The 222476-nt window shown below is 62.6% G+C and carries 222 protein-coding genes, 2 tRNA genes, 4 pseudogenes and 1 riboswitch (1 of these 229 cut by a window edge); of the genes and pseudogenes, 125 read left to right on the top strand and 103 right to left on the bottom strand.

Going from position 1 to position 222476, the window contains the following annotated elements; translation table 11 throughout:
• Together ACWGS8_RS08040 and ACWGS8_RS08035 are read right to left on the bottom strand one after the other, a co-directional pair.
• Nucleotides 1-120, bottom strand: the 5' portion of a protein-coding gene (locus ACWGS8_RS08040; protein WP_454580419.1) for a hypothetical protein. It extends 96 nt beyond the left edge of the window; the window shows 120 of its 216 coding nt (coding positions 1-120); it begins with the start codon at nt 118-120; its stop codon lies beyond the left edge, outside the window.
• A gap of 479 nt (nt 121-599) precedes the next feature.
• Complete coding sequence (locus tag ACWGS8_RS08035; RefSeq protein WP_454580418.1) at nt 600-974, bottom strand: helix-turn-helix domain-containing protein; 375 nt, start codon at nt 972-974, stop codon at nt 600-602.
• 71 nt (nt 975-1045) lie between these two features.
• On the opposite strand from ACWGS8_RS08035, the gene ACWGS8_RS08030 reads away from it, so the two are divergent.
• The 14 genes and pseudogenes from ACWGS8_RS08030 (at nt 1046) to nusG (ending at nt 7281) form a co-directional block, all read left to right on the top strand.
• Entirely contained in the window at nt 1046-1222 is a 177-nt protein-coding gene (locus ACWGS8_RS08030; RefSeq protein ID WP_454580417.1) for a helix-turn-helix domain-containing protein, read from the top strand.
• Nucleotides 1219-1461 (top strand): annotated as a pseudogene (locus ACWGS8_RS08025) (DUF2312 domain-containing protein); the annotation flags it as partial. The gene ACWGS8_RS08030 and the pseudogene ACWGS8_RS08025, both read left to right, overlap by 4 nt.
• A gap of 584 nt (nt 1462-2045) precedes the next feature.
• Entirely contained in the window at nt 2046-2231 is a 186-nt protein-coding gene (locus ACWGS8_RS08020; RefSeq protein ID WP_454580416.1) for a hypothetical protein, read from the top strand.
• A complete protein-coding gene (locus ACWGS8_RS08015) occupies nt 2228-2377 on the top strand; it encodes a hypothetical protein (protein WP_454580415.1) in 150 nt (49 codons plus the stop codon). Before ACWGS8_RS08020 ends, ACWGS8_RS08015 begins: the two co-directional genes overlap by 4 nt.
• A gap of 114 nt (nt 2378-2491) precedes the next feature.
• Entirely contained in the window at nt 2492-2932 is a 441-nt protein-coding gene (locus ACWGS8_RS08010) for a helix-turn-helix domain-containing protein (RefSeq protein WP_454580414.1), read from the top strand.
• 16 nt (nt 2933-2948) lie between these two features.
• Complete coding sequence (locus tag ACWGS8_RS08005; RefSeq protein WP_454580413.1) at nt 2949-3206, top strand: hypothetical protein; 258 nt, start codon at nt 2949-2951, stop codon at nt 3204-3206.
• Nucleotides 3203-3808 (top strand): GcrA cell cycle regulator, encoded by a 606-nt coding sequence (locus ACWGS8_RS08000; protein ID WP_454580412.1) that lies wholly within the window; start codon nt 3203-3205, stop codon nt 3806-3808. The genes ACWGS8_RS08005 and ACWGS8_RS08000 overlap by 4 nt, the downstream gene beginning before the upstream one ends.
• On the top strand, nt 3805-4026 hold the full coding sequence (locus ACWGS8_RS07995) for a hypothetical protein (protein WP_454580411.1): 222 nt from the start codon (nt 3805-3807) through the stop codon (nt 4024-4026). The genes ACWGS8_RS08000 and ACWGS8_RS07995 overlap by 4 nt, the downstream gene beginning before the upstream one ends.
• Nucleotides 4023-4490: pseudogene (locus ACWGS8_RS07990) on the top strand (DNA cytosine methyltransferase); the annotation flags it as partial. The gene ACWGS8_RS07995 and the pseudogene ACWGS8_RS07990, both read left to right, overlap by 4 nt.
• A 22-nt stretch (nt 4491-4512) precedes the next feature.
• The gene (locus ACWGS8_RS07985) at nt 4513-5301 is read left to right on the top strand and encodes a hypothetical protein (protein WP_454581282.1); all 789 of its coding nucleotides are present in this window, start codon (nt 4513-4515) and stop codon (nt 5299-5301) included.
• 7 nt (nt 5302-5308) lie between these two features.
• Complete coding sequence (locus ACWGS8_RS07980) at nt 5309-5530, top strand: hypothetical protein (RefSeq protein ID WP_454580410.1); 222 nt, start codon at nt 5309-5311, stop codon at nt 5528-5530.
• On the top strand, nt 5527-6009 hold the full coding sequence (locus tag ACWGS8_RS07975) for a DUF1376 domain-containing protein (protein WP_454580409.1): 483 nt from the start codon (nt 5527-5529) through the stop codon (nt 6007-6009). The genes ACWGS8_RS07980 and ACWGS8_RS07975 overlap by 4 nt, the downstream gene beginning before the upstream one ends.
• Nucleotides 6002-6637, top strand: coding sequence for a hypothetical protein (locus tag ACWGS8_RS07970; RefSeq protein WP_454580408.1), 636 nt, complete (start codon nt 6002-6004; stop codon nt 6635-6637). The genes ACWGS8_RS07975 and ACWGS8_RS07970 overlap by 8 nt, the downstream gene beginning before the upstream one ends.
• The gene (gene nusG, locus ACWGS8_RS07965; protein WP_454580407.1) at nt 6634-7281 is read left to right on the top strand and encodes a transcription termination/antitermination protein NusG; all 648 of its coding nucleotides are present in this window, start codon (nt 6634-6636) and stop codon (nt 7279-7281) included. The genes ACWGS8_RS07970 and nusG overlap by 4 nt, the downstream gene beginning before the upstream one ends.
• Before the next feature lie 345 nt (nt 7282-7626).
• On the opposite strand, the gene ACWGS8_RS07960 is transcribed toward nusG, so the two are convergent.
• Nucleotides 7627-9513, bottom strand: coding sequence for a rhamnan synthesis F family protein (locus ACWGS8_RS07960; protein ID WP_454580406.1), 1887 nt, complete (start codon nt 9511-9513; stop codon nt 7627-7629).
• 420 nt (nt 9514-9933) lie between these two features.
• Complete coding sequence (locus ACWGS8_RS07955; protein WP_454580405.1) at nt 9934-10431, bottom strand: hypothetical protein; 498 nt, start codon at nt 10429-10431, stop codon at nt 9934-9936.
• An 81-nt stretch (nt 10432-10512) separates the two neighbouring features.
• Here ACWGS8_RS07955 and ACWGS8_RS07950 point away from each other — a divergent pair, with 81 nt between their 5' ends.
• Both ACWGS8_RS07950 and ACWGS8_RS07945 read left to right on the top strand, forming a co-directional pair.
• Entirely contained in the window at nt 10513-10977 is a 465-nt protein-coding gene (locus ACWGS8_RS07950) for a terminase small subunit-like protein (protein ID WP_454580404.1), read from the top strand.
• Complete coding sequence (locus tag ACWGS8_RS07945; RefSeq protein WP_454580403.1) at nt 10910-12256, top strand: DNA-packaging protein; 1347 nt, start codon at nt 10910-10912, stop codon at nt 12254-12256. Before ACWGS8_RS07950 ends, ACWGS8_RS07945 begins: the two co-directional genes overlap by 68 nt.
• Here the strand turns inward: ACWGS8_RS07945 and ACWGS8_RS07940 are convergent.
• Complete coding sequence (locus ACWGS8_RS07940) at nt 12253-12528, bottom strand: hypothetical protein (protein ID WP_454580402.1); 276 nt, start codon at nt 12526-12528, stop codon at nt 12253-12255. The two genes, ACWGS8_RS07945 and ACWGS8_RS07940, sit on opposite strands and share 4 nt — an antisense overlap.
• A 43-nt stretch (nt 12529-12571) precedes the next feature.
• On the opposite strand from ACWGS8_RS07940, the gene ACWGS8_RS07935 reads away from it, so the two are divergent.
• Nucleotides 12572-13948, top strand: coding sequence for a DUF1073 domain-containing protein (locus tag ACWGS8_RS07935; RefSeq protein WP_454580401.1), 1377 nt, complete (start codon nt 12572-12574; stop codon nt 13946-13948).
• On the opposite strand, the gene ACWGS8_RS07930 is transcribed toward ACWGS8_RS07935, so the two are convergent.
• A complete protein-coding gene (locus ACWGS8_RS07930) occupies nt 13896-14993 on the bottom strand; it encodes an AbiTii domain-containing protein (protein ID WP_454580400.1) in 1098 nt (365 codons plus the stop codon). The genes ACWGS8_RS07935 and ACWGS8_RS07930 overlap by 53 nt on opposite strands.
• A gap of 34 nt (nt 14994-15027) precedes the next feature.
• On the opposite strand from ACWGS8_RS07930, the gene ACWGS8_RS07925 reads away from it, so the two are divergent.
• Genes ACWGS8_RS07925 through ACWGS8_RS07900 form a run of 6 tightly spaced genes read left to right on the top strand, consistent with a single transcriptional unit; the run spans nt 15028 to nt 18798 of the window.
• Nucleotides 15028-16173, top strand: a complete 1146-nt coding sequence (locus tag ACWGS8_RS07925; protein ID WP_454580399.1) for a DUF2213 domain-containing protein — start codon at nt 15028-15030, stop codon at nt 16171-16173.
• Nucleotides 16174-16176: 3 nt separating this feature from the next.
• Nucleotides 16177-16614 (top strand): structural cement protein Gp24, encoded by a 438-nt coding sequence (locus ACWGS8_RS07920; RefSeq protein WP_454580398.1) that lies wholly within the window; start codon nt 16177-16179, stop codon nt 16612-16614.
• A gap of 15 nt (nt 16615-16629) precedes the next feature.
• Nucleotides 16630-17583, top strand: a complete 954-nt coding sequence (locus ACWGS8_RS07915) for a DUF2184 domain-containing protein (RefSeq protein WP_454580397.1) — start codon at nt 16630-16632, stop codon at nt 17581-17583.
• A 10-nt stretch (nt 17584-17593) separates the two neighbouring features.
• Nucleotides 17594-17929 carry a hypothetical protein gene (locus tag ACWGS8_RS07910; RefSeq protein WP_454580396.1) on the top strand — a complete coding sequence of 112 codons (336 nt, stop codon included), beginning with the start codon at nt 17594-17596 and terminating at the stop codon, nt 17927-17929.
• Between the two features lie 4 nt (nt 17930-17933).
• Complete coding sequence (locus ACWGS8_RS07905) at nt 17934-18416, top strand: DnaT-like ssDNA-binding protein (protein WP_454580395.1); 483 nt, start codon at nt 17934-17936, stop codon at nt 18414-18416.
• A gap of 1 nt (nt 18417) precedes the next feature.
• Nucleotides 18418-18798 (top strand): hypothetical protein, encoded by a 381-nt coding sequence (locus ACWGS8_RS07900; protein WP_454580394.1) that lies wholly within the window; start codon nt 18418-18420, stop codon nt 18796-18798.
• Here the strand turns inward: ACWGS8_RS07900 and ACWGS8_RS07895 are convergent.
• Entirely contained in the window at nt 18795-19049 is a 255-nt protein-coding gene (locus ACWGS8_RS07895) for a hypothetical protein (protein ID WP_454580393.1), read from the bottom strand. The genes ACWGS8_RS07900 and ACWGS8_RS07895 overlap by 4 nt on opposite strands.
• Before the next feature lie 23 nt (nt 19050-19072).
• On the opposite strand from ACWGS8_RS07895, the gene ACWGS8_RS07890 reads away from it, so the two are divergent.
• From ACWGS8_RS07890 to ACWGS8_RS07825, 14 genes are all read left to right on the top strand, one after another.
• Nucleotides 19073-20113, top strand: coding sequence for a head morphogenesis protein (locus ACWGS8_RS07890; RefSeq protein WP_454580392.1), 1041 nt, complete (start codon nt 19073-19075; stop codon nt 20111-20113).
• Nucleotides 20113-20562 carry an HK97 gp10 family phage protein gene (locus tag ACWGS8_RS07885; RefSeq protein WP_454580391.1) on the top strand — a complete coding sequence of 150 codons (450 nt, stop codon included), beginning with the start codon at nt 20113-20115 and terminating at the stop codon, nt 20560-20562. Before ACWGS8_RS07890 ends, ACWGS8_RS07885 begins: the two co-directional genes overlap by 1 nt.
• 1 nt (nt 20563) lies before the next feature.
• Nucleotides 20564-20977 carry a DUF4128 domain-containing protein gene (locus tag ACWGS8_RS07880; RefSeq protein ID WP_454580390.1) on the top strand — a complete coding sequence of 138 codons (414 nt, stop codon included), beginning with the start codon at nt 20564-20566 and terminating at the stop codon, nt 20975-20977.
• Between the two features lie 46 nt (nt 20978-21023).
• Nucleotides 21024-21758, top strand: a complete 735-nt coding sequence (locus ACWGS8_RS07875; RefSeq protein WP_454580389.1) for a hypothetical protein — start codon at nt 21024-21026, stop codon at nt 21756-21758.
• A gap of 10 nt (nt 21759-21768) precedes the next feature.
• Nucleotides 21769-21957 (top strand): hypothetical protein, encoded by a 189-nt coding sequence (locus tag ACWGS8_RS07870; RefSeq protein ID WP_454580388.1) that lies wholly within the window; start codon nt 21769-21771, stop codon nt 21955-21957.
• Nucleotides 21954-22301: a hypothetical protein gene (locus ACWGS8_RS07865; protein ID WP_454580387.1), complete on the top strand. Its 348-nt coding sequence runs from the start codon at nt 21954-21956 to the stop codon at nt 22299-22301. The genes ACWGS8_RS07870 and ACWGS8_RS07865 overlap by 4 nt, the downstream gene beginning before the upstream one ends.
• A gap of 38 nt (nt 22302-22339) precedes the next feature.
• Nucleotides 22340-22537: a hypothetical protein gene (locus tag ACWGS8_RS07860; protein ID WP_454580386.1), complete on the top strand. Its 198-nt coding sequence runs from the start codon at nt 22340-22342 to the stop codon at nt 22535-22537.
• 9 nt (nt 22538-22546) lie between these two features.
• Nucleotides 22547-25609, top strand: coding sequence for a phage tail length tape measure family protein (locus ACWGS8_RS07855; protein ID WP_454580385.1), 3063 nt, complete (start codon nt 22547-22549; stop codon nt 25607-25609).
• 3 nt (nt 25610-25612) lie between these two features.
• Nucleotides 25613-26365 carry a hypothetical protein gene (locus ACWGS8_RS07850; protein ID WP_454580384.1) on the top strand — a complete coding sequence of 251 codons (753 nt, stop codon included), beginning with the start codon at nt 25613-25615 and terminating at the stop codon, nt 26363-26365.
• Between the two features lie 3 nt (nt 26366-26368).
• Nucleotides 26369-27001, top strand: a complete 633-nt coding sequence (locus tag ACWGS8_RS07845; RefSeq protein ID WP_454580383.1) for a hypothetical protein — start codon at nt 26369-26371, stop codon at nt 26999-27001.
• A gap of 8 nt (nt 27002-27009) precedes the next feature.
• Entirely contained in the window at nt 27010-27417 is a 408-nt protein-coding gene (locus tag ACWGS8_RS07840) for a DUF6950 family protein (RefSeq protein ID WP_454580382.1), read from the top strand.
• On the top strand, nt 27402-29699 hold the full coding sequence (locus ACWGS8_RS07835) for a hypothetical protein (RefSeq protein WP_454580381.1): 2298 nt from the start codon (nt 27402-27404) through the stop codon (nt 29697-29699). Before ACWGS8_RS07840 ends, ACWGS8_RS07835 begins: the two co-directional genes overlap by 16 nt.
• A gap of 103 nt (nt 29700-29802) precedes the next feature.
• A complete protein-coding gene (locus ACWGS8_RS07830) occupies nt 29803-31893 on the top strand; it encodes an SGNH/GDSL hydrolase family protein (RefSeq protein ID WP_454580380.1) in 2091 nt (696 codons plus the stop codon).
• Nucleotides 31894-31942: 49 nt separating this feature from the next.
• Nucleotides 31943-33112 (top strand): acyltransferase family protein, encoded by a 1170-nt coding sequence (locus ACWGS8_RS07825; RefSeq protein ID WP_454580379.1) that lies wholly within the window; start codon nt 31943-31945, stop codon nt 33110-33112.
• A gap of 20 nt (nt 33113-33132) precedes the next feature.
• Here the strand turns inward: ACWGS8_RS07825 and ACWGS8_RS07820 are convergent, their stop codons facing one another.
• On the bottom strand, nt 33133-33414 hold the full coding sequence (locus ACWGS8_RS07820; RefSeq protein WP_454580378.1) for a hypothetical protein: 282 nt from the start codon (nt 33412-33414) through the stop codon (nt 33133-33135).
• Nucleotides 33415-33498: 84 nt separating this feature from the next.
• On the opposite strand from ACWGS8_RS07820, the gene ACWGS8_RS07815 reads away from it, so the two are divergent.
• From ACWGS8_RS07815 to ACWGS8_RS07795, 5 genes are all read left to right on the top strand, one after another.
• Complete coding sequence (locus ACWGS8_RS07815; protein ID WP_454580377.1) at nt 33499-34350, top strand: glycoside hydrolase family 108 protein; 852 nt, start codon at nt 33499-33501, stop codon at nt 34348-34350.
• On the top strand, nt 34347-34640 hold the full coding sequence (locus tag ACWGS8_RS07810; protein ID WP_454580376.1) for a hypothetical protein: 294 nt from the start codon (nt 34347-34349) through the stop codon (nt 34638-34640). Before ACWGS8_RS07815 ends, ACWGS8_RS07810 begins: the two co-directional genes overlap by 4 nt.
• Nucleotides 34612-34794 carry a hypothetical protein gene (locus ACWGS8_RS07805; RefSeq protein ID WP_454580375.1) on the top strand — a complete coding sequence of 61 codons (183 nt, stop codon included), beginning with the start codon at nt 34612-34614 and terminating at the stop codon, nt 34792-34794. The genes ACWGS8_RS07810 and ACWGS8_RS07805 overlap by 29 nt, the downstream gene beginning before the upstream one ends.
• A 13-nt stretch (nt 34795-34807) precedes the next feature.
• Nucleotides 34808-35209 (top strand): DUF1515 family protein, encoded by a 402-nt coding sequence (locus ACWGS8_RS07800; protein WP_454580374.1) that lies wholly within the window; start codon nt 34808-34810, stop codon nt 35207-35209.
• A 579-nt stretch (nt 35210-35788) separates the two neighbouring features.
• Nucleotides 35789-36712 (top strand): NAD-dependent epimerase/dehydratase family protein, encoded by a 924-nt coding sequence (locus ACWGS8_RS07795; protein WP_454580373.1) that lies wholly within the window; start codon nt 35789-35791, stop codon nt 36710-36712.
• A 95-nt stretch (nt 36713-36807) separates the two neighbouring features.
• On the opposite strand, the gene ACWGS8_RS07790 is transcribed toward ACWGS8_RS07795, so the two are convergent.
• Nucleotides 36808-38277: a hypothetical protein gene (locus ACWGS8_RS07790; protein WP_454580372.1), complete on the bottom strand. Its 1470-nt coding sequence runs from the start codon at nt 38275-38277 to the stop codon at nt 36808-36810.
• A 231-nt stretch (nt 38278-38508) separates the two neighbouring features.
• Here ACWGS8_RS07790 and ACWGS8_RS07785 point away from each other — a divergent pair, with 231 nt between their 5' ends.
• Both ACWGS8_RS07785 and ACWGS8_RS07780 read left to right on the top strand, forming a co-directional pair.
• Nucleotides 38509-39219, top strand: a complete 711-nt coding sequence (locus ACWGS8_RS07785) for a class I SAM-dependent methyltransferase (protein WP_454580371.1) — start codon at nt 38509-38511, stop codon at nt 39217-39219.
• A gap of 41 nt (nt 39220-39260) precedes the next feature.
• Nucleotides 39261-39623, top strand: a complete 363-nt coding sequence (locus ACWGS8_RS07780) for a GtrA family protein (protein ID WP_454580370.1) — start codon at nt 39261-39263, stop codon at nt 39621-39623.
• On the opposite strand, the gene ACWGS8_RS07775 is transcribed toward ACWGS8_RS07780, so the two are convergent.
• The 4 genes from ACWGS8_RS07775 to ACWGS8_RS07760 form a co-directional block, all read right to left on the bottom strand.
• A complete protein-coding gene (locus ACWGS8_RS07775; RefSeq protein WP_454580369.1) occupies nt 39620-40681 on the bottom strand; it encodes a glycosyltransferase family 2 protein in 1062 nt (353 codons plus the stop codon). The two genes, ACWGS8_RS07780 and ACWGS8_RS07775, sit on opposite strands and share 4 nt — an antisense overlap.
• A gap of 362 nt (nt 40682-41043) precedes the next feature.
• Complete coding sequence (locus ACWGS8_RS07770) at nt 41044-41403, bottom strand: sunset domain-containing protein (RefSeq protein WP_454580368.1); 360 nt, start codon at nt 41401-41403, stop codon at nt 41044-41046.
• Nucleotide 41404: 1 nt separating this feature from the next.
• A complete protein-coding gene (locus ACWGS8_RS07765) occupies nt 41405-41797 on the bottom strand; it encodes a calcium-binding protein (protein ID WP_454580367.1) in 393 nt (130 codons plus the stop codon).
• Entirely contained in the window at nt 41797-42297 is a 501-nt protein-coding gene (locus tag ACWGS8_RS07760) for a hypothetical protein (protein WP_454580366.1), read from the bottom strand. The genes ACWGS8_RS07765 and ACWGS8_RS07760 overlap by 1 nt, the downstream gene beginning before the upstream one ends.
• A 259-nt stretch (nt 42298-42556) precedes the next feature.
• On the opposite strand from ACWGS8_RS07760, the gene ACWGS8_RS07755 reads away from it, so the two are divergent.
• Nucleotides 42557-42790 carry a hypothetical protein gene (locus ACWGS8_RS07755; RefSeq protein WP_454580365.1) on the top strand — a complete coding sequence of 78 codons (234 nt, stop codon included), beginning with the start codon at nt 42557-42559 and terminating at the stop codon, nt 42788-42790.
• A 24-nt stretch (nt 42791-42814) separates the two neighbouring features.
• On the top strand, nt 42815-43033 hold the full coding sequence (locus tag ACWGS8_RS07750) for a DUF768 domain-containing protein (protein WP_454580364.1): 219 nt from the start codon (nt 42815-42817) through the stop codon (nt 43031-43033).
• 11 nt (nt 43034-43044) lie between these two features.
• Here ACWGS8_RS07750 and ACWGS8_RS07745 read toward each other — a convergent pair whose 3' ends face one another.
• Together ACWGS8_RS07745 and ACWGS8_RS07740 are read right to left on the bottom strand one after the other, a co-directional pair.
• On the bottom strand, nt 43045-43230 hold the full coding sequence (locus ACWGS8_RS07745; RefSeq protein WP_454580363.1) for a hypothetical protein: 186 nt from the start codon (nt 43228-43230) through the stop codon (nt 43045-43047).
• Between the two features lie 157 nt (nt 43231-43387).
• Nucleotides 43388-43579, bottom strand: a complete 192-nt coding sequence (locus tag ACWGS8_RS07740) for a hypothetical protein (RefSeq protein WP_454580362.1) — start codon at nt 43577-43579, stop codon at nt 43388-43390.
• A 960-nt stretch (nt 43580-44539) separates the two neighbouring features.
• Here ACWGS8_RS07740 and ACWGS8_RS07735 point away from each other — a divergent pair.
• On the top strand, nt 44540-44788 hold the full coding sequence (locus ACWGS8_RS07735) for a hypothetical protein (RefSeq protein ID WP_454580361.1): 249 nt from the start codon (nt 44540-44542) through the stop codon (nt 44786-44788).
• Complete coding sequence (locus tag ACWGS8_RS07730; RefSeq protein WP_454580360.1) at nt 44789-45250, top strand: hypothetical protein; 462 nt, start codon at nt 44789-44791, stop codon at nt 45248-45250.
• Between the two features lie 18 nt (nt 45251-45268).
• Here ACWGS8_RS07730 and ACWGS8_RS07725 read toward each other — a convergent pair whose 3' ends face one another.
• Together ACWGS8_RS07725 and ACWGS8_RS07720 are read right to left on the bottom strand one after the other, a co-directional pair.
• The gene (locus ACWGS8_RS07725) at nt 45269-46102 is read right to left on the bottom strand and encodes a plasmid partitioning protein RepB C-terminal domain-containing protein (RefSeq protein WP_454580359.1); all 834 of its coding nucleotides are present in this window, start codon (nt 46100-46102) and stop codon (nt 45269-45271) included.
• Entirely contained in the window at nt 46099-47679 is a 1581-nt protein-coding gene (locus ACWGS8_RS07720) for a recombinase family protein (protein ID WP_454580358.1), read from the bottom strand. The genes ACWGS8_RS07725 and ACWGS8_RS07720 overlap by 4 nt, the downstream gene beginning before the upstream one ends.
• 282 nt (nt 47680-47961) lie before the next feature.
• Between ACWGS8_RS07720 and ACWGS8_RS07715 the strand changes: the two genes are divergently transcribed.
• Nucleotides 47962-48279 (top strand): YMGG-like glycine zipper-containing protein, encoded by a 318-nt coding sequence (locus ACWGS8_RS07715; RefSeq protein WP_454580357.1) that lies wholly within the window; start codon nt 47962-47964, stop codon nt 48277-48279.
• Here ACWGS8_RS07715 and ACWGS8_RS07710 read toward each other — a convergent pair.
• The 11 genes from ACWGS8_RS07710 to ACWGS8_RS07660 all read right to left on the bottom strand — a co-directional run bounded on the left by ACWGS8_RS07710 (nt 48273) and on the right by ACWGS8_RS07660 (nt 58645).
• The gene (locus tag ACWGS8_RS07710; protein WP_454580356.1) at nt 48273-48902 is read right to left on the bottom strand and encodes a class I SAM-dependent methyltransferase; all 630 of its coding nucleotides are present in this window, start codon (nt 48900-48902) and stop codon (nt 48273-48275) included. The genes ACWGS8_RS07715 and ACWGS8_RS07710 overlap by 7 nt on opposite strands.
• A gap of 137 nt (nt 48903-49039) precedes the next feature.
• The gene (locus ACWGS8_RS07705) at nt 49040-49537 is read right to left on the bottom strand and encodes a thermonuclease family protein (protein ID WP_454580355.1); all 498 of its coding nucleotides are present in this window, start codon (nt 49535-49537) and stop codon (nt 49040-49042) included.
• Entirely contained in the window at nt 49534-49950 is a 417-nt protein-coding gene (locus ACWGS8_RS07700) for a hypothetical protein (protein ID WP_454580354.1), read from the bottom strand. Before ACWGS8_RS07700 ends, ACWGS8_RS07705 begins: the two co-directional genes overlap by 4 nt.
• Nucleotides 49951-50269: 319 nt before the next feature.
• A complete protein-coding gene (locus ACWGS8_RS07695) occupies nt 50270-51595 on the bottom strand; it encodes a sensor histidine kinase (protein ID WP_454580353.1) in 1326 nt (441 codons plus the stop codon).
• Nucleotides 51592-52359 (bottom strand): response regulator, encoded by a 768-nt coding sequence (locus ACWGS8_RS07690; RefSeq protein ID WP_454581247.1) that lies wholly within the window; start codon nt 52357-52359, stop codon nt 51592-51594. The genes ACWGS8_RS07695 and ACWGS8_RS07690 overlap by 4 nt, the downstream gene beginning before the upstream one ends.
• A 17-nt stretch (nt 52360-52376) precedes the next feature.
• The gene (locus tag ACWGS8_RS07685) at nt 52377-53246 is read right to left on the bottom strand and encodes a MipA/OmpV family protein (RefSeq protein ID WP_454580352.1); all 870 of its coding nucleotides are present in this window, start codon (nt 53244-53246) and stop codon (nt 52377-52379) included.
• A 264-nt stretch (nt 53247-53510) separates the two neighbouring features.
• Nucleotides 53511-54410, bottom strand: a complete 900-nt coding sequence (gene sucD, locus ACWGS8_RS07680) for a succinate--CoA ligase subunit alpha (protein ID WP_032930699.1) — start codon at nt 54408-54410, stop codon at nt 53511-53513.
• A gap of 128 nt (nt 54411-54538) precedes the next feature.
• Nucleotides 54539-55723, bottom strand: a complete 1185-nt coding sequence (locus tag ACWGS8_RS07675; RefSeq protein WP_454580351.1) for a malate--CoA ligase subunit beta — start codon at nt 55721-55723, stop codon at nt 54539-54541.
• A 19-nt stretch (nt 55724-55742) separates the two neighbouring features.
• Nucleotides 55743-56699 (bottom strand): HpcH/HpaI aldolase/citrate lyase family protein, encoded by a 957-nt coding sequence (locus tag ACWGS8_RS07670; protein ID WP_454580350.1) that lies wholly within the window; start codon nt 56697-56699, stop codon nt 55743-55745.
• 11 nt (nt 56700-56710) lie between these two features.
• Nucleotides 56711-57901, bottom strand: coding sequence for an aminotransferase class V-fold PLP-dependent enzyme (locus ACWGS8_RS07665; RefSeq protein ID WP_454580349.1), 1191 nt, complete (start codon nt 57899-57901; stop codon nt 56711-56713).
• Between the two features lie 123 nt (nt 57902-58024).
• Nucleotides 58025-58645: a LuxR C-terminal-related transcriptional regulator gene (locus tag ACWGS8_RS07660; RefSeq protein ID WP_454580348.1), complete on the bottom strand. Its 621-nt coding sequence runs from the start codon at nt 58643-58645 to the stop codon at nt 58025-58027.
• A 424-nt stretch (nt 58646-59069) separates the two neighbouring features.
• On the opposite strand from ACWGS8_RS07660, the gene mgtE reads away from it, so the two are divergent.
• Entirely contained in the window at nt 59070-60482 is a 1413-nt protein-coding gene (mgtE, locus tag ACWGS8_RS07655) for a magnesium transporter (protein WP_454580347.1), read from the top strand.
• Between the two features lie 135 nt (nt 60483-60617).
• Nucleotides 60618-61004, top strand: a complete 387-nt coding sequence (locus ACWGS8_RS07650; protein ID WP_006203215.1) for a MerR family transcriptional regulator — start codon at nt 60618-60620, stop codon at nt 61002-61004.
• Nucleotides 61005-61010: 6 nt separating this feature from the next.
• Here the strand turns inward: ACWGS8_RS07650 and ACWGS8_RS07645 are convergent, their stop codons facing one another.
• Together ACWGS8_RS07645 and ACWGS8_RS07640 are read right to left on the bottom strand one after the other, a co-directional pair.
• Nucleotides 61011-61487 (bottom strand): methyltransferase family protein, encoded by a 477-nt coding sequence (locus ACWGS8_RS07645; protein WP_454580346.1) that lies wholly within the window; start codon nt 61485-61487, stop codon nt 61011-61013.
• A complete protein-coding gene (locus tag ACWGS8_RS07640; protein WP_454580345.1) occupies nt 61484-62482 on the bottom strand; it encodes a heparan-alpha-glucosaminide N-acetyltransferase in 999 nt (332 codons plus the stop codon). The genes ACWGS8_RS07645 and ACWGS8_RS07640 overlap by 4 nt, the downstream gene beginning before the upstream one ends.
• Before the next feature lie 223 nt (nt 62483-62705).
• On the opposite strand from ACWGS8_RS07640, the gene ACWGS8_RS07635 reads away from it, so the two are divergent.
• A complete protein-coding gene (locus ACWGS8_RS07635) occupies nt 62706-63905 on the top strand; it encodes an MFS transporter (RefSeq protein ID WP_454580344.1) in 1200 nt (399 codons plus the stop codon).
• Between the two features lie 3 nt (nt 63906-63908).
• On the opposite strand, the gene ACWGS8_RS07630 is transcribed toward ACWGS8_RS07635, so the two are convergent.
• A complete protein-coding gene (locus ACWGS8_RS07630; RefSeq protein WP_454580343.1) occupies nt 63909-65078 on the bottom strand; it encodes an aromatic ring-hydroxylating oxygenase subunit alpha in 1170 nt (389 codons plus the stop codon).
• Nucleotides 65079-65209: 131 nt separating this feature from the next.
• A riboswitch (cobalamin riboswitch) is annotated at nt 65210-65407 on the top strand.
• Between the two features lie 34 nt (nt 65408-65441).
• Between ACWGS8_RS07630 and ACWGS8_RS07625 the strand changes: the two genes are divergently transcribed.
• From ACWGS8_RS07625 to cobO, 4 genes are read left to right on the top strand one after another with little or no spacing between them, the layout of a single operon-like run.
• Nucleotides 65442-65621, top strand: a complete 180-nt coding sequence (locus ACWGS8_RS07625) for a CbtB domain-containing protein (protein ID WP_027051280.1) — start codon at nt 65442-65444, stop codon at nt 65619-65621.
• A gap of 15 nt (nt 65622-65636) precedes the next feature.
• Nucleotides 65637-66446: a CbtA family protein gene (locus ACWGS8_RS07620; protein WP_454580342.1), complete on the top strand. Its 810-nt coding sequence runs from the start codon at nt 65637-65639 to the stop codon at nt 66444-66446.
• Nucleotides 66439-66954, top strand: a complete 516-nt coding sequence (gene cobU / locus ACWGS8_RS07615) for a bifunctional adenosylcobinamide kinase/adenosylcobinamide-phosphate guanylyltransferase (protein ID WP_454580341.1) — start codon at nt 66439-66441, stop codon at nt 66952-66954. The genes ACWGS8_RS07620 and cobU overlap by 8 nt, the downstream gene beginning before the upstream one ends.
• Nucleotide 66955: 1 nt before the next feature.
• Nucleotides 66956-67585 carry a cob(I)yrinic acid a,c-diamide adenosyltransferase gene (gene cobO, locus ACWGS8_RS07610; protein ID WP_454580340.1) on the top strand — a complete coding sequence of 210 codons (630 nt, stop codon included), beginning with the start codon at nt 66956-66958 and terminating at the stop codon, nt 67583-67585.
• A 123-nt stretch (nt 67586-67708) separates the two neighbouring features.
• Here cobO and cbiB read toward each other — a convergent pair whose 3' ends face one another.
• Nucleotides 67709-68680, bottom strand: coding sequence for an adenosylcobinamide-phosphate synthase CbiB (gene cbiB / locus ACWGS8_RS07605; protein WP_454580339.1), 972 nt, complete (start codon nt 68678-68680; stop codon nt 67709-67711).
• Between cbiB and cobD the strand changes: the two genes are divergently transcribed.
• Both cobD and ACWGS8_RS07595 read left to right on the top strand, forming a co-directional pair.
• On the top strand, nt 68679-69725 hold the full coding sequence (gene cobD / locus ACWGS8_RS07600) for a threonine-phosphate decarboxylase CobD (RefSeq protein WP_454580338.1): 1047 nt from the start codon (nt 68679-68681) through the stop codon (nt 69723-69725). The two genes, cbiB and cobD, sit on opposite strands and share 2 nt — an antisense overlap.
• Entirely contained in the window at nt 69722-70231 is a 510-nt protein-coding gene (locus tag ACWGS8_RS07595; protein ID WP_454580337.1) for a tyrosine phosphatase family protein, read from the top strand. Before cobD ends, ACWGS8_RS07595 begins: the two co-directional genes overlap by 4 nt.
• Nucleotides 70232-70525: 294 nt before the next feature.
• Here the strand turns inward: ACWGS8_RS07595 and ACWGS8_RS07590 are convergent, their stop codons facing one another.
• Nucleotides 70526-71329 (bottom strand): creatininase family protein, encoded by an 804-nt coding sequence (locus tag ACWGS8_RS07590; RefSeq protein WP_454580336.1) that lies wholly within the window; start codon nt 71327-71329, stop codon nt 70526-70528.
• A 54-nt stretch (nt 71330-71383) separates the two neighbouring features.
• Nucleotides 71384-71767, bottom strand: coding sequence for a RidA family protein (locus ACWGS8_RS07585; protein WP_454580335.1), 384 nt, complete (start codon nt 71765-71767; stop codon nt 71384-71386).
• Between the two features lie 265 nt (nt 71768-72032).
• Here ACWGS8_RS07585 and ACWGS8_RS07580 point away from each other — a divergent pair, with 265 nt between their 5' ends.
• The 7 genes from ACWGS8_RS07580 to ACWGS8_RS07550 all read left to right on the top strand — a co-directional run bounded on the left by ACWGS8_RS07580 (nt 72033) and on the right by ACWGS8_RS07550 (nt 78707).
• On the top strand, nt 72033-73037 hold the full coding sequence (locus tag ACWGS8_RS07580) for an ABC transporter substrate-binding protein (protein ID WP_454580334.1): 1005 nt from the start codon (nt 72033-72035) through the stop codon (nt 73035-73037).
• 12 nt (nt 73038-73049) lie between these two features.
• Nucleotides 73050-73874 carry an ABC transporter ATP-binding protein gene (locus ACWGS8_RS07575; RefSeq protein WP_454580333.1) on the top strand — a complete coding sequence of 275 codons (825 nt, stop codon included), beginning with the start codon at nt 73050-73052 and terminating at the stop codon, nt 73872-73874.
• Nucleotides 73861-74709 (top strand): ABC transporter permease, encoded by an 849-nt coding sequence (locus ACWGS8_RS07570; protein WP_454580332.1) that lies wholly within the window; start codon nt 73861-73863, stop codon nt 74707-74709. The genes ACWGS8_RS07575 and ACWGS8_RS07570 overlap by 14 nt, the downstream gene beginning before the upstream one ends.
• 4 nt (nt 74710-74713) lie before the next feature.
• On the top strand, nt 74714-76015 hold the full coding sequence (locus tag ACWGS8_RS07565) for a cytosine deaminase (RefSeq protein ID WP_454580331.1): 1302 nt from the start codon (nt 74714-74716) through the stop codon (nt 76013-76015).
• Nucleotides 76015-77418 (top strand): FAD-binding oxidoreductase, encoded by a 1404-nt coding sequence (locus ACWGS8_RS07560; RefSeq protein ID WP_454581246.1) that lies wholly within the window; start codon nt 76015-76017, stop codon nt 77416-77418. The genes ACWGS8_RS07565 and ACWGS8_RS07560 overlap by 1 nt, the downstream gene beginning before the upstream one ends.
• A gap of 120 nt (nt 77419-77538) precedes the next feature.
• Complete coding sequence (locus ACWGS8_RS07555) at nt 77539-78120, top strand: NAD(P)H-dependent oxidoreductase (RefSeq protein ID WP_454580330.1); 582 nt, start codon at nt 77539-77541, stop codon at nt 78118-78120.
• Nucleotides 78120-78707 (top strand): NAD(P)H-dependent oxidoreductase, encoded by a 588-nt coding sequence (locus ACWGS8_RS07550; RefSeq protein ID WP_454580329.1) that lies wholly within the window; start codon nt 78120-78122, stop codon nt 78705-78707. Before ACWGS8_RS07555 ends, ACWGS8_RS07550 begins: the two co-directional genes overlap by 1 nt.
• A gap of 45 nt (nt 78708-78752) precedes the next feature.
• On the opposite strand, the gene ACWGS8_RS07545 is transcribed toward ACWGS8_RS07550, so the two are convergent.
• Genes ACWGS8_RS07545 through ACWGS8_RS07525 form a run of 5 tightly spaced genes read right to left on the bottom strand, consistent with a single transcriptional unit; the run spans nt 78753 to nt 86305 of the window.
• Nucleotides 78753-81215 carry a GcvT family protein gene (locus ACWGS8_RS07545; protein ID WP_454580328.1) on the bottom strand — a complete coding sequence of 821 codons (2463 nt, stop codon included), beginning with the start codon at nt 81213-81215 and terminating at the stop codon, nt 78753-78755.
• On the bottom strand, nt 81212-82393 hold the full coding sequence (locus tag ACWGS8_RS07540) for a pyridoxal phosphate-dependent aminotransferase (protein WP_454580327.1): 1182 nt from the start codon (nt 82391-82393) through the stop codon (nt 81212-81214). Before ACWGS8_RS07540 ends, ACWGS8_RS07545 begins: the two co-directional genes overlap by 4 nt.
• Nucleotides 82386-83291 (bottom strand): homocysteine S-methyltransferase family protein, encoded by a 906-nt coding sequence (locus tag ACWGS8_RS07535; protein WP_454580326.1) that lies wholly within the window; start codon nt 83289-83291, stop codon nt 82386-82388. The genes ACWGS8_RS07540 and ACWGS8_RS07535 overlap by 8 nt, the downstream gene beginning before the upstream one ends.
• Complete coding sequence (locus tag ACWGS8_RS07530; RefSeq protein ID WP_454580325.1) at nt 83288-85741, bottom strand: GcvT family protein; 2454 nt, start codon at nt 85739-85741, stop codon at nt 83288-83290. Before ACWGS8_RS07530 ends, ACWGS8_RS07535 begins: the two co-directional genes overlap by 4 nt.
• A 21-nt stretch (nt 85742-85762) precedes the next feature.
• The gene (locus ACWGS8_RS07525) at nt 85763-86305 is read right to left on the bottom strand and encodes a helix-turn-helix domain-containing protein (RefSeq protein WP_454581245.1); all 543 of its coding nucleotides are present in this window, start codon (nt 86303-86305) and stop codon (nt 85763-85765) included.
• A gap of 225 nt (nt 86306-86530) precedes the next feature.
• Between ACWGS8_RS07525 and ACWGS8_RS07520 the strand changes: the two genes are divergently transcribed.
• Nucleotides 86531-87235, top strand: a complete 705-nt coding sequence (locus ACWGS8_RS07520; RefSeq protein ID WP_454580324.1) for a nitroreductase — start codon at nt 86531-86533, stop codon at nt 87233-87235.
• A gap of 31 nt (nt 87236-87266) precedes the next feature.
• Here ACWGS8_RS07520 and ACWGS8_RS07515 read toward each other — a convergent pair whose 3' ends face one another.
• From ACWGS8_RS07515 to ACWGS8_RS07495, 5 genes are all read right to left on the bottom strand, one after another.
• Nucleotides 87267-88709 (bottom strand): MFS transporter, encoded by a 1443-nt coding sequence (locus ACWGS8_RS07515; RefSeq protein WP_454580323.1) that lies wholly within the window; start codon nt 88707-88709, stop codon nt 87267-87269.
• Between the two features lie 234 nt (nt 88710-88943).
• The gene (locus ACWGS8_RS07510; RefSeq protein WP_454580322.1) at nt 88944-89531 is read right to left on the bottom strand and encodes a sarcosine oxidase subunit gamma; all 588 of its coding nucleotides are present in this window, start codon (nt 89529-89531) and stop codon (nt 88944-88946) included.
• Nucleotides 89524-92532 (bottom strand): sarcosine oxidase subunit alpha, encoded by a 3009-nt coding sequence (locus ACWGS8_RS07505; RefSeq protein ID WP_454580321.1) that lies wholly within the window; start codon nt 92530-92532, stop codon nt 89524-89526. The genes ACWGS8_RS07510 and ACWGS8_RS07505 overlap by 8 nt, the downstream gene beginning before the upstream one ends.
• Entirely contained in the window at nt 92529-92825 is a 297-nt protein-coding gene (locus tag ACWGS8_RS07500; protein ID WP_202350034.1) for a sarcosine oxidase subunit delta, read from the bottom strand. The genes ACWGS8_RS07505 and ACWGS8_RS07500 overlap by 4 nt, the downstream gene beginning before the upstream one ends.
• A 9-nt stretch (nt 92826-92834) precedes the next feature.
• The gene (locus ACWGS8_RS07495; protein WP_454580320.1) at nt 92835-94094 is read right to left on the bottom strand and encodes a sarcosine oxidase subunit beta; all 1260 of its coding nucleotides are present in this window, start codon (nt 94092-94094) and stop codon (nt 92835-92837) included.
• Between the two features lie 180 nt (nt 94095-94274).
• Between ACWGS8_RS07495 and ACWGS8_RS07490 the strand changes: the two genes are divergently transcribed.
• Complete coding sequence (locus ACWGS8_RS07490) at nt 94275-96764, top strand: mechanosensitive ion channel family protein (RefSeq protein WP_454580319.1); 2490 nt, start codon at nt 94275-94277, stop codon at nt 96762-96764.
• Between the two features lie 12 nt (nt 96765-96776).
• Here the strand turns inward: ACWGS8_RS07490 and ACWGS8_RS07485 are convergent, their stop codons facing one another.
• Nucleotides 96777-97652, bottom strand: coding sequence for an NAD(P)H-binding protein (locus tag ACWGS8_RS07485; RefSeq protein ID WP_454580318.1), 876 nt, complete (start codon nt 97650-97652; stop codon nt 96777-96779).
• Nucleotides 97653-97782: 130 nt separating this feature from the next.
• On the bottom strand, nt 97783-98604 hold the full coding sequence (locus tag ACWGS8_RS07480) for a helix-turn-helix domain-containing protein (RefSeq protein ID WP_454580317.1): 822 nt from the start codon (nt 98602-98604) through the stop codon (nt 97783-97785).
• Nucleotides 98605-98818: 214 nt separating this feature from the next.
• Between ACWGS8_RS07480 and ACWGS8_RS07475 the strand changes: the two genes are divergently transcribed.
• The 13 genes from ACWGS8_RS07475 to ACWGS8_RS07415 all read left to right on the top strand — a co-directional run bounded on the left by ACWGS8_RS07475 (nt 98819) and on the right by ACWGS8_RS07415 (nt 113672).
• Entirely contained in the window at nt 98819-99082 is a 264-nt protein-coding gene (locus tag ACWGS8_RS07475) for a hypothetical protein (protein ID WP_032930670.1), read from the top strand.
• A gap of 226 nt (nt 99083-99308) precedes the next feature.
• Complete coding sequence (locus ACWGS8_RS07470; RefSeq protein ID WP_454580316.1) at nt 99309-100742, top strand: UbiA family prenyltransferase; 1434 nt, start codon at nt 99309-99311, stop codon at nt 100740-100742.
• Nucleotides 100743-100744: 2 nt separating this feature from the next.
• The gene (locus tag ACWGS8_RS07465; RefSeq protein ID WP_454580315.1) at nt 100745-102094 is read left to right on the top strand and encodes an FAD-binding oxidoreductase; all 1350 of its coding nucleotides are present in this window, start codon (nt 100745-100747) and stop codon (nt 102092-102094) included.
• 124 nt (nt 102095-102218) lie between these two features.
• Nucleotides 102219-102653 carry an EamA family transporter gene (locus ACWGS8_RS07460; RefSeq protein WP_454580314.1) on the top strand — a complete coding sequence of 145 codons (435 nt, stop codon included), beginning with the start codon at nt 102219-102221 and terminating at the stop codon, nt 102651-102653.
• A complete protein-coding gene (locus ACWGS8_RS07455) occupies nt 102650-103657 on the top strand; it encodes an NAD-dependent epimerase/dehydratase family protein (RefSeq protein WP_454580313.1) in 1008 nt (335 codons plus the stop codon). Before ACWGS8_RS07460 ends, ACWGS8_RS07455 begins: the two co-directional genes overlap by 4 nt.
• A 62-nt stretch (nt 103658-103719) precedes the next feature.
• A complete protein-coding gene (locus ACWGS8_RS07450; RefSeq protein ID WP_454580312.1) occupies nt 103720-105192 on the top strand; it encodes an aspartate aminotransferase family protein in 1473 nt (490 codons plus the stop codon).
• A 24-nt stretch (nt 105193-105216) separates the two neighbouring features.
• Nucleotides 105217-106449, top strand: a complete 1233-nt coding sequence (locus ACWGS8_RS07445; protein ID WP_454580311.1) for a hypothetical protein — start codon at nt 105217-105219, stop codon at nt 106447-106449.
• Nucleotides 106446-107204, top strand: a complete 759-nt coding sequence (locus tag ACWGS8_RS07440) for an FkbM family methyltransferase (RefSeq protein ID WP_454580310.1) — start codon at nt 106446-106448, stop codon at nt 107202-107204. Before ACWGS8_RS07445 ends, ACWGS8_RS07440 begins: the two co-directional genes overlap by 4 nt.
• A gap of 149 nt (nt 107205-107353) precedes the next feature.
• Nucleotides 107354-109915: a GcvT family protein gene (locus tag ACWGS8_RS07435; protein ID WP_454580309.1), complete on the top strand. Its 2562-nt coding sequence runs from the start codon at nt 107354-107356 to the stop codon at nt 109913-109915.
• Nucleotides 109916-110008: 93 nt separating this feature from the next.
• Nucleotides 110009-110857 carry a DUF1194 domain-containing protein gene (locus ACWGS8_RS07430; RefSeq protein ID WP_454580308.1) on the top strand — a complete coding sequence of 283 codons (849 nt, stop codon included), beginning with the start codon at nt 110009-110011 and terminating at the stop codon, nt 110855-110857.
• Between the two features lie 209 nt (nt 110858-111066).
• Nucleotides 111067-112017, top strand: a complete 951-nt coding sequence (locus tag ACWGS8_RS07425; RefSeq protein WP_454580307.1) for an ABC transporter substrate-binding protein — start codon at nt 111067-111069, stop codon at nt 112015-112017.
• Between the two features lie 87 nt (nt 112018-112104).
• Nucleotides 112105-112878, top strand: a complete 774-nt coding sequence (locus ACWGS8_RS07420) for an ABC transporter permease (protein WP_454580306.1) — start codon at nt 112105-112107, stop codon at nt 112876-112878.
• A complete protein-coding gene (locus ACWGS8_RS07415) occupies nt 112875-113672 on the top strand; it encodes an ABC transporter ATP-binding protein (RefSeq protein ID WP_454580305.1) in 798 nt (265 codons plus the stop codon). The genes ACWGS8_RS07420 and ACWGS8_RS07415 overlap by 4 nt, the downstream gene beginning before the upstream one ends.
• Before the next feature lie 7 nt (nt 113673-113679).
• On the opposite strand, the gene ACWGS8_RS07410 is transcribed toward ACWGS8_RS07415, so the two are convergent.
• The 3 genes from ACWGS8_RS07410 to ACWGS8_RS07400 form a co-directional block, all read right to left on the bottom strand.
• A complete protein-coding gene (locus ACWGS8_RS07410; RefSeq protein WP_454581244.1) occupies nt 113680-114618 on the bottom strand; it encodes a GlxA family transcriptional regulator in 939 nt (312 codons plus the stop codon).
• A 344-nt stretch (nt 114619-114962) separates the two neighbouring features.
• Nucleotides 114963-115097 carry a hypothetical protein gene (locus tag ACWGS8_RS07405; RefSeq protein WP_454580304.1) on the bottom strand — a complete coding sequence of 45 codons (135 nt, stop codon included), beginning with the start codon at nt 115095-115097 and terminating at the stop codon, nt 114963-114965.
• A 341-nt stretch (nt 115098-115438) separates the two neighbouring features.
• Nucleotides 115439-115624: a hypothetical protein gene (locus ACWGS8_RS07400; RefSeq protein WP_013531162.1), complete on the bottom strand. Its 186-nt coding sequence runs from the start codon at nt 115622-115624 to the stop codon at nt 115439-115441.
• A 232-nt stretch (nt 115625-115856) separates the two neighbouring features.
• On the opposite strand from ACWGS8_RS07400, the gene ACWGS8_RS07395 reads away from it, so the two are divergent.
• Nucleotides 115857-116756 carry a LysR substrate-binding domain-containing protein gene (locus ACWGS8_RS07395; protein WP_143975053.1) on the top strand — a complete coding sequence of 300 codons (900 nt, stop codon included), beginning with the start codon at nt 115857-115859 and terminating at the stop codon, nt 116754-116756.
• Nucleotides 116757-116777: 21 nt separating this feature from the next.
• On the opposite strand, the gene ACWGS8_RS07390 is transcribed toward ACWGS8_RS07395, so the two are convergent.
• The 3 genes from ACWGS8_RS07390 to ACWGS8_RS07380 form a co-directional block, all read right to left on the bottom strand.
• Nucleotides 116778-117731 (bottom strand): alpha/beta hydrolase fold domain-containing protein, encoded by a 954-nt coding sequence (locus ACWGS8_RS07390; RefSeq protein WP_454580303.1) that lies wholly within the window; start codon nt 117729-117731, stop codon nt 116778-116780.
• A gap of 235 nt (nt 117732-117966) precedes the next feature.
• Entirely contained in the window at nt 117967-118152 is a 186-nt protein-coding gene (locus ACWGS8_RS07385; RefSeq protein ID WP_027046953.1) for a hypothetical protein, read from the bottom strand.
• A 188-nt stretch (nt 118153-118340) separates the two neighbouring features.
• Nucleotides 118341-120410: an ASKHA domain-containing protein gene (locus ACWGS8_RS07380; protein WP_454580302.1), complete on the bottom strand. Its 2070-nt coding sequence runs from the start codon at nt 120408-120410 to the stop codon at nt 118341-118343.
• A gap of 71 nt (nt 120411-120481) precedes the next feature.
• On the opposite strand from ACWGS8_RS07380, the gene ACWGS8_RS07375 reads away from it, so the two are divergent.
• Nucleotides 120482-120742, top strand: coding sequence for a hypothetical protein (locus ACWGS8_RS07375; protein ID WP_454580301.1), 261 nt, complete (start codon nt 120482-120484; stop codon nt 120740-120742).
• Between the two features lie 79 nt (nt 120743-120821).
• On the opposite strand, the gene ACWGS8_RS07370 is transcribed toward ACWGS8_RS07375, so the two are convergent.
• The 6 genes from ACWGS8_RS07370 to ACWGS8_RS07345 all read right to left on the bottom strand — a co-directional run bounded on the left by ACWGS8_RS07370 (nt 120822) and on the right by ACWGS8_RS07345 (nt 125505).
• Nucleotides 120822-121796: a methyltetrahydrofolate cobalamin methyltransferase gene (locus tag ACWGS8_RS07370; protein WP_454580300.1), complete on the bottom strand. Its 975-nt coding sequence runs from the start codon at nt 121794-121796 to the stop codon at nt 120822-120824.
• Between the two features lie 81 nt (nt 121797-121877).
• Nucleotides 121878-122969: a methylenetetrahydrofolate reductase gene (locus ACWGS8_RS07365; RefSeq protein ID WP_454580299.1), complete on the bottom strand. Its 1092-nt coding sequence runs from the start codon at nt 122967-122969 to the stop codon at nt 121878-121880.
• Nucleotides 122966-123562 carry a methylenetetrahydrofolate reductase C-terminal domain-containing protein gene (locus ACWGS8_RS07360; RefSeq protein WP_454580298.1) on the bottom strand — a complete coding sequence of 199 codons (597 nt, stop codon included), beginning with the start codon at nt 123560-123562 and terminating at the stop codon, nt 122966-122968. The genes ACWGS8_RS07365 and ACWGS8_RS07360 overlap by 4 nt, the downstream gene beginning before the upstream one ends.
• Nucleotides 123555-123857, bottom strand: a complete 303-nt coding sequence (locus ACWGS8_RS07355; RefSeq protein WP_010910012.1) for a virulence factor — start codon at nt 123855-123857, stop codon at nt 123555-123557. Before ACWGS8_RS07355 ends, ACWGS8_RS07360 begins: the two co-directional genes overlap by 8 nt.
• 203 nt (nt 123858-124060) lie before the next feature.
• A complete protein-coding gene (locus tag ACWGS8_RS07350) occupies nt 124061-124843 on the bottom strand; it encodes a formyl transferase (RefSeq protein WP_454580297.1) in 783 nt (260 codons plus the stop codon).
• A gap of 86 nt (nt 124844-124929) precedes the next feature.
• Nucleotides 124930-125505, bottom strand: coding sequence for a DUF4893 domain-containing protein (locus ACWGS8_RS07345; RefSeq protein ID WP_454580296.1), 576 nt, complete (start codon nt 125503-125505; stop codon nt 124930-124932).
• Nucleotides 125506-125660: 155 nt separating this feature from the next.
• Here ACWGS8_RS07345 and ACWGS8_RS07340 point away from each other — a divergent pair, with 155 nt between their 5' ends.
• A complete protein-coding gene (locus ACWGS8_RS07340) occupies nt 125661-126587 on the top strand; it encodes an NAD-dependent epimerase/dehydratase family protein (protein ID WP_454580295.1) in 927 nt (308 codons plus the stop codon).
• Between the two features lie 10 nt (nt 126588-126597).
• Here the strand turns inward: ACWGS8_RS07340 and ACWGS8_RS07335 are convergent, their stop codons facing one another.
• Nucleotides 126598-127227 carry a DUF1638 domain-containing protein gene (locus tag ACWGS8_RS07335; protein ID WP_454580294.1) on the bottom strand — a complete coding sequence of 210 codons (630 nt, stop codon included), beginning with the start codon at nt 127225-127227 and terminating at the stop codon, nt 126598-126600.
• 54 nt (nt 127228-127281) lie between these two features.
• On the opposite strand from ACWGS8_RS07335, the gene ACWGS8_RS07330 reads away from it, so the two are divergent.
• Nucleotides 127282-127419 (top strand): entericidin A/B family lipoprotein, encoded by a 138-nt coding sequence (locus ACWGS8_RS07330; RefSeq protein ID WP_019858698.1) that lies wholly within the window; start codon nt 127282-127284, stop codon nt 127417-127419.
• An 85-nt stretch (nt 127420-127504) separates the two neighbouring features.
• Here ACWGS8_RS07330 and ACWGS8_RS07325 read toward each other — a convergent pair whose 3' ends face one another.
• On the bottom strand, nt 127505-128203 hold the full coding sequence (locus ACWGS8_RS07325) for a corrinoid protein (protein ID WP_032930649.1): 699 nt from the start codon (nt 128201-128203) through the stop codon (nt 127505-127507).
• A 289-nt stretch (nt 128204-128492) separates the two neighbouring features.
• On the opposite strand from ACWGS8_RS07325, the gene ACWGS8_RS07320 reads away from it, so the two are divergent.
• The 6 genes from ACWGS8_RS07320 to ACWGS8_RS07295 all read left to right on the top strand — a co-directional run bounded on the left by ACWGS8_RS07320 (nt 128493) and on the right by ACWGS8_RS07295 (nt 134924).
• Nucleotides 128493-130067, top strand: a complete 1575-nt coding sequence (locus ACWGS8_RS07320; RefSeq protein ID WP_454580293.1) for a trimethylamine methyltransferase family protein — start codon at nt 128493-128495, stop codon at nt 130065-130067.
• Between the two features lie 89 nt (nt 130068-130156).
• Nucleotides 130157-130843 (top strand): hypothetical protein, encoded by a 687-nt coding sequence (locus ACWGS8_RS07315; RefSeq protein WP_454580292.1) that lies wholly within the window; start codon nt 130157-130159, stop codon nt 130841-130843.
• Nucleotides 130844-130948: 105 nt separating this feature from the next.
• Nucleotides 130949-131686, top strand: a complete 738-nt coding sequence (locus tag ACWGS8_RS07310; RefSeq protein WP_454580291.1) for a dienelactone hydrolase family protein — start codon at nt 130949-130951, stop codon at nt 131684-131686.
• Nucleotides 131687-131774: 88 nt separating this feature from the next.
• Nucleotides 131775-132335 (top strand): RNA polymerase sigma factor, encoded by a 561-nt coding sequence (locus tag ACWGS8_RS07305; protein ID WP_454580290.1) that lies wholly within the window; start codon nt 131775-131777, stop codon nt 132333-132335.
• A gap of 2 nt (nt 132336-132337) precedes the next feature.
• On the top strand, nt 132338-134446 hold the full coding sequence (locus ACWGS8_RS07300; RefSeq protein ID WP_454580289.1) for a YfbK domain-containing protein: 2109 nt from the start codon (nt 132338-132340) through the stop codon (nt 134444-134446).
• A 208-nt stretch (nt 134447-134654) separates the two neighbouring features.
• Complete coding sequence (locus ACWGS8_RS07295; protein WP_454580288.1) at nt 134655-134924, top strand: hypothetical protein; 270 nt, start codon at nt 134655-134657, stop codon at nt 134922-134924.
• A 102-nt stretch (nt 134925-135026) separates the two neighbouring features.
• On the opposite strand, the gene bmt is transcribed toward ACWGS8_RS07295, so the two are convergent.
• Both bmt and ACWGS8_RS07285 read right to left on the bottom strand, forming a co-directional pair.
• Entirely contained in the window at nt 135027-136049 is a 1023-nt protein-coding gene (bmt, locus tag ACWGS8_RS07290; protein ID WP_454580287.1) for a betaine--homocysteine S-methyltransferase, read from the bottom strand.
• A 133-nt stretch (nt 136050-136182) separates the two neighbouring features.
• Nucleotides 136183-137040: a helix-turn-helix domain-containing protein gene (locus ACWGS8_RS07285; RefSeq protein ID WP_454580286.1), complete on the bottom strand. Its 858-nt coding sequence runs from the start codon at nt 137038-137040 to the stop codon at nt 136183-136185.
• 231 nt (nt 137041-137271) lie between these two features.
• On the opposite strand from ACWGS8_RS07285, the gene ACWGS8_RS07280 reads away from it, so the two are divergent.
• Together ACWGS8_RS07280 and ACWGS8_RS07275 are read left to right on the top strand one after the other, a co-directional pair.
• Nucleotides 137272-138282, top strand: coding sequence for a fatty acid desaturase (locus tag ACWGS8_RS07280; protein ID WP_454580285.1), 1011 nt, complete (start codon nt 137272-137274; stop codon nt 138280-138282).
• Between the two features lie 93 nt (nt 138283-138375).
• Nucleotides 138376-139203, top strand: a complete 828-nt coding sequence (locus tag ACWGS8_RS07275) for a phosphate/phosphite/phosphonate ABC transporter substrate-binding protein (RefSeq protein ID WP_454580284.1) — start codon at nt 138376-138378, stop codon at nt 139201-139203.
• Here ACWGS8_RS07275 and ACWGS8_RS07270 read toward each other — a convergent pair.
• The 3 genes from ACWGS8_RS07270 to ACWGS8_RS07260 form a co-directional block, all read right to left on the bottom strand.
• Nucleotides 139168-140523 carry a M24 family metallopeptidase gene (locus ACWGS8_RS07270; protein WP_454580283.1) on the bottom strand — a complete coding sequence of 452 codons (1356 nt, stop codon included), beginning with the start codon at nt 140521-140523 and terminating at the stop codon, nt 139168-139170. The genes ACWGS8_RS07275 and ACWGS8_RS07270 overlap by 36 nt on opposite strands.
• A gap of 9 nt (nt 140524-140532) precedes the next feature.
• Nucleotides 140533-143103 carry a GcvT family protein gene (locus ACWGS8_RS07265; RefSeq protein WP_454580282.1) on the bottom strand — a complete coding sequence of 857 codons (2571 nt, stop codon included), beginning with the start codon at nt 143101-143103 and terminating at the stop codon, nt 140533-140535.
• 69 nt (nt 143104-143172) lie between these two features.
• A complete protein-coding gene (locus ACWGS8_RS07260) occupies nt 143173-144750 on the bottom strand; it encodes a trimethylamine methyltransferase family protein (protein ID WP_454580281.1) in 1578 nt (525 codons plus the stop codon).
• 254 nt (nt 144751-145004) lie between these two features.
• On the opposite strand from ACWGS8_RS07260, the gene ACWGS8_RS07255 reads away from it, so the two are divergent.
• The 7 genes from ACWGS8_RS07255 to ACWGS8_RS07225 all read left to right on the top strand — a co-directional run bounded on the left by ACWGS8_RS07255 (nt 145005) and on the right by ACWGS8_RS07225 (nt 153450).
• A complete protein-coding gene (locus ACWGS8_RS07255) occupies nt 145005-146909 on the top strand; it encodes a phospholipase D-like domain-containing protein (protein ID WP_454580280.1) in 1905 nt (634 codons plus the stop codon).
• Between the two features lie 378 nt (nt 146910-147287).
• Nucleotides 147288-148448, top strand: coding sequence for an MFS transporter (locus tag ACWGS8_RS07250; protein ID WP_454580279.1), 1161 nt, complete (start codon nt 147288-147290; stop codon nt 148446-148448).
• Nucleotides 148449-148532: 84 nt separating this feature from the next.
• Complete coding sequence (locus tag ACWGS8_RS07245; RefSeq protein ID WP_454580278.1) at nt 148533-150596, top strand: prolyl oligopeptidase family serine peptidase; 2064 nt, start codon at nt 148533-148535, stop codon at nt 150594-150596.
• A gap of 64 nt (nt 150597-150660) precedes the next feature.
• Nucleotides 150661-150786, top strand: coding sequence for a capsid protein (locus ACWGS8_RS07240; RefSeq protein ID WP_081293941.1), 126 nt, complete (start codon nt 150661-150663; stop codon nt 150784-150786).
• Between the two features lie 50 nt (nt 150787-150836).
• The gene (locus ACWGS8_RS07235; RefSeq protein WP_454580277.1) at nt 150837-152216 is read left to right on the top strand and encodes an aspartate aminotransferase family protein; all 1380 of its coding nucleotides are present in this window, start codon (nt 150837-150839) and stop codon (nt 152214-152216) included.
• Between the two features lie 138 nt (nt 152217-152354).
• Nucleotides 152355-152720, top strand: coding sequence for a hypothetical protein (locus tag ACWGS8_RS07230; RefSeq protein WP_454580276.1), 366 nt, complete (start codon nt 152355-152357; stop codon nt 152718-152720).
• 85 nt (nt 152721-152805) lie between these two features.
• Entirely contained in the window at nt 152806-153450 is a 645-nt protein-coding gene (locus ACWGS8_RS07225; protein ID WP_454580275.1) for a cytochrome c oxidase assembly factor Coa1 family protein, read from the top strand.
• Nucleotides 153451-153733: 283 nt separating this feature from the next.
• Here the strand turns inward: ACWGS8_RS07225 and mmsB are convergent, their stop codons facing one another.
• The 3 genes from mmsB to ACWGS8_RS07210 form a co-directional block, all read right to left on the bottom strand.
• Nucleotides 153734-154618 carry a 3-hydroxyisobutyrate dehydrogenase gene (gene mmsB, locus ACWGS8_RS07220; protein ID WP_454580274.1) on the bottom strand — a complete coding sequence of 295 codons (885 nt, stop codon included), beginning with the start codon at nt 154616-154618 and terminating at the stop codon, nt 153734-153736.
• A 114-nt stretch (nt 154619-154732) separates the two neighbouring features.
• The gene (locus ACWGS8_RS07215) at nt 154733-155101 is read right to left on the bottom strand and encodes a four helix bundle protein (RefSeq protein ID WP_454580273.1); all 369 of its coding nucleotides are present in this window, start codon (nt 155099-155101) and stop codon (nt 154733-154735) included.
• Nucleotides 155102-155158: 57 nt separating this feature from the next.
• A complete protein-coding gene (locus tag ACWGS8_RS07210) occupies nt 155159-156325 on the bottom strand; it encodes an isobutyryl-CoA dehydrogenase (RefSeq protein ID WP_010909986.1) in 1167 nt (388 codons plus the stop codon).
• Between the two features lie 142 nt (nt 156326-156467).
• Between ACWGS8_RS07210 and ACWGS8_RS07205 the strand changes: the two genes are divergently transcribed.
• On the top strand, nt 156468-157082 hold the full coding sequence (locus ACWGS8_RS07205; RefSeq protein ID WP_454580272.1) for a dimethylsulfonioproprionate lyase family protein: 615 nt from the start codon (nt 156468-156470) through the stop codon (nt 157080-157082).
• Entirely contained in the window at nt 157082-158557 is a 1476-nt protein-coding gene (locus ACWGS8_RS07200; RefSeq protein WP_454580271.1) for a cobyric acid synthase, read from the top strand. Before ACWGS8_RS07205 ends, ACWGS8_RS07200 begins: the two co-directional genes overlap by 1 nt.
• Nucleotides 158558-158563: 6 nt before the next feature.
• Here the strand turns inward: ACWGS8_RS07200 and ACWGS8_RS07195 are convergent, their stop codons facing one another.
• The 4 genes from ACWGS8_RS07195 to ACWGS8_RS07180 all read right to left on the bottom strand — a co-directional run bounded on the left by ACWGS8_RS07195 (nt 158564) and on the right by ACWGS8_RS07180 (nt 160995).
• Complete coding sequence (locus ACWGS8_RS07195; RefSeq protein WP_454580270.1) at nt 158564-158983, bottom strand: VOC family protein; 420 nt, start codon at nt 158981-158983, stop codon at nt 158564-158566.
• A gap of 71 nt (nt 158984-159054) precedes the next feature.
• Nucleotides 159055-159885, bottom strand: coding sequence for a helix-turn-helix domain-containing protein (locus ACWGS8_RS07190; RefSeq protein ID WP_454580269.1), 831 nt, complete (start codon nt 159883-159885; stop codon nt 159055-159057).
• Between the two features lie 102 nt (nt 159886-159987).
• Nucleotides 159988-160158: a hypothetical protein gene (locus tag ACWGS8_RS07185; RefSeq protein WP_080511798.1), complete on the bottom strand. Its 171-nt coding sequence runs from the start codon at nt 160156-160158 to the stop codon at nt 159988-159990.
• Nucleotides 160159-160209: 51 nt separating this feature from the next.
• Nucleotides 160210-160995: a TSUP family transporter gene (locus tag ACWGS8_RS07180; RefSeq protein WP_454580268.1), complete on the bottom strand. Its 786-nt coding sequence runs from the start codon at nt 160993-160995 to the stop codon at nt 160210-160212.
• Between the two features lie 135 nt (nt 160996-161130).
• On the opposite strand from ACWGS8_RS07180, the gene ACWGS8_RS07175 reads away from it, so the two are divergent.
• Nucleotides 161131-161562 (top strand): TerB family tellurite resistance protein, encoded by a 432-nt coding sequence (locus ACWGS8_RS07175; RefSeq protein ID WP_027046940.1) that lies wholly within the window; start codon nt 161131-161133, stop codon nt 161560-161562.
• Between the two features lie 13 nt (nt 161563-161575).
• Here ACWGS8_RS07175 and ACWGS8_RS07170 read toward each other — a convergent pair whose 3' ends face one another.
• The 5 genes from ACWGS8_RS07170 to ACWGS8_RS07150 all read right to left on the bottom strand — a co-directional run bounded on the left by ACWGS8_RS07170 (nt 161576) and on the right by ACWGS8_RS07150 (nt 168139).
• Nucleotides 161576-163198, bottom strand: a complete 1623-nt coding sequence (locus ACWGS8_RS07170) for an ABC transporter ATP-binding protein (RefSeq protein ID WP_454580267.1) — start codon at nt 163196-163198, stop codon at nt 161576-161578.
• Nucleotides 163195-164064 (bottom strand): ABC transporter permease, encoded by an 870-nt coding sequence (locus tag ACWGS8_RS07165; RefSeq protein ID WP_454580266.1) that lies wholly within the window; start codon nt 164062-164064, stop codon nt 163195-163197. Before ACWGS8_RS07165 ends, ACWGS8_RS07170 begins: the two co-directional genes overlap by 4 nt.
• The gene (locus tag ACWGS8_RS07160) at nt 164061-165008 is read right to left on the bottom strand and encodes an ABC transporter permease (protein WP_454580265.1); all 948 of its coding nucleotides are present in this window, start codon (nt 165006-165008) and stop codon (nt 164061-164063) included. The genes ACWGS8_RS07165 and ACWGS8_RS07160 overlap by 4 nt, the downstream gene beginning before the upstream one ends.
• Before the next feature lie 250 nt (nt 165009-165258).
• Nucleotides 165259-166737 (bottom strand): ABC transporter substrate-binding protein, encoded by a 1479-nt coding sequence (locus tag ACWGS8_RS07155; RefSeq protein WP_454580264.1) that lies wholly within the window; start codon nt 166735-166737, stop codon nt 165259-165261.
• Nucleotides 166738-166861: 124 nt separating this feature from the next.
• Nucleotides 166862-168139 carry an acetylornithine deacetylase/succinyl-diaminopimelate desuccinylase family protein gene (locus ACWGS8_RS07150; protein WP_454580263.1) on the bottom strand — a complete coding sequence of 426 codons (1278 nt, stop codon included), beginning with the start codon at nt 168137-168139 and terminating at the stop codon, nt 166862-166864.
• Nucleotides 168140-168359: 220 nt separating this feature from the next.
• Between ACWGS8_RS07150 and ACWGS8_RS07145 the strand changes: the two genes are divergently transcribed.
• From ACWGS8_RS07145 to ACWGS8_RS07135, 3 genes are all read left to right on the top strand, one after another.
• Entirely contained in the window at nt 168360-168791 is a 432-nt protein-coding gene (locus ACWGS8_RS07145; protein ID WP_454580262.1) for a L,D-transpeptidase, read from the top strand.
• 265 nt (nt 168792-169056) lie between these two features.
• Nucleotides 169057-170265, top strand: coding sequence for a carboxylate--amine ligase (locus tag ACWGS8_RS07140; RefSeq protein WP_454580261.1), 1209 nt, complete (start codon nt 169057-169059; stop codon nt 170263-170265).
• A gap of 116 nt (nt 170266-170381) precedes the next feature.
• Nucleotides 170382-171599: an NAD(P)-binding domain-containing protein gene (locus ACWGS8_RS07135; protein ID WP_454580260.1), complete on the top strand. Its 1218-nt coding sequence runs from the start codon at nt 170382-170384 to the stop codon at nt 171597-171599.
• Here the strand turns inward: ACWGS8_RS07135 and ACWGS8_RS07130 are convergent.
• The 11 genes from ACWGS8_RS07130 to ACWGS8_RS07080 all read right to left on the bottom strand — a co-directional run bounded on the left by ACWGS8_RS07130 (nt 171584) and on the right by ACWGS8_RS07080 (nt 183334).
• The gene (locus ACWGS8_RS07130; protein WP_454580259.1) at nt 171584-172417 is read right to left on the bottom strand and encodes a class I SAM-dependent methyltransferase; all 834 of its coding nucleotides are present in this window, start codon (nt 172415-172417) and stop codon (nt 171584-171586) included. The two genes, ACWGS8_RS07135 and ACWGS8_RS07130, sit on opposite strands and share 16 nt — an antisense overlap.
• A 147-nt stretch (nt 172418-172564) precedes the next feature.
• Nucleotides 172565-173551 (bottom strand): lipid A biosynthesis lauroyl acyltransferase, encoded by a 987-nt coding sequence (locus ACWGS8_RS07125; protein WP_454580258.1) that lies wholly within the window; start codon nt 173549-173551, stop codon nt 172565-172567.
• A 13-nt stretch (nt 173552-173564) separates the two neighbouring features.
• Nucleotides 173565-174593, bottom strand: coding sequence for a zinc-binding dehydrogenase (locus ACWGS8_RS07120; protein WP_019858646.1), 1029 nt, complete (start codon nt 174591-174593; stop codon nt 173565-173567).
• Between the two features lie 116 nt (nt 174594-174709).
• Nucleotides 174710-175981, bottom strand: coding sequence for a beta-ketoacyl-ACP synthase (locus ACWGS8_RS07115; RefSeq protein ID WP_454580257.1), 1272 nt, complete (start codon nt 175979-175981; stop codon nt 174710-174712).
• Between the two features lie 47 nt (nt 175982-176028).
• Entirely contained in the window at nt 176029-177219 is a 1191-nt protein-coding gene (locus ACWGS8_RS07110; RefSeq protein ID WP_454580256.1) for a beta-ketoacyl-ACP synthase, read from the bottom strand.
• Nucleotides 177220-177275: 56 nt separating this feature from the next.
• Nucleotides 177276-177557: an acyl carrier protein gene (locus ACWGS8_RS07105; protein WP_379024396.1), complete on the bottom strand. Its 282-nt coding sequence runs from the start codon at nt 177555-177557 to the stop codon at nt 177276-177278.
• A gap of 231 nt (nt 177558-177788) precedes the next feature.
• Complete coding sequence (locus ACWGS8_RS07100) at nt 177789-178931, bottom strand: slipin family protein (RefSeq protein ID WP_454580255.1); 1143 nt, start codon at nt 178929-178931, stop codon at nt 177789-177791.
• A 361-nt stretch (nt 178932-179292) separates the two neighbouring features.
• Nucleotides 179293-179360 (bottom strand) — tRNA-Asn (locus ACWGS8_RS07095).
• Between the two features lies 1 nt (nt 179361).
• Nucleotides 179362-179437, bottom strand: a tRNA-OTHER gene (locus tag ACWGS8_RS07090).
• 228 nt (nt 179438-179665) lie between these two features.
• Nucleotides 179666-180214, bottom strand: coding sequence for a histidine phosphatase family protein (locus ACWGS8_RS07085; protein WP_454580254.1), 549 nt, complete (start codon nt 180212-180214; stop codon nt 179666-179668).
• A gap of 99 nt (nt 180215-180313) precedes the next feature.
• Complete coding sequence (locus ACWGS8_RS07080; protein ID WP_454580253.1) at nt 180314-183334, bottom strand: caspase family protein; 3021 nt, start codon at nt 183332-183334, stop codon at nt 180314-180316.
• 112 nt (nt 183335-183446) lie between these two features.
• Between ACWGS8_RS07080 and ACWGS8_RS07075 the strand changes: the two genes are divergently transcribed.
• The 3 genes from ACWGS8_RS07075 (at nt 183447) to ACWGS8_RS07065 (ending at nt 187168) form a co-directional block, all read left to right on the top strand.
• Nucleotides 183447-184397 (top strand): AEC family transporter, encoded by a 951-nt coding sequence (locus ACWGS8_RS07075; protein WP_454580252.1) that lies wholly within the window; start codon nt 183447-183449, stop codon nt 184395-184397.
• A 201-nt stretch (nt 184398-184598) separates the two neighbouring features.
• Nucleotides 184599-186056: an NAD-dependent succinate-semialdehyde dehydrogenase gene (locus ACWGS8_RS07070; protein WP_454580251.1), complete on the top strand. Its 1458-nt coding sequence runs from the start codon at nt 184599-184601 to the stop codon at nt 186054-186056.
• Nucleotides 186057-186145: 89 nt separating this feature from the next.
• Nucleotides 186146-187168, top strand: coding sequence for an aldose epimerase family protein (locus ACWGS8_RS07065; RefSeq protein WP_454581243.1), 1023 nt, complete (start codon nt 186146-186148; stop codon nt 187166-187168).
• Between the two features lie 11 nt (nt 187169-187179).
• Here the strand turns inward: ACWGS8_RS07065 and ACWGS8_RS07060 are convergent, their stop codons facing one another.
• Nucleotides 187180-188100, bottom strand: coding sequence for a sugar kinase (locus ACWGS8_RS07060; RefSeq protein ID WP_454580250.1), 921 nt, complete (start codon nt 188098-188100; stop codon nt 187180-187182).
• Between the two features lie 151 nt (nt 188101-188251).
• Here ACWGS8_RS07060 and ACWGS8_RS07055 point away from each other — a divergent pair.
• Nucleotides 188252-188700, top strand: a pseudogene (locus tag ACWGS8_RS07055) (FixH family protein).
• Between the two features lie 7 nt (nt 188701-188707).
• The gene (locus ACWGS8_RS07050; protein ID WP_454580249.1) at nt 188708-189907 is read left to right on the top strand and encodes a cytochrome-c peroxidase; all 1200 of its coding nucleotides are present in this window, start codon (nt 188708-188710) and stop codon (nt 189905-189907) included.
• A gap of 50 nt (nt 189908-189957) precedes the next feature.
• Here the strand turns inward: ACWGS8_RS07050 and ACWGS8_RS07045 are convergent, their stop codons facing one another.
• Complete coding sequence (locus ACWGS8_RS07045; protein ID WP_454580248.1) at nt 189958-190419, bottom strand: Lrp/AsnC family transcriptional regulator; 462 nt, start codon at nt 190417-190419, stop codon at nt 189958-189960.
• A gap of 154 nt (nt 190420-190573) precedes the next feature.
• Here ACWGS8_RS07045 and putA point away from each other — a divergent pair, with 154 nt between their 5' ends.
• Nucleotides 190574-194182 carry a bifunctional proline dehydrogenase/L-glutamate gamma-semialdehyde dehydrogenase PutA gene (gene putA / locus ACWGS8_RS07040; RefSeq protein WP_454580247.1) on the top strand — a complete coding sequence of 1203 codons (3609 nt, stop codon included), beginning with the start codon at nt 190574-190576 and terminating at the stop codon, nt 194180-194182.
• Nucleotides 194183-194194: 12 nt separating this feature from the next.
• Here the strand turns inward: putA and ACWGS8_RS07035 are convergent, their stop codons facing one another.
• The 4 genes and pseudogenes from ACWGS8_RS07035 to ACWGS8_RS07020 form a co-directional block, all read right to left on the bottom strand.
• On the bottom strand, nt 194195-194509 hold the full coding sequence (locus ACWGS8_RS07035) for an antibiotic biosynthesis monooxygenase family protein (protein WP_454580246.1): 315 nt from the start codon (nt 194507-194509) through the stop codon (nt 194195-194197).
• Between the two features lie 53 nt (nt 194510-194562).
• Nucleotides 194563-195633, bottom strand: a complete 1071-nt coding sequence (locus ACWGS8_RS07030) for a TonB family protein (RefSeq protein ID WP_454580245.1) — start codon at nt 195631-195633, stop codon at nt 194563-194565.
• 75 nt (nt 195634-195708) lie between these two features.
• Nucleotides 195709-196151, bottom strand: a pseudogene (locus tag ACWGS8_RS07025) (hypothetical protein).
• 4 nt (nt 196152-196155) lie between these two features.
• Nucleotides 196156-198342, bottom strand: coding sequence for a TonB-dependent hemoglobin/transferrin/lactoferrin family receptor (locus ACWGS8_RS07020; protein WP_454580244.1), 2187 nt, complete (start codon nt 198340-198342; stop codon nt 196156-196158).
• 200 nt (nt 198343-198542) lie between these two features.
• On the opposite strand from ACWGS8_RS07020, the gene hemP reads away from it, so the two are divergent.
• The 5 genes from hemP to ACWGS8_RS06995 are packed head-to-tail and all read left to right on the top strand — an operon-like array spanning nt 198543 to nt 202691.
• Nucleotides 198543-198749 (top strand): hemin uptake protein HemP, encoded by a 207-nt coding sequence (hemP, locus tag ACWGS8_RS07015; protein ID WP_454580243.1) that lies wholly within the window; start codon nt 198543-198545, stop codon nt 198747-198749.
• Nucleotides 198750-198769: 20 nt separating this feature from the next.
• Entirely contained in the window at nt 198770-199831 is a 1062-nt protein-coding gene (locus tag ACWGS8_RS07010; protein WP_454580242.1) for a hemin-degrading factor, read from the top strand.
• A gap of 11 nt (nt 199832-199842) precedes the next feature.
• Nucleotides 199843-200745 (top strand): heme/hemin ABC transporter substrate-binding protein, encoded by a 903-nt coding sequence (locus tag ACWGS8_RS07005; RefSeq protein WP_454580241.1) that lies wholly within the window; start codon nt 199843-199845, stop codon nt 200743-200745.
• An 11-nt stretch (nt 200746-200756) separates the two neighbouring features.
• Nucleotides 200757-201860, top strand: coding sequence for a FecCD family ABC transporter permease (locus tag ACWGS8_RS07000; protein ID WP_454580240.1), 1104 nt, complete (start codon nt 200757-200759; stop codon nt 201858-201860).
• A 39-nt stretch (nt 201861-201899) separates the two neighbouring features.
• Nucleotides 201900-202691 (top strand): heme ABC transporter ATP-binding protein, encoded by a 792-nt coding sequence (locus ACWGS8_RS06995; RefSeq protein WP_454580239.1) that lies wholly within the window; start codon nt 201900-201902, stop codon nt 202689-202691.
• A gap of 154 nt (nt 202692-202845) precedes the next feature.
• Here the strand turns inward: ACWGS8_RS06995 and rirA are convergent, their stop codons facing one another.
• Nucleotides 202846-203307: an iron-responsive transcriptional regulator RirA gene (rirA, locus tag ACWGS8_RS06990; protein WP_010909941.1), complete on the bottom strand. Its 462-nt coding sequence runs from the start codon at nt 203305-203307 to the stop codon at nt 202846-202848.
• Nucleotides 203308-203618: 311 nt separating this feature from the next.
• Between rirA and ACWGS8_RS06985 the strand changes: the two genes are divergently transcribed.
• From ACWGS8_RS06985 to ACWGS8_RS06975, 3 genes are all read left to right on the top strand, one after another.
• Nucleotides 203619-204914, top strand: a complete 1296-nt coding sequence (locus tag ACWGS8_RS06985; RefSeq protein WP_454580238.1) for a DUF445 domain-containing protein — start codon at nt 203619-203621, stop codon at nt 204912-204914.
• 105 nt (nt 204915-205019) lie between these two features.
• Nucleotides 205020-205448, top strand: coding sequence for a phasin family protein (locus ACWGS8_RS06980; protein WP_454580237.1), 429 nt, complete (start codon nt 205020-205022; stop codon nt 205446-205448).
• 259 nt (nt 205449-205707) lie between these two features.
• Nucleotides 205708-206205, top strand: a complete 498-nt coding sequence (locus tag ACWGS8_RS06975; protein ID WP_454580236.1) for a MaoC family dehydratase — start codon at nt 205708-205710, stop codon at nt 206203-206205.
• 160 nt (nt 206206-206365) lie between these two features.
• On the opposite strand, the gene ACWGS8_RS06970 is transcribed toward ACWGS8_RS06975, so the two are convergent.
• Nucleotides 206366-207823, bottom strand: coding sequence for an MFS transporter (locus ACWGS8_RS06970; protein ID WP_454580235.1), 1458 nt, complete (start codon nt 207821-207823; stop codon nt 206366-206368).
• A gap of 129 nt (nt 207824-207952) precedes the next feature.
• Between ACWGS8_RS06970 and ACWGS8_RS06965 the strand changes: the two genes are divergently transcribed.
• Nucleotides 207953-208843 (top strand): LysR family transcriptional regulator, encoded by an 891-nt coding sequence (locus ACWGS8_RS06965; protein ID WP_454580234.1) that lies wholly within the window; start codon nt 207953-207955, stop codon nt 208841-208843.
• A gap of 2 nt (nt 208844-208845) precedes the next feature.
• Here the strand turns inward: ACWGS8_RS06965 and ACWGS8_RS06960 are convergent, their stop codons facing one another.
• Nucleotides 208846-210264 carry an aminotransferase-like domain-containing protein gene (locus ACWGS8_RS06960; protein WP_454580233.1) on the bottom strand — a complete coding sequence of 473 codons (1419 nt, stop codon included), beginning with the start codon at nt 210262-210264 and terminating at the stop codon, nt 208846-208848.
• A gap of 105 nt (nt 210265-210369) precedes the next feature.
• On the opposite strand from ACWGS8_RS06960, the gene ACWGS8_RS06955 reads away from it, so the two are divergent.
• Entirely contained in the window at nt 210370-211233 is an 864-nt protein-coding gene (locus ACWGS8_RS06955; protein ID WP_454580232.1) for a DMT family transporter, read from the top strand.
• A 23-nt stretch (nt 211234-211256) separates the two neighbouring features.
• Here the strand turns inward: ACWGS8_RS06955 and ACWGS8_RS06950 are convergent, their stop codons facing one another.
• The 3 genes from ACWGS8_RS06950 to ACWGS8_RS06940 all read right to left on the bottom strand — a co-directional run bounded on the left by ACWGS8_RS06950 (nt 211257) and on the right by ACWGS8_RS06940 (nt 213874).
• Nucleotides 211257-212297, bottom strand: a complete 1041-nt coding sequence (locus ACWGS8_RS06950; protein ID WP_454580231.1) for a zinc-dependent alcohol dehydrogenase family protein — start codon at nt 212295-212297, stop codon at nt 211257-211259.
• A 216-nt stretch (nt 212298-212513) separates the two neighbouring features.
• Complete coding sequence (gene maiA, locus ACWGS8_RS06945) at nt 212514-213164, bottom strand: maleylacetoacetate isomerase (protein WP_454580230.1); 651 nt, start codon at nt 213162-213164, stop codon at nt 212514-212516.
• 11 nt (nt 213165-213175) lie between these two features.
• Entirely contained in the window at nt 213176-213874 is a 699-nt protein-coding gene (locus tag ACWGS8_RS06940; RefSeq protein ID WP_454580229.1) for a fumarylacetoacetate hydrolase family protein, read from the bottom strand.
• 225 nt (nt 213875-214099) lie between these two features.
• On the opposite strand from ACWGS8_RS06940, the gene ACWGS8_RS06935 reads away from it, so the two are divergent.
• Nucleotides 214100-214783, top strand: coding sequence for a response regulator (locus ACWGS8_RS06935; RefSeq protein WP_454580228.1), 684 nt, complete (start codon nt 214100-214102; stop codon nt 214781-214783).
• Nucleotides 214784-214873: 90 nt separating this feature from the next.
• On the opposite strand, the gene ACWGS8_RS06930 is transcribed toward ACWGS8_RS06935, so the two are convergent.
• The 3 genes from ACWGS8_RS06930 to ACWGS8_RS06920 form a co-directional block, all read right to left on the bottom strand.
• Nucleotides 214874-215218 carry a hypothetical protein gene (locus tag ACWGS8_RS06930; RefSeq protein ID WP_454580227.1) on the bottom strand — a complete coding sequence of 115 codons (345 nt, stop codon included), beginning with the start codon at nt 215216-215218 and terminating at the stop codon, nt 214874-214876.
• 556 nt (nt 215219-215774) lie between these two features.
• Nucleotides 215775-217115, bottom strand: a complete 1341-nt coding sequence (locus ACWGS8_RS06925; RefSeq protein WP_454580226.1) for a hybrid sensor histidine kinase/response regulator — start codon at nt 217113-217115, stop codon at nt 215775-215777.
• Nucleotides 217116-217129: 14 nt separating this feature from the next.
• Entirely contained in the window at nt 217130-218266 is a 1137-nt protein-coding gene (locus tag ACWGS8_RS06920) for an FIST N-terminal domain-containing protein (protein ID WP_454580225.1), read from the bottom strand.
• 313 nt (nt 218267-218579) lie between these two features.
• Between ACWGS8_RS06920 and ACWGS8_RS06915 the strand changes: the two genes are divergently transcribed.
• The 3 genes from ACWGS8_RS06915 to ACWGS8_RS06905 all read left to right on the top strand — a co-directional run bounded on the left by ACWGS8_RS06915 (nt 218580) and on the right by ACWGS8_RS06905 (nt 222360).
• Nucleotides 218580-219080 carry a (2Fe-2S)-binding protein gene (locus tag ACWGS8_RS06915; RefSeq protein ID WP_454580224.1) on the top strand — a complete coding sequence of 167 codons (501 nt, stop codon included), beginning with the start codon at nt 218580-218582 and terminating at the stop codon, nt 219078-219080.
• Between the two features lie 121 nt (nt 219081-219201).
• Nucleotides 219202-221550, top strand: a complete 2349-nt coding sequence (locus ACWGS8_RS06910; RefSeq protein WP_454580223.1) for a xanthine dehydrogenase family protein molybdopterin-binding subunit — start codon at nt 219202-219204, stop codon at nt 221548-221550.
• Between the two features lie 12 nt (nt 221551-221562).
• The gene (locus tag ACWGS8_RS06905) at nt 221563-222360 is read left to right on the top strand and encodes an FAD binding domain-containing protein (RefSeq protein WP_454580222.1); all 798 of its coding nucleotides are present in this window, start codon (nt 221563-221565) and stop codon (nt 222358-222360) included.
• Nucleotides 222361-222476 lie beyond the last annotated feature (116 nt).

Here is a 222476-nt window from a genome sequence, read left to right as displayed (position 1 = left end):
ACGGAAATACCGGCCGCCGGCAGCGACGGTGTATTCAGGGCCGAGGATGCCGCCGAATATCTTGGTGATGATGCGGAAGTCCGCGCTTTCTGCGATGGCTTGGCGAAGGTGGGCGTTCATTGCCGTTCCTCATCTGGTGTTGATGAGGAATTTATGGGAAACTCATAATTGCGTCAAGTGGAGTTATGGAAAAGTCATAGAAATCTATCCGAGGCCATCGCCGGAAGCGAATCGGCGGAACCAAAAGGAGGAGGGCCAGTGCCAGCCGGGGCCAGTAACCAGAGCGGGACCCGTCAATGCCGGCGTGGCAGGAATCCTGATGGTGCTCAACCCTCCTGAAGGTACTTGTCAGGAGCCTCGCCGAACGGACACCCCGATCGGCCATTGACTCGAGGTCATAGGATATCTTTCCTAGCTTCGCGCCGTGCCGGACGAGATTCGCGAGATGGATCGCGTTTAGGACCGGTACTGGCATAGGTGGGGCATGATCAAGTTAGAGGCACGTCGAAAAGCCACGAACGAGGAAACGCTTACCCGGCTGCGCGGGTTGGCGGACACGATGTCACTTTGGGATATGCGTCAAATCGTCGATCGCGACGCTACTTTGAAGCTGATTTTGCTTTTGCCGGAGGCTGTACTGGATCAGGCTCTGGCTGTTGGAAGGGCTTTGCAAGATTGCGCAGAATCTCGGCGTAGTTCGCTTGCAGATCGGGAGGAAGGCTATCGAAAGTCGTGAGAAGTTCGCGATATTTCGACGCCAGGTCGACCATGGGGCCGGTTCCGCGCATCAGCCATTCGAACCGAACCTTGTACTTCCTAGCGTAGATCTCGCCCTTGTCAGCTCGGAAGCCCGAGCTGCCATTTTCGTGGCCTGAATAGGTGCCATACGGGACGCCAACCGCCTCGGCGCCCTCGACCGCGGTGTCATATCCGGCCTGCTTCCTGGCGGCCACCAATCGCTCGTGCAATTCCATGTTCTGAGTTTGCCAGAAATAGTTATGAGAAACTCATTGACATTGATCTATGAGTTTTCCATAATTTGAGTATGGAACAGCCAATCGACGTGCGGGCGATCCGCGCCAAGCTCGGTCTCACGCAAGCGCAACTCGGCGACGCTGTAGGCGTCGACCAAAGCACCGTCTCCAATTGGGAGAACGGTATGCCGCCGCGTGGACCGGCGCGGAAGCTCCTCCAGTCTCTAGCCGCGGAGCGCGCAGCATGACGGACATCGAAACCAGCCAGACAGTTGCCACCGGCCAGCTGCGCGCGTTCTTCGAGCGCTGGCAACGCCTGGAGGAAGAGAAGCAAACCATTTCCGACGACCTGAAGGAGCTGTTCGCCGAGGCGAAGGGCGTCGGCTTTGACACCAAGGCGATGCGCGCCGTGTTCCGCGACCGGATGAAGGACCAGGCCGAGATGCAGGAAGCTGCGTCCGTCTACGACCTTTACTGGGCTGCTCTCGACCAACCGCGTGTGGCTCCCGCGCGTCCCGCGCGTAGCGCACGAGAAAACATTGAAGAATTTCCGCCGCACGACGCTGAAACCGGCGAAATCATCGAACAAAATTCGTCCGATCTGACCTCCTCCCCAGAAAAGACGGATACGGCCGGAGTGGAACCTCCTCCCTCTGCTCCGGCCACCAATTCCAACTCTGTTGCAGGGTCCGCTCCCCCAGCCCTGGCTGCAACAAAGGAGGCCGGCGCCGATCCCCTCCCGGCGCCGGCCCTTCGTTCCGAAATACCTGACCACGCCACTTCGGGGGCTGCTGACGGCCAGCCCAGCAAACCAAGCTCGGAAGCTGCTCGCGCAAAAAATGACGGTCCTCAGAAGGCCGTCATTGGTCAGGAAGGGCCTGTACGGGGCCATTCCGAGCAAGCCGTCACCATTTTGGATGCCGACGTCCCGGCATTCCTCAAGAAGGCGCCATCGCGAGCGCCTAATCCCGATTGCCAGAAACCGCAGTCGTGCCGTTGGTCGCATAGCCAGGCTTCCTGCGCGAAGTGCGCCAATGACGCCGCCATCGCACGGCAGCGGGGGAGGGCAGCATGACCTACCTTGCCATCTATCTCTACACGGCGGGTTCATTGCTGGCGGTCCAGTACAGCCATGAGATCGGCGACGGACGGCTGTCGATTGGCACCGTCGCGCTCGCCCTGTTCTGGCCTGTCACGATCCCCTTTGTTTGGTGCTGGGGCATCGTTCAGACGGTTATCGACGCGGTGCGGTCATGAGCGCGTCTTTCGTCATCATCTGCACCTGTGACGGCACCTGGACCGCTCGCGATCCACATACCGGGGCATTCGCCACCGGTGCCACTCGTTCCAAGGCTGAGGCGGAGTTGCGCCGCCTCATCGCCATGGCGAGGGAGGCGGCATGATTATCGTTCGCCCCCCTCGTTGCTATCCGCGCGTCCAGTTCTTCCAGGACCCTACGCGCGGCCTGACCAATCGTCTCGAACTCACTGTTTGTATCGTGTCTGTGGGGCCTTTCCATGTTGTTCGATCCTTTGTGGAGCCGGCACCACGCCGGGTCTACGGTCATCCGCCGATTTGTTCCGACGTCGGCACCGCCGCCCCTCGATGGAGTTCAATCCATCATGGGGCACACCAGAATGTCTTGCGGGACAGACCACAAAACTTTGCGACTCGACATGGAGGGCTTTTGCCGGTTCGTCCGGCGCGCCTTCCCGACATCAACCGCGGCTCATCTCGCTGCCGTCGTCGGAGCGACCGTTTCGACTTCCGAAAAATGGATCAGCGGCCAGACCAAGCCGTCGGCGGATCATCTTGCGGCGATGATTTCGGCCTTCGGCCCGGCCTTCCTGGTCGAAGCAATTCCATCAACCCGCCAGTGGGCCGCACCGATCATCGAGCGCGCCAAGCTGGCTGAAATCTCACGGCAGCTTTCCGAGATTTTGGAGGCTGCGGAATGATCTGAAGGAGGCCGCAATGCCAGCATTCCAGCACGCCGGGACAATGACCGACGCTGCCACCGTGCCGAGGGACGCGCTGAACCGCACCGTTGTGGGTATGGCGCATTTCGCCGGCTCGGGGCCGTCAGGCTCGTCATGCAGTGCATGCGATCACTGGGTCACAAATCGAAACAAGATGATCTGTGACAAGTATCGTCAGCTCACCGGCGACGATCGCAAGGCGATCCCGTCAGGGACGCCTTGCTGCCGGTATTTTGTCGCGAGGCCGAAATGACCGGCTACACCCAATCCGAAATCGACAGCATTGCCGGCTGGCTAAGGGCAGGGGATTCCGCGTCCAAGGCCGCCGGCAAGCTGTCAGCCGTGCGGGGCAGATCGGTCTCACGCAATGCCATCATAGGCATCGTGCACCGTGACCGCACGCTCAAGGCCATCGGCTTCTCAAACTCCACCAAAGGGCGCGCCGGATCGCGCAAGCAAGGCTTGTCTGCAGCCAAAGATCCGCCGAAGCCGAACGCAAAACCGAAGCCTAAGCTTGCTCGCGTGCCGGCTAAGTATCCGGCGCCGTACCAGCTCCCCGGCAGACTGTTCTTCGCTGCGATCGAGGAGATCGACAGGGAGGGTGAGGCGTTTCGGCTCAAGTCGCCGGCGATCGGCAGGCCTCCGTCAGTTCGACAGGCTCACTTCGCCGCCATGCGCTTCGTCGATTGTCTGTTCGACAGGTGCCGCGCGCCGCTCAGCTCGGACCTGGAGGAGAAGCCCGGTCCCGACATGCTCTGCTGCGGGTTGCACGCGGAAATCGGCAAGCCTTACTGCGCCTACCACGAAGTGCGACTGACAAACCGCGAGCACAACTTCTCGGCGGAGGCGGCATGATCTCCGCCGACGCCCCCATCACCTATGACGTCAAGCTCTCCACGGTTCGCGCGCTGATTGCGAGTAAGCAGGACTGGCTTTCCCGGTTCGCGTTCGGAAAGCCCAAGCGGCCTGATCACGAGATCGACCAGAAGCGAACTGAACTCCTCGTGCTCGGCACAATCGCCGAAGACTACGAGCGCGCGGTTGAAGTCACCAAGGCGAGGGTGGCCGGGTGAATGTGGCTCTATGTCCCGAACACATCGATATCCTTAGCCTCTGCACAGGAGGGGGTGGCCTCGATCTCGGCGTCGAGCTGGCAATTCCGAGCGCTCGAACTGTCTGCATGGTGGAGAGGGAAGCCTTCGCCGTCGCGCACCTGGTTTCAGCGATGGAACAAGGTCTCCTTCATCAAGCGCCTATTTGGAGCGATGCCAGAACCTTCGACGGCCGCGCTTGGCGTGGCTGCGTTGACGGCCTCATTGGCGGCATTCCGTGCCAGCCGCATAGCCTCGCCGGGAAACGACTTGGTGAAGCTGACGAACGCGACCTCTGGAGCGCCGCGCGCCGCATCGTCGTCCAGTCCGGAGCATGGTTTGTCCTCATCGAAAACGTCGGCGGCATGCTCTCCAGTGGCGGCGCAGAACGCATATGGCGAGACTTTCGCAGACTGGGCTTTGCGGTTGAGGGCGGACTCTTCACGGCGAAGGAAGTCCGGGCAAGCCATGAACGCGAACGGCTCTTCATCCTCGCCGTGGCCGACGCCCTCTGCCGTGTTCCTGACGCCGGACGATCCAGATCTATTCAAGGCGCGCGCAGCGCGTTTGAAAGAGAAGCACGGCAGCAAGACGGGCAATGGCGCCGGGATGACGCTAGCTACAGCGGCGAATGCGTGGCCGACCCCAACTGCGAACGATTGGAAGGGCAGCGGTCCGACACTCGAGCGATCGGACGGCAAGATGCGCGGCGATCGGCTGGACTACGCAGCAGAACAGCTTTGGTCGACGCCTACCGTCCACGACGGTCGCCGCCCAGGTCCGGACATCCACTCGACCCAACGGAACAACCTCAGCCGGGATACAGCGCTATGGTCAACGCCACGCGCGACGGATGCCGAAAAGGGTGGTCCGAACCAGAGCTTTCGGAACGGGACAGGCCTACCGCTGACCTCGCAAGCGCACCAATGGATGACACCGCGCGTGGTTTCGGGAACGTACACGCGCGACCGCGGCAAGATAGGCTCGGAGAAGCTTACGCTGGAGGGGCAGGCGAAGGCCTCACCCTCTTTCCGCCCGGACCGTCCGATTTCGACAGTTGGCGACGAGTCCTCGCACATTCGCCGGACCTTGAACCCGCTATTCGTCGAATGGCTGATGGGGTGGCCTCCAGGGTGGACCAGCTCCGCATGCTCGGCAACGGGGTTGTCTGCTTGGAAGCAGCGCATGCGCTCCGCACTCTGGCAACTCGCCTCGCCGCGCGCGGCTCCGTGGGCGCAAATCGACTTGTTCGGATGATGGCAGCATGAAAACGTCCTGCCCTCACTGCCATGGTGTTTTCGAGGCCGGTCACGCCGGTGGCGCCTATTTGCGCGACCAACAGGCGCTTGCTGCTATCGTCCTGTGGGGCTCAGGCCAGTTCGACACCGTCGACATCGCCAAGGCGCTCCAGTGCCGCGAGGATGCTGTTTATCGGACCCTGCAAATGGCCAAGGACGGCGCACGTGCCGACCGGAGGGCAGGGTGAGCAAGCGTCTTCCCTACATGCCGCTCTGGGTCGACGACTACCAGCGCGACACTCGCCACCTCACTACCGAAGAGCATGGCGCCTATCTGCTCCTGCTCATGGCCGCCTGGGCATCGCCGACCAATTCCTTGCCCGACGACGATGACATGCTGGCGCGCGTCGCCGGCGTGTCTCTCTCCCGCTGGCGGAAGATGAAAGCCATTGTGATGGCCTTCTGGAGCCTCGACGGTCGGAGCAGAAGGTGGGCGCAAAAACGCCTCAAGAAAGAGAGGCGATTGGCTGTTGATAGAAAGGCGAAAGCAAGCAATGCCGCCGCAAGCCGTTGGAAAGACAAGAAAAAGGATGATGCTCAAGCGATGCTCGGGCAATGCCATCCTTCCATAACCATCAAAGAAAAACCTAACGGTTTTTCAGAGCGCGCAGGCGCGCCGAAAAAATCCCGCAAACAGAAAATCGAGGAGGCTTTCGCAGATGCATGACCTCGTAGGCAAAGATGATTTCGACAAGCTGCCGGAGAAGTTCCGCGACCGTGCCAGGGCGATCAAAGCCCGCGTTGCCGAGATCGACGGGCTGATGGTTCCGTGCCAGCCGCACGACGTTCGCGCCGCGGTGGTCCGCATGGCCGGACAGTTCCGCGACCAGCCCGATATCGACCACGCCGACATGGCAGGGGAATTCCTTGCCGCATGCCGCGACCTGCCGGCATGGGCAGTCTCCGAAGCAGCCAGCGACTTTCTTGCCGGCCGCGTCGACAACCACACCGGCCAGTTCATGCCGACATGCGCTGAGTTCGCCAAACGGGCGAGGGCGATCATGATGCCGTTCCTCTCCGAGCGCGCTGCGCTAAGGACGGAAGCCTCGAAGCTGATCGAACGCGCCACCGACGACAACAAGCGCCACCTGATCGACATGGAGAGGCAGGATCCAGCCGTGCGCAGCCGGGTAGCCGCGTTGGCCGAAGCCGTCAGCGCCGGCGGGGCGAAGCGTCAGGGCTTGCCACACCTCGGGCTGAACGAAGCCGAACAGAAGCGCATCGACGCGCTCAAGCGGCCTCGCCGGGAAACCTCAAAGCTTGAGCAAACCAAAATCGTGAAAGGTCAGTCATGAGCAATTCGGCAAAGTGGTTCATCGCCAGGATCGGCATGGGCGGCGCGAAAGCCGCCAAGGATCGCATCGGGTCACCGGAAGAGCGGAAGGGGGAGATTATTGCCGAGCGGTCGATCCGCGACGAGGGCTTCGAATGCTACTATCCGCGGATGCGCAAGGAGATCATCCACCACCGGACGAACGCACGCATCGTCCGCCGCTTCCCGCTGTTCACCGGCTACATCTTCGTCGCCTTGCCGTCGGCGAACGGTGAGTACCTGAAGGACTGCGATGGGCTCGGCCGGCTGCTTAGCTATGACGGCCAGTTCGGCAAGCCTTGGCAGGTCCCAACGTCGGCCGTTGAAGGGTACATGCGCGCCGAGGCCGAGCTCGAATTCGATGACACCAAGGAATCGAGGATCAAGCGCAAGCTGGAAGGCAAGACCCGGCGCGAGACGGTCCAGATGACGTTCCCCGAAGGCCAAGCTATCCGCGTCAAGCAGGATAGGCAGCATTCCCACATGCTTGCCGGCTTCCATGGCGAGGTGGTCAGCGTCACCGGACGCGGCACCGTCAAGAGCATGATCGAACTGTTCGGCCGCCTGGTTGCCGCCGAGTTCGACGCGGACGATATTGAACCATGCCTACGACCGCAGGCAGCTTAATGGTTTTAGATCGATGTGAGCCACAGTGAAATCTGGGCCGGAATAAAAAATAGTGCAGTGTCACCGCAACTCTGTCTTCCGCGTGCAGAAAAATGACGGCGACTCCATCCCGCCCGGTAACTATCGGTTTCCATGCTCCTGATGGGCAAGCCGTAAACTATTGCCCGTGCCAACTCGGGGTCTTGGCGCGAAACCAACTCGGGACGTTCGGGTTGAATTCCGGGCAGGGCGGTGGTGCGTTGCCGGTGCAGTCGATTGCTTCCGCCTCGTACAATGCGCGGTGCAATTTCATCTCGTCTGGCGTAAGCTTAGGAGCGGATTGGAACAGACTGTTGGGGAGCATGATCAACGCCTTCCCAGTGTAAGAACTTTACGGGACGCACGATAGAACGGCCGAAGGCTTCTGAACAGGATCGGCGACCTTGCGAGCATTGATCGCTTCGAGGCGCGGAGCAGTTCGTGCGCGGCTTGCCCGATCAGCAACGGGCCTATCTCTTGCTTCTGGTCAGCTGCCTTCTGGGCAGCCGCGGCTCTTTTGAGGTCTTCGATATAGAGATAGAACGGGTTTCTTGGGATTGCTGCGACGATCTTCTGGAATTTGAATTCCAGCATTGAGTAGCTGAGAGCTGCGTGGTCAGGGCACATGATCTGCTGTGTATGATAGCCGGCGTCCTGCACCAGGTAGGCCAGAAGCCGCTCCATTGCGGGCTGGGCCTCGATCTCGACGTCTCTGGTTCGCCAGTTCCATTTGTGCATGAATGCTTTTCGAAGCGCCTTCGGGCGAAACCAGAACATCGCTTCGTAAGCTATAACCGGAGTGTCGTCGTCAAGGGGCACGTTGACATCCAGAGCGGCCAGCAATTCGGCTGTCATGCCACGATAGCCGTACCAACCGTGGCCCAGTGTCGTGTTGGAGTAGTGCGCCGCAGGCGGAATCGCCATGCCGATACTGGGGTTGCGTTGGAAAAGGTCGATCACGTTAGCCGTATAGCTCGGGCTTTTCACCAAATTGTCGGTGAGGTGATGCTCAAGAAGCAATGCGTGGGTGACAGGAACGTCTGGCTTCGCGATCGTTCGCAGGCGACAGACGAGATCATATCTGTCGTCGACGAAGAGATCCCGGCAGGTCACGAACAGGGCTCGCATGCTGGGGCTGTTCTCGGCAACCCGCACGGCGGCCGCTTTGATCGACGGATGCTGCTTTAGGGCAGCCTCGATAACTGCTTTGTTCTCGGCGGTGTCGGTTGTGGCTATGAAGTCGTATGCTTGCGTGATCGTCTCCGCAGAGGAAAGCAGTTCCGGAAGCGCCTCGATGTGGTCGATATGGGCGCAAACCGCCAAGCGCATGGGCCCGGAAGATGCAGCGGGGCCGGCGGTATCGGATAAAACTGAAATGAGAGATGCATTGGTCGCAAGAATTCGCGGCTGTGTGGTTCGGGCGATGTTTTTCCAAATCATGCCCATGTCGTAGTCTGATGTCCGACCGACTATCCGGAGAGCCTCGGCAAGATTGATCGCATTGCCGTCATGGAACGCGGGGTCATGGAAGAACAGCCGACGCTTCAATATAGGCAGGCGCTTGGCCATCGAGGCCTCGATATCGATGAAGCAGGAGTATGGAGACCCGAACTCGTCGGGATCATGGTAGGATGACGCGGAGTAACCCAGGTCTGAAAAATGCTCGGTGAAGCGCGATTCGTGCATCAGGACGGAATCGGAATAGCTCTTGATCGTTGGCATCGTTTCCCAATAAGCGCGGAAGGCCGAAGATGAGAGCATCGGCTGTCGGATCGCGATGAAATGGGAATTGATGTGTCGAGGCAGGCGACCGGTTTTCGTGAACGGGTTCGGGATCATTTCCTGGTGCATGGTTATGCCCCAGAAGTCGCAGTCGCGCGCCTCCATTTCGCCGAACATTTCGGCAAACGGATAGATCGGCCCATAGAAGGTGTGGTTGTAGAGGAGGAGTTCGTCGTAACCGGCGAGAGCCTCATAGCCGACTGCCTCGATCGCGGCTTTGTAAGCGCCGACATCGAATCCCTCGTTCTCACGGATGATCATTTGCTCAACCAGCGGTCGCACCGCCAATTCGGCATCTCTGTTCAGCGGGCCGTTTGAAACGAAGATCGTGCGCTCGACGAATGGCTGCAGCGATCTTATCAGATGGAGCATGTATTCATCGAGAATGCCGGCTTCATCATAGAAGAAAGCCACAGCAATACGCTTGGTCATTGAGCTATCCATCGCGCCATCTATTGAGCGCTCTCACTAGCGGATCAGTTCGGCTTCCGCAACGCGTTCAAAATCAAATCCGCATCGTTGCTCCCGCCCGATCGAACGACTCGCCATCGACCTTCCTGGTGACGCTTGCGCTCGTTTTGAGATTCGAGGGCGGCTAGTCGGGCAATCCGGCCTATGCCGGCGCCACGATAAAGGCACGCTCCACAAATTTAAGTCGCCCTATAAAGGCGTCGGCTTTACAAAATTTCAACGGGATCCATCGACAGCATATCGCTTGCGCTTCGACGCAGATGATTTATCATCTGCTGTCAGGTGATTTGGCTGTTCTGTAGCGGACCTCCCATTGGAGGGAATACTCGCCGGGCCATAGGGGAGAGCGTCACCGCTCCCCGCCAAATTAATAATTGTGCGCTAGATACCAAACGACATCAGAGGCGTTTTATTTGGGTTGCCGACTTCGTTGGCATTTTCCCATACGCGCCAACGCTGAACGCTCAACTTGAAGCTGGGGAGAGAGATTACCGGCTTTAAGGAGTCAAGATCGACGTATCCTCCTGTGCTCCTGATGTTTACTGGGTCTCTTCCCAGGCGAAGAAACGTCCGGTCCCCGCTGATGATCACCGTACCCGGGGTTTCGCTGTCGGACGTCTTTTCATCTCCACGAGGGGTTACGATTTCAAACGCCCAATCATCGCCAAATATGAGGCAGTCATTGACCGGGTGAATTCTTAGAAAGTGAGGCGGACTTCCGTCGAAGGATTTTAGCACCGCAAGTGAAGCCGCTTCAGTATCGCTTGTATCAAGCTTTATGGCGTAGCCTAACGCTCCGCCTTCTTGGAACAGCGCAATCAATGTGCCGGCCTTGCAATCAGAAATTTCGCCTGTTGAAACGGATCGAATGATTTTCATTTGTGCTTCCCTTTTGGACGGAGCCATCCGAGGTAACAGAAACTTAGACCAAAATGAACGCCACAAGGCAATAAGAAGACGATGGCAAAGCCGACAATCCGAACACCTAAAAAGGAAGCGGCCTTCTTCGATACGCTGAGGGATGGTCAATCAGTTACTGCGGCCTGCATCAGTGCCGGGATTTCGCGCACCGCCGCGTACGAATGGCGTGATGCTGACGCTGAATTCCGCAAGATGTGGGACGAGGCTGTCGACGAAGGGACAGACCGACTTGAGGATGAAGCTCACCGCCGCGCCCGCTATGGTGTTCAGAAGCCTGTCTATCAAGGCGGCAGGCGCGTTGGTGAGATCCGAGAATATTCTGACACGCTGACTATCTTCCTTCTCAAAGCGCGCCGCCCTGACAAGTTCAAGGATCGCGTCTCAACTGAGATTTCCGCGCCAGGCGGCGGACCGGTGCAGGTAGAGGTATCCGCGCGTGAACGTATCGCTAGCCGTCTCGCTGGCCTCGCTGAGCGCCAAGGAAAGGGAAGCGGTACTAAGTGACCTGACCGAGGCCGAACTCGCCGATCTGGAATACGATTGGCAGTTCTGGGGCAGGCCAAACCAACTGGCGCCCACCGGCAATTGGCTGACGTGGCTTGTGCTCGCCGGCCGAGGCTTCGGTAAGACGCGATGTGGCAGCGAGTGGGTAAGGAGCATCGCCTGCGGTCCAAGTCCATTGGCTCGCGGCACTCATGCCAGGATCGCAATCGTCGCTGAAACAGCCGCCGACGCGCGCGACGTCCTCGTTGAGGGAGATAGCGGCATACTGTCCGTGCACCCTGCCGACTTCCGGCCGCTCTATGAGCCCTCGAAACGGCGCCTTACATGGCCGAATGGTGCCGTCGCCACGCTTTACAATGCCGTCGAGCCAGACCAACTGCGCGGGCCGCAGCACGACGCCGCGTTTTGCGACGAACTCGCGAAGTGGCGATATGCTCGCGAGACTTGGGACCAGCTGCAATTCGGGCTACGCCTCGGCGCTGCACCGAAACAGGTGATCACCACTACACCAAGGCCGATTCCGGTCTTGAAGGAGATATTAAACTCTCCTTCGACCGTGACTACAAAGGGCAGCACGTTCGACAATGCCGACAATTTGGCGCCTTCGTTCCTCACCCAGGTGGTTGCGAAGTACGAAGGCACACGCCTCGGTCGCCAGGAATTGAACGCCGAGATCCTCGACGATCTACCGGGAGCACTTTGGACGCGCGACGCCATCGACAGGAACCGCCTCCGCGAGTTTCCCGATCTGCACCGGGTTGTGGTCGCAGTCGATCCATCCGGCACCAAGGGGCAAAGTGATGACGGGGACGAGATAGGCATCGTCATTGCCGGCAAGGGTGTTGATGGACGAGCTTACGTCTTGGCCGACAGGACATGCAAGCTGTCTCCTGACGGCTGGGGGCGCCGAGCGGTTGATGCATATCATGGCCGCTGGTCGCAGACGCCAGATAAGGTGAAGGCCGACAGGGTCGTGGCAGAGCGCAATTTCGGCGGAGCCATGGTCGAGCACGTCATCAAGACCATCGAGGCGACCATTCCTTACAAGGAAGTAACGGCATCGCGCGGCAAGGTCGCCAGGGCTGAGCCCGTCGCTGCGCTTTACGAGCAGGGCCGAGTTGCGCACGTCGGGTCAATGCCAGAATTGGAAGATCAGATGTGTCTTATCGCACCGGACGGTTATGCCGGCGAAGGATCGCCCGATCGCGCCGACGCGCTGGTCTGGGCGCTGACTGAGCTGATGCTCGACGGGTCGACCTTCACGTTGGCGCACATCTAGTTGGTGCTTTTGGCGCGACGATTGAAGGCGGAAACGGCATCTTCATATTCACTGGCCGCTTCCTCTGAATTCTTTTTGAGACAGCTAAGATAGTCGTCCACGTCGGAGCGATAGCTCAGAATTTGAGACTTGCACCGGTTGAAGTCGTCCTCGTCGTCGAAGGCTCCGTAGCGTTGCACGCACCAGGGCTTCTCCGGCTCGCTGCAATCGTCGTAGGCATGTGCTGAGCTTGTCAGGCCCAACAGTGCTGACATCAGCAAAATAGACCGCATCTTTGGCCCTCTCCGTAGCGAAACAGTAGTTAAGGATCGGGTCATGGGCAACATCATCTCGCTCGCCAGAGACAGCCTGACCAATCTCGTATCCCGCATGGGAACGGGCCGGGATAAGGCTGCGTCGAGCTATTACGCCTTCACGCAATTGTCAGACGCCGAACTACTGGCTGCCTATCGCACAGCTTGGCTACCTCGGAAGATCGTTGACATCCCGGCCTTTGATGCCGTCCGCGCGTGGCGCGACTGGCAGGCCGAGGGAGACACCATCGAGCCGATCGAGGCGGAGGAGAAGCGGCTCAACATTCGGGGCAAGGTTTTTGAGGCGAAGGTCAAGGCGCGCCTTTGGGGCGGTGCTGGCATCCACATCGGTACCGGTGACGCGAATTTGGCTGAGCCGCTTAAAACCGATCGCATCGGCAAGGGCGGGGTGAAATACCTCACTGTCCTGTCGCGGCGCCAGCTGACCGCCGGCGAGATCGATCGCGATCCAGCATCAGAGTTCTACGGCCAGCCGAAGTTCTACACCCTGACGGCCGGCACGACCGCGCAGGTGCAGATCCACCCGTCGCGCCTGGTCATCTTTCAGGGTAACGCCCAGCCGGATATCGATCTGGCCGAAGGCCAGTTGTCGTGGGGCGATAGCGTGCTCCAATCCGTGATGGATGCGATCAAGCAGGCCGATGGGACCGCAGCGAATATCGCGTCGCTCGTGTTCGAAGCCAAGATCGACATCATCAAGGTGCCGAACTTCATGGCGAGCTTGGCGAACGAAGATTACAAGAACAAGATCCTCGAGCGATACACCCTCGCCAATACCTCCAAGGGCATCAACGGCACGCTCCTGCTCGACAAGGAAGAGGAATACGAGCAGAAGTCGGCATCCTTCGCCACGCTGCCGGATGTGCTGGACCGGTTCCTGCAGATCGTCTCAGGCGCGGCCGATATCCCGGCGACACGGCTTCTTGGGCAAGCCCCTGCTGGAATGAACTCGACGGGCGAATCCGACCTTCGCAACTATTACGACCGCCTTAGCGCCATGCAGGAAGTCGAGATGACGCCGGCAATGCATCGCCTGGATGAGGCGCTGATCAGGTCTGCCCACGGCTCTCGGCCGACCGATGTCTACTACGAATGGGCGCCGCTCTGGGGCATGTCCGAGACAGAGAAGGCCACGGTTTTCAAGACCAAGGCGGATGCGGCGAGGGCTCTCGCCGGTGGCAATGGTCAAAGTCCACTGTTGCCGATTGATGCGCTCAGTGAGGCACTGGTCAACGCGTTCGTCGAAGATGGTTCACTGCCTGGACTTGAGGCTGCGATCGACGAATTCGGCACGCTGACGGAGCAAGAGCCGAGCGAGGAAGACCTTACCGCTGCAGCTGTATCGGTTCGGTCTGCGGAGAAGGCGAAGGGGCGCTAACGTCCTGAGCCGAAAGAGAAAGCAAGTCGGCAACCAACATGTATGTGTAAACCACATAGCGGTCGGCCTCCTCGCGTGAAGATATCTCAGAATGGCTACCTTTTTGGGCTGCAGTGAATGCCGCGTCTAGTCGATCTCCTAAATAGTGTAGATTGGATCCAACAATCGCCTCGAAGCGAACCGAAGCCGAATTATCTTCAACAAGCGCTATAAGCCGGTTTATGTAGTTGTCCGGCCCAAGCTTAATGGTCCTCTCTTTGCCGTTGACAGTTTTCACTTTGTCGTCTCGCGAAGGAAAAAGCGCGTCTGCCAAGTCTTGTAGTATTCTCCTACAGCTGTGAACGGCATTCGCCCAATCTTCTGGATTGTCAGATTCTAGGTTCTCATAAACGGCGGAAAATTTCTGGACAGCTTTTGGAATAGTGATGCCGACGCGTTCGTCAACTGCGGTTCGGATACGGGAGAAGATGTCGCCAGCAATTCCAGAGAATCTAAGCTCGTCGTAACGCCGAGAAACATATCGGTGAACGAATCCGCGCCTGCCTGCCAAGAAGGCAGCGTCGTCGCTAACAGCCTTTCGAAGGCTATTCCGCTCGGCGGTGTTTCCTATCGGGTTTCCAATAAACTGGTGAGGGTTGGCTGAAGATATCGAAACATTTGGATCGCGAGCTGCATCCAATGATGAATTGTTTACAGTTATTCTCTGTTCGATGGCCTCGATTGCCTGTGTGTTTGCTCTCTCAACAATATGTTCGACTTTGCTATTGGCAACTGTCTCCTTAACTGATTGAACGCGACCGGACAGTTGTGCAACTTTCCACACATCTGGCGTTATGCCATCGGGGGTAGATGGATACCCGGAAGCTTCGTATTCGAAAGCCAACCGGTAGTCGACGTCGTTAAGCAATCGAGCCAACCTAGACGCCTTCAACATTGTGACAGCTAAACTCACCTCCGACAGTTCAATGTTGCGAAGAATATCTTCTGCGAGCGCCAAAGCTTCTGACAGCGCTTTTCGCGACGGAGTGATTGTTTCAGTAGCCAAGCTATTCCTCCCTTAAACCCTGGAAACGAATACCATGCAATTCACGGACAAAGTAGCTGTCGCGGGGACGCGACAGACTGCCGACGGCTACTTGGTCGCCACCGCGCGCGCAGTGCGCACCGGTATCCAGCTTTACGCCGGGCATGAGGTCGGTAAGCCGGATCAGGACATCGTGCGGGTGTATCGCGCGGCGGATCAGATTTTCGCCACCGATAGTCTGCAATCCTTTTCCCACGCTCCCATCACGGTCGATCACCCCGATGAGGAAGTGACGGCCGAGAACTGGAAGGCTCTTTCCGTTGGCGAGGTCAGCACCGCGGCGAAGCAGGATGGCCAATGGGTCATGCTTCCGCTGATCCTCAAGGACGCCGCCGCGATCAAGTCGGTTGTGGACGGCAAGCGTGAACTGAGCGCCGGCTACACCTGCGAGCTCGATTTCATCCCCGGCGTGACAGCCGACGGCGAGGCATACGACGCACAGCAGCGCGGCATCAAGATCAACCACCTGGCGCTCGTTGATCGAGCCCGGGCCGGTTCCAAGGCTCGCATCGGCGACGATGCGGGGAAGTGGGGCGCCGCCCCGATTTCAACCACTGACAAGGAGACCATCACCATGAGTGATGCACTTCGCACTGTGGTCGTGGACGGACTTTCGGTGAGCACCACCGATCAAGGCGCCCAGGCCATCACCAAGCTGCTCAAGGATCTCGAATCCTCGGCGGCCAAGCTGACCGCGCTGGCAAGCGATCATGCCGCTGCCATCGCCGCCAAGGACAAGGACATCGCCAAGAAGGACGCCGAGATCGATGCCCTCAAGGGCAAGGTTCTTTCGGATGCCGATCTCGACAAGCGTGTCGCGGCCCGCGCCGATCTCATCGGCAAGGCCAAGGCAATCGCCAAGGACGTCAAGACCGACGGTCTCAGCGATGCTGCAATCCGCAAGGCGGCCGTGGCTGCCAAGCTCGGTGATGCCGCCATCGCGGCCAAGACCGACGCGTACATCGACGCCCGTTTCGACATCCTGGTCGAGGACGCAGCGAAGGATGCCGGCGGCGCTGACCAGTTCCGCGCCGTGGTCGCTGGCGGTCTGAAGACCATCGACACCGCGCCCGCTGCAACGGCTCACAAGGCAATGACCGACCATCTTTCGTCGGCCTGGCAGATGAAGAAGGAGGGCTAATCCATGCCGGCCATTCAGACTACCTACAACGCCCAGCACGCGCGCTGGATCGAGGGCATGATCCTCGACTTGGAGCCCTCCGTCATCGTCTCGCGCCTATGCGAGGATGTCGAAGGCATCGGCTTCGGCAAGGTCGCGGTCCAGGGCACGGCCGACAACCAGGTCGTGGACAGCGAAGCCACGGTCAAGTTCTGCGGTATCGCTGTGCTCGACAGCACCAGGCCTACGGGCAAGTACGAACAGTACGACACCGCCGCCATCGTGAAGAAGGGCGTCATTGTCGTCCAGGCTTCGGTCGCGGTCGCCGTTGGCGATCCCGTCTACTACGTGCCCGCCACTGGGGTCCTGACGAACGTCGCGACCTCCAACACCCTCATCGCCAACGCGCAGTGGGACACCAGCACCGCCGGTGCCGGTCTCGCCGCGCTGCGCCTCGGCTAACCAGGAGCGATCTCAATGAACGCACACACCATGCAGGACGCTCAGCAGGTTGCGATGAGCTTCCTTATCCGTCAGGCCTCGCTCATCGAGCCGACGGTCTACGCCATGCGTTACCAGGACATTCAGTATCCGACGCTGGTCCCCGTGGACACCTCGGCGCCCGAATGGATCCAGTCCGTCACCTACTTCTCGATGGACTCGGTCGGCCAGGCGCAGTGGTTCAACGGCAACGCCCAAGACGTCCCGAAGGTCGAACTGACCCGCGAGAAGTTCGAGACGACCGTTTCCATGGCAGCGATCGGCTACGGCTACAATATCGAGGAGCTCGGCACCGCCCAGCTGCTCGGGATGAACCTGACGCCTGACAAAGCCAGCGCGGCCCGCCGCGTGGCGGAGGAGAAGGTCGAGCAGGTCGCTTTCATCGGCGATACTGGCAAGGGCTTCACCGGTCTGGTGAACTCCTCAACCCCGACCGCCACCACGGCGCCGACGGACGGCACGGGCTCGGCCACGACTTTCGTGTCCAAGACCCCGGACCAGATCCTCCGTGACATCAATGGCCAACTGACCGGCATCTTCACCGGCACGCTGGGCGCGGAGATCGCGGACACTCTGCTCCTGCCGTATTCGGTGCTGCTCGACCTTTCGACGCGACGCATCGATGCGGTGAACCAGACCACGATCCTGGAATGGATCGAGCGGAACAACATCTACACCCGCACCACCGGCGGGCAGTTGCTGATCCGCGGCGTCTTCGGCTTCCTCGATACGGCCGGCGCGGGCAGCACCAAGCGCATGGTCGCGTATCGCCGGAGCCCGGAAGTGCTGAAGTTCCACATGCCGATGCCGTTCCGGTTCCTACCGGCATGGCAGACCGGGCCGATCAAGTTCGACGTGCCTGGCATTTTCCGCCTCGGCGGCGTCGATATCCGCCGGCCGAAGTCGGTCCGCTATCTCGACGGGATCTAAGGAGGCGATGATGAAGGTAACGAACACTCAGCAGGGGCCGCGCGGCCTCAACACCCTCGATGGGGCCGTTCTGGTCGATCCCGGCCAGGCGGTGGAGGTCAAGCTGTCTGACGCCGAACTGAATGTGGCGAAAGCCACTGGCTGGTTCAGCTTCGAAGGCAGCGGCAAGGCAAAGGCGGCCGAGGATGACACGGCCAAGGCTGTTCATCACGGCGGCGGCAAGTTCAATGTCGTGAGGGGCGATAAAACGCTTCTGTCCGGCCTCAACAAGGCCGATGCGGACGCCTTTAATGCCATGAGCGACGAGGACAAGGCCGCTTACATCGAAGCGTCGAAGGGCGCCTGAGACTATGGCCGGCTACGGTGACGACGAAGGCTTCACGGCCTATGCAGCCGCAGCCGGCTATACTGTGCCCGCTGGCAGCATCCCCGGTGCGCGCCAGCGCGGCAGCATCTACATCGACGGGACGTATGGCGCACGCTTCCCTGGCCAGCCGACAGGCGGCGTGGAGCAAGAGCGGGCATGGCCCCGTACCGGTGCCACGGTCTATGGTGCAACCCTCGCCTCCGATCTTGTCCCCCAGCGGGTGATCGATGCCTCCTATGAAGCGGCGTATCTGGAACTGAAGAAGCCGGGCTCGTTGTCCGTTTCCTTCGATCCGGCCCGGAAAGTGAAACGGCAGAAGGTCGAGGGTATCGAGCGCGAATTCTTCGAGCCCGGCGACAGCGGCAACATCTTCGCGCCTGACGCCCCGGTTGCTACCATCATTGAGGGACTGCTCGCGCCGCTGATCGGCCCGGTGTACGGGCAGCCCGCCATCATGGTGGTATGACGTGGCCGGCTTCTATGACGAGATGGCCGATATGGTCTCGGAGCTTCTCCAGCCAGACGCCGACGGCGGGCTAGGGCAGGGCTTGGTCCAATTGAAGCGCGAGACGCCAGGCGCGGTCGATCCGGACCAGCCATGGATTCCGGTCGAGCCGACGGTGCAGACCTGGGTGCTCAATGCCGTGCTGAAGCGCCTGCATCAGCGCTACGAGAACAGCGTCTTGATCGTCGAGACTGGCGATATGGTGACGTTTGCGGTTGCGGGTGTCGTGCCCGAGATCACCGATTCTATTGTGATCAATGGCGCCGACCGGGCCATTACGAACCTGACGCCTATTCCGCCGGCGGGGACGGTGGTGGCGTGGAAGGTGTGGTGCGCGGGCTAGGCAACAAGATAGATGTTGATCGCGGTCATAAGCGCTACGGCAACGGTTAAGACGGTGATCGCAACTGTCATGTCCCGAACCTGCTTCGTGAACTCGATCATTCGCTGGTTCTGAGCGTCCGTCTCGCGTCGGGCGATCTCCTCGCGGATGAAGTTGAGGCCAATCTGCACATTTGGCGTGGTGAGATCATATTGTTTCGTCAACTCATCAATGCTCATCGCCTTCAGGTCGGCGAACTTCATCCCGTGCATCGTCCCCTCCAATCGGTGTCCCCATGCTGAAACGCCTATCACCGCGCGAGCGTTTCGAACAGCTTGTCGCCGACTTGATGCCAAAGCTTCGCCAAGCCTTCCTCGAAGCGATCGACGACATCACGACCAACATCGTCCTGCGCCGGATCGTGGAGCGCCTTGAGCGCGGCGACATCAACGGTGCCATCAGCGCGATGGACCTGGACCCTGCCGCCTTCAGGCCCCTGGACGAGGCGATCCGCGCGGCATTCAACGGCGGCGGCGTTGCGACGGTAGACGCTATGCCGACGCTGCGAGACCCGAGCGGGCATAGGATCGTGGTTCGCTGGGATGCCAGGAACTTGGCTGCCGAGCAGTGGGTGAGGGATCACTCGGCGCAACTCGTCACCGGCATCGTGCAAGACCAGACCATTGCCATCCGGACAGCCTTAGAGACAGGCTTGGCGCGCGGTGACAATCCCACCAAGACGGCTGTTTCGGTGGTCGGGCGCGTCTCGACCGTCACTGGTAGGCGCGAAGGAGGTCTGATCGGGCTCACCACAGTCCAGGGCGAATATGTTGCCCGAGCACGCCAGGAACTGCTTTCTGGTGAGCCCGACCAGTTGCGGGCCTATCTGAACCGGCAGTGCCGCGACAAACGGTTTGATCGGACAATCACAGCTGCAATCCGAGATGGTAAACCAATCCCTACCGACCTGGTGACGCGGATCACCGGCCGATATGCAGACGGGCTACTAAAGCTCCGGGCCGATACGATCGGTCTGCATGAAACCTTCGCCGCTCTGGGCGCATCAAAGGACATCGCCTTCCGCCAGCAGATCGAGAAGGGCAGTCTTCGCGCCGATGTGGTCACGAAAGGCTGGCGGCACACCCCGCAGAAGCACGGCCGGGAACAGCACGAGGCGATGCAGGGGCAGGTGGTAGCGTTCGATCAGCCCTTCACCGCGCCGGATGGGACATCAATACCATACCCGCATGCGCCCGGCGTTCCGACCAGGCACACGCTGGGATGCAAGTGTTTCGCCGAATACAAGGTCGATTTCGTCGCCCAGTTGGTGCGGTAATGGCCTCGTTCGCTGCCACCGTCGGAGCATGGGCGGCCAAGGTGCCGGTCGCTCTGGAGATCGTGTTCAAGGAAAGCGCGCAGGAACTGGTCAGCCAGATGGACCAGCTTGTCGCTGACGAGATCTACGACAAGCCGGCGACGCCGGGATACAAGCGTACCGGCTTCCTCCGTGCCTCGCTGATGGCGTCGACCACAGCCATGCCGACGCTGAGTCGAGAAAACCCAGGCGCACCGGTGCCCGCTGACCTCGGCGACGTGATCCTTGTCATCAACGGCGCCGATCTCGGCGACACGCTCTACCTCGGCTACACGGCGAACTATGCCGCCTACGTCCACTATGGCGCCAACGGCAGGACGCCGCGCCCTTGGGTGACGATGGTGGCGCAACGTTGGGTTATGATCGTCGAGGCCAAGGCGGCTGAAGTGAAGCGCAGGCTGGGGCTTTGACATGCCGAGTATCGAGACCAGCATTTGGCTCGCCTTGAAAGGGCGGGTCGCCGCTCTCACGCTTTCGCCGGTGTTGCCGATCGCGTGGCCGAATGAGGATTTCACCAAGCCGATCACCGGCTATCTCCGCGTCACACATGTTCCGAACGTCAACCGCAGAATCATGATCGGCTCGGCCGAGCCACACCAGCGCCTCGGCCTTCTGCAGGTCGACCTGTTCGCCAAGAAGAACCAGGACGCATCGGTCGCGGCCGAGATAGCAGGGCAGGTCGCGGCTTGGTTCCCGAACGATCTTCGCATGACCTACGGCGCGGTATCGGTTCGGGTCTTGGCGGCTCCGGTTGTGGCCCAGGCCATCGCCGATGACACCCATTGGCTTGTGCCGGTGAGCGTCGAATACGAGTGCTTCGCCTAATCGCCCTTCGGCAAGGCATCCCCACAAACCAGAAAGGAGATAGGCGATGCCTATCAAAGTGTCTCCTGTGGCGGGCAGCCGCTTCTATATCGGTTCGGCCCCGGTGGATGTTCCCGACGTCGATGTCACCGAAGCCGATTTTGCCGCGGTGACGTGGATTGAGGTCGGCCAGTACGAGACCATGGGCAATTCCGGTGACTCGGCCCAAGGCAATACGGTCAACCTGCTCAACCGACGCCGCACCTACAATTGGAAGGGTTCGCGCCAGGCGCCGCAGCGGTCCGACAATTTCGCCCTCAACACGAACGATCCCGGCCAGCTTGCCATGATCGCGGCGGAGGCGACGGACTTCAACTATCCGTTCAAGGTCGAGCTCAATGGTGCCCCGATCCCGAAGTCGGCCGCCGCAACAATCACCATTGCCTCGCCCGGCGTCGTGACGTGGACCGGTCATGGTCTTGCCGTGAACACAGGCGTCAAATTCTCGACGACCGGCGCACTGCCGACGGGCTTGACGGCCGGCACGACCTACTACGTCAAGACCGTACTTGATGCGGACACTTTCACACTGTCCGCCACCAAGGGCGGAACCGTGATTGCCACGACCGGCACCCAAGCCGGCGTCCACACTGCAACCACCGTCCCGGCTGGCCCGCAGCGGCTTTTCATGGGCCAGGTTGCCGGCGCCGAAGAAGGCATGGGCGGCGCCAACAATGCCCAGATGCTGAACTGCACCGTGCTGCCCAACACCAACTATGTCCGCGTGGCGGCGCTCGGTTAAGGAGGCGAAGATGAAGATCACGAACATCGGCAAAGAGGCACATAAGCTGTCTCACAACGGGCAGGAGCACCTCCTGGCACCCGGCAACTTCGTTGAGATCGAACTGACCAAAGCGGAAGCGGCCGCCATTCCTGCGCCGTTCGAAGCCACGGGCACGCCGATCAAAGCACCCAAGGTTGATCTGGAGAAAAAGGCATGAGCAAGCCAGCATTGGGCGCCGGCAACGTCGAGATCGTACTCGATGGCGAGACCGTGGTACTCCGTCCATCGTTGATGGCGGCGCAGACCATTTCCCGCCAGAGCGGCGGCATTTCCAGCGCAGTCCGAGCCGTCAGCAATTTCGACTTCGACGTGATTGTGTCAGTCGTGACGCTTGGCCTTGGCGCCACGGGTCTTGATGCCAAGCCCATTCCCGAAAAGGTGTGGCGGACGGGCCTGACCGATCTCGTTGGGCCGATCTCAACCTACCTGACTATCATCGCTAATGGTGGGCGTCCGATGTCGGGAGGAGAGGAAGCAGCGGACCCTCAGAAGTCCGCGTAAGCCTCGCCGAATATTACGACGATCTGGCTGAGAAAGCCTTGGGCTGGCTCGGCTGGACCGAAGAGCAGGCATTGCGGGCCGACGTGAATGCAATCATCTGCGGGCTCAATGGACGCGGCGACATGATCAGTTCCGTCCTTCGCGCCGTGTTCGGCGAAGACCCAACGCCCGAAATCGAGATCACCGCTCAACCGATCACCGAGGACTACTTCGATGCTATGTTCGCGGTGCAATGAGGTGATGCGGTGACCGTTGCTGATCTTGGCTTGCGGGTCGATTCGTCTCAAGCCGTAACGGCAGAGACGAACCTCGATAAACTGACGGCTGCATCGGCAAAGGCTGAGGCTGCACAGAAGCGGCTTCAGGCTGCGTCCGCTGGGTCCAATGCGGCGCTGGGCAAAATCGCGGCTGGCGTCGACCAAGCCAACGCAACGCTGCTCAAGCTGGCTGCCATTGCGGAAGGCAGCAATGCGTCCTTGGTCAAGCTCGTAGCTACAGCCGAGAAGACGAACACGACACTGGCCGGCATGGGCTCAAAGTCCACCGAGGTCGTAGCTGGCATCGGTCGAGTGGCGCCGGCGGCCGATAAGTCGACCAAGGCGCTGAACGACAATGCCAACGCGGCTCGGCTAACATCAAACCAGATGTTGAACCTGTCTAGGCAGGGCAACGACGTCATCACGATGTTCGCGCTGGGCGCGTCGCCGATGCAGATATTTGCCTCGCAGGCCGGCCAAGTCTATGACGCGCTGGAGCAGGGGCCGGGTGGTATCAAGGGGTCTCTTGCCGCTGTCGGGAATGCCGCGAAAGCGGCTGGGCAGGCCGTTCTTGCCTTCATGACGACGCCAGCAGGCATCGCCGCAACAGTAGGGGTGGCGGCTGTCGCCGGCCTCGCGACCTACATCATCTCTACCAAGCAGCAGGTGAAAGATCTCGATGTCCTGTTGAAGGAACACGATGCCATTCTTCGTGGCATTGGCGACAGCTATGGTTTTATCGCCACCAAGGCCAAGGACGCGTTTGCGCCGAGTGTCAACGGGCTCCAGCTTCAGTCCTCGGCCACGCAATCGGGGCTTAAAATTCAGATCGCAAACCTGACGCAAGCCGCGATGGGTGACCTGGGCGCAGGCAGCGCGGGCGGAGGCTACCATTTTTCGCCAACGACCGAGTTCAAGCCCTTTGCGGATGCCATCGCCTACCTCCAGAGAACCGCACAGTCAGGCACGGCGGATATCATCGGCTTCCGCAAAATGGTCGAGGACCGTTGGGCACTCGAACCCAACAATGTCGCGCTGACGACGGCTGCTGGCAAACTGAGGGATATGACCAAAGACGCTGATGCGGCGGCTCGTGCGCTGAAGCAGTTGCAACTCGCGCAGGACGATCTGCGCAAAAGCCTTGGCCCGGGGGGCATTCCCCTTCGTGGTGGCGCGTTGAGCACCGAACACATGGGGTCGTTTGATCAGTATCAGGCTGCCGGTGCAGTTTCCGCCTCACGCGCGCAACAGGCTTTTGATGCACAGCGGCAGGGGATATATGCCCGCTCACCGGCAGAACTGGCCGCAGCGGCGCGCGCCCAGGCTGGCGCTCAGTACAACGACAATGAAAACCCGGCAGAGCGCGCCCGCCGCATCGACATGGCAGGCCAGCAGGCCGCGCTTGCCGCACAGCATGCCTTGGACGAGGCGCAAAAGGACCGGAAGCGCTCCCTCGACGCGACGCTGGCCTCGCAGCAACTCGACCTTGACTTGATCGGCAAGACGGCCGGCGCGGCTGAAGCCATGCGGATGCAGTTCCAACTGACCCAGCAGCTTCGCGAGGAGGCGGCGCGCAACAATGTCCCTGTCGATCAACAGGAACTGGAGCTGATCAAGCAGAAGGCTGAGGCCTACGGGAAGATGGCCGACCAGATCGCGCGGGCGCAGTTGGGCAATGATCTGGCGTTTGAGCGCTCGCAGCAATTTCTGTCGGCAGGCGACCAGCAAATCGCGTCGCGCCTCCGCAACACTGGCATCGGCATGGATTCTCCTGAAGCCCAGCAGATGCGTGACGCCACTAAGTTCGCCGATGCGAAAGGGTTGGCAGTCGGGTTCCTGTCCGGCTTCAAATCGGAACTGTTGAACAGCGGTGGCAACATCGGCAAAGCGCTGGGCACCTCGATCCTGAATGCTCTGACCAACTCGATGGACAAGACGTGGAGCAATATTTTCGACCGTTTGGCGACGGCGTTCGCTTCGGCACTGACGGGGCAAATGCCCGGCAATAGTGGTCTAGCATCGGCGGGAACCAGCGTGGTCGGCTCCCTTCTTGGTGGTGCGAACGACAACTATGCGCCCGGCGCCGTCACGCGCGCGCCGCTCGCGGCGCTCGGCGGCAACATGTCGGCGTATGCAGCGGCAATCCGTTCCATCGAAAGCGCTGGTAGTGGCGGCTATTCGGCGCTCGGCCCGGTCCTCAAGAACGGCAACCAAGCGCTCGGCGCCTATCAGGTGATGAAGAGCAACTTGCCTTCATGGTCGAAAGAGACCTTCGGCGACGTGATGTCGCCTAATGACTTCCTGTCCAATCCTGGCGCGCAGGACGCTATTTTCGAAAAGCAGTTCGGCAAATACCTGTCGAAGTATGGCAACCTGCAGGATGCCGCGTCGGCATGGTTCACCGGCGGTCCGCTTTCGACTGGGGCCAGCGCCAAGGATGTGCTGGGCACTACCGGCTCTGTCTATGTCGACAAGTTCAACGCTGCCGTGGCGAAGGCGTCTGACAGTCTCGGCGGTCTCGACAGCACCGTGACCAACACCGTTCAGAGCTTGGCCGGCGGCCTTGGCGCGAAGGGCCGTCTCGCCTCAATCCTCGACGGTCTGAAGCCGGAGAATTTCAAGGCGAACACCACGCTGTCGGATATCCTCGGGTATTCCGGCGGCGGAGCCTCGTCTGGCTCTTCTGGCGGCGGCTTCCTCGGCACACTGCTAGGCTTCCTTCCTAAGCTGTTTGGTTTCGCAGACGGCACCGAGAGCGCGCCGGCTGGCTGGGCGTGGGTCGGCGAACGGGGTCCCGAGCTGCGCAAGCTGCGCGCCGGCGATGTCATTCGAAGCAACCCGCGCTCGATGCAGATGGCGCAGAACAACAACAGTACGCCTGTGACGCCGAAAATCGACCTTCATGTCACCGTCGTCGGAGGCTCGGGCGATGAGCATATCCGCACGTTGTCCAGGCAGGGCGCGCAGGAGGCGATCAGCGAGTATCACCAGGGCCAGATCAGCGGCGGCTTTGGCGAGACGCAGCGGCGCTACGCGTCGCAGAAGGGTTGAGCGATGGGGCGCTACACCGATCTCCCCACTCTGGACATCGACTTCCTGAAGCCTACGAAAATGTCATTCGATACCAAGGGTGGCGGTTTCGAAGGTGGCCGCAATGGTCTTGGGGAATCTGTCACTATCGAGACCAGCGGCGGCGGGGTTCTGGTCGGCTCCTATGGCGGCTGCGTGGTGACTGATCGGGAACAGCACGAATACGTCAACTGGGTCGCAGCGCGAATGAACAGTTCGATCCGGTTCATGAACGTGCCGATCCTGTCGGACTGGATGGGGCCTTTCCCCGTCGTGAAGGGCATTCCTCAATCGACTATCAGCGGCATCCCGCACTCAGACGGAGCGCTGTTTTCCGATGGCGCCGGGTACAGCCAGGCGACGGTGATCGCCAATATGGATGCCGCCGCGCTCAATGCCGGAAAGATCACGCTTCGAATCTATGGCGCCGCCCGCAATCTGCGCTGGTCTGACTGGTTCTCGATCTACCATCCAAACAAGGGTTGGCGCGCCTATCGAAATTGGGATCACACGGACCCTGTTCCAGCCTTTGAGACAATCGATGGCGTGGCGCGCGCCGGCCAACGCTACACGCTGTCGCTCGATCGTCCGCTGCGTGAGGCGGTGATCCAGGGAACCCGGGTCGAATTCGCGCGCCCGCGCTGCGTCATGAAGTTCCCCGCCAGTTTCTCGCTGGCATGGGAAGCGGAAGGTTGGTGGCAGTCGTCGCCGACATTGCAATTCGTCGAGGGTTTCTAAGCCATGGCGTGGCAAGATCTCGTCGGCTCCTACACCCTGCAGTATGTGCCGCAATCCGTTCTCGAGCGGATGGCGTCGAGCCATATGCTCGGCATCTTCTTTCGGCTCGATACGGATCCGGGCCTGCACATCTGGGCCGGTGTCAACGACATCCCGGCCGGCTTCGACAGCCTCGACGAGGACGGCACCGTCTATCTCGGCGGCGGCCGGCTGCTCAACATCCCGACGCTCGAGGTGTTGGTCAACGGCCAGAGCTCGAGCGTTGAATTCGGCATTTCCGGCATCGACCCGGAAACGGCGGCCAATGTGCTGGACACCATGCCGGATGTTCGCGGCAAAGACCTGAAGATCGGCATCACCACGCTCGACGACTACTACCAGCCTACGAGCCCAATCATCGCACTATGGACCGGGACGGCATCGCATCCGACGGAATCGAGCCCGGCAGTGTCCGGCACTGAAAATCCGACGACGACGATCACCCTGGCCACGGTATCTGGCAACAACACCAGGTCGCGAGCCTCGCTCTCCCTCTGGTCAGGGCCGCACCAGAAGGCGTTGTATCCGACCGACAAATTCTGCGACGGCACCGCGCGCCTTGCGCGCGGCGTCGCACCGGCCTGGCCGAACTACTGAGGCATTCGATGACGCTGGAAGAATATATCCGGCTGCCGCATCGCTGGCAGTGGGGCTACACCGACTGCACGCTGTTCGCGGCCGACTGGGTTGTCGCCTCGACGGGCAAGGATCCGGGTGCCGAATTGCGCGGCACCTATTTCGATGCGGATGCAGCTGCAGCCATCCTGCGCGCCTCTGGCGGCGCCGAGCGGCTTGTTGGCGGCAAACTTTCGGCTCTCGGCTTCCGTCGCGTGCAGACGCCGCTCGACGGCGATATCGGCATGGTTCTGGCCATGACCGGGTACGACGCCGCCGGCGCCAGGGTGAAGGAAATCCCGGCCATCCGCTTCGGCCCGCTCTGGGCGGTCATGTCGGCGCGCGGCGTCATGGTCAAACATCTCGATTGGACTGGCGTGGCATGGCGCATAGCGTGAACCCGTTCGACGATGCGCTGCGCCAGGCGCTGGCCAAGGCGTCGCGCCGGGGAACCTATAACGCCGGCATCGGCGCCTTCGAAACGGCGACGACGCAGGAGATCATCGCCGAGGGCTGGAGTGGCGAATATCGCTGGCCGGTCCACCGCGACCCGATCTTCACGCCAATCTTCACAGCCATTCTGGGCAGCGGCGGTTTCTCGCTCTTCGGTGCGACCATCTCCTACGCGGCAATCGCCTCGGCGATCGTCACCACGGCCATCGTCGCTGGCGTGCAATATCTGCTGACGCCGAAGCCGCCGAAACCGGAGGACGGTCGCGCGCCGCTGACGCAGCCCATTCCCTACCGCTTCTGGGGCGTGGGCGAGGCGCGGTTGGCCGGCGCCATGATGCTGTGGGAAGCGATCGACAACAACATGTACTCGGTCCAGGCGATCGTCGGCCATCGCATCAACGCCTATACCGGCTACTACCTGAACGACGACAAGGTCTCGCTGATCGCTGGCGGTCGCGTCCAGTCCCCCGGCGGCGGCCGCTACGGTGACAACAGCGATCTTGTCTATATCTTCACCCGCCTCGGCCTGGTGCCTGAAACGTCGATCGCCGCTTCTTTTGCTTCTTCGAGCCTGATCGGCCAAGGCATCTGGACGAACAATCATCGTGGCGACGGGCAGGCTTCGGTCGGCATGGGCTGCGTCAGTCCCGGGGCCGACAGCTTCCTGAAGTGTTTCCCCTATGGCAAGCCGGCGCTGTCGGTTGTTGCCGAGCTTGCACTGTGCTGGGATTTTCGCAAGCCTTCGCAGAATCCTGAAGACCCGTCGACCTGGGCTTTCACCCGCAATCCGATCCTCCATCTCGCTTGGCACGAGTGCTTCAATCCTTTCGGAACCAAGCGTGATTTTCGCAAGGCGCTGCTGCCTGTGCTCGACATGTGGCAGGAGGAAGCCGATGTCTGTGATGAGGACGTGCCGCGGGCTTCCGGCGGCACCGAAAAGCGCTATGAATGCGGCGGCTTCGACACCACCGAGCACGATCCGAAAAGCGGCACCAACGCCATCCTGGCGACATGCGACGGCTGGATGTGCGAGCGCGGCGATGGCGCCTTGCTCGTCGTCGCCGGCAAGTTCCGCGAAAAATATGTCGCCACGCTGACCGATGCCGACATCGTCGGCCACACCGTGCAGCATGACGTACTGCCGGAAGAAGAGGTCAATCGCTTCATCCCGAAATTCACCTATCCGGCGACCGACTATACGACGACTGATACCGACTATTTCGACGATACGCCGGCGCAGCTTTCGGCCGGCCGGCCGCTGCCGCAGGAGGGCAATTACATCTGGTGCCAGCAATGGCGGCAGGCGCGCCGGTTGGGCAAGCGGGAATTCGGCCGGATGCGCGAGAAGAAGCGCGGCACCCTCGACGTCAGGTTCACGGGCATCAACGCCATTTATGCGCCATGGACGCGCCTGGCGACGCCAAAACGCATACCGTCGATGGACGGAAAAGTGATTTCTAACAGGCGGTCGGCGCTTTCGGTATCGCGTGGCGGCTTTCAAATGACTTGGATCAAGATGCCGGGTACCGGGCCGGAAATCGACGACTGGGACCCGACGCTCGACGAGGGATCAGCGCCGCCTGTGCCGCCCAAGCCGGTCTCTGACGGCATTCCGACCCCGATCATCGACACAGCGGTTGCAGTCTCCGGTGGCGGCAGCATTTACATCCGCGTCGTGCTGATCGATCCGAACCGGATCGATGTCACGCCGGTCGTTCACTACAGGATAACGGATGTCGGCGGAGGCGTTCCCGGTGCATGGGTGGAGCAGAAGTTCCCGGGCGTGACGCCGTCAGGCGGTCTCATTGCCCTCAACACGAATCCAGTGCCGGCCAACACCTCGATCGACGTCCAGGCCGTCTATATCGGAACCAATAACAGCTATGGCACGTGGACTAGCACGGTAACGTTGGTCTCCACGGTCGACACGACGCCGCCCGGGGCGGTCACCAGCGTTGTCGCCACGGGCGGCGTCGGCCAGGTCGCGCTGACCTGGAACACGCCGAATTTCGGCAACTATGTCGCCACCAACATCAGGCGCAATACGGTCAACAATGAAGGCACCGCGACTGTCGTTCGCACCGAATATGGCGCGCCGTCATCGGCCGATGCCTGGACGGACACCGGGCGCGCGGCCGGAACCTACTACTACTGGCTGCGCTCGGCGAACGCATCCGGTGTCGAGAGCACCACAAGCGTCGCCACCGGGCCGAAAGTCGTGACCTAAAGCCCGATCGATCGGCTTCATCAAATCCGCAACGCATCGACCTCGGCGCTTCGCAAGGCCGGCTTCGATTGCGGCCGTCTGTTCGCGAAAAGGAAAACCATCCATGGCAGTCGTACCCTTCAACACGCTTTTCGCTGACGGTCCTGCCGGCAACCCGTACCAGCCGCCGAAGCAAGACCTTCGCGACACTTTCAATGATCTGAATAGACGGATCAGCACTGTCAGTGACTCGGTCCACTACTCGACCGAATACGGCTTTGTCGATGACGGTGTGGCCGGCGTTAACACCGGCACCAACAACGACGCCGCTTGGGCTGCGGCAAAGGCGGCTCTCACGAATGGCGAAATCCTTGTCATGGTCCGGCAGAACACGGGCGTGTTCTACTTTGCGACGACGAGTGATTTTACCGGCATCCCGATCGATGCCACGAGCAATCCGACTTTCAATGGACCGAACGTCTACAACGACCGAACGGCAGCGGAGGTTACGGCGGGCGGGCCGCCCATTACGGTTGTCGGGACCGGCAGGCTTACCTCGATCAGTACATCGCTGAACGTCATCTATCGCCGGCATGCGGAGCCGGTGGCAAAAAATGATTTCCTCACGGATGGCGACGTGGCCTACGAAGAGCCGACCGTTGTCGATATGTCCGGCGCGGCCGTCACCATGCTCAAATATGCATGGCCCAATGGCAACACCACATCAGCCACGTCGACCGGTATTACCAAGGCAACCAACACGATTACCATCAACCGGGCGACAGCGGACAATTCGGTGCTGATGTTCGCTGGCGTCGTGCCCGAGCCTACTTGCCAGTATACCTGGGTAGTCGGGACAAACACAAATGATGTACCCTTCGCAGTGCTTGCGTTCGATGGCGGCTACCATGCGGTCTATGCTGCGATTGCGTCGCAGGCTACCCACAAGAAACTCACCGCTGCGAGCACCTTCACCGAAACTTCCATTGCAAATCTTGGGTCCGGCGGTATTCCTGAAGCGGCTTACACGTTTGCAGGTGCTTCCGTAACGATCGACCTTCTTACTCCGACCAAATACCAGATTGGTATCAACGGTGTTGTGATTGCGGAAGGCGAACTCCCTTCTCCGGCCGTGTACATCGGTCCTGGTCTATATTTTGGTCCTGCTCAGGGAGGCTCTTCGGTCTTCTTGAATATGACCAAGACCAAGAACCCGACCAGGATGGCCCCTCGTCCTGTTCGGGCAATGTTCGTTGGTGACAGCAAGATGGATCCGGTTTTCCAAGGATGGCCCGATGATATCGCTCGGATCATGCAGGGGTCCATGGGAACCCAATGGGAATTCACCAAAAACATCGCGGTGGCCGGTGAGACTTTGGCGCAACAAAAGGTTCGGATACTTGCTGAAAACATGTCCGGTTACTCTGACGTGTTCATCAGTCTTGGCACCAACGACGCGCAGGGTCTGACATCTCAAGCCACGTTCGCTTCCGACCTGGCCCTCATACTAAATCAGGCGCTGAGCTTAGGCGCCCGCGCAACCGTCCTGCTCACTCCCGCATTTTACAGCAGGGCCGATGCGGCTGCTGTAACCGGGTTCCCTAGCCAAGGCCAAAACTCAACGAACGGCCAGGCGGTACCAGCCTATAGGGAGGTAATTCGCAGAGTGGTCGCCACATATCGCGATGGGGGCAGCAAGGTAGCGATCGTTGATGCCGGAAAGATTTGCGGCCCATCCATGGCGGCATATCTGACGTGGGCTGTGGCGGGTAGTCGCGTGGATACCAATGTTTTTGACAACATTCATGAGGGCCGCGCAGCTCGCAACAAGATCGCTCAGGCTTGCGCGCGTGCGGCGTTCGGTCTGGCTACCCCGAGGCGCACGCGGGCTTACCCGATCACCGCAATTCCGGCCTCATGGTACACGAACAACTGGGGCGCACTGACAGCACCGGTGTTCTGGATAGACGAGCGCGGCTATAAGCACATTGACGGCATCATCTCCAATGCCGCTGGTGCAAACCTTGCGGATGGAACCCAGGTTCTGCAGCTCCCCACCTACATGCGGCCGAATCGATCTATCTGGCTTCCCACGGTCACGCAGAAACTGAATACCCAAGGCTGGATCGAAATCCTGACAACTGGCGTCGTCAACATCTACGGTGTCGATGCCACAAACAAGTTCATGCGGCTGTCAGACGCCCATTGGGAATGAAGGCTCACCAGTGTTGTGTCCAACTTCCAACCCATGTAGGGGCATGGGCATGGATCAGACGACGATACAAGCCGAGACGACGATACAGGCGGCGGCGCCACCTGAACGCTTCCCCTATCTCAGCGCACTACGCGGGCTGGCGGCTCTCTGGGTTATCGCGGTCCACGTTGCCCATATGCCGACGCCTCGTATGAAGTTGCCCGCTTGGTTTGAAGTCTATGTTGCTAGCGGCGTTTGGGGCGTCCAGCTGTTTTTCGTGGTCAGCACATTTTCGCTTTGTCTCATGCAGCCAAGCCACGCTGGAGAGCGGCGGCCGCTCTTGGGTTTTGCTTTGCGTCGCTTCTTCCGCATTGCGCCGCTTTTTTATCTCCTGATCGGGGTCACGCTGCTCTCCCTCATCCAGCCGGTCACAAACATTTTCAATTTCAATCCTGCCGGCTTCTCCATCAATGCCAGAACGATCCTCTCGAACGTGACTTTCACCTTCAACCTGGTGCCCGGATATGGCCACCAGACATCATTGGTCCTTGCCGGTTGGACGATTGGCACAGAGATGATGTTCTACCTGATCTTTCCGTTCGTGTACGCCCACGCCAAGAGCGTATGGTTGGCTACGACCGCAATGCTCATCAGCCTCGTGGTGGCGAAGCTCTTCTCCATGACGGTGGCGCTTTTCACAGCGGACCCTGCCAGCTACCAGAAGTATTCGATCTTTCACCATCTGCCGGTTTTCATGTTCGGCTTTGTCGCCTTCTGGGCATTGCCCTTGCTCAAAGATCGGCCGAACAGCAGGCAGATAGGTGCCGCGTTGCTGGCGTCTGTCCCGGTGCAGTTCTATGCAGTTTCAGGGGGCACGGTGCCATTCATCGAGCCTGCCCATTGGTTGGGCGTCATGTTTGCCTGTCTACTCGTTGGTCTTGCTCTTTGCCCGATCCGCATTCTTGTCAACAAAGCCACGGTATGGATCGGGGACATCAGCTACTCCGTCTACCTCGTTCACAGCCTGATCATCGTTGCGCTTTTCCCGATCTATAGTCAGATACAGGCGTCAGCGGGAGGAAGGATAGCAGCATTTGTCCCCTGCTTTGTGCTGACACTGGCGTGTGTTCTTCCGGTGGCCGCTATGACCTATTATGGCTTTGAGAAGCCCATCAACATATGGGGCAAGCGTCTTGCCTCAAAAGCTGCCGGCAGGGAGCGGGTGCTGGTCGACGCCTGATTGGTAGAGGCCGGTTCCGCCTAATCCGTCTTCCGCAGCGCATCCCGAGCTAACTCGGCATCGCCGTGCTGACCGCTCTTCATCACAACCCAGATGGCTTCGGCCTTCACTAGCCGGCCCCCGTCGTAGGTGTTGATCTCGGATGTCCGCAAGGCCTTGGCCTGCATGCTGGCGCTGGCTTTGGCCCATGGCAGGCTGAGATAGGTTAAGTCCCCCGTTGGCCCATCATTGTCAGCGGCAGGCCCGCTGAGGTCCAGCGGGATTTCATCCGGCAGCTCGTCATTGTCCGGCTTCCTCGCCATCTCATCGGCCTCCTCTGGGGCCGCCGACCATACCCAAAATCTGCAACCAGACAACCTGCCCCGATAGGGCGGAAAGGACCACCCATGACTGTTTCCCGCGAGAAGGAATCGCTTGCCCGCGTGCTGGCGCATGAGGGAGGGTATGCGAACCATCCGAAGGACCCCGGCGGTCCGACGATGAAGGGCGTTACCCAGCGCGTCTATGACGGCTATCGCCGCGGCAAAGGGCAGGCGACGCGGCCTGTACAGGGCATCACAAACGACGAGCTGTTCGAAATCTATGACCGGCAGTATTGGGACGCTGTGCAGGGTGATGCGCTGCCGGCCGGCGTCGACTATGTCGTGTTCGACGGCGCGGTGAACTCCGGCCCCGGCCGCTCGATCATGTGGCTTCAGCACGCGCTCCGCCCTGCCTATACCGGGCGCATCGACGGTGTGCTGGGCATGGGCACGCTGACCGCTCTCAAGGCCGACGGGAACAACGACGCGCTGATCGACCGCATCTGTGCCGCCCGCATGGCCTTCCTGCGTCGCCTCGGCACGTTCTCGACCTTCGGCAAGGGCTGGACGTCGCGCGTCGCCGAAGTGCGCGCCATCGGCCAGGCGTGGGCAACTGGCCAGGTGCCGCAGGCGGCCAGCTTCGTTGACGGCGGCCAGGCAAAGGCGTTCGCCGAGGATGCCACGCCGGCCCCGTCGACCGCGCCGGCCGACGCTGCGATCGGCGCCGGCATCGGCGGCGGCGGAATCGCCGGCACGCTACAGGATCTCCAGAACCAGCTGTCCCCGATGTCCTACGGCAGCGAGTTCATCATGAAGGTGGTCCTGGTGTTGGCGGTCATCAGCGCCGTGCTTCTGCTCGGCGGCGCCGGCTATCGCTGGTACGCCAACCGCAAGGCAAAGCACATCGCCGCGGCGCTGGGATCTGTGCCGGCATGACCTGGCTCATCACGCTGGTCGCCGGGTTGGTGGGCGTGCCGCGCCCGCTGACCGTCATCATCGCGTGGTTCGCAATCGCGGTCGCCGTCTCCGGTACGGTTTTGGGCGGCTACGAGCTCATCAAGCATTGGGGCGCCGACGAGGTCCGCGCCAAGATCGAGAAAGGAAATCAGGATGCGATCCACAAGGGCATCGACGCTCGCATGTCTCTTGACGAGTGCATTGACGCTGGCGGCGTGTACGACTTCGGACATCAGCGGTGTGGCGCCGCTACGCTCAGCCCTCGGTAACAGTCTTGCGGGCGCGCAGGGCAAGACCATCGCCGATCAGAACAAGATCGACCGCACCATGGCGCCGGGCTGCGCCGTGAAGCTCTACACCCGGCCTGAATGCAATCTGCATACCAAGGCCAGCGCCGAGCGCCGGGCCGAACTGAAATCATAGCAGGGCAGGGACGATGTCGACATCAGTAACGAAAAGCCTGGAGATGATGATCGGCGGCCTGCTGCAAGCCACCCAGGACATGCAGCGTGACATCACCGAGATCAGACGTGACATCAAGGACAGTGATGCGCGCGCTGCCCTGAGCTACGAGCAATCGGAACAACGCGCCGCCGCCAGCCGGGCGAAAATGTATCAGAAGACCGATGAGCTGGTTGAACGCGTGAGCTCCACCGAAAGCGCGGTAAGCCAGCTCAATGCAGACATGGCTAGCGTCAAGAAAGTGACGGCGGAAGTGACACGGTGGAAGCTAATGGGCCTTGGCGCGTTTGGTGCCACAGGTATGGCAGCTGCTGCGGTCGCCTCGCTAGTCACAGCATACTGGTCAGACATCTGGCGCGCGTTGCGAGGCGGGTGACTACTTCTCACACCCGATCCCATCGTGGTCGCCGTCTAGCTTGTTTGGATCGGGCCCAGTTTTCTTTACTGGCCAGCAACAACAGGATTGTTGCCTTCGCCCCGCCGCAGTCGGGATCGCCGCCGCCTTGTGAGGCTACGCCGCAATATCTGTTGAAGGCCGCGACTGCCCGTTCGCCATCCCAGTCGATGTGCCTGCTACGGCTATTCGGATTAGAGGGGCGACTGCCTGCAGGAGCATGTTGGCATTGCTTGTGTCATTCGCCGCCAGGGGGGCACTATTGTATTGGTTCAAGTAGTCGGCGGAGCAGCCCTAGATCGACAAGGCGCACAGGCCCGCCCAAGACAAGTAGAAACGCGTGAAGTTCCCCCATAGACTTAGGGGGCTGTGGGCCGGTGTTTGTTTGTTTTCGATTAATCATCAGTCACTGCCCACGCCGAGCGAACGCTCTTTTGCTTGTCCCCTGCATCACGCTACGAATAGAAGTATTTGATTCATACGCTGTACTTTCGCGGGTCGATGGAGTAGTTGGCGATTTTCGCAACGAGGTCGAGTGCTGATATGGCTAGAAAATGTTTGGTGCTTGGCGGCGGTGGTTTCATCGGCTCGAACATATGCCGGCGCCTCAGCGTTGAGGGCCTGGCGGTGACTGCATTTGGTCGCCGAAAAGGTGTTGCACCACTGCCACCTGAAGTCGCCTGGTTCGAAGGAGACTTCAGAGACAAGTTAGCGGTCACGTCAGCTCTGCAAAATCACGACACCGTCATCAACCTCGTTCATTCCACATGGCCGTCGACTGCAGATGCGGACATTGCGGCCGATATTCGCGACAGCATCATTCCCTCAGTCGAGCTGCTCGATGCCTGCGTCAAATCTGGAGTAAAGCGGCTAATCTATTTCTCCTCAGGAGGGACCGTCTATGGAGAAGTCGACGAGATCCCGATTAAGGAAGATAGTCCCACAAACCCCGTCGGGGCCTACGGCGTTTCGAAACTAATGATCGAGCACTATGTTCGACTGTACGAGCGCAAATACGGCCTGAACTGTTTCATCGTGCGGTTGGCCAATCCATTCGGGCCATGGCAGATTGAGGCGCACAATCAGGGATTGATTGCGTTTGCCGGACACCTGATTCAAAGCGACCGGCAAGTCACTGTTTACGGCGACGGCAGCGCTCGCCGCGACTATGTTTATGTCGAAGATGTCGCCGATTTCGCCGCCCGGCTCATCAATTACAACGGCGCCAAGCGCACCTTCAATGTCGGCGGAGGCGGCAATGGTCAATCGATCCTCGACGTCATTCATGCGATTGAAACATCGTTAAGGAAAAAGGCCACGATCAAACGCGAGCCATCAAGACCATTCGATGTACCATCCAACGTCCTGTCCATCGAGCGTGCCGAAAAGGAACTTGGTTGGAGGCCGGTGACGTCGTTCCTCGACGGGATTGATAACACCCTATCCTGGCAGCGAGAATTTTATGCCAGGCCGCGAACGCCCTGAAGGTGACAACCGGCCAACGCGGCAAGGAATCTGTCGGCGCTTGCCTAGCATACCACTGGCCCGCCGAGGCCGCCACTTGCGGCAGCAATATGGCGTCAGGTGCCGTCCACCATCAATTTATCTTTCCTAAAGTATTGCATGTAGAAGTCAGCAGCCCATGCTGACGGCAGCTTTGTACTCCCTTTCTCGTACAGACCCTCCTGAAAATAAAGCTCACCTCCACCGGTGATTTCGCCAGGCGGGTATTTCTTCAGCACGATAGTTGAACCGGCGTCGAACCGATGATCCCATATGTAATCAGTCTTCGTCCTGATCTCGAAGAATCTGGAGTAGTTGATGGCCAGCGGCCGAGCCGTCAGCAAAATGGACGGCACGACAGAGAGCAAAGCCGCGACGCATATTGCCTGATAGTTAGTGCTGGTGGCCGGACTGACGACGAAAAAAGTTGCAAGAAATCTAGCGGCAGCGACGATCGCTACCCACAGTAAAGCCTGCTCCATTGTTGAATGCCGACTGCAACATCCGCCACCGAACTGATAGTAGGTTATGAACAATACAAAAAATGCGGCACCAGCAGACGACAGAAACAAGAAAGAAGACAATATCCGATCACCATCGACGGCTTGAACCGTTCGAAAATAGAGGAATGAGCAAGTAAATAGCGCCAATTTAGGCACAAACCCAATGTAAATTTCGTTGGTTGTAAGAGATTCCTGGCCGACGGACCCGACAACATTATTTCCGTAAAACAGGGCATCGAGTACGAACTGCTTAATTGTCGCGAGCAGCGAGCTGGAAAAAACCCTTGCCGTCGCGGATCCCGCTGAGGCTTCGGCAGATAGGCTCAACCTTCCCATCATCAAATAATAGAAGACGACTCCGGAAACGATCAATGCAGGGACGAATATCGCTGCAACCAAGCCAGTTACCGGAGTAAAACGCCGCCTATATAAGGCCCAGTACGAAATCATGAGGAAGCTCACTATCCAGGCAAATGTCGCCCCAATCTCCGAAGAAAGAGCGCCAATTATGAGTGCGCCGACAGCCAGCCAAGCTTTTTGGGGAATCGAATGGTCTGTGAACAAGAAAACCGATGCAACAAAGAAGACGGCTGCGAGAGTTGGCATGTTTGGCAGCGCGGCTTGAACCCAGTAGAAGACCTCAGAATTGTTCCGACCGACAACGCTCAACAGCACGACTGCGGACGCGAGCACCAGGGGTATCGTTCTGTCAGAAGATGTTCTTTGAAAAAGGATTGGAACCAGCGCTGCCGCTATCATCGCTGCCCAGTTCGCGAAGAGAAAGACGCCGATGTGCCTTTTCCCAGTGACCTCAACCATGTGGTGATAGAGGTACGAGATCAACTCGGAAAACGGCCGCGGCGCCCAAGCGCTAAGCTCGTAAAGCAGCGCATTTATACCGTCGGTTCTGTAGACGTATCCGAAGTGAAACTCGTCGGGCTGCCAATGTCCGAGGGGCGTCAGGAGCAAAAAGGAAATTATCGACAAGGCGATCAACGTGATGGTGAAGCCATACGTGACCTTGTTGGTCAGACTATGTTGCATTTCGTGTTCCATCTCGTCGTGTCACCGCATATCCCCACCCAGGCTTTCGTGGGCTTGTAGACGATTGACTGAAGGGCCGAAAGGCGCTGCCGGACTTTTTTGCCTTAGCGGGTTGATCGCGGCATCACCGTTGCATAAATACCGTTTCCCGTTGCCCTCAGGTAGGTTCATGCCGTAGTCCGGGTAGGCTGCTGAACAATGCCGACACACGTCAGGCGGATCTGCAGGGACGTGAGCAAAAAAGGTTTGGAAATGGCCGGCAGCGAGTTCGATGCCTACAGGAAGACCTACGCAGACACCGTAAACAGCGCGATCTCGTTTTCTGGCCTCGATGTCGACTTTTTCACGCGCGCGAAAGCGGTCCGGCTGATCGATATCCTGAAAAAAGAAGTCGGGGCGCCGGATGGGCTGTCCGTTCTCGACGTGGGTTGCGGGATAGGGAACTACCACGGTATCTTGCGGGGCAAGGTCGGCCATCTGACAGGGGTCGATCCTTCTTCCGAATGCATCGCGGAGGCCGCGATAAGGAATCCCGATGTTGCCTATGCCGTGTCGGACGGCAACGTTCTTCCTTTCCCGGACGGCAAATTTGATGCGGCATACGCAATATGCGTTATGCATCATGTCCCCCCAGCCAAGTGGAAGCTCTTCGCTGAAGAACTGGCCCGCGTAACTCGCCCGGGTGGGATGGTACTGATATTTGAACATAATCCTTACAACCCTGTGACGAGGCGAATTGTCTCCAATTGCGCCTTTGATGAGGACGCTGTTCTACTCTCGAAAAAGCAGGTCATGAGGCACCTGGAAAATGCCGGCCTTCGCGATGTCGGCGGGCAATATATCCTCAATGTTCCGTCGATAGATGGCGCCTTGAGGCGGATAGATGATGCCATGGGATTTGTTCCCCTGGGAGCGCAGTATTACGCATCGGGCCGACGTTGAAGATTTCATTCGAGAGAGCTAGGCGGATCTCGACTTTCGCCATGGTGGGCTTCTTCAACACGGCCGTCTATTTCGCGCTGGCCAACATTCTTGCAAATTTTGGAGTGAGCGAAACGATGGCGGCCTATGTTGCCTACGGCGCTCTCATGCCGGTCTCGTTCATTGGCCACCGCAAGCTAACCTTCCTGTCAAAAGGCCAGCTCGGCATCGAATGGCTAAGATTCTGCATCGTGCAAATCACAAACATAACGATCATTTTTGTCGTAACGAACCTGTCCAGATCCGGCTATTTCGCGGGATGGCTGACATTTGCAATCATCAGCGTCCTTATTCCTATGCTAAACTTCCTGCTATTTCAGCTGTGGGTTTTTGCAGTACCGCGCCAAAAATCCGAGAACCGCTAAACTCTTTGAGTGGGCAACCGCACCTGGACTTTTGCTACCTTTTCTGGGTTTGAGAAATAGCGCTTAATGGCCCCGTCTGACGAGCGATCGATGAGGAAAAAGAGCGGCTTTCCATGCGCCCGAAGTACCAGCACGGAGAGAAATTCCAAGACGACAGCGATGAGCATCATAGTCAAGCCGCCGAAGAGAGCGATGGCCAGAATGAGGGATGTCCATCCCTTCGCCTCCACAACGGCTGGGAAGAGGAAGTGAACCAATATCAGGGCCACACCGCCAAGGAGTGCGGCAGTGCTGAACAAAACGCCGAAAATGCCGGCGAGGCGCAAGGGTTTTGCTCCTGCCGACATAATCATGCGCCTGGCATGGGAGACCAATTTGCTGAATCGGTACCCGCTGACCTTACCTTGAATGAACCGCTCGTCCTTTAGGCGCATCGAAACAGTATCGACACGCTGTGTGAACCACGAGAGTGCCATATCGAAATACGTATCGTGGCCGCATGCGGCAGCGGCAGCCCTGGCGATCTCCCCTCGCAATAATCGAAAACTGTTGAACATTCGGATATTCGGATTGCCGCTGGCTCGTTCAACGAAGGCTTTATATCCCCGCGACCCAAGGTCCCGTATCAGGCTCTGATGAACGGCACTTTCCGCGTTCGCGTACACGATGTCGCTTCCACGCTCCGCAACCATTCGGAAAAGATCGTTGACCGAACTTGGCGGATGCTGAAGGTCTTCATCGAGCGTGACGATCCAATCCCCAGTCGATCGTATGATACCCGCCATTGTTGCTGGATGTTGGCCGAAATTTCGCGACAGATGAAAAGCACGCACCAGCGGATTTTCCGCAGCGAGGGTATCGATCAGTTCTCCGGATCCGTCGATTGCGTTGTCGTCGACTAGGCAGATCTCCCTGACTTCAAACGGAGCATTGGAGGCACCCCATTGAGCACCTAGGGTCTCGATCTCCGCCACGAGGCTTCGAAGATATTTCTGGCCGGAATAGACCGGGACAACAAACGACACAGATATCGATGTAGCGATCACAATTTTTCCCATTCTTCGACGTCGAGGGCGACCGTGATAGCCCTAAGTTCATCAGCGTCATAGGAGGAAATCTCCTAAACACCGAAATTGGACGACCGAAAGAACCCTGGAAAGATAATGCCAGCCGCCGCCAAGGTGGAACGGCAAGGGCATGTTTGATGACGGCAACAAATCTTCGCCGCTTGGGATCGAGCCGCCTCCGGAAGGCGACGGCTGGATTCACGAAGTTCGACGGCTATCGTCGACTGTCAGGGATCAGGCGCGTGTTGCGGGGTGGATGAGGGCCTTCGCCCGTCTCGTAAGGTGGTCGGCTGGCAAACGAGTTGAAGGGGCATCAATCAGCTTTGCAAACTGGACCGAGTAAAATCTGCATCTTACCGACGCGCCTTTCGCCAGCCGGCCGCGCGCGCCTCTTCTTCGGTACAAAACCAACGCTCGCCATACTGGGGGCTGATCCGCGTTTCCCAGTAGTGCTCTTGGCCGAGCACGTGGTAAATGCGCTCCCCGGTGTTGATGGAGATATTTCCTTTGATGTTGCAGCCGCCAGCGAGCAGAGACGACGGTTTGGAAACGTTCAAGCTGCCAAACCATGCTGCCGGTATGAACTTGGCGACGGTATCGAGGCTGCTCGGGCTTGCCGTGAGAAAAGCCGCAAGTGGCACCATTACCAGCGCTAACAGGTATTGAGGACGCCAACGACGAGATCGATGCCTATTTCGTCCCGACGGGTGCATCTTACTTTCCTTCACACCCAATCCCGTTGTGGTTGGCATCGAGATGGTTGGGATCGGAAGGCCCGACGGCGACCGGACCTTGGACAACCGGATTATTTCCCTTCCCACCAGCGCAGTCCAAGTCAACGCCGCTATTGGGAACAGTTCCGATTTGAGCGCCGGCGCCTCGATACCTCTGGACGACACCTGCTATTCGCTGGCCATCGCTCTCAATGTGAGTATTCCGGCTATTCGGATTGAACGGGTCGACGGTCTGGGCAAGGCTGTTGGCCCTGTTGGCGTCGCCGGCGGCGAGCGTGACGGAGTCATAGTGGTTCAGGTAGTCCGCGCCGCAACCGCTGACCGCGAGCAGTGCGCCCAGATAAAGCACCTCCGGACAGACCACCTTGCACATCAGACCGGCGCCGGGTTGACGCCGGCAGCCCTAAGTCGAGCCCCGAGTTTCGCTCGCGTGCCGCATGCGGTCTTGTCACCCGCGACACACTTGTTGTTCGCATCCGACCAGTCAAGAAGGGCCGTGTTGATCCAACTGCCAGGTGCGCGCTGTATCCCGTAGGGTGTCGGTGTTGCACCAGCGGCTATGGCTGACGCCGCCGCCGCTCCCTGTCCGTGCGGCGCGCGCTTCCATCCACTTAGGATGAGGCAGTTCTTCATGTATTGATCTTCAGCGGCCAAGTTGCCAAGTGCATTGCCGATTCCGGCCCCTGCAACGAAGCCAGGCGATCCGATAGCAATATAGCCTTGGTCGACGGACCCTTTTTGCATTTCGCATTGAGCATGGGCGACGTCGAAACTAGGCCCGTAGCCTATTTGCATGTAGTCGGCTTGATTGCTTGTTTGGCAGCCGCAGATCGGCGCAATGGCAACTAGTGCCATCAACATATTTTTGTTCATACCCCAGCCCTCCCAAGGCCTTAGATCAGCATCTCCTAAAGTGAATATTTCTGCAAGTGATGACCGTTGTTCTGGTAAATTTCGGCCGGAATTGACCTGAAATCTATGTGCTGTGTCACATAGAAGGATATACCGGGTTATTCATTGTCGAGTGCAACGACAATGCGCGAAGGTGGTGGCCTTGTTCCTGCCTTAGCGAAACATGTGAATGAGAACGAGCGCCTAGGCGTTCAGGTCTATTGAAAGAGAAGGCTAACGGATGGCCGTGGGTAAGAAAGATCAGGAGCGCGCCAATTATGCCTGGATGTATGGCGTCCAGGCCGGCAAGGACGGTAAAGAGCGTGCCGTGCCGCAGTATTGGCAGGAGCACGTTGAGGCTTGGCTACAGGGTTTCGACGGGGAGCCTTTGGACGGGGCCTTTGCCCGGAAGCCCGTGAGCAACAACATCGAGGCGGAGCTCGACGAGGCCGCCGTGAACAAGTCGGGAACCTAAAACGCAGACTGAGCTTATCGTGTCATGAGCACGCGCGGCATCAATTTCCTGGACCAGTGGATCGCCAACAACGTTCCCGTGACTGCCAAGGCCGATGTGATCTCCGTGGACGAGCTCACGCACGAGCTCATCGCCGACGCGAAGGCCATCGGCATCAAGCGCGCCGAGATCGACGAGGAAGTGGACAGCCTCTACCGCACGATCCTCGATGCGATTGTACATTACGACCCCGTGCCGGAATAGGCCGAGTGCGCTCAAATATGGTTGGTCTGCCAGCCATTAGATGCGACATCAAGCGCCATCCTGATATCGTCCGGGCTATCGATGCCGCCGCTGAAGAGAGCGATGAGACGGCGCGCCAAATGCTCACGCGCCGGGTGCGAGCCTTCGATGCCAGCTTGCTCGCAATAGTTGTCCAAAATCCTGGTAAATGTTGCCAACTGTATTTCGTCAGCCGTTCTGCGAATGGGGGGAAAGCGTGATGGCAGGCGACAAAGGAACTGTACGCTTTCGACAATCGGTTCGCGAGTCAATTCCCTGCCGTACCGAGATGTTCAATCTCGGCCATCACGCCTGAAACCCGATATCGGGGTGAAATCACCGTTTACTCAGGTGGCTTTCGAACATTGCCAGCTTGTATTCGTAGCCAATGCGCACCTTCGCCTTGCAGCCGTCGCATTTGAAACTGCCGATCGTTTTTACCCACGAACCCATTTTCACCGTCGAGTGAGAACAGGCCGGACATTGAAACTCGATCGCCACGTCGCGTAGTTCATTGGTCAGGGGCATCGCATCTCTCCGATTGACGTGCCGCCGCCCATTTTACGGCAGCGGCAGACGGCCAAGGATCGCGGGACTTGCTGAAGTGTTGGAACGCCGCCCGCTCTGGCAACCTTTAGCGAGGTCTAATGTTCCAACGTCGCGGAACCAAAGCCGCAACACCAGACCTTTGCTGCATCTCTATGACAACCATGATCGTTTTGCCTTCTTAGCGACTTTCCACCCCAGCAACGCGTCGCGCTTCAACGACCCCACATTTGGCGAGGGCACTCGATCCGACCCGCTCGCTCGTTCTGGCTTCTAAGGCAGGCCCGGCCGGCTGATTTCACGATCAAGCTTCGTCCCGCTGGCGTGAACTCAGCGTGATTTTGACAGGGGACACCTGAAGGCGGCTGGAACCAGGCTCCGGTTCGCCAGCAGCCAATAGTACGAGATCATTGCCTTCGCGCCAGCTGATCGGCAACCGCTGGCCTGAGCCTCGGAAAGCCCCCGGGCCGGATTTCACGCCTGTCTCGCGCTGCTGCGGTGATGTGCCGGTGAAGTTTGTGGAGGGCGCGATGAGAAAATCTTCAGCGAGTTCAAAAGCGGGCCGGTGCTGGCCGATCGTCGTGGGGGGCGAAGCTGCTCGCGACCGGACGCTTCCCGCATTCTTCAAACTCGCAGACATGGTTTTCGATCCGTCCACTTTGCCGCGGCGCCGCCGTCATGCCTTCGGCAAGCTTGATAGGTTCGTCGCTCATCGGTAGCGTTTGCCAAGGGGAGGGGCGTTGTGCTTATCGAGATGGTCCTGAAGACGGCCATTCGGCACGATCATTTCCTTCAGCGCCTTCATCGAGTCGCCCTCGTGCGCAACAACGGACTTGTCGGCGGCAGTTGCGGTGATCGGTTTTCATGCCTCCTGTCTTTAAATTGCCTACAGTGAACAAAATGAGAACATGAGAGTCAATACACCCTTGACCTGACAGGAATATGTTCCTTATTCCTGATGTATCTGAGCAGGAAAAGGCCATGGGAAAGCGCCAAAATACGCCGATCGGCGAAGCTATGTCCGAATTGGAGTTTACTGCCCAGCAGGCCATAGCTGCAGCCGGTGGCGACGCTTTGGTGGCCTTGCTGACCGCTCTTGCCAGGAACGCCGAACTTGAGCGGGAACTCGCTTTGTCACGCGCGGCGGTTTCGAATGGTTTTTCTCGCGGCTGGCATAAGGCGCGCCCATAGATGGTGGAAACCGCCGAAGACAATTTCCGGATCGAGGTTTGGGATCGAGAGGAGAAGATGCATCTCGAAACCATCTGTCGATCGCCGGATGCGATGGTGAGCCAGGCTGCCTGGCATGCCGCCATCAGGCGCCGGCCCGGCATGCTGCTGATCCATTACAACAGCCGCCATGTCATGGAGAAAATGGTCACGCCGGGCGAAGTAAAGCTTCAGCCTCAAACGATCATCGACGGCAGCATCCACGCCGGACTCGACGTCTCGCTCGGCGATCTGCGCGAATGGCACACCCTGCGAGCCTGGTGCAAAAACTGCTCACATCACGCCAAGGTAAAGCCCGAAGGGCTGATCCGGCGATACGGCAGGGATGCCTTGTTCAGCTCGGTCGAGCGGGCGCTTCTCTGCACGAGCTGCGATCGGGGCGGGCCGGTCCGGCTCGAGGTCCATAGCATGCCGCGAAGTTGAGTATGATGGCCGATCGCGTTACTGCCCGCCTTGGTTATCAGCGAGGCTGCCGTAGCCGCCTAGCTCAGCCAGACCATGGAACTGCGCAAACCGCTCCGGAAAATTGTGCGCCAGATAGCGCACGACGTTGAGATTATTCATCAGCCTGTTGAAATACGCGCTGGTCGCCACGAGCAATAGACTCCAGATGCCGCGGCAGGCATTGGCGGTGAGAAATTCGCGGCTCAACGCGGTAAACTCGATTTCCATCGCAGCCAATCTGTCGCCCTCAAGGCCGAAAAAATGCTGCTCGGGGATGGAGTTATCCGCCAGCTGCGACTGGGGCGTGAGCGCGATGATGACCCTTGCGCTGACGAACGTCACCCTGTCCAACGCCACCATCAGGTTTGCTGCTTCGACCTGTCGGCTTGGCGTGACCTTCTTCAGCAAGCCAAAGATTTTCGGATGCACAGCGGAATCCTCAAGAATTTCGATCGCTTCAGGGCAGATCCCTGCGACAAGCGGTTCGCTGGGCATCACATCCTGGTTCCACTTTTCCTGGGCCATTAAGCCCAGGCCGCCCGAGATCCTTTCCGCGACCTCGGCCGGCATCGTTACCAGGCCTTCCGCCTTCAGCACCGCTTTGAATGTCTCGACGGCCATCAACTGGCGAAGAACCTGGATAATGGTTTCCACACGCTCGCGCATCGCCTGCGTCTCGCGGATGAAGCGCCTCATACTCTCGCAATGATGCTTGTAGGTTCTGCGAAGCTGATAGGGATGAAGAGGCTTTTGTGGCTCCGGCAAGGCGCTGGCCAGACGCGTTGCATGGCGGCTGCTTTGCAGGACGCGCTGGGCAACAGTTCCGGTCATGTGTGCGAGCCTGGCTCGATCTGCGTGCGTCGAGCCATCGCCACCACGGGCGCGAACGACGGGAAGAGATAGGGATCGAAGTCCATGCCGCTGTTTGCCCTTATCAGGGCCGGCACGGCTCTCAAGGCGTCTGTCGGCGCGATCAGGAAATCGCGGACCTTCACATTGTCGGGCATCACTCTGACCAGTATCGTGATGTCGGAGACGGATTGGCGTCGCCGCGCGACTGGCCAGCGGGGGTAGCCATAGCTCGTCGCGCGATAGCGCGCGGTCCACAGCGCGACTGTGAACTCCTTGTTGACGCGCACAAGTGCGGCCTTGCTGTCGTAATGCGCCTCTCCGCCGACTTTTTCGATTGCAGCCATAAGGTCATCGAGGATTTCAAGACGGCGCTTCTGAAGTCGAGTGTTTTGATCGAAATAACGATAGTTCACTGAGGAATCGAACCCGATCAGTTTGTAGGCCGCCTGCAGGGTTCCGAAGCGTTCTATGTACAGGCTCTTCGTGCAGCGGCCGGGCGCTGCATTGATGATTGAGCCCGATAACCAGCCTCGCTTCTCGAGAATCTTGGCGAGATCGATCAGCAACTGCTCGTTGCTAATGCGCAATGCCCCAAACTTTTCCTTGGCCACAAACGCTTGCGCACGCCGGAACAGCTCCAGGCTGACAAGTGGCTTATTCACGTTTTCGGCGCGGACCCAGGCGCTTGGTGGATTGGCGGTCCGCTTGCTATGGAGTTTCGTGTTCGTCTTGTTCCAGACGTTGTTCCCTATGTATTTTTCATTGGTGAGGATCGACCGCACGGAAGCGGTCGTCCATGGCGTATTCAATTCCGATGGCACGCCTCGCTCATTCAGCGCCTTCGCGATCTGGAACGCTTTTCTTCCCTTTTTCACAAACTGATTGAAAATCCAGCGGACGATTTCGATTTCGTCTTCAGGCCCCGGCACGAGGATGACCCGGTCCGTTACCAAGCTCTTCCATTCCCCCATTTTGAGGATCGCCTTTGGTTGCCCCGAACCATCTATGAGCAAGCGCCGGAAACCGTATCCGGCGTATCCGCCACCTCTGAATCCCATCCTGACGACCCGGCTTTGGCCGATGAAGACCTTCTCCGACAGCATTCGGCTGGCTTCCGCGGCCATGCTGCGTTTGATCACCTTCAGAACGTCTGATCCTACGCTGCCGTCATTGGCGAATTGCTCGGCGCAGAACTCTATCCGCACCCCCGCCCTTTGGCATCGATACTCGTATGAGGCGCTTTCATTTATGTTCTGGAAGCGGCCCCAACGGCTAACATCGTAGATGATTATGGTTTCGAAATCGGCCGTTCCGCCCTCGACGTCGGACAGAAGTCGCTGCAAACCGGGGCGGCCTTCAATATTCAGCCCACTTCGGCCGGGGTCCTCATAGGTGGCAACGATGTCATAGCCCATGACGTCGGCATAACTGCGGATCGCGTCTTTCTGGTTTTCGATGGAGTGGACCTGCTGATCCGTAGACATTCGCAGGTACTGGGCCGCACGGGCGCGCCGTTTCATTGAAGGGGCGTTTTGGGCTGCTGCAACTTTTTCCATCGCCTAGCGCCGTCTTATCGTTATTCCAGTCTAGCGAGCGCCTGACTGCGGCTTGGTTAGCAATTCCACTCCAATTTGTGTCAAAGGCAGTGCATCGCCAACCGCACCCCAAAACTCTTTGGCGACTACCCGATAAAGCACGAGCGGCTTCATCTTGGAAACCATGCCCTTCAACTGTCGCGAAACCATGTCTCATATCGTGAGCGCCCGTGCCCCCGTTCCGCCGCAATGCGACCGCACGGGACGATCGGAAGGGATTTCAGACTTTTAAGGGAGACGTCCATGACCTTTCACAAAGCCATAGCCGCCGTGCTGATGACTGCGGCACTTGCCGGCTGCCAGTCGCAGACCGAAGGCCAGCAGCGTGCGACCACAGGCGCGCTGATCGGCGGCGCCGGCGGCGCACTCGTCGGTCAGGCGATCGGCGGCAACACCAAGAGCACGGTCATCGGCGCGGCCAGCGGCGCCCTGCTCGGCGCCGTCGTCGGCTCGGCCACCACGCCGCAACGCCGCGGCGAACAGCTCTGCCGCTACCAGGACCGCAACGGCCGCATCTACACCGCGCCTTGCGACGACCGATACTACAACGGTAATTACTGAGGCGTCGCCGGCTCCCTTTTGGCGAAAGCCCAGACCATCAGGGGGTATTCCTCGTCGTTGCTGAGGTCCCGCCACAGGCCGTAGGCGCGCACCGGGCCACCGATATGAGCCCGGGCGCACGCCTTGTTGCCCCAGCCATGGACCTTGACGTTGGCTTCGGCAAAGCCGCCCTCGACCATCAGCTGCTTGAGGCCGGCGGGCGTCCATCTGTTGTAGTCGTGCGGCCGGGCATGCACCCGGAACAGGAACGGCGTCGCCACCATCGCCCAGCCGCCGGGCCTTGTCATGGCGTGGATGTTGGCCACCGCCTCGTGCGGCCGCGGGACATGTTCCAGCACCTGGTCGGCGATGACGATCGAATATTGTTCCTCGGTGCGGTCCTTGCAGATGTCGAAGGCGGGGAAATCGACCGAGCGGTAGTTGGGGCACATCGCCCGCCAGGTGCGGTTCCAGCCCGGCGAGATCTCGATGACGTCGGAGGCCTTGCGGTTGCCAGCTTCGAGGAAAAGCGTGAACGCCTCGATCTGGCGGATGCGCAGCCAGTTGCGGGAATCGTAGCCAAGCAGGCGCTTTGCCACCTGTTTGCCACCGTTTTTCAGGGTGCCGGCAAGGCTTGTCGTCATTAGATCGACCTCCTTCAAAACCCGCCGTAGAAACAGCCTAACCCAGGCAAATGGGCAAAAGATGACAGGCCAGCCTATGTCCCCCTACCAGCACCAGGGGGTGATCGACCGCACCCACGACCATTGGCGCGAATAGCTTATTGAACCGTCATCTGCTTGCGCCATTCCCACGGTCTATCGAACGATCCGCCCCAGAGACCGCGCTTGGCCGTCCGGGCTTCCGTTTCAGCCTTGGAATAGGTGCCAGCGCTGTATTTCGGCCAGTCGACCGCATAGCCCTTCCTGACCATCCATTCGCCGATATCGATTCCGCCTGCGGTGCAGACGGCCACCATACGCCTGAACTGGTCGCGGTCGACCTCGATGCAGGACGTCGGGCGATGCGCCTCGAGGAAGTCCGCCAGGGCGAGAGAAGCCTTTTGTCCGCAACGATATTTCTTACCGGCGGCGTCAAGGCAGAGCTGCGCACTCTCTGGTGCGTCGATGCCGTTGAAGCGTATCCTGGTGCCGTGAATTTCGATGGTGTCACCGTCGACGACGGAAGCCGCGCCGACGAGGGATCCAGCATTCGCGACTGGAGCGACCGCGATTACGGCAGCCGATAGAAGCACACAGTGGAACAGGCGCGTTGTCATTTGAAATTCCAAGGCGCGGCCGCGATCCTTCCGCCAAAGTAGCCAAAGGCGATCGAAACTATGCCGGTCATGACGGCGATTAAGGCGCGGCTGCGATATGCGAGCCGATCCTCATCGCTGCTGTTGGTAGGTTCGGTCCGCTGCCAATTCGCGGCAAGCTTTGCGGCGAGCCAGGCGAGGATTACATTCTGAAAACTCGGGAAGTCGCTCACGACTAACAAGAACGTCAAGGCTCTCTCAAACATCCCAGTCACCGCCGGCGGCAAGCGCTTCGGCGTAGGGCGCAGCTCAAGCCCTGCGGACCTATTCAAGTAACGAAAAAACGAATCCGTTCCGAAGTGTCCAGCAATGAGAGCGGCCGCCAAACCAGCGATGCCGCAGACGAGCTTGTTCAAAATAAATGGATCGGACAATGGAGCCCCCCGCTGCCATCAGGTGATCGCCGGAGAGACTATAGCAGCACATCGCTGCTCTTGCGGGTGGGGCAGGGGATATCCACAGGCTCTGGTTTCTGTGGATGAAGTCCGTGGGACACCCATCCTGTAACCTATTGACCCGTAAGGTCATCGCGTTGCAGCGCGTGGGACACTTTTATCCCGGATTTCTGCCGTTTCCAGGACTTTTGCGAGTCTTCTCGACCGCACCAAAATTTCCCGAGCCGAGCCTTCGGACGCCTTGAAATAACCTCCGGCAATGTGGCGATCATCAGATCCGAGTGTGGCGCTGGCCCTCCTATAGGGGCTGGACCTCGGGTCCATTCGGCAGATCGACGGTCACGACGAGGCCGCTTGGCTGGTTGTCGTGCAGCTCGATCTTGCCGCCATGGCCCTGGATGATATCCGCGACAATCGACAGGCCCAGACCGAAACCGTGTTTCGAGGCAACGCCGCGCGACATGTCCTCCTTGAAGAAGGGTTCGAAAACACGGGAGCGTGCCGTCATCGAAATGCCCGGGCCATCATCGCCGACCGCGATGCGCGCCGCCGTGTCGGTCTGCGTCAATGCGACGGTGACATTGCCGGCGAATTTGACGCCGTTGTCGCACAGATTGGTGATGGCGCGCGCCAGCGCATTGGGCTTGCACCAGCCCAGAAGCCTGTCCGGTCCGGAATAGGAAACCGAAAACCCGACATCGGAGAATTCGGCGCAGACGGTCTGCAGCACGCTGGCAATGTCGGCCCGCTGCAGCTTTTCCGTCGAGACGTCGTTGCGCAGATAGGTCAGGGTCTCGTCGATCAGATCCTCGATGTGCCGGACGTCGGACAATATGGCGGTTCGAACGGGGCCGTCATCCATGCGCTCGGCGCGAAGCCGCAACCGCGTCAACGGCGTGCGCAAATCATGACTGACGCTGCGCAGCATGCGCGTGCGGTTCTCGATCATGGTGCGGATACGCGTTCGCATCCTGTTCAGCGCGCGCGCCAGGCCGACCATTTCGATGGAGCCGCGTTCGGCGAAAAGCTCGTTGCCATTCTCGATCTCGGCTTCCCCCACTGCGTTCGAGATGCGCTTCAACGGCTCCGTCACGGCCCAGACCGCAAACAGCCAGAGCAGCACGGGCAGGGCGACGAAAGCCATGAACCTGTAGAACGAGACGCGGACGAAGCCTGATGTCAGCCAGGAATCGGGCATGCCGAAATGCGCCAGGACGCTCTGCTGGTCCAGATCGATGACAAACGCGTATTGGCCGCCGATCCTTATCCAGCGCCCAGCGATCGAACTGCTCTCGATCTGGAGAAGCCATGTGATGCTTCGCCATTGCAGATAGGAATCTGGAATATTGCTGATCTGCTGCCTGGGCAGGATCTTGAAATCAAAGCCGGCGCGTATCGCCGCGGCCAGAACAGCGCCACGGGCTTCGACCGGTGTTTGGCGCAACAAGGCAGCGACAACGGCAGCCCGCCTGGCGCTGTCTTCCACGACGGGAAGGTCGGTATTGTCTATCAAACCTTCGACGACCGATCCGGCGGACATGATCGCGATCACAGCCATGAAAATGATCGCCGCGAACTGCACACGCACCGACTGCGGCAGGAAGCGCCGGACCAGGCGCCTCACGCTTCCTCCACCGTGGCGGTGAAGATGTAGCCACCCAGCCGGACAGTCTTGAGCAGAACCGGATCGCGGGCATCCTTTTCGATCTTCTGGCGGATCCGGCTGACATGGACATCGACGCTTCGCTCGATCGGGCCGGCAAGCCCGGCATGGGTGACGCTGAGAAGCTCCTCGCGCGACAGAACCCGGCCCGCATTGCGGCAGAACGCCAGCAAAAGATCGAATTCATGCGTCGTCGTCGCAACCCGCGCATTGCTGGGATCATGCAATTGCCGGCGAACAGGATCGAGGCGCCAGCCGTTGAAGCGAAGCACCTTTGTGCGGTCGTGTTCGTCGGGAGCGTAGGCCGTGCGGCGCAGCAACGCCCTTATTCTTGCCGTCAGTTCGCGCGCGCTGAACGGTTTGGTCACGTAATCGTCGGCGCCGATTTCCAGGCCGAAGATGCGGTCGATTTCCTCGCCAAGCGCCGTCAGCATCAGGATCGGAACGTTCGTCTGCGCACGAAGCCGGCGGCAGATGCTGAGGCCGTTCTCGCCAGGCAGCATGATGTCGAGCACGATGAGATGGAATTTGTGGTTGCGAAGCGCGGCGTTCATGCGGACGCCGTTGGCGGCGATTTCCACGATCATGCCGTTTTCCGTCAGCGTCTCGCCCAGCATGCGGGCGATCTCGATATCGTCTTCGACAATGAGGATGTGCGGGCCTTGCCTCGGCGATTTGAACTCGGCGTTCAGATCGATCCGGCCGGAGCTTGCGGCAGCCTGCATTGCATTATGTGTTGGCATCAAAACCGATATCCGACGAGAAGCATTCCCGAGGGCTGGACCTTGTTGACGACAATGGGGCTGTCGGCAGCGTCCCCCATGAGAATGCCGACCCCCGCCTGGCCACGCACCATCCAGTTCTGGTTGAGCATATATGTGGCGGAAATCGAAAAATCGGCGCGCTTCAACCCGGCGCCGGCATCATAACGCGCCAGGCCCGAGCGAGCCGATTGCTCCGGCGTGACGCCAAAATAGGCCTGCATGTATTTTTCGTCGGCGAAGACGACCGATGCGCCGGCGCCGATCATCCATGACTGGGACAGGGGCCGGGTCACCTCGATGCCAAGCGTGCCCTCCATCCCGTCGCTGCCGCCGATGGTCTTGTCCAGTTGCGCGTAGACTTTCGCCGGGCCGAATTTCACGGCCGCCTTGGCGCCGACCACCGCGCCCATGTCGACATCCCCCAGGCCGCGCAGACGATCGGCATCGTCTTCCTTGCGGCCCATGTCATAGCCAAGCCGCGCGCTCAGTTCGAACGGCCCGTGTTCATAGACGGCGATGTTGGCGCCTGTCGGATCTACCCTCACCGTGTCGAGGAATGTCGCCGATATGAAAGGCACCGGCATGACCTTGAACTCGTTGCTGCCCTCATATTTGGGGACGATGACGGCGCCGCCGCCCAGGACGACATGCCAGCCGGCCAGTTTCTGTTCGAAGCGCCCGAAACGCGAAGGATCGGGCGGCGGGGTCAGATCCCCAGTATCGTCGGCGTCGGTGTCGACGGCAATGGCATCCGCCGCCAGCACGATCTGCGAATGCGTTGAGAACAGGATTGCCATCGCCGCGAAAGAGGCCCGGCCGGCGAAGGTCCCAGAAACCATTTTGAACATGCATGCTCCAGAGCAGCGGGGCGGTAAGAGCCCCCGATGCTGCGGACTATCTCAGGTGAAAATGGCTGCATGCGTGAAGTGATGTTAAGTTTTGTTGCGCAATCTTGGCCCGATCTTGGCCCGATCTTGGCGCCCTTACCAGCGCATTCTGAAACGGCGGCGCGTCCCGCCCGCTCAATTGTTTGATGGAGACCGTTGGGCGGCGCATTCCGATCGCGCCGCCCCGTGCTCGGCAACCGCCGGCAGGCCGTTTGCTGGTGAAGGTTATGCCGCCTTCTTCATCCGCGCCAGCGTATCGGCCACAACCTCGCCAAACGACGAAGGTGTCGGCACGATGATCACGCCTGCCTCTTTCAGGATTTCGACCTTCTCCTGCGCCGACTCGCCGAAGGCCGAGATGATGGCGCCGGCGTGGCCCATGCGGCGGCCTTTCGGGGCGGAGAGGCCGGCGATGTAGGCGATCAGGGGCTTGCGCATGTTGTCGCGCGCCCAGATCGCGGCTTCGGCTTCCTGCGGGCCGCCGATCTCGCCGATCATCACCACGGCGTCGGTCTCGTCGTCCTGCTCGAACAGCTTCAGCATGTCCTTGAAGGAGGAGCCGTTGATCGGGTCGCCGCCGATGCCGACGCTGGTCGACACGCCGATGCCGAGTGCCTTCATCTGCGAGGCCGCTTCGTAGCCGAGCGTGCCGGAGCGGCCGACAATGCCGACGCGGCCGGGCAGGTAGATGCTGCCTGGCATGATGCCCATCAGCGCCTGTCCCGGCGTGATCATGCCGGCGCAGTTCGGGCCGATCAGCCGCATGCGGTCCTCGAAGCGGTAGCGGCGCATATAGCGCTTGACCTGCATCATGTCCTGCGAGGGGATGCCGTCGGTGATGCAGACGCAGAGTTTGATGCCGGCGTCCGCGGCTTCCATGATCGAATCGGCGGCGAAGGGCGGCGGCACGAAGACGATGCTCGCCTCGGCGCGGGTCTCGCGCACGGCGCCCTTGACCGTGTTGAAGACGGGCAGGCCGAGATGTGTCTGGCCGCCCTTGCCGGGGGTGACGCCGCCGACCAGCTTGGTGCCGTAGCGTTTCATGTCCTCGGCGTGGAAGCTGCCGATCTTGCCAGTGAACCCTTGCACGATGACGCGGGTGCTGCGGTTGAGCAGGATTGCCATTTTCTCGACCTCCCTAGAGCATGATGCCGAAAAGTGTGAAGCGGTTTTCGGACGACATCATGCTCTATCTGTTTGATTTTAGAGACGGATTCAGATTTCAGGTCGATTCGACCTGAAATTATCCGGCTCTAGGCTGCTTTTTTCTTGGCGGCCGCGCGCCAGGCGGCGACGGCTTTCTCGGCGGCTTCGGCCAGCGTGTCGGCGACGATCACCGCCTCGCCGGAATCGGCCAGGATGCGGCGCCCTTCCTCGGCCTTGGTGCCGGAGAGCCGCACCACAAGCGGCACGGTGACACCGACCTCGCGGATCGCCTTGACGACGCCCTCGGCGACCCAGTCGCAGCGGTTGATGCCGGCGAAGATGTTGACCAGGATGGTCTCGACATTCTTGTCGCCGAGCACGGCGCGGAAGGATTTCGCCACCCGCTCGGGCGAGGCGCCGCCGCCAATGTCGAGGAAGTTGGCCGGCTCGCCGCCGGCGATCTTGATCATGTCCATGGTCGCCATGGCGAGACCGGCGCCATTGATGATGCAGCCTATATTGCCGTCGAGGCCGACATAGGAGAGGCCACGGTCGCTGGCGAAGGTCTCGCGCGGGTCTTCCTGGCTCTTGTCGCGCAGTTCAGAGATTTCAGGCCGGCGGAACAGCGCGTTCTCGTCGAACGACATCTTGGCGTCGAGCGCGATCAGATTGCCGTCACGGGTCACCACCAGCGGGTTGATCTCCAGCATCGAGGCGTCGTAATCGCGGAACACCTGGTAGCAGCTGAAGATGGTTTCGGTCGCCTTGCCGATCAGATTGTGGTCGAGGCCGAGCCCGAAGGCGATCTCGCGCGCCTGAAAGCGCTGCATGCCGACGCCGGGATCGACCGAGGTGCGCAGGATGGAGTTGGGTTCTTTCTCGACAATATCCTCGATCTCCATGCCGCCGGCGGCCGATGCCACGATCATGACGCGCTCTTCCTTGCGGTCGAGCACGAAGCCGACATAGAGCTCCTGGGCGATGTCGACGGCCTCCTCGAGATAGAGCCTGGAGATCAGCTTGCCGCGCGGTCCGGTCTGCTGGGTCACCAGCTTGCGCCCGAGCATGGCTTCTGCGGCGCTCGAGATCTCCTCGTCATTGGCGCACAGTTTTATGCCGCCGGCCTTGCCCCGCGCTCCGGAATGAACCTGCGCCTTCAAGACCCATTTGCCGCCGCCGATCTCGCGCGCCCGATAGGTTGCCTGTTCGGGGCTGTAGGCCAGCCCGCCGCGCGGCACATGCACGCCGTGGCGGGCGAGCAGTTCCTTGGCCTGATATTCGTGGATGTCCATTGTTGTCCTCCCTGAACAGTCAATGCGTTGCGGTTTGGCCGGCGCGTTCGATGGCTTCGTTGACCACTAGAACGTTCCGCGCCATGCGTTCCGAGGCGGCGTCGATCATCTTGCCGTCGAGGGCTGCGGCTCCCTTGCCATGAGCCTCCGCTTCCTTCAGCACCTCAAGGATGCGCCTGGCGCGCGTGACCTCTTTTTCCGGCGGCGAGAAGACGTCGTTGGCAAGCGCGATCTGCGAGGGGTGGATCGCCCATTTGCCTTCGATGCCCAGCGCCGCGGCGCGTCTGGCACCGGCGATGTAACCCTCGGGATCGGAGAAATCGCCGAATGGTCCGTCAATGGCGCGCAGGCCGTACGCGCGGCAGGCAACAGTCATTCGCGACAGGGCGAAATGCCACTGGTCGCCGGGATAGTCGGGGTTGAGGCCGCCAATGTTGACGGTGCGCGCCTTGCAGCTTGCCGCATAGTCGGCGACGCCGAAATGCATGGCTTCCAAGCGGCCCGGCGTGGCGGCAATCGCCTCGACATTGGCCATGCCGAGCGCCGTCTCGATCAGCGCTTCGAGGCCGACGCGGGTCTTGAAACCCTTTGCCATCTCGATCTGGTTGACCATGGCCTCGACCATGTAGAGGTCCGCCGGCACGCCGACCTTCGGCACCAGGATCGTGTCCAGCCGGTCGCCGGCCTGTTCCATGACGTCGACCACGTCGCGGTACATGTAATGGGTGTCGAGCCCATTGATGCGCACCGAGACGGTCTTGCCCTTGGCGCGCCAGTCGATGTCGTTCAGCGCCTGAATGATGTTTTTCCTGGCGCGTTCCTTGTCGGGCGGGGCGACCGCGTCCTCGATGTCGAGGAAGACGAAGTCGGCGGCGCTGTTGGCCGCCTTGTCGATCATCTCCGGGCTGGAGCCGGGAACCGCCAGCTCGCTGCGCTGCAGCCGCAATTTCTTCAAATGGTTGATGGTGTGGCTCATCGTCGGCTCCCTCAGGCGGCTTCGGCGACCGGCACGGCGGCCGAGGCGCGGAAATGCTGGATGGCGGCGCCGACGCCGGAGCCCGGCGCCAGCCTGACGCCGCAATCGAGCAGCGCCATTTCGGCCGCCGACAGCGAGGCGAGCACCATCACCTCGTTCAGCCAGCCGAGGTGGCCGATACGGAAAACCTTGCCCATCACCTTGTTGAGGCCGCCGCCGAGCGATGTCTGGTAGGTGCGGTAGGCGCGCTTGACGATGTCGGCGCTGTCGATGCCTTCCGGCACCAGGATGGCGCTAACCGTATCGGAGTGCCATTTCGGCGCCTTGGCGCAGAGTTTCAGGCTCCAGGCGTCAACCGCCTTGCGCACGCCTTCGGCCAGGCGATGATGGCGGGCGAAGATGTTGTCCAGCCCTTCCTCGGCAATCAGGTCGAGCGACGCACGCAGGCCGCGTAAGAGCTGCGTCGCCGGCGTGTAGGGGAAGTAGCCGGCATCATTGGCGCGGATCATGTCCTCGAAGGAGAAGAAGCAGCGCCTGTGGGTGGCGGTCCGCGAAGCGACAAGCGCCTTCTTGCTGACCGAGAGGAAACCGAGGCCGGCGGGCAGCATGAAACCTTTCTGCGAGCCGCTGACGGCGCAGTCGACGCCCCATTCTTCCTGGCGGAAATCGATCGAGCCGATCGACGAGACGCCGTCAACGAAGAGCAGGGCAGGGTGGTTGGCGTCGTCGAGCGCGGCGCGGCAGCCGGCGACATCGCTGGTCACGCCGGTCGCCGTCTCGTTCTGCGTGCAGAAGACGGCCTTGATGCGATGCGCCTTGTCCGCCTTTAGCCGTTCGGCATAGATCTCGAGCGGCACGCCGGTGCCCCATTCGCAGTCGATGACATCGACCTCGAGGCCGAGGCGCTCGGCCATGTCGACCCACAGATGCGAGAACTGGCCGAAGCGCGACATCAGCACGCGGTCACCGGGGCTGAGCACATTGGTCATCGCCGCTTCCCAGGCGCCGGTGCCCGAGGAAGGGTAGATGAAGACGCGGCCGGTCTCGTTCTGGAAGACCTTTTTGATGTCCTCGAACAACGGCAAAGTGAGATCGGGGAAGGACGCGGCGCGCATGTCCTCCATCGGCAGGTTCATCGCCTGCCGGACCTGTTCGGGGATGTTGGTCGGTCCGGGAATGAAAAGATGGGTGAAACCGGCCATGGTGCGAACTCCTCCTGATCCAGCAAAGCGGTGGGGGGAGTTTCGTTTCGACGGCTAAAGCCAACAACACCTTGGCGGGTAAGATCTCGCCGCGCGCGGGTGGGGCTGGCCTACCCGGTTGGCCTACCCGAAAGGCTGCTTCTGGGTACGCCTCTCGCGCGCATAGAGCGCGACGGCCATCGCCCGGTTGCGGACGTCGAGCTTGTCGTAGAGATTCTTCAGGTGGTACTTCACCGTGTTCTCGGAAATGCCGGTCCGCGTGGCGATTTGCAGATTGGTCCAGCCGTCGGAAAGCACCGCCAGCAGCTCGCGCTCACGCACCGTGAGCTGTGCGAGCGGCGTGTCGTTGACCTTGTTGATGTCGATATAGGGGATGCAGATGCGGCCATGTGCGACCGCCAGGATCGTGTCGAAGATGATGGCCGGATCGTCGAACTGGAAACAATAGCCCTGCGCTCCCAGCCGTACGCATTGCTTCAGGATGCCAATGTCATGGTCGTTGGAAAAGACGGTGATGCGCACATCGAGCTTGCGGCTCTGGACCTCGGCCAGCACATCCGCGCCGTCCATGTCGGCGAGCTTCCAGCCGATGATTGCGACGTCGAACCCGCCCTTGACAGCCAGATCCAGGAATTGCTTGCCGCTCTGCACGCTGCCCAACAATTCGAAACGTCCGTCGCATTCGAGCATTTCGCGCAGTGCCGATATAACGAATGGATTGCGCTCGGCGACGACAATGCGCATGCGCCGGTCGCCAATTGCCTTGCTCGTTTTCCCGGGCTTGCTGTTCAAGGGCCGTTTTTGTCCTGGGGTGATCGTGCCGCAACTCAAAGGCCAGGCTTCAGGCCTGGACCCGTATCACGACAATTCTGCCCCAATCGCGCCGGGGTGCTCTTTCCCCAGCGACATCGGCTGTCGCGCCGTCTGAAGCCGGGGTTGGCTGGTTCCTGGTGGGACAGGCATTGCCAGGTCAGGCATCGGCGATACGCTCACCGGGTGGGGTGGAACCAGCGTTTCGTTTGATATTCCGTGCCTTAGAGCGATAAGTTCTCAAATCGAATCGCGTCGGAAGGCGAGATGCACCGGATTTCCGCGAAGCCGGTTTCCGCTTTACGCTCCGATGCTCTAGACCTGAGACACAATTTTTCCGGGATGGCGGGAGGCGCTGGTGGAGGACAAGCAGACGATCTCCGCCAAGGCGGCTGACGACGCCCACGCCGACATCTATGGCGAGGACGGTGCGGTCCTTTCGTCTTTCCTTGCCCAGATCGGGGCCGCGATCGCCGACCGCGATACGCCGACCCTCAAGCATGAAGTCGACCATCTGCACCAGTCGGAACTCGGCGACCTGATCGAGGCGTTGCATCCCGAACAGCGGCGAGCCCTGGTCGAACTGCTGGGCGCCGATTTCGACTTCTCCGCGCTGACCGAGGTCGATGAAGCGATCCGCATGGAGATCGTCGATCACCTGCCCAATGCGCGGATCGCGCAGGCGGTGCAGGAACTCGATTCCGACGATGCGGTCTACATTCTCGAAGACCTTGAAAAGGAAGACCAGGACGAGATCCTGTCGCAGCTGCCGTTCACCGAACGGATCAGGCTGCGCCGCTCGCTGGATTATCCGGAAGAGACCGCCGGGCGGCGCATGCAGACGGAGTTCGTCGCGGTGCCGCCGTTCTGGACCATCGGCCAAACCATCGACTACATGCGCGAGGACAAGAACCTTCCCGACCGCTTCAGCCAGATATTCGTCATCGACCCGACCTTCAAACTCGTCGGCGCCATTGATCTCGACCAGATCCTACGCACCAAGCGCGCGGTCAAGGTCGAGGATGTCATGCACGAGACGCGGCATGCCATCCCGGCGACCATGGATCAGGAAGAGGCGGCGCGGGAATTCGAGCAGTACGATCTTTTGTCGGCTGCCGTCGTCGACGAGAACGAGCGGCTGGTCGGCGTGCTGACCATCGACGATGTCGTCGACGTCATCCAGCAGGAAGCCGAGGAAGATTTGCTGCGCATGGGCGGCGTCGGCGCCGAGGAACTCTCCGACACGGTGTTTGCAACCTCGCGCTCGCGCATTCCCTGGCTGCTGGTCAACCTTGTCACGGCATTCCTGGCGGCATCGGTGATCGGGCTGTTCGACCACACGATCGAGCGGATCGTGGCGCTCGCCGTGCTGATGCCGATCGTGGCCGGCATGGGCGGCAATGCCGGCTCGCAGACCATGACCGTCACCGTGCGGGCGCTGGCGACGAAGGATCTCGACATCTACAACGCCGCCCGCATCATCCGCCGCGAAATGGGTGTGGGCTTCATCAACGGCATTGTCTTTGCCGTTTTGATCGGCATCGTCGCCGCTCTGTGGTTTCGCGATGCCAATCTGGGCGGGATTATCGGCGCGGCGATGATCATCAACATGTTCGCGGCCGCCCTTGCCGGCATCCTGATCCCGCTCATGCTCGACCGGTTCAAGATCGATCCGGCTGTGGCGTCGGCGGTTTTCGTCACCACCGTCACCGACTGCGTCGGCTTTTTTGCCTTCCTCGGCCTTGCAAGCTGGTGGTTCGGGGTGAGGTAGCGGCTTCAATTGACTTTTACGTAAATGCCGTGCGAGGCTCGCGCGGGGGCCATGTCGATTCCGGCGGGCAAGGGTTGGTTCGGGACGGGAGGCAGCGCCGCGTGGCGTTGCCCGGGGTTCGGGCATGGAGCGACAATGCGGGAATATTACTCGATCACCGAACTGACCCGCGAATTCGACGTGTCGACGCGGACGCTGCGTTTCTACGAGGATGAGGGGCTGGTGCAACCGGTGCGGCGCGGTCGCACGCGACTGTTTCGCCCGTCCGACCGCCATCTCATCCGGCAGATCATGCGCGGAAAGCGGCTCGGCTTCTCGATCAACGAGATCCGCGAAATCATCCAGATGTACAAGGAGCCGCCGGGCGAGGTCGGGCAGCTCAAGCTGATGATCAAGCGCATCGAGGAAAAGCGCGAGGATCTCAGGCAAAAGCGCCGCGATCTCGAGGAGACACTGGCCGAACTCGACCAGGCCGAGGAATCCTGCGTCGAGCGGCTGGTGGAGCTCGGCGTCAATACGTAACGCCGCTCAGATCCAGCGCCGCACCCTTTTGGCGTAGTCGCGGTATTTCTTCCCGAACTTCGCAGCCAGCATCTTTTCCTCACGCTCGATGGCGACCTTCTGCGTGGCGAAGGCGGCGATGAACGCCAGCGGCAGGAACCAGACGATTCCCGTGACAAAGGCGACGCCGATCAAAAGCAGCGTGTTGGCGAGATACATCGGGTTGCGGGTGACGCCGAAAGGACCTGTGGTGACGAGGTGATCGGGCACCGCATTGGGGTTGAGCGTCGTCCTGGCCCGGACCATGGTGCGGATCGCGGTGAACCACAGTGCCGCGACGCCGAACAGCGCCACCCAGCCGGCCGCAAACAGCAGGTCGCCCAGGAGGTCGCCGATCCAGGGCAGCGGATAGAGCAGGCCGAGGATGATGCTGATGGCGATTGCCGCGACATAGATCACCGGCGGCCACGGTATGACCCCGGGCTTCGGCTGGGTTTCGGTCATTGCGTTCCTCCCTCGTCCATCTTGTCCTCGGTCTGGCCCGTGCAACTGGCGGCCAGATCGCCCAGATGCGCTCGGAATTCCGCAGTCTGGTCGTTGTTCTCGAGGCGATCAAGCGCGGCCTCGCCCTCGAGCGTCGTCAGCATGCAACTGCAATAGCTCGAACAGAAGGTGGCGTTGCGCGTCTGCTCGCATGAGCGCTGGCAGGTTTTGAGGAAATTGACCTGCACGGTTTCGACCTGCGCCGGCATGACTTGCGAGAACAGCCAGACGCAGCCGATCAGCAGCGGCTGGTGGATCAGGTAGAAGGCGAGGCTGTGACGGCCGATGAAGACCAGCGGATTGGCCCAGCGGCCGGGCATGAGGCTCGTCAGGCGGGCTCGCAGGCCGGAGGCTGAGGCGAGTTTCGCCACGCCGATGCCGACAAGCACCGCGCCGAACCATGGAAACAACGGCACATAGTCGTTGGAGCGCGGATTGATCGCCGACAGGCCGACCCACCATAGCCAGGGATGGTCCAGGGCCTCGAAGCGCAGATAGACCGGCGCGCCGATGACCAACGCGGCAACGACAAGCGTCAGCAGGGCGGGCAGCCGCAGGAAGGCGAGGCCGAGGAGGCTGGCGAGCGCGATCTGGTGCAGGATGCCGAAGAAGATGAATCCGTCCGGCGTCGCGATGCGGGTGACCACCGAAATGGCAATCGCCGCACCGGCGACCATGGCGAAACGCTTCCAGAAACCGTTCCAGCGGATTTGCTGGCCGTGCGCGAGGTAGAGGCTGACGCCGACCAGGAACAGGAAGGTCGAGGCGATGCAGCGCGCGTAGATCTTCCACCAGCCGAAGGCGGTGAGGCCTGGATCGGTATAGCCGAAGAACTCCAGGTCCCAGGTGAAATGGTAGCTCGCCATGGCCAAGAGCGCGATGCCGCGCACGATGTCGATGGCGACTATGCGCTTCGATGACTCCGGAACGGGTGCGGTCGGCGTATGGATGGTCATGGTCTCGCGATCTGATTCAGCTCCGCCTGAGGACTATCACGGTTGGACGGGACAGAAGAAGGCCGGAGCACGCCGATGCAGGCACCAGATGCGGCGACGCTTTGGGCCAACGCCGGGAAGTCTTTGACCGGTTTCGCTTTTCGCCGGTTACACGTCGATTTCCTCTTAATCGTCCGGGAACGACCAAGGCAGATTTGGCCAGTGATTCTGCTTTGGGGAAGCAATGTCCACCCATGTGCGCCATCCGATCTGGCTACCAGCCCTCAGGGCCGCGGATGCGCGTACCTTCGCCTCGCTCTATGCGGTCGAATCCTTCGCCCGCGCCACGGTGTCGAGCGTCATCCCGATCCAGGCCTACGAGATCCTGCACAACGAGCAGATCGTCTCGATCCTCTACACCATCGTGGCGCTGCTCGGCCTGTCGGTGACCTTGTTCATGCCGATCCTGATCCGCCGCTTTGCCCGGCGCTGGGTTTACACCGCAGGCGCCTGCTTGCTTGCCATCGGCTCGCTGTTCTTCGTCACCCACACGCTGGCCGGGCAATTGGCAGGCATGCTGTGTCGCGTAATGGGCGCCAGCGCGCTGTCGATCACGCTCAACCTCTACATCATGGACCACATCCGCAAGACCGACTTCATGCAGGCAGAATCGCTGCGCATGGCGTGGTCGATGCTTGCCTGGACCGGCGGGCCGACACTCGGCATCTTCCTCTACACGCGCTTCGGCATCTATGCCGCGCACGGTGCGGTTGCGGTGTTCGCGCTGGCGCTCTTGGCGCTGTTCTGGACCTATCGGCTGGGCGACAACCCGTCGATCCGGCCCGGCAAGACACGGCCGGCCAATCCGCTCGCCAATATCGGCCGCTTCGTCGCGCAGCCCAGATTGAGGCTTGCCTGGCTGATCGCCTTCGGCCGCTCCTGCTTCTGGACGACCTTCTTCGTCTATGGGCCGCTGTTCATGGTGATCACCGGCGAGGGCAAGCTGGCCGGCGGCCTGCTGGTTTCGGCTGGCAACGCGCTTTTGTTCATGGCGATCTTCTGGGGCAAGGCCGGAAAACGTTTTGGCGGCCGGCGCACCATGACATTTGCCTATATCGCCATGTCGGCGATGCTTTTGGCGGCGGGCACGGTCGGCGAAACCGTGCCGCTGTTGACCGGCGCCTTCCTGCTGTGCGGCGCCTTCTTCACCATTGCGCTCGACGCGCTGGGGTCGACCGCCTTCATGCGTTCGGTGCGCTCCTATGAGCGGGCGCAGATGGCAGCGGTCTACCGCACCTATCTCGATTTTTCCGAATTGACGCCGCCGCTGGTCTATTCCATCGTGCTGGCCTTCTTCGGACTGGGCTCGGTGTTCGTCACGCTCGGTCTGCTGGCGGCGGTTTGCGGTTTTGTCACGTGGCGATACCTGCCGAAGTCACTGTGAGGATCACGGTGAAAGTGCTGCGTGGCGCTCGCGCACCCAGTTGTGGAAACGGTGCAGGTCGTACTCCTCCGGCATCAGCACGCCAGCCTGGTGGCGCATCGAGCGCAGGCCTCTCTGGTTGACCTCACAGATGGCGGCGTCCTCTTCCAGCACCTGCGTGCCGAAAGCGACGATGTTGTCGATATCGGTCGCGGCCAGCGCTTCGGGCGCGAACAGCCACTCGGCGACAAGTTCGGACTCTTCCGGGCCGAGCGGCACCAGGCGTACCGTCCTGACATAGTCGATATGACCGACGATGAACATCGAGGGCAGGCTGGTGGCGTAGGTCTGACCCGCGGTGCGTTCGGCCGGCGTCAGCCCGGAGAAGATCGGCCCATGCGTCTTGCCGTCGCGCGACCAGGTCTCGGCGCCGGCGCGCAGGCCGCCGGAAAATTCCGGTGCGTCATTGTCGGCGTGGCGCGTCCATTCGGGGTCGTCGTGCCGGCTCATCAGGCCGCGGCCATAGATCGGCACCAGTCGCGACAGGTCCTTGTGAACGCCCGGGCAGTGCAGGCACTCGTTGAAGTTTTCCCAAAAAATCTTCCAGTTGCAGTGCATCACCTTGCGCAGCACATGGCCTGATACCAGCGTTTCCAGCGGCCAGTTGCCGAGATTACCGGAGGCAGGGTCGAAGGAGGCCTGCGCCGAGCCCGCCGCGTCCTGCTGCAGATGGATGAAGACGAAGCCGCGCCATACCGAGAGGGCGACGCGGTAGAGCGGATGGTCGGCCTTGTCGAAGGCATCGGGCAGCGATTTCGACGGCACGCGCACGAGGTCGCCGCGAAGTGAGTAGGACCAGGCGTGATAGGGGCACGTGATCAATCGCGCCTTCAGTCGCCCTTCAATTTCCTGGCAAAGCTGCGAGCCGCGATGCCGGCAGGTGTTATGGAAAGCACGCAAGACGCCAGTGTCGTCGCGCAGCACGATGATGTCCTGCGTGCCGATGCGGAATCGGCGGAAAGCCAGCGGCTCTGCCAGGTCGGTCTCGCGGCAGACGAGCAGCCAGTTTTTGTACCAGATGGCATCGAGGTCGCGCTGGTAGCTCTCATTGTCCCAATAGGCCGATGAGGGCAGGGTCGGTTCGGCCTGGGTCAGGCCATTGTAAGGGGCGCGCTCGCTGGCAGTGGGCTGCATGGCTGGCTTCCTGTGAAGATGCCAGCCGACACCCGGCCATGAGAATTGTCAATTGTCGTGCCTGGAGACGGCATGGCGCAATCGCGCTGTTTGCCGGCGGAATTTGGTTTGCCGCGTGTCGCGATTTTCCCTATAGTCATACAGTCGTCGGTTCCGTTTTGGAGCCAAGAGGGAATGCGGTGCGGGCGAAATTCTTGCCCAATGCCGTGGCTGCCCCCGCAACTGTGTGCGGTAGTCCTCTCCATATGCCACTGAAGATTCGTCTTCGGGAAGGTGGGGAAGGGCGCTGATCCGTGAGCCAGGAGACCTGCCGACGACGGCAAAAACTGACGGGCCCTCGGGTGGAGGGTGAAAGGACAAGATATGAATACCGCTTCCGTCTCCCTCGGCGCCTCCGTCTCCTCGCAGTCGCGCTTCATGCAGCTGGCGCTCGCCGCGCTGCTCGGCACGTTCATCATTGGCTTTGTCGGCTTCTCGCATATCGATGCCGTCCACAATGCCGGTCATGACAACCGGCATTCGATGGCGTTTCCCTGCCACTGACGAGGATCTGACATCATGAATCTGTTTCGCAACGTCGTGTTCATCGCGGCGATAGCGGGGCTCGTGGCCGGCGTCGTGCTCGCCTGCATGCAGGCCTATGCAACAGTACCGCTGATCCTCAAGGCGGAAGTCTACGAACAGGCCGAAGGCGGCCATAGCCATGACCATGCCGCCGCACCCGCGGCACCAACTGGGGCCGCTAGCGGCAACGCAATGAGCTCCGCCGCACCGGCGGCATCGAACGCCATGAGCGCCGCCACGCCAGCACCCGCCGCTCCGGCCGAAGACGAAGGTTGGGCGCCGGCCGACGGCTTCGAGCGCTTTGCTTTCAACGTCGTGTCCAATGTCGTGACCGGCATCGGCTTCGCGCTGATCCTGGTCGCGGTTTCGGAATTCGCCGGCGGCATCGGCAATTGGCGCCAGGGCGTGTTCTGGGGTCTTGCCGGCTTTGCCATCTTCACACTGGCGCCCGGTCTCGGCCTGCCGCCGGAACTGCCGGCCATGCCTGCGGCCGACCTCACGCAGCGCCAGATCTGGTGGGTGGCGACCGTGATCGCGACCGCCATCGGGCTCGGGCTGATCGCGTTCCGCAAGTCGCTGCCGCTGGCCATCCTTGCAGTGGCGCTGATCGTCGCTCCGCACGTCGTCGGCGCGCCGCAGCCCGACAGCTTCGAGACGCCGATCCCGGAAGGCCTGCACCACCAGTTCGTGGTGGCGGTGACGCTGACCAATCTGGTGTTCTGGCTGGTGCTCGGCGCGGTCGTCGGCGTGGTGCGCGGACGCTTCACCGGCACCGCGACCAGCCTGCGCGACAGCTTTGCCTGATCGCAACAAGCTGACCTTCATCATCGGCGGTGCGCGCTCCGGCAAGAGCGCGCATGCCGAAATCCTGGTGACGGCGTTGCCGTCACCATGGACCTACATTGCCACCGCGCAGGCCTATGACGACGAAATGCGCGAGCGCATTGCGCTGCACCGCTCGCGGCGCGGCGAAGGCTGGACGACCATTGACGCGCCGCTCGACCTTGCCGGTGCGCTCGAGGCCTTGCCTGACGACCGGCCGGTGCTGGTCGACTGCCTGACGCTATGGCTGACCAATCACATGCTGGCCGATCACGATGTCGGCGCCGAGAGCCGGCGGCTGGCGGATGTGCTGTCGCGGCCGCGCGGCCCATGGTTCGTCGTCTCCAACGAAGTCGGGCAAGGCATCGTGCCTGACAACGCCCTGGCGCGCCGTTTTCGCGATGATGCCGGCCGGCTCAACCAGCAGGTCGCGGCGATCGCTGATACCATGCTGCTAATCGTGGCGGGGCTGCCGCTCAAGGTGAAGTGACATGACCGACATCGACAACAAGCCCATCGAAGACCGGGACGAAGAGCGCCATCGCGCCAAGATGGCCAAGCGCAAGGCGGTGCAGGATGCCGAGGTGGCGAGCAAGACGGTCGAAAAGGGACTGCTGATCGTCAACACCGGTCCGGGCAAGGGCAAGACCACGGCCGCCTTCGGCCTGGCGCTGCGGATGCTCGGCTATGGCAAGCGCGTCGGCGTCGTGCAGTTCATCAAGGGCAAGTGGCACACGGGCGAGAAGGATGCGTTTGCCGCTTTCGGCGACCGCGTCGTCTGGCATGCGATGGGCGAGGGCTTCACCTGGGAGACGCAGGATCTGAAGCGCGACATCGCCGCGGCGCAAGCCGCCTGGGCCAAGGCACTGGAGTTGATCGCCGATCCCTCGATCAGCCTCGTCGTGCTCGACGAACTCAACATCGCCCTGCGCTATGATTATCTCGATCTCGACAGGGTGGTTGCGGCGCTGAAGGCGCGGCGAGAGGGCCTGCATGTCGTCGTCACCGGCCGCAACGCCAAGCCGGCGTTGGTCGAGGCGGCCGATCTGGTCACCGAGATGGGCGTGACCAAGCACCACTTTTCGGCAGGCGTGAAGGCGCAGCAGGGGATAGAATTTTGAGCGTTTCTTACCCTCCCCCTTGTGGGGAGGGTCGATCCGCGAAGCGGAGCGCGGTGGGGCCTCGGCGCCGCACCCCCACCCCGGCGCTGCGCACCGACCCTTCCCACAAGGGGGAGGGTGAGGTCACACCAGAATGATGACCGCCGAAACCACCCCAAATAGCGCGATCAGAAGATAATCAGCGACGCGGTAGAGCGTCAGCGCCCGCCTGATGTCGGCGCTGTCGACGTCGCGGCTGCCGCCTTCGCCCATGAAGACGTCGTCGACCACGATGCCGCCATAGCTGCGTGGCCCGGCAAGCGCCAGGCCAAGCGCACCGGCCATGGCCGCTTCCGGCCAGCCAGCATTGGGCGAGCGGTGCTTTTTGGCATCGCGCCACACCGCCTGCCAGGCGCTGCCGGGATCGGCGCCCTTGACCAGGAAGGCCGCCAGAACGATCAGCAGCGCCGTCAGCCGCGAGGCCGGCAGGTTGATCCAATCATCGAAGCGCGCCGCCGCCCAGCCGAAAGCCTCGTGGCGCGGGGTGCGATGACCGATCATCGAATCGGCGGTGTTGGCGGCCTTGTAGGCAGCGCCGCCGGCCAGTCCGCCAACACCGGTCCAGAAAGCGGGAGCGACGATGCCGTCGGAAAAATTCTCGGCCAGGCTCTCGATCGCCGCGCGGCAGACGGCGGCGCGGTCGAGCGCTTCGGGATCGCGGCCGACGATGCGCGAGACGGCGACACGGCCCATGGCGAGGCCGCCCGAATCGAGCGAGTCAGCCACGGCCTCGACATGTTCGTAAAGGCTCTTCTGCGACAGCAGCGATGTCGCCAGAAGCGCGGCGATGAAAAACCCCAGGGGCACGAACCAGAGCAGGACAAGCTGCACGCAGAGACCGATCACTGCCGGCACCAGCACGATGACCAGCAGCGCCTGGACACCACGTTGGCGACGCAACGCGTCGGGATCAGTGGCGCGGTTGAGCCTTGAGTCGAGAAAGGATATCAGCCTGCCGAACCACGTCACCGGATGGCCGATGGCGCGGAAGAGCCAGTCTGGGTAACCCAGGACAGATTCGACGGCCAGTGACAGGAAAGCGATCAGGACTGACATGAAGCTTCTTGATGGAGCGGTGGACCATGGTGGGAGTCTTGGCCGGGCGAGGGCGCTTTTCCCCAACGCTCCTCAGCCTTTCGCCGACCTTTCGACCGGTATCAACCCGCACTCCTACCCGCTTTTCGACCTGCCCGCCACCTCGCTGTGGCGATTGCCGGAAGCGGCACAGGCGCGTGAGCTGACGGAGATCGCGGCCAGCACCTATGGCGCGCCGTCGCCGGCCAATGTCGTCGCGGCGCCCGGCACGCAGATCCTGCTGCCGCGCGTGGCGTCGCTGGTCAGGCCCGGCAAGGCATTGGTGCTGGGGCCGACCTATGCCGAACATGCGCGGGCCGCGGCGATCGCCGGGCACGAGGTGAGCGAAGTCAGCGACTTTGCGGCGTTGGCGGACGCCGACCTCGCCATCATCGTCAATCCGAACAATCCCGACGGTCGCGTCATCGAGCGTGACCGGCTGCTGGCACTGGCCGCCGGGCTGCGCGCCAAAGGCGGGCTGCTGGTCGTCGACGAGGCCTTCATGGATGTCGGCCCGCGCGAACACAGCCTCGCCGGTGATGCCAATCAAGGCGGCCTCGTCGTGCTGCGCTCGTTCGGCAAGTTCTTTGGGCTGGCCGGCCTGCGGCTTGGCTTCGCGCTTTCCGATGCACCGACAGTTGAAACGCTGGAAACGCAATTCGGGCCGTGGGCGGTGGCCGGCCCGGCGCTGGAATACGGCATTCGCGCGCTTGCCGATACTGGCTGGCAGGACGGGATGCGGGCATCGCTCGTCGAGGCAGCGGCGCGGCTGGACGCAGTGTTCGGCCGTTTCGGCGCGCCGGTCGCGGGCGGCACCACGTTGTTCCGCTATCTCAGCCTGCCGGATGCCGCCGGCCTGTTTTCCGCGCTTGGCGAACGCGGCGTCCTGCTTCGGCATTTCTGCGACCGGCCGTTTGTGTTGCGCGCCGGCCTGCCGGTCAGTGAGCTGGAATGGCGGCGGCTCGAATCGGCCCTTGCCGAATGGGCGAAGCGGCGCGAGGATCGACAAAAAGGTTCAAAACAATGATCCATGTCTGCTCGTTGGCGAAGATCGAGGAAACGGTGGCCAGGACCGGTGCCGACCGCATGCTGTCGCTGCTCTCCCTCGGGACCGAGGTGACGCGTCCGGCCTCGATAGCGAGGGAAAACCACCTGCATCTGGTCATGCACGACATAGCGGTGGCGCAGGACGGCATGACCATCCCGGGGGAGGAGCATGTCCGCGACGTGCTCGATTTCGCCCGCCGCTGGGACCGGGCGAAGCCCATGGTCGTGCATTGCTATGCCGGCATCAGCCGCTCGACCGCTTCGGCCTACATCATCGCCGCCGCACTGGCGCCGAAACGCGACGAAGCGGAACTCGCCCAGACGTTGCGGGCGCTGTCGCCCTCGGCGACACCCAATCCGCGGCTCATTGCCGTGGCCGACGCGCTGCTGGAGCGCAACGGCCGGATGATCGATGCGATCCAGTCGATCGGGCGCGGCGCCGACGCCTTCGAAGGCACGCCGTTCGAGCTGAAGATCGATAGTTAGCGGACCGTCGCAATCTCGGAGATTGGCCGAAGCCTCTGCGCCGTCGTCATCCACGGGCGCAGCAGCCGCGTAGCGGCGTCGCGGAGACCCGAGGATCCATTCCGTGACCTTTGTCGAAGGGGTGCAGCGGAGCAGAATCATGCATCGCAGCAGCGCTTCCGAGTCCCGGCATGGATCCCGGGGTCTGCGCCGCGCCGCTTCCCTCCTTGCTTCGCCCCAGGATGACGAAGAGTAGGGCTTCGGCCAGTCTCGGGGCAGGATGTGCCAGTACGCCTGTGTCGAGCGACTGCGCCGCTATTTCAGCCAGTCGGCGAGCTTCGCCTTGCGCACATCCCTGAGCAGGCTGATGAAGCCGTCGGCCTGATACTCTGCGGTTAGCCTGCCTTTTTCCGATGTCGCGATGCTGGCGTCGCCGACCACGCCGTTCGGGTTGAGATCGCCAGCAATCCAGGCGAAGGCATGGGTGCCGGTATGGCGCAGCAGCGAAAATTCCTTTTCGGCCCTGGCGACATTGGAAACGAAATTATCAGCTTTGGCCATGTCGACGAGGTCCGGCCGGAAATGCAGCATCAGTGAGGTTTCGACATCGCCGCCATGGATGCCGTGACGGTCCTCGAGTTCGGTGTACATGCCGGCCGGGCGGCCAAAACGCTGCCAGCTCGTCTTCACCGCCAGCATCTTTTCGCGCACCCGCAATTCACGCGTGATAATGCCCATGATCTCTTCATTGCCGCCATGCGAATTGACGACGATGAGCTTGCGCACGCCGGCGCGGGCAATCGACACGCCAAGCTCGGTCCAGGCTTCGACCAGCGTTGTTGCCGGCAGGGTGAGCGTGCCCGGCGCATGCAGGTGTTCGTTCGACTTGCCCACTGCCTGGACCGGCAGGATGCGGATGTCGAGATCGTCGGGCAGGCGCGAAATGACCGTGTCGAGCATGCCGTTCATGATCGAGGTGTCGGTCGAGACAGGCAGATGCGGCCCATGCTGCTCGATCGCGGCCACTGGCAGAATGGCGATCGTCGCCTCCGGATCGATCGAGGCGTATTCGGTTGTCCGGTAGTCGCCCCACCAGACGCGTCTTCTTGCAGCGGTCATGTCATGCCTCTTCGATGAACGGTGAGACCTAGCGCGGGACAGGCCTGCTGTCGATCACCCGGCCGCGATGACCTCTACCTCGACCTTGAATTCGGGGCGGGCAAAGCCGGAAACGATCATCAGCGTCGAGGCCGGCGCCGGGCTCGAAAACAGCCGGTCACGGACATCCATATAGGGCCGCAAATGGGCGCGGTCGGTGACATAGGCGTTGATGCGCACGATGTCCCCGAGCCCCAGCCCGGCCTCGCCGAGGATCGCCTCGATGTTGCGGAAACAGAGTTCGGCCTGGGCGCCGGCGTCCTCGGGAATCTTGTCGTCCGCCGTGATCGCCACCTGGCCCGAGCACAGCACCAGCCGCTTGCCTGCCGGCACTTCGACGCCGTGGCTGTAGCGGGCAAAGGGTGGCTTGATCGATTTCGGGGTGAGGAATCTGAACATGGCAATCTCCTGGATGCCGTCAGCCTAAGGCGGGACGCGTCACAGCTTCAAGATGGCGGTGCATGTTGCCGGTGCGATTGTGGACAGGCGTTCAAAAAATAGGCACGATGCCTTCGGTGCAGCACGACCTTTCCGGCTTTCGCAGATGGCTGTGGTGCAGGCTGGCGGGTTCCGGCGCGAGACGCCGGTGGCATGTGTCTTGCTTCTTGAATCTTTGGTGTCGAGCCTGGCGCGTGGCGCCGGAGCAAACAGAGGGTGGTTGTCGATGTATGCAAAACAGAAGATCTCGGTAGCGGCGGTGGCCCTGCTGGCGGCCGGCACGCTGGGTGCCGCGGCGAATGAAAAAGTCACCTTCGGCACCAATTGGCTGGCCGAGCCGGAACATGGCGGTTACTATCAGGCCGTGGCGGACGGCACCTATGCCGCCTGCGGCCTCGACGTCACCATCATGCAGGGCGGCCCACAGGTCAGCGGCCGGCCGATGCTTTTGGCAGGCAAGATCGATTTCTATATGGGCGGCAACCTGCTGTCGGCCTTCGATGCGGTCCAGCAAGGCATTCCGATGCGCGTGGTGGCGGCGGACTTCCAGAAGGATCCGCAGGTCCTCATGTCCCATCCCGGCGAGGGGCTGGATAAATGGGAAGATTTGAAGAACGCCGACCAGTACATCCTTGGCGACGAAGGCGTGCAGACCTTCTTCCAGTGGATGGTCACCGCACTCGGCTTCGACGCGGCCAAGCGCGCGCCCTACACCTACAACACCGCTCCGTTCCTCGCCAACAAGAAGTCGATCCAGCAGGGCTACGTCACCTCGGAGCCGTTCGCGGTCAAGAAGGAAGGCGGCTTCGTGCCGAACCAGTTCCTGCTCGCCGACTATGGCTGGGATACCTACTCGACGACGATCGAGGTGATGCAGGACACGATCGACAAGAAGCCGGAGGTGGTCCAGTGCTTCGTGGATGGCTCGGCCAAGGGCTGGTACAAGTACCTCTACGGCGACAACAAGGCCGCCAACGACATGATCAAGAAAGACAATCCTGACATGAGCGACGAGCAGATCGCCTTCTCGATCGAGCAGATGAAGAAGTTCGGCCTTGCCGATTCCGGCGATACCGAGAAGCTCGGCATCGGCGCCATGACTGACGCGCGCATCAAGAGTTTCTATGACAAGATGGTCAAGGCCAAGGTTACGCCGGAAGGCATCGACCTTTCGAAGGCCTACACGCTGGCCTTCGTCAACAAGGGCGTGGGGCTCGACCTGAAGAAATAGGCCAGCCTGAGCATGATAGGGGAAAAGGTGGCGCGAGCGCCGGCATCGGACGTCGCTCCGACGTTGCTGGCGCTGCGCGGCGTCGGCAAGGTGTTTTCCAACGGCGTGACGGCGCTGAGCGATGTCGACCTGACGATCCGGGAAGGCGATTTCCTCAGCCTGCTCGGGCCGTCCGGTTGCGGCAAGTCGACGGCGCTGCGGCTGATCGCCGGCCTGTCGACGCCGACCTCCGGCGTGCTCGATTGGCGCGGCGGCGGCTCGCTCGACCGCGCCAATATCGGCTTCGTCTTCCAGGAGCCGACGCTGCTGCCCTGGGCCAGCGTCTTCGACAATGTCTGGCTGCCGCTCAGGCTGAAAGGCATTTCCCGCGCCAAGGCGGCGCCTGCGATCACGCAAATGCTGGCGCGGGTGCACCTGACCGGCTTCGAGGACGCCGTGCCGCGCGAACTATCGGGCGGCATGAAGATGCGCGTCTCGATCGCGCGCGCCATGGTGACCAAGCCGCGCGTGCTGTTGATGGACGAACCGTTCGCAGCACTGGACGAGATCACCCGCTTCAAGCTCAACAACGATCTGCTGGAACTGTGGCAGGACGAACGCTTCACCGTCGTCTTCGTCACCCACAGCGTTTTTGAAAGCGTGTTTTTATCCAACCGGGTCGTCGTCATGGCGGCGCGGCCGGGCAGGGTGTTCGACGAACTTGCGATAGAAGCCTCCTATCCGCGCGACGAAGCGTTTCGCACCTCGCCCGACTATGCAGCCCTTTGCCGCCAGGCTTCCGACGTGCTGGTCAATGCCATCAATTCAACAGCGGGCCCGCATCATGACGGTCATTGACGGCACGTTGAAACTTGACCCCGAGGAAGCGCGCCGTGTGCGCCAGGAGCGGCTCGAGCGGGTCGGCCGCTGGGTGCTGCCGCTGGCGATCATGATCCTGGCGATCTGGCTGTGGGACCGTATCTGCGTGTGGAACGAGATCCCGCAATATATTCTGCCACGCCCCGGTGTGGTGCTGCAGACGCTCTACAACGATGCCGGCCTGCTGTTCTCCTCGCTGCTGGTCACCTTGCGGATCACCTTCCTCAGCCTGGCCCTGGCCGTCATTGGCGGCGTCGGCCTGTCGGTGCTGTTCGCGCAATCGAAATGGGTGGAGATGTCGTTCTTCCCGTTTGCCATCGTGCTGCAGGTGACGCCGATCGTGGCGATCTTTCCGCTGATCAACATCTATGTGAGCAACCAGACAACTAAGCTTCTGCTGTGCGCCTGGATCGTCGCCTTCTTCCCGATCCTGTCCAACACCACGCTCGGCCTGAATTCTGTCGATCGCAATTTGCGCGACCTGTTCAAGCTCAATGGCGCGACGCGCTGGCAGCAGCTGCGCTATCTCAGGCTGCCGGCGGCGATGCCGTATTTCCTCGGCGGGCTGAAGATCGCCGGCGGCCTGTCGCTGATCGGCGCCGTGGTGGCCGAGTTCGTCGCCGGGGCCACCGGCCAGTCGTCGGGCCTCGCCTCGCGCATCATCGAGGCCGGTTACCGCCTCAACGCGCCAAGGTTGTTCGCGGCGCTGTTCCTGATCTCGCTGACCGGCATTCTAATCTTCCTCGTGCTATCGCTGATTTCGCATCTTATTCTCAGGCGCTGGCACGAAAGCGCGCTGAAGCAGGAGCGGTAGTGCCTTGATTCCGGACTCAGCTTCATATCGGCTTGCCAATGCCCGCGTTCACCGGTCACTGACGTCGGGTCTTGCCGCGACTTACGACAATGACGGGTTCACGCTGGCCGACATTGCGATTGCCGACGGCAATATCTCCAGCATTGCGGCGCATGGCAAATCGAAGGGGCCGACGGAGGCTGTCGATCTTGCCGGTCGTATCGTGCTGCCGTGCTTCGTCGACTGCCATACCCATATCGACAAGGGCCATATCTGGCCGCGAACGCCCAATCCGGACGGCACCTTCATGGGCGCGCTCAATGCCGCGGGCGCCGACCGCGTCGCGCGCTGGAGCGCCGAGGACCTGGCCAAGCGCATGGATTTCTCGCTGCGCTCGGCCTACGCGCATGGCACCAAAGCGCTGCGCACCCATCTCGACAGCGTCGCGCCGCAAGAGGAAATCTCCTGGCCGGTGTTCGAGACGATGCGCGAGACATGGCGCGACCGCATCGAATTGCAGGGCGCCTGCCTGCTCGGCATCGAGGGCGTGCGCGACAAGAAATGGTTCGACAGGCTGGTGAAGCGGGTGGCCGCCGCCAAGGGCGTGCTCGGTGTCGTCACCTATATGGTGCCGGACCTGGAAGAACTGCTCGACCATGTCTTCGCGCAAGCGATCAAGCATGGGCTCGATCTCGATTTCCATGCCGACGAGACCGATGACATTGCGGCGATCTCGCTGAAGAAGATCGCCGAGGCAGCACTATGGAACGGTTTCGAGGGCAAGATCCTCGTCGGCCATTGCTGCTCGCTGGCGCGGCAGCCCGATCTCGATGTGCTGGACACGCTGGACAAGGTGGCGAAGGCCGGGCTGGCAGTGGTGTCGCTGCCGATGTGCAATCTCTATCTGCAGGACCGGCGCGGGAACCAGACCACGCCGCGCTGGCGTGGCGTGACGCTGCTGCACGAGATGAAGGCGAGGGGCATTCCGGTCGCCGTCGCTTCAGACAACACACGCGATCCCTTCTATGCCTATGGCGATCTCGACATGCTGGAGGTCTACCGCATGGCGACGCGCATCCTGCATTTCGATCATCCGGTCGCCGACTGGCCGCAAGCGGTCGCCGCGACGCCGGCCAAGGTGATGCGGCTCGATGGGCTCGGCACGCTTGCCGCCGGCGGCGATGCCGATTTCATCCTGTTCAAAGGTCGAAGCTGGACGGAATTGCTGTCGCGGCCCGAATCGGATCGCATCGTCGTGCGCGGCGGCCGCGCGATCGAGCGGCAATTGCCCGACTATGCCGAACTCGACGGACTGATGGTGGAATGATGGATGTTTCGGCGCTCAAACGCGATCTCGACGGGATAAAGCTCGACGACAATCCGGCCATCGTCCAGCAGAAGAGCCGCGACTTCTACTGGTACAGCCCGGTGCTGAAGCAGCAGCTCGATCGTGTCACCGGCGACCTGATCGTGACGCCGAAGACCGAGGCCGAGCTGATCCGCGTGCTCGCCGCCTGTCACCGTCATGGCGTGCCCGTGACGCCACGCGGCAGCGGCACCGGCAATTACGGCCAGGCGATGCCCTTGTCGGGCGGCGTGGTGCTCAACCTTGCCGAGATGAACGAGATCAAGTCGATCGCGCCGGGGCGCGTGGTGACGGGGCCCGGTGCTATTCTGGCCGATATCGACAAGGCAACACGTGCCCATTCCGGGCAGGAGCTACGGCTCTCGCCGTCGACCTACAACACCGCCTCGATCGGCGGCTTTATCGCCGGCGGCTCGGGCGGCGTCGGTTCGATCAATTTCGGCGGGTTGCGCGATTTCGGCAATGTGCTGCGCCTGCGCGTGGTGACGATGGAGGCCGAGCCGAAGGCGCTCGAACTCACAGGCGAGGATTTGCACAAGGTGACCCACGCTTACGGCACCAACGGCATCATCACGGAAGTCGAGATGCCGCTGACGGCGGCCTATGAGTGGGTCGACGTCATCGTCGGCTTCGATGCCTTCATGGATGCGGCACGCTACGGCAATGCGCTGGCCTGCCAGGACGGCATCCTGACCAAGCTGATCACGCCGATCGCCGCACCCGTGCCGCAGCTCTATTTCAAGCGCCACCAGAAGTTTTTCAGGGACGGGCAAAGCATCTGCGTCGTCATGGTGGCGCACCATGGGCTGGATGCGTTCCTCGCCTTCACCCGCCGCGCCGGCGGCGAGGTGATCTTCAACGCCATCACCGCGACGCCGCAGGAGAAAAAAGGCCTGCCGCCGGCCTATGAACTGGCCTGGAACCACACCACGCTGAGGGCACTGCGCGTTGATCCCGACATTACCTACCTGCAGTCGCTCTATCCCTTCCCCAACCAGTTGGCGCTGGTCGAGAAGATGGACGCGATGTTTCCCGGCGAAGTGTTCTCGCATCTCGAATTCGTGCGGCTGGACGGCAACATCACCTGTTTCGGCCTGCCGCTGGTAAAATTCACCACCGAGGCGCGGCTCAACGAGATCGTGCGGCTGCATGAGGAAAATGGCTGCCCGATCTTCAACCCGCATCGCTACACGCTGGAAGAGGGCGGCATGAAGCAGACGGATGCCGTGCAGCTCGCCTTCAAGCGCGAGACGGACCCGCAAGGCCTGCTCAACCCCGGCAAGATGATCGCCTGGGAAAATCCGGACTACGACTATCGTTCGGGGCGGACTTTTTTGTTCAAGGGGCTGCAGAAGGTGGGGTGATGCAATGACGAACGCGTGGCGCTGCACCCCCCTCTGGCCTGCCGGCCATCTCCCCCTCAAGGGGGGAGATTGTTCGCTTCGCCGGGGGGTGCTTCGCGCTGACCTGCGGGATGTCCTCTCTTGAACATCCTCGTCCTCTACGCCCATCCGGTCGAGACCAGCTTCAATGCCGGCCTGCACCGGTTGATCGTCGAGCGGCTGATGGCGGCGGGCCATGATGTCGATGACTGCGACCTCTATGCCGAGGATTTCGACCCGCGGCTGATGCGCCAGGAGAGGCTGGATTATCACAACCGGCGCGGCGCCGCGGACCCGGCGGCGGCCTATGTCGAGCGGCTGCTGCGGGCCGAGGCGCTGGTGCTTTCCTATCCGGTCTGGAACTACGGCTTCCCAGCTATCCTCAAGGGCTTTTTCGACCGCGTCTTCCTGCCCGGTGTGTCGTTCAGGCTCGTCGACGGCAAGGTGCAGCCGTCGCTGCACAACATCAGGAAGGTCGCGGCCGTCACCACCTATGGCGGCAGCCGATTCCGCGCCATTGTGATGGGCGATCCGCCACGCAGGCTGATCAAGCGCATGCTGCGCGCCACCGTAAAGCCCGGCGCCCCGGTGACTTACCTCGCGCACTACGCGATGAATCTGTCGACCGACCAAACGCGAAAATCTTTCATGACGAAGGTCGCGGCGAGCATGGATGCATTCTGATGCGTGTCCTCGTGGTCTATTGCCATCCGGTGCCGGAAAGCTTTTGCGCCGCAATCCGCGATACCGCTCTGGATGTGCTCAAGGCCAAGGGTTGGGAGGTGCGGCTGCTCGACCTCTATGCCGAGAAATTCGACCCGGTGATGGGCTGCGACGAGCGGCGCTTCTACAATGACCAGGCGCCGCAGGACCCGGCGCTGAAGCCGCATTTCGAGCTGCTCACCTGGGCCGAAGCAATCCTGTTCGTCTATCCGACCTGGTGGTACGGGCTGCCGGCGATGCTGAAGGGCTGGCTCGACCGAGTATGGGCGACGGACGTCGCCTTCAAACTGCCGGCGGGCAAGGGGCGGATCAAATCGCTGATGACGCATGTCACCAAGGTCGGCGTGATCACCACCTGCGGCGCGCCGACCTGGTGGAGCGTCGTCGTCGGCCAGCCCGGACGCAAGACCCTGCTGCGCGGTATGCGGGCACTGTGCGCGAGACGCTGCAAGACGTTCTTCCTCGCGCATTATCTGATGGACGCATCGACGCCAAAGACGCGGGCGGCGTTTCTGGCGAAGGTTCGGACGAAGCTGGCAAGGTTTTGAGGGATTAGCGTCCTTCTCCCCGCAAACGGGAGAAGGAAAAGGATGCTACATCTTCGTCCGTTCTGCCTTCGGATCGTACATCGGCTTCAGCGAGGCTTCCGCCGCAAACCGCTCGCCAGCGATCTCGATCTCGTAGGACGAGGCCAGCACATCGGCCTCGCTCTCGCCGTGGCAGGGCACATAGCCCAACCCGATGGCGCCGCCGAGATGGTGGCCGTAATTGCCTGAGGTGATCGGGCCGACGATCTTGCCGTCGCGCAGGATGGCTTCATTGTGGAAGAGCAGGGGCTGCGGGTCCTTCAGCCGGAACTGCACCAGCCGGCGGTTCAACCCGGCGTCCTTCTTCTTCAGCACGGCATCGCGGCCGATGAACTCGCCCTTGGCGGTCTTCACCGCGAAGCCGAGGCCGGCTTCCAGCACATTGTCCTCATCGGTGATGTCGTGGCCGAAATGCCGAAAGGCCTTTTCGATGCGGCAAGAATCCAGCGTGTGCAGGCCAGAGAGTTTCAGGCCGACATCGGCGCCGGCCTCGTCGATCGCCTCGAAGACATGGGCGGCCTGGTCGGTCGTGACATAGAGTTCCCAGCCGAGTTCGCCGACATAGGTGACGCGGTGCGCGCGGGCCAGCCCCATGCCGATCTCGATCTCCTGGAACGTGCCGAACGGGTTGTTCTCGTTGGAGAAATCGTTGGGGCTTACTTTCTGGATCAGCTTTCGCGCATCTGGACCCATCAGGCAGAGCACGCTTTCAGCCGCCGTGACATCGGTAATGACGACGAACTCCTCGCCGACATGCCGGCGCAGCCAGGCCAGATCGCGCTGCAGCGTGGCACCCGGAACGACGAGGAAGTAGGCCGTATCCGAGAGCCTGGACACGGTGAGATCACTCTCGATACCGCCGCGCTGGTTGAGCATTTGCGTATAGACGATCTTGCCCGGGGCCACGTCCATGTCGTTGGCGCACAGTCTTTGCAGGAAAGCACAGGCATCGCGGCCCTCGACACGGATCTTGCCGAACGAGGTCATGTCGAACAGGCCGACCTTGTTGCGAACCGCAAGATGTTCGTCGCGCTGGTTGTTGAACCAGTTTTGCCGCTTCCAGGAATAGCGGTATTCGCGCTCCTGGCCCTCCCGTGCGAACCAGTTGGCGCGCTCCCAGCCGGCGACCTCGCCGAACACGGCGCCGCGCGCCTTCAGGTGTTCATGCAGCGGCGAGCGGCGCACACCGCGTGATGTCGCCATCTGCCGATAGGGGAAATGGTCGGCGTAAAGCAGGCCGAGCGTTTCGGAGACACGCTCCTTGAGATAGCGGCGGTTCTTCTGGAACGGCTGGGCGCGGCGGATGTCAACTTCCCAGAGGTCGAAAGGGGCTTCGCCATCATTGATCCACTGCGCCAGCGCCATGCCGGCGCCGCCGGAGGAGACGATGCCGATCGAATTGTAGCCGGTCGCCATCCAGTAGCCCCGCAGTTCCGGCGCCTCGCCAAGATAATAGCGGTCGTCCGGCGTGAAACTTTCGGGGCCGTTGAAGAAGGTGTGGATGCCGGCGGTCGCCAGCATCGGCATGCGGTTGACGCCCATTTCGAGGATCGGCTCGAAATGATCCATGTCCTCGGGCAACTGGTCGAAGCAGAAATCCTCGCGGATGCCGTCCATGCCCCAGGGTTTTGCCACCGGCTCGAAGGCGCCGAGCATCATCTTGCCGGCGTCTTCCTTGTAATAGGCGCACTCGTCCGGCACGCGCAGCACCGGCAGGCGGGAGAGGCCGGGGATCGGCTCGGTGACGAGATAGAAATGCTCGCAGGCGTGCAGCGGAATGGTGACGCCATTCTGGGCGCCCAGTTCGCGCGCCCACATGCCGGCGCAGTTGACGACGATGTCGGCCTCGATCATGCCCTTTTCGTCACCCCGCGCCCACGACACGCCGGTGACGCGGCCCGCCCTGGTATGGACTTTGGTGACCTTCACGTTCTCGACGATGGCAGCACCCCGCTGGCGGGCACCCTTGGCCAGCGCCATGGCGATGTTGGCTGGGTCGCACTGGCCGTCGAGCGGCAAATGCACGGCGCCGACCACGTCCGATACGTTGAGATGCGGATACATCTCCTTGACTTCGTTGGGAGAAATCTCGCGAACGTCGACATCGAAGGCGCGGGCGAGCGACGCCTGCCGGTAGATCTCGTGCTTGCGCTCCTCGGTCAGCGCGACCGTGATCGAGCCAACCTGGCGCATGCCGGTGCCGACCTCGGTCTCGGCTTCCAGCTTGACGTAGAGGTCGGCCGAATATTTCGCCAGCCGCGTCATGTTCTGCGAGCCGCGCAACTGGCCGATCAGGCCGGCGGCATGCCAGGTCGTGCCCGAGGTCAGCTGCTTGCGTTCCAAGAGCACGATGTCGGTCCAGCCGAGCTTGGCCAGATGGTAGGCGACCGAACAGCCGGAAACGCCGCCGCCGATGATCACCGCCCTCGCTTTGGTAGGAATGGCTTTGGTGGGAATGGCCTTGGTCATGCGGCCTCGCGGCGATAGGTGGAAGCAAAACGGCGCAGCCGGGCGGCCGCTTCCTGCAGCACGGGTTCCGGCTGGCAGAGGCTGATGCGGATGTGGCCGGCGGCGGCTTCGCCGAAGCTGGAGCCGGGCATCACGCCGACCTTCTCCTTGTCGAGGAGTGCCCAGGCGAATTTTTCGTCGTCGGGTTCGACATCGGATATGTCGAGCATGACATACATGCCGCCTTCGGAACCGCGCACGCTGACATTGTTCATGCCGCGCACTGCATCCAGCAGCACGGTCCGGCGCGCCGCATAGCGCTCGGCGATGTCCTTGACGCCGTAGTGCTTCTCCAGCGCCTCGGCGCAGGCGATCGAGATGAAGGCCGGCAGGCCGTAAGTCGTCACCAGATTGAGGTTGATGAGCAGCGTGATCATATCCTGCGGACCGGTCAGCCAGCCCATGCGCCAGCCGGTCATGCCATGGCTCTTGGACATGGAATTGATGACCAGCGTGCGCTCGGCCATGCCGGGCAGCGAGCGTGGCGAGACATGCTCGCCGCCCCCCAGTGTCCAGTAGACCTCATCCGACAAAAGCCAGAGATCATGCTCGCGGCAGATTTCGGCCAGCTGTTCCAGCCGCTCGCGTGAATAGACCGCACCCGTCGGATTGTTCGGCGTGTTGATCAGGATGGCGCGCGTGTTGGGCTTGAGTGCCGCGCGGATCATGTCGGCGCGGGGCTGAAACCCATCATCGGCCGGCGTCTCGACGACGGTGAAACTGGCGCCGGCGGCGCTGAATGTGTTGGGATAGGTGGCATAGTACGGCGCCACGACGATGGCGTGGTCGCCCTGGTCGAGAACGGCCTGCACGGCCGCATAAAGCGCGGCCTGGCCGCCCGGCGTGGCGATGACTTGATCGGGCGTCGTCTCTACGCCGGTGCAGGCGCTGGAGGCGGCCGCCATTGCCTGGCGCAGGCGCGGCAGGCCGGGAAGCGGCGTGTAATGGTGATTGCTGCCGCGAACCGCGGTCACGCAGGCCTCGATCGTTTGCGAGGGCGTGTCGAAGTCGTGATCGCCGACCGACAGCATGATGATGTCCTCGCCGGCTTCCTTGCGGGTCCAGGCGGCGAAATGAACCTCCCAGCCATCCTTGCCCGAAGGCACGATGCCGGAGATGCGCGACGATGGTCTAGGCATGCAAAATCCCCGAAATTTCGTAACCGTCCTGCTGCAGTCGATCGCGCAGCGCGGCAATGTGCGGCGGTCCGACTTCGCAGCAGCCGCCGACGATGTCAGCACCCGCTTCCACCCAGCCGATCGCTTGCTCGGCATAGGCGTCCGGCCCGAGGTCGTGGCGGGCGTGCAGCACATCCACGGTACCGCCGTGTTTGAGGGCCTCCGTGGAGGTGAAGCCATTGGCATAGGCGCCGACCGAGCCGCCAAGGTCGATCAGTTCAGGCAAGGCGGCGGCGATCGCTTCCGGCCGGCAGCAGTTGAGCAGCCGCGCCGCTATCGGCAGACCTTCGAGCGCGCTTGCCGCGGCGGCTATCGTTTCGCCGCTGCGCAGCCGCGGCGCGCCGTGATCGGCGAGCGTCCACGACACCCAGACCGGCTTGCCGCTCTCCGATGCCGCGGTGACGGCCGCGCGCGCCTCATCGGCCGAGGCCATGGTTTCGCAAAGGAAGAGATCGACGCCATCCGCCTGCTCGGCAACGATACGGCGGTAGATGTCGAGCGTCTCTTGATAGGAAATGGTCAGCGCCGGGGCGTAGCTGCCGAAAAGCGGCGACAGGCAGCCGGCGATCGCTGCCTCGCCGGCTTCCTCACACGCTTGCCTGGCCAATTCGATTCCGCGCTTCTGCAGCGGCTTGAACAGGTCCTCGGCACCCTCGCGCGCCAGGCGCTCAGGTGTCGCCGAATAGGTGTTGATGGTGATCACACCCGCGCCGGCGCGGATGAATTCGGCATGCAGGCCGCGCACCAGATCGGGTTCGTCGATCAGGACCCTGGCCGACCACAGCGGCGTCGGCTCAGATTTGCTGCGCCGGACCAGTTCCTGGCCCATGCCACCATCGGTGAGGATGATTTTCCTCATGCGCGCAGCCTCTCGTTCCTGGGATCCCAGAGCGGCTCGTCCTTCTGTACGACCGCCTGGAAACGGTCGCCGAAGATTTCGACCTCGACGGAGGTGCCGGGCTCGGTCAAATCCATCCGCAGCATGCCGAGCGCGATGGACTTGTCGATGCGATGGCCCCAGCCGCCTGACGTGGTCTCGCCGACGATCTGGCCGCCATGCCACAGCGTCGACATGTAGGGCGCGTCGCAATCGCCGGGGTTTTCCAAGACCAGCGTGACGAAGCGCTTCTTCATGCCTTGCTGCTTCTCGTTCTGAAGCGCTGCCTTGCCACGGAAATCGGGCTTTTCCCATTTGACGAAACGCTCGAGCCCACCCTGCAGGATGGAATAGTCGGTCGACAGGTCGCCCTTCCAGGTGCGGTAGCCTTTTTCGAGCCTGAGCGAATCCAGCGCGTACATGCCGAACGGTTTCAGGCCATGCTGTTGTCCCGCCGCGCAGACGGCGTCGAAGATGGAGGCCGTGTCGTCGACCCTCGAGTGGATTTCCCAGCCAAGTTCCCCGGCAAAGGACACGCGCACGAGCTTGGCCCAGCGGCCGGCGATCTTGGTTTCCTGATGCGTCAGCCACGGCAAGGAGAGGTCGGCGTCGCAGACAGCGGCGAGGATCATTCGCGAATTGGGGCCGGCCAGGATCTGGGTGGAGAATTCCTCGGTCCGGTCGATCAGCTTGAATGGCGCGTCCTTGGGCATGCGCGATTTCAGCCATTCGAAATCATGCCATTGCGCGACGGCGGCGGTGATCAGCGTCATCACATTTTCGTCGTGGCGCACGACGGACATTTCGGTGACGATGCGGCCCTTGTCGTCGGCGAAATAGACGAGGCCGATGCGGCCGGGCTTCGGCACCAGTCCGGTGACCTGCAAGCTTAGCCATTCGGCGGCGCCGTGGCCTTCGAGGTTGAAGCGCGAGAAGCCGGGCAGGTCGAGGATGCCGGCGGCGTCGCGCACCGCCAGGCACTCTTCGCGCACACGTTGCTGCCAGGGCCCGTCGCGGCGGAAGGTCAGCGTGGCTTCCTCGGAAATGTCGTCGCCGTCCTTCGCGTACCAGGTGGCGCGCTCCCAGCCATTGTAGGCGTCGAAACGTCCGCCCAGCGCCTTGATGCGGTCATGGATCGGCGAAAGCTTGCGGTCGCGCCCTTCCGGCCAGGCATGGCGCGGGAACTGGATGGCGTATTCATTGCCGTAGATTTCCATGCCCTTGGCGACGCAATAGTCCGGCGCCGAGGCAAAGGACGTGAAACGGCGCGGATCGCAGGACCACATATCCCATTCCGTCTGGCCCTGGGTGATCCATTCGGCCAGCACCTTGCCGGCGCCGCCGCCCTGGGCGATGCCGAAAGTGAAGACGCAGGCCTCGAAGGCGTTGGGAACACCGGGCATTGGGCCGATCAGCGGGTTGCCATCCGGCGCATAGGGGATCGGTCCGTTGATAACCTTGGACAGGCCGGCGGTGCCCAGGATCGGCACGCGGGCGACGGCGTCGGCGAGGTAATGTTCCAGCCGGTCGAGATCATCAGGGAAAAGCTGGAAGGAAAAATCCTCCGGCATCGGATCGTTGTGAGTGGCCCAATGCGCGCGGCAATTGCGCTCATAAGGGCCGAGATTCATGCCGGCCTTTTCCTGGCGAAGGTAATAGGACGTATCGACATCGCGCAGCAGCGGCAGTTTCTTGCCCTGTTCCTTCGACCATGCGGCGAGTTCAGGAATTTCCTCGAACAGGATGTATTGGTGGCTCATCACCATCATCGGCACTTCGCGGCCGAACATCCGGCCGACCTCGGCGGCACGGTAACCGGCGGCATTGACGACGATTTCGCAGCGAATCTCGCCTTGCGGCGTGGTGACCACCCATTCGTCCTTCTCGCGGCGCACGCCGGTGACGGGACAGAAGCGGATGATTTTCGCACCCAGGTCACGTGCACCCTTGGCCAGTGCCTGGGTCAATTGCGCCGGGTCGATGTCGCCGTCGCTCGGGTCATAGAGCGCGCCTTTCAGGTCGTGCGTCTCGATGAAGGGGTAGCGGCGCTTGATCTCGTCGACGCCGACCACGTCGATATCCATGCCCTGATAGCGGCCCATGCCCTTGGCACGCTGGAATTCCTGCATGCGCTCTTTCGTATGGGCAAGGCGCAGCGAACCGGTGACGTGGTAATTCATGGGATAGTCGACCGCGTCCGCCAAGCCTCGGTATAGCTCGGTCGAATAGCGCTGCATGTTCATCAGCGACCAGGACGAGGAGAAAGTCGGCACATTGCCGGCGGCATGCCAGGTCGAGCCCGATGTCAGCTCGTTCTTTTCCAGGAGCACGCAGTCGGTCCAGCCCGCTTTGGCGAGATGATAGAGCGAGGAGGCGCCGACGACGCCACCTCCGATGATCACCACGCGCGCCGTGCTCGGCAAACCCGCCATCTTCGTCTCCCAGAAATTGACTCAATAAACCGGTGGCGAAACCACCCAGATGACAACCGCCGGCTCGGTGCCTGGATTGCGCCAGCGATAGGGCTTGCCTTCGAAGCGGAAGGAATCGCCTTCGCCGAGCCGGTGCCAGATACCAGCTATCTCGATCTCGAAAATACCCGAGGCGAGATAGCCGGCTTCCTCGGTCGGCCGCAATTGCTCGGTCTTCATTTCCGCGCCCGGCGCGAAGATCGAGCGCACCATCTCGAAACTACCACCGAGATCGGGCGACAGGAGTTCTTCCACGAGGCCGGATTCGCTGGTGCCAAGCGTGCGGCGCCTGCCGGCGCGCACCACCACGCCGCGCTCGCTCTCGACCGGCACGTCATGGCTGAAGAACAGGCTGATCGGCACGCCGAACAATTCGGCAAACGCCCTGAGATCGCTGAGCGACGGCGTCGACAGGCCGCGTTCGACCTGGCTGACCCAGCCGACCGAACGGCCGAGTTTCAGCGCGATGTCGACGAGCGTCAGCCCGCGCGCCCGGCGTAGCGCGCGGATATCGCCGGCCAGCACGCGTTCGTCAGGTTCCTGCAATGTTCGTGCGGTAGGAGACGCCAAAACGCTCACTTCATGAAAATTTCAATTCGAATTTCATGAGAAATCAGACTCATGAAAAAATCAAGTAGATTTTCACCAATGCTCAAGATTTGCTTGCAGGATTTTGACGGTTCATGCAAAGGCTCCGCCGCGAGCGGCGAGTGGGGACGTCCGATCGACGCAATGGCTAAGGGACGGCCCATGTTGGAAAAGAAGGCTCGAATCGCGGATGAGGCCGAGATCGTCGACGAGGCGATCGTGTCGCGCCGTTCGGTGCGCGCATTTCTGCCCGACATGATCGACGACGACACCATCCGCGACATTCTGGCAGTTGCGGCGCGCGCGCCGTCCGGCACCAACATGCAGCCATGGCGGGTCTACGTCACCAAGGGCGAGACCAAGCAACAGATCTCTGATGCCATCCTGAATTCCGGTATCCGCGCCGAAAAGGCCGACTGGGACGAATACCGCTACTATCCAACGCAGTTCTTCGAACCTTATCTGACGCGGCGGCGCGCCAATGGCTTCGGCCTTTATGGCGCGCTCGGCATCGGCCGCCGCGAGGTCGACAAGATGCGTGCGCAGCACGACCGCAATTTCGTCTTCTTCGACGCGCCGGTCGGCATGATCTTCACCATCGACCGCCGCCTCAACCAGGGTTCGTGGATCGACTACGGCATGTTCCTGCAGAACATCATGGTCGCTGCGCGGGGCAGGGGCCTGCATACGTGCCCGCAAGCGGCCTTCGCGCCCTATCACCGGCAGATCCGGCCGGTGCTCAACATTCCCGACGAGGAGATCGTCGTTTGCGGCATGGCGCTCGGCTATGAGGACACCTCCAAACCGGAAAACGCCTTCCGCACCGACCGCGTGCCGCTGGAAGAGTGGGTGACGTTCAGCGAATAGAGCGGCTGCCCGACCTGGCGGCGCTTGCCGGCTATTCCGTATTCATCTGCATGCCATGGCCGCTGACATGGGCGCCGTCCTGCGGCGTCAGCTTGAGATAGGCAAGCAGCGCGCAGAGCGTGATGACGCCCTCGATCGCGAACAGGATCCGGAAATCATTGGTCACGGCAGGCCCGCCGCCGGCCAGGAACGACAGCATGGCCGCCGCCAGGCCGACACTGACCGCCACCCCGAGCTGCCAGAGGATGTAGTAGAGCGCGCTGAAGCGGGCGAGCTGGTCGGGCGCGATGTCGGAATAGGCGAGGTTGCCGGTCGAGGCCCATTGGACGGACCGAAAGACGCCGAAAGCAAAGATATAGCCAAGCACGATCCACACCGGCGTCGTCGCCTGCATCAAGGCGAAGCCGGCGACCATGGCGGCAACGACAGGCGTGTTGAAGACCAGGACGCGGCGGAAGCCGAACCGGTTGAGGACGCGCGGCATGAAGAAGCGCATGATCACCGAGCCGAGCGCGGCAACGAAAGTCAGCGATCCCGCCTGCACCGCACTCATGCCGAAGCCGAGCTGGAACATCAGCGGCAGCAGGAAGGCGACTGAGCTCAGCCCGATCGTGTCCAGCCCGCCGCCGGTGAGGAAGGAGATGCGGAAGGTGCGGATGCGCAGGAGCTTTAGATCGAGCAGGGGACTGGGCACGCGCAGGCAATAGAGCGAGGCAATCGACAGGATGATGACCGCCAGCGCCAGTTCGCCGGCAATCATGCCGCCGCCGGCGTCCTTGGCGGCCAGCGAGTCCATGCCGAACACCAGCAGGATCATGCCGCTGCCGACCAGCAGGAAGCCCGGAAAATCGAACCGCGTGCGAACGGGCTTGGTCACCGTCGGAAACAGCGAGGCGGCAAGGACTGCCGCCGCCAGCGCGAACGGGACGTTGATGAAGAAGATCCAGCGCCAGGAAATGTAGGTGGTCAGCGCGCCGCCGACGAGCGGTCCTACCAGCGGTCCGGTCTGGCTCGCCACCGAGATATACATGTTGATCTTCAGCGTGCGGTTGCGCGGAAAGCTCGACAGGATGACGACTTGGCCGAGCGTGCCCATCAGCGCCCCGCCAAATCCCTGCAGCGCGCGGGCGCCGACCAATGTCCAGATATCGTTCGACAGGCCGCAGAGCGCCGACGAGGTGGCAAACACCAGCAAGGCAAAGCAGTAGACATTGCGCAGGCCGAAGCGGTCGGCGGCCCAGCCGCCGAGCGGCATCGAGATGATCAGGCTGGCGACATAAACGGTGATCAGCAGACCGAGCTGGCTCGGCGGGCGGGCAAGGCTTTCGCCGATGCCGGGCAGCGCCGTCACCACGACATTCTGGTCGAGGCTGGTCATGAACACGCCGCAGGCGACCGTCAGCGGCAGCAGGAGCAAGGCTCTGGCCGACACATCGGCGCGATCCGTGGCGCCGGCGGATAGTTCTGCGGTCATGGGGATGTTCGAACCAAACGAATGTGCCGAGCCTGAGACGGGATTTTTATCCCTTGGGCCGATCTGGCGGCCACGTTGTTCCACCATGGCCGCCGGCGGCGCGATTCTCTAGCGGCAGAACCAGCCGGCATTGAGGCCAGAAGCGGGGGGCGAAACGGCTATAAGCCGCCCCCGCTTCCTTGTTTTGACGCAACTCCGGACGGAAAACCGTTTCACACTTTTCCTGGAGTTGCTCTACTGCACTTCGTAGCCGACTTCCTCGCTGGCATGGCAGAGCGCCTTCCAGAACGAACGTGCGAAGGAGCGGAAGACGTAGATGTCGAACTGGTCGGCGCCCGTGCGCTGAATTTGCGCGAAGACGTCGTGATGCGTGGTCGAGCGGCCGGCGCCGACCGGGAAGGCCGGCAGCGCGAAGTCGATGGCGAAGAATTTCGCCAGCACCCACTCGGCCTTCGGTCCAGCGATGCGGATGGCGGTGCGGCCATGCGACAGGTCCGTTACCGTGCCGATGGAGGGCGTCACCGCCTTGGCAAAAGCCGCGGCCAGCCCTTCGGCCTCGTCGGTCACGGTGAATTTTCCCGGCGCGAAACCGAACACCGATTTCACGCCGTCGCTCGAGCCGCCGCCGGCGCCGTCGGGCAGCGCCAGCCCGGTGACGGTGCGGATGGCCGCGATCAGTTTCTTCTCTTCGCCCGGCCAGGCGGCGAGCTGCACGATCGAGCCCGGCCTCGTTTCGGTCAGGATGATCTCGACGCCATGCTCGAAATTGCCATGCGAACCGACATGAAACTCCGGCTCGAGGGGGGATTGGCGCTCAACCATGCATGCGGGTCCCTTCAGGATCGTAGAAATGGTTGGAGACGATCTCGACCGGTCCGAACCTGTTGCGCAAGGGATCGGAGACATGGGCTCGCGTGCCGTGTCGTGCCTTGCCGCCCTCGACCAGCGCCAGCGCGATGTGCTTGCCGAGTGCCGGCGAATAGCAGCAGGCGGTGATGTGGCCGATCGAGCCATGCGGATTGGCTTCATCCAACGCCTCGACAATGTGCGCGCCGCCATTGAGCGGCCGGTTGTCGAGCGCAATCAGGCCGACCAGTTCCAGACGGTCGGACGCGATCAGGCCTTCGCGGTCCATCATGGCCGAGCCGATGAACGGCTTCTTCTTCGACAGCATCCAGTCGAGATGCAAGTCGCGTGCCGTGGTGCGGCCGTCGATCTCGGCGCCGGTGACGTGGCCCTTCTCGATGCGCATCGTGCCCAGCGCCTCGAGCCCATAGGTGACCAGGCCGAACGGCTTGCCAGCCTCGATCAGCGCTTCCCAGACAAGGGTGCCGTGGCCGGCGCCGGAATAGACCTCGAAGGCCATCTCGCCGGAGAAGGAAAGCCGGCAAATCATCACTGGCACGCCCGCTATCTGGCCATGGACGATGCCCATGAAAGGCAGTGTCGCATTGTCGACCGCGGTGCCGGTGACGCAGGCGGCCAGGATCTGCCGGGCCTTCGGGCCGCCGATCGCGGCGCCCGCCCATTCGTCGGTCACCGAGGTGACGTGGACTTTCAGCTCCGGCCAGATCACGTCGAGAAAATACTCCAGATGCTGCATCACCTTGCCGGCATTGGCCGTGGTGGTGGTCATGAGGAAATCCTGTTCGCCGAGCCGCCAGGTGGTGCCGTCGTCGAAGGCGAAGCCGTCCTCGCGCAGCATCAGCCCGTAGCGCGCCTTGCCGACGGCGAGCGTCGAAAACATGTTGGTGTAGACGCGGTCGAGGAAGGCCGCGGCATCGGGGCCTTGCACGGCGATCTTGCCCAATGTCGAGACATCGACGATGCCAGCGCTTTCGCGCGTCGCCTTGGCCTCGCGCACATAGGCCTGCTCGATCGTTTCGCCTGAAAGCCCGTAGATCATCGGCCGGTACCAGAGGCCCGCGGAATACATGGTCGCACCGTTGGCGACATGCCAGTCATGCATCGGCGTCAGCCGCTCGGGCTTGAGGTCGCCAAAGCGTTCGGCCGCCAGCGAGCCGATCGACACCGGCGCGAAGGGCGGCCGGAAACGCGTCGTGCCGACTTCCGGGATCGGCTTGCCCAGCGCCTCGGCCATGATGGCGAGGCCGGGAACGTTGGAGCTCTTGCCCTGGTCGGTCGCCATGCCGAGCGTGGTGTAGCGCTTGAGATGCTCGACCGAGACGAAGCCCTCGCGATGCGCTAGGCGCACGTCTTCAGCCGTCACATCGTGCTGGAAGTCGACAAAACTTTTGCCTGTGGCCCTGATCTCGAAGACGGGCGCCGGATCGGGGTCGCCGGGCACGGCCTCGACCGTGGGCAACGCCGCCGGCGTGCTCGTTCCACCGGCCGCTGCAAGGCCGGCGGCGCGGCCTTCGGCGATGGCCTCGGCCGTGGAAAAACTGCCGGTAAAAGCGCCGGCTCCAATCCACTGCCGTGTTGGCCAATGCTGCGTCGGCTTCGGCGGCAGGAAAGCCTGGCGTGCGGCATTCCATTGCGCCTTGGCGCCGGCCTGGCTGGCCAGATGAATGGTCGGCGACCAGCCGCCCGACATCAGCAGGCAGTCGGCATGGATGCTTCGTTCATCGCCGGTGAGCGCCCCGGTGACCATGTCGAAACGCTGCACCTTGATGCCGGACAGTGCCTTGCCGCCCTCGGTGGCGACGACGGCATGGCCGGCAAAGATCTCGGCCTCGGCCTCCGTGGCCAGCTTGCGCATCTCTGGCGAAATCTCGGACCTGACGTCGGCGATCGCGACGATCGCCGCACCGGCCTTCTTCAAGCCGACGGCCGCGCGATAGGCGCTGTCATTGTTGGTGAACAGCGCGATCCGCTCGCCCGGCAGCACGCCGAACTCGTTGGCATAGCGTTCCGCCGCATGCGCCAACATCACGCCCGGCCTGTCATTGCCGGGGAAGACCAGCGGCCGTTCGAAGGCGCCGGTGGCCAGCACCACCGATCTGGCACGGATCGCCCAATAGCGATGGCGCGGCTCACCCTTGGCGGGCTGTTCCTTGTGGTCGCTGACCCGTTCGAGCGCGGCAAGCGTGTTGTTGTCGTAATAGCCCCACACCGTGGTGCGCGGCAAAAGCCGGACATTGTCGCGGCCTTCGAGCTGGGTGACGGTGCGGCGCGCCCAATCGGCGGCCGGCGCGCCGTCGATGGTTTCGGCCGACCAGTTGGTCGAGCCGCCGAAACGCGGTTCGAGGTCGGCCAGCATGACGCGAGCGCCCTGATCGGCGGCGGCCTTGGCGGCCATCAGGCCGGCCGGGCCGGAACCGACCACCAGCACGTCGCAAAAAGCATTCATGCGCTCATAGCGGGCGGGGTCCTTCGCCGATCCGGCGCTGCCCAGACCAGCGGCGCGGCGGATGAAATGCTCGCAGAACATCCAGAAACGCGTGCCCTTCAGCGGACCGATCACCGGCCCCATGAAGGTCTTGTAGTAGAAGCCGGCCGACAGGATCTTGCCGCCGAGCTGGTTGACGGCATGGATGTCCCAGGCCAGCGAAGGGAAGCGGTTCTGGCTGACCGCGACCAGCCCGTCATGGATCTCGACCATGGTCGCGGGGATGTTGGGCTCGCGCACCTCGCCCTTCAGCACCGTCACCAGCGCATTGGGCTCCTCCACGCCCGCGGTCAGCAGGCCGCGCGGGCGGTGGTATTTGAACGAGCGGCCGAAAAGCGTGACGCCCTTGGCCAGCAGCGCGGAGGCCAGTGTGTCGCCGGCATGGCCAGTGTAGGCAACGCCGTCGAAGGTGAAGCGGATTGTCTTCAGCCGGTCGATGCGGCCGCCGGTGTCGGTGCGGCGCGGGCTCATGCCTTGTCCTCCGCCTTGCGGCGCGCGGCCGAAGTATGATCGCCGCGCACGAAGGCGACGCTCGAAATCTCATGCGTCAGAGTGTTGCGCACGACACGCAGATGGGCGCGGCAACCGCCGGAATGCTGCCAGATCTCGTTGTGGTCGCCGGCCGGGTTCAGCCGGTCATAGACGTAGGCGTTCCACGCCTCGAAATTCTGCGAGGCGGGATCTGGACGCTCGCGGTTGCCGTCACCCTGGTAGGTGAACTCGATGACGTCGCGCGGGCCGCAATAGGGGCAGGTGATCAGCACAGGATGTTCCTAATGGAGCCGCGGGTTCGCGCCCTGGCCCTTGTCGTCGATGACGAGGCCGCGGTGGAAGCGGTCGAGGGTGAACGGCGCGTTGAAGTCGTGCGGCTCATCCTTGGCGATGGTCCAGGCGAAGCACCAGCCGGAGGCCGGCGTCGCCTTGAAGCCGCCATAGCACCAGCCGCAGTTGAGATACATACCGGGCAGGGGGCCGGTGGTGATGATCGGCGAGCCATCCATCGACATGTCGCAGACACCGCCCCAGGAGCGCAGCATGCGCACGCGGGCAAGGCCCGGAAACAGCGCCAGCATCTCGCTCATCACCTCGTCGACGATGGGCAAATTGCCGCGCTGGGCGTAGCTGTTGTAGCCGTCGATATCGCCGCCATAGACGAGGCCGCCCTTGTCGGACTGCGACATGTAGAAATGGCCCATGCCGAAGGTCACCACCGTGTCGATGAAGGGCTTTAGCGATTCCGTCACGAAGGCCTGCAGCACATGGCTCTCGATCGGCATCGTCTCGACGCCGGCCAACTGCATGACGCGTCCGGTGCTGCCGGCCACGGCGACCGCCACCTTTTTGGCCCTGATGTCCCCGCGCGACGTGGTGACGCCGGTGACGCGGTCGCCATCGCGCAGGAAGCCGGTGACCTCGCAATTCTCGATGATGTCGACGCCCCGCCGGTCGGCGCCGCGCGCATAGCCCCACGCCACCGCATCGTGGCGGGCGGTGCCGGCGCGCCGCTGCATCAGGCCGCCGACGACGGGAAAGCGGGCATCCCCGGAGATGTCGAGCGCCGGGATCAGGCGCTTGATCTGCGCCGGCGTCATCAGTTCGGCATCGACGCCGAGATGGCGCATGGCGTTGCCGCGCCTGGCATAGTCGTCGAACTGCGCCGGTGTGTGCGCCAGGTTCAGGCAGCCGCGCTGGGAGAACATGACATTGTAATTCAGCTCGTGCGACAGGCCTTCCCACATCTTCATCGAATGTTCGTAGAAGCGGGTGTTGGCGGGCAGCAGATAGTTCGAGCGCACCGCCGTGGTGTTGCGACCGACATTGCCGGAGCCGAGCCAGCCCTTTTCCAGCACGGCGACATTGGTGATGCCGTGCTCCTTGGCCAGATAATAGGCGGTCGCCAGCCCGTGGCCGCCCCCACCAATGATGATGACGTCATAGGAAGCCTTCGGGTCCGGCTTGCGCCAGGCCGGCTTCCAGTCGTTGTTTCCCTTGAGCGCGTTCGCAAGCAGCGAAAAGGCCGAGTACTCTGCCATCATTGTCATCCGGTTCGGGCGATGCGGCAGACTATAGAGCAGGCCGCATCCGCAAAGCCAATATTGCGCCATGGCCTTTCGACTGGCCGACGCCGCGATGCGACGGCTTGCCCCACGATATGGCCCTCTTTATCAAGGAGAGGTTTTTAAATGCCTTTGCCCCCGGTGAGTCCAATAGTCATGCTTTTGAGATTGCTTCGCCTCGCTTTGGTTTTCACGCTGGTCATTTCGGCGTTGCCTTCGCTCGAGGTGATGGCGCAGGCGCTTGGCCAGGGCTCCATCGGACTGATCACCGATCAGCAGAAAGTCATCCAGGGCCTGACGGCGAAGACCGACGATCTCGAGAAGAAAATACAGCAGGACGGCGAGGACGATGCATCGCTGGTGGATATCCGTCTGCAACTGGAGGATCTGTCGCGGGCGGCACTGACCAGTGCGCTGGTGTTCCGTCCGCGACTTACCGAGATCAACAATCGCATCGAGGTGCTGGGTCCGCCGCCGGCGGCAGGCCAGCCGCAGGAGCCCGACATCGTGACCGGCGAGCGCCAGGCGCTGGCGTCGGAAAAGGCCGAGATAAACGCGGTCGTCGCCAGCGCGCAGAACCTGTCGATCCGCATCAGCGGGCTGGTCGACAAGATCGGCAATATGCGCAGCGCGCTCTTCCGCAACCTTTTGACCAAGCGCTACGTGCTGTCGGATGCGCTGAGCCCGCAGGTGTTTTCCGACGCCCATGAGGAATACGCCAATTTTTACAAGGCGGTGTCGTCCTGGCTGAGCTTCGCGTTCAAGTTCAAGTTCCAGCCCATCCTGGCGGCAACCTTCGTGGCGCTCGGCCTGGCGCTGGTGCTGCTGGTCGGCGGCCGGCGGCTGTTCGGGCGGGTGTTCGAAGCCGATCCCGCGAACGAAGAGCCGTCCTATCTTAGCCGCTTGTCGGTGGCCTTCTGGTCCACCTTGCTGCCGACCCTGGCGGTCGGCGTATTCCTCGCCTCCACGGTGTTCTTGTTCAATTATTACAATGTGTTGCGCGGCGACATAGGAGTCTTTCTGAATGCGCTGGCAACCGCCATCGGGGTGGTGTTCTGCGTCAACCGGCTGACCAATGCGGCGCTTGAGCCGCGGCTGCCGAACTGGCGCCTCATCCCGGTCGAAACCGGGGCGGCGCGCTGGCTGGTGCGCCTGTCGACCGCCATGGCGGTCGTCATCAGCGTCAACACCTTCCTGTCGGTCGTCAACGACAAGATGGGCTCGCCGCTGTCGCTGACCATTGCGCGCAGTTTCGTCGCAACCATTGTCGTCGGCATCATCCTGATTCTGATGGCGATGCTGCGACCGTTCAGGGCACGCGACGGAAGTTGGCGGCCATGGCCGGCATGGCTGCGCTATCTGGCGCTGGCGCTTGGCCTGTTCACCATCATCGCCGCCCTGCTTGGTTATATCGGCCTTGCCCTGTTCGTTTCCCTGCAGGTCGTGGTCACCGGCACTGCACTGATCACCGCCTATATCGGCTTCCTGTCGGCGCAGGCGATCGGCGAGGAGGGGGCGTTCGCCAACACCACTGTCGGGCGCTGGCTGTCGACCAATTCCAGCTACGAGGACACGGCACTCGATCAGCTCGGCCTTGTCGTCAGTGTTGCCATCAACCTGTTGATCGTGCTGGTTTTCTTGCCGCTGATCCTGTTGATGTGGGGGTTCCAGCCCGGCGATATCCAGGCCTGGGCCTACAAGCTGGCGACCGGAATCACCATCGGCTCGGTGACGATTTCGGTCACCGGCATCCTCTCGGGCATCGTCGTCTTCATCATCGGCTATTTCCTGACCCGCTGGTTCCAGGGTTGGCTCGACGGCTCGGTGATGGCGCGCGGCAAGGTTGATACCGGCGTGCGCAATTCGATCCGGCTGGCGGTCGGCTATGCCGGCGTGGCGCTGGCGGGGCTGGTCGGTATCTCGGCCGCCGGCATCGACCTCTCCAGCCTGGCTCTGGTCGCCGGTGCGCTTTCCCTCGGTATCGGCTTTGGCCTGCAGAATGTTGTGTCGAATTTCGTCTCCGGCCTGATCCTTCTGGCCGAGCGGCCGTTCAAAGTCGGCGACTGGATCGTGGCCGGCGACGTCAGCGGTACGGTCAAGAAGATCAGCGTGCGCGCCACCGAGATCGAAACCTTCCAGCGGCAATCGGTGATCCTGCCCAATTCAAACCTGATCAACAACGCCGTCGGCAACTGGACGCATCGCAACAAGCTCGGCCGCATCGATATCAAGGTCGGCGTCGCCTATGGCAGCGACGTCAAGCAGGTTCACGCCATCCTGCTCGAGATCGCCCGCAGCCACCCTATGGTGTTGAAGAACCCGGAACCCTTCGTGCTGTTTTCCAATTTTGGACCAGCGGCGCTTGAGTTCGAGATCCGTGTGTTCCTGGCCGATGTGATGAATGGCAACATCGTGCAGAACGACGTCCGCTTCGCCGTGCTCGAGAAATTCAGCGACCAGCATATCGAGATCCCGTCGACACCGCGTGCCGTCGTCGAGGTGCACAAGCCCAAGGCCTGGCCGACAGACGACGACAAGATCGAGGCCGACTTCGTCGAACAGGAACAGGCGAAGGTGGAAGCCGCGGCCGAAGCGAAAAAGCTCGCCAAATCGGGACGCAAGGTGCGCAAGCCGGATCCGGACTAGGGCCGGTTCCCATCAGCTTCTCGCGACCAACGCCGTCAGCGCCGCGCGCAGATCGGTCTTGCCGCGCCTGACTTCGCCGACGCCGTGCTCGACATCGATGCGGCCGGCATTGTGGGCGTCGAACATCGCGGCGACCAGTTCGGCGTAGCTCGTGCCGATGCCGCCGCCGACGAGGGCAGGAACCCAGTCCTGCCTCGCCAGTTCTCGGGCGACGATCGCGCGGCCGGCGATGTCACCCAGCGTTCGCGCCACATCGGCCGTGCTGTAGCGGTTTGGCCCTTCGGCGTGGACCACGCGCAGCGCATCGCCGCTGCCTGAAAGGAGGAGATCCGCTGCCATCAGCCCGACATCGCCGGCCGACACCGTCGGGAAGGATTTGGTCACAGGATGGTGCAGGCTCGGCAGCACGCCGGTCTCGATTGCCCGGCCGACCAGGCGGTTCCAATTCTGCATGTGCTCGGCGGAACGCAGCACCGTCAGCGCCGCCGGTACCGACGCCAGCTGCGCTTCCAGATGGTGAAAGGTGAGGGTTATGCCGGTGCCGGCGGCAAGCTGGGCGCCATAGTCCGAGATTGCCAGGATACTTTCCGGTCTGACTTGATTGAGTGCGTCGACGATGGACCGGATAGTGGCTTCCATCTCCGCCGGCGCATCATCGGCGCCGACGCTGGTCGGGCAGATGACCTGAACGGCGGTGGCACCCTTTGTTGCCCGCGCCAACGCCGGCGTATCGCACAGATCGGCAATTTCCGCCTCGCAACCGACCGCACGGAACTCCTCTGCGTGCGACGGGCTCCGCACCACGGCTCGGACCGGAACGTGGTGCCTGCGAAGCGCACCAATCGTGGCCCGTCCGATCTTTCCTGCCGCGCCCAACACAACAAACATGCCCGTATCCTTCATCCTGACCAGTGGAACCTCAGGAATGCCGAACGGGCGGGCCTGGGTCGCTCAGATTTGGATGGCGGAGCGCAAGAACGGACGATTGGCTTCGAAAGCCAGAACGCGGCGCCGGACCTTACCGCTGCATGCGGATCAGTGCGGCCGGGGTGACGCCGAGGATGCGCTTCATGCTTTGCGCCATGTGGCTCTGATGCGCGAAGCCCGCTTCCAGCGCGATCTGGCTGAGCGGCATTTTTCCCTGATGCAGCAGGGTCCTGGCCCGTTCGACCCGGCGATGGATGACATATTGGTGGGGAGGCATGCCGAAAGTGCGGCGAAACAGCACTTTCAGATGCGAGACACTGATCGCTGCCACTTGCGCCATCTCATCCAGCGAAAGATCCTGGTCGAGATTGGCTTCGATGAAATCGATCAGCCTGCGCTTCTGGCCGAAAGAAAGCATTTGCCTGGCTGGAGCTTCCGATTTTGAAGCAGCGCCCTGGATGATCTGGATCGCCAGCGCCCTGGCCAGGCTTTCAAAATAGAGCCGGTCGGATGGCACGTCCGGGTTCAGACCGGTCGCCAGCGCATGGGCGATGTGTTCGATCCTGGCATCGCGGCGCTGGAACTGCGGATTGACGACGACCCTGTCCGGATCGATATCAAGGTCCTCGGCAGCGCGCCGAACCAGCGCCGGACTGACCCACAGCCGCAGGATGGTGCAGTCCGCGTCATCCTTCCAGTGGCCATCGAGCCCGGCGGGGACAATATCGATGTCGCCGTCCGACTGGACCCGGCGGTGATGTTTTCCATCGCAATGGCACGAGGCGTTGACCGGCGCTCCGATGTGGATCCCAAGCCGATGGTTGATGGATGCGGGTACATAATGGGTCAGCCCCGCGGCAATCCTTCGCGACTCAACCCCAACGCCGATCGTTTCCAGCCAGTTGTCGTGCATGGTCTCTTTTTCGCGTTTCCGCCTCGGCATCATATCGTGCCGGCCGGCGAAATTAACAGGGCCTGACGTATGCTTGCGGACACGCCAAAACCAATTGCGGCATGAATGCGGCATTCAGTTGCGGTTCAGCTTCCATCTCATATAAGCTCCCATGCAAAGGGCGAAAATGCCTTGCGAAATGCAACAGAGGCGGTGGGAACACCGATATTGCAACATGTGGAAGTCTCTCGTCGCTGCCGTGGCCTTGCTCGCCGTGAGCGGCTCGGCTCATGCCGCCAGCGCGGTCAACAAGGACGCCGAGACCCGCACGCTGGTCGTGACGGAGGGCGGCAGCAAGACCGACCTTGCACTGGCCGGAGGTGAAACCGTCGAATTCTGCCAGAACGGCTGCTTCGTCACCTTGCCGAACGGTGACCTCGAGGCCCTGACCGGTTCGGAAACGGTCGAAATTTCCGGCGGCGTCGCCCGCATCAAGTAACCCAGGAGGCATGATTGGAAAGGCCGGGCATTTGCTCGGCCTTTTATCGTTTCCGGTAGCGGTTGTTTAACAATGACGCCGGAAATACCGCCTCGGCAGCCGCCTGCAACCAGGCGTTTTAACGTTCGCTACGCCATCCCCCGCTATACCAGCGTCAAGACGCCGAAAAGCGGCGCGCAACGGGATTCCGGCTTTCCGGATCATACGCTGGCAGGGCAGGACGGGCATGGATGCGCGGTCGGACAGGAACGCAATACCGCTTGCGGTCGATCTCGACGGCACGCTGATCGCGACCGACTTGCTGTGGGAAGGCCTGTTCCTCCTCCTCAAGAAGAACCCGCTCTATATCTTCCTCGTACCGTTCTGGGCTGTCGGCGGGCCGGCGCGGCTGAAGCAGGCGATCGCACAGCGCATCGATATCGATCCTGCAACACTGCCCTATCGCGCGCCGCTGCTGGACCGGCTGCGCGCCGAGCATGGCGAGGGTCGCAAGATCGTGCTGGCGAGCGGCACGCCGCGCAAATTCGCAGACGCCATATCAGCCCATCTCGGCATTTTCGACCGTGTTCTGGCGACCGATGGCCTCGACAATCTCACATCGGGCAAGAAGCGCGCCTCGCTGATTTCAGCCTATGGCGATGGCGGCTTCGACTATGCCGGCAACAGCCGCCATGATCTCCAGGTCTTCGACGCCGCGCGCAATGCAATCGTCGTCGCGCCCGACCGCCATGCCGCGCGCTGGCAGGCGGCGCATGGCGCCGAAACCATGCCGGCGCCGAAGCCGACCTTGCGGACCGTCGTCAAGATGCTGCGCGTGCATCAGTGGCTGAAGAACTCGCTGATCGCCGTGCCGATGGTGCTGTCGCACGAATATTTCAACACCAACATGATCTGGCAGTGCCTGCTGGCGTTCATCGCGTTCAGCGCGGTGGCCTCGGCGATCTACATCCTCAACGATTTCTTCGATCTCGCGCTCGACCGCAAGCATGTCACCAAACGCAACAGGCCGTTCGCCAGCGGCGCGCTGTCGATCCCGTTCGGCCTGGGCGCGATCGCGGTGCTGCTGGCGATCGGTGTCGGCACCGGGTTGTTCCTGTCGCCTGAATTCCTGGCCGTGCTTGGCGGCTATATGGTCGTCACCACGGCCTATTCACTGTCGTTCAAGCGCATGCTGCTGGTCGACGTGCTGACGCTGGCCGGCCTCTACTCGATCCGCGTGATCGCGGGTGCTGCCGCCACCGGTGTCGACGTCTCGTTCTGGCTGCTCGCCTTCTCGATCTTCTTCTTCCTGTCGCTGGCGCTGGTGAAGCGCTTCGTCGAGTTGCGCACCACCGCCATTCCGCCCGGCGAACGCATTGCCGGGCGCGGTTATCGCACGGAAGACCAGGAGATCGTGGCCCAGGCTGGCATGGCCTCCGCCTTTTCCTCGGCGCTGGTGCTGGCGCTCTATATGGACAGCGTCGCGGTGCGCGAGCTTTACCCGCATCCATGGCTGATCTGGCCGCTGCCGCCGATCGTGCTTTACCTCACCATGCGCGTCTGGATCCTGGCGCGCCGCGACGAGATGAATGACGACCCGGTCGTCTTCATCATCCGCGACTGGCGCAGCCAGATCGTGGTTCTGATCGGCGCCGTGCTGCTGGTCATCGGAGGCTGGTAGGCATGGCCGAACGTTTTTTGAGCTTTGGCCTCGCCACGCCGCCTGCGCCCCGCGCGATCAATGCCGACGATGCCATTGCGCTGCTGAAGGGCGGCCAGGCGAAGGAAGCCTCGCTGCTCGCCTATGGCAATGGGCGTTCCTATGGCGATTCCTGCCAGAACCAGGCCGGCGCGGTCGTCAACATGCGAACGCTGAACCATATCCGCGCCTTCAACGCCGAGACCGGCGTGCTCGAAGCCGATGCCGGTGTGTTGCTGTCCGACATCATCGCGCACGCTGCATCCTACGGCTTCTTTCCGGCGGTGGTTCCGGGCACGCAATTCGTCACCCTCGGCGGTGCCATCGCCAATGACGTGCACGGCAAGAATCATCATCGGCGCGGCACATTCGGCTGCCATGTCGAGAGCTTCACGGTGCTGCGGTCCGATGGAAGGACCTATCGCTGCTCGGCGACTGACAATCCGCGCTTGTTCCGGGCGACCATTGGCGGCATGGGCCTGACTGGCCTGATCCTGTCGGCCTCGATCCGCCTGATGCGGGTGCCTTCGCTCGACATCGTCGGGAAGACGACGCCGTTTCGTGATCTCGGCGAATTCTTCGATCTGGCCGAGGCGGCCGACCAGGCCAATGAATATGTGGTCGCCTGGATCGATCAACTCGCCGGCGGCCGCAACAGCGGGCGCGGGCTGTTGTTGACCGGCAACCACGCCGAGCACGGCTCGCATGCGGCCTCGCGCGCCGGCGGCAATCTGGCGGTGCCGTTCCAGCCGCCCTTCAATATGCTCAACCGGCCGTTCCTGACCGCTTTCAACGCCGCCTACCGGTGGAAGAAAGGCCGCGCGGCCGCGCCGCGTCAGACCGGCTACCACGGTTTTTTCTTCCCGCTCGACGGCGTGCGCAACTGGAACCGGCTTTATGGTCCCAATGGGTTGTTCCAGCACCAGAGCGTGGTGCCGGAAGAGGCCGCGCGTATCGTCGTGCCGGAATTGCTCGCGGCGGCCCGGCATGCCGGGCAGGGGTCCTTCCTCACCGTGCTGAAGCGCTTCGGTTCGATCCGCTCGCCGGCGCTGCTGTCGTTCCCTAGGCCGGGTTACACGCTGACGCTGGATTTCCCCAACAAGGGAGCGGCGACGCTTGCCCTGCTTGGCGACCTCGATCGCATCACGGTCGCGGCTGGCGGAGCGGTCAATCCTTACAAGGATGCGCGGATGGGCGCGGCAATCTTTGCTGCTTCCTTCGCGGACTGGCCGAGGCTGGAAGCGCTGCGCGACCCTGCCTTCATGTCCGATTTCTGGGCGCGCACGGCCGGCAGCATCGACCTGCGTCGGCGCGGCGCCGAGGCGGCTGAATAGATAAAATTGGAATGAATCGTGGCTAACGAATGATTAATCGCAAGGTTTACTCAAAACTGTATCGTTGGTTCACGAAATCTTTTCGGGTTTGTATTACTGGAAATCACGGGGTGGGCGCGCGGGCATGAAATATATCGTCTTCATTCTCTTTACGGTCATGACCAATGCCGCTGCGCAGCTTATGCTGAAGCAAGGCATGATGTCGCTTGGGCCGATCTCGTTCGAAGGCGTCAATCCGCTCGTCAAGCTGCTGCAGATCGTCTTCAGCCCCTGGGTGTTCCTCGGGCTTTGCACCTTCGTGATTTCCATGGCCTCGCACCTCTATGTGCTGTCCAAGGTCGAGCTTTCCTTTGCCTATCCCTTCCTCAGCCTCGCCTATGTCGCCGTCGCCATCTTCGCCTATTTCGTCTTTCGCGAGGATCTCAATGGTTGGCGCATCGCCGGTATCGCCTTCATCTGCGTCGGCACCGTGCTGATCGCGCAAAGCGGGCGAGGGCATGAGGATCAGACCGCTTCCATCACGCCCGACAAGATCCCTGCAAACGAGACCGTTCGATGAGACATGTGATTTTCGGCGGTGACGGCTTTGTCGGCCGCCACCTTGCGCCCAAGCTCGTGGCGGATGGCGAAGAGGTCATCGTCGCCGACATCGCCAAAAGCGACCTTGCGCACTACCGCAACGTCCGGTTCGTCCAGTGCGACGTCACCGATCCGGCGTCGATCGCTGCCGTTGGGCTCAAGGGCGACGACATGGTCTACAATCTGTCGGCCAAGATGCTGTCGCCGATCCAGGTGCGCGCCAAGCGGCACGACTTCTTCTTTCCGGTCAATTTCCATGGCACCGAGCACATCATGCAGGCCATGGACAAGTCCGGTGCGCGAAAACTCGTCCATTACACGACCGACATGATCTACGGTCATACGGTCACCCAGCCGATGACCGAGGAGCACCCGGTCGCGCCGCTCGGCGAATATGGCTGGTCGAAGCAGAAGACCGAAGAACTCGCCGCCGAATGGCGCAAGCGCGGCATGTCGATCTCATCGTTCCGGCCGCGCCTGATCATCGGTCCCGGTCGGCTCGGCATTCTCGAAAAACTCTTCAAGCTGATCGACTGGAGCCTTCCGGTGCCGATGATCGGCTCGGGCAAGAACCCCTATCAGTTCATTTCCGTTTTCGATTGCGCGGAAGCTGCCCGCGCGGCCTGGAAGGCCGGCGTGCCCAACGAGGCCTATAATCTCGGGTCGCTCAACCCGCCGCCGGTGAAGAAATTGCTCGGCGACCTGATCCGCCATGCCGGCTCGAAATCGATCCTGCTGCCGACACCGGGCTGGGCGGTCAAGCGCACGCTCGATCTGCTCGATTTCATGAACATGCCGATCATGGATCCGGAGCAATATCTGATCGCCGACGAGGAATGCGTGCTCGACGTCTCCAAGGCCGAGCGCCAGCTCGGCTGGGTGCCGCAATACCGCGACGAGGACATGCTGATCGCCGCCTACAGCGAGTACCGCGCCAAGAAGGCCGGGCCCGCTGTCGCCACCAAACATGTGCCCGCCGAGTAGCGGGCCCGCCAAACAGTTTTATGGCGCACGACGCAGGTCGTCAGCGCGGACAGGAGATTGAGATGACCGTCATGGCCAAGCCCGAACAGAAGAATGCGCGCACCCTGGTGAGTGCGCCCGCACTGTCGCCCGCCACCGTCGCCAAGCCCGATCTGATCAGTGTCGAGCAGGCCAAGGCGATGGACGTGGCTGGAATGACCGACCTGTTCAAGGCGCATCTCAATCCCGGCCAGCTGCATTTCATGAAGCTGCTCGGCTTCCACAAGATCAAGATCGAACGTGCCGAAGGCATGTTCTACATCGACCAGAACGGCCGCAAGATCCTCGACTTCTTCGGCGGCTTCGGTTCGCTGGCCTTCGGCCACAACCATCCGCGCATCCTGGACGCGCGCAAGAAGTTCCAGGAGGAGAAGCGTCAGGAAATCGCCATCGCCTTCATGTCGCAATATGCGGCAGCGCTCGCGCACAACCTCGCCAAATGCTCGCCCGGCGATCTCGACATGGTGTTTCTCGGCTCGTCCGGCTCCGAGGCGATGGAGGCGGCGGTGAAGCTCGCCGAACGCGCCGCCGGCCCGAAGCGGCCGAAAATCGTCTATGCCGAGAATTCCTTCCACGGCAAGACCAAGGGTGTGCTCGGCATCACCGACGGCCAGCTCTACCGCGCCGACTTCAAGATGGCCGACAATACGGTGCGCATTCCCTTCGGCGACATCGCGGCGGTCGAGCGCCTGTTCCGCGGCGACCCGGAGGTCGGCGTCATCGTGCTCGAAACCATCCAAGGCGGCGGCGGCATCATCCAGGCCCCAGCCGAATATTGGCAGAAGCTGCGCGCGCTGTGCGACCAGTATGGTGTGCTGTGGGTGGCCGACGAAGTGCAGTGCGGTTATGGCCGCTCGGGCCGCTTCTACGCCTTCGAGCATTACGGCGTCGTTCCCGACGTGACGGCACTGGCCAAGTCGCTCGGCGGCGGCAAGGCGGCTGTCGGTGCCATGATCGCCAGGCGTGAAATCTATATGAAGGCCTATGGCACGCCCAAAACGGCGATGATCCATGCCATGGCGACCTTTGGCGGCATGGGCGAGGCCTGCGTCACCTCGATCGAGGCGCTCAACGTGCTCTATGACGAGGGGCTGATCGACAACGCCGCCGCCACCGGCGACTACCTGCTGCAGCGGCTGCAGGCGCTGAAGGACAAATACCCGAAGATCGTCAAGGACGTGCGCGGCAAGGGCCTTATGGTCGGGCTGGAGTTCCACGACTTCTCGCAGACCTTGCCGATGGTGCTGCGTCCGGTGGTCAGCGTGCTCGACGACAAGCTGAAGGGTTCGCTGTCCGGCTTTGTCGGCGCGCTGCTGCTGCGCGATTACGACGTGCTGGTCGCCTTCACCGAATACAACCGTAACGTCATCCGGCTCGAGCCGCCGCTGATCTGCCAGCGCGAGCATGTCGACCGCTTCGTCGATGCCTTCGACGGCCTGCTGTCGCGCGGCATCGTGTCGATCGTGAAGGACTTCGTCAAAAGCCAGGTCCGTTAAAAGAAAGTCCGTTGAGCACAAAAGATGCTGACCAGGTCTCCCGCCACTAAAAACCCGCTCGACCGGCTCACCGAGACCGGTCTGGCCTGGGGCGAGGGCAGCTATGCCCGGTCGGCAGCGCCGATCGGTGCGGCGGCTTTCGCGCTCTACATCCTTCTGACGGCTTTCACGGCGTGGGTGATGCCTGACGCCAATTGGGACATGTTGCCTTATCTTGCAATCGCCGAAGAGGGCACCTATCCCGATGCGCAGACGCTACACGACTATGCCTACAGCACCGTCAAGGCGGGTGTGTCGGCCGGCGACTACAAGGCGCTGGCCGATGATGGCGGCGGCTTCCGCAGCCATATGACGCAGAATGCCGCCGACTTCCATTCGCTGCTCGGCATGTACCGGATAAAATTCCTCTATGCCGAGATCCTGTCGACACTGAGCGCGGTGATGTCGCCGGTCGAGGCGATGCGGCTGGTGCAAGTGTTTTCGGTGCTCTTGTTCGGCGCGATCACGCTGCTCTGGCTGCACCGGGAAAAGGCCCTGGCCTTGGCGCCGGTGGTCGGAGCGGTGCTGATCATGGCCGATTTCGGCGATGCGGCGCGGGCTTCGACACCGGACCTGCTGACCTCGGCGCTGTTGCTCGGCGGGCTCTACGCTTATGTCAGAGGCCGCGAGGCGGCGACGGCGATCCTGCTCTTCCTCGCCTTCATGGTGCGGCCAGACAATATTGTTTTCCTTGCCGTTTTCGCGGTGCTGCTGGTCGCCTTCCGGCAAAAGGCGTGGGGCGCAATGGCCGGCTCCGCCGCGTCCTTCGTCGCCTATTTCGCCATTTCGCACTGGGCCCAGCATCCCGGCTGGTGGCCGCATCTGTGGTTCTCCAGCATCGAGCAGCACTACAATTTGAACGGGTTCGAGCCGGCGTTCTCGGTCACCGCCTACCTCAGGGCGTTTGCGACATCGCTGCTGCGCGCCGTCAATCTGAACAGTTGGATCGGCGTTTCCGTGCTGGCACTGTCCGGCTGGTTCGCAGCCGGCCGTGCCGGCTTCCGCCTGGAGCGCCGTGCCGGCATTTTGTTCGCGGCGCTGGTGCTGGGTGCGCTGGCGAAGTTCACGGTCTTTCCGATCCACGACACGCGTATCTATTTCCCGCATCTGATCCCGCCCTTCCTGCTGCTGGCAACGCCGTTCATGGCGCTGTGGGCAGCCGCGATCCGCGGCCAGCATCGCGCGGCCTTGCAAATCATTCCCGGAGACAAGCCATGAGTTCGCTCTCCAGCCTGGCGCGCATCGCCTTGTCGCTCGGCCTTCCCTCGGGCCTGCTCGATCGCGGGCCGTCGCTGCGCGGCACGAAATTCCTGGCCAAGGCAGCGCTGAAAGCGCGCTTCGACGGGTCAGGGCAGCCGTTCCAGATGGTCAATGTCGGCGCCTGCGACGGCGCGCTGTTCGACGATGTGACGCCGTGGCTGCACAGGATTGCCGGCGCCCGCGCCATGCTGGTCGAGCCGATCCCGTACAATCAGAAGCGGCTGCGCGCCAACTATCCCGATACGGGCCGCTTCATCATCGAGCCGGTGGCCGTGACCAGGACCAAGGGCACGATCACCGTCCACACTTTCGATACCGCGGCCCTCGAGGCCGGTACATTACCGATCGAGTTCATCGGCTGCTCCTCGGTCACCGACACCAATCTGATGTCGGGCAGGAATGCCTGGGGCGAGGCTGACGCCAATTTCAACAATTTCGCGCCGCACCTCAGGGATATCGAGGTGCCGTCGGAAACGCTGCAGACGCTGCTCGACCGAAACGGCGTCAGCCATATCGATGCCTTCCTCGTCGATTGTGAAGGCGCTGACTGGATCGTCTTCGAACAGCTTGATCTGAAACGCTACCGCCCCGGCATGATCAAGGTCGAGGTCGGCGCGTTGCCGGCCACCGAGATCGGCCAGGTCGTGGTCAAGCTGAAGACAGCGGGCTACCAGGTCGGTTTCCAAGCCGAGGACGTCTGGGCCTTCGCCTGACGGCTGGCGTTTTCTCCGATCCGGATCGGGTCGCGCCGCACCCGCAGCGTGTCGCAAACAGGCGGTAGCGCCGTGCCTGTCGTCTGCATATTGTGCGCCGATCAAACGGGCGCCGAAGCTGCCCGCAATAGCATCTGGAGTCGCGGGCAATGGCAGAGTTTCCGAAAAAGGCGAAGGTTGTCATCATTGGCCTCGGCGGTATTGTCGGCGCATCGATCGCCCATCACCTGATTGAGCGTGGATGGGGCGACATTGTCGGCATCGACAAGTCGGGCATCCCGACCGATATCGGTTCGACCGCGCACGCTTCCGACTTCTGCTACACCACCAGTCACGATTTCCTCTCCTGCTGGACGACGCTCTATTCCATCGATTTCTACGAGAAGATGGGCCACTACGCCCGCATCGGCGGCCTCGAAGTGGCTCGCGTCGGCGACGACAGCCGCATGGACGAGATCAAGCGCAAGATCGCCTCGGCGAAGGCCTTTGGCACACGCGCGCGCCTGATCGAACCGGCCGAGATCAAGGAGAAATTCCCGCTTATCGAAGAGGGGATGGTGCAGGGCGGCCTTTGGGATCCGGATGCCGGTCTGGTCATCCCGCGCTCGCAGACCGTCGCCGGCAAGCTGGTCGACCAGGCTGAAGCGTCAGGCAAGCTGAAATCCTTCGCCAACACGCCGGCCAAGTCGCTCGTGGTCAAGGACGGCCGCATCAGCGCCGTGGTGACCGATCGTGGCACGATCGAGGCCGATTATGTCATCGTCTGCGCCGGCATCTGGGGCCGGCTGATCGCGGAAATGGTCGGCGAGGATCTGCCGGTCATGCCGATCGACCATCCGCTCACATTCTTCGGCCCCTACAACGAGTTCGCCGGTACCGGCAAGGAGATCGGCTGGCCGCTGCTGCGCGACCAGGGCAACTCGGCCTATATGCGCGACACCGGCGACCCCAAGACCGCCGAGGGCGGCCAGATCGAATGGGGCTATTACGAAGAAAACAACCCGCGCCTTTGCCATCCGCGCGACCTCCTCGAAAAGCATGAGGCGCGGCTGTCGCCGTCGCAGCGCGATCTCGACATGGAGCAGATCCTGGCGCCGCTCGAACGGGCCATGGAGCTGACGCCGATCCTGGGCGAACTCGGCTACAATGAAAGCCATTCCTTCAATGGCCTGCTGCAGGTGACCGCCGACGGCGGCCCGTCCATGGGCGAAAGCCAGAAGGTGAGGGGCCTGTGGTACGCCGTCGCCATCTGGGTCAAGGACGGCCCGGGCATGGGCAAGCTGATCGCCGACTGGATGACGGACGGCCGCACCGCGATCGACCACCACGCCATCGACTATGCGCGCTTCTATCCGCACCAGACGAAGGAACAGTTCATCTGGGATCGCTGCACCGAGACCGCGATGAAGGTCTATAATCCCGCGGTGCATCCGCGCGAGCCGTTCTCCAAGGGCCGCAACATCAGGCGCTCGCCGTTCTGGGAGCGCGAGAAGGAGCTCGGCGGCTATTTCATGGAACTGGGCGGCTGGGAGCGCGCCCATGGTTACGCCGCCAACGAGCATTTGCTCGAGAAGTACGGCAACCGCGTTCCCGTACGCGAGAACGAGTGGGACAACCGCCATTTCTGGCGCGTCTCCAACGCCGAGCATCTGGCGATGAGCGAGGATTGCGGCATCGTCAACCTGTCGCATTTCTCGATGTATGACGTCGAAGGACCCGACCATGTTGCGCTGCTGGAATGGCTTTGCGCGGCCAAGATCGGCGGCGACAACAACATCGGCAAGGGCATCTACACCCACTTCCTCGACGAGGAAGGCATGGTGCGCGCCGACTTCACCGTGATCCGCATGGCTGATCGCTGCCGGGTGATCGACGGCGCCGATGCCGGCCCGCGTGATTTCCGCTATATGCAGCGCACTGCGCAGGACAAAGGCTTTGACGTCACCGTCACCGATGTGACGGAGAAATACGTCACCATCGGCATCTGGGGTCCGAATGCCCGTACCACCTTGCAGAAGGTGGTCGAGAATCCCGAAGGGCTTTCGCCGGAGAATTTCCCCTTCGCGGCGATCAAGCCGGTCAGGATCGGCGGCAAGGATGTCACAGCGTTCCGCATCTCCTATGTCGGCGAGCAGGGCTGGGAATTGCATATGCGCTACGAGGATGGCCTCGCCGTCTGGGATGCGCTGCGTTCGACCGGCGTGATGCCGTTCGGCGTCGAGACCTATGCCAATACGCGCCGCATGGAAAAGAGCCTGCGCCTGCAGAATGCCGATCTTCTGACCGAATACAATCTGCTGGAAGCCGATCTCGCGCGGCCGAAGGTCAAGGAGAACGATTTCTGCGGCAAGGCCAAGCATGTGGAATACCGCGCCCGCGAGCACCAGCCGGCGACTTTGTGCACGCTGGTAATGACCGAAAACACCGATTCCAAGGGCGTGGCGCGTTATCCCGTTGGCACCATGCCGGTGCTGGATCCGGCCACCGGGGAAACGTTGGTCGACGAGCTCGGCCGCCGCTCCTTCACCACCTCGGTTGCCTATGGCCCGACCATCGGCAAGAACATCGCGCTCGCCTACCTGCCGCGGGCGTATGCGCAGGAAGGCCGCAAGCTTGAGGTGGAATATTTCGGCGAGACCTACCCTGTCGAAGTCGCCGGCGTCGGCTATAAGCCACTCTACGATCCGGAAAACCTCAAGCCGCGCAGCTGACCTTCGGCCGGAGCAACGGACTGATCGCAGAAGCCTGGCTTCGAGCCGGGCTTTTGTCTTTTTAAGCGGGGGGTTTTCGCTTACCCTTGCGGCATGTCTGCTTTCTCGCGCGCAAGACATCTCCTTTCCGGCTGCGCCGCTCTGGCGCTCATGCTCTGGCTGACGCCCGGGTCTCGCGCGGACGAGCCGGTCGATGTCGAATTGGTGCTGGCGGTCGACGTTTCGCTGTCGATGTCTGCGGACGAACTTGAGATCCAGCGTCATGGCTACGCGGCGGCGCTGACGCATGACAATGTGCTGCAGGCGATCGCCGATGGCGCCCATGGCAAGATCGCCGTCACCTATATCGAATGGGCTGGCACCACATGGCAGCGCGTCATCGTGCCATGGACTGTCATCGCCAACCGTGCCGACGCGGAGCGGGTGGTCGCGCAATTGTCCGCGCAGCCGCCCAACAGCGCGCGGCGCACCTCGATCTCCGGCGCGCTGGAGTTCGGCAGCGATCTGTTCGCCGAAAGCGGTTACCAGGGGACCAAGCGGGTCATCGACATTTCCGGCGACGGGCCCAACAACCAGGGCGCGCCTGTCAATCTCACCCGCGACGGCGTGGTCAGGCAAGGCATCGTCATCAACGGCTTGCCGCTGATGACCCGCGGTGGCCTTTCCGGCGCCTACGACGTCAACAATCTCGACCGCTACTACAGCGACTGCGTCATCGGCGGCCCCGGCGCCTTCATGATCCCGGTCAATGACTGGACGCAATTTCCCGAAGCCATCCGCCGCAAGCTGGTGCTGGAGCTCGCCGGTCCGGCGTCGCCGCAATGGGCGGCGGCGGAGGCGGATCATCCGCCGGTGGTGCTGGCGCAGGACAAGCCCGCCGCCGACTGCCAGATCGGCGAGAAAATGTGGCGCAACCGCAACTGGATGTTGGACGGCCGCTGAGCCGACCGAGCCAACCGGCGATGACGACCGGTACGATTGTACCTCATCGACCGAGCGCCGTTGCGGCGACCGTCGATGGGCAGGGCTTCAATCCCGCCCAGCGTGGTGGTGAGGCGAGCCCGCTGGCGGCAGCCGAACACGTTCCTGTTGATTGACAAGCAGGTAGGCGTCTGTGAACAATTTCGCCCAGAGAAACAAGGGGAACCGACATGAACAGGATCGCCGTTTTCGCCGCGACTTTGACGCTTGCCGCCGGATTGTCCGCGCCGGTGATGGCCGCCACATCGGTCACCATCGGCATCAGCGGCTGGACCGGCTTCGCGCCGCTGACGCTTGCCAAGCAGGCAGGCCTCTTCGAGAAGCACGGCCTCGACGTGACCTTGAAGAAGGTGCCGCAGGCCAGCCGTCCGCTCGCCATCGCCAGCGGTGACCTGCAATGCGCCGCCACGACGGTCGAGACCTGGCTGGTGTGGAACGCCAGCGGGGTGACCACCAAGCAAATCTTCCAGCTCGACAAATCCTATGGCGCCGACGGCATTGTCGTGCGCAACGACATCAAGACGGTCGCCGACCTCAAGGGCAAGAACGTCGCCTCCTCGGCGCCGGGCACGTCGCCCTATTTCCTGCTTGCCTGGGTGCTGAACAAGAATGGCATGTCGACCAAGGACGTGACGGTCGTCAATCTGGAGCCGGATGCGGCCGCACAGGCCTTCCTTGCCGGCCAGAACGATGCCGCCGTGACCTATGAGCCGTTCATCTCGGCCGTGCGCGACAAGGCCGACCAGGGCCACATACTGGCGACCACGCTCGACTATCCGATGGTGCTCGACACGGTCGGCTGCACGCCCGAATTCCTCAAGGCCAATCCAGACGCCGCCAAGGCGCTCGCCGACAGCTATTTCGAGGCGCTCGACCTGATCAAGAAGGACCCGCAGAAATCCTACGAGATCATGGGCGCCGACGTGAAGCAGTCGGCCAAGGAATTCGAGGATTCGGCGAAGTATCTGAAATGGGCCGACAAGGCCGATAACCAGCAGTTCTTCACCAAGGAATTCCAGGATTTTTCCAGGACCGCTGGCGAGTTGCTGTTGCAGATGGGGCTGATCAAGGAAGCGCCCAATGTCGCGACGCTGGCCGACACCAGCGCGGTGGCGAACTGACCGTCCGACCTTTGCCCAAAGAGCGGCGACGCTTGGCGCCGCCGCTCTCTCCTGGACACGTGACCATTTGATGGGGACGATGTGAAGATGCGCCCCTTGCATCCAGTCTCGTCGGGCCTGAGAACCGCGCTCGGCATTTCCTTTTTCGCGCTGTTTATTGCCTTCTGGGCCTGGATCACGCTTGGCGGCCACGTCAACCGCATCTTCCTCGCCGATCCGCTGTCGATGCTCAGGGATGGGTGGCGGCTGCTGGTCGAGGACCGGTTCTGGCTCGACATATTGATCACCATCTGGCGCGTCTTCGGCGGCTTCGTGCTGGCCTCGGTCGTCGCCGTGCCGATCGGCATCGCCATGGGCGCGTGGAAGCCGGTGGAAGCGTTCCTGGAACCCTTCGTCTCCTTCGCCCGCTATCTGCCGGCCTCGGCCTTCATTCCGCTGCTCATCCTGTGGGCCGGCATTGGCGAACTGGAAAAGCTGCTGGTCATCTTCGTCGGCTCGGTGTTCCAGATCATCCTGATCGTTGCCGTCAAGGTCGGCTCGACGCGGCGCGATCTGGTCGAAGCCGCCTATACGCTGGGCTCGACCAGCAACGGCATCGTCAAGCGGGTGATCATGCCGGCCAATGCGCCCGAAATCGCCGAGACGCTGCGCCTTGTGCTCGGCTGGGCCTGGACTTATGTCATCGTCGCCGAGCTGATCGGCTCGTCCTCCGGCATCGGCTACATGATCATCAACAGCCAGTCGCGGCTGGCGACCGGACAGATCATTTTCGGCATCATCGTCATCGGGCTGATCGGGCTGTTGTCTGATTTCGCCTTCAAGGCGTTCAACCGCTGGCTCTTTCCATGGAGCCTGGCGTGAGCAAGCTTCTCATCGAGGGCGTCTCGCGCACCTTTGCCGGTGTGCGTGGCGGACTGCCGGTCAAGGCGCTGATGCCGATCGACCTGGCGGTCGCCGCCAACGACTTCATCACCATTCTGGGGCCGTCCGGCTGCGGAAAGTCGACGCTGCTCAGGATCGTTGCCGGTCTCGAGGCGCCGAGCGAAGGCCGTGTACTGCTCGACGACAAGGCGGTGACCCGGCCGGGACCGGATCGCGGCATGGTCTTCCAATCCTACACGCTGTTCCCGTGGCTGACGGTGGCCGAGAACATCGCCTTCGGCCTGCGCGAACGCGGCATGGCGCCAAAGGAGCGGGACGACATCGTCGCCTCCTATGTCGATCTGGTCGGGCTGAGGGGTTTTGAAAACCATTGGCCGAAGCAGCTTTCTGGCGGCATGCAGCAGCGCACGGCGATCGCCCGGGCGCTGGCCAACGACCCCGAGATCCTGTTGCTGGACGAGCCGTTTGGCGCGCTCGACAACCAGACACGTGGGCTGATGCAGGAGCTGTTGCTCGGCATCTGGGAGCGGCGCAAGAAGACGGTGTTATTCGTCACCCACGACATCGAGGAGGCGATCTTCATGGCCTCGCGCGTCGTCGTCATGACGGCGCGGCCAGGCAGAATCAAGTCGGATGTCGCCATCGACCTGCCGCATCCGCGCCACTACACGCTCAAGACCAGCCCGGAATTCTCGGCGCTGAAAGCGCGGCTGACCGAGGACATCCGCGTCGAGGCGATAAGCACGGCTCAGGCACAGCCGGCCAAGGCCTAACCCAGGATCAGGCCGCCAGCAATTGCTTGCGGTCGACGCGCTCCTGCTGCGGCGAGCGGGCATAGAGCTCGCGGTAGCATTTGGAGAAATGCGAGGCCGAGACGAAGCCGCAGGCGACCGCCACCTCGACCACCGGCATCGACGACTGGATCAGCAGATGCCGGGCGCGGTCGAGCCGGATCTCCAGATAGTAGCGGGCAGGGGAACGGCCCATCTCGGTGCGGAACAGGCGTTCGATCTGGCGACGCGACAGGTCGACATGGTCGGCGATCTCGATCAGCGACAACGGCTCGGACAGGTTCGCCTCCATCAGTTCGATGATGGTCAGCACTTTCGAGTTCTGCACGCCGAGGCGAGCGCGCAGCGGCAGGCGCTGGCGGTCGGTCGGGCTGCGCACGCGATCGGTCAGCACCTGTTCGCAAACCCGGTTGACGAGGCTTTCGTCGAAATCGTCGCCGATCAGCTTCAGCATCATGTCGAGCGCGGCGGTGCCGCCGGCGCAAGTATAGATGTTCTGGTCGACCTCGAAGAGGTCGGCAAAGACATTGGCCTTCGGGAACGCCTCGGAAAAGCCCGGCAGGTTTTCCCAATGGATGGCGCAGCGCTTGTTGGACAAGAGGCCGGCGGCGGCAAGGATGTGCGCGCCGGTGCATAGGCCGCCGACGGCGACGCCACGATTATACTCCTCGCGCAGCCAGGCGAAGGCCGATTTGTTCTGGTAGCGCTCGACGTTGACGCCGCTGCAGACGATGGCCATGTTCGGCCGGTCGGGGCCCGCCATCTTCTTGCGTTCTTCCTCCAGCGAGGTGTTGACCGCGCATTCGACGCCATTCGAGGCGCGCACCGGCTTGCCGTCGATGCTGGCGAGGCGCCAGCGATAGGCCTCGTAGCCGAGCATGCGGTTGGCGGAGCGCAACGGGTCGAGTGCGGTTGCAAAAGCGATCATAGTGAAATCGGGGATAAGAAAGAACACAAACGATCGCTTGATCGGATGCTTGATGGCGTTCACGGGAACCTCACCTGGCCATGGCGCGAACAGGATGTCGCGAATAGCATAGCGACATCAGGAAAAACCTTGGCTGTCAATCGGCTACGCTGCCTTAGTGAGACAATATTTGCGACATGGGTCGCAAATGGGCAATCGGTGTGCGGTGATGCTCCGGAGAGCGGCATCAACTGTTCACGCGACAGGCAAAATGTACAAAGGCAAAACAAAAACGCCGCCGTGGCCGGAGCCAGGCGGCGTTACAGTCTTGAAACAGCGGCAGGGAGACGCTGCTGGAATAGTGGTCAGACCACGAAGCCGAGGCGCGCCGCAGCCATCGCGCCGGTCTGGCCGGGCATGGTGTTGGCAAGACGCTGACGCTCGAGAGCGGTGGTCAGGTTCATTTCGCGGCGGGTAAAAAGGCGGGCAAAAAGCTTCATCATCATCTCCATTCGGTTGCTCAGACGGGTCGCCTTCGCTTGATGGAGTGGGGCAGCTCGTTTGCTGGCGCTGATATAGGCTTGTGCCGCGTAAAACTAAATCGCAAAAACGAAGCGCTTGATATGAAATGCGACACCGGATGCGACAAATTTGGGCAGTTTGCTCGAAATTTGTGATTGTTTACAAGGCATTAATTCGAAACCAGAGCTGCTATGCGGCTTGCTCATATGCGCCATGCGTTGGCGGCATAGCTTCAAAACTCATTTGAATACAAATAAAATAGAGAAGGCCTGCCGGGCTGGGTCCGCGCGGCAGGCCTTCAGCATTTGGTACACACGATCTACTTTGCTCCAGCCCAGGATCCGATGCCATTGCGAGTGCCGGTCTTGGTGTCGGAAGCCTCAGGCCAGCCGATATCCTTCTGCAATTCGATCGGCAGGGAGCGGATTGCGCGTTCGGTCTGGTAGCGGGCGCGTGCCGCGCTGAATTCAGTCGCGATGCGACCGAGGGATGACAGGATAGACATTTCATTCTCCTTTGGTGGCGGGCCGGAGACATTCCGGCCTTTGATTTTGGGGGTCTTACACGCGGCGTGTTTCAACCCCATTTCATGTCGATTGCAGGTCTGTGACTTGGTCGTTTCGTGGCTGTTTGTGGCAGCAACTTCAATCGATGGAGTTGACTATCCTCCTGATCCGGTGTTCAATCAAACGAAATGGAATGATGCTTTGTATCAGAAAAATTGAAGGTCGCTTCCCATGAACGCCCCGCTCAATCATCCACTGCCGCTGCTCGATCTCGACGTTTTGCGCACTTTCGTGGCGATTGCCGAGACCGGCAGCTTCACCACCGCCGCCAATGCCGTCTTCCGCACACCGTCCGCGGTCTCCATGCAGATCAAGAAGCTGGAGGACATTCTTGGCCGCTCGGTGTTCGCGCGCGACGCCCGCTCCGTCTCGCTGACCACGGATGGCGAGATGCTGCTCGGCTATGCCCGCCGGCTGCTGTCGATCAATCGCGAGGTGGTGTCGAAGTTCATCATTCCCGAGATTGTCGGGGTGGTGCGGCTCGGTTCGCCGGATGATTATGGCGAGCGCGTGCTGCCGCATGTGCTGAAGCGTTTCGCGCAGTCGCATCCCTCGATCGCGGTCGACGTCACCATCGACCAGAGCAGCAATCTGCGCCGGCGCATGGACGACCGGGCGCTCGACATCACGCTTTTGACCAACTCCTACAAGACCAGCGCGCTCGGAGCCGAGGTGCTGTTGACCGAGCCGATCGTGTGGGCCGGCGCCAAGGGTGGCTGCGCGCATCTGCGCGAACCGCTGCCGGTGTCATTGTGGGAAGAGGGCTGCGCCTGGCGTGCCGGCGCGCTCGAAGCGCTGGGGCGCGAGGGCCGCAGCTACCGCGTTGCCTATATGAGCGCGCACACGGCCGGCCAACGTGCCGCGATCATGGCCGACCTCGCGGTTGCGCCGCTGCCGCGATCATTCCTCGGCAACGACATGGTCGAGCTCTGCCCGAAGGACGGCATGCCCGATATCGGCACCTACAATCTGGCCATGGTTGTGGCGCCGGACGCCAGCGCGCCGGTCAAGGCCGTCGCCGACCACATCCGCGCGACCTTCGAAGTGTTCCGGGAAACCGGCAAGTTCTGATCCGTGGCCGGCTTGAATGCGCTACTCCGCCGCCTCGGCGGAGGGCGCTTGAAACCTGGTTTTCCTGTCTTGCCTGTCCGGTGAGCGGTTCTCATTGAGGAACGCCGCGATGTGCTGGCGCGCACGGCGGGATTCCGGCATGTCGATCAGCGGCCAGGCGTGGAACATGCCTTCCTCATGGACGACATCGATTTCGACGCCGGCGGTGCGCGCTTTTTGCGCGAAGATCAGATTGTCGGGCGTCAAGAGATCGTGCGAGCCGGTCAAAAGCAGCGTCTTCGGCAGCACCGACAGGTCGCCATAGATCGGGCTGATGTGCCAGTCGCTGCGATCGATGCCGGCGCTGTACATGCGGATCGCTTCGAGACCGCCCGGGATGCCGAGCCAGGGGTCGTTGCGCTCTGCCTCGAACAGCTTCGGGTTGGAAAGTGACATGTCGAGGCCGGGCGAAATAAGCACGTGGCGCGCGGGCAGGGGCAAGCCTTCTTCCGCGGCCATCATGGTCAGCACTACGGCCATGTTGCCGCCGGCGGAATCACCCATGAAGACGATGTCTTCCGCCTCCGTCTCGTCGAGCATCTGGCGAAAGACGTCACCGACCATGCCGAACATGGCGTGGAAATCGTGTTCCGGGGCGATGGGATAGATCGGCACGGTGATGCCATAGCCCAGCCGGTCGGCCATATCGGCAATCAAGTGCCAGTGATAGGGCGTGATTTCAAAGACATAGGCGCCGCCGTGCAGATAGAGAATCCGCTTCCGCTCGCCGGTTCTTGGGGCGATTTCGTAAACCGGAAAGCCATCGACCGTGCGTGTCTGGATGTCGAGCCGCTGGCGCAGCGAGGCCGGCGGATGGTGATCCTCGGTCTTGCGCGCGGCCGCGATCCAGCGCTGCAGGTTTTCCGGGCTGGAAAAGGCCTTTTTGCGGCTGTACCTGAGCACGAACGACACGAAGTGGCTTTTCAAACTTGGCATGAAGAATACACGAACTTCGGCTGCAGCCGACTAAGAGAATTCCCCTTGTCTCCGAAGATCGTACCTTGGCCGAAAATGTCAAGATTTACGCAGTGGTCCACACGGTGGCGTGATCCAGGCCGCCGCGGTCAGCGGCGCGGCAAAAGTGCCGCGCGCAGCCGGTTGCTGGTTGCCGCCGGAGATGTCCGGAATCCCCGGCGCCTACCGAGCAATTTGCATTTGTCGCCGAAGGTCATCAGCGCGCCGTGCCCAGAAGCAGCGACGTGAGCGCGGCCTGTGGGTCGCTGGGCGGCGATGCCGGCCAACCAATATCCTTCTGGACATGCGCCGGCAGGCTGTTCAGCGCGCGGATCGCCTTGTTCCTGGCATGGTTCTGCCGGATGGTCACACCGAAGCGGCCGAGATTCTCGAACATCGACATTTTCATCTCCCTAGAAGAACGGCAGCGGCCGAGGGTCGTCCCTGGCCGCCGTTCGATGTCCGCTAAATGCGTCAGTCATGTATCGGCTGGATTTCGTCAAAACAGCGCTTCGGTTTCCGGATCGGGCGATCCGGAAACATTTGCATGCAAATGAGTCTGAGGTTTGAAGCGACCTGTGAAGGGAGCGTCTATTCGCGACCGCGTCGTGCCGCGTGGCCTTCGCGCGAGCGCCGGCGCGGGGTGGCGTCGCCGGCGATGCCGTCCTCGCTCACCGTTTTGCGCGGCGGCAGTTTCACCGCCGCCGACAGTTTCGGGAAGGGGTCGACCTTGTTGGGCAGCGCCATGGCGTAGACGAAATGCTCCTGGAATTTCGGTTCCAGCGCGGTCTCGATCTTCTCGATCTGGCTCACCGTCTCCTCGATCTCGCGGCGATAGCCGCGGTTCAAGAGGGCCATGCGCGCACCAGCACCCGCGGCGTTGCCGACGGCGGAAACCTTGTCGAGGTCGCAATCGGGGATCAGGCCCAGCACCATGGCGTATTTCGGATCGATGAAGGAGCCGAAGGCTCCGGCGAAATGGATGCGGTCGACATGCTCGGTGTTCTGCTTTTCCATCAAAAGCTTGGTGCCGGCATAGAGGGCTGCCTTGGCGAGCTGGATGGCGCGCACATCGGTCTGGGTGATGGTGATCTTCGGTTCGCCTTCCTTCAGCACATAGGAGAAGGTGCGGCCATTGGCGGTGACGCGCGGAGAGCGCGCGGCAAGCGATCCGTCGACGACTCCATCCTCCGAGATGATGCCGGCGAGATACATCTCCGCCACGATCTCGATGATACCGGAGCCGCAAATGCCGGTAACGCCCGTCGCCTGCACGCTGTCGATGAAGCCCGGCTCGTCCGACCACAGTTCCGAGCCGATGACGCGGTATTTGGGCTCCAGCGTATCGGGATCGATGCGCACGCGCTCGATGGCGCCGGGCGCGGCACGCTGGCCGCCGGAGATTTCGGCGCCCTCGAAGGCGGGGCCTGTGGGGGATGAAGCAGCGACGACCCGTGCACGGTTGCCGAGCACGATCTCGGCATTGGTGCCAACGTCGACGATCAGCATCATCTCGTCCTGGCGATGCGGGCCTTCCGACAGCGTCACCGCCGCCGCGTCGGCGCCGACATGGCCGGCGATGCAGGGCAGCATGTAGAGGCGCGCACCCTGGTTGAGCTTGAGGCCGATGTCGGAGGCCTTGATACGCACCGCGCCCGAGACGGCGAGCGCGAAAGGGGCGCCGCCGAGTTCGGTCGGGTCGATGCCGAGGAACAGATGGTGCATGATCGGATTGCCGACGAAGACGGAATCCAGAATGTCGTTGCGCTGGACATTGCCCTCCGCGCAGACCTTGTCGACAAGGCTGGAGATCGCCTCGCGCACGGCCACCGTCATGCCTTCGCGGCCGTCCGGGTTCATCATCACATAGGAGACGCGGCTCATCAGATCCTCGCCGAAGCGGATCTGCGGGTTCGAGGTGCCGGACGAAGCTGCGACGCGGCCCGACAGCAGCGACACCAGGTGCATGGCAATGGTGGTCGAGCCGATGTCGCAGGCCAGCCCGTAGGCCTCGTTCTTGAGGCCCGGCCATAGCGCGATGACGCGCGCGATATCGCTGTCGGCGTCCTTGTGGATGGCGGCGGTGGCGGTCCAGTTGCCCTTGCGCAATATGCCTTGCACCTGCGGCAGCAGGTAGAAATCGAATTCGAGGTTTTTGAAGCCCCAATCCTTCATCAGCGCGATCTTCAGCCGGTCGAGATCGCCAAGCGGCTTGTGCATATCGGGCTCTTCGATCTCGACATAGCACATGCGGATCGCCGTATCGCGGGCGATCACCCTGGTGTCGGCATCCTTGCGGATGGTCTGCGCGTTGATGACCGTGTCCTGCGGCACGTCGATGACGAGGTCGCCGAGGATCTGCGCCGAGCAGGAGAGGCGACGCCGCTCAGGCAGGCCGCGCACCCGCTCGTAGCGCTCTTCCTTGGGTCCCTTGGGCGAAATGTGATCGTTGGAGGAAACGATCTTGTGCTTGGCGAAATTGCCTTCCTGCACCTCGATCTGGCAGCGCCCGCACGTGGCGCGGCCGCCGCACACGCTCTCGACATAGACGCCGAGCTGGCGCGCGGCATCGAGCACCGGCGTGCCGACAGGAAACCGCCCGCGCTTGCCCGACGGCATGAACAGCACGAGTGGATCGGTGATGTTGGCAGGCGAGTTCATGCGTACACGTGTCTCGGAAGGGATTGTCGATACCGTTTAACGGATCGTTTCATTATTGGGCGGAGTGTCTGATGGTCCAGAGGCCAATCATGTCCGATCTCCTGCTGTCCAGCATATTCACCGCTTTTACCATGGTGCGGCTGCTGAAGGGGCCGTGGCTGCGCAATCCGCAATATCTGGCCACCGGAATTCTCGGCGCGATTGTCGCGGTGCTGCTGCTCAACGGACTGTGGCCCGCCTATGACGATGACTTCGTCATAGGCGGCGTGACAGGCATATCCGGATCGTGGGCGGGAATGGCGTTGTTCGACGCCATATTGGGCGTCGCCTGACCATAAAGCAGACGCGTCCGACCGCATCGATGATGCGATCGGTCCAGCCTGGTTTGCAGTCCGGTTCACGATTGCGCGCTTACCCCCGACCCATGCGGGCTTCACGGCCGCCACGGCGGCGACCGCCATTGCCGCCGCCATCGCCTGGCGCATTGACCGCCGTCGGCGCCGCGACCGCATGGCCGCCTTCGGCCGGCTTGTAGTCCTTGTAGGTCCTGATCCAGTTGGTGCAGTTCTCGTCGGTGCCGTTGAGCACGTTGGCGCCGCGCACGGCTTCCATTTCCTGCGGACGCACCGGATTCATGATGGCTGATGTCATGCCGGCGCCGATCACCATCGGGATGAAGGCGGCGTTGATGCCATGGCGATGCGGCAGGCCGAACGAGATGTTGGACAGGCCGCAGGTGGTGTTGACCTTGAGCTCTTCGCGCAGGCGACGCAGCAGTGCGAACACCTGGCGGCCGGCGTCCCCCAGTGCGCCGATCGGCATGACCAGCGGGTCGACGACGACGTCGTGCGCGGGAATGCCGAAATCGGCGCAGCGCTGGACGATCTTCTTGGCGACGGCGAAGCGCACGTCCGGATCCATCGAAATGCCGGTCTCGTCATTGGAGATGGCGACGACCGGGACGTTGTATTTCTTGATCAGCGGCAGAATGGCTTCGAGTTTTTCTTCCTCGCCGGTGACGGAGTTGACCAGCGGGCGGCCCTTGGCGACCTTGAGCGCCGCCTCGATCGCGGCGGTGACCGAGCTGTCGATCGACAGCGGCAGGTCGACGAGGCCCTGGACGATCTCCAGCGTCTGCACCAGCAGCGCCGGCTCGGTGGCGTTGGGGTCGACCGCGGTGACGCCGGCGTTGACGTCGAGCATGGTGGCGCCGCAGGCGGCCTGTTCCAGCGCGTCCTTGATGACGGTCTCGAAATTGCCGGCCACCATCTCGGCGGCGAGCTTTTTGCGGCCGGTCGGGTTGATGCGCTCGCCAATCACGCAGAAGGGCTGGTCGAAGCCGATGATGATTTCTCGTGTCGCCGAGGCAACGATGGTCCGGGTCATGAAATCTCTCCGTCGTGATATAAAGAGTTCTTTATATCGTTATCTCTTTTCGATCAAGCGAATGGTGGTCCTCCGCGCGGATCAATGCGCGGTCTTGACCATATCCACCTGGGTTTCGGTAATCTCGTCGTGCAGGATGTGGTCGAGGCGGTCGGCAACCATCTGGTCGTCGCGGCGGATTTCGCGCTTCCAGGGCTGGCGGCCCTTCAGCACGCCCGATTCATCGACGATCTCGGCAACATATTCCTCCTGGCGGTAGGCCATCACATGGATGCCCGAGATGCCGGGGATTTCCTTCACCTCGTTGATGATGTCGATGCAGAGTTGCTTGCCTTCCTTCTTCTGATCCTGCGCCCCTTCCAGCCGCTTGATGACAGCATCCGGGATGTGGATGCCGGGCACGTTGGAGCGGATCCACTTGGCGGTCTTGGCCGAGGCGAGCGGGCCGACGCCGCACAGGACGAACACTTTTTCGGTGTGCCCCAAGTCCCGCGCGCGCTGCATGAAGGTCCTGAACATCGCCACGTCGAAGCAATACTGCGTCTGCACGAACTGCGCGCCGGCGGCGATCTTCTTGCCGAGATGGATCGGGCGGAAGTCGAAGGGCGGCGCGAACGGATTGACGGCAGCGCCGAGGAAGACCTGAGGCGGCGTCGTCAGCTTGCGGCCGGACAGGAACTTGCCGTTGTCGCGCATGATGCGGACGGTTTCGAGCAGCGACATGGAATCGAGGTCGAACACCGGCTTGGCGCCGGGCTGGTCGCCGGCCTGCACGCCGTCGCCGGTCAGGCACAGCATGTTGGCGACACCCATGGCGGCACCGCCCAGCACGTCGCCCTGGATGGCGATGCGGTTCTTGTCGCGGCAGGCGATCTGCATGATCGGGGCATAGCCCATGCGGGTCAGCAACGCGCAGATGCCCACCGAGGACATGTGGCAATTGGCGCCCGAGGCATCGACGGCGTTGATGGCGTCGACCCAGCCGTCGAAGATCTTGGCCCGGTTGTAAACGTCCTCCGGATCGGCGCTGTCGGGAGGGTTGAGCTCGGTCGTCACGGCGAATTCGCCGCGCCGCAGCACGCGCTCCAGCCGGCCGCGGGACGAATGGCCGGGCAGGGGATCGAGCGGCAGGTGAATGCCCGCCGGGTTCTCGTCGCGCTGACGGGCACTCATGCGGCGGCTCCGGTCTTTGGCGCGGCCGCGGTCTCACGGGCGGCGGCCGCCTGCGCGGTGACCCGCAGCCAGGCGGAGGTTTCGCGCAGCGACTGGTCGACCGGCTTCTGCACGGCCAGGATCTTGTCGGAGTTGACCATGTTCTGCGAGCCTTCCCAGGCCTTGACCCAGACGCAGGGCATATCGGGCTCGACCTCGCAATTGCCATTGGCGCGCACGCCGCCGCAGGGGCCGTTGCGCAGCTGCTTGGGGCAATTCATCGGGCATGACATGCCGGTCGAGGACAGGATGCACTGGCCGCACATGCGGCAGTCGAACATGAAACCCTTGACGCGCTTCTCGACGAATTTGATCGGAGCCTCGACGCGGCCGTAGCCGATGCCCTTCCACAGAGGATGGAGGAGCAGGAACATGTCGGCGAAACGGGAATAGAACCATTCGAGCAGGCGCGAATGCCGGATCGACCACAATCTCACCGCGAAGGAGCGCTGCACGCGCCGCTGCGGCGACACGTCGGCCGGCTTGTAGTCGGATTTCGGCGCTGCCTTCTTGACCAAGGTGGCCTGGGTAACAGTCGGTTGGTTCTCAGACATTTTCTTTGCCGCCCGCCTTGACCAGAGCGACCAGCCGCTCGCGGTCATATTTCGCGTCGAGGTCCTGGAAAGCCCTTTCGACCTCGGCTTCGAGATCGTCGCCGACCGGAACGGGATCGGCCTTGCGCCATTCGGCCAGATAGTCGTCGGTGCCGCCGGCGCCGGTGCGCATGGCGCACATGTCGATGGCCTCGGTGAAGCGCAGTGGCAGCTCGCGCTTGGCATTCTGCCGGCCCTTCTTGACGATGACCTGGGCAGGGATGTCGCGCCAGTAGACGACGATAAGATCGGCCATGAATTCTCGCTCCTCGTTCTCAGAGCATTGCCGGATGCGCAATGGACCCGCTTGTTATGGGACGACGCGCGCGCATTCAAAAGCGACGCATTTCAATGTCGTAAAATGAAAGGCGTGTTTATTCGTTCGCGGCGCGCGTCGGCGGCAGGGTCGGCGTGCCCGAAAAGCCGTCTGGCCCTGTGCGGCTGCGGGCTGATGAGACCCTACCAGATTCCGGTTCTGAGGCCCGTCCAGACGTAGAACCAGATCGTCGGGTGATACCATTGTTTGGAAGGCAGGCCGGGATCGAAGGTCGTGAGTTTTCCGGCCAGTGCATCGCTGACGGCCTCGACGCAGATGTCGCGCGAGAACGCCGCCTGGCGGAGCGCGTGACTGGAGATGGTGTCGCCTTTTTTCGATCTGCCGCGCGCCTGCTTCAGCACGCCGCCAGTGTCGACGCCAGCGTCGACGAGATGGACGGTCGTGCCGAAATTCTGCGCATCGCCTGACACCAGAGCCCAATAGCCGCCATTCATGCCGCGATATTTCGGCGTGATGCCTGCATGGTAGTTGAGCACGGGGCAGGGCATTTTGCTCAGCATCCCAGCCGAGATCAGCCGGCAACCGTTGAGCAGCACGACGCCTGGCTGGATCTTCTGGATCGCGTGCAGGCAGTCAGGCCCATTGGCCGAAGCCACCTGGATGATCTCCTGACCCGGTCGCGGCTCAACCTCAAGCTTCTCCTCCGCGATCAATCGCGCGCCATGGCTGGCCAGAAGCCGCTTGCCCAACCTGCTCAGCACCATCGTGCCAAGCTGGCCCATGGCCGAGACCCAACCCTGGCGTCGAGCCCGGCCACGCAGCAATTGCTTTTTGGATTCAGGGGTTTCGAGGATGACGCTGACAGGACCAACGCGATCGGTGATGGCGTTGATCATGGCCCAGACATGCTGGCCGCCGCCGGTCACGACGACGATCGGCGCGCTGGTTCCAACCGGTGAAGACATGGCCCGCTTTCCTGCCTTGCACGCGGCCGGCTGCCGCATGCTGGCCGGATTTGTGCCGGAATGGGGTTAAATCTTGATGACCACGCTCAGCGCTTGAACTCGATGATGTCGAGCTTCGATTCGTAGTAGGGCGCGGGAAGTTCGATGCGCCATTCGCTGGCACTGGTGCGGAAGGCATAACCGACCTGGTCGATCTGCGGACCGCTGCCATAGGGTTTTGCCCGATCGTTGTTGACGGAGCCGGAGCCGAGATAGATGGCGCGCTTCTCGCCATCGTCGAAAAGGCGGCCCTGGGTTCGCTGCGAGCCGCTGATCTTTTCAAGCCGCCAGCCGGAACCATCGTCAGTCACCTTGCATTTGAACCAGCCATAGATGACGAGCGGGCTCAAGCCGCCTGCCTTGATGGTGCGGCACTTCCAGTTGCCGGTCAGGTCCTTGTCGGAGAACGACACCAATGGCTTCGCCAGCAAGGCATCGAGCTGTTTGACCTCGGCCGGGCTGCCCGCTTTCGCCTCGGCAAGCGCCGCCTTGCGCGTCTCGTCATATTTGTCGAGGCGGACCTTGTCGGCAGGCGTGATCAGCTTCTGCACCTGGCCGTCGGCAAGGGCGGGCAGGGTGCAGCAGAGCAGGCCGATGGCGGTGAAAAGGGGACGAAGGATCATCTGGAAACTCCCTGAACCTGTAAAATGGCAGTCAATAAAAATGGCAGTTGATGTCTGGAGCGGCGCCGTCGCCGGCCGATGTCTGATTTTATCCGGTCGCTCGCGCCTGTCATCTGTGCTTAACAGCGTCGCTGTCAGAAATCATGGTGTGACGCATGCGAATCTTGCTCACGGGATCGTCGGGTGGGCTGGGCAGCGTGCTGGCGCCGCGCTTGCGCGCGCTTGGCCATGAGGTGATCGGCCTCGACCCTGTCCCTTCTGTGGAAACGCAGATGATCGGCTCGATCGCCGATCGCGATCTGGTCATGCGGGCGGTCGGAGACAACCGAATCGAAGCCATCATTCACAGCGGCGCGTTGCACAAGCCCAATATAGGGAGCCGCGCCAACAGCGATTTCGTCGCCACCAACGTGCAAGGCACGCTGAACCTGCTCGACGCCGCGGTGGCGAGCAGCGTAAAGCGCTTCGTCTTCACCTCGACCACTTCCCTGATGATCTCGCAGGCGATACGCGACGGCTTCAAGGGCGGTGCTCGCAAGGCCGTCTGGCTGACGGAAGAGATGTCGCCCGAGCCGCGCAACATCTATGGTGTCACCAAGCTCTCGGCCGAAGATCTTTGCCGCCTCTACCATCTGCAGCATGGCCTGCCGGTGGTCGTGCTGCGCACCGCCCGCTTCTTTCCCGAAGCCGACGATATGGCGCATGCGATCGAACAGTCTGATGCCAACACCAAGGCGAATGAATTGCTGTTCCGGCGGCTGACAGTGGAAGATGCGGCGCAAGCCCATGTCGCCGCGCTGGAGAAGGCATCACAGCTTGGCTTCGACATTTTTATCGTCTGTGCACCGACGCCGTTTCGGCCTGATGATTGTGCCGAGCTGATCGCCGATGCGCCGTCGGTGGTCGCGCGCTATTTCCCCGCCTTTCCGGCGCTCTATGCGCGAAAGGGTTGGACGATGTTTTCCTCCATCGACCGGGTGTATGATGCCTCGCGGGCAAGAGACCGGCTGGGCTTTGTCTGCAAGGCGAGCTTTGCCGATGTGCTGGCGGCGCTAAGGGCGGAGGAGGAGGAGGCCGCCTAGCGCCTTGCGATCAGGCGACCTTTGCCGCCTGCGCCATTCCCGCCGTCAGGTCGCCATAACCGGTCGCGCGCCGCTCATAGGCAAGGCCGAGCAGGGCGGCGGCCTTTTCCGCGACCTTGTCGAGTTCCGGGTCGTCGGTCTGGGCGAGATAGACCAGCTTCTCGTAATTGCCGAAATAGTCCTTGATCAGCTCGGGATGCTTGTCGAGGCCGAGCGGCTTCATGAAGAAGGCGTCGAACTGGCGGCACAGGAAGTCCGTCATATAGAAGGACATCATGTCGTCGTCAGCGACCTTCGCATAGGCCTCCATGCCTTGATAGAAGGCGAAGCAATGCGGGCCGGCCATACGCTCGACGCCATGCTTCTCGATGACGCGGTCGAGCAGCCCACCGGTGCCGCAATCGGCATAGCCGACGAAGATGTTGATATAACCCTCCGCCTTGGCCTTCTCGATCGCTCGGTCCATGGCGGGCGCGATGCGGTCGGGATAAAAATGAAACTCGGCAGGCAGGCAGGTCAGTTCAAGGTGAGTGAGCCCGAGCTGTTCCTTGACGGCCAATACCTCGCGCGCAATCATCCCGCAGGCGATGACTAGCAGCCTGTCTGTTTGATTCGGTTTCGTTTTTTGCGTCTTGACCAAGTCGAGCCGGCTTTCGCTGCGGGGCTAATTTATCTGTCGAGGGAGACACCATCCATGAAACTGCTACGCATCGCGCCGATAGCCATCCTTGCCTGCGCACTTGCACTCACCGCCTGCGCCAACACCATTCGCGGTGTCGGCAAGGATGTCAAATCGACGGCAAGGGCGGTCAAAGACACTGTTGCCAACTGATCGGCAGCCTCGTCCATCATCTGGGAACAAAAAAGCCGCGCTGCAAGGCGCGGCTTTTCTTGTCGGTCCATCCTGATGCCCTGGGTCAGGCGGAAGCGCGGACGTTGTGCTTGCGCTTCATGAAATCCTTGGCGGTTTCAACCGCCACCGCGGCATCGCGGCAATAGGCGTCGGCGCCGACGGCCTTGCCGAATTCCTCGTTGAGCGGCGCGCCGCCGACCAGCACGACATAGTCGTCGCGAATGCCCTTTTCCTTCATCGTGTCGATGACGACCTTCATGTAGGGCATGGTCGTGGTCAAAAGCGCCGACATGCCAATAATATCGGGCTGATGCTGCTCGATGGCGTCGAGATATTTCTCGACCGCATTGTTGATGCCGAGATCGATGACGTCGAAGCCGGCGCCTTCCATCATCATGCCGACGAGGTTCTTGCCGATGTCGTGGATGTCGCCCTTGACGGTGCCGATCACCATCTTGCCCTGCTTCGGCGCGCCGGTGGCGGCGAGCAGTGGACGCAGGATGAACATGCCGGCCTTCATGGCGTTGGCGGACAGCAGCACTTCGGGAACGAACAGGATGCCATCGCGGAAATCCTCGCCGACGATGCGCATGCCTTCGACCAGCGCCTCGGTCAGCACCTTGTAGGGCGCCCAGCCGCGCTCGAGCAGGATGCGCGTGCCTTCCTCGATCTCTTCCTTCAACCCGTCATAAAGGTCGTCGTGCATCTGCTGCACCAACTCGTCGTCGGAAAGTTCAGAAAGGATGATCTCGTCGTCGGACATTTTTATCCAGCTCCTCACGGCATCGCGACAGTGTCGCAAGGCACAAAATATTAGCGTTCATACCTAACCCGCAACGGGCGGCTATCCATAGCTGATTTGCGACTTCCCGCAAAAGGAAAGCGACTGGAAAATCTACTGGTTTTCTTGTCGATTTTGCGACAGGCGTTGGCGCGGACGGGCCGTTTCGAATAGGGTGCATGGCTACGATCCGGCGAAAGCCGCGCCATGCGGCCGCAAAGGCTACGGACCAGCCATCGTCAGGCCAGGCCATATTCAGGGAAGAGCGATCATGAGCGAACACGCGGCAGTCGACCAGGAAGCGTCAAACGCACGGCGTGGGCGCGGCGCTAGCGGCGGAGCGGCGGCCAGGCGTGCCGCGCGTTCCGGCGGCGGACCCGGTACGCAGCTCACCTACATCAAGCGCAAGATCAACATCTACGAGGTGCTCGACGAGGAAGGCCTCGCGCTGATCGAGAAGAACACAGATACGGTGCTCGAGGAGATCGGCATCATCTTCCGTGACGACGCCGAAGCGCTGCAGCTTTGGAAAGAGGCCGGCGCCGACGTCAAGGGCGAGCGCGTGCATTTCCCGAAGGGTCTTTGCCGTTCGCTGCTGAAGACCGCGCCGTCCGTCTATACCCAGCATGCCCGCAATTCCGAGCGCTCGGTGCAGATCGGCGGCAATGCTACTGTCTTTGCGCCGGTCTATGGCCCGCCCTTTGTGCGCGACCTTGACGGTGTCAGGCGCTACGCGACGATCGAGGATTTCCAGAATTTCGTGAAGCTCGCCTATATGGCGCCGTCGATCCACCATTCGGGCGGCACGGTGTGCGAGCCGGTCGACGTGCCGGTCAACAAGCGCCACCTCGACATGATCTATTCGCACATAAAATACTCGGACAAGCCGTTCATGGGCTCGGTGACCGCGCCGGAACGCGCCGAGGACACTGTCGCCATGGCCAAGCTCGTCTTCGGCGACGATTTCGTCGAGAACAACACCGTGCTGACCAGCCTGATCAACGCCAACTCGCCGATGGTGTTCGACGAGACCATGCTCGGCGCCCTGAAAGTCTATTCGCGCCACAACCAGGCCTGCATCGTCACGCCGTTCATCCTTGCCGGGGCGATGAGCCCGGTGACGGTCGCCGGCACGTTGACGCAGGTTCTGGCCGAAGTGCTGGCCGGCGCATCGTTCACGCAGCTCATCCGTCCGGGCGCGCCGGTGCTGTTCGGCACCTTCGCCTCGTCGATCTCGATGCAGTCGGGCGCGCCGACCTTCGGCACGCCTGAGCCGTCGCTGGTCTCTTATGGCGCGGCCCAGCTGGCGCGCCGCCTCGGCCTGCCATTCCGCACCGGCGGTTCGCTGTGCGCGTCCAAGGTTCCAGATGCGCAAGCCGCCTATGAAAGCGCCAACACGCTGAACTCGACGATCCTTGCCGGCACCAACTTCGTCCTCCACTCGGCCGGCTGGCTCGAGGGCGGGCTGGCGTCCTGCTATGAAAAATTCATGATGGACATCGACCAGCTCGGCATGCAGCAGAAATTCTCCGAAGGCGTCGACCTGTCGGAGAACGGCCAGGCGATGGACGCCATCCGTCAGGTCGGGCCGGGCAGCCACTATCTCGGCTGCGACCACACGCAGGCCAATTTCCAGACAGCGTTCTACCGCTCCAGCATCGCCGACAACAATTCCTACGAACAGTGGCTGGCCGAAGGCGAGAAGACCGCGCCGCAGCGTGCCAATGAGCTCGCTCGCCGCTGGCTGGAAAGCTACGAGGCGCCGCATCTCGATCCGAGCATCGATGAGGCCCTGAAGGAGTTCATCGCCAGGAAGAAGGGGTCTATGCCCGACGCCTTCACTTGAAAGGAGCCCGAGTCAGGCGGGGCTAAAGTCGCCAACATCATCCACAAGGAAGTCTGGCGGAGCGCCTTCTCCGATCCGGACCAGAAGGGATGATCGCGCGCGGCATGATCGAAGAGATCACGGCCGCGCTTTCGGCCAACGGCCTCGTCCTGCGCGGAGGCTTTGTTTTCTCTGACGGCGAGGATGCTCCTTATGGCGCCTCGGGCGCTTTGGTGAAATCCGTGCTGCTGGTCGGGCAGGCGGGGGCGGCGCCCTGGCCGCATTTCCTGCGCTGGCGGGAGCAGCAGCCACAGCAAATCGTCAATCCGCTCGACAGCTGGTCGCGGCAGGTCATCGGCGATGTGGCGCACGCATTTGGCGCGCGCGCCGTTTCGCCCTCCGACAAGCCCTATCTGCCGTTCCAGCAATGGGCTGTTCGGGCAGAGGGGCTAAAACCGTCGCCGCTCGGCATTCTCATGCATCCGCGATACGGGCTTTGGCATGCCTATCGCGGTGCTTTGCTGTTCGAGGACGAGATCGCGCTTCCGGAGCACGGCGAGGCAATTCATCTCTGCGACGCCTGTGTCGAGAAACCCTGCCTGAAATCCTGTCCGGTCGATGCCTATTCCACGGAAGGCTTCGCCTATCAGGCCTGCCTGGCGCATGTACGGGGAGGAAATGGCGAACCGTGCCGGAGCGCCGGCTGCCTCGATCGCAACGCTTGTCCCAATGGCACGGAATATCGCTATCCGCCGGATGTTCAGGCCTTTCACATGGCGGCATTCGCCGGCCTGTGATCGTCACGCGATCCCGCACGAAATGTTGACGAGTACCCCCAGGGAATGCCTTGCCGTGGCGGGCCGCGTGGATATGTATCGCGCATCTGGCAAACGGAGCAGGCAATGGCGAAGCAGGACCTCAGGATCAAGACCCGTGACGGCGTGGCGAAGGCGGGCCTGTATCGCTCGGCCAAGACCTCCCCAGCCAAGTCCGGCGTCATTCTCTACCAGGATGCCTTCGGTCCGCGTCCGGCGCTCGATGGCATGGCCGAGCGGCTGGCGGGCGAGGGTTATGCGGTGCTGGTGCCTGATCTCTTCCATCGCAACGCGCCCTATGGTCCGTTCGATGCCAGGACCGCCTTCACCGAGGAAAACACCAAGGCAGCGCTGATGGCACTGGTCACCGGCACGACACAGCAGATGACCATCAGCGACAGCGCAGCCTTTCTCGATGCGCTCGTCGGCGAAGGCATTACCGGACCGATCGGCACTGTCGGCTATTGCATGGGCGGAGCGCGGGCGCTCAACGCCGCCGCGGCCTATCCCGACAGGATCAAGGCCGCCGCCAGTTTCCATGGCGGCAATCTCGCAAGCGATGCCGCCGACAGCCCACACCGCAAGGCAGCCGCCATCAGGGCGCGTGTCTATGTCGGTATGGCCGGCGTCGACCGGAGTTTCCCGCCGGAGCAGTCGACGCGGCTGGCGGAAGCATTGCGCAATGCCGAAGTCGACCACGCCATCGAGAACTATGTCGGCATGGCGCATGGCTGGTGCGTGCCAGACCACAGCGTCTACAACCAAGCCGGCGCCGAACGGCATTGGCAAAGGCTGATCATGCTGTTTGCGGAGACGCTGGGGTAGGGCTTCCGTAGATGGGGAGGCCGCTTGCCAAAAAAATCTTTCCATCATCCCAAGGATTAGCCATTAGCCTTCGTCCAACAGGCAAATGATGGCGATGATGCTGGATGAGAGCGAAGCCTCCGACGCCGAATTGATTGGGCGGGCGAAGGGCGGAGACAGGGGGGCCTTCAGCAAATTGCTGGAACGCCACTACGACTTCGTCTATCGCGCCGCCTATCGCTGGTGCGGCAAGAAGGCCGATGCCGAAGACATCGCCCAGGAAGTCTGCGTCCGGCTCGGCAAGGCAATCCGCGACTATCGCGGCGGCGGCGCCTTCACGACATGGCTCTATTCCGTGACGATGAATGCCGCGCGAGACATGATGCGCAAGTCCGCGCGCGAGACCGTCAAGACCGAGGCCTATGGCGTCCATGCGCTGATTTCGGGCGAGGCCCCGGCCGAGAGCGATGATCCGGCCGAGGCGCTGTGGGCCGCCGTGCGGCAGCTTCCGGACAAGCAGCGCGACGCCGTGCTGCTGGTCTACGGCGAGGGCTTGAGCCATGCCGCCGCCGCCGAGGCAATGGCGATCTCGGAGACGACGGTTTCCTGGCACATCCATGAAGCGAAGAAACGGCTGAAGACGCTGATGCGCTCAGCCGGGGAAGTGTGACCATGGTCGACGACAACGAACTCAACAGACTGCGCGATATTGCGGCACCGGCGCCGGCCGAGAACGCGAAGGCGCGCGCCTTCGAAGCCGCCCTGCACGCCTATGACCAAGGAAATATTTCTGCCGTCACCCAAGGATCGGTCGGCGGCCTTCGTCTCACAGAGCGAGCACAAAAGCTCTGGAGCGAGATCATGCAAAAGAAACTCATTGCCACGCCGGCCCTTGCAGGGCTCGTCGCCCTGCCGATCGCCGGATACGCCACTTTCCAACTGCTGAGGGAACAGCCGGCCAAATTCGGCGGCGACGAAAAGATCACCGAAACACTGGCCGACAAGCCGGCGACGTTGAAGCCGGCCGAGCCGAAGCAAGCTCCGACCGAATTGGCGAAGGACAAGAAGGCCGACGCGGATGTCGAGAGCCGCGACGCGACCGGCGTGCTTGTAGCGCCGGCTTCGCCGCCGAAATCCGAATCGGCCCAGGCCGGCGGTACTGCTCAGCAGACTGCCAATGAACGCGCGGTAGTGACCGAGCCGGCACCGCCGGCGCCGACAGGTGAATTCACGCTGGATAGCACCAATGCGCCGAGCACGTCGCGGCTCACCCGCGTGCCAGCTGCCGAATCCAAGCTGATGGCGCCGCAGCCGACCATGGCGCCGGCGGATCAGATCGCGCCGCAGGAAGAAAACCGCAATCGCGTCCAGGATTTCAAGACCAATCCGGTGCATGCCGCGCTGGAAGATCCGGTCTCGACCTTCTCGATCGATGTCGACACCGCCTCCTATTCCTTTGTGCGCCGTTCGCTGAAGGAAGGGGCCGTGCCGCAGGCCGACACGGTCCGTGTCGAGGAGATGATCAACTACTTCCCTTATGACTGGAAGGGACCGGACTCGGCGTCGACGCCGTTCAACTCGACCGTCAGCGTCATGCCGACGCCGTGGAACACGCACACCAAGCTAATGCATGTCGCCATCAAGGGCTTCGACATCAAGCCGACCGAACAGCCCAAGGCCAATCTGGTTTTCCTGATCGATGTTTCGGGCTCGATGGACGAGCCGGACAAGCTGCCGCTGCTCAAGTCGGCGTTCCGGCTGCTGGTCAGCAAGCTCAGGGCGGACGACACGATCTCGATCGTCACCTATGCCGGTGAGGCCGGCACCGTGCTGATGCCGACCAGGGCTGCCGAGAAGGACAAGATCCTCAATGCCATCGACAATCTGCAGCCGGGCGGTTCGACCGCCGGCGAGGCCGGCATCAAGGAAGCCTACAAGCTTGCCCAGCAATCCTTCGTCAAGGACGGCGTCAACCGGGTGATGCTGGCCACCGATGGCGACTTCAATGTCGGCCAGAGCGACGATGATGATCTCAAGCGCCTGATCGAGCAGGAGCGCAAGAGCGGCGTCTTCCTGTCGGTGTTCGGCTTCGGCCACGACAATCTGAACGACCAGATGATGCAGACCATCGCCCAGAACGGCAACGGCACCGCCGCCTATATCGACACGCTGGCCGAGGCTGAAAAGGTGCTGGTCGAGGATGCCTCCTCGACGCTGTTCCCGATCGCCAAGGACGTAAAGATCCAGGTCGAGTTCAACCCCAACAAGGTCTCGGAATACCGCCTGATCGGCTACGAGACCCGGGCGCTCAACCGCGAGGACTTCAACAATGACCGCGTCGATGCCGGCGATATCGGCTCGGGCCATTCGGTCACCGCGATCTACGAGATCACGCCGAAGGGCAGTGGTGGCGAACAGATCGACCCGCTGCGCTATGGCCAGGCCACGGTCAACAATGGCGGCGTCGCCAATGCGGACGAATATGCCTTCGTCAAGATCCGCTACAAGCTGCCGAACGAGGATGTTTCGAAGCTGATCACCACGCCGGTGACCTCGGCCAACGAGGTGGCGTCCTTCGACCAGGCCAGCACCGACCAGCGTTTCTCCGTCTCGGTCGCCGCCTTCGGCCAGAAGCTGCGCGACGAGGATGCGACCGCGAAGTTCGGCTACGACAAGATCATGGAGATTGCCACCGCCGCCCGAGGAGCCGACCCGTTTGGGTACAGGTCCGAGTTCCTCTCGCTTGTGCGCCTTGCCTCGGCGCTGGGCGGTAACCGGTAGTGGCGATGACGGCCGGTTTCCTTCAGATGGGATCGTTCTGACAGGGAAACCGGCCCACGGGCGGGTGAGGCAGGCCGGCGAGGGATCTTTCCCTTGCCGGCCTTTTTTCGGAATCCTCGGATCGTTAAATTGCGCGGTATTTCCGGTACCTGATCGCAACTCCCTGTTGCTACACCGGCCATGTTTACAGGGCTTGAGGGAGCGGGAATTGCAGATCAGGACTATCGCCAACTCGCCGCCGCCGGCTCGGGACACTTCGCCGGTTTCGTCAGCCCCATCAGCCGAATCCAGACGCATCAGCGACGATGTCGCGCAGGCGCGTCACACCGCCATGTCGGCGCTCACCAACGACCGCTTCCGCGCCATGTTGGAACAGATCACCGATCCGGCTTCTTCCGGCGCGTTGATGATGATGCGGGGCGACAATGTGGTCGATTTCAAGTCGGCGCAGTCGAGCTATGCCGACAACAGCGAATAATCGAAATGTATCGCTTCATCTCTCTGTCTTGACGCAACTCCCAAGGGAAAGCGCTACGCGCTTTTCCCGGGAAAACCGTTCCACACTTTTCCTGGAATTGCTTCAGGCCCGGCCGCGACGACGCTCGCGGCGGGCTTCGCTGGTCTCGGCGGTGTTTTCCGTCGCCACCTTGTTGCGCATCGGGCCGATGCGCTCGATGATCGTCTCGACCGTCGGACGGCTGGCCTTGGTGTGGGCGTCGAGCGCCTTGCGCATGGCGGCGAGGTGCTGGAACGAAGTGCCGCAGCAGCCGCCGACAATCTTGGCGCCGGCATCGACAGCGAGGCGCACATAGTCGGCCATCAGTTCCGGCGTGCCGGAATAATGGATCTCGGTGCCGCGGAATTCGGGAATGCCGCAATTGCCCTTGACGATCACGGTCGCCTGCGGCTTCGCTTCGGTCATGTCGAGCAGCGACGCCAGGATATCGGAAGCGCCGACGCCGCAATTGGCGCCAACGCCGAGCGGCGATTCGGACAGCCCGTCGACGACGCCATGGATGTCCTTCGGCAGCAGGCCCATCATGGTGCGGCCGGCGGTGTCGAAGGAGCCGGTATAGGTGTAGGGGAGACCAACGCGGATCGCGGCTTCGGCGGCGGCGCGGATCTCGTCGGGGGCCGACATGGTCTCGATCCAGGCGACTTCTGCGCCGCCCTCCTTGAGGCCTTCGATCTGCTCGGCAAAGGCGTCGACCGCCTCGTCATAGGTCATGGCTCCAAGCGGCACCAGCAATTCACCCGTCGGGCCGACTGAGCCGGCGACGATCACCTTGCGGCCAGCCTTGTCGGCGACGGCGCGGGCAATCTCGGCGGCGCGCTTGTTGAGCGCATGGACGCGATCCTGCGCATGGTGGAGTTTCAGCCGGTGGCGGGTGCCGCCGAAGGAGTTGGTCAGGATGATGTCGGCGCCGGCATCGACGAAATTCTGGTGCAGGCTGGTGATGGTATCGGGCGCCGTCTCGTTCAGCAGCTCCGGCGCCTCGCCGGCCTCCAGGCCCATCGCGAACAGATTGGTGCCGGTGGCGCCATCGGCCAGCAGCACGCCCTTTTCGGCCAGCAGGGCATCGATCGGATTGGTGGTGGTCATCGGATTGGCCTTCGTGTTTCAAATTCGAATAAGGATATAAAGAAGTCTTTATGTCTAGTCAATGAAATAGCGATGCCGGCATCGCGGTCCTGGTCCGTGGCCTTGCTCGCCAATGACCACGAAAGAATGCCGATCAGACAGAGCCTGACGGGAACGACATGCCGGCCAGATTTCGGGCGTAGGCGGCGGCCTCGTGCGGGTTGACGTCGGCGGCGCGGATCAGATTGTCGAAATGCTGGGTCAGCGCCTGGACCGGCTGGGTGGCGTTCAGCACGACATACATGTCGCCGACATAGATGGCGGCGCGGTAGGGGCCGAAGATGGTGAGCGGGATCGAATAACGCATGCGGCCGTCATAGAGAAACAGCCGGAAAGTCGGATAAAGGTCGTCGAGCAATGTCGCCATATGGGCGAGCTGCTGCCGGCGGTCGGCCTCGGGAAAACGGTCCCACACGCCGAGCCCGCGTGCAAAGATCTCCAGCGTGTGGCGCGGCATGCAGACTTCCATGTCGGTTTCAGGGCGCCGGTTGTATTCGATGCGGTATTGCGTCTCGCTGGCCTGCGCCAGCCGGCTTCTGTTGGTGATGTTGGCCTCATAGTCGACCAGCGCGCGGGTCCGCAGCAGATCGGGAATGCCGGCGGGCACGTAGCGGATCTTGGTGCCCGCTGCCTCGGCGAACCATTTGGCGAGCAGCGTGCGGTCGAAACCATCGGGCGCTTCCTCGATCTCCAGGCTTTCGCGGATTTCGCCGGTGACGCCTTCGTCCTGGCTGAGGCCGAGCAGCCAGTCCAGCGACACTTTGAATTCGGCGGCGATATTGAGCAGCGTTTCGGCGCGCGGCAGACGCGTCGAGGCGCCCGACATCAGCTGCGACAGCGCCGAGCGGTCGATGCCGACTGCTGACGCGAAGGCCGACTGGTTGAGGTCGGAGCGTGTCAGGAGCAGCTTCAGACGTTCCCGGAAAATTGCCGACAGGTCGCGTTTGTCCATCGTCCGCTTCTCCGAATCTTGAGGAAAAATTTGCGCCGAAGCAGCCCGACGAGGTGTCCCAGGCGTAAATGAATCCCTAAGGTTGTTTACAATGTGTAACATGTGCGGTCAAAAATGCGCAATCGCAACATTTTGTATACTTTGTCGCGTTGAGTAGAATCGTTTCTCCTGACACTATGCTGTCAGGAACCAGTTTGGGGTTCCGGCGACTGAGGGACAGTGGTCGATAGCATGACAGGCAAGAGCATCAGGCGACGCAACGCACCGGCCATTGAATGGCCTACCGTGGTTCTCGCTATCTTCTGTTACGGAACATGGCTCGCCACCGGTTTCCTGCTCTGGCCATCCTATCCCATCCTGGCGCTCGCTCTCCTCGGCTTTATCCTGGCCTTGCAGTCGTCGATCATGCACGAAGTGCTGCATGGCCATCCGACGCGCAGCGCGCTGATCAACGAGGCCTTCGTCTTCCTGCCGATCGGTCTGGTCTGGCCATTCCGCCGCTTCAAGACGCTTCACCTGCGCCACCACGCCGACGAGCGGCTGACCGATCCGCTCGACGATCCCGAAAGCTACTACCAGGCGCTGTGGCAGCATGACGATTTGCCGCCGACGATGAAGTTCCTGCTCAAGATCAATAACACCATGGCCGGCCGTTTCTTCCTCGGCCCCTGGCTGTCCTGCGTCGGCTTCTTCATCGACGATTTCAAGCAGATGATGGCCGGTGACAAGCCGATCCGCAAGGCCTGGCTGCTGCATGCGGTCGGCCTCGCCATCGTGGCGCCGGTCGTGCAGTTCGGTTTCGGCATTCCGCTGTGGCTCTACATTCTGGCGCCGGTCTGGCTCGGCCAGTCGCTGATCGCGATCCGCACCTTTGCCGAGCATCAGTGGTCCGAACATCCGGAAGGCCGCACGGTGATCATCGAGCGTTCGCCGCTGTCGTTCCTGTTCCTCAACAACAATCTGCACTTCGTCCATCACAAGACGCCCACGGTGGCCTGGTACAAGCTGCCGAAACTGTTTCGCGAGCGCCGCGACGAATGGCTGCGGATGAACAATGGCTATGCCTATCCGAATTATTTCGCGCTGATCAAAGCCTATGCCTTCAAGGCGAAGGAGCCGATCGTGCACCCAGCGCTGCGGCGCGCGCCCGAGCACGGCCGGGCGTTCAAGCCGCGCATCCGCGCGCGCAACATCAATGGGCTCGGCACTGCGCCGGTGCCCGCCGAGCCGCCCAAGGAATAATTCGCGGCATCCCTCGGGTTCCGTGTCGGCCAATTCTGATCGGACGCCGCGTTTTTGCGATCCTTTTTCCAGACGTGATGATTTGATATCGGCATGAGTGAATCGATTGCGGCATTGCCCATGTATGACTGGCCCGAAATGCGCGGGGAGGTCGATGCGCAATGGGTGCAATTGCGCGATGCCTTCCGGCAAAAGGGCATCGACGCGCCGCTAACCATCGTGCGCCGCAATGGCGATCTGCCCCCGGTGCCGGGCGGCATATTCGATGCCCGGGGGGCCTTGATCGCGCCGGATCCTGCGACATTGCCGCCGGATGAACTCGACTATCACAAGCTCTGGCTGCATCCGGCGCTGCTGTTCGCACAGACCTGCTGGGGGCCGATGGAACTTGGCCTGTCCAGCCATGTGCAAGTGATCGGCCAGCCGAGCTATGACGCCTATGAAGGCGGGCAGGGCGAGCTCTATTCGAGCGCGCTGGTGATGCGGACAGGCGAGGGATCGGAAGTCCGCTCGCCCGCGGACGGTAAAGCTTTGCTGCCGGTCGACCTGCTCCGCGGTAAACGCTTCACCTTCAACAGCCTGGATTCGATGTCGGGCATGATCGGGCTAACGCGCGATCTGCAGGCGGCTGGCGAAAGCCTTGATATCTTTTCCTCGCGCAGCGAAAGCGGAGGTCATCGCGCTTCGATCGTCACCGTTGCCGAGGGCAGGGCGGATATCGCCGCGATCGACTGCGAAAGCTGGGCGCTGGCGCAGCGTTTCGAACCGGCGGCACGCAAGGTCGTGATCGTCGGCTGGACGGCACGGCGCAAGGGCCTGCCATTCATCACCGCCAGGACGACACCGGAAAAGACAGTCCGGGCAATGCGTGAAGCCCTTGCCAGCCTAGCCGAGCAGCCTCGCATCCAGCGGGTAGGTTGAAAGCTGCTCGTTGCCGGTCTCGGTGATCAGGATCTGCTCCTCGATCTTGACGCCCTCGCGCCCGCCAAGCCTGCCGATATAGCTTTCCACGCACAGCACCATCCCTGCTTCGAGCACGCCGTCCGGCGTATCCGGCGTCCAGTCGGTGGCATGCGGCAAGGTCGGGTATTCGTCGGCCAGGCCGACACCGTGATAGAGCACGCCATAGCGGGTCGGGAAGCAGTCTCCCGGCGGTACGGCCGAGCGCTCGACAAGGTCGCGGAACGAGATGCCCGGCTGCATCAATTGCGTGTTGTGTTTAATCTGGTCGGCGGCGATGCGGAATAGGTCGCGCTGCTCATTGGTCGGCTTGGCGTCGCCGCAAAGCCAGGTGCGCGACAGGTCGGCACAGAAGCCGTAGGGGCCGATCAGGTCGGTGTCGAAGGCGACGAGGTCGCCGGCTTCGATGATGCGCGACGAGCACTCCTGGAACCACGGATTGGTGCGCGGGCCTGAAGTCAGCAGCCGCGTCTCGATCCATTCGCCACCGCGCGCAATGTTGCCGCGGTGCAGTTCGGCCCACAATTCGTTCTCGGAGATGCCGGGTTTCAATGCCCGTTCCATCTCGCCCATCGCAGCCTCGCAGGCGACGATGGCGCGGCGCATGGCGAGGATTTCGTCCGGTGATTTGATCAGCCGGGCATTCTCCATCACCGCTTCGCCATTGCCGATGGAGATGCCGAGACGGGCGAGTTCCTCGACACCTTCCGGGTTGATGTGATCGACTGCGATGCGGCTGTTGCCGCCGCCATTTTCCCTGACCAGCTCGGCAATGCCGGCGGCCCAGCGGCGGACCTTTTGCTCCGTGAGTTCGCCGCCATAGAGATACATCCACGAGACCGCCGGCCGCACGTCGTCGACGACGCCGGAATGGTCGGACAGATGCTCGCAGGAGAAATAATCGAACAGCACCACAGGGCCTTCGGTGGCGACGAAACAATGCCGCGTCGGGTTGTGCGCCACCCACAGCTGCATGTTGGTCGAGTCGGTGGCGTAGCGGATGTTGACGGGGTCGTAGAGCAGGGCGCCGGCATAGCCGCGCCGCTTCAGCTCGGCACGGATGCGCTCCAGCCGGTATTCGCGCATCGCCCGAAGATCGGGGGCGGCAATGCCCGCCGCCGCCCATTCCACTTCAGCCCGCGCGCCATGGCCCAGCACATGCTGGTTGAGCGAAGCCGCTTTCTGGCGGGAGCCTTCGCGCAGCGCCTCGATCGAGCCGGGCTCGAACGGCATGATCTTGCGATGGCGACCGAAGCTGCCCTTTGGCGCCGCGCTGTCCATGGCTGAACCTCAGGTCCGCATCTTCTCGCCGCTCGGGTCGAAAGGCGCCTCGACATTGATGCGCGCCGGGCGACGGTGTCCGAGGATCTCGATCTCGAACAGGCCGGCACTTTCGTCCTCGGCAAGGGCTGCAGGAACGTAGCCCTGCGCCATCGACTTCTGGACGTAGTGGGCATAGCCGCCCGACGTCACCCAGCCGACCACGCGCCAGTCGCCATCGACGACGCCGCGCACGGCGGACGCGCCTTCGGCGGCCTTGGAGCCTCGCACTTCCTTACCCTTGTCGTCGAAGCGCGGCGCGCCGTAGCCATGCGGCTTTTCCACCGTGCCGTAATCCTTGCTGACCTTGGCCCAGATCGGCTCGTCGCCCATGACGTCGGCATCGGCGGCGTCGACGATGAAGGAGACGCGGCGCAGTTTCGGGCCTCCCGCCTGTTCCTTGGCAGCGGCCTCACGGCCGATGAAGTCGTTCTTCTCGAGCTTGATGAAGCGGTCCATCGAACCTTCGAACGGTCCGTAGATCGGCCGCAGCTCGCGGAACCAGGTCGGGAAGTTCTTTTCCAGGCGCATCGACAGCAGGGCGCGCATGCCGAAGTCGACCAGGCCGAACTCCTCGCCGGCATCCTTGATCGCCTTATAGACCAGGCGCTGGTAGGCCGGCGCCATCCAGATCTCGTAGCCGAGATCGCCGGTATAGGTGATGCGGTTGACCAGGCAGGGTGCGCCGCCGACCGCCATTTCGCGGAAATCCATGAAGCGGAAGGCCTTGGTCGAGATGTCGACATCGACCAGCTTCTGCAAGAGGTCTCGCGACTTTGGTCCGGCGATCGACAGCCCGACCAGCGTCTGGTCGAAGCGGTGAATGCGCACCGAACCATCCTTCGGCAAGTGCTTCTCGAACCAGCGCATGTGGTATTTCTGCGCGGCGGAGGACCCCCAGATCATGAAGCGGTCTTCGCCGGCCTTGGCGATGGTGAAGTCGCCGATCAGCTTGCCGAATTCGTTGATCATCGGAGTGAGCACGATGCGGCCGGTCTTCGGCATGCGATTGGTCATCAGCCGGTTGAGGAACTCTTCGGCGCCCGGTCCCGACACTTCGTATTTGGCGAAGTTGGCGATTTCGGTGACGCCGACGCGCTCGCGCGTGGCGCGCACTTCCTCGCCGATCGGGCCGAAATCGTTGGAGCGATGGAAGGAGACGATGTCTTTCGGCTCCTTGCCCTTCGGAGCGAACCAGAGCGGGGTTTCCAGACCCCAGGAGTCGCCCATGACGGCGTTGTTGGCGAGCATGGTGTCGTAGAGTGGGGTCGTCTGCGCCGGGCGTGCGGCCGGCAGTTCCTCATTGGGGAAGCGGATGGAGAAGCGGCGCGAGTAGTTTTCGCGCACCTTGGCGTTGGTGTAGCGCAGGCCGGCCCATTCGCCGAACCGGGCGACATCCATGCCCCAGACGTCGAAGCCCGGATCGCCATGCACCATCCAGTTGGACAGAGCGAGGCCGACGCCGCCGCCCTGGCTGAAGCCGGCCATGACCGCGCAGGCGCACCAGAAATTGGTCAGGCCCTGCACCGGGCCGACCAGCGGGTTGCCGTCGAGCGCGAAGGTGAAGGGGCCGTTGATGATCTGCTTGATGCCGGCCTTCTCGATGCCGGGGAAATGCTTGAAGCCGATCTCCAGCGACGGCGCGATGCGGTCGAGATCGGGCGGCAGCAGTTCATGGCCGAAATCCCACGGCGTGTTGACCGGCGACCATGGCTTGCAGGCCTTTTCATAGGTGCCGAGCAGGATGCCGTTGCGCTCCTGGCGGGTGTAGATCTCGCCCTTGAAGTCGAGCACGCCGATCATCTCCCGGCCGGTCGACTTGTTGAACTCCTCGACCTCCGGCATCGGCTCGGTGAGGAGGTACATGTGCTCCATGGCCAGCACGGGCAGCTCGACGCCGACCATGCGGCCGATCTCACGCGCCCACAGGCCGCCGCAATTGACGACATGCTCGGCGTGGACCGTGCCCTGTTCGGTGACGACGTTCCAGGTGCCGTCCGGCTGCTGCGTGAGATCAACGACGCGATTGCGCAGCACGATCTCGGCGCCGAGCTTCTTGGCCGCCTTGGAGTAGGCGATGGTGGTGCCGGACGGATCGAGATGGCCTTCGACCGGATCCCACATGGCGCCGACGAAGTTCTTCTCGTCCATCAGCGGAAACATTGCCTTGGCTTCGGACGGCGTGATCAGTTCGGTGTCCATGCCGAGATAGCGGCCCTTGGCGTGGGCAAGGCGCAGGAAGTCCATGCGCTCGGGCGTATCGGCCATCATCACGCCGCCGGTCAGATGCAACGAACAGGACTGGCCCGAGATTTCCTCAATCTCCTTATAGAGCTGCACGGTGTAGGCCTGCAGCTTGGCGACGTTGGGGTCACCATTCAGCGTGTGGAAACCGCCGGCCGCGTGCCAGGACGAGCCGGAGGTCAGTTCCGAGCGCTCGATCAGCATGATGTCGGTCCAGCCGGCCTTGGCCAGGTGATAGAGCACCGAGCAGCCGACGACGCCGCCGCCGATGACAACCGCTTTTACATGGGATTTCATGAAGATAGGTCCGTTTTTGCGTAAATTGAATCAGAGGTTACGGTTGCAGGCGACGCCCGCCGAGCACAATCAAAAATCGGTCGGCGCGCCGCCTTCGGCCGTGCGCTTCTGGACGAAGTCGTTGAGTTCCTCGCGGATCGCCGGATCCATGTAGGGCTCTTCATAGGATGCCAGCCGCTCCTTCCAGACCTTGTTGGCCTTCTCCATCGCCGTCGGCGAGCCGGCTTCCGCCCAGGTCTCGAAATTGCGCCAGTCGGAAATGATCGGCGAGTAGAAGGCGGTCTTGTAGCGGTCCTGCGTATGCTGGGTGCCGAAGAAATGGCCGCCGGGGCCGACCGACTGGATGGCGTCGAAGCCGAGCGCCTCTTCGGACAGGTCGAGCGGTGTGACGAATTCGGCCACCATCTGCAACAGGTCGATGTCCAGAATGGTCTTTTCGTAGGAACAGCGCAGGCCGCCCTCGAGCCAGCCGGCGGCGTGCATCATCAGATTGCCGCCGCCCTGGATGGCGCCCCACAGCGAGAACACGCTCTCATAGGCCGCCTGCGCGTCGACCGTGTTGGCGGCGCAGGTGTTGGAGGTGCGGTAGGGTATGTTGTAGCGGCGGGCAAGCTGGCCGCCGACAAGCTGCGCCTTCATGTATTCGGGCGTGCCGAAGGCCGGTGAGCCGGACTTCATGTCGACATTGGAGGTGAAGCCGCCATAGGCGACCGGTGCGCCCTTGCGCACCATCTGGGCAAAGGCGATGCCCGACAGCGCCTCGGCATTCTGCTGCACCAGCGCGCCGGCGATGGTGACCGGCGCCATGGCGCCCGACAGCGTGAAGGGCGTGACGACGACGACCTGGCCCTTGCTCGACATCTGGATGATGCCTTCCATCATCGGCACGTCGAGCTTGAGCGGCGAATTGGTATTGATGATGGTGAAGACGGACGGCTCTTCCAGCAATTGCTCATGGCTGATGCCGCGCGCGATCCTGGCGATCTCGATGCCGTCGACATTGCGCTCCTTGCCGAGCGAATAGATGTGGAACACCTTGTCGGTCAGCGTGGCGAGGTCGCGAATGCATTCGAGGTGGCGGACCGACGGATGGATATCGGTCGGCTCGACCGGATAGCCGCCGGTGCAGTTCAGGATGTTGTGCATCTGCGCCAGGCGCAGGAAATTGCGGTAGTCGGCCTGGTTGCCCGGCCGGCGGCCGCCGTCGATGTCGGAGCAGTTGGGCGCCGAGGCCATCATCGAGATGATCAGATTGTTGCCGCCGAAGCGGACGTTATGCGCGGGATTGCGGGCATGGATGGTGAATTCCGACGGGCAGTGCGAGATGAGTTCGAGGATCATGTCGCTGTCGAAGCGCACGCGCTCCGAGCCTTCGCGCACATCGGCGCCATGCGCCTTCATGATGCGGCGGGCTTCGTCGTGCAGAACGTCGACGCCGATCTCCCTGAGCACGCGCAAGGAGGCGAGGTGGATCGATTCCAGCTCGTCGTCCGACACCAGCCTGGTCGGCGCCAGCGGGTTTTTCAACTGACGGAAAGCCGGCTGCTCGAAGGCGGCCGAGCCTCCGGCGCGCTTTCCGGCGCGGCCGCCACGGCGGGCACGGTCGGGCGCCAGAGCCGGTTCTAGGGGGTTTAGGGCGGCGGTCATGATGGTCCTCGTAGGATGCGAATAGCGGGCGGCATAATGGACCGGCGGCCCGCCGGCCATTGCGGAGGCGGCGACCACTAGGGCGAGGGAAGCGACATGCCTGGACGGCAGCCGCGTGGCTGTGACCCGCCTTGGCCAGATCGGGACACCGGCAGGCGCCTGAACGCAGCCGATGGGAAGGATGTCGGTGCGTTACAATACTGTCTTTTACTCCTGACATACTTGTGCGTTGAACAATTTTTGGAGGGACAGCCATGCCTGACGTCGTCAAAGTGCGTGCCGCGACAAACAACGAGGTCGCGTTCCTTTCCTGGGATCTTGAGGGAATGATCCCGGGTTGCCTCGGTTTCGAGATCGTTCGCCTCTATCCCGACACCGGCGAGGAGCGCTGCCTGGCATCCTGGGTGCCGTTCAAAGGGCAACGCAATCCGAGATGGATTCCGCAGGACACCGGGGTCTGGCCGGTGCAGAAGACATTCTGGCGCGATCTTACCGTGCGGCGCCGGCGCGACAGCATCGACGTCAGGCCTGACGGTGAAATGATCGCCTACCGGGTGCGCCCGGTCGGCGACATGAAGCCAGGCCTCGATGCAGTGCCGGTGCGCCCTGATCAGGTCGTCGACGGCAAACCCGCCTACACCGGCCCGGCGCGCCCGCTCGGTTATCTCGGCAAGGGCGCGGTCAGTCCGCCGATCTATCTGGGTCAGATGTTCGGCAAGGCGCGCGTTGCCTTCACCAATGGTGTGCTGTCGACGCAATGGATGTCGCACGCGCTGCAAGAAGCCGGGATCAAGGTCGGCGACATTCCAGGAATTCAGAAAGAACTGAAACGCCGCGACAGCAAAATCCGCGCGTATCTGCATGGCGATGTACCTGACGTGCTGACCAGCCTGCTGACACGGGCGAGGACTGAGGGCGGCACGGTCCGTCTCGCGCTTTATGAGCTCGGCGATGACGAATTGTGCGACGCGCTCATCGACGCCAAGAACTGCATCGAGGTCATTTTGTCGAACTCGGCGAAGGATGCTGACACCAAGCGCTGGGATGGAGGCAACAAGCCCCTTCGCGATCGTCTGCACGATGAGGGCGTCGTGGTGACCGATCGGATGTTCAACAACAACCATATCGGCCACAACAAATTCGCTGTCTATCGTGATCCGCAGGGTGTGCCCGAGGCAGTGTTGACCGGCAGCACCAACTGGACCACGACAGGCATCTGCAGCCAGTCGAACAATGCCTTCATCCGCGAAGATTCCGACATGGCCGCAGTGTATAACGCCTATTGGGAACGCATGAAGGCCGATGTGCTCCCGCCGCTGCCGAGCACGGACGCCCCTGGGCACGCGGTGCAGACGCAGGGCGTGCCGTTCCGCACGGAAAACCACGTGCCAAACCCATTGAACGGCGCCACCGTGCCGATCGATGGTGTTACAGTGTGGTTTTCGCCGAATGACCCGCAGCACAACAAGAAGACACTCGCCGTTCGTCCCGTCGACCTGACGGATGTGTTCACACGTATGCAGGCTGCCAAACAAGCGATATTTTTCCTCGTCTTCAATCCGGCGCAAAAGGGCGAGAATTCGATCGTGAACGAAGCCAAGTTGGCAGGCTTGGCGAACAAGGCGCTGATCGTGCAAGGCGTGATCAGCGAAGCGGCGGCCATGCCGAACTACGTTGCCTCGACCAGGGATCCGGTTACGAAGAAATCGAACAAAGACGGCCAATCCCCTTTTGTCTATCCGGACAATGTCGCCGATGCGCCGAACATGTCGATTGTCCGGGCGGCCAATCTGACCAAGGGCACAATCGCCGGCGATTTCGAAGCCGAGGCGTTAAGGGCGGGTTTTGCTATCGTGCACGACAAGATTGTGGTTATCGACCCTATGGGCGACCACCCAACCGTCATCACGGGCAGCCACAATCTTGGCTACAAGGCGTCCTACGAGAATGACGAGAACATGGTGATCGTCGAAGGCGACAAGACGTTCACCGCAGCCTATGCCGTGCATGTCCTCGATATCTTCGATCACTACAAATTCCGCGCGTGGCGCCGCAAGATCGGCAAGCCATCCAAGGACTACGGGATCGACACAGACGACCACTGGCTGGTGCCCTACGCAAACGGCAAGAAGGGCGCGCTTGCCCATTATTTTCCGTAGCACTGCCGGCCCGGGCGGCAACCGCCATTCAGCTCCAGCGAAGGCGAAGCGGGACGCAGTGGGCTGCGCTCGCCGGCGTCACCGCGGCACTCGCCATGTTCGGCGCCGCGCAAGGGCTGAGCTCGCCGCTGTTCACGCTTCTTGATGCAGAAGCAAGGTATCGTCGGCCCGCCGGGCGCCGGCCTCTTGATGCAAGGGATCGGTCCGCTGGGTCTGCCCGTGGTGATCTTCGGTCTCGATGCGGTCCTGGTGGTCTTGTACCGCTCCTCGCAATGCCGAGCCTCCTGACATGGATCTGGCTGGAGCAAACGCTTTCCGCCGGCGGGGCTTACCGCTGTCTGGCCGAACCGTTAATCCTGCCGCACCAACGGTAGGACCATGGCCGCGGCGGATTCGAAAACTGGCGAAGGAACGCAATGGGCGGCGATCACCGGCGTGATCGCGACCGTCTCGGTGTTCGCCATCGCGCAGGGGCTGTCCTATCCGCTGCTGAGCTTCATCCTGCAGCGCCAGGGCGTCTCGCCGGCGATGATCGGCCTGTCGGCGGCGATGACGCCGATCGGTTTCATCGTCTCGTCGCCGCTGATCCCTGGGCTGGCGCGGCGGTTCGGGGCAGGGCGCACGGCGCTCACTTGCGCCGCGCTCTCGGCTATGGTGCTGGCGCTGATCGGCTGGACGCAGAATGTCTATCTGTGGTTTCCGCTGCGCTTCCTGATCGGCGTGGTGACCAACCCGCTCTATGTCTTGAGCGAAATCTGGGTGATTGCCCTGGCGCCGCCGGCCAGGCGTGGGCGCATTATGGGCGTCTATTCGACGATCATTTCGGCCGGCTTCGCGGCCGGGCCACTCTGCTTGCTTGCCGTCGGTACGCAGGGATGGCCGCCCTTCCTCGTCGGCATCGGCGCCTTCGTGCTGTGCGGCATCTGCCTGGCGTCGGTGCTGCCGCGCCTGCCCAAGGTGGACGAGGCCGGGCATCGGGTTTCCGTCCTGGGCTTCGTGCCGATGGCGTGGCTGCTTCTGTTCGCGGTCATCGTGGCCGCGGGTTTCGAACAGGGGGCACTGGCCTTGCTGCCGGTCTATGGCATCCATCACGGCATCGCGGAAGTCCGCATGTCGGCGCTGCTGTCGATCATGATCGCCGGCAACATCGCCATGCAGGTGCCGCTCGGCCTGCTGGCGGAGAGGCTGACCGCCTCGCTGGTTCGGCTTGCCTGTGTGTCCTTGACGGTGCTCGGATGCATGTTGCTGCCGCTTCTCATCGAAACGCCGTTGATTTGGCCGATGATCTTCGTCTGGGGCGCGGTCTCTTACGGCATCTATACGATGTCGATCATCGAGCTCGGCGAGCGCTTCACTGGCTCGACGCTGGTCGCCGGCAACGCCGCCTTTTCCCTGATGTGGGGCGTCGGCGGCATAGCCGTGCCGCCGCTGGCCGGCACCGCCATGGACTTGCTTGGCGCAAGAGGCCTGCCGATCACGCTTGGCCTCATGAGCCTGGTCCTGGCGGTCGCGAGCGTCGCCGGTCGCGGGAAGGCCTGAATCCTCTGCCGGGATACCGCGGCTATTGAATATCGGACGCGGCATGTCGATGTTGCATGCCGAAGAATGCCTATTGGAGATTCCATGACCAAGCCCATCGCCAAGCCAGAAGCCGGTACCGCCGATCCCTTCCTCTGGCTGGAGGACAGAACCAGCAAACAGTCGCTCGACTGGGTGCATAGCCAGAACGAAATCACGACAGGCCAATTGCAGGGCGATCCGTCCTATCAGGCGTCGTTCCAGACGGCGCTCGACCTGATGACGGCCGAGGACAATATCGCCGTCGGCGCGGCAATCGCCGGCCATGTCTACAATTTCTGGCAGGACAAGACCAATGCGCTCGGCCTGTGGCGCCGCACGACGGTCGCTTCCTACAAGACCGAGAAGCCGGTCTGGGAAACCATCATCGACTTCGACCAGCTTGCGGCGAAGGAGGGGATAAAATGGGTGTTCAGCGGCGCCAGCCGGCTCTATCCGGACTTCAGCCGCTGCCTGCTGTCGATGTCGCCGGATGGCGGTGACGCCAGCGAGATGCGCGAATTCGACATCGAAACCAGATCGTTCATCGAGGGCGGATTCCGTGCGCCGGCTTCCAAGTCGGGTTTCGGCTGGCTGGACAAGGACACGGTCATCGTCTCGGCGGCGTTCGAGGAAGCTGACAAGACCGAGTCCGGCTACCCGCGCGTGATCAAGCTCTGGAAGCGCGGCACGGCGCTGGAAGAGGCGACGCCGATCTTCGAAGCGCAGAAAGACGATCTCGCCGCCGGCGCCGGTGTCGAGTTCGACGGCGAGAAGCGTCACGTGTTCCTGGCACGGGCTATCAATTTCTTCGCGTCGCACAGTTTCCTGCATCTCCCGTCCGGCGAAAACAGGCACATTCCGCTGCCCGACGACGCCACCGACACATCGCTTTTCAAGGACCAGCTGGTGTTCGGGGTGCGCACGCCGTGGACGGCGCCGGACGGCACGGTGTGCCAACCGGACGGGCTCTATTCGCTCGATTTCGCCCACTGGATCGAAACCGGCAGTTTCGGCGCCATCGAAACCTTGCTGGCGCCGGCGCATCGCGTGTCCATCGCCGGGCTCGCCAGAACGCAGGACCGGCTGTTCATCAGCCTGATGGACAATGTGCGCGGCAAGGTTCTCGTCTGCGAGCGCAGGGATGGCGCCTGGTCGATGAAGCCGGTTGCACTGCCCGAGAACGGCACTGTCGGCATCAGCCATGCCGAGCATTTCGGATCGAGCGTGTCCTTCTCCTTCACGGATTTCCTGACGCCGAGCTCGATCATCTGGTCGGATGATGATGGCGAGACGCTGGAGACGGTCAAGTCGCAGCCGGCGCGCTTCGATGCCGCGCCGCTGATCTCGGAGCAGTTCGAGGCGCGCTCGAAGGATGGCACGATGATCCCGTATTTCGTCGTTAGGCGGCGCGACCAGAAGGGGCCGGTGCCGACGCTGCTCTACGGCTATGGCGGCTTCGAAGTGCCGCTCTTGCCCGGCTATGCCGGCGTGCGCGGCAGGCTGTGGCTGGAGCAGGGCAATGCCTATGTGCAGGCCTGCATCCGTGGCGGCGGCGAGTTCGGTCCGGCCTGGCATCAGGCGGCGCTGAAAGGCAATCGCCAGAATGGTTTTGACGATTTCGCCGCAGTGGCTGAGGACGTCGTCAGGCGCGGCATCGCGACGGCAAGCTCGCTCGGCATCCAGGGCGGCTCGAATGGCGGCCTGCTGACCGGCGTTTCGCTCACGCAGCGCCCGGATTTGTTCGGCGCAGTCATCATCGAGGTGCCGCTGCTCGACATGCTGCGCTACACCGAATTGCCGCCTGGCGCCTCTTGGATGGCCGAATATGGCGATCCGTCGAAGCCGGAAGATGCAAAATGGCTGTCCGCCTATTCGCCCTACCAGCACGTCAAGGCGGCTGCCGCCTATCCGCCGGTCCTTCTGACCACCTCGACCGCCGATGACCGCGTCCATCCCGGCCATGCGCGCAAGATGGCGGCCCGCCTGCAGGAGGCCGGCCACGCCGGGACGCTGTTCTTCGAGGAAACCGAAGGCGGGCATGGCGGACGTGGCGACCGCCGGCCGCAGGCGGCGCAGACGGCGATGAAATATGTCTTCCTGCAGCGGGCGCTGAGCGCCAAGGCTTAGAATCCGTCATGGGCCAGGCAAAGGGTGGTTCACCTCGGCCAGCCTTTGCTCTAAGGTGCCCGCCATGGCTCCTGCTATGACCTTTGTCTGCACGTTCGGGGTCGCGGTGACACCGTCACCGCGCACGCTGCGCGCGGAGCTTTTGCGGCTGTGCGCCCGCATCGGTTATTCACCGCCCGCCAGCCTCTGATGCATTCGCCCCGGCGCCTGCCGGACTGAATCCAGAGGAAAGATCGAGACATGACCTATCAGAATTATTCGCTGAAGCAGCTTCAGCAGATCGACGCCGCGCATCATCTCCATCCCTTCACCGACCACAAGGAATTGCGTGAGGCCGGTTCGCGCATCATCACCCACGCCAATGGCCCGTTCATCTACGATTCCGAAGGGGCCGAGCTGCTGGACGGTATGGCCGGCCTGTGGTGCGTGAACATCGGCTATGGCCGCGACGAACTGGCCGAGGCCGCCTATGCGCAGATGAAGGAACTGCCTTACTACAATTCCTTCTTCAAATGCTCGACGCCGACGCCGGTGCTGTTGTCCAAGAAGCTGGCCGAGATCGCGCCGAAGAACGTCAACCAGGTATTCTACGGCTCCTCCGGCTCGGAAGCCAACGACACCGCATTGCGTCTTGTCCGCCACTACTGGGTTATCGAGGGCAAGCCCGAGAAGAACCGCGTCATCTCGCGCAAGATGGCCTATCACGGCTCGACCATCGCCGGCACCTCGCTCGGCGGCATGGACGCCATGCACAAGCAGCTCAACGGGGCCGTGCCCAACATCGTGCATGTGATGATGCCCTATGCCTATGAACTGGCGCTGCCGGGCGAAAGCGACCATGACTTCGGCCTGCGCGCGGCCAAATCGGTCGAGGATGCCATCCTCGAAGCCGGTGCCGACAAGGTCGCGGCCTTCATCGGCGAGCCGGTGATGGGCGCGGGCGGCGTCAAGATCCCGCCGGCGAGCTACTGGCCGGAAGTGCAGCGCATCTGCCGCAAATACGATGTGCTTTTGATGCTGGACGAGGTCATCACCGGCTATGGCCGCACCGGCGAATGGTTCGCGGCCCAGACCTTCGGTATCGAACCAGACACCATCACCACGGCCAAGGCACTGACCTCGGGCTACCAGCCGCTGTCGGCGCTGCTGGTCGGCGACCGCATCACCTCGACGCTGGTCGAGAAGGGCGGCGAGTTCAACCACGGCTACACCTATTCCGGCCACCCCGTGGCCTGCGCCGTGGCCTTGAAGAACCTCGAGATCATCGAGCAGGAAGGCCTGGTCGACCGCGTCAGGAACGACACCGGGCCTTATTTCGCCAAGGCCCTGCAGGAGCGCATCGCCGGGCATGACCTGGTCGGCGAGGTGCGTTCGATCGGGCTGATGGGCGCGATCGAGATCGTCAAGGACAAGGCGACCAAGGAGCGGTTCCTGCCGTCAGGAAGTGCCGCGGTGACGGTGCGCGACCATGCGATCGCCAACGGCATGATGCTGCGCGCAACCGGCGACACGATGATCCTGTCGCCGCCGCTGATCTGGACCCGCGACACGATCGACATGGCCTGCGAGCGGATCAGCAAGGCGCTGGATCTGGCACAGGCCGACCTGCGCAAGCGGTAGGGCGATCCTCGACCGGGCGCTTCTTCAAGGGAACGCCCGGTCTCGAGAAACATCCTGCCTCGATGGGGAACAAACTTCATCCTCCGCGCGTAGTGTGTCGGACAGCGGCTATCCGGCCGCGACAAGGGGTTCATTTCCATGAGAAAAACCGGCAAGAGCCGACGCGCGCAAGAAGCGGCCAGCATCGGCGCTGACCTGATGCTGGCGCCGATGGTGGCGATGATGCGCTTGCCGCTGATGGCTATGGACGCCGGCAGCAGCCTGCCCTGGGGCACCGAAACCGTGCGTGCGGTGAACGAGAAGACCGCGGCAATCGCCGAGGGCGCGTTCGCGGCGCAAATGTCCTTCCTGCAATCGGCGTCACGCTTCTGGCCGGAACTCCTTTCCGGTCGCACGCCGTCGCTGTTCAACGGTGTCGCGGCGGAACGGTCGATCAGCGCCGGGCTGAAGCCGGCCAGCCGCGCTGTGAAGGCGAATTTTCGCCGGCTGTCGTCAAAGGCTTGAAATAGACCCTGCCGAACTTTGATTTTGCCCATTGTCGAGATCATGGGCTAGAACCAATCGGTATGCGCACCGATGGGGAGACATCATGGCCGGACAACCGCTTAACCAGCCGGCTGAGATCCCGGCCGAGCTCGACCGCTGGAACTGGGGCGCCTTCTTCCTCAACTGGATCTGGGGCATCGGCAACAGCACTTTCATCGCGCTGCTGGCACTGATCCCGGTCGTCAACCTCATCATGATCTTCGTGCTCGGCGCACGCGGCAGCCGCTGGGCTTGGCAGAACCGGGCCTGGCGCGACGCCGAGCAGTTCCGCAAGACGCAGCGCAACTGGGCAATCGCCGGCCTTGCTGTCTGGGTGCTCAGCATCGGGGGCTGTGCGACGGCGGTCGGCAGCATCCCCTTCATGTTCAAAGGCAGTGACGCCTACCACATGACCATGGACGCCGTGCGTTCCGATGCCCGCGTCAAGGCTGCCATCGGCGACGACGTGATCGACAATTTCTGGGTCGGCGGCCATCTCAACGTCAGCGCGAATGGCACGGGCGACGCCCAGTTCAGCATTCCCGTCCACGGCGCCAAGGGCAAAGCCACCGTGTTTTCCCATCTGGTCCGCAATGCCGGGACGTGGAGCATCCGCCTGCTCGTGGTCAGAGTTGATGGAGTGGACGCACCGATCGTGCTGACCAACGAAGATCATGTGCCAATCCCGAACGCGGCGATCGGAATATAGACATGAGCCTGGGGTGAGCGCGGCAGAAATGCAAAAACCGCGCTCCATCGGGAACGCGGCTTTGCCAGATACGCATGGCGTTTCGCTACGCAAACACTTGGCGAAACTTACGGGCTCCGGTACGCGAGACCTGATCCGGAGCGCCGGGCGGATGCGATATGTCCGCCTCGCAGTCCGTTTTATAGGGACATCGTTACCGCAGAGTTATCGAGAGCTTAAGCAAATCTAAATTTGCGGTTCTTCTGCCGGTCTGATCCGGAAAAAAATCCATCAAATCCGTTGGTTACGCTGGGTTACCCCTGAGAAAATTAATTATGCCGGAGAAATCGGCACCGCCATGCCCCTGGGCGTTGAACAGGGCGTAGAGCTGTGCCGCCTCCGCGCCAAGCGGGGTCACCGCGCCCGCGCTCTGTGCGGCTTCCTGGGACAATTTCAGGTCTTTCAGCATAAGGGCAGCGGCGAAGCCCGGTCTGTAGTCCCTGTTGGCGGGCGAAGTGGGCACCGGGCCGGGCACCGGGCAGTAGGTGGTCAAGGACCAGCATTGGCCCGAAGAGGTCGAGGCGACGTCGAACAGCGCCTGATGCGACAGGCCGAGCTTTTCGGCCAGCACGAAGGCCTCGGCGACGCCGATCATCGAAATGCCGAGGATCATGTTGTTGCAGATCTTGGCCGCCTGGCCGGCACCGTCGCCGCCGCAATGGACGACGCGCCCGGCCATCGGCTTCAGGACCGGCTCGGCTGCAGCGAAGGCATCGTTGGAGCCGCCGGCCATGAAGGTCAGCGTGCCGGCCGCCGCACCGCCGGTGCCGCCCGAGACGGGCGCGTCGATGGAGAGCAGGCCGTGTTTGGCGGCTATCGCATGCGCCTTGCGCGCCGATTCGACGTCGATCGTCGAGGAATCGATGAACAGCGCGCCTTTTTTCGCCCCGGGCGCGATGTCCTCATAAACCAACAGCACGTGCTTGCCGGCAGGGAGCATGGTGATCACCACATCGGCGTCTTTCACCGCGTCCAAGGCATTCGCCATGATCGTCACGCCATGTTCTTTTGCCACTGTCAGGTTTTCCGGCACCAGGTCGAAACCGTTCACCACATGCCCAGCCTTGACCAGATTGGCGGCCATCGGGTTGCCCATATTGCCGAGGCCGATGAAAGCGATTGTGGTCATAGCGACGCTCCGTGATTGGGGTAGGGCAGTAGGCAGTAGGCAGTAGGCAGTAGGCAGTAGGCAGTAGGCAGTAGGCAGTAGGCAGTAGGCAGTAGGCAGTAGGCAGTAGGCACTCTACTCGGGGGTAAGTTTAATAATGAGTTGGCGAAGCATTTTTCCCAGCCCCTCGGTCGCAAGCAGTATCTGATGAGCTTGATCATGCGTGGCGAGGCCAATGCGTTCAGCGATCTGGAGATGTGTCTCGAACTCCTTCAGCGAACCCTGAGCAATCCGGAGAAATTGCTTATAGGAGCCTCTGTTGTCCCGGCCATAACCTTCCGCGATATTTGCAGGGATAGAGGTTGCCGAGCGGCGGATCTGGCTGGTCAGACCGTACAATTCCTCTTTCGGCCATGTCTTGGTCAAGGAGTAGGTGGTGACGGCCAGATCCATCGCCTGCTGCCACACGATAAGATCCTTGTACGAATTGATCTTGCCGATCATCTCTTTGCCTACTGCCTACTGCCTACTGCCTACTGCCTACTGCCTACTGCCTACTGCCTATCGTCCGATCAAGGCACGCGCGATGATGACGCGCATGATCTCGTTGGTGCCTTCGAGGATCTGGTGCACCCTGAGGTCGCGCACCAGTTTCTCGATGCCGTAATCGTGCAGATAGCCGTAGCCGCCGAGCAGTTGCAGCGCATTGTTGGCGACGTTGAAGCCGGTGTCGGTGACGAAGCGCTTGGCCATGGCCGACCATTTGCCGGCGTCCGGCGCCTTGCGGTCGAGCTTGGAGGCGGCGGCATAGAGGAAGATGCGGGCTGCCTGCAACTCGGTCTCCATGTCCGCCAGCCTGAACTGCAGCGCCTGGAACTGGTTGATCTTCGAGCCGAAGGCCTTGCGTTCGGCCGTGTAGGACAGCGCCTTGTCGAGCGCCGACTGGGCGCCGCCCAGCGAACAGGCGGCGATGTTCAGCCGGCCGCCATCGAGCCCGGCCATGGCGATGCCGAAGCCGGCGCCTTCACCCGACAAGAGGTTTTCCGCCGGCACCTTGCAGTCCTCGAAGATGACCTGACGGGTCGACTGCATGTGCCAGCCCATCTTGTGCTCGTTGGCGCCGAAGGAGAGGCCGGGCGCATCTTTCGGTACCACAATGGTGGAAATGCCTTTAGGCCCGTCGGCGCCAGTGCGCACCATGACGGCATAGACGTCGCTGTCGCCGGCGCCCGAGATGAATTGCTTGGCGCCGTTGAGGACATAATCGCCGCCGCTCTTCACCGCGCGCGTCTTGAGCGCCGCGGCATCCGACCCCGAGCCCGGCTCGGTCAGGCAATAGCTGGCCAGCCATTCCATCGAGGTCAGCTTCGGCAGGAAGCGCTGGCGCTGCTCGTCGTTGCCGAAGCGGTCGATCATCGACGCCACCATGTTGTGGATCGAGATGAAGGACGAAAAGCCCGGATCAGCATGCGACAGCGCTTCGAAGATCAGCACGGCGTCGAGGCGGCCGAGGGCGGAGCCGCCGACATCGTCCCTGACATAGATGCCGCCGAGGCCGAGCGGCCCGGTCTCGCGGATCACATCGGCCGGGAAATGCTTCCTGCGATCCCAGTCGAGCGCATTCGGCGCGACACGGTCGGCGGCGAAGGCCTGCGCCATCTCCTGGATGGCGCGCTGTTCCTCGTTGAGTTCGAACTGGCTGGTGCTCGCATCGACCGCGGCGTCCATGGCGTTCTCTCCCTATATGCCAGCTAGCCCGCTGGCCTGTCGTTTTTGGCTTTGCGCGCGCATCAATCTAGACCAATGATGCCGCCGCGCAACCCGACCCGCTGCGGAGCGGCTGTGCACCAATGCATGTCCGGAGCGAGATGTGACGACAAAATTCGATGAACTGCTTCGGCAATTCCACACCTATCTCGCTTGCGTGGACGACGCCCTGGTGCGCGACGCCGTGGCCCGCATCGGCTGGGACATGCCGGCACGCGCGCTGGAGCCGCATGGGATCAGCTGCGTGCGCCATCTCGACCGCGCCTCTGAACTGGCGCCACCTGCAGCGAAACCGTTGGTGCAATGGCTGGCGGAGCATCGCAACGGATTGCGCTGGGGGCAGACCTACGCGGAAGCGGATTTCGGCAAGGCCTTCATCGACAATTACGGCTGGCTGGAAGTGTTCGGCACGCGCGGTCATTTCGCTAATAACGAGGTTGCCGCCGGTCTGCTGATCCTCGGGCCAGACATTGTCTATCCCGACCATCATCACGTCGCCGAGGAGATCTACATTCCGCTGACCGGCGACACGGAATGGCGCATGGGCGAGGGCGGTTTTCGCGTGCGGGAGGCGGGCGACGTCGTCCACCACGCCTCGAATGTCAACCACGCCATGCGAACCGGCAACGAACCGCTTTTGGCGCTCTACATCTGGCGCGGCGGGCCGCTGGCGCAGAAATCAAAGATCACCGGAACCGCGATGCAGGGCCGAAGCTGATGGCCAGGGCGATCATGCTGCAAGGCACGGGTTCGGATGTCGGCAAGACAGTGCTGGTCGCCGGCCTCTGCCGCGCCGCGAAGAAGCGCGGGCTCAAGGTGCGGCCGTTCAAGCCGCAAAACATGTCGAACAACGCCGCGGTCGCCGACATTCCCGGTGACAACAGCAACAGCGGCGGCGAGATCGGCCGTGCGCAATGGCTGCAGGCGATCGCTTGCGGCGTTGCGCCGTCGGTTCACATGAACCCGGTGCTGCTCAAGCCGCAGACCGATGTCGGCGCGCAGGTCATCGTGCAGGGCAAGGTGTTCGGCGAGGCGCGCGCGCGCGACTATCAGGCGCTCAAGGGTCAGTTGATGGATGCCGTGCTCGACTCCTGGGGCAAGGTCGGCGAGGGCGCCGATCTGGTCATCGTCGAGGGTGCCGGTTCGCCGGCCGAAATCAACCTCAGAAGCCGCGATATCGCCAATATGGGTTTTGCCACCCGTGCCGATGTGCCGGTGGTGCTGGTCGGCGACATCGATCGCGGTGGTGTCATCGCCTCGGTCGCCGGCACGCATCTGATCCTGCCGGAAGAGGACCGGCGCATGATCGTCGGCTACCTCATCAACAAGTTCCGCGGCGATGTTTCGCTGTTCGATGACGGCATCAAGGCGATCAAGAAGTTCACCGGCTGGCGCTGCTTTGGCGTCGTGCCGTGGCTCAAGGCGGCGGCACGGCTGCCTTCAGAGGATTCGGTCGTGCTGGAGCGACTGGCATCCGGCGAGGCGAGGGCGCTTAAAATAGCGGTGCCGATGCTTGGCCGCATCGCCAATTTCGACGATCTCGATCCGCTCAAGGCCGAACCGCAGGTCGAGGTGGTGTTCGTGCCGCCCGGGAAACCGCTGCCCGCCGATGCCGGGCTGGTGGTCATTCCCGGCTCCAAATCGACGATCGGCGATCTCATAAGATTCCGCGAGAATGGCTGGGACCGCGATCTTGCCGCACATCGCAAGCGCGGCGGCCATGTCGTCGGCGTTTGCGGCGGCTTTCAGATGCTTGGCCGCAGGGTGCGCGATCCCGAGGGGATCGAAGGTAGCGTCACCGAGGCCGAAGGGCTTGGCCTGCTCGATATCGAAACGGTGATGGAGCCGAAGAAGACGGTGCGCAATGTCAGCGCCCGCTCGGTGCAATTCGACCTGCCGCTCGAAGGCTACGAAATCCATCTCGGCCGCACCACCGGCCCTGACACGATGCGACCGTCGGTGATCATCAATGGCGTTGCGGACGGTGCGATCTCGGCCGACGGGAAAGTCATCGGCACCTATATGCACGGCCTGTTCGGCGCCGACGCCTTTCGCGGAAAATTCCTCGAGAGCCTTGGCATCAAGGGCGGCGGCATCGACTACCGCGCCGAAGTCGAGCGGGCACTGGACGACGTCGCGACCGAGTTGGAGAGCCACCTCGACTGTGACGCGATTTTCGGGTTGGCCAGGTAGACCGGCCTACGCTTTCTCGCTTGCCTTCGGCCAGTAAGTGCCGAACGACCAGACGCCGCCTTCCGGATCGTGGCAGATGAATTCGCGGCTGCCATAGTCGCGGTCTGTCAGTTCCTGGATGATCGTCGCGCCGGCTTTCTCGGCCCTGGCATAGGCGGCATCGGCGTCGTCGACGGCGACATAGATCGACTTGCCGCCGCCGGTACCGGGTTCGCCGACCATCTTGCCGTAATCGTCGTCGCGTGCGCTGCCCAGCATGATCATCGAGGCGCCGAAGACCAATTCGGCATGGTGCACGACATCGCCTTCGCCATAGCGGGCACGGACGCTGAAGCCCAAGGCTTCACAGAGCCAGTCGATCATTTTCGCCGCGTTTTTGTAACGCACTGCAGGGTAGAGACGCGGGGCTTCGGTGGCGGTGGGCATGGGAACCTCCTGATCTGGGTTGGTCGATAACCCACTCTGTTCGATGGCCGGTCTAGCGTCTTGAAGAAATGTTACCTGACCGAGAGCGCTGTCGGCGTCTCACCGGCAAGGTCGCGGAACTCGCGCACCATGTGCGCCTGGTCGGCATAGCCGCAATCGGCGGCGATGCCAGCCCAATCGGCGGTATGCTGCCGTGACAGGCCGAGCGCCCGGTTGAAGCGGACGATGCGCGACAATGTCTTCGGGCCGATACCGATCGCATCGGAAAAACTGCCGGCGAGATGCTTTCGGCTACAGCCCAGTTTTTCGGCGATCGATGCAATGCGGGTCCGTCCGCCGGAGGCGACGATGCGGTCATAAGCCCAGGCGATTTGCAGTGGCGTTTCGGCGGCGCGCTCAAGCCGGGCGGTGACGAAGGCTTCTGCCAGGTCGAAACGCGATGCCCAGTCCGGCGCATTGCCAAGCTGTTCGCGCAGCGCCATCCCCTCGGCGCCCAGCACGTCGTCGAGGGCGACCATGCTGTCGGCCAGTTCGCTCATCGGCAAGCGGAAGAAACGACGCGCTCCAAGCGGTGTGAAATTGACCTGGACGCAGCAGGCGCCGCCGAAGGATTCGATCATCACAGGCCCGGCAAAAAGCCCCGCGGCGAAACTGGCGAAACGGTCATTGTCGCCGGGCGCCTTGCCCAGGCCGATGGCGAAGGGCTCGGCGAAACTGATCACCAGCGGCACGGTCAGCGAAGCATATTCGACATTGCAGAAGTGGCCTGCCGCTGTTTCGCGATAGCCGCAAAGGTCGGTGACGATGCCTTCGAGCGCAGGATCGGCAAGGCGCCGGCGCATCTCGAAGCGTCCCGCGATGGAGCGGTCCTGTTCCTTCCGGCGCTGCATCTCGATCGGCATCGGCCATCCTTCCGCCGGGACAAATCTATCAGCCGTAGGCCGGAATCGAAAGCGCCCGGCTTTTGGCCGGGCGCTCTCTGTCCCCACTTCAAGGGAAACTCGTCAGGCGCCGCGCATCAGGCAGCCGGCGGCGAGCACGATGTAGGCAATGAGAACGATCCATACCGATGCAAGCGGGATAAACGCGAGAACGCCAAGCGCGGCGAGAATGCCGATGATGGCGATGACCAGGGAAATGATGAAAACGATCTGGGTAGGCGCGCTGAGATTCATGTGTGGCTCCTCCAACATGATTCGAACAGCGCCATAGTAACAGGCGCGTGATCACACACCAATCAGGACACGCAGCGGGTTGGCCGGGTCGGCCAACAGCTTCACCGCCAGCGCGACGCAGACGATCACCAGCAGCGGCTTGATCAGCCTGGCGCCTATGCGCATGGCGAGGCTCGCGCCGACGCGGGCGCCGAGGAACTGGGCAACGCCCATCATCAGGCCGATCTTCCAGGAGATGACGCCGACTGCGGCAAAGACGATGAAGCCGCCGATGTTGGAGGCGAAGTTGAGCAGCTTGGTGTGCGCCGTCGCCTTGAGCACGCCGTAGCCGGCAAGGGCGACGAAGGCCAGCATATAGAAGGAGCCGGCGCCGGGGCCGAACAGGCCGTCATAGAAGCCTATCGCGGGCACCAGGGTCAGCCCGAACAGGGAGGGTGACAGGCGCTCGGCCCGGTCGACATCGTTCATGTTGGGCTTGAGCGCGAAATAAAGCGCGATGGCGATCAGCACCAGCGGCAGCAGGGCGCGCAGGAGATTGCCTGGAACGAGGGTGGCCAGCAAGGCGCCAACGACACCGCCTGCCGCCGCCAGCAGCGCCGACGGCAATTGACGGCGCAGGTCGACATGGCCCTTGGAAGCATAGTGCATGGTCGCCGAGCCGGAGCCGAACATGCCTTGCAGCTTGTTGGTGCCAAGCGCCTCGACCGGCGAGAAACCGGCAAGCAAAAGCGCCGGAATGGTGATCAGTCCACCGCCGCCGGCAATCGAATCGACAAAGCCCGCCGCAAAGGCGGCGAAGGCGAGCATGACGATAGTCTGGGTGGTGAGATCGATCATCTGATGTGCGGAGACGTCCGGTCGGCGGGATAACGGCGTTCGACCACGACAGCCCTGTTTGCGCAAGGCCGATTCCGCGCTACCTCTATCCAAGCGCAATGCGCTTGGATTTGGTTAACCCGGAAAGAGACCCCGATGGCATTCGCATTGCTGGACCAGATACGCTCCATCTTCGACGGCGACCCGGGCGTGCGCAAGGTCGCCGACGATCCTGTCCTGTCGGCGGAACTGCTCATGCTTTTCCGCATGATCCTGGCCGACGGGACGGTCAGCGAGAGCGAGATGGTTGCCTTCCGGCGCATCTGCAAGGACGCCTTCGGCATCCAGGAAACCAGCATCGACGCCGTCATCGAATATCTCAACGAGTTCGGCTACGAGACCAATGGCTCGCAAGCGATCGCGCTGTTTCGCGATCTCGACGTCGAACGCCGCAAGCAACTGGCCCAGCACATGGCCGAGATCGCCAAGGCCGATTCGCAACTGGCCGAGAGCGAGGTGCGCCTGCTGCGCCGCACTCTGGACCTGCTCGATATCAGCCCGGTCGACGTGGTGAAGCCGGAAGAATAGGTTCTTTCCCCACTCATCCTTGCTTTTGCATCCGCCGAGCAATTGCCCGGTGCAGATCCGGGGCCGCGGAGACCAGCGCCCTGGCGGCCTCGGAATGCGGATGATCGAGCACCTCGTTCGTCTTGCCGCGCTCGACGATCCTGCCATCGTGCATGACCAACACCTCGTCCGTGATGGCCCGCGCAACGGTCAGGTCGTGGGTGATGAAGAGATAGGCGATGCCGAGTTTTTGGTTGAGCTCGGCGAACAGATCGAGGATTTGCGCGCGGATCGAGACATCGAGCGCCGAAACCGGCTCGTCGGCGACAACAAGTTTCGGGCGGGTGATGATGGCGCGGGCGATCGACAGGCGCTGGCGCTGGCCGCCCGAAAATTCGTGCGGGTATTTGTCCATGTCGCGCTGATCGAGGCCGACCTCGTGCAGCGCATGCGCCACCATTTCGCGGCGCTCGCCGCGCGTCGGTTTTTTCTCCAGCACGTGCAGCGGCTCGGCGACCAGTTTTTCGACCTTCTGGCGCGGATCGAAGGAGCCGTAAGGATCCTGGAAGACAACCTGCATGTCGCGCCTGGCGGGTTTCAACTCAGCCTCGCTCTTGCCGGTGATGGTCTCGCCGCGAAACCGGATCGTGCCCGAACTCGGCTTGTCGAGCGCCAGGATCATGCGCGCGAGTGTTGACTTGCCACAGCCGGAGCGGCCGACCAACGCCACCGACTGGCCCGGCTGCATCGACAGCGAGACATCGTCGACGGCGCGGATGGGCGCTGCCCGTTTGAACAGGGAGGTGCGGCGGCCGGGATAATCGCGAGTCACGCCTTCAACCTGGATCAGGGGCTTGCCCTGACTCGTATCGTGCGGCCTGGGGCGCGCCGGCACATGCATCGAGGCCTGCGCCAGCTGGCGCGTGTAGGGGTGGAGCTGTTCGGCCAGCGTGCGGGCGGTGTCGCCGGCCTCCATCACCTCGCCGCGTCGCAGGATGGTGATGCGGTCGGCCATCTCGGTCACCACGGCGAGGTCGTGCGAGATCAGGAGCAGGCCCATGCGGCTCTCGGCGACGAGGTCGCGCAGGAGGTCGAGGATCTGCGCCTGCAGCACCACGTCGAGCGCCGTGGTAGGCTCATCGGCGATCAACAGCTTCGGCTTCAGCGCGCAGGCGATGGCGATGACGACGCGCTGGCGCTGGCCGCCCGACAGTTCGTGCGGATAGCGCGACAGCGGGAATTTTGCCGAGGGCAGGCCAACGCGGTCGAGCATTTTTCGCGCCCGCTCTTCAGCGGCAGCGCGTGTGGCCTTGGTGTGCCAGCGTATGCCTTCAGCGACCTGTTCGCCGATGGTCTTCACGGGGTTAAGTGCCGTCATTGGCTCCTGGAACACCATGCCGATGTCATCACCGCGCAGCGCGCACATCTGGTCTTCGGTTGCGCCGAGGATGTCGATGCCGTCGAACGAGACGCGCCCGCTGGCGCGCGCGGCATGCGGCAAAAGCCGCATCACGGTCAGCGCGGTCATCGACTTGCCTGAGCCGGATTCGCCGACCAGCCCCATGACTTCGCCTGATGCCACGGAGAGTTCCATGTCCTTCAGGATTTGCGTGTCGCCGATGGTCAGCGACAGGTTCTCGATCTCCAGCAGGCTCATCGCTGCCGCCGCGATTTGGGGTCGAGAATGTCGGCGATGCCGTCGCCCAGGAGGTTCAAACCGAGCACGGTGATGACGATCGCCATGCCGGGAAAGATCGCCATCCACGGCGCCGCCACCATGCGAGTCTGCGCGTCGAACAGCATGCGGCCCCAGCTCGGCATTGGCGGCTGCGCGCCGAGGCCGAGATAGGAAAGTCCGGCCTCGGCCAGGATGCCCAGCGCGAACTGGATCGTGCCTTGCACCAGCAGCAACGTGACGATGTTGGGCAGCACATGCTCGATCGATATCTGGGTGCTGCTTTTTCCCGCGGCGCGCGCGGCCAGGATGAATTCGCGCGGCCAGATCGCCAGCGCCCCGGCGCGGGCGACGCGGGCAAAGACCGGGATGTTGAAGATGCCGATGGCGATGATGGCGTTGACCGCGCCTGGCCCGAATATGGCTGTTATCATGATGGCCGACAGCAGCGCCGGGAAAGCAAACACGAGATCGTTGATACGCATCAGCGCCTCGTCGACGAGGCCGCCGCGCGCGGCGGCAAAAGCGCCGAGCGGCACGCCGATGCCCATGCCTATGCCGACCGCGACCAGCGCCACGGCGATCGAATTGCGAGCACCGACCATGATCATCGACAGGATGTCGCGGCCGAAATGGTCGGTGCCGAACCAGTGTGCCAGCGAGGGGCCTCGCGTCTTGTCGGCTATGACCAGCTTCGTCACATCGAAGGGCGTCCAGACATAGGACACGAGAGCCATCGCCAGGATCAGCACGGTGATGACGAAGCCGGTGACAAAAGCCGTGTTCCTGAATGCCTTGGCCAGGATGCCGCTGAGCGTCTCTTCAGGGATGTCGATGTGCAGGGTCATTGCCGGCTTCTCAGGCGGGGATCGACGACCGCGTACGAAAGGTCGACCAGGAGGTTGACTGCAATGACCGCGCCGACCAGCAGCATGACGACACTTTCGACGACGATCAGATCGCGTTGGGTGATCGCCTGGAACACCAGCCGGCCGAGGCCGGGGAGATAAAAAACATTCTCGATGATGATGGTGCCGGCGAGCAGGAAGGCGAATTGCAGGCCAATAATAGTCAGGACCGGGATCATGGCGTTGCGCAGCGCATGCCGCCACAGCACGGCGCGGTAGGGCAGGCCCTTGGCGCGGGCGGTGCGGATATAGTCCTCGTTCAGCACCTCGATCAGTGCGGAGCGGGTGACGCGCGCCAGGATCGCCGCCTGCGGCAAAGCAAGGGCAATCGCCGGAAGCAGCAGCGATTTCAGCGCCGGCCAAATGCCGGCGCCCCAGCCGGGAAAGCCGCCGGCCGGAACCAGCCGCAACCAGACGGCGAAGACATAGATCAGCATCAGCGCGAACCAGAAATTGGGCACGGCCACGCCAAGCTGGGCCGCGCCCATGGAAATCGTGTCGCCGGCGCGGCCGCGCCGGCTGGCGGAAAACAGGCCGATCGGAATGGCTATGATCGTGGAGAGTGCTAGCGCGATCAGCGCCAGCGGCAGCGACACGGCAAGCCGTTCACGCACGAGATCGATGACCGGCACCGAATAAGTATAGGAGCGGCCGAAATCGAGGCTGAGCAGGCCGCCGGCCCAGTGCAAGTAGCGCAAGAGAAGGGGAGCGTTCAGGCCTATCTGGTTACGCAAGAGTTCGACCTGGTCGGCGCTGGCGTTCATGCCCAGCATCAGCCGCGCCGGGTCGCCCGGCAGGATTTCCAGCACGGCGAACACCACGATGGAGGCCAGCACCAGTGTGGCAAGCGAGATGGCGAGGCGCTTGAGGAGGTAGGCGGTCATAGGAGGTGCGGGACGGATGCGTAGTCTAAGGCGAACAACCGGTGACGGTAGCGTTCTACGGCGCCCCCCTCTGTCCTGCCGGACATCTCCCCCTCAAGGGGGGAGATCGCTCTCTCACCCCGGCTTTCGCCAAACGCAAATGTTGCATGCTCGGTTGCGGCCCCGAAACTGCCAATCTCCCCCCTTGAGGGGGAGATGCCCGGCAGGGCAGAGGGGGGTGAGCACAAGCGTTGCCTGTTGGCCAACAGCCTCACTCGCTCCACTTCACCTTGGTCAGGTCGTTGGCAGGGATCGGTGCGCTTTCCCACAAGCCTTGCAGCTTGGCGTCCCAAACCCCGACCTTGGGCAGTTCGTAAAGGAAGCCGACCACGGCATCGTCGGCCAGGATTTTTTGCGCCTGGGCATACAGTTCCTTGCGCTTGGCCTCGTCGGACGTCAGTTCCAGATCGGCGATGACCTTTTTGAAGGCCGGGTTGTCGTAATTGAAATAGTAGTCCTTGCGCGCGTAGATATCGATGTCGTTCGGCTCGGTATGGGAGACGATGGTCACGTCGTAGTCCTTCTTGGTGAACACCTGGTCCAGCCACTGCGCCCACTCGACGGGAACGATCTCGAGATTGATGCCGACATCGCGGAGCTGAGAGGCGATGATCTCGCCGCCGAGCCGCGCATAGGACGGCGGCGGCAGCTTCAGCGTGGCCTTGAAGCCGTTCTCCAGCCCCGCCTCCTTCAGCAGCTCCTTGGCCTTGGCCACGTCGTGAGGATAGCGGCCGGTTAGGTCGACATAATATTTGTTAGCCGGCGACATATGCGAGCCGATCGGCAGGCCGAGCCCGGCCGAGGCGCCGTCGATGATCGCCTTGCGGTCGAGCGCATAGGAAATCGCCTGCCTTACCTGCAATTTGTCGAAGGGCGGCTTCTTGTTGTTGATCGACAGAATGGTCTCGCCTTCGGTTGCGCCGACCACCACCTTGAAGCGCGGATCATCCTTGACCTGGGAGACGCTGTCGGGATCGAAGAAGGGGAAGGCTTGGATATCGCCCGAAAGCAGCGCCGGCACTGCGGCCGCTGCATCGGGAACGACGCGGAACTCGACCTTTTCGAGGAAGACAGGGGCGCCCCAGTAGTGATCCGATTTGAGCAGGGTGATCGATGAGCCCTTGGCCCATCTGTCGAACTTGAAGGGGCCGGTGCCAACAGGCTTTTCCTTGTTGGTGTCGGCGGATTTCGGCGACACGATCACCGCGTCGCCCCAGCCCATATTGTAGAGGAACGAGCCCTGCGGGTGGGTCAGCGCCACCTTCACGGTGGCGGCGTCGACCACATCGACCTTGTCGATGGCGGCAAAGAGCTGCTTTTGCGCGTTGATCGACTTTTCCGCGCGGGCACGATCGAGCGAGAACTTCACGTCGTCAGCGCTGAAATCGGTGCCGTCGTGGAATTTCACGCCGGTGTGCAGCTTGAAAGTGTAGATCTTGCCGTCATCGGAAATGGTCCAGCTTTCGGCGAGATCCGGCAGCACCTCGCCATTGGGGCCGATTCGGGTCAAGCCCTCGAACACATTGGCGTAGGTGACCTCTCTGATTGCCGCGGCCGCCCCCGCCGTCGGATCGAGATGCGGGGGTTCAAGCGGAATGCCGATGACGAGATCGGTCCGGGCGGCAAACGCCGAAGTGGCGGTTGCGACCGCCAGCACGGCAGCGGCCAGAAGGGTCTTCCACATTTTCATCGCTGAACTCCCCATGTGCTCAAATGCTCAAGCCGGGGGATAGAAGCGTGATTTTGCGCGGGAGTAAATTGCGTTTCGTGCTGTCGCGCCGCGCCAGGAGAAATGTTTTTGCGCCGCGGGCCGGTCATCCGGTCGTGCCGCGCAGCAGAACGTTGAGGCCGATTGCCATCACCTTGGCCGATTCCACCATGTCCTCTATGCCGACCCATTCGTCCGGCCGGTGTGCGAGGTCGAGAATGCCGGGCCCATAGGCGATGCAGTCATAGATATGGCCGATGCGGGCAATGTGCTTCTGGTCGTAGGTGCCGGGCGAAATGACGTAGTCCGGCTCGCGGTCGAAGATCGCATGAATGCCTTGCGCCACCGCCTTGACCACCGGCGCGTCGCGCTCGGTCATCAGCGGCAGCACTTCCATCAGGTCGCGGATTTGGTAATCGAATTTTATGCGCTCGCGCTTCAGCCGTTCCAGAATGCCAATCACTTCGCCTTTGACCGTGTCGAGGTCTTCCTCGAGCAGGAAGCGGCGGTCGATGGTCAGCCGGCAGGAATCGGGCACGTTGGGCGAGGGCAGGCCTGGCCGGAAATCCTCGGTCTGGCCGCCATGAATGGAATTGATGTTCATGGTCGAGCGCCTGGCGCCTTCGGGGACGACGGGCATGCGTGTCATCTTGCGGTCGAGCGCCGGGAACAGTTCGTCTTCGAAAGCTTGCAGCACGGCGCCCATATGGCGCACCGCATTGTCGCCGAGAAACGGCATCGAGCCATGCGCGATCTCGCCCTTGGTCTCGATCTCGGCCCACCAGACGCCGCGATGGCCAAGGCAGATGCGGTCCTTGTTCAACGGCTCGGGAATGATGACGTGGTCGACCCTGGGTTGCGAGAAATAGCCGAGCCTGGCCAGATGGGCGACACCGCCAAAGCCGCCGGACTCCTCGTCGACCGTGCCGGATATCTCGATGGCGCCGGGAAAGTCGGGATAGATGTCCATGAAGGCTTCGGCGGCGATGATCGACGCGGCCAGGCCGCCCTTCATGTCGCAGGCGCCACGTCCATAGACCCTGCCGTCCCTGACGACGCCGGCAAAGGGATCGACGGTCCAGCCGTCGCCGGCCTCGACCACGTCGATATGCGAGTTGAAGTGGACGCAGGCGCCGGCTGACCGGCCGTCGAAACGGGCCACGACATTGACGCGCGGGTAGCGATCGGTGTCGCCGGGCGTGCCTTCGGCGCGGATGAATTCGGTTTCAAAGCCGCGCTTCCTCAGCCGCGCGCCGACGAATTCCGCACATGGCCGGTAGGCCTCGCCAGGCGGATTGATGGTCGGGAAACGGATCAGGTCGGCGGTCAGTGCGACGACATCGTCGCGCCTGTCATCGATTGCTTGAAGGAGTCGCTCGTTCATCAGGGGAGTTGAGCAACGAACGACGCTGGATTGCAAGCCCGCCGGCAATCAAGCCGGTGCGGCGTGTCGTTGCGGCAACTATCGCGGGAAATCGTTCAAATTCGCTGCTTTGGATTGGCGAATTGATCAAGGAGTGTGTGTTACTTCTTCACTGCCATTAAAAAGGTGAAAAACAACGTGATGGCGAGCAGGCAAGGGGCAATCAAAGGGGTTTGATCGCATGAGGAAGTTCTTTCTCGTAGCAGCGGCGATGTTGGCAACCGCGCTGTTTGGTACGCCGTCCGCAAGTTACGCGGCGATGTTGGAAGCAAATATCGACGTGTCGTCGCAGACGATGACGGTGCGGTACGGATCGGAGATCTATCGCTGGGTCGTGTCGACTGCCCGTCCGGGTTACTTCACGCCGCGTGGGACCTATCGGCCGCAGCGGACCGCGCGGATGTGGTATTCGCGCAAATACGACATGTCGCCGATGCCTTATTCCGTGTTCTTCCATGGCGGCTACGCCATTCATGGAACGGGCGCCGTCAGGCAACTCGGCCGTCCGGCCTCGCATGGCTGCGTGCGGCTGCACACGGCCAATGCCGCGACGTTCTATGCGATGGTGCGGGAAGTGGGCTTCGGCAACACGCGCATTGTCGTAACGAACTAGCAGGACGCGCGAATTCTCATTGCCGGGCCGGAGCCCGGCGCGAGACTTTCTATTGACGGCAACAACAATCGGCCAAGGTTTTACCTGTTCCGAGATGGATGGCTATTGCCGAGAGGTAAGGGGTGTGCTTTCCATGCCGATGTCTGGCTGAGGACAATCGGCAGTATCGGGCAGTTTGAACCATTAGGGGTAGCTTAAATATTGCCGGCTGATCAATCGTTCGCCGGGAAACCTGCCATTGCGTGCCGCTTGCTGGAATTGACAGATGCATCCCCAGTCACAGATGGACGATCGTCTTCCCAGTCGGCTCGCCGGGGTGCTCATTCTTGGCGGGGCGCACGGGACACTGGCGCTGGCCAGGAGCTTCGGCGCTCAGAAAGTGCCTGTCTGGCTGGTGAGCAACGACACCCCGTTGCCCAGCTTTTCGCGATATGCCCAGCGGACGATGACGTGGCCCGGCCCTGATGACGGCGGTGCCGTCGCCTTTCTGCTCGATCTGGCGGAGGTTCACGGGCTTGGCGGTTTTCTGCTGATTGCCGGCGGCGACCCCGAAGTTCGCTTCGTATCGCAATCGATCGACCAACTGTCCGCCGCATACGACGTGGTGCTGCCACCTTGGGAGCAACTGAAATGGGTCTGTGAAAAGCCGCTGCTCTATCGCCGGGCGGGCGAACTGGGGCTTGCCGTCCCGCTGACCTATGAGATCAGCTCGCTCGAGCAGGCAGAGACAGCCGAACTTCGCTTTCCCGTGATCCTGAAGCCCAATATGGGCGGGCGCAGCCGTTTCGCGCGTGCCAAGGCCGTTCTCGCCAATGACAAGGCAGCGTTTTTGACAGCCTTTACCTGGGCTGCCGAGGAGATCGGCAGTGACAATGTCGTGGTTCAGGAAATGATACCTGGGGGAGGCGAGAGCCAGTTCTCCTACGCGGCACTCTGGGATGAGGGCGCGCCGGTGGCGGAATTCACGGCCCGCCGCACGCGGCAATATCCGGTCGATTTCGGCTACACCAGCACCTTTGTGGAGGTGGTCGACGAACCGCAATTGATCGACGCCGCGCGCCGGCTGCTTGGATCGATCGCGCATCGCGGACTGGTCGAGGTCGAATTCAAGCGCGATGCGCGCGACGGCTCGATGAAGGTTCTCGACGTCAATCCACGGCCCTGGACGTGGTTTGGGCTGGGCGCTGCCGCCGGCCTCGATCTCGGCGCCGCGCTTTGGGCGATCAAATCGGGCCAGACGGTAAAGACAGCGTCAGCGCGGCCTAACACGTCCTGGATGTATCTGGTTCGCGACATGGTGGCGGCCGGCAGACTGATCTCGAGCGGCCGGTTGGCAAAACGCGCCTATTTCAGCTCATTCACAGAAGTACGGGCATGGGCGACGTTCCAGGCAAAGGATCCGATACCGGGTCTGATCGATGTGCCGTTGACGGCCTGGAGAGTGCTGACGCGACGGATATTTCGGTTCTTGTGAGCAGGGCAATGGCTGGGAAGCCGCTCTTTGCGCAATCTTAACCGGGAAATGTTTAGGACGGCGGCGTGACGGAGTGAGTTCCACGGCTGCAGAAACAGACAGGCGAGACCGCTGACATGACCGTTTTCACGCCCAGGACTGACTGCGAGGTGGCCGTGATCGGCGCCGGTCCTTTCGGGCTGGCCGTCGCTTCAGCGCTCAAGGGAGCGGGCGTCGATGCACTCACTCTTGGCGGCGCGATGTCCTTCTGGCGCGACCATATGCCGAGAGGCATGAGGCTGCGCTCGCCCTGGCACGCGACCTATATCGGCCACACCAAAGGTCCGCTTTCGCTCGATTCCTATGCCAAGGTCCTCGGAATCTCGCCCCGCGAACCGCTGCTGCTCGAAAACTTCGTCGACTATGGATTGTGGATTCAACGCCAGGCGGTTCCGGATCTGGACACGCGCAAGGTGGACCGCGTCGAGAGGGCGAATGGCGGATTTCGTCTGGCGCTGGCCGATGGCAACGCCGTCAAAGCGCGCCGTGTCATCGTTGCCACCGGCCTGATGAACCAGCAACTGATCCCTGCCGTGTTCGATGGAATTCCCCGCGAACTGGTCAGCCATGCCAGTGAACATACTGGTTATGAGGCCTTCCGCGGCAAGCGCGTCGCCGTCATCGGGCGTGGGCAAAGCGCCTGCGAATCCGCCGTTCTGCTCAAACGCAACGGGGCCGAAGTCGAACTCGTCTGCCATGGCGATATCCATTGGCTGGGCTATCGAGCGCTGTCGGGAAAGCAGAGCTGGAGCTTGCGCGACTTCCTGTCGGAGCGGCTCGCATCGCCGTCCAGGGTCGGTCCGTTCCCGATTTCCTGGCTGGTCGAAGTTCCAGGCGTCGTGCACCGGTTTCCGGAGCCAGCCCGGGCCGGCCTCAACAGACGCAGTCTCGGCGCTGGTGCGACGGGCTGGCTGAAGCCGGATTTCGACGGGATAGAGATCAGGGCCGGCAGCAGGATCATCAGTGCGTCCGCCAAGGACAATGGCATTGAACTGCGGTTCGAGAAGGGCGCCGCCACCTTCGATCACGTCCTGCTCGGCACGGGTTACCGGATCGATGTCGCCAGGCTCGGTCTGTTCGCACCCGACATGCTTGCCGCGATCGCCCGCCGGGAAGGGTTGCCCCTGCTCTCCGCCGGGTTCGAATCCAGCATTCCCGGCCTGCATTTCGTCGGCGCGAGCGCGGTCGGCAGCTTTGGCCCGCTGATGCGGTTCACCGCCGGCACGCCGTTTGCCGCGCGCACCGTCACGCGATTCGTTCAGAAGACCAGAGACAGACGTTACGCTGCTGCCTGAACCTGGAAGACCGCATAGTCGATGGTGCGGACCGCATCGAGGAAGCTCGGCATGGCCGGCACGGACAATTCCCGGAAAATACCGGTTTCGCGGATGGCTGGCCTTGCCCAGTCGATCGCGCGATGGCTCGAGCTGCCATAGACGATGAAGCAATCCCGCGGTTGGCGTTCGAGCGACGACACGAGATTCTTCAGGACAATATCGAAGACGTCTTTCGAGAAGGGATTGTAGAAATAGACCACCAGGGGCACTTCGGGGAAAACATACGTCGCCGCATCAGCCTCCACGACGCTGAGCGCCCGGCATTTCTGCGATGGGGCGCTGAAACGCTCGATGTTGCTCCGGGCGATGTCCACCAATTCGCGTGCGAACTCCACGCCGATGATCTTGGCGAACGGATATTGCGAGGCCAGCAGCAGGGTTCGCGATTTTCCAGAGCCGATGTCGATGAACGTATGATTCTGGAGATCACGGGGCAGCGACTTCATGATGAAGTCGAAGGTTCTGGGCGACGTGCAGACGGCTTCATTGCCCATGGCGCGGTGCGGGCCGACGACATTGAGGGCGCCGAGCTGGATCGAACCGGCCGTATCGACGCCGTGCCGGCGATCCCATGTCCGGGCGAGACGGTCGGCGAACATATGCCTGATGTTACGCTGGACAAAGCCAAGGCTTGCGCCGAGCCCATGCTGATGGACAAGCCTGAGCGGCTCGAGCAAGCCATTCTGACGAATATGGGACCATGCCCGGCCAAAACGGCCGAAGGAACGATCTTCGAGCCCATCCCGATCCAGGCGCGGCATTTCGATATTCGTCATGCCACGGGCTCCACCTCAGTCGATGAACATCTCGTGGGGTATGTGCGCCCTGGTCGTTTAAGATTCCCTGACCAGTAACGTTACGAATGTCTGGATCGCAGGCCCATCAGTACCGAAAGTGGCTGGCGCCAGACACTTCAGAGGTGGTCAGCTGTTCGCGGCCGGCGCCTTTGCCTGAGGCTGCCTTTTACGCCGCGAGTTGCTGATCTCCCACCTTTTGTGGAACCACATCCACTGGCCGGGATCCTCGCGCACCCAGCGCTCGACCACGTCGTTCAGCATCTGGGTGGTGGCGTGGACGTCGACGCTGCCATCAGCGGTTCGCGGCAAGACCAGTCGGTCCTCAATCTCGAGGCGGAAGCGGTTGCCTGGCAATCTGATGCAACGCGCCGGGTAGACGTCGCAATCATAGTGACGGGCAAGCGTGCCCAGCACCCGGTTGCTCTGGCAGGGGCGGCCAAAGAAGGTCGTGTCCAGGCCGTTGGAGAATTTCTGGTCGACAAGGACGCCGATATTGCCGCCGTTTTCCAGCACTCCGGCCAATGCGAAGGAGGCGCCGGCCATGGATGGCAGCAGCGCCCCCATGGTCGAGCGCCGCGTCGAAAGGATGTAGTCGGCAAGGTAGGGGTTGTTGGGCGGACGAAACAGCGCCGTGATGTTCATGCCGAAGGTGGCCGCCGCCACTGGAAGCAGCTCGAAATTGCCGAGATGGCCGGTGAAGACGATGTGCGGCTGTTTTTCGGCGGCGATCTCGACGAAATGCTCAATGCCCTTGACCTCGACGCGGCCGGGCTTGCTGGCGGCCGGGTCATAGTCGAACAGGGCGTCGAGGAAGATGTATTCGGCGGCAAGGCGGGCCATGTTGCCCCACATATCGGAGGCGATGGCCTGGATTTCGTCCTCGCTCTTTTCCGGATAGGCCTTGCGCAGATTGTCGATGGCGACCTGGTGGCGTCCGACCCTGGGGCCAATGAAGCGCGCGACGCGGTCGGCGAAATTCAGCGCGCTGTCGACCGGCAGCAGGCGCAGCACCGAAATGATGATCATCGCCGCACGCGCAACCAGCCAGTAGTTCAGCTGCCGCAGTTGCCTGCCATGGCGAAACCTGAGATCGCGGCGAAACTTCTTGAGCACCGAAGTCAACGCCTCAGGCGACGCGCAGGATGATCTTGCCGAAGACGTCGCGGCCTTCCATGCGCTTCAGCGCGGCGTCGATGTCGTCGAAGCCGACCTCAGTGTCGATGACCGGTGCGACCTGTCCTGCCGCCATTTTCTGCATGGCGTTGGCCATGTTCTCCATGCGACAGCCGAAGGAGCCGAGCAGCTTCAATTGCTGCTGGAACAGCTGCATCAGGTTGATCTGCGTCGACACGCCTGATGTCGAGCCGCAGGTCACAAGGCGGCCGCCGCGCTTCAGGCACAGCATCGAGCCGGCAAAAGTGTCGGCGCCGACATGTTCGAAGACGACATCGACGCCCTTCTTCTTGGTCAGCTTGCGCACCACGCCTTCGAAGCGGTCTTCGCGGTAGTTGATGACATGGTCGGCGCCCAGCGCCTTGGCCTTGTCGATCTTGTCGTTCGAGCCGACCGTGGTGATGATGGTGCAGCCCATCCGCTTGGCCAGCTGGATCGCTGCCGAACCAATGCCGGAGCCGCCGGCATGGACGAGGATGGTTTCTCCGGGCTGCAGTCTCGCATTGTCGAACAGCATGTGCTCGACCGTGCCGAAGGTGACGGGAGCCACCGCGGCGCCGATGTCGCTCACGCCGGGCGGGGCGGGGACCAGCAGGCGCGCCGGCAGGTTGATCTTCTCCTGCGCGAAGCCGTCGAGATGGAAGCCGTGAACGCCGGAAACATGTTCGCAGAGATTGTCGCGGCCTTCGCGGCAGGCACGGCAAAGGCCGCAAGTGCGCGCACCGTAGATCGACACCAATTGTCCGGGCAGCAGGCTGGACACGCCGGGGCCGACCGCCTCGACCTCGCCGGAGGCTTCGGCGCCGACGACCAGCGGCAGCTTGCGCTTGGCGAAGGCCATGCCGCGCCAGCCCCAGACGTCGATGTGGTTCAGCGCCACAGCCTTGATGCGTAGCGTGACTTCGCCGAGTGCGGGTGGCGGGGGAGGCGGCAGGTCCACCGTTTCAAGACGGCGATCCTCGATAAGTTGCAGTGCGCGCATAGGGCCTGTCGGTTCTGTTCTAAAGCGCGTCGCGCTTTAGTTCTTGGTTTTATGCATGTCGTTGCTGCAAAACCCAGGTCACTTTTGCTCGACATGCATCGGCGGAAAGGGCTCGCTTAGACCGGTTCCCGCGCCATGACAAGGCAAGTGTTCTGCCCGCCGAAGCCGAAGGAGTTCGACAGAACGCTGCGGACCTCGGCGCTGCGCTTCTTGTTGGGCACCACGTCGAGCACGATCGCCGGGTCGGGATTGTCGTAGTTGATGGTCGGCGGAATGACGCTTTCGCGCATCGTCATCAGCGAGAACGCCGCCTCGACGGCGCCCGCCGCAGACAGTGTATGGCCGATCATCGACTTGTTCGACGAGACCGGCATCGAGCCGATGCGCTCGCCGAACACGGTCGACAGCGACAGATGCTCCATTTTGTCGTTTTCCGGCGTCGAGGTGCCATGGGCATTGACATAGTCGATCTCGTCCTTGCTCAGGCCCGCATCGGCAAGGGCGGCGCGAACCGCCGCGATCGCCGGCGAACCGTCGGGCTTGGAGCGGGTGCGGTGGAAATCATCGGCCTTTTCGCCGCAGCCGCGCAGAATGCCAAGAACGGTGGCGCCACGGGCCAGGGCTGCCTCCAGCGATTCCAGCACCAGCGCGCCCGAACCTTCGGCCAGGACAAAACCGTCGCGGTCCTTGGAAAACGGTTTTGACGCCTTTTCGGGAATGTCGTTGTGGGTCGACAGCGCCGACAGCAGCGAGAAGCGGATCAGCGCCTCGGCGGTGGCCGAGCCGTCGGCGCCGATCGACAGCGCCCGGTCGCATTCGCCGCGGCGGATCGCCTCGACGCCGAGCTGGATGGCGGTGGCGCCGGAGGCGCAGGCGGTCGACAGCGTGATCGGCAGGCCGCGCGTGCCGAACCGGTCGGCGAGCCGGTCCGCGATCGAGCCGAATTGGGTGGTCTCGAAAATGTCGAGTTCCTTCAGCGCGCGGGCCACGCGAAGCAACCGTTCGGCGCCAGCATCCTGCTTGTCCGAATTGTAGAGCGAGAAGCGTTCGTGCCAGTCGAGTTCGACAGGCGGCGAGGCGAGGAAGAGAGGTCCACCGAAATCGCTGGAATCGAGGCCGGATTCGGCCACGGCTTCATGCGCGGCGGTTTCGGCCAGCTCGTAGGTGAGGGGGCTGGCGCCCTTCGAGCTTGAGTCCAGGAAGTCGACCATGCCGGAAATGCGGGTGTTGAGATGATCGACCGGAAAGCGGGTGATCGGGTGGATGCCCGACTTGCCCGAGGTCAGCGCCGCCCAATTGTCAGCCTTGCCGACGCCAAGCGAAGTCACCACGCCGATGCCGGTGACGGCGACGATGGGCCTGCCCATGTGATCTCTGAAATTGGTCATCGGGAAGCCCTCGAGCGGTTCATCTCTGCAACATGGCGGGCGCCGCCTTACGCCGACTTGACCAGCGCCATGCCCTCGAATTGGTGATAGCCGATCGCCGTTGCAAGGACGCTTGCGGGAATGCCTTCGAAGGGCTTCTCGGTTGCAGCGTCAAAGACGGGGTAGGCGGCCTTGCGGTCGACGGCGAGTGCGGCCAGCGCCACGGCGAACGGAAACTGCGCTTCCTTCATGTGCCCGGTGAGCGTCGAGAAGCCGCGTGCGGCAATTGCCTCGACGGCATCGAGCGCTGTTTTCTCGGCTGATGTTGCCGCATGCGCGCCCGAGGCGCCCGAAAGCGCCAGCAGCTTGCCGTTCGGCAGTGCCGCCTGGCTCAGCAAGCCGGCGATTTCGGCGTCGAGTTCTCCACGCGACCGCCTGGCCCGGCCGGAGACGACCGGTCCTAGCTCGGCATAGATTTTGCGCCCACGGCTTTCCGCGTGTTCACGTTGTTCCAGCACCAGGAAGGCGCCGCCGGAGCCGGAGACCACGCCGCCACCCTCGGCACCCTGCCTTTGCCAGACAGGCTTCCACGGGCCGCGATGCAGATAGCCGGCGAGTTCGTAGCCGAGCAGCATGTCGGAATGTTCGGTCTGGAAGGCGCCACCGACCAGGACATGTGTCGATTGGCCCGAGCGGATCCGCGCCGCGGCCGTCTCGACGGCGGAAACACCGGCCCCTTCCTCGCCCATGAAGGTGCGCGAGGAGCCCGTGACCTTGTGGACGATGGAGATGTTGCCGGCGAGCAGGTTGGAAAGCTGCGCCAGGAACAAGGTCGGCCGCAGTTCCGTGGTCAGCTTCTCGTTGAGCAGCACGTCGCGGTCGTTGCGGCTTTCCGAGGCGGCGAGAATGGCGGCATCGACCGCCTCGTCGCGCTCGCCGCCGCCGGCGGCCACCACCATGTCCATGGTCGTGCAAAGCTCGTCATTGCCCTTGATGCCGGCATCGTCCAGCGCAAGGCCGGCGGCATAGGTGCCGAGCCGTTGCCATGTCTCCATCTGCCGCTGGTCGCCGCGCTTGGCGATCTGCAGGTTCCAGTCGATCTCCGGCAGCGGATGAACGGTATAGGGCGCGAAGCGCGCGGCTTCGAGCACCGGCTGCAGGCCCGGTTGCGCGAGCTTTTGCCAGTGGGCGTCAGGGCCTTCTCCCAGCGAGGAGACAAGGCCGATACCAGTGATGACGACGTCGCGGGGGCTACTCATGAGCGGCTTTGTGGGTCAGGCGGCAAAGCGCGTCAAGGTCGCGCGCTCAACTGACGTCAGGCGATCTTGGCGGCGACGAGTGCGTCGATCTTGGCGCACAGGTTCTTCATGACGAAGTAGTCGTCGGTCGAAGCCTTGCCGTCATTGACTTCCTGGGTCCACTTTTCCAGGGGCACCTTGATTCCGAATTCCTTGTCGATGGCAAAGACGATGTCGAGGAAATCGAGGCTGTCGATGCCGAGATCGTCGATCGTGTGGCTCTCTGGCGTGATGGTGTCGATATCGATCTCGCTGGTGTCGGCAATGATCTTGGCGACTTTGTCGAACGTGGTGGACAAGGGCTTTTCCTTCTTTGCGGGCGGAATCTGTCCGCATCCTGTTTGGGCGCTGTCTAATCGGTTTTTCCCGGCAGGAAAAGGCCTGATAGTCCGGGCGCAGATGGGAAGCGTGCCCAAGAAACGCAAGAAGGGCCGCCGGTCAACCCGGCGGCCCTTCCCATTACGTCAGGTTAGTCTTTGTTTCGATGCATGTCGTCTTCCCAAAACCGGGAACCGCTTGGGCGACATGCATCAGCTGTCACGGAGCTTGACCAGGTCGTTCAGCAGTCCGCCCGTTCCGTTGTGGACGGTCAGCCGCTCGACCTTGCCGGCGATGGTTTCCAGAGCCTCGAGCTCCTTCAGCCGCAGCATCACCGGGTTCTCCGCCATCACCCTGGCCGTGTTGAGCAGGGAACGCGTGGCGTTCGTCTCCTCGCGGCGGCGGATGACGTTGGCCTCGGCCTGCTTTTCGGCCGAAACCACCTGGTTGAGGATCTCGCGCATCTCGCCCGGCAGGATCACATCCTTGAGAGCGATATCGCTGACCTCGACGCCGATCTCGGCCATGTCGGCACGGACCTTGCTTGCGGCTTCCTCGTCGACCGTCACCTTCTTTTCAAGGATCTGGTCGAGCGTCAGCGCGCCCAGCGTCTTGCGGAAGGCGTATTGCAGGGCGCGATAAAGGGCTTCGGAGAAGTCCTTCACGGCGCTCACCGCCTTGACCGGGTCGACGACCCGGTATTCGGCTGCGATGTTGACGCGGATCGTCACGCGATCCTTGGTCAGCACTTCCTGCCCGGCGACGTCGAGCGACTGGCGCTTGAGGTCGACGACCTTCATCTGCACCATGCGTCCGACGTTCCAGAAGCCATGCACGCCCGCCGTCAATGTCCGGACCAGGACGCCGTCGACGAACAGCAGGCCGGCCTGGCCGTCGACGACCGGATGGACCGACATCAACTCCGCCTTCCGGGCCTGGCCGAGCCGGCGCATGACTGCTGGCTCGATGGCGAGATCCGCCGAGGTGTCGACCGATGTCACCGTCCACGGGCCGGCATCGGTCCACAGAACCAGCTTGCGGTCCGGCGCCAGAACGGCATGCAGATTTCCGTCACGCTCGATGATGGCGACGTCCGTGCGCCCGGTGCGAACGACCGTGAAATGACGCGCGGCCACATCCGGGAGCTTGTCGAACAAGGCCTTCTCGTATGCCGAAACGAATTCCGGGTTCTTCAGATCGTGCCGGGACACTTCAAGGCTTCCGCGCCGGTTGGCGAGCCAGTGCTCGCCCGGCATCAGGACGGCCTTGATCTCACCCTTGTGGAGGGTGAGGGCACGTTCATTTTCCCTTACGAGGACGCGCTCGCGTCCAAGAACCTTATCGAGAACAGTCATTGTCTTACTCCTGTCGGGCATGGCCCCATGCGAGGCGTCAACTCATGCGTCGATCTTCCCTTCGTTTCTCGTTTCACATCGTCTTCCGGGCACGAATGATCCGGGGACCGGTGGCATCGATCCGTGGCGGGCCTTCGGGAGCGGATCGCGGGGCAGCGAAGCGGGCTCGGCAAGCCTTGGCCTGCCCTGCCGGCGACACTGCGCCTTGACCATCACCGCGGGCCTGGCCCCGAGCCGATGGCGTCGGACCTTTCGATACGGCCCGCGCCCGAAGGCTTGTGCCGTCCGTCAGGTCTTCAGCATTCCAGTCCCCGGACCGTTTTCAGATAACACCACCCAAAGGTGTCGGCTTATCAGGCCGTTGGAGAAGGAATCGAACCTTCGACAGTCAGATTAACAATCTGATGCTCTGACCAAACTGAGCTATCCGTGGTGCAGACAGCAGGATTCGAACCTGCGACCTCCGGATCCAAATCCGGCGCTCTCCCAGACTGAGCTACATCCGCGATCCCAATCCCCAAAGCGGCGCCGTATACAGGGCGGCAATGCCGCCTGCACGGGCGGAGACGAAAGCTCCAACCGCTGTGCTCACTTCGGTTCTCGTGACCGGGAGCGCGGCTATAGAGCCTGCGACGGGTTGTCGCAAGCGGCATTGTCGCGGCGAATTCGTGGCGTCTTTCGGGAGTGGCATTTTGGCAACACCGCGTCCAACGTAGGAGGCGCGGATAGCTTCGTTAGAAGGTGACGCGGCCGAGTACGCGCAGACCGTTGCCCTGCGGCTCGACGACCACGGCTTCGCCCTCGCGCGGCGAGATGCCGGTGAGTGCCACGATGTCTTCCAGATGGGTGACCATGACCAGATTGTCAGAGCCGGAATAGGCGCGGATTTCCTTCATGATGGCGGCGATCTGCGCTGCCTTCCGGGCGTCATCGCCCTTCAGCAAATCGAGCGGCGCGAACGGCTCCGGTTCGGCCTCGAAGGCGATGCGCGCCGTGTCGAGGCAGCGGCAATAACGGCTGGACAGCACGCGCTCGATCGGGGCAGCGCGGGCGGCAAATAAGGCGCCGATCTTGCTCGCCTGCTGCTTGCCGCGCGCCGACAGATTCATCTGGGTGGCGCAGCTGTCGATGTCGAAACCGGCGGGGTCGGAGGTGCCGGTGACCATGGCATGGCGCAGCAGCACGACATGGCCGCCATCGCGCAGCAGAGCCCAGCCGGCATCCGTGGCATGGGCCGCGACCGGAACGACGAGCAGCAACAGGGCCAGGGCAAATCGGATCATCGTAGTCCTTCCATGAGCCCGACATCGAGTTCCGGTCATTCGCATATAGGGATCGGAACGCCGGCACAAAGACAAGCGGGCGTCGCAGATGTCCCAGGCTCACTTTTTGGCGATCTGCTTCTTCACCAGATCGATCTTCTGGTCGGTAAGCGGGATGGGAATTGTGTAGCCGGCTTCGATAAAACCCTGCTTGGCATTCTCGAAGAACGCGATAGCCCTGAGATACTCGGCCTTGCCGCCGCCATAGCTGGCGCGGTTCCAGTGGATGTCGCCGAGATTGTTCTGCTCGAAGGCCCATTGCAGGGGCTGGCTTTCCCTGGTGAAGACCTTCAGCGTCGCCGTGAAAGCCGCCTCGGCCTCGTCGAGATATTTTCCGGTCCGTTCGACATTGCCGAGATTAAGCAGGCTCATGCCGATGCCGTTCTGGGCGTTGGCCCAGTCAACCGGCGCCGTCTCGATGGTCAGCACTTTGAGCGCCGCCCGCCGTGCGGCGATCGAATCCCGCAGGGTTTTGGGATCGGCATTGCTCATGCTCAGCCAGTGCAGCGTCGATCCGAGTCCGGCCTGGGCCAGCGCCCATTGCCGCGGGTTTGTCTCGCGCTTGTACTCGCGCAACGCATTGCGGTAGGCGTCGACCGCTTCGCTGTAGTGCTCGGGCTTGTCCGTCACGCCGCCGAGCAACTGCAGCGTGTTGCCGAGATTATAGTAGCTCATGGCCCAATCCTGCGGGAATTTTCGCCTGACATAGACCTGCCGGGCTGCCTGGAACGCTGCCACCGACTGTTCGAGCCTGGCCGCGTCGCGGGTCCGCTGGCCGAGCGTCTGGTAGATCGAGCCGAGATTGTTCTGCGCCGACGCCCAATCCATCGGGAAGCGCTGCCGGGTAAACACCGTCAACGCATCGTCATAGGCCCTGGCTGCCTCTTCGAGCGTGTCCGTGCCCATGTCGAAGCGGGCGACACCGCTCAGCGCGTTGCCGAGGTTGAGCCGGCTGGTCGCCCAGGAGACCGGGAAGGTCTCGCGGGTTCGCACCTTCAGCGCGGCGCGGAAGGCATCGGCCGCCTCGTTGATCTTGGCCTCGTCGTTGAGTTGGATGCCGAGCGTCACCAGCGTGTTGCCGAGATTGTTCTCGACCATCGCCCATTCCACGGGGGCATTCTCGCGCGTGTACTCTTCAAGCGCCAGCCGGTAGGCGGCTTCCGCGTCCTTCAGATGCTCGCCGGCGGGTTCCCGCTGGGAGAGCGCATAGAGCGCCAGGCCGAGATTGTTCTGCGAAGCGGCCCAGTCGAGCGGCAGCTTGTCGCGCGGGCGCTTTTCCAATGTGGCGCGCATCGCCGCCACCGCCTCATTGAGGCGCTTCGGATCGCTTTCGCGTTCGCCGATCTTCAAGAGGACATTGGCGAGGTTATTCTGCGCGGCCGCCCAGTTGCGGTCGTCCTTGTCGCGCTCGAAGACGACGAGCGAATCGCGGAAGATCTGCGCGGCTTCTTCCAAATGCGCGGTCTCGGTCTCGCGCTCGCCAATTGTCTGCAGCACCACCGCCATGTTGTTGCGGGTAATGGCCCAATCCCAGTTCTGCTCGCCATTGGGAATGAAGTTCAGGATGACGTGGTAGGCCTCGATCGCGTGCTGCAGCGCATCGAGATCGCCGGTGGCGGAACCGTGGGCGTTGAGTGCCTCGGCTTCCTGGTTCTTGTAGTTCCAGCGCAGCTTGTCGTCCCATTTCTCGACCAGCGAGAAGGCCTTGGCGTAGTCGTTGGCGGCGGATTTGTAGTCGAAGACCAGCGCGGCGGCGTCGGCGCGTTTGGCATAGATGGCGGCATCGGCGATGCGTTTCTGGCTGACCAGTTCCTCGGCCTCGTCAACGGCACCCCTGTTCTGCTCGACCCTGCCGACCGCGTCATCGAGGAATTTGCGCGCCGTCACCATGGCGCCCTGGCCGATGGCCTTGTCGGCGGACGCGACCAGGCGCTTGATCTCGGGATCGTCAGTGCGCAGTGCCGCGCGTTCCGACATCATCTTCTTCAGGCGCTCGGCCTGGGCGTCGAGCACTTTCTGCAGGTCGGTCGGATCCTCGGGGATCTTGTCCGTGCCCAGCGCCCTCAGCACGCCATAGAGCGCGTCGAGCGGCACACCGTCCTGCAGCGAGGCCAGTTCCACTTGCGCCCGCTTCGGATCGGGCAGGTCGGAGATGGTCAAGAGCAATTGCCGCCTTTCGCCGGTGATCAGCCCATCATCGCCGGTAGGCTCCGGCGGTGCGACGCCGAAATAGAGCAGCCGGCGCAGGCTTTCATTGACCCAGGGGCGCTGCTTGGCCTTGGTGTCGAGATAGACCTCCTCCGTCACCATGCGCATGACGGAGCCGAACTCCGTGCCTTTCATCGCCGCGAGATGGCGCAGCAGGGCGGCGGCATAGGGGCTGTTTTCGCCGGCCGCGCCGTCCAGCGCCGGGCGACCCGGTTCGGCGGCGAAGCCGACCACGGTGCCCAGGCTCGCATCTTGCGCTGGCGCATTGGCAAGCGCCTTGGCGCCCCGCACCGGTTCCAACCCTCCGGCGCCGATGGGCTCGGCGGAAGCGGTCGGCGCCCGGCGCACCACGGCGTCCGCCGGAAACGGATTGGTGCGGCAGGCATCGAGCAGCATGATCGTCACCGGCACCGTCTTCTTCAGCTCGTCCATGACGGCGGAAATCGGCATCAGTGCCTGGCCCGCATCCTTGAGCGATGAGACGTCGGCATCGACCGGAACCAGATAGTTCTCGCCGCCGGCCTCGATGCCGTGGCCGGAGTAATAGATGAAGGCGACATCGGCGCCCTCGGCATCCTCGACGAAGCGTTCGAGGTCGCGCTTCAGCTTGGCGGCATCGCGATCGGTGACGTTGCGGGCGTCGAAGCCGAGATCGGTCAGCATCTTGGCCATGTCGCGGGCGTCATTGGCCGGGTTGGGCAGGGCGGCGATGTGCTGGTAATTCGACTGGCCGATGATCAGCGCCACGCCCTTGAGGCTTTTCGTCCCGGCCAATGCAAACGCCGTCGCGGCAAGACAAAACAGCGCGGCGACGAAAGCCGTCAGCCACACACGCGCAAGAAGATTGCGTCCTGAGGTTTCGACAAAGGTCATTTGTCGTTCGTGCCCGCCCTGATACTCCAAACCCTCTATAACGCTGCCAGCCTACCATGATCAAATTCGGGCGCGATTGCGCCGCGCGCGTGGCTCGCCTATCCCTGAAGAAATGTCTCCGCTTACAGAAACCGTGCTTTTCGTCTTCAGCCTCGTGGCGCTCGGCTATCTCGCCGGGTTGACCGGCTATCTCAGACCGGCGAGCGGCGAGGGGATATCGGATTTCGCGGTCTCGGTGGCGATGCCGCTGCTTCTGTTCCAGACGATGGTGAAGGCCGATTTCCACGGCGTCGCGCCGTGGCCGTTGTGGGGAGCTTATTTCGCGGCGGCGGCAATCACCTGGGCCGCCGGCCATGTCGTCACCACGCGGATATTCGGGCGCGACGCCCGCGCCGGTGTCGTCGGCGGCGTGTCGTCTGCCTATTCCAATGTCGTGCTGCTCGGCGCTCCCTTCATTCTCGGCATATTCGGCCCGAGCGGCTTCGAAGTGCTGTCGCTGCTGGTCTCCGTGCACCTGCCGATCATGATGATGGCCTCGATCGTGCTGTTCGAGATGTTCGGCCGGGGCGGTGGCGAACATGTGCATCCGCTGCGGGTGCTGCGCAGCTTCGTGCGGCGGCTGTTCATTAATCCGCTGATCATCGGCATCCTGCTCGGCCTGGCGTGGCGGCTGAGCGGCGTGCCGCTGCCGAACCTCGTCATGCGGCTGGTCGATGCGCTGGCCAACACGGCAGGGCCGGTGGCGCTGTTTGCCATGGGGCTCAGCCTGCGCCGCTTCGGCATCTCCGGCAATGTCCGGCCGGCGCTGGCGCTTTCGGCGCTGAAACTGTTCCTGATGCCGGCGCTGGTCCTCGCCTTCGTCTGGCTGCTCGGCCTGCCGCCCCTGACCGCCAAGGTGGCGGTGGTGGTGGCGGCACTGCCGTCCGGCATCAACTCCTACCTGATCGCCGTGCAATTCAACACCGGCCAGGCGCTGGCGTCGAACCAGATGACCATCGCCACCGCCTGCGCCGCCGTCACCACGTCCTTCTGGCTGACGGTTGTCCTGCATGTCTTTGGCTAGGCCATGCGCAAATCGCGGCGAGGCGACAAAGCTTGCTCTCGTCCCCGGCTGGCCCAACCCCTATATGCCATCTTGCGATTGCTTGCGGGCCTTGCCCTAGGTAAAGAGCAGTGGCTCCGGCGTGCCGGCTTCAAATCATGGCGCACGCTCACCGAAGATTTCACAGACCGGCCCGTCAGTGCGCCGAACGGAGGATAGACCATGCTTCAGAAAACCAGCCATTTCATGCGGCAGGCCAATCTCATCAACGGCGAATGGGTGCAGGCCGACAGCGGCCAGACGGTCGACGTCAACAACCCCGCCACCGGCCTCAAGATCGGCACCGTGCCGAAGTCGGGCAAGGCCGAGACGCGCCGCGCCATCGAGGCCGCCGACGCCGCCTTCAAGACCTGGCGCAAGACGACCGCGCTCGAGCGCTCGAAGCTGCTGCGCAAGCTGCATGACGCGATGATGGACAATCAGGACGTGCTGGCCGAACTGCTCACCATCGAACAGGGCAAGTCGCTGTTCGAATCGAAGGGCGAGATCGGCTCGGCCGCGGCCTACATATTGTGGTTTGCCGAGGAAGGCCGCCGCACCTATGGCGACATTGTGCCATCGCCCTGGGGTGACCGCCGCATCCTGGTGACCAAGGAGCCGGTCGGCGTCATCGCCGCCATCACGCCGTGGAATTTCCCGTCCTCGATGCTGGCCCGCAAGCTCGGTCCCGCGCTCGCTGCCGGCTGCACCGCCGTGGTGAAGCCCGCCTCGCAGACACCTTACTCTGGCCTCGCCTGGGGCGCGCTCGCCGAGGAAGTTGGCTTCCCCAAGGGCGTCGTCAACATCCTGACCGGTTCGGCCAGTGAAATCGGCGACGAGATCTGCGCCAATCCGCTGGTGTCTAAGATCACCTTCACCGGCTCGACGGAAGTCGGCAAGCTGCTCATCCAGAAGTCGTCGGTCACCGTGAAGAAGGTGTCGATGGAACTCGGCGGCAACGCGCCGTTCATCGTCTTCGACGACGCCGATATCGACCGTGCTGTCGCCGGTGCCATCACCGCCAAGTACCGCAATTCCGGCCAGACCTGCGTCTGTACCAACCGCTTCCTCGTCCAGGCCGGCGTCTATGACAAGTTCGTCGAGAAGCTGGCGTCCGCCAGCAATGGGCTGAAGGTCGGTTCCGGCCTCGAGGAAGGCGTGCAACAGGGACCGCTGATCGACGAGAAGGCGGTCGAGAAGGTGGAAGAACTGATCGCAGACGCCACCTCGAAGGGCGGCAAGATCGTCGCCGGCGGCAAGCGTCATGCGCTGGGCGGCTCGTTCTTCCAGCCGACGGTGATCGCCGATGCGACGCCCAAGATGCGCTTCATGAAGGAAGAGATCTTTGGCCCGGTCGCGCCGGTGTTCAAGTTCGAGACCGAAGCGGAAGCCATCGCGCTCGCCAACGACACCGAATTCGGCCTTGCCTGCTATTTCTACACTGGCGATCTCGGCCGCGCCTTCCGTGTCATGGAAGGGCTGAAATACGGCATGGTCGGTGTCAATGAAGGCCTCATCACCACTCCGGAAGCGCCATTCGGCGGCGTCAAGGAATCGGGCCTCGGCAAGGAAGGCGGACATCAGGGCATCGAGGATTACCTCGATACCAAATATGTCTGCATCGGCGGCCTCGGCCTCTGATACCTTGTCCCCGAGATCGGCGGGCCTGGCCCGCCGCCTCGGGTTGAGAAACCAGCCGAAATCCTTTGGATCAACTGACGTTTGCGGGCATGGCGATGAAGGACGGCGAGGTTTTCGGCACGACGCAGGCAGGCGAGCCGGTGCGCCGCTTCACCATCAGAGGCGGCGGCCTCACCGCCAACATCATCGGGCTCGGCGCCATCATCCAGGATTTGCGCCTGACCGGCCACGATGCGCCGCTGGTGCTCGGCTACAACACTCTAGAAGCCTATGAGGCCGACAACGCCTTCTTCGGCGCCGTGGTCGGCCGCTATGCCAACCGCATCCGCGACGGCCGCTTCACCATCGGTGGCAACCGCTACCAGACCGAGCCGAATTTCCTCGGCAGGCATACGCTGCATGGCGGCTCGCAGGGCTATTCGCATCGGCCGTGGGCGGTTTCGCTGCACGGCAGGGACTTCGTCACGCTGACGCTGCACGATCCCGATGGCGCGATGGGCTTTCCCGGCGCGCTCGACGTCACCTGCACCTACCGGCTGAAGATCCCCGGCACGCTGAGCGTCGAGCTGACGGCGACCTGCGAGGAGCCGACACTGTGCAATCTCACCCCGCACTCCTATTTCAACCTCGACGATGGCGGCGCCGGCGACATTCTCGACCACAGGATGATGCTGAACGCGGCCGCCTATCTGCCGGTCGACAGCGACATGATCCCGACCGGCGTGGTCAAGCCGGTTGACGGCACGCCCTTCGATTTCCGCCAGGCGCGGCCACTGCGCATGGAAACCGAGGGCGAGCAGCTGCCCTACGACCAGAATTTCTGCCTCGCCTCGGCGCGCGGGCCGCTGCGGCAAGCGGCATGGACGCAAGGGGCGAGTTCTGGCGTCGAGATGGAGGTCTGGACCACGGAGCCCGGCGTCCAACTCTACACCGGTCAGTATGTGACGCCGCGCAAGGGGCTGGACGGGCGGGACTACAAGGCTTTTTCCGCCTTCTGCCTGGAGCCGCAAATATGGCCGGATGCGCCGAACCGGCCGTATTTCCCGCAGGCGACGCTATGGCCGGGTGCGATCTATCACCACGTGACGGAATACCGTTTCCGTCTTCCATAGTCTCCAGGCGGCTAGTTTTCGAACGCCGCCCGCAGCGTCTCGAATGGCGCCAGAGCGCCGCGAACCTGGACCACGGCGGCAGCGACGCGATGCGCCCGGCTTGCTGCTTCCTGCGGCCTGTGACCTGCAAGACGCGCCGCGAGATAGCCGCCATTGAAGGAATCTCCTGCGCCGGTGGTGTCGACGGCGGCCGCGACATGGATCGCCGGCACGTCATGCAATGTCCCGTTTTCGGCAATCAGCGCCGGCTGCTCGCCGTTCTTGACGACGACCTCGCCGACCCATTGTCCAAGCCGCTTGGCGGTCGCCCTCGGTGTCTCGTCACCAAACAGCATCTGTTCGTCGGGAAAGGTGGGCAGTGCTATGTCGGTGACGCCGAGCGCCTCGACGATGGCTGCCTGCGCGCTTTCGCGGTTGCGCCAAAGCCGTGGCCGATAATTGGGATCGAAGGCGATCAGCGAGCCGGCGGCGCGTGCCTTGGCCACGGCTTCCAGCAGTGTTTTACGAGCCGCATCGTCCAGAATTGCCAAGGTGATTCCGGAAAAGTAGACAAGCGCCTGATTTTCAAGGTTTTTCGACAGCGCGGCGGGATCCGAAGCAAGCTGCCGGGCGGCGGCGTCGCTGCGCCAGTAGGTGAAGGAGCGCTCGGCGCCGGTTAAGGTGATCGCATAGAGGCCGGGTCGCGCGCCAGCTATCACCGGACTGGAACCGATGCCGATGCCGTTTTCGGCGAAGAAGCCGATGTGGCCCTGCGAGAAGGGGTCGTCACCGAAGGCCGAGACATAGGTTGCCGGCCGGTCCTCGCTCAGCGCATGCAGCGCCCACAGCGTGTTGAACGTGTCGCCGGCAAAACCCATGCGCCAGTTCGGGCCGGTCTGGCCCGACAGTTCGAGCATGCATTCGCCGATCGAAGCGACGCCGTTTCCCGCCATCTGCAATCCTCCAGTGATTTCGGTGCTGTAGCTTTTTGCCGGCGGCAGCGCCATGCTTGGCAAGCAGGCTTTTTTGCGCCACAGCGTTTTCCCACAGGCTGGCGGGACGCGATCCACCCGGCCGAGCGTTATCCGCGGAAGAGGAACCGGTTTGGCATCGATATGGCGTTATCTCTTGGCGGGTCTGGGTCTGGCTGCTCTGCTGGTCGGCATTCTTGCGATCGTCTATCTTACGGCGCCGCAAAGCGCGCAGCTTGCTGGCCCGGATGTCTCGCGGACGAAGAAAACCGACAACGGGCTGTACATGGCGAGCTTCGAGCCGGAACGGGGCGTGGTGCGGCAGGGCGAACTGGAATCCTGGCTGCTGACGCTGAAGACAAAGACAGGGGCCTCGGTGGAGCGAGCCGCGATCGCCATCTCCGGCGGCATGCCGCAACACAATCACGGACTGCCGACCAGCCCGCAGGTGACCGATTACCTGGGCGAGGGCCGCTACCGCATCGAGGGCCTGAAATTCACCATGAGCGGCTGGTGGCAACTTCGGTTCGCCATCTCGTCCGGCGCGGCTCCGACACGGTGCTGTTCAACGTGGTGCTGTGAGCGATCGATGAAGCGCCTTTTCTGCTTTCTGGCGCTGATGGTCGCCGTCATCCTCGTCGGCTGCGGCAAGCCGGATTTTTCCGACGCCGAGAAGAAGACCATCGCCTCGCTGGCGCTGAACACGCTGCCGTCGCTGAAGCCAGACACCACCAATCGCTTCGCCGACGTGCCGGCCGCCGCGGCGCTCGGCTCGACGCTGTTCTTCGATCTTGGCATGAGCCGCGACGGCACGGTGTCGTGCTCGACCTGCCACAAGATCGACCGCCAATTCCAGGACGACCTGCCGCAAGCCGTCGGCGTCGGGCGCACCAACCGGCGCACCATGCCGCTGGCCGGCGTGGCGCGCGACCCCTGGTTCTTCTGGGACGGCCGCCGCGACAGCCTATGGGCGCAAGCGCTGACCCCGCTGGAAAACCCGCTGGAGCAGGCGGGAAACCGCGCTGCCTACGCGCATTACATCAAGGCACGCTTCGGCGAGCGCTATGAGCGCATTTTCGGGCCGCTGCCCGATCTTGCCGGCGTTCCGCTGAATGCCAGCCCGCTTGGAAACGATGCCGAAAAGGCTGCCTGGAACGCGATGAGCGATGCGCAGCGCGACGCCATCAACCGCGTCTTCGCCAATATCGGCAAGGCGATCGAGGCTTTCGAACGCTCGATCGAGCCAGCGCAGACGCGCTTCGATCGCTTTGCCCTGGACCTTGCCACCGGAGCCGAGCCGAAGGGCGATGCCGTCTTCACGCGAGAGGAAATCCTCGGGCTGAAACTGTTCATCGGCAAGGCCAACTGCGTGACCTGCCACAACGGCCCGCGCCTTACGGACAACAGCTTTCACAATACCGGCGTGCCGCCCGTCGTGGACCTGCCGCCGGATCGCGGCCGCGTTGATGCGGTGCGGCAAGCCGAGGCCGATCCTTTCAACTGCTTCGGTGCCTATCGCGATGGCGACGCCGCCGCATGCGGCGAGCTGCGCTTCATGGTCAAGGATGCGCCGGAACTGATCCGCGCTTACAAAACGCCGTCATTGCGCGGCGCGGCCACGCGGCCGCCCTACATGCATGCAGGGCAGTTTTCGTCGCTCGATGAGGTGGTGGCGCACTACGCCAGGGCGGCGCCGAGTGTGGAGGGGATAACCGAGATCCATCCGCTGCAACTGTCAGACCGCGAACGCGCCGCGCTGGTGGCGTTTTTGAAAACGCTGTCGGAGTAGGCTCTTGTTTGACTTGTCCGAAAATCGGCATCCATTTTTCGGGATCATGGTCAGCGATCCTTCACCGTCTCCATCGCCACGAAGGTCGAGGTCTGGGCGACGTGGGGGAGCGCCGAGATACGCTCGCCAAGCACGCGGCGGTAGGCTGCGATATCCCGGGTGCGAACCTTCAGCAGATAGTCGAAGCTCGACGCCATCATGTGGCACTGTTCGATCTCCGGCACGGCCTGGACAGAGCGGTTGAAAGCGTCGAGCGCGGCGGAACGGGTGTCGGACAATTTCACCTGGACGAAGGCGACATGGCCTTCGCCCATGCGCTCGCGGTCGATGATCGCCTGGTAGCCCCTGATATAACCGTCCTTCTCCAGCCGCTTGACCCGCGCCTGCACCGGTGTCTTGGAAAGACCGACCTTGGCCGCGAGTTCCGACATGGAAAGCCGGCCATTGCCTGCCAGTGCGGTCAGGATGTTCCGGTCGATGCGGTCCAATTGGTCTTCTGTTGTCAAAATCACGGTCCAAGTTCTGCAGAATTGACAGCATGATAGATCGATCGATCTGTCTTGTCGAATTCTTTGGACCGACTGAAATCCGCGCCTGTGCTAGCTTGCGCCATTCGGTCCGGTGACCGCCGGCCCGCTCCCTGATGCTCGCTCCACGGGACCCGCCATGCCGCTCGACACCATCCGCCAGCAGATCCGCGCCAATTATCTGCCCGACGAAGACGAGGCCGTGAAGCGGCTGGCCGAGGCGACAGGGCTTTCGGCTGCGGATCGCGACGCGATCTCGGCGCGAGCGGCCGATCTGGTGCGGGCGGTGCGTGGCTCGTCCGATCCCCGGCTGATGGAAGTTTTCCTTTCCGCCTACGGCCTTTCCACCAAGGAAGGCGTGGCGCTGATGTGCCTGGCCGAGGCGCTTCTGCGCGTGCCCGACACCGAGACGATGGACGATCTCATCGCCGACAAGATCGCGCCGCATGACTGGTCCGCGCATTCCGGCGGCTCGAGCTCGATCTTCGTCAATGCCTCGACCTGGGCGCTGATGCTGACCGGCCGTGTGCTCGACGAGGGCGAGGGCGGCATCGAAGGCACGCTGCGCTCGATGGTGCGCCGGCTCGGCGAGCCTGTCATCCGCAAGGCGGTGGCCGCCGCCATGCGCGAGATGGGCGAACAGTTCGTGCTCGGCCGCACCATTGCGGAAGCCGTCAAGCGCGGCCGGCCGATGACGCAGAAGGGCTATCTCTATTCCTTCGACATGTTGGGCGAGGCAGCCCGCACCGAGGCCGACGCACTGCGCTACCATAAGGCCTACGCCGACGCGATTTCGTCGCTCGATGCCGGCTCCAACGGTCCAGACATCAGGCAAAACCACGGCATCTCGGTCAAGCTTTCGGCGCTGCATCCGCGCTATGAGGTGGCCCAGAAGGAAGAGATGTTGCCGGTCATGGCCGAGCGGCTGTTGTCGCTGGCGCTTGCGGCCAGACATTCGCGCATGGGCCTCAACATCGATGCCGAGGAGGCCGACCGGTTGGATCTGTCGCTCGACGTCATCGAGCGCGTGCTGGCCGAGCCGGAGCTTGCCGGCTGGAACGGCTTTGGCGTGGTGGTGCAAGCATATGGACCACGCGCGGCCTTCGCCATCGACTGGCTCTACACGCTGGCGAAGAAATACGACCGCACCATCATGGTGCGGCTGGTCAAGGGCGCCTATTGGGACACCGAGATCAAGCGGGCGCAAACGCTCGGACTTGCCGGCTATCCCGTCTTCACCCGCAAGGCCAATACCGACGTCTCCTACATGGCTTGCGCCAAGAAGCTGCTTGGCATGACCGACCGCATCTATCCACAATTCGCCACCCATAACGCCCACACCGTCGCCGCCATCCTGTCGATGGCCGACAATCGCGACGCCTTCGAGTTCCAGCGCCTCCACGGCATGGGCGAGGCGCTGCACGAGACGGTGCGCCAGTCGGAAGGCACCCGCTGCCGCATCTATGCGCCGGTCGGCGCGCATTCCGACCTGCTGGCCTATCTGGTCCGCCGGCTGCTGGAGAACGGCGCCAACTCCTCCTTCGTGCATCAACTGACCGACGAGGATGTCGAGCCGGAAGACATCGCGCGCGATCCGCTGGAAACGGTGGAAAGCCAAGGTCCCGCTGCCAATCCGGCGATTGCCAGGCCGTCGCAGATTTTTGGCGCCGGCCGCCGCAATTCCAGGGGATTCGACATCACCGACACGGTCACGTTGGCGGCCATCGACAAGGCCAGGGCGGCGTTCGCCGGGCCGGCCCTCTGGCATGCCAAGCCGATCACGCGCGCCGCCGGCTATGGCAAGCCACGTCCGGTCGTCAATCCGGCCAAGCCCGACGAAGTGGTCGGGACAGTTCACGAGGCTGCTGCCAAACAGGTCGCGATTGCCGTGCGCATCGCGGTGGAAGCGCAGCCGGCCTGGGCAAAGCGCCCCGTTGCCGAACGCGCCGCCATCCTCAACCGCGCCGCCGACCTTTATGAGGCCAACGCGGTCGAGTTCTTCGCGCTCGCCACCCGCGAGGCCGGCAAGTCGCTGGCCGACGGCGTTGCTGAGGTGCGCGAGGCGGTCGACTTCCTGCGCTATTACGCCGCCGAGGCGGCAAACGCCGAGACGGGCACGCGGGCGCGCGGCGCGATCGTCTGTATTTCGCCGTGGAATTTTCCGCTGGCCATCTTCACCGGCCAGATCGCGGCGGCACTTGTCACCGGCAATTCGGTCATCGCCAAGCCGGCCGAGCAGACGCCGCTGATCGCCTTCCGCGCCGTCGAATTGCTGCGCGAGGCCGGCATCCCGGAAGACATCATCCAGCTGCTGCCCGGCGATGGCCCGTCGGTGGGCGCGCCGCTGACCGCCGACCCGCGCATTGCCGGCGTCTGCTTCACCGGCTCGACCGAGGTCGCCAAGCTCATCGAGAAACAGCTGGCCGAGACCGCGGCACCCGACGCGATGCTGATCGCCGAGACCGGCGGTTTGAACGCCATGATCGTCGATTCCACCGCGCTGCCCGAGCAGGCGGTGCGCGATATCCTGGCCTCTGCCTTCCAGAGTGCCGGCCAGCGCTGTTCGGCGCTGCGCGTGCTCTACGTGCAGAAGGACGTCGAGAAGAAGATGCTGGAGATGCTGAAGGGCGCCATGGAGGCGCTCCACATCGGTGATCCCTGGCAGATTTCGACCGATGTCGGTCCGGTCATCGACGATGAGGCGCAGGCCTCGATCCGTGACTATTGCGCCAAGAAGGGGCTCGAGGGCCGGCTGATCGCCAAGCTCGAGGCGCCGAAGGACGGGCGCTTCGTCGCCCCGCACGTCTTCCGGGTCAAGGGCATCGAGGAGATGGACCGCGAAGTCTTCGGGCCGGTGCTGCATGTCGCCAGCTTCGACGCCGACGAGATCGACGCGGTGATCGCGGCGATCAATCGCAAGGGCTATGGCCTGACCTTCGGCCTGCACACCCGCATCGAGGGCCGCGTCCAGCATTTCGTCGACGGCATCCATGCCGGCAATATCTACGTCAACCGCAACCAGATCGGCGCCGTCGTCGGTTCGCAGCCGTTCGGCGGCGAGGGGCTCTCCGGCACCGGGCCTAAGGCCGGCGGCCCGCATTATCTGCGCCGCTTCCGCAAGGGGCCGGAAGCCGGCACGGAAGTTGGCGAGGGCCATAAGGTGACAGCGACCGAACTGGCCGACAATCTGCCCGATCCCACGCTCGGCGGCTGGTCGACGCGCCCGGACCGGATCGCCATCCTGAGGAAGCATCTGCGCGGCAAGGGCGCGGCCGCCATCGGGGCCGCCGCTGCAATCGATTTCGGCCAGGTCGACCTGCCCGGACCGACGGGCGAAGCCAACACGCTGTCGCTGTCGCCGCGCGGGCGGGTGCTGTGCCTGGGGCCGGACGCCGACACGCTGCTTGCCCAGACCATCCAGGCGCTCGCCGCAGGCAATGCGGTGCTGGCTGTGGCGCCTGGCGCGCCGGCCGCATTGTCGGCGCTGACCGGCAAGGGCTTGCCGCTCGCCGCTATCGATGGCCGGCCTGATCCGGTCGAGGCGCGTGCGCTGCGCGTCGATGTCGTCGCCTTTTCGGGTACGCCGGAGGCGGCACGTATCGTGCGCAAGGTCATCGCCGACAGGACCGGCCCGATCGTGCCGCTGGTCAGCGAGGTGCTCAACCCTGCCGCCTATGCGCATGAGCGCGCGGTCTGCGTCGACACGACGGCCGCGGGCGGCAACGCCAGCCTGCTTGCTGCCGCCTAGGTCAGCCTATTCTTAGGCGCCCTCGACGACGGAAAAGCCCTCGAATTGCGGATGGCCGAGATAGTGGACTTTCGTCGCGCCGACATTCCTGTGCGCGGCGCGGAAATTCTCCGACCTGGTCCAGGCGATGAAATCCTCCTGGCTTGCCCACACAGTGTGCGAGGCAAACAGCGTGTAGCCTTCGGTCTCGTTGACCGGGCCGCGCAGCAGACGGAATTCCCGAAAACCCTTCATCTCGGCAAGGCTGGAATCGCGGTTCTTCCACACGGCCTCGAAATCGGCTTCCGAGCCGTTCTGCACCTTGAAGCGGTTCATGGCGATGTACATGGGGTTCCTTTCGGCTATTCGCGAGCGTCGGCGTAGGGTGATTACTCGAGCGATCAAGGCCCGAAGGGGCCGATTGGGGCTTTGAACCGCCAACTCATCAGTCCGGTTTCGGGAGGGATGGGAGGAAACGGCGCCTGTTTTTGCACCAAGTCCAGAGCGAATCGATCGAGTTCGGCCGAGCCTGAGCTTTTGGCAAGCTGCAGATCGACAATGTTTCCATTAGCCAGCACGACAAATGCCACCAACGCATTGTTGCGGGCTGTCGTTTGCGCGGTTTTCGATACGCGCCGATTGGCGCGGGCCAACTTGCTGGCCACTTCACCGCTATAGCGTGACGCCGTCGCGTTCCCAGTATCGGCTTGCTTTCGGCCTTTGCTCGCAATTGCCGCTTTGATTTCCTTGCCGTCCGCTGTGCCGCGGTTCTCATATGCTTCGCTTGCTGTCGCAGGAGCGGCCGCCGGAGTTGGCCTGACACTGGGGATCGGCGGTTGGTCCGGAACGGCGACAGGCATCTCAGCGCTCTCGGCCTGGACGCTTGGCTGTGCCGGTGTTTCGGTCCTGGCGGCCACGCTCTGGTTATCAGGGCGTGGGGTTGCCGCCACCAGTATGTCCGGCGTTGCCGCTGGCTGTTTGACAGCTTCCGGCAAAGGCTTGGGCGGCGGCTTGGCTGCTTCCGGGATGGGTTGGGGAGCTTGCTTTGCAGCTTCCCGTTCAGGCTGCGAAGTTTTTGTCGGCGGCACTGGTCTGACCGCCGGCTCCGGTTTGGTCGGCTGCGGTTTGGGCTCCAGCGTGACATTGATTGCCGCCGGGTCCTTGTCCAACGCGCTGCCGGCCACCTTGTCGCCTGCGTGATCGCTGCCTTCCGGTTGCTCCGCATTCCTGGAATTGAATGTGCCGGAAGGCGAGATCAGGAAGAATGCCGCGACAGTGGCGTGAAGCAGGCCGGAGGCGACAATGGCAACGGGCCATCGGGCCGCCGGGCGTGCGATTGCAAGCGGCTCGGCCGGTACTATCGCCAGCTCGCTGCCAGCGTCGGGAAGGGGACTGATTTCCTGCATGTCGCGGGCGGGAAATTGCAGCGGCCAGCGGGCAAAAGTCAAATCAAGATGGTTTGCCCCAGGCATCAGCGATCCGTGGCCGGCCAGCGGCCAGGCAACGGTATTTGCTGTGAATGCGGGGGTGCAGTCCCAAAGCCGTTCTCAGACGCCGAAAACGATGCCGGTCTTGGTGTCCGTCTTCAGCTTGCGCATGCAGGCGGCCGGTTCGACGCCGCCGCCTGCACACTCGGTCGCGCTGTTGATCAGCACGCGGCTGACTTTGGTGCAATCGGTGCCGGCGAGATCAAAGCGCGTCACCTTGGTCTTGCCTGCCGGCAGGTCCTTGAAGTCGAGCACGGTCAGCCGGTCGACGACACCCGCCTCGTTGAACAGGGCGATCTCGAACGCCGCCTTGGAGAGGTCGGCGCCGAGATTGTTGTTGACCAGGAAGGTCAGCCGGCAGCCCTTGTCGGAAGGCTGCGCGGCATTGAGCTCCAGGGTCAGCGCGGGGGCCGGCGCGGACCCTTCAGCCCGCGCGGAACCATCGCAAGCGACATCGCCAGCGTCGAGGTCAGCAGACGAAGGGATGTCGTCAAGCCCGTCATGCCATCAGCCTCCAAACCGCATGGTCGCCGCCAGTTTCAGCGTGATGCCCGGCTCATAGACCGCGACTGTCGTGCTGCCGTTCAATGGGTTGGCGTATTTGACGTCGAACAGATTGTCGGCGCGGAAATCGACCTTCAGACTGTCTGTCGCCTGATAGCTGGCGAAGGCATTGACCAGCGTATAGTCCTCGGCCACCGCGTTGCCCTTTGGTTTGCCATTGTACTGAACCTCGCCGCCGACGGTCAGCTTGTCCTCGAGAAAGCGCAGCCCAAGCTGGGCGGTGACCTGCGAGGAGGGGATGGTGGCGAGATCGGCTTCCACACCCTTGTAGGAAGTGGTGTGGCCATTGGTGATCGAGGCCGAAAGCCCGGCATAGCCCCATCCGGCGTCATAGACGCCTTCCAGCTCAAAGCCGTCGATCTTGGCCTGGGCGAAATTCTGATACTGGAAGCAGATTGGAATGCCAGGCCCGAACGGGCAGCCGCTGCCCGGAGCGAACGGCGACAGGGTCACGCCATCGATATAATCGTCGACATTGTTGTGGAAGTACGCCGCCTTGACGCGAAGCGCGTCGCCGGATTCGAAGATGTCGTTCTGCTTGTAGTTGACGCCGAATTCCGTCGTCTTGCCGGTCTCGGGCCGCAGATTGGGATTGGGCAAGAACGGGAAGGTGACGCCGGCCGGGTGGTTGCCGCTGATCAGCGTTTCCGTCAGCGACGGCGACCGATAGCCTTCGGCGTAGGTGCCGTAGAATTGCAGGCCTGCAAGGCCGGCGCTCTCGAACGGCGAGACGCCGACGGTGATGCGCGGCGACAGCCGGTCGCCCGACGTCTCGCGCGTGCTGTCCTTCAGGCTGTAATTGTCGTAGCGCAGCCCGGCGATGACCTCGAGCCAGTCCCAGGTGAGCTTGTCCTGGACATAGGCGCCGGAGACGTTGCGCTTGCCTGAAGGCGTGTAGAAACTGTCGCCGCCGGCCGTGCCGCCCGTCTTCACATCGTCGCCGACCCAGTCGCCGCCATAGGTCAATTCGTGGGCGATCCCGCCTGTTTCGAAGCGCGACGTGTTCCAGATGTCGATTGCGGCGGTGCCGACATCGAAAGTCGACGTCGAGCCTGCTGGCAGCACCACCGGAAGACCTGTGACCGGATCAAACCGTTTTTGCGGAACAAGGCTGGTCAGGTCGAGATTGGTCTTGTTGTAGGAGGTGTTGATGTGGAGATCGAGCCAGCTCTTGTCTTCGTCCGTGATGTTGTAACGGGCCGTGAAGGTGTTCGACTTCAGGTCGACATCGTTGACCGGCACAGTGCCACTGGTTTCGTCCCAGCTGTCGCTTGACCCGACCCAGCCCAGCTTCAACTCGCTGTTCTCGGACGGACGGATGCTGGTCTTGAGCAGGCCGCTCAGCACGTCGAAGCCGGTGCCGTTGACGGTGTTGCCGCCGCCATCCTTGTAGTTGCCGTAGTTGCGGTAGACGATGTTGCCGAGCGCGTCCCAGTTCTGGTTGAAACGGTAGGCGCCGGTGGCGCTGGTGGTCCAGCCCTTGCCGTTGCTCTCATAGCGTCCGGTTACCGAAGCGCCCCTTGTTTCCTCCGGCCTGAGGAAGTCTGCGGCGTCCTTGGTGTCGAAGAAGACGACGCCGCCGATGGCGCCCGAACCGTAGGTGTTGGCGACAGGACCGCGGATCACATCGACGGATTTGACGAGCTCGGGGTCGACGTAGAAGGTCGACTGGGTGCCATGATCTGAACGCTGGAAATCCTGGCGTGCGCCATCGACGATAACCGCGACGCGGCCGAAATCCTGCAGGCCGCGTATGTTGATGCTGGTGCTGACGCGCCTGGCGTCGGCCTGTGTCGCGACGCCGGGCACACCCAGCAGCATCTCGTTCGGCGTCGTCGCCATGCGGCGGGCGAGTTGCTCCTGGTCGACATGGCTGGCCGAGGCCAGCGATTCGATCGCCGTTTCGCCGGTGCGGCTGATGACGAGAATCTTGTCGAGCAGCGTCGCGCCCGCGGCGGCTTTTTCGTGGTCAGCCTTCTTCGATTGATCCGTCTGCTCGCCCGCCGGCTGCGTTGCCTGTTGGGCATGCGCCGATGGTGCGGACAGGGCGGTCGCCGCCACGCTCGCCAACAAAGCCGCCATACCGTTCGCCGCCGACCGGCCGCGCAATTCCCAGTTCAAAAACCCCATGCCCCAACTCCAGATTCCAGGTTTCGTGCTGGCTGGCCCGGGGCTCGCTGGCATTTTTCATCGTGTCCGGCGTCTTAAATGTTGACTCGTTTACTCCGGTATTGCACTGACTAGTAAACATGATTATTCAAGTCAAGAAATGAATCGGCAATTTCGCAACGCCTAGCCAGATGCCCGGCACAGGAAAGGGATCGACCCAGATGAACACGCACAATCCCAACGATTTTCGCTATCGCATCCGCCGTTCCGACGATGCCTCCAGCCGCTTCGATCGGATCCCGCTGGCGGTGCGAACGCTCTCCAGCAACACGCTGTTCCAAGGCGAGCACGAGATCGGCATCGAGCATCATGGCGCGCTCTACCGGCTGAAGATCACCCGGCAGGGCAAGCTCATCCTCAACAAGTAAGAAGGCATCAGGGGTAAGACATGGACCAGCGCGTAAAGCCCGCCCCGCATCAAATCCGGCGGGCACGGACAGAAAATCCGAAAACGCGCGAGCGTGATCTGGCCGCCCAGCTTGGCATTTCGGAAGCCGAGTTGGTCGCCGCGCATTGCGGCGACGGCGTCGTTCGCATCGAACCGCGCGTCAACGACCTCCTGACCGGTCTCGAGGCGGTCGGCGAGGTGATGGCGCTGACCCGCAACGAAAGCGCCGTGCACGAAAAGATCGGCGTCTATGACAAGGTCGTCACCGGCAACCACAATGCCATGGTGCTCGGCGAGAATATCGACCTGCGCATCTTCCCGAAGATCTGGGCGCATGGCTTTGCGGTGGAGAAGCGCGACGGCGACGAGATCCGCCGCAGCCTGCAGTTCTTCGACGCGGCGGGCGAGGCGGTGCACAAGGTGCATCTGCGTCCGGCCTCCAGCCTCTATGCCTACCAGAAGCTGGTCGCGTCGCTGGAATCGTCCAACCAGGAACCGACGGTCGATATTTCAGGGTCAATCTCCGACGATCGGAGCGAGGCCGGGGCAACCACCGCCAACGCCGACGATCTGCGCGACCGCTGGAGCCGGCTGACCGATGTGCACCAGTTCTTCGGCATGCTGAAAACGCTCAAGCTCAGCCGCCGCCAGGCGGTGCGCATGGTCGGAACGGACTATGCCTGGCTGCTCGACAATGACTCGGTCCGCACCATGTTCCACCACGCCGCCGAAGGCGAGATGCCGATCATGTGCTTTGTCGGCAACCGCGGCTGCATCCAGATCCATTCCGGCCCGGTCGGGTCGATCAAGCCGATGGGGCCGTGGATCAATGTTCTGGACGAGACCTTCCACCTGCACCTGCGCACCGACCACATCGATGAAGTCTGGGCGGTGCGCAAACCGACCAAGGATGGCCATGTCACATCGCTCGAGGTCTTTGGCGCCGAAGGCGAGATGATCATCCAATTCTTCGGCAAGCGCCATGAAGGCGAAAGCGAGCGCGACGATTGGCGGTTCCTGGCTGAGAACCTGCCACGTATTCCGAGCCCGACGGCAGCGTGAGGAACAGTGTGATGCGGTTTTTCCCGAACCTGCCGGCCATGCGCCTATCAATGCTTGCGCCGATCGTCGGCCTTTCCCTTGCCGCGCTGCAGCCGGCCGGCGCTGCCGAGGGCGTCTCGGTCTTCTCCGATCCGTCGAGGATCGGCGCCATAGGCGGTTCGATCACCGAAATCGTGTATGCGCTGGGCGAGGAGAAACGTCTGGTGGCGCGCGATTCCACCAGCAATTATCCGAGAGCGGCACTCGATCTGCCCGATGTCGGCTATATGCGCGCGCTGTCGCCGGAAGGCGTATTGTCGGTCAATCCGACCGGCATCCTGGCGCTGCACGGCAGCGGCCCCAAGGAGGCCGTCGACGTGCTGAAGAAAACCAGCATTCCCTTCATCGAGGTGCCTGAGCATTACAGCCACGAAGGCATTTTGGAGAAGGTCCGCATCGTCGGCAAGGCGCTTGGCGTCGATGCCAAGGCCGAGGTGCTGGCCAAGGAACTTGATGCCAAGCTGACATCAGCCGAAAAACAGACGGCCTCGATCAAGCAGCGCAAGCGCGTCCTGTTCGTGCTGTCGATACAGGGCGGCAAGATCCTGGCGGCCGGCGCCGAGACCGCGGCCGATGGCATGGTCAAGCTGGCCGGCGGGCTCAATGCCGTCGAAGGTTTCTCCGGCTACAAGCAGATGTCCGACGAAGCGATCATCACCGCCAGGCCTGACGTGATCCTGATGATGAGCAATGCCGGGCCGCCGGTGCCGGACGACGAAGTGTTCGGCACCCCGTCGATCGCCTCGACGCCGGCCGGAACCACGCGCAAGCTGATCCGCATCGATGGCGGCTACCTGCTCGGCTTCGGACCGCGCACCGCCGATGCCATTCACGACCTCGCCGTCTCGCTCTATGGCGCGCAGGTCACGGACTGAGCGGGTAGATCATGGTCGATCAATCGATCGCCGGCCCGGTGAAGGTGATGGCGAATGCATCCGAAGGTGACCGCTCGGGCCGCGCCCGCATCGTCATCCTGCTGCTGTGCTTCGGGCTCGCGGCCGCCATATCTTTGTCGCTCACGTCGGGGGCATCGGATGCTTCGGCCATCAACATCCTCAGGGACTGGCTGCTTGGGGGCATTCCGAGCGATGCGGCGCTGAGCGCCCGCGACAGTCTGATCATTTACGACATCCGTTTGCCGCGCATCATCCTCGGCATGCTGGTCGGCGCGGCGCTCGCGGTCTCGGGCGCCCTCATGCAGGGGCTGTTCCGCAATCCGCTGGCCGATCCCGGCCTGATCGGCGTTTCCGCCGGCTCGAGCCTCGGCGCGGTGGCCATCATCGTGCTCGGCACCACGGTGCTGGCGCCGGTGACGACCTTGCTCGGCACGCTTGCGCTGCCGCTGGCGGCCTTCTTCGGTGGCCTTGCCTCTACCTTGGTGCTTTATCAGGTCGCGACGCGACGTGGCCAAACCTCCGTCGCCACCATGCTGCTCGCCGGCATCGCGCTAGCAGCCCTTGCCATGGCGCTGACAGGCATCCTCATCTTCATGGCCGACGATCGCCAGCTGCGGGACCTGACATTCTGGTCACTCGGATCGCTGGGCGGCGCGACCTGGGCAAAGATCGGTACCGCCGGGCCGATCATCATACTGGCGCTGGCGGCGATGCCTTTCCTGTCGCGCGGCCTCAACGCGCTGGCGCTGGGCGAAGCGACCGCCGGCCATCTCGGCATACCGGTGCAGTGGCTGAAATACACGGCGATCGTTGGTGTCTCGGCGGCGGTCGGCGCCTCCGTCGCGGTCAGTGGCGGCATCGGCTTCGTCGGCATCGTCGTGCCGCATCTGCTGCGCCTGCTGATCGGTCCGGACAATCGCTATCTGCTGCCGGCCTCGGCGCTGCTCGGCGCGTCGCTGCTGCTGTTGGCCGATGCCGTTGCGCGCACCGCCGTGGCGCCGGCCGAATTGCCGATCGGCATTGTCACCGCGATCGCGGGCGCGCCGTTCTTCCTGTGGATCCTGCTGCGCAAGCGCGGCGTGGTCGATCTCTAAGACCCGTGATCTGCAAGAGTTGGGACCTGTGAGGCTTTGATGATCGAGGCAAGGGATGTTTCCGTCGATATCGCCGGCAAGTGCATCGTCGACGGCGTCGATTTCGACGCGCGGCCTGGCGAAGTGGCGGCCATCGTGGGTCCCAACGGTTCGGGCAAGACGACCTTCCTGAAGGCTTTGTCGGGCGAGCTCGCCTATACCGGGCGCGTCGCGCTCAACGGCCGAAATCTTTCGTCGATGAAGCCGGCCGAGATGGCGGTGCATCGCGCGGTGCTGCCGCAGGCGACGGCGCTGTCCTTCCCCTTCACGGTGCGCGAGGTGGTCAAGCTTGGCCTTGTCGGCGGGCGCTCGGGCGCCTTGCCGGGCGAGGATGCGCGGCTGCCGGAGCGGGCGCTGGCGCGTGTCGACCTCGACGGTTTTGCCGGACGTTTCTATCAGGAGCTTTCGGGCGGCGAGCAGCAGCGCGTCCAGCTCGCGCGCGTGCTGTGTCAGGTCTGGGCGCCGGTGCTTGACGGCAAGCCGCGCTACCTGTTTCTCGACGAGCCGGTTTCCAGCCTCGACATCAAGCACCAGCTGATCATCATGAACATCGCCCGTGACTTCGCCAGAAGGGGCGGCGGGGTGGTCGCCATCCTGCACGACCTCAATCTGACGGCCATGTATGCCGATCGGATCTTCGTCATGCATCGTGGTCGGCTCGCGGCCACCGGTTCGCCACAGGATGTGCTGAGCGATGATCTGATCGAAAAAGTGTTCGATTGCCGGCTCAGGGTCGGCGTGCTGCCGGCCGGCAATGTGCCGTTCGTGTTGCCGCAATCAACGGTCTGTTAATATTCAGGTGAGGCCGGCCTGCCAATGGCGGTTTCCTGCGCTTCCGGTACTCACGTACCCGAAAGTACGCTCCGTTCCGGTTCTCGGAACCCGCCATTCTCGACTCGGCCTGACCTGAATCTCAACAGACCTACCCAGATGCAGGGAGACTTGCTCAGGCAGCCGGGGCGCGGCGCTCCAGCATGTCGATGCCGAGCAGGTTGCGCACATTCGGCCTTGCCGCCACCATATCGGCGATGGTGTAGCGGGCGAGCACCGCGAAGAAGGCGTTGAGGGCCTCGCGCAGCGCCGAATTCAGCGCGCAGCTGTCGACCAGCGGACATTCAGCGGCATCGTTCTCGAAGCATTCGGCCATGGCGAAGCTTTCCTCGGTCACCCGCACGACGTCGAAAAGGCTGATCGCCTCGGCGGCGCGGCCAAGCCGGACGCCGCCATTCCTGCCGCGCACCGTCTCGACCAATCCGTTCTCGACCAGCGGCTGCAGGATCTTGAACAGGAACAGTTCCGACACCGAATAGGCGGTCGCGATTTCGGGAATGCGGCTCAGCCGGTCATTGTTAGCGGCGCAATACATCAGGATCCGCATGGCATAATTGGTCTGGCGTGTAAGCCGCATTTTGTCCTCACTAGGCACCGGCGCGGCTGTGACCACGCCAGATTCCCAAACTTCGCCGGCGCCGCTCTGATCCGGAATTTCGGATTCGCCGCGCTGGCCTTGATCCGAATATGGCCTATACCTTGGAACAATTCCAGACTAGCCGGGCATCATAGATGAATATTCTCGTCAACTTTATGTGCGCGACACGGAAAGCCGCGGGGAAAACTGGCCGCCACGGGCATTCCGGCTGATGAAACCCTAGATAGGGCCGAGATCGACCCCGAGATCGGCATGAGGTCGACCAGACATCGACGAGGAGCAGTTCATCCATGTCACAATCGGCTCCGTCCCTGGCGCCTGTCCGTTTCGATGCCGACGCGGCCGTCAAGCTCTCGGCGTTGCGCCGCACCAAATTCATCGCCACGGCCGCGCTGGCGCTTTGCGTGCTGGTGTTTGCCTTGGCCAAGTCGTTCCAAATCACCTATCCGTGGCTGGGGTTCGTCGCCGCCTTCGCCGAGGCGGCGACCATTGGCGGCCTTGCCGACTGGTACGCGGTGGTGGCGCTGTTCAGGCGGCCGCTCGGGCTGCCGATCCCGCACACCGCCATCATCCCGGAAAACCAGAATCGCATCGCCGACAATCTCGGCCGCTTCATCGAGGCCAATTTCCTGGCGCCGGAGCCGGTGCGGGAAAAACTCGCCGAGGTCGATTTTGCGGCACTCGTCGCCGACTGGCTGACCGATGCCGAACGGGCCGCCGGCCTGTCGCGTTTCGTCGTCCGGCTGGTGCCGCAGACGCTTGCAGCGGTCGAGCAATCCGGCCTGCGCGGCTTCGTCACCAGCCGCATGCTCGAGCAGATCGAAAAAGTGCCGCTGGCGCCGCTGGCAGCGGAACTGTTGTCGGCGCTGACCGACGACCGCCGTCATCAAAAGCTGTTCGACGAGTTCATCAAGGTGGTCGGCCGCTTCCTCAACGACGAACAGGCGCTGGCGACGATGCGCGAGAAGATCCGCGAGGAATTGCCGTCGCTGTTCAACCTGTTCCGCGCCGACGCGTATCTCCTGAAGAAGATCGTCGCCTCGGCGGGCTCCTTGCTCGACGAGGTGCGCGCCGATCCCGACCATCCGATGCGCGCTGAGTTCGACCGTTTCGCGCAGGGCTTCGTCGAGCGGCTACGGACATCCAAGCAATACGCAAAGCGTGCCGAGAAGATGAAGCATGATTTCCTCGCCCGCCCCGAAGTCAGGGCGCTGGCCGGGGACATGTGGCAGAGCCTCAGCCTGTTCATCGAGCAGGACGCCAAGGCGCCGAATTCGGTGATCCGCGCGCATCTCGCCAACATGTTCGTCGAGGTCGGTCGCCATCTCGCCGGCGATCCACAGATCCGGGCCGATATGAACCAGGGGTTCGTCGTGGCGCTGGCCTCCTTCGTCGAGAGCCAGAAGAACGGCGTGTCGAAATTCATCGCCGACCAGGTCAAGCGCTGGGACCTGGCGCAACTGACGCGGCTGATCGAGATGAACATCGGCCGGGATCTGCAATATATCCGCTTCAACGGCATGATCATCGGTGGGCTGGCGGGTATCGTGCTCTATACGATCGAGCTACTGCTCCCGGCCAATTGATGCGCATCGGGTCGCCAGGCCTGTGTTCGAAATGGACACACGGCAGCCGAGTGCTATGCTCCCGCCGAGGGCGCCCGCATTTGCGGCAAAGGGGAGGGAGACAGCATGGCCAAGCAACCGGAATCCGATTCCTTCATGGACATGTTCGGCAGGTTTGGCCGCGACCTGAAGGTGCCCAATGTCGATGTCGAGGCGATCCTTGCCCATCACCGCAAGAACCTCGAAGCCTTGGAGAAATCGGCGCGAGCCAGCGCCGACGGCGCGACCTCGCTTTTGTCGAGGCAGCGTGAAATGCTGCAGGACACGCTGCGCGAAATGGCCGATATGGCGCAGAGCTACCGGGCGCCAGGCAACCCGCAGGAACTGATGGCCAAGCAGACCGAATTCGCCAGGAAATCGTTCGAGGCTGCGCTCAAGAATGCCGGTGAAGTGGCTGAACTGGCTCGTAAATCCGGCACCGAATCGATCGAAATCCTGCGTGCGCGCATCAAGGAGGCGATGGAGGAAATCCGCGCCGGCTACGGGCAGAGATAGGCTTGCTCGGCCCGTCGTTTCGTCTTCGGCGGCACATGTCGGTTTGCAATTTCGCGACCTTGCGCATAGTTGCATCCGCGCCACGTTATAAGCGCCCGGCGACCCCTGGAGGCCCGAAAATCCGAATTCGGCCTGCCATTGCATGGCAAGGCATGGCACGATTCAGCCGGAATTCGGCGGAACGGATTCGTGCAAGGCGAATTGACAGGGGCCATCCGTTCGTGGTCCGGAGGCACGGCAAGCGATCGGGAAAGCAGGAATGAACGAAGTACGGCCTAAAACGCCGCCGACCTATGAGCAGTTGAGAAGGATGTCCGGGCAGGAACTCGGCGTCTCGGAATGGACCACGGTCGATCAGGACCGTATCAACCAGTTCGCCGAATGCACCGGCGACCACCAATGGATCCATGTCGACCCTGAACGCGCGCGGCGGCAAAGCCCGTTCCGCACGACGATCGCGCATGGCTATCTGACGTTGTCGATCATCGGCGCCTTGGCGCTCGGCATGGGCATCGTGCCGGAAAACACCCAGGCCGCCTTCAATTATGGCTTCGACAAGGTGCGTTTCCTGGCGCCGGTCAGGGTCGGCGCCCGCATCAGGCTGCGTACCGTCCTGCTTTCCATGGAAGACAGGGGGCCTGGCCAGTATCTGATGAAGGCAGCCAACACGGTCGAGATCGAAGGCGAGGAAAAGCCGGCGCTGACGGCGGAAACGCTGGTCATGCTTTATGAGCGCCGCAAACGGGCAGGGGCCTGAGGGTATGTCGATATTCAGGTGAGGCCGGCCTGCAAACACTGGCTTCCTGCGCTTCCGGTGCTCACGTACTTCAGTACGCTCCGCTCCGGTTCTCGGAACCCGCCATTTTCGACTCGGCCTGACCTGAATCTCGACACACCCCGAAGGGCTCGCATCAAGATTATTTTAAGGCGGACGTGCCAGGTATCCGGCCGGCAAAATGGGCCGAAAGAACTGCTAGGATCAGCGCAGCCAGCACCATACAGGTTGCCGCTTCGAAAGTGGTCTGCATTCCCTGCGCGGCCGCGGCCGGCGACAGGATCGTCGTGTCCGCAGCGCCTTGCCCCGTAGCGATGGCAAACACCGCGCCCATCAGGGACGCGCCGGTAACGAGGCCGAGATTGCGCGACAAATTGAGCAGGCCTGATATGACGCCGCGTTCGCCGGCGCCGACACCGATCATGACGGCCGCATTGTTGGAAGTCTGGAACAGGGCGTAGCCGAAGCAGGTAACGGTGATCGGAACGACATAGCCGGCAATGCCGAGTTTCGTCATCGCGAGCGATAGCAGGAATGTACCCGTGGCGAGGCTGGTGAGGCCAGCGACCATCATCCTGGGGGCTCCGAAGCGATCGGAGAGCCGCCCGGCCAGCAGCGCCGACAGGGCCGACACAAGCGGCCCGGTCGAAAGCACCACGCCGGCCATCGCGGCATCGAGTCCCAACCCTCGCGACAGATAGAACGGCGCGACGACCAGGGTTGCCATCATCACCGTAGCGACGACGAGGCTCATGACCAGGCTGGCACTAAGTCGCGGATCTCGGAAACTGGCGAGCTGGACCAGTGGGTTCTTTGCCCGCTTCTGGACGACTGCGAACAGACCGATGCCGAGAGCGGTAGCGGCCAGCAGGCCGATGTTGAGCGCACCAAAACTGCCCCGGCCAAGCGTCATGGCCAAGGCATAGGCGGCCAGCGTCAGGGCCAACAGGACAGTACCCGTCGCGTCGAACTTGCCTTGAGCGGCCTGCGCGTTCTTGTTGCCGGCAGGCAAGGCGCGCCAGGCGAGGGCGAAGGTCAGAAAGCCCAGCGGGACATTGACCAGGAAGATCGCGCGCCAACCGAGGCCGGCGATCAGCAGGCCGCCGAGCGAGGGGCCGAGCGTCGTGCCGATCGCCGACATGGCGCCGAGCAGGCCCATGGCGCTGCCGGTCCGTTCCTTGCCCACCGTCTCAGCAACAAAGGCCAGCGTCAGAGCCATCATCAGTGCCGCGCCCAGCCCCTGCACGGCTCGCGCCGCAATCAGCAGCCAGAGCGTCGGCGCCACGCCGCAGAGCACCGATGCCGATGTGAACAGCGCGATACCGCCAAGCAGCAGCGGCCGGCGACCGAACATGTCGGCCAGCCGCCCGGCGCTGACGATCAGCGTGGTGATGGCGAGCAGATAGGCCAGAACCACCCATTGCACGGCCTGGAACGATGCTCCGAACGTCTGCATCAGCGCAGGTAGCCCGACGCTTGCAATGCTTGTTCCGAGCGACGACAGCAGTGTGGCGAGCGACAGGCTTGCCAGCGCCCAGCCGACCGATTGCTTCTGTTGCGGGGCTGATATCCCGTCCCGATTTTGCACGGCGACTGCCATGATGATCTCCTTTTCGTTCGCTCCGAAAACGGAGCCAATGGAGATCTAGTCTTGCCGTTGATATGGCGGAAGGCGCAGCATTTGCATCATGTCAGTGCATGAGACGCCACATCATGCTACGATCCGCGGATGACAACACCCGATCTCAATCTGCTCTTTGCACTCGACGCGCTGCTGGCGGAAGGCAGCGTGGCCGGCGCCGCGCGCCGCCTGCGGCTCAGCCCCTCGGCGATGAGCCGGACGCTGGCGCGGCTGCGCGAGGCAACGGGCGATCCTTTGCTGGTCCGTGCCGGCCGCGGCCTGGTGGCGACGCCGCGCGCGGAGGAGTTGCGGCTGCAGGTCGCCCCTGTCGTCCAGGACGCGGAGGCGCTGCTGCGCCCCGCCGAATTGCTTGATCCCTCAAGCCTGGACAGGGTGTTCACGCTGCGCACCAATGAAGGCTTTGTCGAGGAGTTCGGGCCTCGCCTCGTCGCCCGCGTCGGGGCCGATGCGCCAGGAGTGCGGCTGCGTTTCGCGCCGAAGTCCGACAAGGATGTGATGTCGCTGCGCGACGCGGCGATCGACCTGGAAATCGGCGTTGCCGGTGAAACCGGACCCGAAGTGCGCATCCAGGCGCTGTTTCGCGACCGTTTCATCGGCGCTGTCCGATCGGGTCATCCCTTGAGCAAAGGCACGGTGACGCCCGAGCGCTACGCGGCGGGCCGGCACATCAGTGTTTCGCGGCGTGGCCGCGAGAAAGGGCCGATCGATGAGGCTTTGGGCGCGCTTGGCTTGCAACGGACGGTCGTGTGCATGGTGTCGGGTTTCTCGGCCGCGCTCGCCATGGTGCGCGCCTCGGAGCTGATCGCCAGCGTGCCCGAGCGGCACACGGCCGGCGCGCGCGCCGGCATGCACAGTTTTCCGCTGCCGGTCACGACGGTGGAGGTCACCATCTCGATGCTCTGGCATCCGCGCCTCGATGCCGACCCGGCGCAACGCTGGTTGCGCGACTGCGTACGGGAGATCTGTACAAGTCGCTGAGATCAGCGCGCCATCGCCGCCTCGAGCACCTTGAAAATCCGCTGGTCTTCGCACTGGGCGACGTTGAAGCGCAGGAAGCGACTGGCCGTCTGAGACAGGCTGAACGCGTTGCCGGGCGCCAGCACGACGTTGTCGGTCAGCGCCCGGCGGGCGACTTCGGCCGCGTCCACGCCATCGGGCAGGCCGCACCACAGGAACAGGCCGGCCGGCTGGTCGATCCAGGGCGTGATGCCGATCGCCTTCAGCCGGGCGCCGGTCTCGGCCATGCCGCGCGCCAGCTTCGTGCGCAGCAGATCCATGTGCTTGCGGTAGCTGCCATCCTTCAGCAGGGTCAGCACCAGTTCGGCCGCCAGCCGTCCGCCGCCGAAGGTCGTGGCGATCTTGAGGTCGGTCAAGCCCTCGATCCAGTCGCGCGGCGCGGCGATGAAGCCGCAGCGCACAGATGCCGACAGCGTCTTGGAGAAACTGCCGATCTGGACGACGCGGCTCAGGCCATCGAAGGCAGCCAGCCTCGGGGCAGGGGCGTGTTCGAAATCGGCGAAGATGTCGTCCTCGACGATGGTCAGGTCCGACTGGTCGGCGAGCTTGAGCAAACGATGCGCGGTCACCGGCGACAGGATCGCGCCGGTCGGGTTGTGGATGGCGGAGTTGGTGATGTAGAGGCGCGGCCGGTGCTCGGCGAGCGCCTGCGCGAACAGTTCAATATCCGGCCCCGAGGGCGTGTAGGGAACGCCGACCACCTTGGCGCGGTGGGCGCGCAGCAAAGCGTGGAAATTGAAATAGCAGGGATCGTCGACCAGCACCGTGTCGCCGGGTTCGATCAGGAACCGGCATAGGAGGTCGATGGCCTGCGTGCCCGATTCCGTCAACATGATCTGTTCAGGCGAAACTTCGATGCCATGCCCGGCCAAGCGCCGCGCCAAGAGTTGCCGCAGCGGCGGCAGGCCAAGCGGCGTGCCGTAATCGGCGAGCGCGACATCGTCGGCGCGTGCTGCCGTGCGCAGTGCCCGACGCAGCCCGGCCTGCGGCATCCAGGAGGCCGGCAGCCAGCCGCAGCCGGGTTTCAGCACCTCGTCGCCGGCGTCCAGCGACTGGCGCGAAACCCAGAGCGGATCGACGGCGCGGTCGAGCCGGGGACCGATCTCGGCCAGGGACAGCGGCGCCAGCGAGCCGGCGGCATAGAAACCCGAGCCCGGCCGGGAGCGGATCGTGCCTTCGGCGGCGAGCCGCTCATAGGCTTCGACCACGGTGGATTTCGACACCTGCATGGATTGGGCGAAGGCGCGGATCGACGGCAGCCGGGCTCCCGGTGTCAGGCTGCGCGCGACGATCCGCTGGCGGATGGTCGCCATGACGCTTTCGACCAGGGTAGGGGCGCTCAGGGTTCGCGCGTCATCAGTTTCCAAGGCGAGGTCGGCCATCTGTACTGCTCAATATGCCATTACAGTTTCGTATAATTGTACCGCATTGTCTCTGGCTGCACCATCGCATCTGCCCGATAGAGGGCGAAAGCAATGGAGCCTGGAATGGACAAGACCGCGAGCGGCTGGGTGAACGGATTTATCGGTGTGCTGATCTTCTCAGGTTCGCTGCCGGCCACGCGCGTGGCGGTGATGGATTTCGACCCGACCTTCGTGACGTCGGCACGGGCCGCGATTGCCGGGCTGCTTGGCCTGGCGATGCTGCTGCTGTTCCGGGAGAAACGTCCGGAGCGTGGCGATCTGGTGTCACTAGTGATCGTGGCACTGGGCGTGGTCGTTGGCTTTCCCCTGCTGACCGCTTTGGCGCTCAGGCACATCACCTCGGCCCATTCGATCATCTTCATCGGCCTGCTGCCGCTGGCGACCGCGATCTTCGGCGTGCTGCGCGGCGGCGACCGCCCAAGGCCGGCGTTCTGGCTGTTCTCGTGCATCGGCAGCGCACTGGTCGCCGGTTTTGCGCTGACGCAGGGCGTAACAGCGTCGCCGGTCGGCGACGGCCTGATGCTCGCCGCCGTCGTCGTCTGCGGCCTGGGCTATGCCGAGGGCGCCGCGCTGTCGCGCAGGCTCGGCGGCTGGCAAGTGATCTGCTGGGCGCTGACCCTGTCGCTGCCGGTCATGCTGGTGCTGAGCTTCGCGACCCTGCCGCCATCCTTTGCCGGCATCGGCTCCCACGCCTGGATCGGGCTCGCCTATGTCTCGCTGTTCAGCATGCTGATCGGCTTCGTCTTCTGGTATCGCGGCCTGGCGCAAGGCGGCATTGCCGCGGTGGGGCAACTGCAGTTGCTGCAGCCCTTCTTCGGCCTGGCGCTCGCGGCGAGCCTGCTACACGAACAGGTCAGCCCGCTGATGGTGGTCGTCACGTTGGGCGTGGTGGCCTGCGTGTTCGGCGCGAAGAAGTTTGCGCGGTAGTTCGCAAGGCGCCCCCCGGGTGCCTAGAACTTCGTCACCACCCCAATGCCAATCCCCTCGAAGCCACCCATCGCCATCAACGCCGCGGGCGCCTCGTCGAGGCTGATCCTCTTGCCGACCAGCAGTTCGGGCTTGAGCTTGCCATGGCGGATCATGTCCATCATCGCCTGGTAGCGGTAGGCCTGCATGCCGTGGCTGCCGAGGATTTCGAGCTCGAAGGCAATGATCTTGTCCATCGGCACTTGCGGGCGGGCGTGCTCGCCCAGCATCAGGCCGACCTGCACATGGCGGCCGCGCCGGCGCAGATTGGCGATCGAGTTGAACGAAGTAGTGGGGTGGCCGAGCGCGTCCATCGACATATGGGCGCCGCCATTGGTGATCTGCTTGACCGCCTTGACCACATTCGGCGTCGTTGACGCATTGATGGTCGCGACGGCGCCGATCTTTCTGGCGAACTCCAGCTTCTCGTCGGTGAGGTCGATGGCAATCACGTTGGCGCCCATCGAACTGGCGATCATGATCGCCGACAGGCCGACGCCGCCGCAGCCATGCACCGCCACCCATTCGCCAGGCTTGACCCGCCCCTGGTCGACGATCGCGCGGAACGAGGTGACGAAACGGCAGCCGAGGCTGGCGGCGGTGGCGTATTCCATCTCGTCGGGCAGGCGCACCAGATTGGTGTCGGCATGTTCGATGCCGACATATTCGGCGAACGAGCCCCAGCCGGTGAAGCCGGGCTGCGTCTGGTGCTCGCAGACCTGATGGTTGCCCGAGCTGCATTCGAAGCAGCGGCCGCAGCCGACGGCAAACGGCACCGTCACGCGGTCGCCGGCCTTCCAGCGGCTGACCTGCTTGCCGGCGGCGACGACGACGCCCGCCAGTTCATGCCCAGGCACGTGCGGCAGCGTGATGCCGTCATCATGGCCCATCCAGCCATGCCAGTCGCTGCGGCACAGCCCTGTCGCCTCGACCTTTATGACGACGCCATCGGCGGCTGGCTTCGGATCGGGGACGGTCTGGATCGTCGGCGCTTCGCCGAATTTCTCGAAGACGACGGCTTTCATCGGTCACTCCACCCTGCGCGATAGATCGGTTCTTTGTTTTATGGAAACAAAGAACCGATCTATCTCATTGTTTTGGCGCAATCCCGGACGGAAAACCGCATCACACTTTCCTGGAATTGCTCTGGGGAAACGATAGCCGATTCCCTGTCCGGTCAAGCGGAAATCGATTCCGCTACGCATATTGGCCGGTCGGCTGACGCTGACGCGTCGGCGGCCTTATTCGGCATCGATCTGGTTTTGCGGCGCGGCCTTCTGGAAGGCCGGCAGCGCCATGCAGGCGGCGTTGATGCGGGTGATCGTCGGGTAGGGCGTCAGACCGACGCCGAAACGAGCGTTGCTGGTGATTTGTGCCGCCAGGCAGATATCGGCGAGACCCGGCGCCTCGCCATGGCAGAATGTTCCAGTCTCAGGCGACGAAGCCAGAATCTTTTCAAGCGGCTGAAAGCCTTCGTTCACCCAGTGGCGGAACCAGTTGGTGATGTCCTGGTCGCCGGCGCCGAACAAGGTGCGCAGCGAGGTTAACACGCGCAGATTGTTCACCGGGTGGATGTCGCAGGCGATCATCTGCGCCAGCATTCTCACGCGCGCCCGGCCAAGCGCATCCTTCGGCAGCAGCGGCGGCGCGGGCTGGATCTCGTCGAGATATTCGATGATCGCCAGCGACTGCGTCAAAAGCGTGCCGTCGTCGAGCACCAATGCCGGCACCAGCCCCTGCGGATTGACTGCGAGATAGGCCGGTTCCAGATGCTCGCCATGGCGAAGATGATGCGGGACATAGTCATAGGTCAGCCCCTTCATTTCCAGCGCGATCCGCACCCGGTAGGAGGTGGAGGAACGATAGTAATTGTGCAGGACGATGTCGCTCATGGCTATGTCGTTCATGACTTTGGCTGGCCAATGGTCACTTCGATCGTGCCGATGCCGTCGACGCCGCCGGTCATCGTCTCACCCGGCTTGACCGCGCCGACACCGGCCGGCGTGCCGGTGAAGATCAGGTCGCCGGCCTGCAATTCTACGCCCTCGCTGCAGATCGAGACAATGTCTGCTATCGGCCAGATCAGCTCGGCGAGATCGGCGTCCTGCCGGGCCCTGCCGTCGACGGCGAGCCAGATGCGCCCCTTCGTCGGGTGCCCGGATTTCTGCGCGGGTACCAGGGGGCCGCATGGGGCGGAACGATCGAACGCCTTAGCCCAATCCCAGGGCCGCGCCGCCTTCTTGGCCTCGTCCTGGAGATCGCGGCGGGTGAGGTCGATGCCGACGGCGTAACCCCAGACATGGTCCAGCACCTTGCCGCGGGGAATGCGGAAACCGGCTTTGCCGATCGCGGCGACCAGTTCGATTTTATGGTGCAGATTGGCCGTCAGCGGCGGATAGGGGATCACGGTACCGGTATCGACCACCGTGTCGGCCGGCTTGGTGAAGAAGAAGGGCGGATCGCGCTCGTCATTGCCGAATTCGCGCGCATGCGCCGCATAGTTGCGGCCGACGCAGAAGATGCGTCGCACGGCAAAGCGCTCGACCGACCCGCTGATGGCGACGGAAGGCGTTGGCGGCGCGGGAAGGACGAAGGCGGTCATGGCAGTCTCTGCGTCGGGTATCAGGATGATGGCGGTACCTTCGGCCGATTTCGGGGGCCGGGCAAGGCGTCGCTTTTCATAAAACACGGGCTTTGCCGGGGCTGTATGAGCAATTCAGGGTTCCCATCACTTTTGCAGCGGCCTGTCGACTGCGATAGACTATTTGCTAATAATCCGGCCATGGTCGCGGGGCTATGGTGTGGCCGATAAACCGGAACGAGCCACATGACAGTACCCAGCGATCGCGCCCGGTTCCTGATCATCGACGACCATCCGCTATTTCGCGAGGCGCTGCACAGCGCCGTTCAGATGGCCTATCCCGAAGTCGATACGGTCGAGGCGCGCTCGATCGCCGAGGCGCTCGATCTGCTGGCCGACGCCAAGCCTTTCGACCTTGCGCTGTTAGATCTCTCAATGCCCGACGTGCACGGCTTCGACGGGCTGCTGCAGCTCCGGACCCGCTATCCGCGGCTGCCGGTGGTGATCGTTTCGGGATATGAGGAGCCGCGGATCATTTCCGAGGCGCTGTCCTATGGTGCCGCCGGCTTCATCCCGAAATCGGCGCGCAAGAGCGATCTCGCCGCCGCCATCCGCTCGGTGATGGACGGCGCGATCTATGTGCCGGAAACCTATGAAGGCCAGCCGGCCGACGCCGACAGCATCGACCGCGCCGACATGGTCCAGCGCCTGTCCAAGCTGACGCCGCAGCAGCTGCGCGTGCTGCAAATGCTGCGCCAGGGCCTGCTCAACAAGCAGATCGCCTATGAGCTGCAGGTCGGCGAGACCACGGTGAAGGCGCATGTCTCGGAGATCCTGCGCAAGCTCAACGTCTACAGCCGCACCCAAGCGGTGATCGAGGTTTCGAAGCTGGACAATGCGGAGTTGTTCAGGGATCAGGCTGGGTTTTGAGCTGCCGGCGCCGATACTCCTGCAAACGAAGCAGCAACATGCTGCGATCCGGTGAGAACAATGTCTCAATGGCATTTGATTTGCTTGTACCTATCCGAATGATATAGACGAAATGATTTCTCTCGTTTCGCCTAGTTCTTCATCGATGAGGTCGTATTCGTCGCCCTCGGCAAGGTAGGTCACGAATGCAAAATCGTTTCCATTGGACAAATACCATGCCGACAAGGTTTGATCTGCAGTCCGTGACGAAACGCCAACGCACATTACGTCGCCAAATTCTGTCGCAAAAATCCGCTCGACATCTATAAAATTGTTTCGACAAAACTCTGTCACAAATGACCTGAGAACATCGAAATTCGCATTTGGCTTTTCCCCACTACGATATTTCGCAATAGAGAATTGGAGTGCGCCGCCTGCATCTGATGCCTTTGCCAACGTAGGGGGTGACCCCCGAGGAAGGTCGTCAGTTATGTCTTCCCATCCAACGGGCGCGTCGAAGGTGATGCCATGGAATTGAACTATCATTGGATTTACAGGATCTCTCAGTCCAGCATGGTGAACGCACTGCGTGGTTCACGGCACCGCATCCGCGCGCATTAGCGTGACCCGCCTTATCCGATCTGCTGATACTCAACATGTATTGAATGACGCGCCTCATCAAATCGGTCCCAAGGGCCGAATTCACCCAAGGATCTCGCCGTGCGGCGCCGTTTCTTGAGGGTGCGCCAAAGCTACTCAGCACATCGTTGCGCCTGAATGAAAAGGGAATGTCCAAGAAATCTCGATCTAAATTTTCGGCCTCTATGAATATGGTGTCTATTGTTTCGTCATCGTAGCAGATGAAGGAAAATTTGTCGCGCGCGGAGACGTAATGTATGCGGATTTCCGGTCAGGATCACCAGTCCGCTTGAACTTCCAGGACTCAAACGGCGGTGACGTCAAAAGAGATGACGCCGGCTTTCCCAGGTAATCAAGCAACGCATGAGCCATTCTAAGCCAGCAAATGCGCCAGCAGCGCCCGTAGTTGTGCCGGCTTCAGTGGTTTGCGCATCAGTTCGATGCCGCCGGCGCGCGCGGCCTTGGCGACGGCTTCGGAACTGTCGGCGGTGACGATCAGCGCCGGGACGGCGCGGCCGAGATAGTCGCGGACTTCCGATATGGTGGCGGTGCCGAGATCGCCGCCGTCGAGATGCTGGTCGGCAATGATGATGTCGGGCACCCAGTCGGTGTCGCCGAGCAGGTCAAGCGCGTCGTCGGTCGAGGTCGCGGCACGCACCAGGCACTGCCAGCGCTCGAGCAGGAAGGTCATGGCCTCCAGCACCTCCGCGTCGTTCTCGACCAGCAGCACCTTGGTGCCGAACAGGCCGTAGCCGCGCGACCGCTCCAGGCTGGTGGCGCTGGCGATGGCGTCGGCGGGGGCGCCGATGCCGACGGGGACATCGATATGGAAGATCGTGCCGCGCCCGACCTTCGAGGAGAAGGTCACGGGGTGGCCGAGGGCGCCGGCCATGCGGCGCACGATGGCAAGCCCGAGCCCAAGGCCGCCGCCGTCGAGCCCGGCATTGGCGGGCAAGGTGCCGCGATGGAATTCCTCGAACACCGCCTCGCGCTGGTCCTCGGGAATGCCGCAGCCGGTGTCGGCGACATCGATGCGGATCGTGTCGCCGCGATGCCTGGTGCCGACGAGCACGCCACCCGAGCGGGTATAGCCCAGCGCGTTGGAGAGGATGTTCTGCAGGATGCGGCGCAGCAGCGTGCGGTCGGAGCGGACCACGGCGTTGACGGGCCGGAATTTCAGCGACAGCCGCTTCATTTCGGCGACCGGCTGGAAATCCGATCGCAGCGACGAGAACAGCGCCTCCAGGCTGACGTCGCCGATGTCGGGGTGCACCACACCGGCATCGAGCTTAGAAATGTCGAGCAGGGTGCGCAGCAGGTCCTCCATTGTTTCCAGCGAGCGCTCGACCTGCCGCACCAGCTTCCTGCCTTCGTCGCTGGTCTGCACCTCTGCGAGCGCCGAGACGGACAGGTGTGCCGCGTTTAGCGGCTGCAGCACGTCATGGCTGGCGGCGGCGAGGAACCTCGTCTTGGACAGGTTCGCGAACTCGGCGTTCTCCTTGGCGGCGCTGAGGTCGATGTTGGACTGCTCCAGCCGCCGCAAGGTGGAGTGCAACTCCTCGGTGCGCGTGCGCACCCGGTTCTCGAGCGAGATGGCGGTCTGGAACAGCGAGAAGGCATTGCCTTGCTGGTCCATCGAGCGCTCGACGCGGTCGACCAGTGCGGCGTTGATCTTCTTCAGTTTTTCGAGATCGTTTATGTCCCTGAGCGGCATCGTGTGGCGCCGCCTTATTCCGCCGCTTGCCGTTCGCCGAAGGCGATGCCGGTGAAAGTCTGGTTGAGGTGCATCGACCGGTACTGCTCGCCATAGGTGCCGAAGCCGACGACATTGTTGACCCGGTAGAGTTCAGAAATGTCACGAAAGACCTGGCGGTTGCGCGCATCGAGGCGACGCAGCACGCAGTCGAAGCCGAGGATCAGGTCGATGCCGCCCAGCCTCTCCTCGACCTCGCGCAGGGCCGCGCGTGTCGATTCCACCATGTCTTTTGGCTGGGCGATCGACAGCACGACGCCATCGTCGATGGCGCAGAAGAACGACAGCGAGCCGTCCGCGTGCATCCTCTGGATCGAGCGACAGTAATACTCGCCGCCCACCTTCACCACCACCGGATGCGACGCGAAACTGAGCGGCGTCAGGGTCTGCGGGACGATGCCGACGGAAGCGGCATATTCTTCCGCCGCATTGGTGGCGTTGAACTCGCGCACGATGCGGTGATCTGCATCTGACGCCGTGACCACCAGCTTTTCGTCAGTCGGAACGAAATTGTCGGTCTTGAAGACGTGGAACGGAATTTCCGTGGCGATCAGCACGATGATGGCGCTGTCCGAGGTGACCCTGCCATTCGAGATCAGCCGCGTCGTCTCGAATTTCAGATCGTCGCCGGCCGAGCCGCCGAGCAGCGGTATGTCGTCAAGGCCCCAGTGGATGGCCGAACTGACCGCTTCCTCGGCATAGGACAGCCCGTCGATGAAGCAGAGCGCGAAGGTGTTTCTGGTCCGCTCGCCGCCCACCCTGACGCGCAGCTCGCGCCGCAGGGCCTCGACCTCGCCGGTGATCCTGTCCATGCCCGACGAGGATAAATTGTCGACCATCGCGCAGACCGCGGTGAACGACGCCGAGGGAAGCAGCATCGCCAGCATGTGGCCTTCCTCGAGCCCCTGCGGCGTGATCTCGCCGGCGGTGGAGCAGCCGGCATGGTGGAGCCCCGGCGCGTGCGCCGCGAGCGCCCGCGACAGGGCGCCGGCGTCGACAAGGCTCTGGGAAAAAAACAGCAGCGCAAAGCCGGCGTCGATTGCCGCGGCCTCGCTGGCCACCGCGCGAGCGAAAGCATCCGGGTCGGGCTCGTCCGTGGTCAGCGCCGACAAGCCGCATGCGTAGCGCGTCCGTGAACTGGTCAGCGGCGTTCTCCCGCATTTCCTCCGACGCTGTCTTATACGCGGCTGTTTTTACAGGCTTCTGGCGCGCAGGCGTCGAAGGATATTGTTGCTTCCAATCGGCGTTTTGGCAATGGGGCGAGGGGAATGCACCTTCAGCCTTGGCCATGACCGAAAGTACAATGATCCACCTTTTCCGTCGCGCTGTTTTTTGTGCGTTGTGCGGTGTACGAATAACGCATGGCCGAAGTGCCAGCGGCGCGTCGGCAGCGTGATGACCAAGGTTGATACCCAGGGAGGATTCATGTCGGACGTTTCGTTGATGGTGAACGGCAGGCGGGTCAGCGGGGCCGCCGAGGACCGAACGCTGCTGGTTCATTTCCTGCGCGAGAATCTCGGCCTGACCGGCACGCATGTCGGCTGCGACACCTCGCAATGCGGGGCCTGCGTCGTCCATGTCGACGGCAAGGCGGTGAAGTCCTGTACCATGCTCGCGGTGCAGGCGTCCGGCTCGAGCGTTGTGACGATCGAAGGTCTCGCCAACGGCGCCGACCTGCATCCCGTGCAGGCCGCCTTCAAGGAACATCACGGCCTGCAATGCGGCTTCTGCACGCCAGGCATGATCATGACGGCAACCGACATGATCAACCGCCATCCCGAAGGCCTCGACGAAGCGACGGTGCGGACCGAACTGGAAGGCAACATCTGCCGCTGCACCGGCTACCACAACATCGTCAAGGCGATCCTCGCCGCATCGAAGACGATGGCCAAAGGGGCCAAGGGCAAGGCGAAACAAGCTGCGTAGGCAGTAGGCAGTAGGGAGTAGGGAGTAGTGAGTAGGGCAAAACGGCGATACGGAACCGCGAGCCCTTCCCCCACTGCCTAACTCCTACTGCCTATTCCCTTAGAATCGGGAGGAATTTCGGATGGGCATTGAAGGTGTTGGCGCTCGGGTCGCGCGCAAGGAAGACAAAAGATTCATCACCGGCGCCGGCCGCTATGTCGACGACATGGTGGTTCCCGGCATGAAGCATGCCGCCTTCGTGCGCAGCCCGCACGCGCACGCGCAGATCAAGAAGATCGACGTCAAACGAGCGCAAGCCATGCCCGGCGTCATCGGCGTGCTGACCGGCAAGGAGCTCAAGGCCGACGGCATCGGCAACCTCATCTGCGGCTGGATGATCCATTCCAAGGACGGTTCGCCGATGAAGATGGGCGCCTGGTCGCCGCTGGCCGTCGACAAGGTCCGCTATGTCGGTGACGCCGTCGTCATCGTCGTGGCCGAGACCAAGGGGCAGGCCCGCGACGCGGCCGAGGCGGTCGAGATCACATACAAGGAATTGAAGGCCGTCGTCGAAGCCACCAAGGCGCTCGAAAAGGGCGCGCCGCAGATCCACGCCGAAGCCGAGAACAACCTGATCTTCGACTGGGAGATCGGCGATGCCAAGGCCACCGACGCGGCGATCAAGGCAGCGGCGCATGTCACCCGCATGAAGATCGTCAACAACCGGCTGGTGCCGAATGCCATGGAGCCGCGCGCGGCTCTCGGCCACTACGACAAGGCCGAGGACCATTACACCTGCTGGACGACCTCGCAGAACCCGCATGTCGCGCGGCTGGTGATGAGCGCCTTCTACAATGTCGCGCCGGAAAACAAGCTGCGCGTCATCGCGCCGGATGTCGGCGGCGGCTTCGGCTCCAAGATCTACATCTACCCCGAAGAGATCGTCTGCCTGTGGGCTTCCAAGAAAACCGGCGTGCCGGTCAAATGGGTCGCCGACCGCACCGAAAGTTTTCTCTCCGACGCGCATGGCCGCGATCATGTCTCGACGGTGGAAATGGCTTTCGACAAACAAAACCGGATAACCGGTCTGAAAGTCGACACGATCGCCAATCTCGGCGCCTACATGTCGCTGTTCTCGTCCTGCGTGCCGACCTATCTCTACGCGACACTGTTGTCGGGCCAGTACGACATTGCGGCCATCCACGCCAATGTGCGCACGGTCTACACCAACACGGCTCCTGTCGATGCCTATCGCGGGGCAGGGCGGCCGGAAGCCACCTATCTCCTGGAACGCACGATGGAAGCGGCGGCGCGTGAGCTTGGCGTGTCGCCTGCCGAATTGCGGCGCAAGAACTTCATCACCTCCTTCCCGCACCAGACACCGGTGATCATGAACTATGACGCCGGTGACTATGGCGCCTCGCTCGATGCGGCCATGAACGCTTCGGACTATGCCGGCTTTGCCAAGCGCAAGGCGGCGGCGGCCAAGAAAGGCTTGCTGCGCGGCATCGGCATGAGCTGTTACATCGAGGCCTGCGGCATCGCGCCGTCGGCGGCGGTCGGCTCGCTCGGCGCCGGCGTTGGCCTCTGGGAATCGGCCGAAGTGCGGGTCAATGCCGTGGGCACGATCGAGGTGCTGACCGGTTCGCACAGCCATGGCCAGGGCCACGAGACGACCTTCGCGCAACTGGTCAACCAGCGTTTTGGCGTGCCGATCGATTCGGTTTCGATCGTCCATGGCGACACCGACAAGGTGCAGATGGGCATGGGCACTTACGGTTCGCGCTCGGGCGCGGTCGGCATGTCGGCGATATCAAAGGCACTCGACAAGGTCGAGGCCAAGGCCAAGAAGATCGCCGCCCACCTGCTCGAAGCCGACGAGGGTGACATCGTCATCGAGAACGGTGCGCTGAAGGTTGCCGGTACCGACAAGAACGTGCCTTGGTTCCAGGTGGCGCTGGCCGCCTATACCGCCCACAATCTGCCGGCAGGGATGGAGCCTGGATTGAAGGAAACAGCCTTCTACGATCCGTCGAACTTCACCTTTCCGGCGGGCTGCTATATCTGCGAGGTCGAGATCGAGCCGGAGACCGGGACGACCGAGATCGTGCAGTTCGTGGCCGCCGACGATTTCGGCAACATCATCAATCCGATGATCGTCGAGGGCCAGGTGCATGGCGGCATCGCGCAAGGGATCGGCCAGGCGCTGCTGGAAGGCGCCCACTATGATGCCAGCGGACAGCTTCTGACCGCGAGCTACATGGACTATACGATGCCCCGCGCCGGCGACCTGCCGTCGTTCAAGGTCTCGACCTCGAACACGCCATGCCCGGGCAATCCGCTCGGCATCAAGGGCTGCGGCGAGGCCGGCGCCATCGGCTCGCCGCCGGCGGTGATCAACGCCATCACCGATGCCATCGGCATCGCCGACATCGCCATGCCCGCCTCGCCACTCACCGTGTGGGCCGCGATCCGCGCCGCGAAGCACTGAGGAGGAACAATCATGTATTCGGTCAACTACCATCGTGCCGCCTCGGTCGCGGATGCCGCCAAGCTGGTGAAGAACGGCGACGCCAAGCTGCTGTCCGGCGGCATGACGCTGATCCCCGCCATGAAGACGCGGCTGGCGGCCCCTTCCGATCTCGTCGATTTGTCGCGCATCAAGGAGATGCAGGGCATCAAGGTGTCGGGAAAGACGGTCACCATCGGCGCGGCCACCACGCATTTCGACGTCTCCAACGACGAGAAGCTGAAGAAGGCCTGCCCGGCGCTTGCCGGTCTGGCGTCGCTGATCGGTGACCCGGCGGTGCGCCACAAGGGCACGATCGGCGGTTCGATCGCCAACAACGATCCGGCGGCCGACTATCCAGCAGCTCTTCTGGCGCTGGGCGCCACGATCGTCACCAACAAGCGCGAGATATCGGCCGACAAGTTCTTCAAAGGCCTGTTCGAAACGGCCTTGAAGGATGGCGAGATCATAACGGCGGTCTCCTTCACCGCGCCGGCCAAGGCGGCTTACGAGAAATTCCGCAACCCGGCTTCTCGCTACGCGATCGTCGGCGTGTTCGTGGCAAAGGGCAAGGACGGCGTCAGCGTTGCCGTCACCGGCGCGGGCGACGACGGCGTGTTCCGCTCGAAGGAGATCGAGGCAGCCCTTGCGAAGAATTTCGACGCCGCATCGCTCGCCGGCGTAAAGGTGCCGGCGAAAAACCTGATGAGCGACATACACGCTTCCGCCGACTACCGCGCCAATTTGATCGCGGTCATGGCCAAGCGCGCGGTGGCGGCAGCCAACGCCTGACAGGTATCAGTTACCGACATGAAAGGGGCCATCTTGGCCCCTTTTTCATATGCAGTGGTGTATTCGTGCGGCTTGTGAAGGAAATGCCGCCACGCGACCACTCCTTTGCTCGAAGC

This window comes from Mesorhizobium sp. 43Arga, assembly GCF_053714255.1.
This window is presented reverse-complemented; position numbering and strand designations above follow the sequence as displayed.

Bases quoted from the DNA above. Each gene is read 5' to 3' on its own strand.
- ACWGS8_RS08035 (WP_454580418.1), bottom strand. From the start codon at position 974: ATGGAATTGCACGAGCGATTGGTGGCCGCCAGGAAGCAGGCCGGATAT.
- ACWGS8_RS08030 (WP_454580417.1), top strand. From the start codon at position 1,046: ATGGAACAGCCAATCGACGTGCGGGCGATCCGCGCCAAGCTCGGTCTC.
- ACWGS8_RS08020 (WP_454580416.1), top strand. From the start codon at position 2,046: ATGACCTACCTTGCCATCTATCTCTACACGGCGGGTTCATTGCTGGCG.
- ACWGS8_RS08015 (WP_454580415.1), top strand. From the start codon at position 2,228: ATGAGCGCGTCTTTCGTCATCATCTGCACCTGTGACGGCACCTGGACC.
- ACWGS8_RS08010 (WP_454580414.1), top strand. From the start codon at position 2,492: ATGTTGTTCGATCCTTTGTGGAGCCGGCACCACGCCGGGTCTACGGTC.
- ACWGS8_RS08005 (WP_454580413.1), top strand. From the start codon at position 2,949: ATGCCAGCATTCCAGCACGCCGGGACAATGACCGACGCTGCCACCGTG.
- ACWGS8_RS08000 (WP_454580412.1), top strand. From the start codon at position 3,203: ATGACCGGCTACACCCAATCCGAAATCGACAGCATTGCCGGCTGGCTA.
- ACWGS8_RS07995 (WP_454580411.1), top strand. From the start codon at position 3,805: ATGATCTCCGCCGACGCCCCCATCACCTATGACGTCAAGCTCTCCACG.
- ACWGS8_RS07985 (WP_454581282.1), top strand. From the start codon at position 4,513: ATGAACGCGAACGGCTCTTCATCCTCGCCGTGGCCGACGCCCTCTGCC.
- ACWGS8_RS07980 (WP_454580410.1), top strand. From the start codon at position 5,309: ATGAAAACGTCCTGCCCTCACTGCCATGGTGTTTTCGAGGCCGGTCAC.
- ACWGS8_RS07970 (WP_454580408.1), top strand. From the start codon at position 6,002: ATGCATGACCTCGTAGGCAAAGATGATTTCGACAAGCTGCCGGAGAAG.
- nusG (WP_454580407.1), top strand. From the start codon at position 6,634: ATGAGCAATTCGGCAAAGTGGTTCATCGCCAGGATCGGCATGGGCGGC.
- ACWGS8_RS07960 (WP_454580406.1), bottom strand. From the start codon at position 9,513: ATGACCAAGCGTATTGCTGTGGCTTTCTTCTATGATGAAGCCGGCATT.
- ACWGS8_RS07955 (WP_454580405.1), bottom strand. From the start codon at position 10,431: ATGAAAATCATTCGATCCGTTTCAACAGGCGAAATTTCTGATTGCAAG.
- ACWGS8_RS07950 (WP_454580404.1), top strand. From the start codon at position 10,513: ATGGCAAAGCCGACAATCCGAACACCTAAAAAGGAAGCGGCCTTCTTC.
- ACWGS8_RS07940 (WP_454580402.1), bottom strand. From the start codon at position 12,528: ATGCGGTCTATTTTGCTGATGTCAGCACTGTTGGGCCTGACAAGCTCA.
- ACWGS8_RS07935 (WP_454580401.1), top strand. From the start codon at position 12,572: ATGGGCAACATCATCTCGCTCGCCAGAGACAGCCTGACCAATCTCGTA.
- ACWGS8_RS07925 (WP_454580399.1), top strand. From the start codon at position 15,028: ATGCAATTCACGGACAAAGTAGCTGTCGCGGGGACGCGACAGACTGCC.
- ACWGS8_RS07920 (WP_454580398.1), top strand. From the start codon at position 16,177: ATGCCGGCCATTCAGACTACCTACAACGCCCAGCACGCGCGCTGGATC.
- ACWGS8_RS07915 (WP_454580397.1), top strand. From the start codon at position 16,630: ATGAACGCACACACCATGCAGGACGCTCAGCAGGTTGCGATGAGCTTC.
- ACWGS8_RS07910 (WP_454580396.1), top strand. From the start codon at position 17,594: ATGAAGGTAACGAACACTCAGCAGGGGCCGCGCGGCCTCAACACCCTC.
- ACWGS8_RS07905 (WP_454580395.1), top strand. From the start codon at position 17,934: ATGGCCGGCTACGGTGACGACGAAGGCTTCACGGCCTATGCAGCCGCA.
- ACWGS8_RS07895 (WP_454580393.1), bottom strand. From the start codon at position 19,049: ATGCACGGGATGAAGTTCGCCGACCTGAAGGCGATGAGCATTGATGAG.
- ACWGS8_RS07890 (WP_454580392.1), top strand. From the start codon at position 19,073: ATGCTGAAACGCCTATCACCGCGCGAGCGTTTCGAACAGCTTGTCGCC.
- ACWGS8_RS07885 (WP_454580391.1), top strand. From the start codon at position 20,113: ATGGCCTCGTTCGCTGCCACCGTCGGAGCATGGGCGGCCAAGGTGCCG.
- ACWGS8_RS07880 (WP_454580390.1), top strand. From the start codon at position 20,564: ATGCCGAGTATCGAGACCAGCATTTGGCTCGCCTTGAAAGGGCGGGTC.
- ACWGS8_RS07875 (WP_454580389.1), top strand. From the start codon at position 21,024: ATGCCTATCAAAGTGTCTCCTGTGGCGGGCAGCCGCTTCTATATCGGT.
- ACWGS8_RS07870 (WP_454580388.1), top strand. From the start codon at position 21,769: ATGAAGATCACGAACATCGGCAAAGAGGCACATAAGCTGTCTCACAAC.
- ACWGS8_RS07865 (WP_454580387.1), top strand. From the start codon at position 21,954: ATGAGCAAGCCAGCATTGGGCGCCGGCAACGTCGAGATCGTACTCGAT.
- ACWGS8_RS07850 (WP_454580384.1), top strand. From the start codon at position 25,613: ATGGGGCGCTACACCGATCTCCCCACTCTGGACATCGACTTCCTGAAG.
- ACWGS8_RS07845 (WP_454580383.1), top strand. From the start codon at position 26,369: ATGGCGTGGCAAGATCTCGTCGGCTCCTACACCCTGCAGTATGTGCCG.
- ACWGS8_RS07840 (WP_454580382.1), top strand. From the start codon at position 27,010: ATGACGCTGGAAGAATATATCCGGCTGCCGCATCGCTGGCAGTGGGGC.
- ACWGS8_RS07835 (WP_454580381.1), top strand. From the start codon at position 27,402: ATGGCGCATAGCGTGAACCCGTTCGACGATGCGCTGCGCCAGGCGCTG.
- ACWGS8_RS07830 (WP_454580380.1), top strand. From the start codon at position 29,803: ATGGCAGTCGTACCCTTCAACACGCTTTTCGCTGACGGTCCTGCCGGC.
- ACWGS8_RS07825 (WP_454580379.1), top strand. From the start codon at position 31,943: ATGGATCAGACGACGATACAAGCCGAGACGACGATACAGGCGGCGGCG.
- ACWGS8_RS07820 (WP_454580378.1), bottom strand. From the start codon at position 33,414: ATGGCGAGGAAGCCGGACAATGACGAGCTGCCGGATGAAATCCCGCTG.
- ACWGS8_RS07815 (WP_454580377.1), top strand. From the start codon at position 33,499: ATGACTGTTTCCCGCGAGAAGGAATCGCTTGCCCGCGTGCTGGCGCAT.
- ACWGS8_RS07810 (WP_454580376.1), top strand. From the start codon at position 34,347: ATGACCTGGCTCATCACGCTGGTCGCCGGGTTGGTGGGCGTGCCGCGC.
- ACWGS8_RS07800 (WP_454580374.1), top strand. From the start codon at position 34,808: ATGTCGACATCAGTAACGAAAAGCCTGGAGATGATGATCGGCGGCCTG.
- ACWGS8_RS07790 (WP_454580372.1), bottom strand. From the start codon at position 38,277: ATGCAACATAGTCTGACCAACAAGGTCACGTATGGCTTCACCATCACG.
- ACWGS8_RS07780 (WP_454580370.1), top strand. From the start codon at position 39,261: ATGGTGGGCTTCTTCAACACGGCCGTCTATTTCGCGCTGGCCAACATT.
- ACWGS8_RS07775 (WP_454580369.1), bottom strand. From the start codon at position 40,681: ATGGGAAAAATTGTGATCGCTACATCGATATCTGTGTCGTTTGTTGTC.
- ACWGS8_RS07770 (WP_454580368.1), bottom strand. From the start codon at position 41,403: ATGCACCCGTCGGGACGAAATAGGCATCGATCTCGTCGTTGGCGTCCT.
- ACWGS8_RS07765 (WP_454580367.1), bottom strand. From the start codon at position 41,797: ATGTGCAAGGTGGTCTGTCCGGAGGTGCTTTATCTGGGCGCACTGCTC.
- ACWGS8_RS07760 (WP_454580366.1), bottom strand. From the start codon at position 42,297: ATGAACAAAAATATGTTGATGGCACTAGTTGCCATTGCGCCGATCTGC.
- ACWGS8_RS07755 (WP_454580365.1), top strand. From the start codon at position 42,557: ATGGCCGTGGGTAAGAAAGATCAGGAGCGCGCCAATTATGCCTGGATG.
- ACWGS8_RS07750 (WP_454580364.1), top strand. From the start codon at position 42,815: ATGAGCACGCGCGGCATCAATTTCCTGGACCAGTGGATCGCCAACAAC.
- ACWGS8_RS07740 (WP_454580362.1), bottom strand. From the start codon at position 43,579: ATGCCCCTGACCAATGAACTACGCGACGTGGCGATCGAGTTTCAATGT.
- ACWGS8_RS07735 (WP_454580361.1), top strand. From the start codon at position 44,540: ATGTTCCTTATTCCTGATGTATCTGAGCAGGAAAAGGCCATGGGAAAG.
- ACWGS8_RS07730 (WP_454580360.1), top strand. From the start codon at position 44,789: ATGGTGGAAACCGCCGAAGACAATTTCCGGATCGAGGTTTGGGATCGA.
- ACWGS8_RS07725 (WP_454580359.1), bottom strand. From the start codon at position 46,102: ATGACCGGAACTGTTGCCCAGCGCGTCCTGCAAAGCAGCCGCCATGCA.
- ACWGS8_RS07720 (WP_454580358.1), bottom strand. From the start codon at position 47,679: ATGGAAAAAGTTGCAGCAGCCCAAAACGCCCCTTCAATGAAACGGCGC.
- ACWGS8_RS07715 (WP_454580357.1), top strand. From the start codon at position 47,962: ATGACCTTTCACAAAGCCATAGCCGCCGTGCTGATGACTGCGGCACTT.
- ACWGS8_RS07710 (WP_454580356.1), bottom strand. From the start codon at position 48,902: ATGACGACAAGCCTTGCCGGCACCCTGAAAAACGGTGGCAAACAGGTG.
- ACWGS8_RS07705 (WP_454580355.1), bottom strand. From the start codon at position 49,537: ATGACAACGCGCCTGTTCCACTGTGTGCTTCTATCGGCTGCCGTAATC.
- ACWGS8_RS07690 (WP_454581247.1), bottom strand. From the start codon at position 52,359: ATGCAGGCTGCCGCAAGCTCCGGCCGGATCGATCTGAACGCCGAGTTC.
- ACWGS8_RS07685 (WP_454580352.1), bottom strand. From the start codon at position 53,246: ATGTTCAAAATGGTTTCTGGGACCTTCGCCGGCCGGGCCTCTTTCGCG.
- sucD (WP_032930699.1), bottom strand. From the start codon at position 54,410: ATGGCAATCCTGCTCAACCGCAGCACCCGCGTCATCGTGCAAGGGTTC.
- ACWGS8_RS07675 (WP_454580351.1), bottom strand. From the start codon at position 55,723: ATGGACATCCACGAATATCAGGCCAAGGAACTGCTCGCCCGCCACGGC.
- ACWGS8_RS07670 (WP_454580350.1), bottom strand. From the start codon at position 56,699: ATGAGCCACACCATCAACCATTTGAAGAAATTGCGGCTGCAGCGCAGC.
- ACWGS8_RS07665 (WP_454580349.1), bottom strand. From the start codon at position 57,901: ATGGCCGGTTTCACCCATCTTTTCATTCCCGGACCGACCAACATCCCC.
- ACWGS8_RS07660 (WP_454580348.1), bottom strand. From the start codon at position 58,645: ATGCGCATTGTCGTCGCCGAGCGCAATCCATTCGTTATATCGGCACTG.
- ACWGS8_RS07650 (WP_006203215.1), top strand. From the start codon at position 60,618: ATGCGGGAATATTACTCGATCACCGAACTGACCCGCGAATTCGACGTG.
- ACWGS8_RS07645 (WP_454580346.1), bottom strand. From the start codon at position 61,487: ATGACCGAAACCCAGCCGAAGCCCGGGGTCATACCGTGGCCGCCGGTG.
- ACWGS8_RS07640 (WP_454580345.1), bottom strand. From the start codon at position 62,482: ATGACCATCCATACGCCGACCGCACCCGTTCCGGAGTCATCGAAGCGC.
- ACWGS8_RS07635 (WP_454580344.1), top strand. From the start codon at position 62,706: ATGTCCACCCATGTGCGCCATCCGATCTGGCTACCAGCCCTCAGGGCC.
- ACWGS8_RS07630 (WP_454580343.1), bottom strand. From the start codon at position 65,078: ATGCAGCCCACTGCCAGCGAGCGCGCCCCTTACAATGGCCTGACCCAG.
- ACWGS8_RS07625 (WP_027051280.1), top strand. From the start codon at position 65,442: ATGAATACCGCTTCCGTCTCCCTCGGCGCCTCCGTCTCCTCGCAGTCG.
- ACWGS8_RS07620 (WP_454580342.1), top strand. From the start codon at position 65,637: ATGAATCTGTTTCGCAACGTCGTGTTCATCGCGGCGATAGCGGGGCTC.
- cobO (WP_454580340.1), top strand. From the start codon at position 66,956: ATGACCGACATCGACAACAAGCCCATCGAAGACCGGGACGAAGAGCGC.
- cobD (WP_454580338.1), top strand. From the start codon at position 68,679: ATGAAGCTTCTTGATGGAGCGGTGGACCATGGTGGGAGTCTTGGCCGG.
- cbiB (WP_454580339.1), bottom strand. From the start codon at position 68,680: ATGTCAGTCCTGATCGCTTTCCTGTCACTGGCCGTCGAATCTGTCCTG.
- ACWGS8_RS07595 (WP_454580337.1), top strand. From the start codon at position 69,722: ATGATCCATGTCTGCTCGTTGGCGAAGATCGAGGAAACGGTGGCCAGG.
- ACWGS8_RS07590 (WP_454580336.1), bottom strand. From the start codon at position 71,329: ATGACCGCTGCAAGAAGACGCGTCTGGTGGGGCGACTACCGGACAACC.
- ACWGS8_RS07585 (WP_454580335.1), bottom strand. From the start codon at position 71,767: ATGTTCAGATTCCTCACCCCGAAATCGATCAAGCCACCCTTTGCCCGC.
- ACWGS8_RS07580 (WP_454580334.1), top strand. From the start codon at position 72,033: ATGTATGCAAAACAGAAGATCTCGGTAGCGGCGGTGGCCCTGCTGGCG.
- ACWGS8_RS07575 (WP_454580333.1), top strand. From the start codon at position 73,050: ATGATAGGGGAAAAGGTGGCGCGAGCGCCGGCATCGGACGTCGCTCCG.
- ACWGS8_RS07570 (WP_454580332.1), top strand. From the start codon at position 73,861: ATGACGGTCATTGACGGCACGTTGAAACTTGACCCCGAGGAAGCGCGC.
- ACWGS8_RS07560 (WP_454581246.1), top strand. From the start codon at position 76,015: ATGGATGTTTCGGCGCTCAAACGCGATCTCGACGGGATAAAGCTCGAC.
- ACWGS8_RS07550 (WP_454580329.1), top strand. From the start codon at position 78,120: ATGCGTGTCCTCGTGGTCTATTGCCATCCGGTGCCGGAAAGCTTTTGC.
- ACWGS8_RS07545 (WP_454580328.1), bottom strand. From the start codon at position 81,215: ATGACCAAGGCCATTCCCACCAAAGCCATTCCTACCAAAGCGAGGGCG.
- ACWGS8_RS07540 (WP_454580327.1), bottom strand. From the start codon at position 82,393: ATGCCTAGACCATCGTCGCGCATCTCCGGCATCGTGCCTTCGGGCAAG.
- ACWGS8_RS07535 (WP_454580326.1), bottom strand. From the start codon at position 83,291: ATGAGGAAAATCATCCTCACCGATGGTGGCATGGGCCAGGAACTGGTC.
- ACWGS8_RS07530 (WP_454580325.1), bottom strand. From the start codon at position 85,741: ATGGCGGGTTTGCCGAGCACGGCGCGCGTGGTGATCATCGGAGGTGGC.
- ACWGS8_RS07520 (WP_454580324.1), top strand. From the start codon at position 86,531: ATGTTGGAAAAGAAGGCTCGAATCGCGGATGAGGCCGAGATCGTCGAC.
- ACWGS8_RS07515 (WP_454580323.1), bottom strand. From the start codon at position 88,709: ATGACCGCAGAACTATCCGCCGGCGCCACGGATCGCGCCGATGTGTCG.
- ACWGS8_RS07510 (WP_454580322.1), bottom strand. From the start codon at position 89,531: ATGGTTGAGCGCCAATCCCCCCTCGAGCCGGAGTTTCATGTCGGTTCG.
- ACWGS8_RS07505 (WP_454580321.1), bottom strand. From the start codon at position 92,532: ATGAGCCCGCGCCGCACCGACACCGGCGGCCGCATCGACCGGCTGAAG.
- ACWGS8_RS07495 (WP_454580320.1), bottom strand. From the start codon at position 94,094: ATGGCAGAGTACTCGGCCTTTTCGCTGCTTGCGAACGCGCTCAAGGGA.
- ACWGS8_RS07490 (WP_454580319.1), top strand. From the start codon at position 94,275: ATGCTTTTGAGATTGCTTCGCCTCGCTTTGGTTTTCACGCTGGTCATT.
- ACWGS8_RS07485 (WP_454580318.1), bottom strand. From the start codon at position 97,652: ATGTTTGTTGTGTTGGGCGCGGCAGGAAAGATCGGACGGGCCACGATT.
- ACWGS8_RS07480 (WP_454580317.1), bottom strand. From the start codon at position 98,604: ATGCACGACAACTGGCTGGAAACGATCGGCGTTGGGGTTGAGTCGCGA.
- ACWGS8_RS07475 (WP_032930670.1), top strand. From the start codon at position 98,819: ATGTGGAAGTCTCTCGTCGCTGCCGTGGCCTTGCTCGCCGTGAGCGGC.
- ACWGS8_RS07470 (WP_454580316.1), top strand. From the start codon at position 99,309: ATGGATGCGCGGTCGGACAGGAACGCAATACCGCTTGCGGTCGATCTC.
- ACWGS8_RS07465 (WP_454580315.1), top strand. From the start codon at position 100,745: ATGGCCGAACGTTTTTTGAGCTTTGGCCTCGCCACGCCGCCTGCGCCC.
- ACWGS8_RS07460 (WP_454580314.1), top strand. From the start codon at position 102,219: ATGAAATATATCGTCTTCATTCTCTTTACGGTCATGACCAATGCCGCT.
- ACWGS8_RS07455 (WP_454580313.1), top strand. From the start codon at position 102,650: ATGAGACATGTGATTTTCGGCGGTGACGGCTTTGTCGGCCGCCACCTT.
- ACWGS8_RS07450 (WP_454580312.1), top strand. From the start codon at position 103,720: ATGACCGTCATGGCCAAGCCCGAACAGAAGAATGCGCGCACCCTGGTG.
- ACWGS8_RS07445 (WP_454580311.1), top strand. From the start codon at position 105,217: ATGCTGACCAGGTCTCCCGCCACTAAAAACCCGCTCGACCGGCTCACC.
- ACWGS8_RS07440 (WP_454580310.1), top strand. From the start codon at position 106,446: ATGAGTTCGCTCTCCAGCCTGGCGCGCATCGCCTTGTCGCTCGGCCTT.
- ACWGS8_RS07435 (WP_454580309.1), top strand. From the start codon at position 107,354: ATGGCAGAGTTTCCGAAAAAGGCGAAGGTTGTCATCATTGGCCTCGGC.
- ACWGS8_RS07430 (WP_454580308.1), top strand. From the start codon at position 110,009: ATGTCTGCTTTCTCGCGCGCAAGACATCTCCTTTCCGGCTGCGCCGCT.
- ACWGS8_RS07425 (WP_454580307.1), top strand. From the start codon at position 111,067: ATGAACAGGATCGCCGTTTTCGCCGCGACTTTGACGCTTGCCGCCGGA.
- ACWGS8_RS07420 (WP_454580306.1), top strand. From the start codon at position 112,105: ATGCGCCCCTTGCATCCAGTCTCGTCGGGCCTGAGAACCGCGCTCGGC.
- ACWGS8_RS07410 (WP_454581244.1), bottom strand. From the start codon at position 114,618: ATGATCGCTTTTGCAACCGCACTCGACCCGTTGCGCTCCGCCAACCGC.
- ACWGS8_RS07405 (WP_454580304.1), bottom strand. From the start codon at position 115,097: ATGAAGCTTTTTGCCCGCCTTTTTACCCGCCGCGAAATGAACCTGACC.
- ACWGS8_RS07400 (WP_013531162.1), bottom strand. From the start codon at position 115,624: ATGTCTATCCTGTCATCCCTCGGTCGCATCGCGACTGAATTCAGCGCG.
- ACWGS8_RS07395 (WP_143975053.1), top strand. From the start codon at position 115,857: ATGAACGCCCCGCTCAATCATCCACTGCCGCTGCTCGATCTCGACGTT.
- ACWGS8_RS07390 (WP_454580303.1), bottom strand. From the start codon at position 117,731: ATGCCAAGTTTGAAAAGCCACTTCGTGTCGTTCGTGCTCAGGTACAGC.
- ACWGS8_RS07385 (WP_027046953.1), bottom strand. From the start codon at position 118,152: ATGTCGATGTTCGAGAATCTCGGCCGCTTCGGTGTGACCATCCGGCAG.
- ACWGS8_RS07380 (WP_454580302.1), bottom strand. From the start codon at position 120,410: ATGAACTCGCCTGCCAACATCACCGATCCACTCGTGCTGTTCATGCCG.
- ACWGS8_RS07375 (WP_454580301.1), top strand. From the start codon at position 120,482: ATGGTCCAGAGGCCAATCATGTCCGATCTCCTGCTGTCCAGCATATTC.
- ACWGS8_RS07370 (WP_454580300.1), bottom strand. From the start codon at position 121,796: ATGACCCGGACCATCGTTGCCTCGGCGACACGAGAAATCATCATCGGC.
- ACWGS8_RS07365 (WP_454580299.1), bottom strand. From the start codon at position 122,969: ATGAGTGCCCGTCAGCGCGACGAGAACCCGGCGGGCATTCACCTGCCG.
- ACWGS8_RS07360 (WP_454580298.1), bottom strand. From the start codon at position 123,562: ATGTCTGAGAACCAACCGACTGTTACCCAGGCCACCTTGGTCAAGAAG.
- ACWGS8_RS07355 (WP_010910012.1), bottom strand. From the start codon at position 123,857: ATGGCCGATCTTATCGTCGTCTACTGGCGCGACATCCCTGCCCAGGTC.
- ACWGS8_RS07350 (WP_454580297.1), bottom strand. From the start codon at position 124,843: ATGTCTTCACCGGTTGGAACCAGCGCGCCGATCGTCGTCGTGACCGGC.
- ACWGS8_RS07345 (WP_454580296.1), bottom strand. From the start codon at position 125,505: ATGATCCTTCGTCCCCTTTTCACCGCCATCGGCCTGCTCTGCTGCACC.
- ACWGS8_RS07340 (WP_454580295.1), top strand. From the start codon at position 125,661: ATGCGAATCTTGCTCACGGGATCGTCGGGTGGGCTGGGCAGCGTGCTG.
- ACWGS8_RS07330 (WP_019858698.1), top strand. From the start codon at position 127,282: ATGAAACTGCTACGCATCGCGCCGATAGCCATCCTTGCCTGCGCACTT.
- ACWGS8_RS07325 (WP_032930649.1), bottom strand. From the start codon at position 128,203: ATGTCCGACGACGAGATCATCCTTTCTGAACTTTCCGACGACGAGTTG.
- ACWGS8_RS07320 (WP_454580293.1), top strand. From the start codon at position 128,493: ATGAGCGAACACGCGGCAGTCGACCAGGAAGCGTCAAACGCACGGCGT.
- ACWGS8_RS07315 (WP_454580292.1), top strand. From the start codon at position 130,157: ATGATCGCGCGCGGCATGATCGAAGAGATCACGGCCGCGCTTTCGGCC.
- ACWGS8_RS07310 (WP_454580291.1), top strand. From the start codon at position 130,949: ATGGCGAAGCAGGACCTCAGGATCAAGACCCGTGACGGCGTGGCGAAG.
- ACWGS8_RS07305 (WP_454580290.1), top strand. From the start codon at position 131,775: ATGGCGATGATGCTGGATGAGAGCGAAGCCTCCGACGCCGAATTGATT.
- ACWGS8_RS07300 (WP_454580289.1), top strand. From the start codon at position 132,338: ATGGTCGACGACAACGAACTCAACAGACTGCGCGATATTGCGGCACCG.
- bmt (WP_454580287.1), bottom strand. From the start codon at position 136,049: ATGACCACCACCAATCCGATCGATGCCCTGCTGGCCGAAAAGGGCGTG.
- ACWGS8_RS07285 (WP_454580286.1), bottom strand. From the start codon at position 137,040: ATGGACAAACGCGACCTGTCGGCAATTTTCCGGGAACGTCTGAAGCTG.
- ACWGS8_RS07280 (WP_454580285.1), top strand. From the start codon at position 137,272: ATGACAGGCAAGAGCATCAGGCGACGCAACGCACCGGCCATTGAATGG.
- ACWGS8_RS07275 (WP_454580284.1), top strand. From the start codon at position 138,376: ATGAGTGAATCGATTGCGGCATTGCCCATGTATGACTGGCCCGAAATG.
- ACWGS8_RS07270 (WP_454580283.1), bottom strand. From the start codon at position 140,523: ATGGACAGCGCGGCGCCAAAGGGCAGCTTCGGTCGCCATCGCAAGATC.
- ACWGS8_RS07265 (WP_454580282.1), bottom strand. From the start codon at position 143,103: ATGAAATCCCATGTAAAAGCGGTTGTCATCGGCGGCGGCGTCGTCGGC.
- ACWGS8_RS07260 (WP_454580281.1), bottom strand. From the start codon at position 144,750: ATGACCGCCGCCCTAAACCCCCTAGAACCGGCTCTGGCGCCCGACCGT.
- ACWGS8_RS07255 (WP_454580280.1), top strand. From the start codon at position 145,005: ATGCCTGACGTCGTCAAAGTGCGTGCCGCGACAAACAACGAGGTCGCG.
- ACWGS8_RS07250 (WP_454580279.1), top strand. From the start codon at position 147,288: ATGGCCGCGGCGGATTCGAAAACTGGCGAAGGAACGCAATGGGCGGCG.
- ACWGS8_RS07245 (WP_454580278.1), top strand. From the start codon at position 148,533: ATGACCAAGCCCATCGCCAAGCCAGAAGCCGGTACCGCCGATCCCTTC.
- ACWGS8_RS07240 (WP_081293941.1), top strand. From the start codon at position 150,661: ATGGCTCCTGCTATGACCTTTGTCTGCACGTTCGGGGTCGCGGTGACA.
- ACWGS8_RS07235 (WP_454580277.1), top strand. From the start codon at position 150,837: ATGACCTATCAGAATTATTCGCTGAAGCAGCTTCAGCAGATCGACGCC.
- ACWGS8_RS07230 (WP_454580276.1), top strand. From the start codon at position 152,355: ATGAGAAAAACCGGCAAGAGCCGACGCGCGCAAGAAGCGGCCAGCATC.
- ACWGS8_RS07225 (WP_454580275.1), top strand. From the start codon at position 152,806: ATGGCCGGACAACCGCTTAACCAGCCGGCTGAGATCCCGGCCGAGCTC.
- mmsB (WP_454580274.1), bottom strand. From the start codon at position 154,618: ATGACCACAATCGCTTTCATCGGCCTCGGCAATATGGGCAACCCGATG.
- ACWGS8_RS07215 (WP_454580273.1), bottom strand. From the start codon at position 155,101: ATGATCGGCAAGATCAATTCGTACAAGGATCTTATCGTGTGGCAGCAG.
- ACWGS8_RS07210 (WP_010909986.1), bottom strand. From the start codon at position 156,325: ATGGACGCCGCGGTCGATGCGAGCACCAGCCAGTTCGAACTCAACGAG.
- ACWGS8_RS07200 (WP_454580271.1), top strand. From the start codon at position 157,082: ATGGCCAGGGCGATCATGCTGCAAGGCACGGGTTCGGATGTCGGCAAG.
- ACWGS8_RS07195 (WP_454580270.1), bottom strand. From the start codon at position 158,983: ATGCCCACCGCCACCGAAGCCCCGCGTCTCTACCCTGCAGTGCGTTAC.
- ACWGS8_RS07190 (WP_454580269.1), bottom strand. From the start codon at position 159,885: ATGCCGATCGAGATGCAGCGCCGGAAGGAACAGGACCGCTCCATCGCG.
- ACWGS8_RS07185 (WP_080511798.1), bottom strand. From the start codon at position 160,158: ATGAATCTCAGCGCGCCTACCCAGATCGTTTTCATCATTTCCCTGGTC.
- ACWGS8_RS07180 (WP_454580268.1), bottom strand. From the start codon at position 160,995: ATGATCGATCTCACCACCCAGACTATCGTCATGCTCGCCTTCGCCGCC.
- ACWGS8_RS07175 (WP_027046940.1), top strand. From the start codon at position 161,131: ATGGCATTCGCATTGCTGGACCAGATACGCTCCATCTTCGACGGCGAC.
- ACWGS8_RS07170 (WP_454580267.1), bottom strand. From the start codon at position 163,198: ATGAGCCTGCTGGAGATCGAGAACCTGTCGCTGACCATCGGCGACACG.
- ACWGS8_RS07165 (WP_454580266.1), bottom strand. From the start codon at position 164,064: ATGACCCTGCACATCGACATCCCTGAAGAGACGCTCAGCGGCATCCTG.
- ACWGS8_RS07160 (WP_454580265.1), bottom strand. From the start codon at position 165,008: ATGACCGCCTACCTCCTCAAGCGCCTCGCCATCTCGCTTGCCACACTG.
- ACWGS8_RS07155 (WP_454580264.1), bottom strand. From the start codon at position 166,737: ATGAAAATGTGGAAGACCCTTCTGGCCGCTGCCGTGCTGGCGGTCGCA.
- ACWGS8_RS07150 (WP_454580263.1), bottom strand. From the start codon at position 168,139: ATGAACGAGCGACTCCTTCAAGCAATCGATGACAGGCGCGACGATGTC.
- ACWGS8_RS07145 (WP_454580262.1), top strand. From the start codon at position 168,360: ATGAGGAAGTTCTTTCTCGTAGCAGCGGCGATGTTGGCAACCGCGCTG.
- ACWGS8_RS07140 (WP_454580261.1), top strand. From the start codon at position 169,057: ATGCATCCCCAGTCACAGATGGACGATCGTCTTCCCAGTCGGCTCGCC.
- ACWGS8_RS07135 (WP_454580260.1), top strand. From the start codon at position 170,382: ATGACCGTTTTCACGCCCAGGACTGACTGCGAGGTGGCCGTGATCGGC.
- ACWGS8_RS07130 (WP_454580259.1), bottom strand. From the start codon at position 172,417: ATGACGAATATCGAAATGCCGCGCCTGGATCGGGATGGGCTCGAAGAT.
- ACWGS8_RS07120 (WP_019858646.1), bottom strand. From the start codon at position 174,593: ATGCGCGCACTGCAACTTATCGAGGATCGCCGTCTTGAAACGGTGGAC.
- ACWGS8_RS07115 (WP_454580257.1), bottom strand. From the start codon at position 175,981: ATGACCAATTTCAGAGATCACATGGGCAGGCCCATCGTCGCCGTCACC.
- ACWGS8_RS07110 (WP_454580256.1), bottom strand. From the start codon at position 177,219: ATGAGTAGCCCCCGCGACGTCGTCATCACTGGTATCGGCCTTGTCTCC.
- ACWGS8_RS07100 (WP_454580255.1), bottom strand. From the start codon at position 178,931: ATGACTGTTCTCGATAAGGTTCTTGGACGCGAGCGCGTCCTCGTAAGG.
- ACWGS8_RS07085 (WP_454580254.1), bottom strand. From the start codon at position 180,214: ATGATCCGATTTGCCCTGGCCCTGTTGCTGCTCGTCGTTCCGGTCGCG.
- ACWGS8_RS07080 (WP_454580253.1), bottom strand. From the start codon at position 183,334: ATGACCTTTGTCGAAACCTCAGGACGCAATCTTCTTGCGCGTGTGTGG.
- ACWGS8_RS07075 (WP_454580252.1), top strand. From the start codon at position 183,447: ATGTCTCCGCTTACAGAAACCGTGCTTTTCGTCTTCAGCCTCGTGGCG.
- ACWGS8_RS07070 (WP_454580251.1), top strand. From the start codon at position 184,599: ATGCTTCAGAAAACCAGCCATTTCATGCGGCAGGCCAATCTCATCAAC.
- ACWGS8_RS07065 (WP_454581243.1), top strand. From the start codon at position 186,146: ATGGCGATGAAGGACGGCGAGGTTTTCGGCACGACGCAGGCAGGCGAG.
- ACWGS8_RS07060 (WP_454580250.1), bottom strand. From the start codon at position 188,100: ATGGCGGGAAACGGCGTCGCTTCGATCGGCGAATGCATGCTCGAACTG.
- ACWGS8_RS07050 (WP_454580249.1), top strand. From the start codon at position 188,708: ATGAAGCGCCTTTTCTGCTTTCTGGCGCTGATGGTCGCCGTCATCCTC.
- putA (WP_454580247.1), top strand. From the start codon at position 190,574: ATGCCGCTCGACACCATCCGCCAGCAGATCCGCGCCAATTATCTGCCC.
- ACWGS8_RS07035 (WP_454580246.1), bottom strand. From the start codon at position 194,509: ATGTACATCGCCATGAACCGCTTCAAGGTGCAGAACGGCTCGGAAGCC.
- ACWGS8_RS07030 (WP_454580245.1), bottom strand. From the start codon at position 195,633: ATGCCTGGGGCAAACCATCTTGATTTGACTTTTGCCCGCTGGCCGCTG.
- ACWGS8_RS07020 (WP_454580244.1), bottom strand. From the start codon at position 198,342: ATGGGGTTTTTGAACTGGGAATTGCGCGGCCGGTCGGCGGCGAACGGT.
- hemP (WP_454580243.1), top strand. From the start codon at position 198,543: ATGAACACGCACAATCCCAACGATTTTCGCTATCGCATCCGCCGTTCC.
- ACWGS8_RS07010 (WP_454580242.1), top strand. From the start codon at position 198,770: ATGGACCAGCGCGTAAAGCCCGCCCCGCATCAAATCCGGCGGGCACGG.
- ACWGS8_RS07005 (WP_454580241.1), top strand. From the start codon at position 199,843: ATGCGGTTTTTCCCGAACCTGCCGGCCATGCGCCTATCAATGCTTGCG.
- ACWGS8_RS07000 (WP_454580240.1), top strand. From the start codon at position 200,757: ATGGTCGATCAATCGATCGCCGGCCCGGTGAAGGTGATGGCGAATGCA.
- ACWGS8_RS06995 (WP_454580239.1), top strand. From the start codon at position 201,900: ATGATCGAGGCAAGGGATGTTTCCGTCGATATCGCCGGCAAGTGCATC.
- rirA (WP_010909941.1), bottom strand. From the start codon at position 203,307: ATGCGGCTTACACGCCAGACCAATTATGCCATGCGGATCCTGATGTAT.
- ACWGS8_RS06985 (WP_454580238.1), top strand. From the start codon at position 203,619: ATGTCACAATCGGCTCCGTCCCTGGCGCCTGTCCGTTTCGATGCCGAC.
- ACWGS8_RS06980 (WP_454580237.1), top strand. From the start codon at position 205,020: ATGGCCAAGCAACCGGAATCCGATTCCTTCATGGACATGTTCGGCAGG.
- ACWGS8_RS06975 (WP_454580236.1), top strand. From the start codon at position 205,708: ATGAACGAAGTACGGCCTAAAACGCCGCCGACCTATGAGCAGTTGAGA.
- ACWGS8_RS06970 (WP_454580235.1), bottom strand. From the start codon at position 207,823: ATGGCAGTCGCCGTGCAAAATCGGGACGGGATATCAGCCCCGCAACAG.
- ACWGS8_RS06965 (WP_454580234.1), top strand. From the start codon at position 207,953: ATGACAACACCCGATCTCAATCTGCTCTTTGCACTCGACGCGCTGCTG.
- ACWGS8_RS06960 (WP_454580233.1), bottom strand. From the start codon at position 210,264: ATGGCCGACCTCGCCTTGGAAACTGATGACGCGCGAACCCTGAGCGCC.
- ACWGS8_RS06955 (WP_454580232.1), top strand. From the start codon at position 210,370: ATGGACAAGACCGCGAGCGGCTGGGTGAACGGATTTATCGGTGTGCTG.
- ACWGS8_RS06950 (WP_454580231.1), bottom strand. From the start codon at position 212,297: ATGAAAGCCGTCGTCTTCGAGAAATTCGGCGAAGCGCCGACGATCCAG.
- maiA (WP_454580230.1), bottom strand. From the start codon at position 213,164: ATGAGCGACATCGTCCTGCACAATTACTATCGTTCCTCCACCTCCTAC.
- ACWGS8_RS06940 (WP_454580229.1), bottom strand. From the start codon at position 213,874: ATGACCGCCTTCGTCCTTCCCGCGCCGCCAACGCCTTCCGTCGCCATC.
- ACWGS8_RS06935 (WP_454580228.1), top strand. From the start codon at position 214,100: ATGACAGTACCCAGCGATCGCGCCCGGTTCCTGATCATCGACGACCAT.
- ACWGS8_RS06925 (WP_454580226.1), bottom strand. From the start codon at position 217,115: ATGCCGCTCAGGGACATAAACGATCTCGAAAAACTGAAGAAGATCAAC.
- ACWGS8_RS06915 (WP_454580224.1), top strand. From the start codon at position 218,580: ATGTCGGACGTTTCGTTGATGGTGAACGGCAGGCGGGTCAGCGGGGCC.
- ACWGS8_RS06910 (WP_454580223.1), top strand. From the start codon at position 219,202: ATGGGCATTGAAGGTGTTGGCGCTCGGGTCGCGCGCAAGGAAGACAAA.
- ACWGS8_RS06905 (WP_454580222.1), top strand. From the start codon at position 221,563: ATGTATTCGGTCAACTACCATCGTGCCGCCTCGGTCGCGGATGCCGCC.